Raw genomic sequence first — 230,686 nt, 5'->3', positions numbered from 1 at the left:
CGCATCCACACCCTGGTGCAGGATATCCGCGACAGCGGCGTGTCGCTCGACACGCTGCAAAAAGACGTGTCGTCGATTGTCAGCGTGCTCGATGTGATTCGCTCCATCGCCGAGCAGACCAACCTGCTGGCCCTCAACGCGGCCATCGAAGCGGCACGTGCAGGTGAAGCTGGGCGAGGCTTTGCTGTAGTGGCCGACGAGGTGCGCGCGCTGGCCAGCCGTACGCAGCAGAGTACCCAGGAAATTCAGGGAATGATCGATCGCCTGCAGAAGGGCACCCAGGATGCAGTGACCGCGATGCGTCGCTCCAGTGATGCTGGAGATGTCACCAGCGAGCAAGCTAACCGCGCCGGCACCTCGCTGGATGCCATCGCGCAATTGATCGCCACCATCAACGCGATGAACGCGCAGATCGCCAGCGCCGCCGAAGAGCAAACCGCTGTGGCCGAAGAGATCAATCGCAGCGTGCACAAGATTGCCGTGGCGGTTGACAGCGTGGCCGACGAAACCCAACAGGGCGCGCAGACCGCGCGCAATCTAGCTGGGCTGGGCGAACGCCTGGGCGCATTGGTGCGTCAATTCCGCATCTAGTACCTGAGGCAGGTATATAAAAAGGGAAGCTTGGCTTCCCTTTTTTATTGTCATGAGCAGTGTTCTGTCGGCGCAGACCGCAGATAACCGCAGCAGCTTAAAACCAGCAGCGCTATATCCAATAAATATGTAGGGCTGTGGTTAGTCAGAGTTTCTTGGACTAGCGTGCATGAATCGCCAAGCTGGCTTGAAATTTGAGCAGCGGCGACACGTTTGGGTACGCGCAGTTACTGCTGCTTCGGCGCGGTGTATGAGCAGTCTCCAGTGGGTGATGGGCTGATTTCGGGTGACAGCTGGAGGGGATTCGTACAACGGCTCGGGTATGTGGACCCATCGATAACAACAAGATGAGGGACTCACCATGTCTGTAGCGATAACACTTCGGCGCTGTGCCGCGCCGCTGATGGTTTCGGCCCTGGCAATGCCGGTGCAGGCCGAGCAGGGCGATTACAACTTCTGGCAAACCCTGAGCAACCTGGTGGCTGCACCTGCGGCAGATAACAAGGTCACTCCGGCGCAACGCTTAGGGCCGTATCCGCTGCTGGCGAACCCGAGCGGTTTCAACAGCGGCTTCAAACCGGCTAACTACTACGCCTGGCAAACCGTGCAAATGGCACCGCAAACCGGCGCCGTGTGTGGCAACGGCTCGCCGTACAAATTCTTCGTCAACCGCGTGCCCAATACCCGCAACACCATCATCTACCTGGAGGGCGGCGGGGCCTGCTGGGATTACGCCAGTTGCACGGGGCAAAGCGGCATTCGCGGGGCACGCAACCCCGACGGCATTCCCAATGACTACATGAGCCTGCTCAACCCAGGTGCCAGTCTGGTCAGCCCCTTCGTGGTGCGTCTGCATCCCTGGACGCGCGTGAAAACCCAGAACTGGAACATGGTCTATGTGCCGTATTGCACCGGCGACATCTACTCCGGCGACAAGGTCGCGGTCTATGAAGACCCACAAAGCCAGCAGGCGCCGTTGATCTGGCACCACAACGGCCTACGCAACATGCGTGCAGTAGTGGGTTGGCTGAAAGACAACCTGCCGCGCCCCACGCAGATGCTGACCACCGGCTGCAGCGCTGGCGGTGCCGGCAGCCTGACCAACTACGCACCAACCCGGCAGGACATCGCGCCGACGCGCAGCTTCCTGATTAATGACTCCGGGCCGGTGTTCTCGGCCATCAGTGGCGGTGGTAACGAGGCTTATCCCTCTCTGCCGTTGCAGGGCTTTATCCGCAATGCCTGGGGGCTGGACGCTGGGCCGTTGCCGTACCTGCAGTCGCGTTTGCCGGGGCTTAACCTGAACAACCTGGGCACCATTTACCCGGCGTTGTCGAGCAACCTGGCGGCTGATCGCATGGGTCATACGCACTTCTGGAAGGACCTGAATTACTCGTCCTATTCCTATGAGCGTTTCTACCCGGAAATCATCAACGCACCGAACCAGGCCGCCAAGGAGGCACTGATTCACGCCAAGTGGGATGTGGACACCAGCAGGCTGCGTAACGAACTGGCCAACCTGCCGAATGTCGGCGGTTACTTCCCACAGTACCGTGCGGTTAATGAAAGCCACTGCACCAGCATCATCGAGTTTGCCAACGCGGATATTCAGGAGCAGAACCTGCAGCTGGATGACTTCGTCAATAACGTGATGAATGGCAGCGGCCCGGTATTGGATGCCTCTGAGCAGAGCGACACCGCCGACCGCAACAAACCCTTCAACCTGCTTTACTACGCACTCGACCAACTGTTGTAACGCTATAGCTCGACCTGAGCAGTCTGCTCAGGTCGGGTTATTGATAGTGCTGTTCGCGCGCCTGCTGCAGGCGTTGGCGCAGGTACTCATCGCGGCTCAAACCATCGGGAAAGCTGTCCATGCTCAGCACTTCCTCAACGATGCGCTTCTCATCGGCCTTGTAACGACGAAACTCGGTGCTGGGTGTCGCGGCCTTGGCTTCGCGCTCGGCGCTAATCGCCTTGTAGCGGGCGACCAATGCGGCGGCCTGATCCTTCTGCGCTTGTTCATCGCCAGTGGTGAGCTGAATCAGGCCCAGCTGCAGTAACAGCGACTCACTCATCGCCAGTTCTCTGCGCTGCTCGTAAGTTTCGATCTGCTCACGCAAGGCCTGCGCCTGGCTTTCACGTTGCGCGGGGGACAGCTCGGCGGCACCGCTGACAAAGCTGCGGTAAGCCTGATGGAATGCAAGACGTTGCTCCTGGTTTTTTACGGCGGGGTTTTGCATCAGCTCGTGCAACTGCGCCTCGGTGGGCATCGACGTTGCTGGGCTAACGCTCGAGAGCACGCTGGTGGAATTGTCGGCCTGCATGGCCTGCGCAACAACCTGCGGCTCGCTGTGCAGGCGCCAATACAAGGTGCCGAGCACCGCAATCAGCACCAGCCCACCACCCACTAGAAGAGGTTTTCCCTGCACTGGCTATCTCCTGAATGACGCCACACCGTGCGGCGTTTTCAGCTTAGACCAGTCTGCATTCAGCGCTTCTTGCTGACCCAGGCCCAGAGCATTTCACACTGGATCGGCTGGATACCGGCTTCATCGGTCACGGTCACGGCAACCAGCACTTCGCCTTTTTCCTGGGTGTGGATGGCTTGAATCTGCTCGGGTGTCAGGCTTGCCACGGCGCGCAGGCTGCCGGTAGCGCGTTTGAGGTAGTCGACCTTGAGGCTTTTGATCAACGGCAGTTTGTCATCCGGCACGTTCATGCCGACCAGAAAGCCCGTGGCGGACTCAGCCAGCAGCGCCATGGCGGCAGCATGCACGCCTTTGATGTGGTTCTGTACCTTGCGCTTATTGGCGATGCTCATCACCGCCTGCTGCTGGGTCAGCGTATGTACGCGCACCTTGGCGGTGCCAGCGAACTTCACCTGGGAGCCAAATAGCAGCGACAGCGCCGGACTTTGCAGAGCGTTGGGCAGTTGCTGGATTTTGCCGACGATACGGCTCAAGCGATTGCTGGACATGCTGATGCTCTTTGCGCAAAGGAGAGGGAAGGGCATGAGTCTGTCACAGTGAAATGTGACCGGCCAGGGCTGGCCGGTCACATAATAGCCAGTCGCTTAGAGCAAGCGACGGCCGTCTTCGCGGGTGATGATGACAGTGGCCGAGCGCGGGCGCTGACCGGGGCCATCGGGCCAGGTGCTGAGCAGGTTGGTCGCCGTTGAGCCTTCGCCCGGGTGCTGGATATTGACGAACAGGGTGCGGAAGTCCGGGGTCGCGGTAATGCCGGTTACTTCGGCGCCGACAGGACCCACCAGGAAACGCTTCAGCTCACCGGTGCGTGGCTCGGCCACCAGCATCTGGTTGTTGCCGAATGGACCACTGCTTAATTGGCTGCCGCTCATGTCGGTCTGAATCCATAGCCGGCCTTCCTCGTCGAACCACAGCCCGTCGGGGCTGGCCAGGCGATTATCTGCCGTCAGCGGTTTACCGTTCGGGCCGATGCTGTCGGCTTCCGGGCCTGCCAGCATAAACAGACTCCAGGCAAACTGACGACCGGCGTAATCCTTGCTCAGCTCGCGCCAGCGGATGATATGGCCGAACGCGTTAGCGGGGCGCGGGTTTGCAGCATCGGCGCTGGTCCGGGCACTGTTGTTGGTCAGGGTGAAATACACCTCGCCATTGTCCGGGTTGACCGCGCCCCATTCCGGGCGGTCCATCTTGGTGGCGCCAACCACGTCAGCCGCCAGACGGGTATTGATCAACACTTCACCCTGGTCGGCAAAACTCACCCCGGCGGTTTTGCAGGCTTGCTGGAATTTCTTGTCGTAGATATCCAGCGCCAGCCATTCACCCTTGCCGCTGGCGTCGAAGCGCGCGACATACAGTGTGCCTTCGTCGAGCAAGCGGCCATTGCTGCGCCCTGGGCGGTATTTGTCGCGGCTGACGTATTTGTAGATGTACTCGTTCTGTGAATCGTCGCCGGAGTAGCACACTACAGGGCGGCCTGATTTCACCGAGGCGAACACCAGGCCTTCGTGGGCAAAGCGACCGAGCGCCGTGCGCTTGACCGGAACTGATTCCGGTGCGAACGGATCAATTTCGACGATCCAGCCAAAGTGGTTGGGTTCGTTGCGATAGTCCGCGCTGGCGGTGGTAGTGGTACGCGTGGCATCGAAACGCTCGAACTCATCACCCTTGAGGTGATCCCAGCCGTAGCGGCTGCTGCTGCGCAGGCCATAGCGGCTCAGCTCGCGCGGCAAGTCAGTGTCGCGGCTGGCAAAGTAGCCGGCCCAGTTCTCTTCACAGGTCAGGTAGGTGCCCCATGGGGTAAAACCGTGTGAGCAATTGTTCAAAGTGCCGCGCGTTGCCGTGCCTTTTGGGCTGTAACGGGTTTTCAATAGCGCATGGCCGCGCGCCGGGCCGCTGATCTGCATGGGCGTAGCGCCGGTGATTCGGCGGTTTCTGGCGCTCGGCAATACCGCCCACTCGCCATTCAGGCCGCGGCGTACTTCCACTACGGAAACGCCGTGGGCGTTGATTTCCTTGCGCACTTCTTCGGCGCTGCTGCGTTTGCCGGCCACCAGGGTCGGGCCATTGGGGTGCAGCAGGGGGGCATCGATGTATTCGTGGTTGAGTACCAGTAGGCCGTGATCGCTTTTCTTGCCGCCGCGCTGTGCGTCAATCGGGAAGAAATGCATGCCGTCATGGTGCATGCCCAGTTGCTCGGCCTGATCCTGGGCGCTGTTGCTGCCATCGTTCAGGTAAGCCGGGTAGTTGCCGGTGATCGGCGTACCCCAAGGGATAAAAGTGGTGGCGCGGTAACCGGCCGGTACGCTGATGCTGTCTAAGCGGTTGGTCGCAATAGCCGTGAAGGGCAGCTTGCTGCGCGGTCTAAAGTGCAGTTTTTCCAGGCCTTTGGCGGCTGGCTCTGCTGCCACCGCGGCGCCGGGCATAACACTGCCGAGAAACGCCAGGGTACCGAGCGCTGCACCGGCGGCCAGCACCTGTCGACGACCGACGCCGTCGATCAGCTGATTGATATGCGGGTTGTTGGACGCGTTGCTGGGCAATTCATCGCCATTGCCGAACAGCACTGAGTTGTCATTATCGTGGCTCATGCAGGCTCCTTGGATTAATCGACGGGTGTCTGACGCTATCCAAGGAAATTGACGTAAACATGACAGCGGTTGTGCGAAAGCGCACAAAACCGGAAGAAGGGCAAATTGCAGGCAAAAAAAATCCCAGCATTTCTGCTGGGATTTTCTTAACACCCTCAACCTTGATCGTGGCCTCGGTTGAGTGAGCCGGTTCTTAGCTGAACTGGTTCATGGTGTTGTCTTTGCCGCCGGCTTTCAGAGCCGCTTCACCAGCGAAGTACTCTTTGTGAGCGTCGCCGATGTCGGAACCGGACATGTTCTGGTGCTTAACGCAGGCGATACCTTGACGGATTTCCTGACGCTGAACGCCTTTCACGTAGGCCAGCATGCCTTGGTCTGCGAAGTAACCTTTGGCCAGGTTGTCGGTGGACAGCGCGGCGGTATGGTAGGTCGGCAGAGTGATCAGGTGGTGGAAGATGCCGGCGTTAGCCGAACCATCGCGCTGGAAGGTACGGATCTTCTCGTCAGCAACCTGAGCCAGTTCGGTTTCGTCGTACTCGACGCTCATCAGCTTGGCGCGGTCGTAGGCGGAAACATCCTTGCCTTCGGCTACGAATGCATCGTAAGCCTGCTGACGGAAGTTCAGGGTCCAGTTGAACGATGGGCTGTTGTTGTAAACCAGCTTGGCGTTCGGGATGACCTTACGGATTTCATCAACCATGCCTTTGATCTGGCCGACGTGTGGCTTCTCGGTTTCGATCCACAGCATGTCAGCGCCGTTCTGCAGCGAGGTGATGCTGTCCAGTACGCAGCGCGCTTCACCGGTACCAGCACGGAACTGGAACAGGTTGGATGGCAGACGCTTAGGGCGCAGCAGCTTGCCTTCACGGTTCAGAACGACGTCGCCGTTCTTCAGGTCGGCAGGGGAGACTTCTTCGCAATCCAGGAAGGAGTTGTACTGGTCGCCCAGGTCGCCCGGCTGATTGGTAACAGCGATCTGCTTGGTCAGGCCAGCACCCAGGGAGTCGGTACGCGCAACGATCACGCCGTTGTCGATGCCCAGCTCAAGGAATGCGTAGCGAACAGCGTTGATCTTGGCCAGGAAGTCGGCGTGAGGAACGGTCACTTTACCGTCCTGGTGGCCGCACTGCTTCTCGTCGGAAACCTGGTTTTCGATCTGGATGCAGCAAGCACCCGCTTCGATCATCTTCTTAGCCAGCAGGTAGGTGGCTTCCGGGTTACCGAAGCCAGCGTCGATGTCGGCGATGATCGGTACGACGTGAGTTTCGTAGCCGTCGATCTGAGCTTGGATTTCGTCTGCTTTTACTTTGTCGCCAGCAGCGCGAGCGGCGTCCAGAGCGGTGAACAGCAGGTCCAGCTCACGGGCATCAGCCTGGCGCAGGAAGGTGTACAGCTCTTCGATCAGGCCGGAAACCGAGGTTTTCTCGTGCATTGACTGATCCGGCAGCGGACCGAAATCCGAACGCAGAGCAGCAACCATCCAGCCCGACAGGTAGAGGTAGCGCTTGTTGGTAGTTTTCAGGTGCTTCTTGATCGAAATCAGCTTCTGCTGACCGATGAAACCATGCCAGCAGCCCAGGGACTGGGTGTAGACGGAGGAGTCAGCATCGTACTCAGCCATGTCTTTGCGCATGATGTCGGCAGTGTACTGAGCGATTTCCAGACCGGTTTTGAAACGGTTCTGGGCGCGCATGCGGGCCACGGACTCAGGGTCAATAGCGCTCCAGCTGCTGCCTGCGGCGGCTTTAAGGGCGGCTACGGCTTTGATGTCGTTTTGATAAGCTGACATGGTCAATCCTTCAAAGTATGTGTTTGGTTGAGCACCGACTTCCCCACTGAACACCTGTGTTGCTGGAGGTTGTTGTAGCCAACTGCAGAACGCCGAGACATCGACTTGAGACGGAATTGATCCGGGAGGAGGGTGACGAGCTAAACAGTTCGCGGCTTCAGCTGTTACAAATGAGCGGGTCATTTGGTGTTTATCGGACGTGAGCCCGTAAACCATTCAACTTGCTGCGCACTGTGGCTAAACGCTTCCCCGTCCCTCAGGACAACTTCGTTCCAGTCGCAATCTCATCGAACGGCCTTGTGGGCTTTACAACGCAAATCGGCTCGGACGGTAAGTTGGAGCGCGATTCGGAGGGCTTTTGAGCACCTCTGATTAGCGGGAGCGGGGCCATCATGCCTCTGCCAAAAGTGTTCGTCAATTATTTTGTAGTGCTTTTCGTATGACTACTACATAAATCCAAAAACGACTGACAAGTCAGCTTTTACGGCTCTATCCGGCGGCTTGCGGGGTTGGCCAATGGCTGCGAGGTATTTGCTTTGCGGCAGCGGCGAAGATCAACCGATGAGCGGTTATCGGCACTGGGCCAGGGCGGCCCAGTGCGAGGGGGCTGCGAGATTTAGTTCACCACGTCGACTTTGACACGCATGCTCATGTCTTCGCGGCCCTGGGTCGAGCGATGTCGCATAAAGTCGCCTTGCTCGCCCTGGCTTTGCTCGCTGACGCCGCCAATGCTGATCCACTCACCCACCCGCCCGCTAACCCGCGTATCGGTGCTTTGCACATCAATGGCGCCCGCTTGCGACTGACTGAGGCGGTCACGGTTGCTGCTGATGTTGATGTGCACCAACTCGCCGCTGAGGCTGGCAGTGACGTAAAAACCACGGGTTACATTGCGGTACTGGGTGTTGCTGTAAGGCTGGCCGTAGGCATCACGGCCTCGGGTGGTCAGCGGCACGCTCTGGCCAACCTGAATTAAAGCAGGGTAGCCCTCGGTGGCCTGCACCTGCTGAGTGCCACCGCTACGGCTGTCGGTGCTGCGGCGAATGATGCGCACCTGATCGCGTCCATTGATTTCACCCTGGCCGATCTGCACCTCGGCATCGCCAGCGCTGATCGTGCCGTCGGCGCGGTAGCCTCGGTCGGATTGAAAGCCTGATTCATTGGTGTCGACGCTGATCAGCAGGCGCCGTGGCTCGGTATCGAGTTGCTGCAGCAGGGCGCGCACTTCGGCAATCTTCGCCGGTTCAGCATTGACGATCAGCTGGTTACCATAGGCGTTGACCTTGCCCTCATGGCCGAGCACCGATTGCACCACGCTGAGTACCTCATCAGCCGTGCGGAAATTCAGCGGAATCACTTCGGTAGCGGCGCTTAGGGACAGGCTACAACTCAACAGTGCGGCGGCGAGCAGGGCGCGAACCTTCATAGCAGAAAACTCCGTAAATCAGCGTCGGTGATGCTGGTGTCCCAGGCTTGATCAAATTGTGCACGCCGCTGGCGATTGCGGCCGGGGTCTTGGTACAGGGCATAGCCGCTGGCCTGGCCAATTTCTGGCAAGAGCAGCAAGCCGCGATCATCGGCCAACAGAAACGCCAGCTCCTCACTAGGGTAGTCCGGGTGCAGCTTGCGGATCTGTAGGTTGCTCGATAGCCGGCGCGAAAGGCTGAGCAGGCGGTGGCCTTCCTTGACTGCACGGCTGGGGTCGCGCAGCAGAATGCGCAGTTGGTTGCGCGGGCTGGCCAGCAGAAAACGCGTGCAGGCGTCCTGTACGCTGCTGTGGTGATAGAGCCAGGGCTCAAGGTCGTGACTGTAGATGCACAGGCTGCGCTGTGCTTGCTGCAACAGCGCGAGGGCATGAGCGCGGGCCTGTTCGGGCTGGCTGAAGCGCTCCAGCGTTGCATGCGCGCCGAGGCTAAACGGCGCCGGCTCCGCCCGTGGGCTATCTGGGCTGGGGCTGCCCGGATTGTGCACAGCAAAACGCCCCGGTGACTGAAACTCGATAGCAGGGAGCTCTATAGGCTCCAGCGGCTCGGTAGGGTCACTCGGGGCGTTTTCGTCGTTCATCTTGGCCTCTAGGCGCTATGACGCACCATGTCCACGTGGGGGATGCCGGCGTCGAGGTATTCCCCGCTGACGATGGCAAACCCGAGCTTTTCATAGAAGGCAGTAGCGTGCACCTGGGCGCTGAGCATTTGTTGCGTCAGGCCGCGTTTTTCCGCTTCGGCGATCACCGCCTGGATCAACGCGACGCCCACGTTCAGACCGCGCCAGTCCTTGAGCACCGACACCCGACCAATATGACCATCAGGCAATAACCGCGCGGTGCCGATCGGGTAATCGCCTTCCAGCGCTAGAAAATGCAAGGCATCGGCGTCTTCGGCATCCCATTCGAGCTCCGGCGGTACCGCTTGTTCCGCGATAAACACGGTTTCGCGAATGCGCCGCAGGTCAGCGTTATCCTTCTGCCAGTCCGCCAGACGAACCTGTATCTCACTCATCAGCAAACTCCAGGCTGCCTTGTTTGACCAGTTCAACCAACAGGTTACGCCCTTCGTCATCGGCGAGCCACGCGCCGAGGTTTTCGATATGCAGGGCGTCGGCCGCGCACACCAGCTTCAGCAGTTCACGCAGGCTGGCAGACAGCAGGCGGCTCTGGCCACTGGCGAACAGCACCAGGTCGTCACCGACTTCCGACCAGGCCATGCGCGCGCTGGGATTGCGGATCAGGATTGCGCCATTTTCCAGGCTGCCGAGGAAGCCTTCTTCGTCGATCTCGATGCCGGCAATCAGCTCTGGATACTTGGGTTCGGTCATAAACTGGCCGAACCAGGTCATCAGCAGCCGCTCATCGCTCATGTGTTCGGTGAGTAGGGCCTTGAGGCGATCCAGGGCGTCGCGCTGGATCTGCGTCGGGTCGCTGGTCGGCTGCGCGTCAGCGTCGCTGTAGCGCTCTTCGTCAGGCAGGAACTGGCCGAGAAAGTCGGTGAAATGGGTGAGAACTTCAGCTGCGCTTGGCGCACGGAAGCCTACGGAATACGTCATACAGTCATCCTCAGCGGTACCACAGTGGGCCAGAAGCGGCGGCAGATAGAGCATGTCGCCGGGTTCCAGAACCCATTCTTCAGTTTTAACGAATTCAGCGAGGATCTTCAGATCCGCGTGTTGCAGCATTGGGCTGTCGGAATCGCACACCTGACCGACCTGCCAGCGGCGTTTGCCGTAACCCTGCAAGAGGAACACATCGTAGTTGTCGAAGTGCGGGCCCACGCCGCCGCCCGGTACGGCGAAGCTGACCATCACGTCATCGATGCGCCACTTGGGCAGAAATTTGAACTCTTCCAGCAGTTCGGCGACTTCCGGTACGAACTGGTCGACGGCCTGCACCAGTAGGGTCCAGTCGCGCTCGGGCAGCTCAGCGAAGGCGTCTTCTGCGAACGGGCCGCGGCGCAGCTCCCAGGGGCGCTCGCCATGTTCGATGACCAGGCGCGATTCGACTTCTTCTTCCAGCGCCAGGCCGGCCAACTCGTCGGGGGAAATAGGGCTCTCAAAACCGGGAATGGCCTGGCGTACCAGCAGGGGTTTCTTCTGCCAGTAGTCACGCATGAACTCGCGAGCAGTAAGGCCACCCAACAGTTGCAGCGGAGTATCAGGATTCATCGCTAAGCCCTTGAAGTAAGTAAATACCCATAAATAAAAACGCCCGGCGCAGCCGGGCGTCTGGGAGGCTGTTGCCGGTTAGATGCGCTTGGCCTGAGCGACCGCGTTGCCGATGTAGCTGGCAGGTGTCAGGAGCTTGAGCTCGGCTTTGGCTTCTGCTGGCATGTCCAGGCCATCGATAAAGGTCTGCAGCGCTTCGGGGCTGATGCCCTTGCCGCGAGTCAGTTCCTTGAGCTTTTCGTAGGGGTTCTCGATGGCGTAACGACGCATTACGGTCTGGATCGGCTCAGCGAGCACTTCCCAGCAAGCGTCCAAATCGGCGGCGATGCGTGCTTCGTTCAGCTCCAGCTTGCCGATGCCCTTGAGGCTGGCTTCGTAAGCGATAACGCTGTGAGCGAAGCCGACACCGAGGTTACGCAGCACGGTGGAGTCGGTCAGGTCGCGCTGCCAGCGCGAGATCGGCAGCTTGCTGGCCAGGTGCTGGAACAGCGCGTTGGCGATACCCAGGTTGCCTTCGGAGTTTTCGAAGTCGATCGGGTTGACCTTGTGCGGCATGGTCGAGGAGCCGATTTCGCCGGCGATGGTGCGCTGCTTGAAATAGCCCAGGGAGATATAGCCCCAGATATCGCGATCAAAGTCGATCAGGATGGTGTTGAAGCGGGCAATCGCATCGAACAGCTCGGCGATGTAGTCGTGCGGCTCAATCTGCGTGGTGTAGGGGTTGAACTGCAGGCCCAGGTCACCTTCGATGAACTGGCGAGCGTTGGCTTCCCAGTCAATCTGCGGGTAAGCCGAGAGGTGGGCGTTGTAGTTGCCCACGGCGCCATTGATCTTGCCTAGCAATGGCACGGCTGCGACCTGAGCGATCTGCCGCTCGAGGCGGTAGACCACATTGGCCAGTTCCTTGCCGAGGGTGGTCGGCGAAGCCGGCTGACCGTGGGTGCGCGAAAGCATCGGCACGTCGGCGAATTTGATCGCCAGTTCGCGGATGGCTTCGGCAGTCTGGCGCATCAGCGGCAGCAGCACGTCGTCACGACCAGCGCGCAGCATCAGCGCGTGGGACAGGTTGTTGATGTCCTCGCTGGTGCAGGCGAAGTGGATGAACTCGCTGACCTTGTCCAGCTCAGGCAGCTTGGCCGCTTGTTCCTTGAGCAGGTATTCCACGGCTTTGACGTCGTGGTTGGTGGTGCGCTCGATTTCCTTGACGCGCTCGGCATGCTCGACGGCGAAGTTGTCCGCCAGCTCATTGAGCACGGCGTTGGCTTCGGCGGAGAAGGGCGCGACTTCGGCGACGCCTTCGTGGGCGGCCAGGCGCTGCAACCAGCGGACCTCAACCAGTACGCGGAAACGGATCAGACCGTATTCGCTGAAGATCGGGCGCAGTGCGCTGGTTTTGCCGGCGTAGCGGCCATCGACGGGGGAAACCGCGGTGAGCGAGGAAAGCTGCATGGGAGGCGTTCTCGGACAATCGGGCATTGAAAAGGGCGCGTATCATACATGAAATTGGCAGCATAATCGCGATTGGCTGCGACCGTTCAGCCGCGTTTACTTCGAGCAATCGACAGCAGGCTGGCGCTGAAAATCAACGCCGCACCGATCATCGAGGACAAATCCGGGGTTTCCCCCCAGCGCAGCCAGGCAATCAGCCCAGCAAACACAATCGCCAGGTAGGCGAAGGGGCCAATAAGCCCTGGTGGTGCCAGGCCATAGGCTTTGGACATGATGATCTGACTGGCGGTGGCCAGCAGGCCGATCACTAGGAGCAAGCCCAGCTCATGCTGGGTCATCGGTTGCCAGGCCCAGGTCAGCGGGATGGCCGAGATCAGTGCACTGAATAGGGAAAAGTAGAAGACGATGCGAAAAGCCGGTTCGGTGTCGCTCATTTCGCGGATCGAGACAAAGGCGAATGCGGCCAGCACACTGGCTGCAAGGCCGATCAGGGCCTGACTGTCGAGCAATGCAGCGGAGGGTTTGGCCACTAACAGTACGCCAACCAGGCCGATGCCAGTGGTCAGCAGCATGCGTTTACTGAGCGGCTCTTTCAGCCACCACCAGGCGATCAGCGGGGTGAATACCGGCGCCGAGTAGGTGAACAGCATCGCGTCGGCCAGTGGCAGGTGGGCAATGGCATAGAAGAAGCAGTACATCGCGGCCAGACCGTAGGTGGTGCGCCACAGGTGAGACTTCAAACGGGTGGTCCTGAGCGGGCCAACCCCCTTGAGCAAGACCAGCGGCATAAAGAACAGCACGCCGACCAGGTTGCGAAAGAACACCACCGACTCGTTGTTGACGCTGACCGACACTTCGCGAATGCCCACACCCATCAGGGAAAACAGCAAGGCGGACAGCGCCAGCAAGGTAGCGCCCTGCAGCGGCTTGACCGAGCGCGTGGTCATGGGCTCAAGACCGCAGCAGCGGGTAGAGCTCTTTAAGCAACTTACTGCGGCTGAACACCATCTGCCAGCGATGGCCGCCCAGTTGGCGCCACAGGCGCGCCGAGCGAATGCCTGCAAGCAGTAGCGCACGGATCTTCGCGGCATTGTTGGTCTGTTGCAGGTGGCGCATATCGCCTTGCACCTGAATGCGCTGGCGGAAGGTGCTGATGGTGTCCTGATACAGGCTGGCGCAGTTGGATATCACGTTTTCATGGGTCGGGCCGAAGTGCTCAACCTGCTGCTGTACTTGATCAAGGCGGCTGCCCATGACTTGCAGCATATCGCCGCGCTTATCCAGCTGACGCTCCAGGGCCAGCAGTGCCAAGGCATAACGCAGTGGATCACGTTGCAGGCTGGCCGGATCGCGCTCCAGGGCGCTGACCAGGGCGCGGTAACCATCACGCAGGTTGAGGTCATCGCCGCCGTATACGTCGAGCGTGTCTTTCGGGTTGCGTACCAACAAGCTGTTGATCATGCAGCCTACGGCGGGCTCGCCGATCTGGCCTGTACGCGCCAGCTTGTCGACCAATACGGCTGATTCGAATACCGCGCCGAGGGCGATCAGTTGCTCGCGGATAGGATTCACGCCGTTTGCTCCCGCACAGTCCAGGGTTCAGCGGTTTCAATCACGCCGCCACCCAGGCAGATTTCACCGTCGTAGAACACCACGGACTGGCCCGGGGTCACTGCGCGCTGCGGCTCATTGAATACAGCGCGGTAGCCGCTGGCGGTTTTCTCCAACGTGCAGGTCTGATCGCTCTGGCGATAGCGCACCTTGGCCGTCAGCTCACGCGGCGTGCTCAGATCAATCGGGTTGACCCAGTAAATTTCCGAGGCGAGCAGGGCGCGGCTGAACAGCCATGGGTGTTCATTACCCTGACCAACCACCAGCACATTGCGGCTCAGGTCCTTGTGCAGGACGTACCACGGCTCGTCACTGGCGTCTTTCAAACCGCCAATGCCCAGTCCCTGGCGCTGACCGATGGTGTGGTACATCAGGCCGTGATGACGGCCGATAATTTCGCCTTCGGTGGTTTCGATATTGCCGGGCTGAGCTGGCAGATACTGTTTGAGGAAGTCGCTGAAACGACGCTCGCCGATAAAGCAGATGCCGGTGGAATCCTTCTTCTTCGCCGTGGCCAGCGCATATTTCTCTGCGATGGCGCGCACCGCTGGTTTTTCCAGCTCGCCGACCGGGAATAGCGTCTTGGCGATCTGCTCGCCACCGACCGCATGCAGGAAGTAGCTCTGATCCTTATTCGGATCGAGGCCCTTGAGTAGCTCGGTGTGCCCGTCGATATCACGGCGGCGCACGTAGTGGCCGGTGGCAATCAGGTCTGCACCGAGCATCAGGGCGTAGTCGAGGAAGGCTTTGAACTTAATTTCGCGGTTACACAGGATGTCTGGGTTCGGTGTGCGTCCAGCCTTGTATTCGGCAAGAAAGTGCTCGAACACGTTGTCCCAGTATTCGGCGGCGAAATTGGCCGTGTGCAGTTTGATGCCGATCTTGTCGCACACGGCTTGCGCGTCGGCCAGGTCATCCATGGCGGTGCAGTATTCGGTGCCGTCGTCTTCGTCCCAGTTCTTCATAAACAGGCCTTCGACCTGATAACCCTGTTCAAGGAGGAGCAGGGCTGAAACCGAGGAGTCGACGCCGCCGGACATACCGACGATTACGCGCTGAGTAGTTGGATCTGGCATGGGGATACTGGGCACGAGCTTAAAAAGAGGGCGATTCTAGCAGGCGTAGAGCTGTGGCCGTTAATCGCGGATCAGGCTCAGGGGAAAACACTGGCCGCCCAGGTAGTCATCAATGCAGCGCAATACCAGCTCGCTGCGCCAGCGCTCGGGCTGCGCGGCCAGTTCGTCACGGCTTAGCCAGCGCGGGCCGATGATGCCGTCATCCAGCGGATAATTGGGCCGCTGCTGCAAGGGTTTGGCGGCAAAACACACGCGCTGGTAGGTGATGCCGTTACTGGGGGCGGTGTACAGGTAAATGCCAGTAACGCCAGTCAGCTCGACATCCCAGCCGGTTTCCTCAAGGGTTTCGCGCAGCGCCGCCTGCAACAGGCTCTCGTTGGCTTCTAGGTGACCGGCTGGCTGGTTGAATACAGCGCGGCCTTCGGCCATTTCTTCGACCAACAGAAAACGGCCTTGGTCTTCGATGACCGTAGCCACGGTGATGTGCGGCTGCCACTGCATGAGCGTGCTACCTACTTATGGGGAAAGGCGATCTTATCCTGATTCTCTCTGCTCTGAATGCACAAACCCCAGCACGGGGCCGGGGTTTGTGGTGTTGCTGCGCCCGAGGACGCAGGGGCTACGTCTTAGTTCAGCGCAGCGAGTGCGGCATTGAAGGTCGCGCTTGGGCGCATGACCTGGCTGGTCAGTTGCGGGTTGGAGCGGTAGTAACCGCCGATGTCCACTGGCTTGCCTTGCACGGCGCTGAGTTCGGCAACGATGGTTGCTTCATTCTCGGTCAGAGTTTTGGCCAGTGGCGCGAACTGCGCTTTCAGTTCGGCATCATCATTCTGTGCGGCCAGCTCCTGAGCCCAGTACAGCGCCAGGTAGAAGTGGCTGCCACGGTTGTCCAGCTCGCCGGTTTTGCGCGATGGCGACTTGTTGTTGTCGAGCAGTTTGCCGGTGGCCGCATCGAGGGTTTTGCCCAGCAGTTTGGCTTTCGGGTTGTTGGTTTTGATTCCGGTTTCTTCCAGGGAAACCGCCAGAGCCAGGAACTCACCGAGCGAATCCCAACGCAGGTGGTTTTCCTCGATCAGCTGCTGAACGTGCTTGGGTGCGGAGCCGCCAGCACCGGTTTCGTACATGCCGCCACCGGCCATCAGTGGCACGATGGAGAGCATTTTGGCCGAGGTGCCCAGCTCCATGATCGGGAACAGGTCGGTCAGGTAGTCGCGCAGTACGTTGCCGGTTACCGAAATGGTGTCCTGGCCACGAATCAAACGCTCCATGCTGACGCGAATGGCCTGGTTGTAGTCCATAACGCGGATTTCTAGACCGGTCAGGTCATGTTCCTGCAGATAGGCTTCAACCTTCTTCTGCAGTTCGCGGTCGTGGGCGCGCTCCGGGTCCAGCCAGAAGATTGCCGGGGTGTTGGACTGGCGAGCGCGGGTCACGGCCAGCTTGACCCAGTCGCGGATCGGCGCATCTTTGGTCTGGCAGGCACGCCAGATGTCGCCGGCTTCGACTTCATGCTGCATCAGCACAGTGCCGTCGGCTGCTACGACACGCATGATGCCGCCTTCGGTCAATTCGAAGGTCTTGTCATGGGAGCCGTATTCTTCGGCCTTCTGCGCCATCAGGCCGACGTTTGGAACGCTGCCCATGGTGGCCGGGTCGAACGCGCCATTGGTTTTGCAGAAGTTGATCATTTCCTGGTAGATGCGGGCGTAGGTGCTTTCCGGCATCACCGCTTTGGTGTCTTTGAGCTTTCCGTCCTTGCCCCACATCTGCCCGGAGCTGCGAATCATCGCTGGCATCGAAGCGTCGACGATTACGTCGCTCGGGATGTGCAGGTTGGTGACGCCTTTGACTGAGTCGACCATGGCCATTTCCGGGCGATGGCTGTAGCAGGCGTGGATGTCGTCGAGAATTTCTTCTTGGCGCGAGGCGGGCAGGGATTTGATCTTGTCGTAGACGCTGCTGATGCCGTTGTTCGGGTTGACGCCCAGCTCTTTGAACAGCTCGCCGTATTTGTCGAATACATCTTTGTAGTAGACGCTGACGGCGTGGCCGAAGACGATCGGGTGGGAGACCTTCATCATGGTCGCTTTGACGTGCAGGGACCACATCACGCCGGTTTCCTTGCAGTCCTGCAGGGTCTTCTCGAAGAACTCACGCAATTTGCGGCAGCTCATAAACATGCTGTCGAAGACTTCGCCTTCCTGCAGGGCGAGCTGCTTCTTGACCACGACCTGACCGTTCTTGCTGACAAACTCGATGCGTACATCACCGGCCTTGGCCATGGTGATCGACTGCTCGCTGGAGAAGAAATCGCCACCGCGCATGTAATCAGCATGGGATTGCGAGGCCATGCTCCACTTGCCCATGGAGTGCGGATGCTTACGCACGAAGGCTTTGACTGCGGCAGGTGCGCGGCGGTCGGAGTTGCCTTCACGCAGCACGGGGTTTACTGCGCTGCCAAGTACCTTGCTGTAGCGGGCACTGGCGTCTTTCTCGGCGTCAGTTTGCGGGTCTTCCGGGAAGTTCGGGACGTTATAGCCCTGGGCTTGCAGCTCGGCGATTGCGCCTTTGAGCTGCGGCACCGAGGCGCTGATGTTCGGTAATTTGATGATGTTGGCATCTGGCGAGGTGGCCAGTACAGCCAGCTTGGCGAGGTCGTCGGCGATTTGCTTGTCAGCATCCAACTGGTCGGCAAAGCTTGCGAGGATGCGCCCTGCAAGAGAGATGTCGCGTGTTTCGACGGCAATCTCAGCAGAGGCTGCGAAGGCTTCTACAATAGGCAGAAGCGAATAGGTCGCAAGGGCTGGGGCTTCGTCGGTGAAGGTGTAGATGATCTTCGAGGGGGTGGACATTCTGAGTGAACTCTCTTCTTTGCTGAGCGTGCATAGCCACTCGATATGCGCAGGTAAGCGCTGAGGCCCATATGGATGAGCCAGAAGTCGAGGACTTGCCGCGGTGATGTTGGATGCACCAGTAGAGTGTTGAACGTTTCGAGCCGTTGAAGCGCTGTAGCAGTTCGACGGATTCAAGAGGCGGACAACCTGTTTGAACGATCCGCGCCTTATGACCTGTGGGTCATCTGCGAAGTATACCACCGCGCTAAGGCGTCGCAGAATGCCTTGGCGCATAAGACCAACGAACATATGGTTTCGCCCGATTCAAGTGGGTTACTCTGGGGCGATCTGACTGTTTTAACCACAAGACGGAGTCCAGCATGGGATACCAAAAGATCCAGGTGCCTGCCACCGGTGACAAAATCACCGTCAATGCCGATACATCCCTGAACGTACCGAACAATCCAATAATCCCTTTTATCGAAGGTGATGGTATCGGTGTCGATATCAGCCCGGTGATGATCAAAGTCGTTGATGCTGCCGTACAGAAAGCCTACGGCGGTGAACGCAAGATCTCCTGGATGGAAGTTTACGCAGGCGAGAAAGCCACTCAGGTTTACGACCAGGACACTTGGTTGCCTCAGGAAACCCTGGATGCAGTCAAAGACTACGTCGTCTCCATCAAGGGTCCGCTGACCACACCAGTCGGTGGCGGCATCCGCTCTCTCAACGTTGCGCTGCGTCAGCAGCTCGACCTTTACGTCTGCCTGCGCCCAGTACGCTGGTTCGAAGGCGTGCCAAGCCCGGTGAAGAAGCCTGGCGATGTCGACATGACGATCTTCCGCGAGAACTCGGAAGACATCTACGCCGGTATCGAGTGGAAAGCTGGCTCGCCAGAAGCGACTAAGGTGATCAAGTTCCTCAAAGAGGAAATGGGTGTAACCAAAATTCGCTTCGACCAGGACTGCGGTATCGGCGTTAAGCCGGTTTCCAAAGAAGGTACCAAGCGTCTGGCACGTAAAGCGCTGCAGTACGTCGTCGATAACGACCGCGACTCGCTGACCATCGTGCACAAAGGCAACATCATGAAGTTCACCGAAGGTGCCTTCAAAGAGTGGGCCTACGAAATTGCCGCTGAAGAATTCGGCGCAACCCTGCTCGATGGCGGGCCTTGGATGCAGTTCAAGAACCCAAAAACCGGCAAGAATGTCATTGTCAAAGACGCCATCGCCGACGCCATGCTGCAGCAGATCCTGCTGCGTCCGGCCGAGTACGACGTAATCGCCACCCTCAACCTCAATGGTGACTACCTGTCCGACGCGTTGGCGGCTGAAGTCGGTGGTATCGGTATCGCTCCAGGTGCCAACCTGTCCGACACCGTTGCGATGTTCGAAGCTACCCACGGTACTGCACCGAAGTACGCTGGCAAGGACCAGGTGAACCCAGGCTCACTGATCCTCTCCGCCGAAATGATGCTTCGTCACATGGGCTGGACCGAAGCGGCTGATCTGATCATCAAGGGTACAAATGGCGCCATCGGTGCAAAAACCGTGACCTACGACTTCGAGCGCCTGATGGACGGTGCCAAGCTGCTGTCCTGCTCGGCATTCGGTGATGCACTGATTTCGCACATGTAAGCAAATCAGTCACATAAAGAAAGGCCGGTCATATGACCGGCCTTTTTTGTGGGCGATTAACTGCCCAGATAACTGTAATCAGACTTCAACCGTTGAGCCCTGGTGTTGCTTGACTGCGGCGGGCGCTTCACTGACGGCAGTAGCCGCACTGATGTTTACGGCGTGGAGTCCTTTTGGACCTTGAATAATATCGAAGCTTACCGGCTGGCCAGCCTTCAGCGTTTTATAGCCGTCCATCTGGATTGCCGAGTAGTGGGCGAACAGGTCCTCATCTCGACCATCGGCCAGGATGAACCCATAGCCTTTGGCGTTGTTGAACCACTTGACCTTACCGCTAACCATGCTGATATCCCTCTGCAAAGGACTCCATCACTGGAGTATCATCCACTTCAATTCCACGCTTTGCTTGACGTAAGCCAGTAAAGCTGTGAAACCCCTTAATACCCACAGTGGGTATTCATTGTTTGTAACACCGTTTTGCCGATAGTCAAGGCAATGCTGTAACTGGCTGAGAAGCCGTTCAAACTCTGTCTAGCACAGACTATTCGCCCATCAACGAAGCTATTCAGCATGCATGCACGTAGCCAGATTCGACTAACATTCAATCAGGATCGCCCCGCAGAGCATGAGGACGATTCCTTCGGCTTAGCCGTTCAGGAATCCAAGCCTGCCCTGCAGGCGCCTCCTATGTATAAAGTGATTTTGTTTAACGACGACTACACGCCCATGGATTTCGTGGTCGAGATTCTCGAGGTGTTTTTCAACCTGAATCGAGAAATGGCGACCAAAATCATGCTGACCGTCCATACAGAGGGGCGGGCAGTGTGTGGAGTGTTTACCCGCGATATTGCTGAAACCAAAGCGACACAGGTGAATCAATATGCGAGAGAGAGCCAGCATCCGCTACTCTGTGAAATAGAGAAGGACGGTTAACGCCGGCCACTTGGGCATGAGGTGAAGCTATGTTAAATCGAGAGCTCGAAGTCACCCTCAATCTGGCTTTCAAGGAGGCTCGTACCAAGCGTCATGAGTTTATGACGGTTGAGCACTTGCTGCTGGCCCTCCTGGATAACGAGGCCGCTGCCAGCGTGCTGCGCGCGTGTGGGGCCAACCTGGACAAGTTGCGGCATGATCTGCAGGAATTTATCGACTCCACCACGCCGCTAATCCCACAACACGACGAAGAGCGCGAAACGCAGCCTACGCTGGGTTTCCAGCGCGTTCTGCAGCGCGCGGTGTTCCACGTGCAGAGTTCCGGCAAGCGTGAAGTGACCGGTGCCAACGTACTGGTAGCAATCTTCAGCGAGCAGGAAAGTCAGGCGGTATTTTTACTTAAGCAGCAGAGCGTCGCGCGTATCGATGTGGTCAACTTTATTGCCCACGGCATCTCCAAGGTACCGGGCCATGGTGGCCATTCGGAAACCGAACAGGAAATGCAGGACGACGAGGGCGGCGAGTCCTCCAGCTCGAGCAATCCGCTGGATGCTTATGCCAGTAACCTGAACGAACTCGCTCGCCAGGGCCGCATTGATCCGCTTGTCGGTCGCGAGTCGGAAGTCGAACGTGTGGCGCAAATTCTTGCGCGTCGGCGTAAGAACAATCCGCTATTGGTGGGTGAAGCGGGTGTCGGCAAGACCGCCATTGCTGAAGGCCTGGCCAAGCGCATTGTCGATAACCAGGTGCCTGATCTGCTAGCGGACAGCGTGGTTTACTCGTTGGATCTAGGCGCACTGCTGGCCGGCACCAAGTACCGTGGTGATTTTGAGAAGCGCCTGAAGGCGCTGCTGAATGAGCTGCGCAAGCGCCCACATGCCATTCTGTTTATTGATGAAATCCACACCATCATTGGTGCGGGCGCTGCATCAGGCGGTGTCATGGATGCCTCCAATCTGCTTAAACCCATGCTTTCATCGGGTGAGATTCGCTGCATCGGTTCCACAACCTTCCAGGAGTTCCGCGGCATCTTCGAGAAAGACCGTGCCCTCGCTAGGCGCTTTCAGAAAGTCGATGTGGTTGAGCCTTCGGTGGAAGACACCATCGGAATCCTGCGTGGTCTGAAAGGTCGATTCGAGCAGCATCACAGTATCGAGTACAGTGATGAAGCCCTGCGTGCTGCGGCTGAACTGGCCTCGCGCTATATCAATGACCGGCATATGCCGGACAAGGCGATTGATGTAATTGATGAGGCAGGGGCCTATCAGCGCTTGCAGCCGCTAGAAAAACGCCTGACCCGCATCGATGTGGCGCAGGTCGAAGACATCGTGGCGAAAATTGCCCGTATTCCGCCAAAACACGTCAGCAGCTCGGACAAAGAACTGCTGCGTAATCTGGAACGCGATCTGAAGCTCACCGTGTTTGGCCAGGATGCGGCGATTGACTCGCTGTCGACGGCGATCAAGTTGTCGCGTGCAGGACTCAAGGCACCTGACAAACCGGTGGGCTCCTTCCTGTTTGCCGGCCCTACGGGTGTTGGTAAAACTGAAGCCGCTCGCCAGCTGGCCAAGGCCATGGGCGTTGAGCTGGTACGTTTCGACATGTCCGAGTATATGGAGCGTCACACGGTGTCGCGCCTGATCGGCGCACCGCCGGGCTATGTCGGCTTTGATCAGGGCGGTCTGCTCACTGAGGCCATTACCAAAACGCCGCACTGCGTATTGCTGCTCGATGAGATCGAAAAGGCTCACCCGGAAGTCTTTAACCTGCTTCTGCAGGTCATGGATCACGGCACCCTGACCGATAACAACGGCCGCAAGGCGGACTTCCGCAACGTGATCGTGATCATGACCACTAACGCCGGTGCCGAAACAGCGGCGCGGGCATCCATTGGCTTTACCCATCAGGACCACTCGTCTGATGCCATGGAAGTGATCAAGAAGAGCTTCACGCCGGAGTTCCGTAACCGCCTGGATACCATTATCCAGTTTGGCCGTCTGAGTCACGAAGTGATCAAAAGCATCGTCGATAAGTTCCTCACCGAGCTGCAGGCGCAGCTGGAGGACAAGCGTGTCACGCTTGAGGTCAGCGATGCAGCGCGTAGCTGGTTGGCAGAAAGCGGTTACGACGTGCAGATGGGCGCTCGGCCGATGGCGCGCCTGATCCAGGACAAGATCAAGCGTCCACTGGCGGAAGAGATCCTGTTTGGTGAGCTGGCTGAGCACGGTGGTGTGGTGCATATCGATATTGAAGGTGGTGAGCTGACCTTCGATTTCGAAACCACCGCGGAAATGGCCTAGTCGCAGTTTTCCTGCGCGCACAAAAACGCCCGGCATTGCCGGGCGTTTTTACTGGAGCTTGGTGTAACAGATGCCGGAAAACTGAGTTTTCGCTGGCCTGTTAACGGGCGCGGTAAGTAATGCGGCCTTTGCTCAAGTCATAAGGCGTAAGTTCAACACGAACTTTGTCGCCAGTCAGAATGCGGATGTAATTTTTGCGCATCTTTCCGGAGATGTGCGCAGTAACGACGTGCCCATTTTCCAACTCCACACGGAACATGGTGTTGGGCAGGGTGTCGACGACAGTGCCTTCCATTTCGAAGCTGTCTTCTTTCGACATGCAGTAAAGCCCTCGGTATCCAATGAATGGCCCGGTGCAACTGGCGCCAGGCAAAAGCGGCGTGCATTGTGCCCGAAATTTGGGGTTTGCGCCAAGGGCTTCAGTTAAGACTGACCCAGCGTTGGTTGACGAACAGCTCTATTGGTCGGTACTGGGTCTTGTAATTCATCTTGCGGCAGTTCTTGATCCAGTAGCCCAGATAGACCGCATGCAACCCGAGACGCGCCGCTTCGGCAATTTGCCAGAGAATGGCAAAGCGCCCAAGGCTGCGTCGTTCCTCGCCTGGCTCGTAAAAGGTGTAAACCGCCGACAACCCATTGGGCAGTACATCGGTTACGGCAATTGCCAGTAGGCGGTTGTCATGGCGGAATTCATAGAAACGGGAAAAAGCCAGATCACGCACCAGAAAGGTCGAAAATTGTTCGCGGTTGGGCGGGTACATATCGCCATCAGCGTGCCGCTGCTCAATGTAGCGCACGTACAACGCGTAATACTCTTCGGTAAATACCGGGCGCACCAGGCGAACCTGAATGTCCTGATTACGCTTAAAAATGCGCCGTTGCTGGCGATTCGGGCTGAACTGCGCGGCAGGGATGCGCGCTGGGACGCAGGCGGTGCAACGTTGGCAGTGCGGGCGATAGAGGTGGTCGCCGCTGCGACGAAAGCCCATTTCCGAAAGCTCAGCATAAACATCCGCATCCATGGGCTGGCTGGGGTCGAGGAACAGGGTTGTCGCCTGCTCATCGGGCAGATAGCTGCAGGGGTGCGGTTGAGTGGCATAAAACTTCAAGCGGGCCAGCTCAGTCATGATCGACTCTCGGGATCGGTCTTGAATTAAGTGTAAGCCAGGCTGGCAAACTCGCCTAGGCGACCCAGTCGGCCTGGCTGGATTGATCAAGATGGTCGCTCAGGTAGCCGGCAAACTCGGCACGGGAAATCGTCTGAGCGCCGAGGCTGAGCAGATGCTCGGTTGGCATCTGGCAGTCGATCAACACAAAACCCCAGTTCTTCAAGTGTTCAACCAGCGTGACAAAACCCACTTTGGAGGCGTTGTCCGCGCGACTGAACATCGACTCGCCAAAGAACAGCTGGCCCATAGCCAGGCCATAGAGCCCGCCAACCAGCTCGCGATCGCGCCATACCTCAACCGAATGAGCAATACCGCGCCTGTGCAGTTCCAGATAGGCGTCCTGCATAGGGCTGGTGATCCAAGTTTCAGCCGCATAGCTGCGCGGTGCGGCGCAAGCGCGGATAACGTCGGCGAAAGCCTGATCGAAGGTCACGCGATAACGGCCCTGACGCAGCACCTTGGAGAGGCTACGCGAGACATGCAGTTTGTCAGGCAGCAGCACGGTGCGCGGGTCGGGCGACCACCAGAGAATCGGTTGGCCATCCTGAAACCAAGGGAAGCAACCGTGGCGATAAGCCTGGATCAAACGCGCGGGGCGCAGATCGCCACCCGCCGCCAACAGCCCGTTGGGCTCGCGCAGGGCTTTATTGAGGGGCGGGAAATCCAGTGAGTTGCGTTGCAGCCACGTCAGCATGTGCAGGGCCGAAATTGGACAGAGGAGGGCAGGGCGGAGTGTGCGTCCGCCCTGAGTGGATCAATTGTCGTCGAGGAATTTCTCGACATCCAGCGCGGCCATGCAGCCAGCACCGGCAGAAGTAATGGCCTGGCGGTAAACGTGGTCAGCCACGTCGCCCGCCGCAAACACACCTTCAATGCTGGTAGCGGTGGCATTGCCTTCATTGCCACCCTTGATCAGCAGATAGCCGTCGCGCATCTCCAGCTGGCCGTGGAACAGCTCGGTATTGGGCTTGTGGCCGATGGCGATAAATACGCCGGCTAGAGGCAGATCTTTGCTCACGCCGCTCTGCGTATCTTTCAGGCGCGCGCCGGTAACACCCGTGTTGTCACCCAGCACTTCTTCAAGAGCGTGATTCCAGTGCAGCACCACGTTGCCGTTGGCTGCTTTTTCGAACAGCTTGTCCTGAAGAATCTTCTCCGATCGCAGCTTGTCGCGGCGATGCACCAGGTGCACTTCCTTGGCGATATTCGACAGGTACAGCGCTTCTTCTACCGCGGTATTGCCGCCGCCAATCACCGCGACCACCTGGTTGCGGTAGAAGAAACCATCGCAGGTGGCACACGCCGATACGCCTTTGCCGGAAAACGCCTCTTCGGACGGCAGGCCCAGGTACTGAGCCGATGCCCCTGTGGCGATAATCAGTGCGTCACAGGTGTAGGTACCGCTGTCGCCTTTCAAGGTGAAAGGGCGCGATTGCAACTCAGCAGTGTGGATGTGGTCGTAGACGATCTCGGTTTCAAAACGCTCGGCATGCTTTTGCATGCGCTCCATCAACGCTGGGCCGGTTAGGCCTTCAACATCACCCGGCCAGTTGTCCACTTCGGTGGTGGTGGTCAGCTGACCACCGGGCTGAATGCCAGTAATGATCACAGGCTTGAGGTTGGCGCGGGCAGCGTAAACGGCAGCGCTATAACCGGCAGGGCCGGAGCCCAGGATGATCAAGCGTGAATGCTTGACTTCGCTCATAAAAACACCTCATAAGCCTTTGTCACAAAAGAGAATGCATGCTCCAATTGAGCCGCACGGAAGATATTGGCAGATATGCTACACCGAAGCGGGCGAAGAGCGGGAGTCAACCGCCATAGCTGTTTATGCATACAGCTCGGTCTGGTATCGTGCGGTTAAACCCGTAAAATCGCTGCATATTTTGCCGTTAACCAATTATTCGGCGCCTCTGGCGCAGGAACAGATGCGTTTTGAAGAAATCTAGCCCAACCGCACAAGCCCCTCTCTGGCGTCAGCAGCTGCCTTATCGACTCAAAGAAGGCGCGCTGATTGGCCTGGGCGCACTCTGCCTTTATCTATGGATGGCTCTGCTGACCTACGACGCGGCCGATCCGGGCTGGACCCATACCAGCAATGTTGAGCAAGTGCAGAATGCTGCAGGCCGCGCGGGTGCATGGTTTGCCGACATCCTATTTATGGCGCTGGGCTATTTCGCCTATCTATTCCCGCTGCTGCTGGCGGTAAAAACCCTGCAGGTATTCCGCGCCCGTCATCAGCCGTGGCAGTGGAGCGGCTGGCTGTTCTCCTGGCGGCTGATTGGCTTGGTCTTTCTGGTGTTGTCCGGTGCTGCGCTGGCGTATATCCATTTTCAAGCCAGCTCAAGCATGCCGGCCTCCGCAGGCGGCGCGCTGGGCGAAAGCCTGGGGGCGCTGGCGATCAATGCGCTGAATGTGCAAGGCAGTACGCTGCTGCTGATTGCGCTGTTCCTCTTCGGTTTGACGGTATTTACCGACCTGTCCTGGTTCAAGGTGATGGACCTGACCGGCAAGATCACCCTCGACCTGATTGAGCTGATCCAGAGCCTGGCCAATCGCTGGTGGAGTGCGCGAGTTGAGCGCAAGCAGCTGGTGGCGCAATTGCGTGAGGTTGATGAGCGCGTCAGTGAAGTCTCCGCGCCGATCGTGCTGGATCGCCGTGAACAGGCCAAGGTCAAAGAACGTCTGATTGAGCGCGAAGAATCGCTGAACAAACACATGAGCGAGCGGGTCAACCGCCCGGCCCCTGTGATCACGCCACCGGCCGCACCGAAAGCGCCTGAGCCGAGCAAACGCGTGTTGAAAGAGAAGCAGGTCAACCTGTTTGAAGACAGCGCCCTGGCCGGCAGCCTGCCACCGATTTCCATCCTTGATGTGGCAGAGAAAGTTCAGAAGAAATATTCACCCGAATACCTGGAAGCCATGTCGCGCCTGCTTGAGATCAAGCTCAAGGAGTTTGGCGTCGAGGTTATCGTCGAGTCGGTTCATCCGGGCCCGGTGATTACCCGTTTCGAGATTCAGCCCGCAGCTGGGGTCAAGGTCAGCCGTATTTCTGGCCTGGCCAAGGACCTGGCGCGTTCGATGGCGATTATCAGCGTACGCGTGGTGGAAGTAATTCCGGGCAAAACCACCGTCGGTATCGAGATTCCCAACGAAGATCGGCAGATCGTGCGCTTCTCCGAAGTGCTGTCATCGCCCGAGTACGATGAGGCCAAGTCGCCGGTTACTTTGGCTCTGGGCCATGACATCGGCGGCAAGCCGGTGATCACCGACCTGGCGAAGATGCCCCACCTGCTGGTGGCCGGTACCACCGGCTCTGGTAAGTCGGTAGGGGTTAACGCAATGATCCTGTCGATTCTGTTCAAGTCCACGCCCGAAGAGGCTCGCTTGATCATGATCGACCCGAAAATGCTCGAACTGTCGATCTACGAAGGAATTCCGCACCTGCTGTGCCCGGTGGTGACCGATATGAAGGAAGCCGCCAACGCCCTACGCTGGTCGGTGGCCGAGATGGAACGTCGCTACAAGCTGATGTCGAAGATGGGTGTGCGTAACCTGGCCGGCTTCAACCGCAAGGTCAAAGATGCCGAAGAGGCGGGCGAACCGCTGAGTGATCCACTGTACAAGCGCGAAAGCATGCACGATGAAGCGCCGCTGCTGAAAACCCTGCCTACCATCGTGGTCGTGGTCGACGAGTTCGCCGACATGATGATGATCGTCGGCAAGAAAGTTGAAGAGCTGATCGCGCGCATCGCGCAGAAAGCCCGTGCCGCGGGGATTCACCTGATTCTCGCGACCCAGCGCCCCTCGGTGGATGTGATCACCGGTCTGATCAAGGCCAACATCCCGACCCGTATGGCGTTCCAGGTATCGAGCAAGATCGACTCGCGCACCATCCTCGACCAAGGCGGCGCCGAACAGCTACTGGGCCACGGTGACATGCTCTATATGCCGCCGGGCACCGGCTTACCGATTCGTGTGCACGGCGCTTTCGTCTCCGACGAGGAAGTACACCGCGTGGTTGAGGCTTGGAAACAGCGCGGCACGCCTGACTATATCGATGACATCCTGGCCGGCGCTGAAGAGTCCGGTAGCGGCTTTGAGGGTGGCAGCGGCGAAGGCAGTGAAGGCAGCGAGTCCGATCCGCTTTACGACGAAGCAGTCAATTTCGTTTTGGAAAGTCGCCGCGCCTCTATTTCTGCGGTGCAGCGCAAGCTGAAGATCGGCTACAACCGAGCCGCACGGATGATCGAGGCCATGGAAATGGCCGGCGTCGTCACCTCAATGAACACCAATGGCTCTCGCGAGGTCATAGCACCAAGCCCCGTTCGCGATTAACGCCTAGCCCGATCTGATAAGGAGTCCCATGCGCCTGATTCGCATGTTGTTGCTGACCGTACTGAGTTTTACCAGCGTTGCCGCCATGGCCGACGATGAAGTTGCCGTGCAGCGTTTGACCGAGCTGCTTAACCAGGCGCAGACCATCAACGCACGCTTTTCCCAGCTGACCCTCGACGGCAGCGGCACCCAGCTGCAGGAAACTGCTGGCCAGCTCGCGCTGAAACGTCCGGGTCTGTTCCGCTGGCACACCGATGCGCCGATGGAGCAGCTGCTGGTTTCCAACGGCGAGAAGGTCTGGCTGTATGACCCGGATCTGCAACAGGTGACCATTCAGACCCTCGATCAGCGTCTGACCCATACCCCGGCGCTGCTGCTGTCCGGCGATGTGTCGAAGATTCGTGAGAACTTCGAGATCAGCCACAACGAAGGCGGCAACGTGGTCGACTTCATCCTCAAGCCAAAATCCAAGGACACCCTGTTCGACAGCCTGCGTCTGTCGTTCCGCAACAAGGTGCTCAACGATATGCAGCTGATCGACAGCATTGGCCAGCGCACCAACATTCTTTTCCTCAACGTGAAAATGAATGAGCCGCAGGACGATGCACAGTTCACCTTCGAGATTCCGGCCGGCGCGGACGTAATCCAAGAGTAAAAAGCTCAGAACGAGAGGCGTTAAACCGCAGTCATGGATCTGTTTCGCAAGGCTCCCGTCGCTCAACCCCTGGCTGCACGTTTGCGTGCCGCCAGTCTGGATGAGTACGTCGGCCAGGAGCACTTGCTGGCGCGTGGCAAACCCTTGCGGGAAGCCCTGGAGCAGGGCGCGCTACATTCGATGATCTTCTGGGGCCCGCCAGGCGTCGGCAAGACCACCCTGGCGCGCCTGTTGGCACAGGTGTCCGATGCGCACTTCGAGACCATTTCAGCGGTGCTTTCCGGGGTCAAGGAAATTCGCCAGGCCGTGGAAGTGGCGCAGCAGCACGCCGCGCAATATGGCCGCCAGACCATCCTGTTTGTCGATGAAGTGCACCGTTTCAATAAATCGCAGCAGGATGCTTTCCTGCCTTACGTGGAAGACGGCACGCTGATCTTTATCGGTGCCACCACGGAAAATCCTTCTTTTGAGCTGAATAACGCCTTGCTCTCACGCGCTCGCGTGTATGTGCTGAGAAGCCTGGATGAAAGCGCGCTACGCAAACTGGTTGATCGCGCCTTGAGCGACCCGAAGGGCCTGGGCGAACGCCAGCTGAGCCTGCCGGAAGAAAGCTTCAAGATACTCCAGGCTGCCGCCGATGGCGACGGCCGGCGTTTACTCAACTTTCTGGAAAACGCCGCCGACCTGGCCGAAGACGGCAGTGAGATCGGCAGTGAGTTGTTACTCAATCTGCTTGGCGATACCCGTCGGCGGTTCGACAAGGGCGGCGAAGCCTTTTACGACCAGATATCCGCGCTGCACAAATCAGTACGCGGTTCCAGCCCGGACGGCGCGCTGTACTGGTTTGCGCGCATGCTCGATGGTGGCTGTGATCCGCTGTATATCGCCCGGCGCGTGGTGCGTATGGCCAGCGAAGACATTGGCAATGCCGATCCGCGTGCATTGACCCTCTGTCTGAATGCCTGGGATGTACAAGAGCGCTTGGGCAGCCCTGAGGGTGAACTGGCAGTGGCTCAGGCGATTGTCTATCTGGCATGTGCACCGAAAAGTAATGCAGTCTACAACGCCTTCAAGGCCGCCATGCGTGATGCCGCCGAGCATGGTTCCCAGGAGGTCCCGCTGCACCTGCGCAATGCGCCGACCAAGCTTATGAAAGAGTTGGGCTATGGTGATGAATATCGCTACGCCCATGATGAGCCCGATGCCTATGCGGCAGGCGAAGATTACTTTCCGGACACCTTTGAGCCACGCGAGTATTACCAGCCAGTGCCACGTGGTCTGGAGTTGAAGATTCGCGACAAGCTGCAGCATTTGAAAAACCAGGACCGCAACAGCCCTCGGCAACGGAGAAAACCATGATTCGCGTGGCCTTGGCTGTTGCCCTCGGTGGTGCTGTGGGCTCTGTACTGCGCTTTCTTACCGCCAGCTGGGTGGTGGCGCAATGGCCTCGGCATTTCTACCTGGGCACCTTCACGGTCAATATCCTCGGGTGTCTAGTGATCGGTTTGTTGTCAGGCTTGTTTCTGCTGCGCAGCGACCTGCCAATCGAGTTGCGCAGTGGCCTGATCATCGGTCTGCTAGGTGGCTTTACTACGTTTTCCTCATTCAGCCTTGAGCTGCTCAAACTGTTTGAAAGTGGCCGCCACAATGAGGCGTTTGCCTACTTACTGTGCAGCGTGGTCGGCGGTGTGCTCGCCGTCTGGGGCGGATTTGCCCTGGCACGCCTGTACCAGTAGCAGGCTGTTTAAAAACTATCTGCGTTGCCATCGCGGCGTTAAACACAGGCTCAAATGCTCATTTACAGCTCGTAAACTCCGCTTTTCGCCTGTTTTTGCCTTGCGCTGGCTGCCTCGCCTACGTTTTTCAATGGCCTGCGAGCCGGGCTGACTAGGGTGGTGTGGCACCCAACCCTGTTAAAGCCTTAAACTGCGCGGCATTGCGCGTCATGGCCTAGGCCATGCAAACCCTTGTGATGTGTTGAGACCAGAACATGCTCGATTCCAAACTCGTTCGTACCCAACTCCATGAAGTGGCCGAGCGCCTGGCCGCCCGTGGTTTTGTCCTTGATGTTGCGCGCTTCGAAGCGCTTGAGGCTCAGCGCAAGACGCTGCAGACCCGCACCGAGCAGCTGCAGGCCGAACGTAACAGTCGCTCCAAATCCATTGGCCAAGCCAAGCAGCGCGGTGAAGACATTGCGCCGCTGCTAGCAGAAGTGGATCAGATGGGCAGCGATCTGGAGCAGGGCAAGCGTGACCTCGACAGCATTCAGACTGAGCTCGACAACCTGCTGCTGAACATACCCAACCTGCCACACGAGTCGGTGCCGGTTGGTGCAGACGAAGAGGGCAACGTTGAAGTTTCCCGCTGGGGCACTCCACGTAGCTTCGATTTCCCGATTCAGGATCACGTTGCCCTCGGCGAGCAGCACGGCTGGCTGGATTTCGAGACTGCCGCCAAGCTGTCCGGTGCGCGCTTTGCTGTACTGCGCGGGCCGATTGCGCGCATGCACCGCGCCCTGGCGCAATTTATGATCAACCTGCACACCGGCGAGCACGGCTACGAAGAAGCCTACACGCCTTATCTGGTGCAGGCTCCGGCGCTGCAAGGCACTGGCCAGCTGCCGAAGTTCGAGGAAGACCTGTTCAAGATCGCCCGCGAAGGTGAAGCCGATCTGTATCTGATCCCGACCGCAGAGGTGTCGCTGACCAATATCGTTGCCGGCGAGATTCTAGATGCCAAGCAACTGCCGCTGAAGCTTGTTGCTCACACGCCATGCTTCCGCAGTGAAGCTGGTGCATCCGGCCGTGATACCCGCGGCATGATCCGTCAGCACCAGTTCGACAAGGTCGAGATGGTGCAGATCGTAGAGCCGAGCAAGTCTTTTGAAGCGCTGGAAAGCCTGACTGCTAACGCCGAGCGCGTGCTTCAGCTGCTTGAGCTGCCATACCGCAAACTGGCGCTGTGTACCGGTGATATGGGCTTCGGTGCAGTGAAAACCTACGACCTTGAAGTCTGGGTGCCGAGCCAGGACAAGTACCGCGAGATTTCTTCGTGCTCTAACTGCGGTGACTTCCAGGCGCGCCGTATGCAAGCGCGTTACCGCAACCCGGAAACCGGCAAGCCTGAGCTTGTACATACGCTGAACGGCTCCGGCCTGGCAGTAGGCCGCACCCTGGTTGCCGTGCTGGAGAACTACCAGCAGGCCGATGGCAGCATTCGCGTGCCGGACGTGCTGAAGCCCTATATGGGCGGTATCGAAATCATCGGTTAATCCGGATTTCAGTTACCTGCGACGGGGCGGCCAGTGCCGCCCCGTTTTGTTTACCCGATTGAGAGCGTGCGTCATGGATTTTCTGCCCCTGTTCCACAAACTGCAGGATCGCCTGGTACTGGTGGTCGGTGGCGGCGAAGTTGCCGTGCGCAAGGCGCGCTTGCTCAGTGATGCAGGTGCAACCTTGCGTGTAGTTGCGCCGGAGATTCGCGATGAGCTGCGTGAGATGGCCAGCGCTCGGCACGGCGAGGTGCTGCTGCGTGATTACAAGTCGGCGGATCTTCACGGTGTGGCGCTGATTATTGCGGCCACCGATGACGAACCGCTGAATGCGCAAATCTCGGCTGAGGCGCAGGCCCTGGGCATTCCGGTCAATGTGGTGGATGCGCCGAAACTGTGCAGCGTGATTTTCCCCGCCATTGTTGATCGCTCACCTTTGATTGTGGCGATTACCAGTGGCGGCGATGCTCCTGTATTGGCGCGGCTGATTCGCGCCAAGATCGAGACGTGGATTCCCGCGACCTATGGCCAGCTGGCTGGTCTGGCAAAACGCTTTCGTGCCCAGGTCAAAGGGCTCTTCCCCGATGTGCAGCAGCGCCGGGTGTTCTGGGAGGATGTGTTCCAGGGCCAGGTGGCCGAAAGCGTATTCGCCGGTAAGCTGCAGGAAGGTCAGCGTTTGCTGGAAGAAAAAATTGCCGGCATTGCCCCGCGCACCTTGGGCGAGGTGTATCTGGTTGGCGCAGGGCCGGGTGATCCTGATTTGCTGACCTTCCGCGCCTTGCGCCTGATGCAGCAAGCCGATGTTGTGTTGTATGACCGCCTGGTGGCACCTGCGATTATCGAACTGTGCCGCCGTGATGCCGAGCGCATTTATGTCGGCAAACGGCGTGCCGAGCATGCCGTACCGCAGGAGCAGATCAACCAGCGCTTGGTCAATCTGGCCAAAGAAGGCAAGCGGGTGCTACGTCTTAAAGGCGGAGATCCGTTCATCTTTGGTCGCGGCGGAGAGGAAATTGAAGAGCTGGCCGCCCACGGCATCCCCTTTCAGGTTGTTCCTGGCATTACCGCAGCCTCTGGCTGCGCCGCTTATGCTGGGATTCCGCTGACCCACCGAGACCATGCGCAGTCGGTGCGTTTTGTTACTGGTCACCTGAAAGATGGCAGCAGTGATTTACCCTGGAATGAACTCACCGCCAGCAGTCAAACTCTGGTGTTTTATATGGGGCTGGTGGGTTTGCCGATTATTTGTCAGCAGCTGATTGCCCATGGTCGCGCCGCAACAACCCCGGCAGCATTGATCCAGCAAGGCACCACGCAGAACCAGCGAGTGTTTACTGGCACCCTGGCCAATCTGGCGGAGCTGGTGGCGGAGCATGAGGTGCATGCGCCGACGTTGGTCATAGTCGGCGAAGTGGTGCAGCTGCGGGAGAAACTGGCCTGGTTCGAAGGGGCTCAGGCGAGCGTCTGATTGCGCGCCGCCCACATCTGGGCGGCGCGCTCCAGGGCTTGTTCACGCGGTTCGCCGAGGGCGCGCAAGGCCAGAGCCATGGTGCTGATTACGGCCAGCTGGCCGTAATCATCGGCCACTTCACCACGCCAGAACGCGGCCAGGTGAGCGGGCTGCAATGATTCGGGTTTGACATGGCGCTGCGGCGATAGTGCCGGCCATTCCTCATCCCAGTTGTCGCCATTAGCCGTGCCATACAGGTGGCTGGTGGCGTCCGGGTTGATCTCGATTTCGCCGCCTTCACCTTTGATAACTACAGCGCTATCGCCGAGCAACTGGCTGGCTTCACGGTGTACTGCCTGATAACCCGGATGAAAGATGCTCTGCAGGCCGCAACGCGCGCCCAGCGGGTTGAGAATGCGCGCCAGGGAATGAATCGGTGAGCGCAGGCCGAGGATATTGCGCAGGTCGATCATGCGTTGCAGTTGCGGCATCCAGTCGCCCAGCGGGATAAACGCCAGGTGCTGGTGTGCCAATGCCTGCTCGACGCTATCCCAGTTGCGGCACAGCGGGATGTGCAGGGTTTCGAGCAGCTGTTCGCTGTACATCCGCCCGGCAGTGTGTGGGCCGCCACCATGCAGCAGGATGCGAATACCGCTATTGGCCAGTGCTTTGGCGGCTAGCAGGAACCAAGGCAGGTGGCGCTTCTTCCCGGCATAGCTCGGCCAATCCAAATCAACCTGAATCGCTGGCGCTTGCAGGCGCGCGCGCACGGCTTCGGCAAAGCCGGCCATTTCCTCGGCGCTTTCTTCCTTGTGCCGCAACAGCATCAGAAATGCGCCCAGCTGGCTTTCTTCGGCCTTCCCATCAAGCAGCATGCCTATGGCGTCTCGGGCTTCCTCGCGAGTCAGGTTACGTGCGCCACGCTTGCCCTTACCTAGAATGCGTACAAATTGAGCGAAAGGATGTTCCGGCGGAGTAACAAGGTTCATAGGCAATTGGTCGGTTTGGGCAGGCCCGCCAGCTTGGCGGCGAGTTTGGCGGGAGCGCCATTGAACAGGCGATTGAGGTTCAGGCTATTGCCTTTTTCGGGGCCGATTTTCACGGCTACAAATTTGATCAGCGGACGGTTGGCCGGGGACAACTGAAATTCGTCGTAAAAGCTGCGCACCAGCCAAAGGATTTCCCAGTGTTCGGCACTCAGGCTGATGCCTTCACGTTGTGCTAGGGCGTGCGCGGTAGCTTCGGACCAATCCGCCAGGTCGAGCAGATAGCCGTCTTTGTCCAGCGCCAGGCTGCGACCTTCAACATTCAATGCCGTCATAGCCAGGTGTTTACCTTGTCGTATTGACAGCTCAGCGCAACGAAACCGGGGTAATCGACCTGCTTGAGGCGGGTGGGGCACAGTAGGCCGCGAGCCTGCACGTCTTCATCCAGGGCATACAGCGCAATGTTTTCGGACATCAGTTCAAGCGCTTGACGCTGCGCGCTGCCGTCCTGCAAGGCGTATACGGCGTCGCCGCAGAGCAGCAGGGCATCCTGGCTGCCGAGAATGCGCAGGCAACTGCTCAGGCGGCTATCGGTAAAGGGCGAGTGCGAAAGTACGTGCAAGGTAGCCATCAGAGCGTAATCACCTGGTCGTAACGGTCAATCAAGGCGCTTATCGAGGAATCATCGAGGCGCTCGACAGCGAGGCTGCTGGGTTGATCCTGCAGGCCACGTTCGGCCAAGCTGCGCTGCGAGACATACAGCGCCTCGACACCGAACATCGGCAAGGCCTGCAGGTTGGCGCTGAGGTCTTTCTGCTGCAGGGTGGCCGGTTGCTGAGCGCTGCTCAGCTGGAATACCCCGTCATCGAGAAACAGCAGGCCAATCGGCAAATCGAAGGCGCCGCCGGCCAGCGCGATATCCAGTGCTTCGCGCGCGCCGGGGCCGGACCAGGGTGCTTGGCGGCTGATGACCAACAGCGACTTACTCATCTCAAGGTCCTCCAAAGCACACTAGACGATCCGCCAGCTGCGCTGCTTCGTGCAACTGGCCCAGGCCAGAAAGCTCCCAGGGCGCATCAAGATTGGCAGCCGTGCGCGAGTAGCGCTGGGCTTCATCGTCATTCAACACGCCACGGCGTAAGGCGGCGGCGATACACACCACGCCATCCAGCTGCTGAGCTTGCACAAATTCTCGCCATTCGCGGGGTAGGTCCACCTCATCCTGCGCGCAAACCACATTGCTCGAGGCGCTGTGTACGCCATCCTGATAAAAGAACAGCCGCACGATCTCATGCCCACCCGCCAATGCAGCCTGCGCAAAACGCAGCGCACGGCGCGAGGAGGGCGCATGGGGAGGTGAGAACAGGGCGATGGCGAACTTCATAGCAAACCTGGCGAGCCAATTTGCCGGAATGATAAAGCCTGAACCGCCAAGATGCGCGTGGCAGGCATAAAAAATGACCGGGAGTCATTTTTAACGTCGCGTAGCGACGGCCCTTAGGGTGCCTGGCACGGATGGCAAGCATAAAAAAGCCCGCCGGAGCGGGCTTTTCACAGCAACTTGAATCAGTCGTCGCTGCCCATGATGCCGAAAATCTGCAGCAGGCTGACGAACAGGTTGTAGATCGATACATACAGGCTGATGGTCGCCATGATGTAGTTGCGCTCACCGCCATGGATGATTGCGCTGGTCTGGAACAGGATGCAGGCCGAGGAGAACAGCACGAAACCTGCGCTGATCGCCAGTTGCAGACCGCTAATCTCGAAGAAGAAGCCAGCAACCATCGCGCCCAGCAGGACAAAGAAACCCGCAGTGATGAAGCCACTGAGGTAGCTCATGTCCTTGCGGGTGGTCAGTACGTAAGCCGACAGGCCGCAGAACACCAGGGCCGTCATGGCGAAGGCCGAGCTGACAACTTCAGCACCGTTGGCCATGCCCATGTAGCGATTGAGGATTGGGCCGAGGGTGTAGCCCATAAAGCCGGTCAGAGCGAGGGTCGAAAGTAGGCCCCAAGCCGAATTACGCAGTTTGGCGGTGAGGAAGAACAGGCCATAGAAGCCGATCAGCACCACAAAGATATTCGGGTAAGGCACATTGGCGCGCTGCGCGATGTACGCCACCAAGCCGCTGAAGGCCAGGGTGATGGCCAGCAGGCCATAGGTGTTGCGCAGGACGCGGCTGACTTCTTGCTGCTCAACCTGCGTATGGTCAAGTGCATAATTGTGTTCGTTCATGGCGACACTCCTGAAATGGCTGATGGTTCCGTGACCAAGGTCGGGCCGGATCATAGCAGAGGCGAATAAAGAGCCAACACGCAGAGTTTGACAGCGTGTTGCGTTCGGGTAAGATTGCCGCCCGCAAACGCCGGAAGCGTGGCAGAGCGGTTGAATGCAACGGTCTTGAAAACCGTCGAAGGGGAAACTCTTCCGTGAGTTCGAATCTCACCGCTTCCGCCATATTTTCTCTGGCCGTCATTTAGCGCTCACTTATTGGCGCTTGCCTTTTGACGGTTATGCGCCAAGCTGGTGGCCTACAGGCACCAGACTTTCAACCCAGCAACTGCTCAACGCAGTTGATGTCGACCGGGGTGACGCTTGATCAGAGTTCTCGTTGTTGATGACCACGACCTGGTACGCACCGGCATTACTCGTATGCTGGCCGATATCGACGGTTTACAGGTGGTCGGCCAAGCCGAATCAGGCGAAGAGTCCCTGAAAAAAGCCCGCGAGCTGAAACCTGACGTTGTTCTGATGGACATCAAAATGCCGGGTATCGGTGGTCTTGAAGCCACCCGTAAGCTAATTCGCAGCCATCCTGATCTTAAAGTTGTTGCCGTAACCGTATGTGAGGAAGACCCTTTCCCCACGCGCCTCCTGCAAGCCGGTGCCGCTGGCTATCTAACTAAGGGCGCTGCACTGGAAGAAATGGTTCAGGCGATTCGCATGGTATTCAGCGGGCAACGCTATATCAGTCCGCAGATTGCCCAGCAGCTGGCACTCAAGTCATTTCAGCCACAGAGCAGTAACTCACCGTTCGACTTACTGTCCGAGCGCGAAATTCAGATCGCACTGATGATTGCAGGCTGCCAAAAGGTTCAGGCCATTTCCGATAAGCTTTGCTTGTCGCCGAAAACCGTGAATACCTACCGCTATCGCATCTTTGAAAAGCTCTCGATTACCAGTGATGTCGAACTGGCCCTGCTGGCCGTACGCCACGGCATGATTGATGCCAACACCTGATAACAGTCCTGCCGCTTTCGACTCCAGCGCATTCCTCTCCACCTGCAGCGGTCGTCCTGGCGTGTACCGCATGTTCGATGTGGACACCAAACTGCTGTATGTCGGCAAAGCCAAAAACCTGAAAAAGCGCCTGGCTAGCTACTTCCGCCAGAGCGGCTTAGCGCCAAAGACCGCCGCGTTGGTCGGCCGAATCGCTCAGATCGAAACCACCATCACCGCCAACGAAACCGAAGCCCTGCTGCTTGAGCAGACGCTGATCAAAGAATGGCGCCCGCCGTACAATATTCTGCTGCGCGATGATAAGTCCTATCCCTATGTGCTGCTTTCCGACGGCGACTTCCCGCGCCTGAGCATTCACCGCGGCGCGAAAAAGCAGAAAGGCAGGTACTTCGGCCCGTATCCCAGCGCAGGTGCCATTCGCGAAAGCCTTAATCTGCTGCAAAAAACTTTTCTGGTGCGCCAGTGCGAGGACAGTTTCTACAAGAATCGCACAAGGCCCTGCCTGCAGTACCAGATCAAACGCTGCAAAGGCCCCTGTGTCGGCCTGGTAGAGCCCGCTGAATATGCTGATGACGTCCGCCATTCGGTGATGTTCCTCGAAGGCCGCAGCAATGCCCTGACCGATGAGCTGTCCAGCGGCATGCAGGCCGCCGCCATGGCTCTCGACTTTGAGCGGGCTGCCGGATTACGCGACCAGATATCGCTGCTGCGCCGGGTTCAAGACCAGCAGAGCATGGAAGGTGGAACCGGTGATGTGGACGTGGTCGCGGCCATGGTCAATCCCGGTGGCGCATGCGTGCATTTGATCAGTGTGCGTGGTGGCCGAGTGCTCGGCAGTAAAAACTTTTTCCCGCAGGTGGCGATTGAGGAGGAGGGCAGTGACGTACTGCTTGCCTTCCTCGCGCAGTATTACTTGAGCAGTCAGGAACGCGATCTGCCGAGCGAGCTTATCGTCAATGCGCAGCACGAAGACTTCCCCACATTGATCGCCGCCATCGATGAGCTACGCGGCCGCGAGCTGAGCATCAGCTACCGCGTTCGCGGTACTCGCGCGCGTTGGCAGCAGCTGGCGGTGACCAATGCGGAGCAGGCCCTTGCAGCACGCCTAGCCAATCGACAGCACGTTGCCGCGCGCTTTGACGCCCTGGCCGAAGCGCTGGATATGGATGAAGTGCCGCAACGCCTGGAGTGCTTTGACATCAGTCATTCCAGCGGCGAGGCGACCGTGGCCTCTTGTGTGGTATTCGGCCCCGAGGGGCCGCTGAAATCCGATTACCGCCGCTACAACATTGAGGGCGTGACGCCGGGTGACGATTATGCCGCCATGCATCAAGCGCTCACTCGGCGCTTCAGCAAGATCAAGGATGGCGAAGGCAAGCTGCCGGACATCCTCTTGGTCGATGGTGGCAAAGGGCAGCTGGCCATGGCCCGTGAAGTGCTCGAAGAGCTGTCGGTGCCAGACCTGATTCTGCTCGGCGTCGCCAAAGGCACCACGCGCAAACCGGGTTTGGAAACCCTCTACCTGAATGACGCCGCACATGAGTTCACCTTGCCGGGGAATTCACCAGCGCTGCATCTGATACAGCAGATCCGCGATGAATCACACCGTTTTGCTATCACCGGACATCGTGCCCGTCGCGGTAAAACCCGTCGCACCTCAACACTTGAGGACGTCGCGGGCGTAGGGCCTAAGCGCCGGCGTGAGCTGCTTAATCATTTTGGTGGGCTGCAAGAGTTATCACGTGCCAGCATCGAAGAAATTGCCAAAGCACCTGGAATCAGCAAAAAACTCGCTGAGTTGATTTATGCGGCCCTGCACAGTGAGTAGAATGCCGATTCTCTTTACCGCCAAGTTGTGTCGATGAATATCCCCAACCTGCTTACTGTGCTCCGCGTATTGCTGATACCGGTGTTTATTCTGCTGTTTTACCTTCCCTTCAGTTGGAGCTATTGGGCGGCGAGTGCAGTGTTTTCAGTCGCGGCTGCAACCGATTGGCTGGACGGTTATTTGGCCCGTCGCTGGGAGCAGAGCACACCTTTTGGTGCATTTCTTGATCCCGTTGCTGACAAACTCATGGTGGCGGTGGCCCTGGTATTACTGGTGGCCGAACACGCCAACCTCTGGTTGACCCTGTCAGCATCAATCATCATCGGCCGTGAAATTGTTGTTTCTGCACTGCGTGAGTGGATGGCTGAATTGGGCGCCAGGGCGCATGTCGCGGTTTCAAAACTGGCCAAATGGAAAACAGCCGCTCAGATGGTCGCTTTGGTGATTTTGCTGGCCAATCCGCCAACATTTACTGCCTGGGTTGTACTGGGTTACGTCCTGTTGATCATTGCTGCCGTACTCACCCTGTGGTCGATGGCGCAGTACCTGTTGGCTGCATGGCCACACCTGCGAATCACCTCGGAAAAGAAATAAGCTTTTTTGAATCAAGGGGTTGACTGGCCGTCCTGAAGCTATAGAATGGCGGCCGTCAGCACGACAAGCGGGAATAGCTCAGTTGGTAGAGCACGACCTTGCCAAGGTCGGGGTCGCGAGTTCGAGTCTCGTTTCCCGCTCCATTTTCAACGGGCCGTTTTACACGGTCCGTTTAGTTTCAAGGCTGAGTAGCAGAGTGGTTATGCACCGGATTGCAAATCCGTGAACGCCGGTTCGATTCCGACCTCAGCCTCCAATTAGAAAAGCCTCGTAGATCACTGATTTACGAGGCTTTTTCATTTTAGTTTGAAACCTTGCGAGGCATCGAAGGGCTGTATATAGTCCAAGCCTTACAACGTAGCGCTACCGCCCGAATGGCGAAATCGGTAGACGCAAGGGACTTAAAATCCCTCGAGGGTAACCTCGTGCCGGTTCGATTCCGGCTTCGGGCACCATGTACATGATTTCAGATGTTCCTGTATGAACCTGAAATCCACTAGAACCGGCCTTCGTAGCCGGTTTTTTTGTGCCTGAAATTTGAGCGCACGGCTTATCAAGTGCTGTCACCCGAGTGTCGTACTTATGTCATACGCCTGCCATCTGCTTTAGCTGCAATCGCGGTAACTCAGTGAGGAGTGCAGGCGATGCGGATTTGTGTGATTGGCGCAGGATACGTGGGGCTGGTATCGGCAGCCTGTTTTGCCGAAATGGGCAATAGGGTGATCTGCGTTGAGCGCGATGTGCAACGTGTGGCTCGGCTTGCCCATGGCCAGTCGCCGATTTACGAGCCTGGGCTGGAGGCCATGCTGCAGACCCACCTGAGTAGCGGTCAGCTGAGTTTTAGTCAGCACCTCAATGAAGGCATTACGAAGGCTGAGATCATCTTTATCGCGGTAGGCACGCCGAGCGGGGAGGACGGCTCCGCAGACTTGTCCCATGTCCTGGCCGTTGCCGATGAGCTAGGCGATTTGCTTGAGCAGAACTGCGTGGTGGTGAATAAATCAACGGTGCCGGTGGGTACGGCAGAGCGTGTTGCCCAGCGCATCAACAATCGATTGAGCAAACGCGGCAAACGCTTTGCGGTGACGCTGGCAAGTAACCCGGAATTTCTCAAGGAAGGCTCGGCGATTGACGACTTTATGCGGCCGGATCGCGTGATTGTCGGCTGTGATGAACCGCAGGGCCATGCGCTGTTACGCCGTCTGTACGCGCCGTTTCTGCGCAATCACGAGCGTTTACTCTGCATGGGGCTGCGGGCGGCAGAGTTCAGCAAATATGCCGCCAACGCCTTTTTGGCCACCAAGATATCCTTTATCAACGAAATGGCCAGCCTCTGCTCGCGCCTGGATGTCGACATTGAGGATGTGCGGCGTGGCATTGGCAGCGACAAACGCATTGGCACTCACTTTATTTACGCCGGTTGCGGCTATGGTGGTTCGTGCTTTCCCAAGGATGTGCGGGCGCTGATTCGCTGCGCAGAGCAGGAAGGCATTGAACCTGGCATCCTGCGCGCAGTCGAAGCTCGTAACGCGCTACAGAAGACGTTGCTGTTCCAGGCCCTGCGTGAGCATTTTTCCGGTTATTGGCAAGGGCGGGTGGTGGCACTTTGGGGGCTGGCTTTTAAACCAGGTACTGATGATCTGCGTGAAGCCCCCAGTCTGATTCTGCTGGACGCCTTACTGGCAGCTGGCGTCAGCGTTCAGGCCTGTGATCCGGTCGCAACAACGGCTCTGGCAGAGCGCTACGGCCAGGCGATTGGTAGCGGTCAACTGCGTTTGAGCACCTCGCCGTATAGCGTTGTTGAAGGTGCTGATGCGCTGGTACTCGTCACCGAGTGGAAGCAGTTTCGCCAGCCCGATTTCGCCCGCATTCGTGGTTTGATGCGCATGCCCGTGCTGTTTGATGGACGCAATATCTATGACGCCCTGCAGTTGGCTGAGCTGGGGTTCCTTTACCGAGGCATTGGCCGGCCCGCGCAGGGGCATTGTAAGGCCAGCGCAGCCTGATAAACTGCGCACGCGATTTTCACCCCATCTACCCAAGGTTTCCCATGATCAAGAAATGCTTGTTCCCAGCAGCCGGTTACGGTACCCGCTTTCTGCCAGCCACCAAGGCCATGCCCAAGGAAATGCTGCCGATCGTGAACAAGCCGCTCATCCAGTACGGCGTTGAAGAGGCGTTGGAAGCCGGGTTGACGGAAATAGCCATGATCACTGGCCGCGGTAAGCGCGCGCTGGAAGATCACTTCGACATCAGCTACGAGCTTGAGCACCAGATTCGCGATACGGATAAAGAGAAATATCTGGTTGGTATCCGTCGTTTGATCGACGAATGCACCTTTTCCTATACCCGCCAAGTTGAAATGAAAGGCCTCGGCCATGCCATTCTCTGCGGCCGTCCATTGATCGGTGACGAGCCTTTTGCAGTGATTCTCGCCGATGACTTGTGCCTGAACCTAGACGGTGACGCGGTGTTGACCCAGATGGTCAAGCTGTATAACCAATTCCGCTGCTCGATCGTGGCTATCCAGGAAGTACCACCAGAAGAAACCCACAAATATGGCGTGATCTCCGGCGAGATGATTCGCGACGATATCTACCGGGTTAACAGCATGGTCGAGAAACCAAAGCCGGAAGATGCACCGTCGAACCTGGCGATCATCGGTCGCTACATTCTTACCCCGGATATCTTCGATCTGATTGAACAGACCGAACCGGGTAAGGGCGGCGAAATTCAGATCACCGACGCGCTGATGAAGCAGGCGCAGAACGGCTGTGTGATGGCGTACAAGTTCAAAGGCAAACGCTTTGATTGCGGCGGCGCAGAAGGCTATATCGACGCCACCAATTTCTGCTTCGAAAACCTCTACAAAACCGGCAAGGCCTATTAATCAGGCGCCTGGCGCGATAATACACAGCCACCTTCGGGTGGCTGTGTGCATTCAGGGCAAGGGTATCTGCTCAGCACCAGGCCCTAGCGGCTGGCCGTAGCTGAACTCCACATAGTTGCCTGCGGGGTCACGTAGCCCACAGTAGTAGCCTACAGGAAAGGGTTCATCACGCGGCTCCCAGACCAGACAGCCTGCTACTCGCGCTCGGGCTGCGATGCTATCGACCTGTTCTCGACTTTCCAGGGCAAAGCCAAAGTGGCTGTAATCATCCACAGCCAATTGGCGATCCTGTCCGCCCGGCATGATCACAAAAATAAAGCGGTGTTCCTTACCCTGTTCGGCCATCCAGACAATTCGTGATCCTTTGCCCGCGCGCTGGTGAATCACCTGCATCGCGCAGAACTGCTCGTAAAAGCTCACACAGGCATCGAGATCAGGCACGTGCAAGGCCAGATGAGTAAGGGTAGGGCGCATAAATGCTCTCCTGTTCTGCATGCATCAAGTTTAGGCCCTGGCACGCCTTGGGGTATGCTGGTGGCCTGCTCTGGAGGCTGAAATGACCTACGACTTTGACCTGTTTGTGATTGGTGCCGGTTCTGGCGGTGTGCGGGCTGCGCGATTTGCCGCCGGCTATGGCGCACGCGTGGCGGTTGCTGAAAGCCGTTACCTGGGTGGCACCTGCGTCAACGTCGGCTGTGTACCGAAAAAGCTGCTGGTCTATGGAGCGCATTTCGCCGATGACTTCGAACAGGCTCAGGGGTTTGGCTGGGCGCTGGGCGAGGCTCGCTTCGACTGGTCGACCCTGATCAGCAACAAGAACCGTGAAATCGAACGACTCAATGGCATCTACCGCAACCTGCTGGTGAGCAGCGGCGTGACCTTGCTGGAAGGCCACGCGCGGATTGTCGATGACCATACTGTCGAGCTGGGCGGTAAACGCTACAGCGCCAAACATATCCTGATTGCCACCGGCGGCTGGCCGCAAATTCCGGAAGTTCCGGGGCATGAACATGCCATCGGCTCGAATGAAGCTTTCTTTCTTGAGCAACTGCCCAAGCGGGTACTGGTCGTGGGCGGTGGTTATATCGCCGTAGAGTTTGCCTCGATCTTCAACGGCCTTGGCGCAAAAACCTCGTTGCTCTATCGCGGCGATCTGTTCCTGCGTGGCTTCGATAAGGCCGTGCGTCTGCACCTGCAGGATGAGTTGAACAAGCGCGGTGTCGATCTGCAGTTCAACAGCGACATCGCCCGTATCGATAAACAAGCCGACGGCAGCCTGTTAGCCACGCTCAAGGACGGTAGAGCGCTGGAAGCCGACTGTATCTTTTACGCCACCGGCCGCCGACCCATGCTGGATAACCTGGGCCTGGAAAATACCCATGTGCAGCTGGATAAGCGTGGCTTTATCGAAGTGGACGAGCAATACCAGACCAGCACACCCTCGATTCTCGCCATCGGCGATGTGATCGGTCGTGTGCAGCTGACTCCGGTAGCGCTGGCCGAAGGCATGGCTGTCGCAAGACGCCTGTTCAAGCCAGAGGAATACCGCAAGGTCGACTACCGGATGATCCCGACGGCGGTATTCAGCCTACCCAATATAGGCACGGTCGGGCTTAGCGAAGAGCAGGCGAAGGAGGAGGGCTACAGCGTCCAGGTTTTCGAAAGCCGCTTCCGACCGATGAAACTGACCATGACTGAAAGCCAGGAACGCACCTTGATGAAACTGGTGGTGGACGCTGCCACAGACCGTGTGCTCGGTTGCCATATGGTCGGGCCGGACGCCGGCGAAATCGTTCAGGGCTTGGCGGTGGCAATCAAGGCCGGAGCCACCAAGCAATTGTTTGATGAAACCATTGGCGTACACCCAACGGCTGCCGAAGAGTTCGTCACCATGCGTACCCCCGTGTCGTCCTGAGGTCAGCATGGCTCAACTGTTCTATCTGGCTGATCTTTTCGGCGTGGCGGTATTCGCCATAACCGGCGCGCTGATGGCCGGGCGCAAGTCCATGGACCTGTTCGGCGTGCTGGTGATTGCCATCGTCACTGCACTGGGCGGCGGTACGCTGCGTGATGTGATTCTGGACAACCATCCAGTCAGCTGGATTCGCAATGACCTGTATATCGTTGTCGCATCACTGGCGGCCGTGGCTACGGTCGTCTGGGTACGCATGACTCAGCCGATTCACGAGAAAGGTCTGTTACTGGCGGATGCCTTCGGGCTGGCGGTGTTTACCGTGATCGGCACAGAGGTCGCTATGCAGCACAACGTTCCGCATAGCACTGCTGTAATCATGGGCGTGATGACCGGTGTCGCCGGCGGAGTGATGCGCGATGTGATCTGCAATGAGATCCCGCTGATCTTTCAGAAGGAAATCTACGCCACCGCCTGCATAGCCGGCGCAGTGGTGTTTATCGGCATGCGCGCCCTCGATACGCCACATTGGCTGGATACCGGTGTGGCCATGCTCACGGTGCTGCTGATTCGTCTGGCTGCCATTCGCTGGCATGTCGCGTTGCCCAGCTTCCACTTATTGGATCGCGATTAGTTGCCCAGCTCAGACTGCGTCATTTATGTTCGGCGCTTGAGGCGTTCGTAATAATCCAGCAACGGCTGGCTGGTTAGCCCGTGCAATACGATGCTCATGGCCACCACACCCAGCACCAGATCGCTGGCTGTTTGCGCCACTGTCGCTGGCAGCTCCGTATTGATCGAATAGCTCAGGTAATACAGGCTGCCAATGCCGCGAATGCCGAACCATCCAATCAACAGTCGATGCGACGGTGGCATTAGCCGACCTCCGATCAGCAGTAACACCATGCCCGGACGCGCCACGCAGAATAGTGCCAATCCCAGAGGCAGTGCGCGCCAGTCCCAGTGCTGATAGAGCAGGGCGCCGAGAATGGTCACCATCAGCACTTCCAGGATACGCTCCAGCAAGCTGCCAAATGACAAGATGTCCATCATCAGGGCTCCAGCGGCCACCTTGGGATGCTCATCCTTGTCTTCGCCAAACTCGATATCTCCGTGCGTCTGGCCTTCTTCACGAGTCATTGAATTGCTCGTCCGCTTTTCTGCGGGCTGCTCATGTCCTTGGCTAGCAGTCACTTCGGCATGCCGTAGGCCCAGCCCAGCGGCAAAAGTCGCGAGAAAGCCCCAACCTCCGATGCTTTCTGCACCCACATAGGAAAGGGCGATCAAGGCCAGTGCGAGGAAATCATTGGCTGATATGGTTGTGTCGGTCTGGCGGGCACGTAGGTGAATGACCAGCCGGCCAACGTTACGTCCCAGCATATAGCCCAGTAACAAGCTCACGGGAACGGCCCACACGACATAGATCAAAAACCAGTCGAACGCCTCACGCAGAGGGCTTAAGGGCGCCTGGGCACTAAACTGAAGAACTAATAACGCGGCGATTACAAAAGGAAAGGCAATGCCGTCGTTCAGTCCAGCTTCACCCGAGATGGCATAACGCACGCGATCCTCGTCCCCAGCGTGACTGACCTGCACCAGGCTGGCCAGCACCGGATCGGTAGGCGAGAGAATCGCCGCTATTAACAGTGATAGCCCCCAGCTCAGACCGAATAGATAGTGGGCAATTAACGTCTGAGAATGGTGCCGAGGAGCACCGGACCTGCGAGCAACCAAGCGGCTTGCCATTCAGGGGCGCGAAACGGCAGACGCAGTTTTAGCCCGCCAATAAACAACGAAATCAGCACAGCGATTTCCGCCAAGTGTTCCAACCAGGTGGAAATATCCAATAAATCCTGCTGCCAGATGCCTAAGCCGAGCGGGCCTATCGCTAGGCCGAATGCCAGATAAAGCGTTGAGGTTGTAACCGGCAAAAGCCGCACAAAGGTTGAGGCCAGTCCGAGAATCAATAACAGGGTGCCCATCACCAGCATCCACGTACTGAAGCTCATTGGCGCTTATCTACGTTATGTAAGTGTGCGGATGTGGGGATGCCACAAACAAAGCGACTCCTGATTAAACAGAGTCGTTTGGATTCGAAGCAGAAAGGTCGCGCAAAGTTCATCATTCCTGATGAGCGGGCGGACGTAGTAACAAGCAGATCAGACAGCCGCCTGTCGTACGTCAGCTAACTGGAGAATATAAGTCACTGGATAATTAATGACTTATGCATCTAGCATGAGATTTTCTGTGGCCGAAAACGTCAGCTATCGCGAGATTTTCATTGCGAAAATCATCTAAGTGGAGAATTTCCTGAAAGCCGTGTTGGCGGCGGCCACGCAGAGTCTGCCGGATGGACTTTCACTGAGCGAGAGTGGCCGCGCATTAACAATTTGTCAATACTGGCCAAATGAGGGATGTAGGCCGTTAGCCTTGATGCTAAGGGGCTCTAGAAGGGTGGAATTAGCTCAGTCGAGCCAGAAGTGATGCCCTGCGGGCTGCAATGACTTCAGCGGCTTGTGAAGCGATTCAGCCAGGAATCTAGCTCTTCGGTGCGGCTGTAAAGAACGCCCCCAATGGCGGCCTCGAAAGAGGATCCAGTGAGGCTTGCCAATGCCCGACGAGCAGGAATCCCTGATATCTTCGACCACCGTTTTATTGAGATATGGCTGCTGAGCAGTCGACTAATCTCGCCACCCTGGAAACAAAGTTCACGTTTCCAGCCCAGTGGCTTGATCAGCCCTAGGGAGCAAGCCGTAGTGATTTCTTGCTTGTTCATCCCTGTAATAGCGATTGTGTCCAGTAGCGTGCAGTGAGCAGTCTCCAGCGAAGCGAGATGCTTCGCCATCCAGGCCAACAAACCGTCAACTCCGACAAAAGCCCCATCAAGCAAAGCTTTACGATCTGACTTGGGACGGAATGGAATTTCTTTTAACAGGATGCCGGCCAGTACATGCCCCATATGGCCGCCATGCGCTGATGCGATTCGCGCAGCATGCACCATATCGATGATCTGGCCAGAAGCGACTGTCTCCAGCTGTTCAATCTGCTTGGCCAATGTAACTAGATCAAAACAGGCGTCCCGAACAGATCTGTGGCCGATGAGCCCCTGAAGGGAAGACGACTCAATCAACGGCAGGATCTGAGCAGGCTCACATCCCAGGACTTGTGACAGCAACCGATGATCAACTGGCGCCAACAATGTTGGGCTCTCTTCAGTTCGCCCATTGAGCGATCTCCGCCCCGCAGAACAATCGAAATCCCGCAGAGGCCAGGGCAGCGCTAGTTTTTCTTTCAGCGCATAAATCGGCAGGTAAACGGCTGATGCTCCAATGGCAGCAGTGGGTGATCTGTGTGCTCGACAAGCTTCGGCCCATGACTCCATCGCCGTTGAATCATTGAGCAAGGCGTACGCCTGACCCAGAAGCAGAGGCCAGCGAGCGACTTCTGTGGGCGGCCTCTCACGAACAGAAAGATCACTGCTCAGCGGCTCAAGGACGCATTGAAGGGCTAGTAGCAGATCGCGAATGAAATGGTTGAGCCCACGCTGGTCTGACAAGCGTACGTGTAGCTCTGAAGCATACGCCGGCAGCGTGACCGGGCTAGTAGAGCCTAAGAGGGTGACGTTGCACGAAGGGCAACGGCATTCGAACAGCTCTTCTGACCACTCAAACTGGTCATTGCAGTGCGGGCAGGCATGAATCAAATTATGACGATGCTCATAGCAATGAGTGAATGGCAACTGACCAAAATATGCTGGGATCCGTTTTTTCTCCCGAAGGCAGGCCGTACAGATTCGGGGAACTCGAAGCTCAAGGTTTCGGTAAATTCGCGCGGAGTCATGTGCTGTAACTTTGGCGAGAATCTCATCTCGAACGACATAGCCACTCAGCTCTGCCGGACTCAGGCCTAACCATCCTGCCAACGCTGCCTGGGTATCAGGCGATTGATGGTTTTGTGCTTTGCTGCCACCAATTCTCAGGGTAGAAAACAGCTCCTTTACAGAGCTGCGCCCATTAGCCACAGCCAAGCGCAGTAGATAAGCAGAAAAATGCTCACCGGGTTCGGGGCGAAGGCGTACCGGGAGAAGTCGCAGCTCAGACATTAGCCCGCAACGCCAGGGCCCGCTCGACTTGAGGCAGGGACATCTTGAAAGGATTTTCTATCAAATCTGCGCAACTGCTGACGTCGAATGCCTCCGACAAATGAGTTATGCAGATCTGTTCATTCCCGTCAGTGCTTTCGAGAGAATGTTCAAGCACGTTGGCAATGAATCCATGGAGCCCGTTACTGGCGAGATAGAACCGCTTCAGCATCTCGTCACTGCTCAGGTTGATGCATGGAACGCCAATGGTTTTCTGATATACAGCCATGAGATTCTTCCAAGCATTTGATCCTAGAGCAGGAGGTTTAAGCTGGACAGAAGCGTTAAACCTACGAATCAGCTGATCTTCACTGTGCTTACCTTTGACGGTGTCAGTCAAAATTCGATTGCCATGGGGAAGTCCGGCCAGGACAAAAGGAATTAGGCTTCGATCCATGATGCTTTTGATCATGTCAGCTGCTTCTTGCGTCCGCCGGTGGGTGTGCTCGGGGAGCACATGTTGAATTTCATCGATGATGATTAACTGAACACCCAGTGATTTTGTCAGGCCGTAAAGACGATTCAATAGTGACCTGGCCGTACCTTTCTGAGGCTCGGGATCGCCGCAAGCCTCAAGCAATCCGCTGAGAATGTCGTTTACAGTGACTCGGGACGGCAGTGAAATATAGAGGATTGGACGCAGCGTTCTGTCTTCCAACTCAGCATCTGGAAACGCCTTGCGATATAAGTGAAGCAAAGTCGATTTACCAGCTCCGCTGGCTCCAAGCAGCATCATGCTTTTTGGCTTCAGGCCGGCAGTTTTATGGCACCGACTAATCGCTTGATACGCCAGGTCAAACTGCTGGTTTCGAATCGTTAGCTGCAAGAATGCTTCCGTGTGCGGCTTTCGGCTTGGAGCATTATTCGATGGTGATTGCATAGTCGTCATCCTCATCAATAATGGGTGAAACAGCACAAATGTTGTCTATTGAGTATTCTTCGACGGGTGACTTCAGCAGTGTTTCAAGGTCGATAGGTGTCCCCGCTGAGTTGAGTGGTATGTCTGGCCCCTTACGGCGTGGCTTTTCAGGATCGCTATAGCCCTCACGGATACCGTCATCCCATGTGGGCGATTCATCCTTCGTCGTGCGATAAATTCGCCCCACGCGAAGTTCTGAAAATGAAAGTCCCGAGGTCTTGCTCCCTAGAATATTTGGAACCTCCAGAATCCGATTTGTAAAAGGGTCTACAACGCTAATGGCACTGGCATCTAGCGGGTCACGGTATGCAGTAACCTTAACTTCATCTCTTTTATGAGGTTTTTGGTTTCGTTGTGATCGATGATAAATTTCTTGAAGCTCGTCACTGTTGAAAACCTGATAGTCACAGGTAATTCCCTTCACATGAGCGAGGTTATGTTCTTCGCGTAGACCGCGCAGCAAGTTGTCATTCCCAATCTCATCAACCATTACCGGGGGATATTTTGAGGCGCTTTCACGCCAAACTTCGGCAGGGGTTCGGCCATTCAATCCAGAATGTGGCTGGTTGTGGTACTTGATAATTAACTCACTAAACAATTTCCTGAATTCAGAAAAAGTGTGCTTCGCAGAGGACTTTATGCTGGAGTCAGACTTATATCTGTTATCCGGCTTCCCCAAATAGCCCTTTAGCCCCTGAAATAGGCCTGTACGGGTCGTGCCAATGAATCGCTCCACGATGGGCTTGCCCCAACCCATTTTGGTGCCAGTGCAATCCACTTCGACTTTCAAGTTGTCAAAAAACCGCATGGTGTCAGCAGAGATATATGCAGCGCCTTGGTCGATGACCACCCGCGCGGGTATTCCGCAATATGGATATAGCGGGTCATTCTTTCGTGAAATAGCATATCGAAGCGTATGGATTACACAGGCAGAAGTTTCTCGCGGCTTGCCAACGTGAATGGCGTAACCCAGTACGACGCGCGAGTAGGCGTCAACGACAAAGTAGATGCTAGGCTTTCCTATAAATTTGCCGAATTTGTTTTTTAGCCCGACATTGAAATGCGCCGTATCAAGCTCTGCACGTTGCAGGATTCTGTCGATTTCAATTTTAGAGTTGGTAGATCTAGCCTCATGCCTAGCTGCACTTTTTCCGTACCGGCATGCAATCACGCTGATGCGATCAAGCTCGCGAATACGGCGTTCAAAGGTTGAGAGAGATGGGCAAGGTGCAATGTATCCTCTGGTAGCGTATTTTGCAGAAAAGATCAAATATACGCGATGCATCGAAGGTTTATCTTCGGTGAGATATTCCTTTTTTATGACCATATCCATTAGGTCAAATACTTCATCGGCGATAGATGGGTTCCGGAGTCTCTTACCACCAAAAAGGACTTCAGCCATGTTCTCGCTGGCAGCAATCCATTTCGTGTAAATTCTATGCAGATTGGAAATGCTCGGCGGATTGCTATCCGAGATAAGATATGAGATGCGAGCTGTGACGAGTTCCCGAACGCCTTTTGCACAGGGCTTTGCCTCAAGCTTCAGTGCACTGCAATAAGCAGTCATGCGTGCAATTTCTTCATCCTGCTCTGTGCTGGTCTTTATGTGGCACGGATTGTAAGTAGGAGTCCTGAACAAATGAAGCTTCCCATCTGATCGTGCACGCTCCAGTTCCTCTGGAGTGAAGCTCTCCACCTTTCCATCACTAAATTTTATTACGGCAAGATCGCCATCAAAGAGGCGAAGATTGCCGGTTCGCCCCTCATAGGAAAGCAAGCAATCCACATATAGATTTTGCATAGCTACACCTTGATAAGGGCTGTTTGCTCGGTCAGGCGTATAGAAAAATCGAACCGAAATTCGCCATTAGCCAAAAGTGCGAATGGTGTCGTATCAGGAAATCCCAGTCGTCTTAGATATTCTTTTAGCTCCGAGAAACTAATGTCTTGTGGCATTCCTTTCTTTATTTTTGCCACTTCAGACCGATTGATAAAAACTCTCTTGTAAGGATAAAGCATATTCATGTTGAAAATTGAATCGCCCAACCGGATGTCTTCATCTGTGACAATCTCTAGACCTACACCACAAGCATCATTTATGTGTCGACGAATCCACGCCATTTTTTCTTGCAGGGCATCGTCGATGCGTTTAGCCATTTTGATCTCTCGGAACTGATAGCCACGGTCATCCTTGAACTTAACGAGTTGATCTGGTGTATATCTCGCGGGTTTTCCGTTAATTGCGGTATATGCAAATGACACGGGTTGCGCCTTATAAGACTCAACCGCCTCATCAAACTCTAGGGCTAGCAGGGCATCCCTCTCCAGCAAGCTTTCACACCAAAACCTGGCCAGGTTCTTGACCGAGTAGAAATGCCTGATCGGCTTCGACCACACACCCTTAGGTTTTTGCTTGGGCTTCATCTTTCAACCTAGACATCATCGCGTTGATGCAATACTACGAACCTTTCCAAGGCCGTCAAGCAAAATCTGCATCATCGCGTTGATTCCAGTCAGGATGCAGGCTAGGATTAGCCGCATCGAACAGAACGGCAGGTGTGATGATGACCCTCTCCGAAATCGCTGAAATCCGCGCAGGCCATGCGTTTCGCGGTGCTATCACACCTTCTCAGGATGCCGAGAACCGAGTGATTCAGATCCGCGATGTTGATCAACAGAGCGGAGTCGCTTGGGCAGGTCTAGAGCGCTGCACCCTCGCGGGTCGCAAAGAGCCTGATTGGTTGCAGGCAGGGGACATCGTGTTTCAAGCGCGGGGACGGAAGAATTTCGCCGTGTGCCTGATGGAGATGCCATTTGATCGCGTCGTCTCCACACAGCACTTCTTCGTTATCCGTGTACATGACGAGCGGTTCAGCTCTGCTTTCATCGCATGGCAACTGAACCAGGTAGGTGCTAAGCGCCACTTCGACCTGAACACGCCGGACGTCAACACACGGCACATCACTCTGGCAACCCTGAGCGCAACCCCCGTCGTGTTCACTGATCAAGCTACACAGCAGCAGCTCCATCAATTAGTCACGCTCGCTCGAAAAGAGCAGCTTCTTTTTGAGACTTTGATGAAAACCAGGCAGCAACAGATGGCGGTGATTGCCAGCCAAATCCTTCGGATGGGAACGGTATGAGTAAGATCAATCTTCTGGCGTTGCTCACGGCCAATCCGGCTTATAAGCAGCTTGCGACGCACCTATTCCTTCTGATCTTGTGGCACCGCGATTCGCCTAAGGAAGAAGTGCCAGAGTCGTTTGATGACAGATTCTTTGACCGTGTTGCCTGGCAAGTCGGCGAGACCTCAAAGTTGCTTGGCGATGCACTCCGCAAAAAGCTAGGGATCTACACGCTGGAGACCGGCTCGCTAGCCGCCCATCATGAGTATTTCCGTACGATTGCACGCGGATTAGCTGAGGAAGACTTGCTAAGACCAATGCTGCTGGAGATGCTCCTTCAAACGCTTGAAGCTGATGGCTCTTATGAGGGGACAAGGCCTTGCCCTGAGGAGCTAATCCAAGTGATCGCAGGCATCAGCCAGCAGGCTGGAGGGCGCTCTTACTACGACCCCCTCAGCGCGAATGGACGACTGATTGCCAAGCTCGTTTCCACCTCAAGCCCATCAGCTTGGGGGCTGGGCCAATCCTATGCTGACGAGGACATCCTGCATGGGCTGCTACGTGCTTTCTTCAAGCACGATTCTCTTACATTCGAAAAGGCAGACGCCTTGAAGTCGCCACCTGTTGATGGGGTAAGTCTTCAGGCTTTTGATTCAGTAGTTTCTGACCTGTCAGGTGGTGCCGAGGCATGGGATCCAGAGCTTGGCGTTAGGGATCCATTTGGTCGGTTCAGATACGGTGTAGCCTCGAAAGGGAAAGGTGAGTGGCCGTTCATACAGCACATGCTCGCGTGTATGCGCCCAGACCACGGCTTGGCAATTGCAGTTGTAGATCAGGCCGCACTGCTGCGAGCGGGTAAAGATGCTGAAATCAGACGGGGCATCATTCAGGCCAATCTACTGGACGCTGTGATTTATCTCCCGCCAAAACTTTATCGCAGTGACGTACGTCCGCTCGCGATCCTTGTCTTCAAGTCGTCACGACAAAGCCTCTCGGTACTGCTTGTAGATGGCAGCAAGCTCTACACATCTGAAAAAAGCCTCAACACGCTCACGCAAACAGGTATCCGACAGATCCAGGAGCAGTACTCGCGACGTGAACCTGTTGACGGCACTGCTGTGCTTCTGAGTATCGCTGAGCTTGAAAGCAATGGCTTCGCGCTAAACCCAGGGCGATATTTCTCAGCCCGTGCTGATGAAGGACTACATGATCTCGACGCCCTGAGCCGTGAGCATGAACACATGAAGCGTGAGCTCTGGGATGTAGGTGCTCAGATCGACGAATTGTTCGGCAGACTAGCTGGGTAGGCCGCCCTATGAAAAGCCAGCGAAAGATGGTCATGCTCGCCGCCGCGATGCTTGAAGACTTCCCTGAGGTCATCTCTGGTTATGTTGTTGATGCGCGTATCGAGTCCCTCCATCTGAAGGGCTATGTGTTCAAGGCACTCGGCTATCGGAATGGCGAATTTCTGGTCAGCACAGAAATTATGCAGATCATGCTCTTTTCGCCAGATCGTTGGATGCTCAAAACTCGTGACGATGAGTTCTTCGTCATCGCATCCTTTGCACGCGGTGGTCGCCAGTCCATAGAAAACCTTGCTGAAAAATTTGAGGCAGCTTGGCTATCCCATTCGTTATGGCATGTTCACTAAGTGAAACGACTATGAGCGAGCTCGATTCATTGACGAACCTCTTTAACGGTGATGGAGAGAGCATGGAGGGCTCTCAAATGACCGACGACGAGGCACTCAAGTTCATGCGAAACAAACGCCTGAACGTCGAGTTCTGCCTGGTCAGAGACTGGATCTGGATTGACCTAAATGTCACGCCGGCACAGCTTGCAGAGCTGGAAAAAACACGCCGCCAGCCTGTGATCATCTTCTCTCACAGAGTCATATACGACTCCATGAGGCGCTGGGACGTTGGTGACCTTGTCCGAACCTCTCTGCTCCATGAGTTCCGTGATGGCTTCCTGTTTCAGACGTTGAACACGGATTATGTGCTCTTGGGTGAGGGCATGAGGAAAAGGGTCGCACTCGAAACGGTTGGCCGCATTTTCTTTTGATCTCGGTGACGCCTATGACTGATCGGATACAGAACGACTCATGGTGCGGAGTTTGCGGTAGAAGTACGCAGGTGCCTGGTTATGGTGAGCAATTCGGTACACTTTCTGCGCGTTGGGGCTATGGCTCGCGCCATGATGGCGAGCATTATCGCGTGACGCTCTGCGAAGGATGCTTTTTTGGTGCCTTGCTGTATCTCCGCGAGCAGCGGTGGATTCAAACGATGTTTGACGAAGCGCAGCCCACGGATGATGGCGGCTTTGGCCTGATTGCGCGTGACGATTACTTTGGTGAGTCATAACATGCTCAAGACTTTATTTCGGAGCAGTTATGATCTCGCCAGCTCATCCCCCTTGCTGATCGGTTGGGGCGTAGCTGCCTGGAACTGAGTCAAACGTGCTGTCGTGCTGTGACCGCGCACCTTACCAATGCGCGGATCAATTTCTGAATCTATCCAAGTACTGAAAATATAGAGGCCTATAGAGCTGAGTTGCTTCAGTTGGCCTTGGTACTAGTCTGCGTCGCTTCGCTTTCTGACGGGATGAGCGGTGGGGTAGCAGTGTTTTGGATGAGCTCGGCCGCCAGTGTGTTGGGCGTGCTGGTCACATAGAAAGGAACTATCCGGCCGTAGATGATCTGAGCAGTCAAGGAGATCGACTTGCTAGGGCGGTTGGAGCGTTCCTTCGCGAGGTATATCTTGATGCGGATAGCCTCGGAGATTAGCTTCTGGCGTCGACTAGGTGGCAGTGTAATTAACAGCAATTGCAAACCATATACATCCCAGTCTTCGGGGCACTCCGGGTGCCGGAACATGGCCTCAAAGCAGTAGTCGATCAGTTGTAGCATTACACCGACGTCACAGCGGCCGGATGTGTACATGCGGCATATGAAGTCAGTGATCACCGGGACAGCTGTCTGGAAAGTCAGTAGAGGAGCAGCAAGATAGCTGCGAAGGCTGTTGAGCCCAAGGTTCGCGAATTCTAGGCCCTGATCCATCATAACAACGAGATCATTTGCGTCGATAGCGATGAAATTACGCCGGATAATGATCATCCTGATGATTGCGCGGGAATACTCCGCGCGGGTTATGTACCCGCCCTGAACTACACGGCTGAGCAGCATTTGAGGTGATGCCGTTGTGATTTCCATCGTATGCGCCAGGTGTCGCAGTCGACCGTCTAGGGACAGCAACCCACAGCCATATTCCGAGCATACCAGCAGGGTCGCATATTCATCATCGGCCAGAATATCTTGCAGCATAGGCAGCTTTGTTGATGACCTGGGGCCATAGGCAGGAACGACCTGGCAATAGGTATCAATGGCCAGTTCGATTGCCTCAAGGAAGGCGCACTCTTGTAACCAGTTCTCCTCTGTTTGCTGCTGAATGCCCAGCTTCCCTTCATGTGAAAACATCGTGCCCCCCGCATGGTAGCGGGAAGTCTTTTCGATTTTCATCGCCAATGAGAGCTTGGTAGCACTGCTAACGTAGACCTTTGGCAAGTACTCAAGAACGTCCAGTAATCCGAGGGTCGCCAGCTCAACGAGTATTGACAGGTCGACCACCCACGCAAAATCTTTCGGAACAGTTTCAAATGGGTTATCCGGGACACCACTCTCAAACGTGATCTCCAGTAAAGGCCCCTCTTCAGGCCAACCCCGGAGAAGGTCTATGAGATCCACCCCAATCATTCTGGCAGTCAGGCCAATGGTCGCGACGTGCTGCTGGTAAAGGCTGAGCGCCTGCTGACCATGAACTCTGCGTTGCTCCAGTTGTTTGATGAAAAAGGACAGGTCGATGTCGCCCTTAGCATCGCGCGGAATCGCCATCGAAGTGAGCGTCTCGCTCTGGATCACAGAGGTAGTCACCCGCTGGTTGGATAGCTCAAGGAGCCGGTGATGGATGGTGATGACCCGTTTAACCTCCAAGATCTGTTCACCAATCAAATTAGAAAAGGACACGCTCTGACCCACTTTCAGTCCCATTAGAGCGGCGGCCTTCGGCGAGTTTGGCGCAATAAACTCTGATGCAGCGGGAAGAGGTGCTTGGGTTTCTAGGTCGATAGTGATGTAGCCACGAGTGCCGCTGGCATCTTCAAGCTCCACTGACGTTCCCGGGCCGATCTCTTCAGGCTCCTGATGCGCTCTATCCGTAGCCTTGGTTAGCATGATCATTAGCGTCATATGCAACGCTGCGGCTTCAAGATCACCACTACTACAGCGCATCGCTCGATAGATACGCTCAATCCCTTTGTCGAAGTATCCATGCGTGATTTCGATGCTGCCGAGGCGTAAATGGATTTCCGTCGAGCCGTTGAGCGAGTAGGGGAGCCTCGCCACGCAAGCTTGCATCTCGTCGGAGCTCACGTTGGCGCTTACTTGGACAAGTAGCATCCATGCAGCGGCGTCACTGGGGCTCTCTGCCACAGCTTGCTCGGCCAATTCCCGCATCCTTGGCCAATCGCCTGCGTTGCTGTACAGGTGCAATGCTGCCTGGCGCGCATCCGGGGACATGCGCCATTCCTCCGAAAGCGACTGGAGCAGGTCACGCAATTTCGCGCGTTGCTCCAAGGCCGCGTAGCATTGGATAAGATCGACATGGAGGGGGGTGAAGACGTCAGAGGGCAGTAAGCGCTCAAGAATATCGATCACAGCATCGTAGCGATGGGAGGTAAGCATCAATTGAGAGGCAAGAGACAAGTCCTGCGGCGCTGAGGTGGCCAGTGCTAACTCAGCCACCCGGTTTTCATACTGTTTGCGTACTTCCACATCGCTGGCGTAGGCACGAGCAGCGAAAACCAGGTGTGGAATGCTGTCGCTACCTGTAGTTATGCCTAACCCCGCGAGCTCTTCGCGGACGCGCTCAGCCTGGTTATTTCGAAGCAGTAGTTCCCAGTGAAAGTGATGCAGAATCCTGTCGACCTGTTGAACCAACTCATATTGGGGGCTGGCGGCCGACCCGGCACGATGGGGCAATTCAGCGATGGAGGCTTGCAAGAGGTCGTCGCGATTCATGTGCAAGCACGCTTGGCCAAACGACACCAGCGCGTCAGTGGGAAGACTATCAATCTGCTCTGCGAATCGGGTGACGGCCTCTTCTTGACGATTGAGATCACTCAATGCTTCAAGCTCAACCCTGAACGTGCCTTCATGGCCGGGAATACCTCTTTGCCTACCTTGCTCAATCATGCTCAAGGCCTGCGCCGGCTCGGCTAGCAGTAGGTAGCTATATGCGAGGTGGAACACAATGTCGGTTTTAACCCTTACGCTCTGTTCAGACCATAGGACTTTCTCACGATCATCGAAGCGCGAGATGGCATCGGCTAGCGAGTCGCGACGATCCCTGGGCTGCCACCGGTTTTCCACATGAAGCGCATTTTGGGTCGCCAAGCGCAGAGCCATGCGCAGGTAGTTTTCAACAATGAATATCGATGCATCGGACTGCTCCAACGCGGTCTTGATGACTCGGATCGCCCCCTCGTCATCGTCTGCAATTGCCAAGGAACTGGCGAGCATTTGCCACGCCCCCGACTTGTCCTGAAACGCTGCGGGAATATCCTCCTGAGTCAGTTTCTCCTGGTTCATGACCCGCGCATTGGTCACGATCTGCCAGACTGCAAAGGAATCAGGAAAACGCACCAGCAGGGCCTGGCCTAGTTCTAGAGCAGCCTGAACTTGATTTCTGAGCAGGTGGGCCCGAACACTGCCTGCCGCGATCAGATCGTCCTCGTTGTAGTAGGAGAAAGCTATTTCCAGGTCAGAGGCCGCCGTAGCATCGTCAGCCAGATGCCAGTAGCACATCCCTCTGAGAAAGTACCACCGTGCTTTTTGGTGGCTATCAAAGGACTCAAGGTCTTCCTGAAGAGTCTCCAGCTGCGCCAGCGCTTCCCGATACTGACGTTCATTGTGCAGTTGTTTGACCCGATCTAACTGGCGCGAGAAAAGCGAATTGGCGGAGTTTGCTTGGGAGGCTGGTAGATCGTGAATGACTGCGGGTGCGTTGGACAGTAACTGGCGGTCGGTGAGAAGAGGGGAGAGGGTTTCCGCTAACGGTTTGAGATGCTGATGCACCTCGGGGTTGCTGATTAGAGTGCCAGCCTGGGCCGCTGCTAAACTGGTACGCAGAAGCCTAACGAGCTGAAACTCTTCAGCTAGTCCATCAAGGTAGCGAGCGGCAGTCGAGAGGTCTATCTCGCCGGCAAGACCATTTAGTTCCGCACACGCTGCCATCAGCCGGGCCCAGACGGCACCGGCATCATGACTCGGCAAGGCTTGGCTGATCAGCTGCTTTTGGCCTGCGACCTCCGTAGTGCGGTCGGAGTCCAAGTCATGCGACATGAAGCTCAGATGTACTGCGAATTGGTGCAGATCATCGGGCTCAACAGGCTTTTTATTGTACTGTTCGACCGCCGACTTGATAGCGGCGTAAGCATTCCGATTGCTGGCATTGCTGAAGTCTTCAGCATGTACTTTAGTGTGCCAGGTTTCGGCGCTCGTCGATGATCTTGCGAAGTTCACGACCTCAACCGCACCTTTCATGGAAGAAGCGCTCGTCGCATCGTAGACGATCAGGTTCTCATCCAGTCCTAGATTGAATTCGGCACGCTTAAAGTCAAGCCAAGCAAGGCCCACCGACTCAATGAAGGTGTCATTAGCGGTCGCCTTGAGCGAGCGTTTCATCTGCAAATTGTGTCGTGCTTTCTGCCCCGTTTTCTGTCTTGTAGTAAAGACCACAAGATCGTCGGTATTGTGCTCAAACACTCGCCCTTGGAATAGCAGGCTGGAAATAGTGAAATTATCCCGGACACCCGCACACGGGATGCCTAGGCACATCGCCAGAAGGCGCATGGCCTGTACGCGCCGCTCGAAGTTACCTCCACGGCCACCAGTTGAGGCAGGGTTTGATACTTTCTTCTGACGAGCTTTCTGCTTAGGTTTCGAGGCTTTTTCAGTGAGCTTCTCTGGCGTCCTTGACATAACCACTTCGCAAATCCGGGGTTATAGGCATTCTAACGGCGAGTGTACTGCATGTGTAAGCAAGGTTATCGTCGCAGAGATCAGCTATAGGTTTGTTCATGGATTGATGCTTTGTCGGCTTTTTCAAGCCACGGAGGCCGCAGCTCGACGCTTGTAGCGAACCAGTGGATGGTTGTTGATCCTCTTCATCTCGAACAAGTCGATGGCCGCGAACAGATCTACCAGCCGTGGATATCCATAGTTGCGTGAGTCAAAGGATGCTTGGTTCCCAATGCGACTACCTACCACGCTCAGGTGAGCCCAGCCGTCTTCGCTCTCGGCGTATGCCACTGCATTTCTCAGTAGGTTCAGTAGTTTGGTATCACCCTTGAGTTCCTTACCCGACTTCCTGCTCGGAGACATCGCGTGACCAGTGTCTTCAGCGGCCAGAATTTTCTCCGGGTGAGTGATCAACGCAGTGGATTGGTCATCTGTTAACGCAGGTTGGTCGAAGTACAGAAACCTAGAACAAGCGTTGACGAAAGGCTCTGGTGCCTTGCGCTCACCGAAGCCAACGACTTGTTTACCTTCAGCTCTGAGACGCATGACCAGCGGGGTAAAATCGCAGTCCGAAGAGACCAAGCAGAAAACATCGACTGGCTTGTTGAACAGCACGTCCATTGCGTCCACCGCCATGGCCATGTCAGTGGCATTCTTACCCTTAACCAGATCGAACTGCTGCATGGGCTGGATCGCATGTTCGTGAAGCACCTTACCCCAGGGCTCCAATGAAGCATTCTTCCAGTTGCCGTAGGCGCGACGGATCGAGACCGATCCAAAGGAAGCAAGCTCCGCTAGAACGTCACCGATCTTGCGGCTGGGCGCGTTGTCTGCGTCGATAAACATTGCGACGTTCAAATTATGTAGCTGACCACCCATACAAACTCCCTAGGGCCTGGAAGGGAAAGCTCTTCCAGGCTTTATTTCTATAAGGCAAAGATCAAAGATCACTAGCCCTAAACAGGCCTCTCATTGCCAGCTCCAAGCGTCCTTTGGACTGCGCTGACACTTTTTGAAGACCAATCTCTTTCGCCATACCTTGAACCAACCCGTCACTGGGAGTTCCCGAATCAACCATGTGCCGGGCCAGAGATTCCAACTCGGGCAGACAGATTTCATCTACGGTGCGGAAACTATCTGCATCATCTGGACGCCGGAATCGCACTTGCCCATCCGTCTCGTAATGACTTGGCCAATAGAAGGCGCTATCTGCCTCCAAAGTGAGTCGATGATCACGCCCCGCAATCTCAGTTACTCGGGTCAGAATTCGAGCGCCAGTGCGAACCCAGCCATGAGCCCTGGCGATCCTTTGGGCCAAGATGCTATCCAGTACAGGGCCCTCCTGATGAATAACATGGGCGATCATGGCCGAGAGAGCTTCGTCATACTCGGGATTGAAGAATGCATCCGGGTCAGCAGCAGCTACTGCTTCAAGAGGGTTCGATTTCCGGTAGGAGACAGGGGCTAATACAGGTGCACTAGTAGGGTCGATTGAGACCTTATGTGCATACTGACCTGCACGCTCACTATCAGTCTCGGTTTCGCAAGCGGGCGGCAACTCAATGGTTTCCTCAATGGAGTTGACGACATTGCCTTCGGTTTCGACGACAGTCGAGATCAGCTCCTCGCTTAATTCCAGCTTGGCTCGCTTGGCCCGACTTTCTGCGAGGATCTCTTCCAAACGGGCATGGACTTTCTCAGCAGTACCGACCGGGTTAATCCACCAATCCGTCGACCAGATACGCACGATTTCCCACCCTAGTCCACGCAGAACTTGCTCGCGGAGCATGTCGCGGTCACGGGCGGTTGCACTGCGGTGATAAGTTGCACCATCGCACTCAACTCCAGCCAGATACCTGCCAGGCGCGTCAGGATCAATGACCCCAAGGTCGATACGGAATGAGGAAACGCCAACCTGAGTCACGACATGCCAGCCTTTCTTGCTCAAGGCTCGTGCGACTTGTTCTTCAAACGGGCTGTCGAAACCACCGAGGCTTCCTACGTTTGCTTCGGCAATGGCGATGGCACCACGTTCGGCAAATTCGAGGAAATGCTTCATATCCCGGACACCGAGTGACGATGTTCGAGCTAGGTCTATATCTTCCGGTTTGAAGGAAGCGAAGACGCGCATCTCATGGCGAGCACGAGTGACTGCGACGTTGAGACGGCGCTCACCACCTGATTGGGTCATCGGGCCAAAATTCATAGTTAAATGACCAGCGGCATTTTTGCCGAAAGTCGTCGAGAAATAGATGACGTCACGCTCGTCACCCTGAACGCTTTCCAGGTTTTTGACGAAGATTTTTTCATGCTGATTGTCGGCCAAGAAGCAATCGAGGCGCGGGTCTTTTCGGATTTCGGCCTCTAGCAAATCTTCAATCAACCGGCGCTGCTCGCCGTTGAAGGTCACGACACCAAAGGACATCTTGTCTTCACTGCCAGCTTCATCACGCAAGCGTTTAACAAGATCGTCAACCAAGGCCTGTGCTTCAATACGATTGGTGCGCGAGCCGCCCCGATCATAGACACCTTTGACGTGGTGCAGCGATACGGCTGTATCGTTTGTGACTGGGGATGGGAAGGTCACCAGCTCGCCGCTGTAATAACGGCTGTTTGAGAATGCGATCAGGCTTTCGTGGCGGCTACGGTAGTGCCAGTTGAGGTTCATCGTTGGCATGTTCGCACTGAGACACTCGTCCAGAATACTTTCCAAATCCGGCTCTACGTCTTCATTGTCCTCGGCTGATTCAGCGCGGTCGAAGAACGAGGTTGGGGGCATCTGTTTCGGGTCGCCGACCATGATTACCTGACGGCCACGGGCGATAGCACCAATGGCGTCCCATACAGTGATCTGGGATGCTTCGTCGAAGATCACGATGTCGAACTGCTCGGCGTTCGTCGGCAAATACTGAGCAATCGATAGAGGGCTCATAAGCATGCAGGGAGTAAGCTTTGTCAGTGCCTGCGGAATAGAGGACATCAATTCGCGCAGCGGCTTGTGCCGAGTCTTCTTCGAAATTTCGTGACGCAGAATCCCCCACTCAGATGATTTGGTGACTTCATCCTGACCAGGCAGACCTGAGCAAATGCGTGCTCGCAGCAGATTGCGAGTCAGCTCATTGAAGCGCTTGTCTAGGGAGCGGAAGTCACGAATGCGCTGCTCATGTTCAGCACTTACAAAACCTCGAATGACTGGATTGTGATCGACCGTGGTGTTGAGCCACCAGCGTGCATAATTGGTTTCAAAGACTTTACGGACGGTACCCGAATCAAGCCGGTTGGCTTCCATAGCATCAACCAGATTTTTCAGACCAGCAGCGACAGCCTCCTCGCGGATTTTCCGCCAGGCACTCCAGTCACGCATGTTGTGCTCTTGAGCAATTATTGCTTCACATGCCTGACGTTGCTCGGTCAGGTTGAGCGCATCAGTGCTGTTTATGCCATCTTGCGAGAAGACCGCCACAGAGGAGAGTTTGTCTTTAGCGGACTTAAGGGCCGTCAGCGCAGAGAGGTACTGAGTGCAGTTCTGACTCAGGACACCCTGAGGCTCTAGCATGGCATTGGCATCGCCCAGCAACTTACTGAGCGCATCCTTGATGGTCACCATGGCCTCAGGAGTCGTGGCCACATTCGACAATGCTGCTGCAACCATTTCCTGAAAGCGGACGGCAGCCATGGCAATCGGTACTTTTGTAGACAAACCAGCCCACATGTTGCCGGTCAGATCACGCAGGTCTTCGTATTCCTTTAGCGATGATTCCACCTGGGCCCGCTGTGTAAGCAGCTTGTGCTGCTCCTGAAGTTTGGCGCCACAACCGCCAGCGCCAACGCGATCATGGGTTTCTTCTAATGCGCCTTTGTCGACAAGGTTGCGACGCTCTTGTTGGAACGCAATAGCCGCAGCCATGGCATCTGTGCGTGTAGACAAACCATTCCATAAGCCATCGGTCGCACCAGACAGGTGTTGGCCCAAATCAACGATTTCCACCTTGACCTTGGCCAGCTCGCGCAGCGCAAGCAAGGCTTGTTGCATTACATCTCCGGCCTCACCAGCGGTGATCCGCTTGAATCCCTCGTCGACCCATCGTCCATCAGTCTGGAAGTTGGCTATAGCCTTCTGAAAGCGCACTAGCTCTTCAGCTGCACCAGACGGGTCGGTGTTCGCACCTTTCCAGCAGGTAACAGTTTCGACCGGGATCGCCAGTGAGTTGACTTGCTGGCGCAGAGAGCGAATAGACGACCAGCGTTGAAGGTCTTCAAGAACAGCGGGCTTGTGATCGCTTTCAGAAACTTGCGCCAATTGCTTGGTAATCGCTCGCTTACGTAATGCAGACTTCGGCCAGAATGTTTCCTCAGCTTTGAGCCACTCCGAGAGCAGCTCTTCCACATTGAGCGCCTCAATTGCCTCGGTATAGGGCACTGACATAGCACCCTTCATCGATTGAATTTCGGCGATCAAATGCAGGCCTTGATTCAAAGCCACGATGACTTGGATCGGCCAGAGTATCGGGAGCGACTCCATCAGTTGTATGTGACGGCTGAGCAGTTCGAGGCAGCGCTGGGTTGCCGTCATGGTTGCAGCTGACCACGGGGCTGGCAGCGTCGCAGTAAGGAGTTGGTGCTGCTGAACAAGTTCACAGCCTTGCTTAAGCCGCGAGGCTATCTGTCGAGCATCTGGACGAAGAGCAAAGCGCCAATCCTGGCCAGCAGCAGTAGGGAGTGCATGAGCCAGCAGGGACAGTCCATTGCGGCCTTTGGCATCCTGGGTGATTTCCGGAAGACTGGCGGACTGAATGAGCCTTGTCGCTGCTGATTCAACCGCATCAATAACCGGGAGCATCTCGCGTGACGCTTGAATGACTTGCTGCTGCCACGTCGGAGACCAGTCAACCTGACAGATGGCTGCCAATGGGTGAGTGGCCAGTGCTTTGAACCCAACGCTTTGAGCATTCACTTCAAGGCGGTCGCTGAGCTCCAGAAGTACCTGCATAGTGGCCTGGTTGTGCATCAAATGCGTTGGCCATGAAAGATCTACCAGCGGCAGGCCTTCGCCTGAAATCGTTGAACCAATGGCTTTGTAGATGCTCAGGCCATTGGGATAAACCTCATGGTGTTGTTCAACGTAAACGTTAAGGCCCTTTCGCAAATTTTCTAGGCGCTCTGCCTCAATGGCCCACGTCTGTGGGTCAGCCTCTGCACTGGCTTTCCATGCCTGGTTTAGCTTGGAAAGTACATCAACCTTACTCGCTTTGTTGGAGTGAACTTCTAAGCAGAAATCGCCCAGGCCGACCTCATGAAGGCGGCGATGTACCACGTTAAGTGCGGCGATCTTCTCTGACACAAACAGCACACGCCGATTGTTCGCAATAGATTGCGCAATGATGTTAACGATGGTCTGGCTCTTGCCGGTACCTGGCGGGCCAATCAACACCATGTCCTGCCCCTGACTGCCGGCCAATACCGCCGACAGTTGGGATGAGTCGTAAGGGAGCGGGCAGAAGATCTGTTTAGGACTGAACTCGCTGTCGAGCCGTTTTTGCTCAGGGAAGCGCCCTGACTCAGCATTGCCTCTATAGACGTCGCGCGGGGTATCTAGCAGATGGCGGACGACCCGGTTGTCACGCAGCTTGTCGCTGCGGTCGATCAGATCTTTCCACATCAGGTATTTGGCGAAGGAGAACATCGAAAGCACCACGTCGCCTACGACTTCCCAGCCTTTAATATCGCGAATGGCATGAGATACCTTGCGCCAAATTTCGCCAATATCCAGGCCGGCTTCATCACGCGGCAGTTCGCTGTCAGACACCCCGAGGTGCAATCCGAAGTCCTGGCGCAACATTTCGATCAGGGTCGGGTTGAAGCGCGGCTCGTCCGTATGCAAGGACATAGAGAAACCCGTGCGAATACTTTTACGTTCAAGCTGAACCGGAATAAGGATCAGTGGTGCCCGGTACTTGACGTCTTCCCGATCTGTAGGCGACCAGGATAGGAACCCAACGGCCAGAAATAGGGTGTTGGATCCGCCTTCTTCCATGTTGGTTCTGGCACCCCGATAAAGCTCGACGAGGCGGCTGTCGAGTTCGTTTTGCGCCACGGCGATGTATACCTCGTTGCGCTTTAGGGCATCGGAAGCATGCTGTACCCGCAGATTTGCATGCTCTCGCGTTTCATAAAGCTCTTTGTCGCGAGGGTCGGCTCCATCCATCAAATCCGGACGTGGCATCAGCTTGATCGGCTTGCCGCTTGAAAGAATATCTTCGAGGGCACCTGGGTCAGGTGCCTCCATTTTCAGGGACTTTTTCGCCGCGCGGAAATTCAGCAGACCGTTGCGTAAAGACAGATCGAGCAACTTCCGCTGCCAGCGTGCCAAGCGGTCTGCCGGATTGAGGCTCGCAGCATCTATTTCGACAGGTGCCTCAGTGGGCAACGCGATAGGCGCTTCGATCATCAGGCCAGTGAACTCTTGTTCTTCGTCCGCTGACTGCTCATTTGAAGTAGTTGCAGTAACAGATGCTGTTACTTGTTCGCCACTAGCCAGGGGTTTGATCCGCTGCATGCGAGCCCGACGAATATCGAGGGCCATCTCGAATTTGTCTTCCAGGCCTTCGGCAAGGTGCTGGGCACCGCGATCAATCGCATAGCGCAGGGATACCTTCTGCTGCTGCGCAACGAGTGTGGTTTCAAAAACGGCCAGCTCATTGAGCTTGATGCGCTTGCGAAGTGCGGTGATGTCAGTAACCGTGGCAGTCGTAAACTCTTCGTCCTTCAGCCAGACACCGGCAAATGCATGACCTTCCGTGAAGATGGCCATGGGGTTAAGGCCAGCCTGTTCAAGCGCTGCACAGAACAGCATGGTGGTGTCCATGCAGGTGGCCAGCCCATTGGCTGCAATGTGGCTGGGACTGCGTACCTTCTGGCCATTCAACTCGAAACTTGCCGGGGGCAGGGTGTAGTCGAGCCCCATTGCAAGAACGGCGTTCCAGATAGCCGACATGATTTCCCACGCATGTTCGGAGCCACTGCCGTAACCATCGAGAGATGAGCTCTTGCCCGCTTTGGTAAGTAGCTCGCAGGCCTTTTTGAGCAGAGTTTCAATGGCCGGGTCGTTAGGCTGTACAAATGCTGCGGTCATCTCTGGAATGTGCGAGAGCCCACCCCACTGATTGCGGGGAAGCATCTCCAGAGAGAGCTCGCGCCTGGCCACTTCAACACGCGGGGCGGCATCGCTCGCGCCTGCGGCAGTCAGCTTAAAACTTAGCTTGGAGTACTCAGACTCGACCAGTCTCGTCAGTAGAGAGCTGTCGACCTCAACGTCCAAACCTGGGATTTGCAGAAAGGCATTTGCGCTGAGGTAATCAATGTTCCAAATCTTAGGTTTGAAGATGGCTGGCTCTGCCGAGAGAGACAATGTCAGCGACCGGTAGTGCTGGGCAGTCTCGTTGCGAATTCTGAGCTCGCGAATCACCGGAACGGCATTCATGTAGTCAGCCAGGTTAAGCTTGGCGACCAGGGTGGTGTCGATTATGACGGTCTTGGCTGGCTCTTGGACGGCCTCCTCGATGGTGGACGTGCCTTCTGCGATTTGTACCGGCTCAGAAGCAGCCAACTCGACGATACGCTCGTCACCTGAGGTACCGCCAAAAGCTTCAGTCATTTTCGACTCCCTGTAATTCGATTACTCAACCGGCCTGAACCATGCCGGGCATCCTAGGTTTTGGTACTTATGTGGGCTGATCTGCGTCAGATTAGATAAAGCCTGTATATGCAGTTTCCGATGACGAGCTGTAGGTAGGTGGTAGTCCCAGATACGTCTCGCGCGGCCTGATTTCGAAGCGCTCACCGTCCACTTCCTTGTAAGCTTGCCATAGCTCCGTGCCATCAGCGTTTTTTTGCGTGGAACAGCACAACACCAGATCGATCACAAGTCAAACGTGATGCGGATCACTCAGGGAACATTATCCCCTGTACAGCGATTTTCGTTTTAATGCACCCAAGATCGAATCAACCCACAGAAACCCATCAGCTTGAGAAGGCAATTGCATGAGCATCCTGGACAAGCGCTATGACCGTCTTGGCCCCGATCTTGAATTGCTGTGCGATGAGGCAGTTCTGGCTCAGGCATGGAAGAAAACGGATGCCTACATTCGCCGTCACAACTGGTATGCGAATACGCTGGAGTTGGAGCAAACGTCGCTGTTACTACCAGCAAAGCTACAAAGCTGGGGTGCACAGATAAAGACGGGGGATTTCGACTCGGCAGCCCCATTGCGACTCGTGTTAGCCCCGAAAAATGCCAAGTGGTATTTCCCCAAGGGGGAAGCATCCGGCTGGGTCTTCAGAAAAACTGTTGGCGCGGATGGTGTTGAAATAATCGAGCCCGATTTACGCCCATTGGCGCATGTGCCGGTTCGTGAGCAAACCCTAGCAACGGCAGTGATGATGTGTTTGGCCGATGCGATTGAGACCCTGCAAGGCAATACCGACGCAGCAACCTATACCAGCGCAGCAATCGGGCGTCAGCATGTGTGTAGCTACGGCAATCGCTTGTTTTGTGACTGGCGTACAACGCTGGGCGATGTACAGCAGGCGAAGCTTCGTTGGGGCAATGCCACTACCTATTCGCAGTTCTTCCAGGACTATGAGCGTTTTCTAGAGCGTCCCGCAGAGGTCTGTCGCGAGCTATTACCGACCTTACAAGGCGAGCGTCTTTTTGTAGTGAACCTGGATCTGGCTAAGTTTTACGATTGTGTCGAGCAGAACACTGTTACTTCTCGCTTGAGGAGTCACTTTGAACGTTACGCAAAGCAATTTAGCGTCGTGTACGACCCGGCTGAGGCAGAGCCTTTCTGGCAAGTAGCAGAAAAAGTCCTACGTTGGGAATGGGACGAGCAGGATCTAGATAAGCCATTGGGACTCCCGCAAGGCCTGGTTGCCAGTGGCTTTTTAGCTAACGCGTACATGTATGACTTTGATCAAGTTGCCATGATGACAGTGCGTCAGGGCATACGCATTCCCATCACATCCAATACGCCTGTGTCAGTAAGGTTGCTAGATTACTGTCGCTATGTTGATGACATGCGACTGGTAATCGCCGTACCAGAAGAAGCGGCAAATGATTTGCCGTTAGAGGCGTTCACTAAGTCGATCAGTGCTTGGGCCAATTTGATGCTCGGCCATTGTTTCCCCGAAACATCAGGGCAGCTCAAAATCAAAGAGGAAAAATCCGAGGCTGTGGCCTGGGAAGACTGTTCCGTTCAAGGCAGTACATCTCGATTTATGCGCAGTGTGCAGGGGCAAATCAGCACCGCTCCCGACCCCGCGTCGTTGTTACAGGCAACGGGCAGTCTTGATCACTTGCTGTGGCTAGCCGATGCGCTAGAAGAAGATGCGGATGTAGATGCAAACCCCCTTGAACTTGCGCGTATCTCGCTGCCACAAGGTGATGTTCGTGATGACACGGTTAAGCGTTTTGCCGCTAACCGTTTGCGTCAAGTATTGCGGCTGCGGCGCAGCATGGCCGACCCAGACTTACCGGCTGAAGATGGCGTAGCCACCACCGGAGTTAGCGAGCTGCAAGCTCTCGATCATGAAATGGAGGCTATCGCTCGAAAGCTGGTGGCCTGTTGGTCACGTAACCCTTCGTTGGTAACTGTTTTGCGTTGTGGTTTGGACTTATTTCCATCTACAGAACTACTGCGCCCTGTCATTGACGCCTTGAAGAGCAAGTTAAAAGTGCCGTCCGGTTCGGCTGAGCGCTCGGTGGCTGAATATGTTCTGGCCGATCTATTTAGAGCCGGTGCAGTAGAAACGGGCCTCCATCGCCCTGAAAGCTATCCCTCGACGGCAAATATAGAGGCCTATCGAACAGAGTTGCTTCAGTTAGCTTTGGAGCTTACCGAGGACGCTAGCCTGCCTTGGTTCCTCCATCAGCAGGCAGCACTTTACCTTGCGGTCATGCATTACCCGGTGATGCTAAATCAGAGGCCCGAGCTAAAAGCCTATCGAGCCCTGCACTCCGCCCTACGGTTCGAGCGCCCGTCCAGTGGGAATGATGCTGAGGCCCTTACAGCGGGTTTGCTGGTCATGCGCATTACCGGGCAGCGTGAGAAGTTCGCCATCTGGCTCGGAGATTGGCTACAAAGTCTCAAAGCAGCTGTGGCTAAGACGCTTATTGATCAGGTAGCAATGATTGAGCCGCAAGTGCTTAAGGAATTGCTGCTCATGTGGGGGGCAGCCGATAGAGCTGGCTGGATTCTGCACCTGAAGCACTACGTAGCTTCAACAAGCACTCTGGATGTTTCTGAGCGTCTAAATGACTGGTCGAATGGTAAGCGCTCTCTAGCGGCTATTGTGGCGCATCCAGAAAACCCCTTTGTGCAGGAAAACGCTTTACTCAAATTGACCAAGGCATTGCTTGAGCAGCATGCTCCTGAACTGAATGACGACAGGCTTTCAATCAGCAGAATCTCGGTTTCATGCGATAACTGGGCAGCCATTCAACGGCCAGGCGCAGAGATTTCGCTGTTTTTTTCAGCAAAAAAATCTAGCCAGTTCAATCCCCCTTGGAATGTAAAGCCTAGTTGGTGCTCAGGTGATATGGCCTGGGCTTATCGGCTCGGTCGTTTACTGCGCTCCGCAATTATTGGTGAGAGTGACTTCACCACGCGTTTCTTTGCTGTTCGCGAGGAGAAGCTTGACCGCTACAGAGGCCTACAAAGTAGTTGGTATAAACGTCGTATGGGGCTAGCGCCCCTTACGAATGGCCTAGGTGAAGAGCCTACGCCTGTCTCCCCATGGCTGAACGAACTGGTCATGCGCCTGCTGCAATGGCCTGGATTAGAAATCAATCGTGAAGAAGTTAGCGAGTTCAGTGAAATCAAGCAGCCGGCAGACCTGCTGAGGTTGGTTAACCAACGGCTAGCTGCACAGAAAGCATTCTATGGGAAGCTGTCAGAGCTTCCGGTTTATCTACTGCCCGTCGACAGTCACCCCCAGACAACCCTGCGGAAATTCAAGGTGGCTTTAGTCCAAACCCTTATGCCTAAGGACACTGAAATTTGCGAAGCTGACCCACTGTTATGGCCGGCTGCGTATAGGGCCCGACATCGAGCGCACCTAGCGGCCATGTGCCGACTGCTCGGACAGCAGCTAGTGGCGACGCGGTTTGCCTCAAGAAAACCGGATGATCCTGAGGGGCTCTATCTCGATTTGATCGTGTTCCCAGAGCTATCTGTACACCCAGATGATATGTGGCTTTTGCATCGTTTATCAGACAGCACAAAGGCGACTATTTTTGCGGGCCAGACGTTTGTTGAGCATGCCTATTTGAAAAAGCCCATTAATAGGGCTGTGTGGCTGCTTCGGCAAAAAAACAGGGCAGGTCGACAGCTTGTACGCGCGTTCCAAGGCAAGCAGCATGGCACCTCATGGGAGGTCGATAAGGGCATCGTAGGTCATCGACCTTATCAAGTCGTTGTGCAATTCAACGATGTTTCCGGCGCTAAGGCCAACCTCACAGGGGCGATTTGTTACGACGCAACGGACTTGCGACTAGCTGCCGACATGCGTGATTTGAGTGATGGTTTTGTCGTTACGGCACTCAACAGAGACATCAATACCTTCGATACGATGGCAGGTGCATTGCAATTTCATATGTACCAACCAGTGATGCTAGCGAATACCGGACAGTACGGTGGCTCCACAGCTCAAGCACCTTATAGGGAGCATTATGAGCGTCAGATAGCTCATGTGCATGGGCACAATCAGGCAGCAATTAGCTTGTTTGATGTTGACTTGCAGGCATTCAAAATTCTCAGTTCAGCTCACGCTGGCAAAAAGAAAAAAACACCGCCGGCAGGCTATAAAGGGCGACCAGCTTTCTAGCTAAGTGTGACTGCGTACACTTACGGCATGAAAGACTTTTGCGATAGGAAAACACGGATGTATTTGTCAGCTCTCGCGGTTTATAACTTCCGGCAGTTTGGAGCCGCCCAGCAGGGGTTGGTGATTCGTTTCAATAAGGGTGTCACGGCGCTTGTAGGTGAGAATGATGCGGGCAAGTCGTCCGTCATCGATGCGTTGCGGTTGGTACTACAGACCCGTGACGGAGAATACGTGCGCTTGCAGCCAGAAGACTTCCACATCCCGAAGGATGGCCCGCAAACTAACCAGATCAAAATTGTCGCGAAATTCTCCGATCTTTCGACTGCCGACCAAGGTGCGCTCTCAGAATACGTCACGTTCAAAGGCCAAGAAGCCGTTGTATATATTCACTGGACTGCACGTCGATTGAATGATGACCCGCTGGCTCGCCGCTGGGTGGATATTGCGGTTCGCAGTGGCCATGACGGGGGAGGGCCAAGCCTAGACGTCAATGTGCGTCAATTGCTAGCTGCCGCGTATCTGCGCCCGCTACGCGATGCTGAGCGCGAGATGTCACCGGGCCGTGGTTCTCGCCTGTCTCAGGTGTTGAAAAATTTTCCTGATATCAAGCGCGGTGCTGACTTTAACGCTGCCCAGCCACTAGCCGATCTAGATCCTTCGAGCCTTAGCCTAGCGGGCATGGCGGAGTACCTGCGGCACCTGGTCAACTTACACGGGGGCGTGAAGAAGGCCCAGTACACGATCAACGATAACTATCTTTCCCACCTAGGGTTGGAGGGCGATGATCTGCACAGCCGCATCAACTTTGTAGATGGTGGGTCAGAATCATCGCGCTTACGCCAAATTCTTGAGCGTCTGGAGCTCGGGTTACAGGATCAACAATCCGGCGATGAGCAGGGGGCCTATGGACTCGGCTCCAACAATCTGCTTTTCATGGCCTGCGAACTGCTGCTTCTGGGCAGAGAGCCTGATGGACTCCCTTTGCTGCTGATCGAGGAGCCGGAGGCGCACCTGCATCCTCAACGGCAACTGCGGCTGATGGAGTTTTTGGAAGCGGCGGCTAAACCAATAGCACCAAAGCTTGAAGACTCTGAACAGGAAGAAGCCAATCAGCAGCGCCCCGTGCAGGTCATCCTGACCACTCACAGCCCCAACCTGAGTTCCAAGATCGCATTGAACAATCTGGTGCTAATGCATCGGCAAAAGGCTTACTCGCTCGCAGAGCAGCAAACCAACCTTGAATCCACCGATTACCGATTTCTAGCGCGGTTCCTGGACGTCACCAAAGCCAACCTGTTCTTCGCGCGAGGTGTGGTGATCGTTGAGGGGGATGGCGAGGCAATCCTGCTGCCGGCACTAGCTAAAATAATGGGTCGTGATTTCACCAAGCACGGGGTTTCCGTGGTGAATGTGGGGGGCACAGGGTTGGGTCGATACTCCCGCATACTGCAAAGGGCAAAACCGGAGGAGGGTATGCTCAATATACCCGTCGCTCGGATCGCGGACATGGATGTAATGCCTGACTGCGCACCGGCGATTCTGGGGCTGGTGGACGACGACAATGATCCTAGGTGGAACGGGAAGCACCGTCGGTGGAAGGCCATGAGACATTTCGGGGACGACGAGAAAAGCCGTGATGTAGCCTTAGAGGCTCGTCGTGCAAAACTCAAAAGCGACGATGCGCAGAACGTTCAAACCTTCGTTGCGCGTCACTGGACGCTCGAATACGACCTTGCATACTCAGGCCTGGCAAAAGAGCTTCTGGTAGCTGCCAGGCTCGCGGAAAATGATGACGCGCTGAATATGGAGCGGAAAAAAGCCAACGATGTTATCCAGGCAGCAGAATCAGAGTTTGAGCAGCTTCACCAGTCAACAGACTCCCATGCGCACCTCTGTTCACACATTTACAGCTTGTTCACGTCCAAGAAGGCCTCCAAAGCCATCACCGCGCAATACCTAGTCGACGTGTTGGAGGATTGTCAGCAACGCCAGGTACTCAGCTGCGAGCAGATTGTGGGCATGTTGCCAGAGTATCTAACCGAGGCGATTACCTACGCGACGACGCGTCTTGAATTGGCGCAAGAGCCGGCAGGCGCTGCATCATGACTGCGTTTCGAGAACTAATTTCCGAGATCACTGAGGAGGACGTTGCCTGGGTCACTGAACTCATGCAGCTCAAGAAACTCGATGCACCTCGAATCGAGTTCCTGCGATCACGTGAGACACTGGATGTCGCGGCCTGCCCCGGGAGCGGAAAAACAACGATGGTCGTCGCTAAGCTCGCCATTCTCGCGCGTAAATGGACGAGCCGCACCCGAGGCATCTGCGTCCTCTCCCACACGAATGTTGCGCGTCACGAAATCGAGCACCGACTTGGGAACACTGAGGTGGGACGGCGGTTGCTGAATTACCCACACTACATCGACACGATCCACGGCTTTGTCAGCCGGTTTCTCGCCACCCCATGGCTGCTCTCTGCCGGATTTCGATTCACAGCCATCGATGATGAGCTGACGTACCGCATGCGTTTCAATTGCATGACGTTCGCTGAAAGAAAAAAAGTGCGTGGATACTTCGAACACAGCAATTTCAAAGCTGAGAGTCTGAGGCTTACCAGCACCAACTTCACAGACCCGCTCAAAGGCAATAGTTTTCCCTGCGGCCCTGATGCTGACAGCTACAAGATTATGGCAACCGCGATGGGGAAGGCAGCTAAGTGTGGTTACTTTTGCTATGACGAAATCTTCGTTCTGGGCAAGGCACAACTCTCCGAACGACCGGGCGTTGGCGCATCATTGCGGCATCGTTTTCCCTGTGTAATCGTTGATGAAATGCAGGATACGTCTGATCCTCAGAACGAATACATCAGCACCATTTTCCCCAGGGAGGATGGGGATATCTGCGTGACACGGGTGGGCGATCCCAATCAGGCCATTTTCGACTCTGATACCAGCTCCCGGGGTAGCGATTTCCCAGATGTTGACCAATCGCTGGACATCGCTAGCAGCTTCCGATTTGACGAGTCGATAGCGCTGCTTGCGAACCCATTTGCGTTCCATCCCGTCGCGCAGGGCCTTAGAGGGCTTCGCGTTAGGGATGATGGGCAACAGCTCCCACATACCATTTTCGTTTTCCCAGATGGAGATTGCGGCGAGGTACTAGATGCCTATGGTCGCCATGTGCTGCAACATCTTTCTGCCGAACTGCTTCAGAAAGCGACGATCACTGCACTGGGTTTCACGCACAAGGATATCGACCCGGATGGCCAAGATGAGCATTACCCCAAGACCGTGGCGCACTACTGGGGGAAATACGACCGCAACGCCGGCGGCTCAGGCTACAAGCCACCGACACTGGTGGAGCGACTACGCTTTGCCAGATGTCACCTCGCGAAAGGGGAAACGGCGCATCAGGCGGTAGAGGAGATGGCTCGTGCCTTGATCCACTTGGTGAACCTGTCTGATCCTCGAACGAGGATCAAGGCCGGAGCGCGGCAGCACGTCCAGATCCAGCAGTTGTTGATCCAGCCAGACGATCTGGAGCGATACCAAAATCTGGTGGTAGAAGTTTTGTTCAGCTCCGATTCGATCACTCAGCATCGCTGGAAGGTGCTAAGACATCGCTTTTTGCTACTTGCGAAGGTTCTTACGGGTACCGACGAGTTATCGGAAGCTGGGGCGGACTACTTGAGTTGGGCTGAAGACACTCAAACGGTTATTCAGGAGGAAGCCGTCGCGCCGTCGCTCAATACATATCGATGCGTGCACGAGCATAAAGCGGTCGATATCAAGCTTGGCTCTGTTCATTCGGCCAAAGGTCAAACACACACCGCGACGCTGGTGTTGGAAACCTATAACTACGGCCACGTGCTACACAGCCTAATGCCCTGGCTCCTAGGGCAGCAATGCCATGGCGGGACATCTGTGAAGATTCGGCAGAGGAAACGCCTGCTGGCGATGTATGTGGCCATGACCAGACCAACGCACCTGTTGTGCTTGGCGATCAGCAGGCGGTCACTGGGGGAGGGCAAGGCGTTTGAGCAGAGCCTCCAGTTGCTAGTCGACCAAGGCTGGAAGATTCATCAGATTCCACCTCGTGGGGTGGTCAATGGCGTTGATCCCGCTGCGTAAAAGCCAACATGCTTTGGAGAGGATGACTAGTACAGCTGGACGCCACGAGAAGATTGACAGCCGATTCTTAGCGTCATGGCCAGAGTCTGGGGCGATCTGGTTGAACCTGAAACGGGCGAAGAATCTCGTGCTATGCCTGAAGGACATCAGGTTATGTGAGCTGACGCAGCTGATGGATGCGAATCAGAATGGATCGTTGCTGGCTGATTTTTAGCGCTAATCAGCGCGCTGCGAGTTCGTAGCGCACGTCAATTATGAGCAATCGGTTCAGTGGAATCCGCTGCACGGCGCAGACTCAGTGATGATGAAATACAGCCAAAGGGCGCATCGATGCAGCTGGGGCGTGTCGTAAACAGCTGATTCTGATTAAGTTTCAGAGTTCTCACGTTTGACGGAATTCTCCAGTTAGCTGACGTACGACACGCCTGAGGGACTCGTAGCGTATCACTCTGCATGCTATTTAACATAATATACATTATACGAACCTTCGTGCACCGAGCGATGAACCTAGACCACTTAGGATTCACCGCTCTCGCCCTAATCCGGGCTTCGTACAATGTAAGTTATGTTTAACGCGCGTCGATATCCAGCAACACACGGCCACGGCTTGGACAGGTTTCCATATAACGATGCGCTTCGACTACGTCATCGAAGCTGTAAACCTTGTCGATCAAAGGCTTGAGCAGACCATCTGCCGTCAGCTGATTGATGCCTTGCACGGCCTTGGCCACGGCAACTGCATCCTGCGGGATATTCAGCTCTTCCTTGCCGGTGAAGTTACCGATGCAATGCACGAAGAATTGAATGTTCTTCTGGAACGCCGCACAGGCTGGGAATGGCGTTTCATTGCCGCCTTGCAGATCGAACAGAATCAGTCGACCGCGCGGTGCGATGGCGTCGCCCAGCAGGCACATCTGCGGGCCGCCAAGTGCATCCATCACCACGTTGACGCCGCGGCCATCGGTCAGTTTGCTGACGCGGCTGACCAGATCTTGCTCCTCGGTGAGGATGATGTGATCTGCGCCCAGCTGCTTGAGAAAGTCGCTGTCCTCGGCAAAGGCTGTCGCCGCAATGACTGTGGCGCCCAGAGCTTTGCCCATCTGCACGATGTACGGGCCCCAGCAGCGGCTTGCGGCCGTTACCAGCACGGTTTCGCCGGGCTGCAAACGCGCCAGTTCAATGAAACCGAACCAGCCGACCATCGATGGTAGATAGTGCACGGCGGCCTGTTGAGCGGTCAGGTTCTCCGGGTAACGCGCCAAGGAACTGCGTGGCAATACCACGTGCTCGGCGTAACTGGGATAACGGTTGGCGCTGTGCCCCGGGAAGCTCGCGACTCGATCACCGACAGCCAAATCAGTCACGCCATCGCCGACGGCCAGCACCACGCCGGCCAGTTCGTGGCCCAGGCCTGCCGGCAATTGCGTCGGCGTATTAGCTAAATTCTGCCGCCAGAGCACGTCGTACCAGCTGACACCTACGGCTTCAACACCGACCAGCACTTCACCTGCGGCGGGCACCGGTGCTTGACGCTCTTCGATCTTGAGGACATCGGCCTCACCAAATTCGTGGAAACGCACTATGCGGGACATCGCAAACCTCTTCGGTTGACCCATTCAGGTCGTGGCAGCTGTTAAGCATTTCTGCGCGATACAGCTCTGGCGACCTCTTATGGCCACGGACTTTATCCGGGCTTTGCCAGCAATTCCACCGCTCAGGGCTGATATTCACCATGCTTGTCGATGATGATGAGTCACGCACACATCATTTCGCCGTGCATATTGCCTGGCAATAGCATTCGGCATTAGCCTGATTCGCGCGCAAAACCGCAGCCACTCCAGAATGGACACCGGATGAACCGTAACGATCTTCGCCGCGTCGATCTCAATCTGCTGATCGTCTTTGAAACGCTGATGCATGAGCGCAGCGTCACCCGTGCGGCGGAAAAACTGTTTCTCGGCCAGCCGGCCATCAGTGCTGCCCTCGCCCGTCTGCGCAGCCTGTTCGATGACCCGCTGTTCGTGCGCACGGGGCGCAGCATGGAGCCCACCGCCCGCGCCATGGAGATTGCCGCCCTGCTCTCGCCGGCGCTGGATTCGATTTCTACGGCGGTCAGCCGTGCGGCTGATTTCCACCCAGCCACCAGCACCGCGGTGTTTCGCATCGGTTTGTCGGATGACGTTGAGTTCGGCCTCTTACCGCCGCTGATCAAACGCCTGCGCGCTGAAGCCCCCGGCGTGGTGCTGGTGATTCGCCGCACCAACTACCTGCTGATGCCGGCCTTGCTTGCCTCCGGGGAGATTTCCGTGGGCGTTGCCTACACCGAAGAGTTGCCGGCCAATGCCAAGCGCAAGGTACTGCGCCGTAGCAAACCGAAGCTGCTGCGTGCCGATACCGCGCCTGGCGCACTGAGCCTGGATGATTTCTGCGCCAGGCCACACGCGCTGGTGTCCTTTGCCGGCGATCTGGGTGGTTTTATCGATACCGAACTGGAAAAACTGGGGCGCAAGCGTCGCGTAGTACTCGCCCTGCCCCAGTTCAACGGCCTGGGCACCCTGCTCGCCGGCACCGATATTCTGGCCACCGTGCCGGATTACACCGCAGCTGCCCTGACCTCTGCAGGTGGGGTACGCGCCGAAGAACTGCCGCTGCCGACGCAGACTTTCGAGCTGCATATGGCCTGGCGCGGCGCCCAGGACAACGACCCGGCGGAGCGCTGGCTGCGCTCGCGCATCCAAATGTTCTGCGGTGATCCGGACAGCTTGGAGTAGACCCAGCACTGCAACAAAGGGGCATTCAGGGCACTTTGTTCACATAGTTGAAATTGATAAAAGCCCATTCATCATCATTCACGATGATAGTCACCTTCGCGGCATTCGATTCGTTCCACGCCAGAGCGCGCAGCAGACTCCGCCCCATCACAACACCCTCGGGCGGATACACACATGGAACAGTCCAATAACAATCGCTGGCATTTCCCCTTGGCCCTTGCTGCAGTGCTGGTTTTGAGTGCATGCGGAAAAGCGCCGGAAACAGCACAGCAGATGCCTGCTGCAAAAGTCAGCGTGGCAGAAGTCATCGAACAACCGATCAACGAATGGGATGAATTCACCGGGCGCCTGGAAGCACCTGAGTCGGTCGAGATCCGCCCACGGGTGTCCGGTTTTGTTGATCGCGTTTCCTTTGCCGAAGGCAGCCTAGTGAAGAAAGGCGATCTGTTGTTCCAGATCGATCCACGACCGTTCCAGGCCGAAGTCAAACGCTTCGAAGCTCAGCTGCAACAGGCCCGTGCTAGCCAGGCGCGCACGCAAAGTGAAGCCAATCGCGGTGAGCGCCTGCGCCAAAGTAACGCCATCTCTGCCGAACTGGCTGATGCCCGCGCTAGCGCCGCCGCCGAAGCCAAAGCGGCTGTGGCCGGTATCCAGGCGGAACTGGATAACGCTCGCCTTAATCTCAGTTTTACCCGGGTTACCGCGCCGATTGATGGCCGCGTCAGCCGGGCGGAAATCACCGAGGGAAACTTGGTCAATGCAGGGCAAAGCCTGCTGACCACCTTGGTTAGCACTGACAAGGTGTACGCCTATTTCGATGCCGATGAGCGCGTGTTCCTCAAATACGTTGAGCTGGCGCGCCAGGCTGGCGGCCAAACCCGCGATGCCAGCCCGGTCTACCTTGGCCTGTCCAGCGAAGACGGCCACCCACACCTGGGTGAGCTGGATTTCCTCGACAACCAGGTTAACCCGCAGACCGGCACCATCCGTGGCCGCGCGGTGTTCGATAACCGTGATGGCCGCTTTACGCCAGGCCTGTACGCACGCCTGAAGCTGGTTGGCAGCGGTCAGTACGCTGCCGCGCTGATCAAGGATGAAGCGGTCGGCACCGACCTGGGCAAGAAGTTCGTCCTGGTGCTCGACAAGGACAATGCCGTGCAATACCGCGCCATTGAGCTGGGGCCGAAGCTGGAAGGCCTGCGCATCGTGCGTCAGGGTCTGGTCAAGGGCGAGAAGATCGTGGTCAACGGTCTGCAACGTGCCTTCCCCGGTTCCACGGTTGATCCGCAGACCGTGCCGATGGCCGATGAGGCCACCCTCGCCCAACTGCTGCGCTTGCGTCAGTCAGTCGATGAGCGCGATGCGCCACGGGTCGCCAAACAGGACACCAACAACGGCAAGCCTCGCGGCTGACATGACGCCTGGGGCGCACTGCGTCCCCTACCCGACAACCTGATTCGTAGGGCGCGCGTGGCCGTTAGGGCCTGGCGCACCGGCGTCCGAGGACTTTCTGATGAACTTCTCGCAATTCTTTATTCAGCGGCCGATCTTCGCCGCTGTGCTATCACTGTTGATCCTGATTGGCGGGGCCATCTCGCTATTCCAGTTGCCGATCAGCGAATACCCGGAAGTCGTGCCGCCCACCGTGGTGGTGCGCGCCACCTTCCCCGGCGCCAACCCCAAGGTGATCGGTGAAACCGTTGCCTCACCGCTGGAACAGGCGATCACCGGGGTGGAAGGCATGCTCTATATGTCCTCCCAGGGCACGGCCGACGGCAAGATGACTCTGACCCTGACCTTCGCCCTCGGTACTGATCTGGACAAAGCCCAGGTGCAGGTGCAGAACCGCGTGACGCGCACCATGCCGACCCTGCCCACTGAAGTGCAGCGCCTTGGCGTGACCGTCGACAAGGCCTCGCCCGACCTGACCATGGTTGTGCACCTGACCTCGCCGGACGACCGCTACGACATGCTGTATCTGTCCAACTACGCCGCGCTCAACGTCAAGGACGAGCTGGCACGGCTGGATGGCGTGGGTGATGTACAGCTGTTCGGCCTGGGCAACTACTCGCTGCGCGTGTGGCTCGATCCGAACAAGGTCGCGTCACGGGGCCTGGCCGCCAGTGACGTGGTCAATGCCATTCGCGAGCAGAACCGCCAGGTAGCGGCCGGCTCACTCGGTGCCCCGCCCTCTGACGCTGGCAACAGCTTCCAGCTGTCGATCAACACCCAAGGCCGTCTGGTCAGCGAGGAAGAGTTCGAGAACATCATCATTCGCGCCGGTGAAAACGGTGAAATCACCCGTTTGAAAGACATCGCACGCATTGAACTGGGCTCCAGCCAGTACGCCCTGCGCTCCTTGCTCAACAACAAGCCGGCGGTTGCCATCCCGGTGTTCCAGCGTCCCGGCTCCAACGCCATCGAGATTTCCGATGCGGTGCGTGCGCGCATGGCCGAGCTGAAGCAGAGCTTCCCGCAAGGCGTGGACTACGAAATTGTCTATGACCCAACCATCTTCGTGCGTGGCTCCATTGAAGCAGTGGTGCATACCCTGCTCGAGGCCATCATCCTGGTGGTGCTGGTGGTAATCCTGTTCTTGCAAACCTGGCGCGCGTCGATCATCCCGCTGGCCGCAGTGCCGGTGTCGTTGATCGGCACCTTCGCCGTGATGCACATGTTCGGCTTCTCGCTCAACGCGTTGTCGTTGTTTGGTCTGGTGCTGGCCATCGGCATCGTGGTGGACGACGCCATCGTGGTGGTGGAAAACGTTGAACGGAATATCGGCCTGGGCAAAACCCCGGTAGAGGCCACCAAGCAGGCAATGAAGGAAGTCACCGGGCCGATCGTGGCCACGGCCTTGGTGTTGTGCGCGGTGTTTATTCCCACGGCTTTTATTTCCGGGCTTACCGGACAGTTCTACCAGCAGTTCGCGCTGACCATCGCCATCTCCACGGTGATCTCGGCCTTCAACTCACTGACCCTGTCCCCTGCCCTTGCGGCCGTGCTGCTGAAAAGCCACGACGCGCCGAAGGACCGTTTCTCCAAGGTGCTCGACAAACTGTTTGGCGGCTGGTTGTTTAACCCATTCAACCGCCTGTTTGACCGCGCCAGCCATGGCTATGTCGGTACGGTGAAACGCGTCTTGCGCGGCAGCGGTATTGCTCTGTTCGTCTACGCCGGCTTGATGGGGCTGACCTACCTGGGCTTTGCCAGCACGCCGAGCGGTTTCGTACCGGCGCAGGACAAACAATACCTGGTCGCCTTCGCCCAACTGCCGGATGCGGCAACCCTGGACCGCACCGAAGACGTGATCAAGAAAATGTCGGAAATCGCCGGCAAGCACCCCGGTGTGGAAAACACCGTGGCTTTCCCTGGCCTGTCGATCAACGGCTTCACCAACAGCCCGAACAGCGGCATCGTCTTTACCCCGCTCAAACCGTTCGATGAGCGCAGTGATCCTTCGATGAGCGCCACGGCCATTGCCGCGGAGCTGAATGTGCAGTTCAGTGAGATTCAGGACGCTTACATCGCCATCTTCCCGCCACCGCCGGTTCAGGGTTTGGGCACCATCGGCGGCTTCCGCCTGCAGGTGCAGGATCGCGGCAACCTGGGTTATGACGAGCTGTATGTGCAAACCCAGAACGTCATCGCCAAGGCCCGCGCCCTGCCGGAACTGGACCCGATGTCGGTGTTCACCAGCTATCAGGTGAATGTGCCGCAGATCGATGCCGCTATCGACCGCGAAAAGGCCAAGACCCACGGCGTGGCGATCAGCGACATCTTCGACACCATGCAGATCTACCTGGGCTCGTTGTACGCCAACGACTTCAACCGCTTTGGCCGTACCTACCAGGTCAACGTGCAGGCCGAGCAACAGTTCCGCCTGGAACCGGAGCAGATTGGCCAGCTCAAGGTGCGCAACAACCGCGGGGAAATGGTGCCGCTGTCAGCGTTCCTTAAAGTCAGCGCCAGTTCCGGGCCGGATCGGGTGATGCATTACAACGGCTTCCTCACCGCCGAAATCAACGGCGCGGCAGCCCCTGGCTACAGCTCCGGCCAGGCCGAAGCGGCGATGGCCAAACTGCTCAAGGAAGAACTACCCAACGGCATGAGCTTCGAATGGACTGATCTGACCTACCAGCAGATTCTGGCTGGTAACAGTGCGATCTTCGTCTTCCCGCTCTGCGTGCTGCTGGCCTTCCTGGTACTGGCGGCCCAGTACGAGAGCTGGAGCCTGCCGCTGGCGGTGATCCTGATCGTGCCCATGACCCTACTGTCGGCTATTACCGGGGTGATCCTCGCGGGAGGCGACAACAACATCTTCACCCAGATCGGCTTGATCGTACTGGTGGGATTGGCCTGTAAGAACGCCATCCTCATCGTCGAGTTTGCCAAGGAAAAACAGGAAGAAGGCATGGACCGCGTGAGCGCGGTTCTGGAAGCCTGTCGCCTGCGTCTGCGGCCGATTCTGATGACCAGCTTCGCCTTCATCATGGGTGTGGTGCCGTTGGTGCTGTCTTCCGGCGCCGGCGCAGAAATGCGTCATGCCATGGGCGTGGCGGTATTTAGCGGCATGCTCGGCGTGACCTTCTTCGGCCTGCTGCTGACCCCGGTGTTTTATGTGTTGATTCGCGGTTTCGTGGAGAAACGCGAAGCACAGAAGGCCGCGCGTTTGCAGGAGGTGCAGGCATGAAGTCCCTTAACGCCAAGCCGCTGGCACTCAGCCTGTTAACCCTGGCGCTGACAGCCTGCGCTGTCGGCCCGGACTACCAGGCCCCGCAGACCGCAGATGCCCAGCTGAGCAGCGCGCAAAGCAGCAGCTTCGACCGTTCGCGTTTCGAAGTCAGCTGGTGGCAGCAGTTCGATGACCCGGTGCTCAACCAACTGGTGCAACAATCGCTCGAGGAAAACCGCCAGCTGCGCGTGGCCTTTGCCCGGCAGCGGGCGGCCCAGGCCATCCGTGATGATATTGGCAACGATCAGTTGCCGACCGTCACTAGCCGCGCCAGTGGTGAATTCGGCAAAGCCCAGCAACCCGGCGTCACCGAGCAGCGCGTGCGCGGCGAGCGTTATGACCTGGGTCTGGACATGCTCTGGGAACTGGATCTGTTTGGCCGCATCCAGCGCCAACTGGAAGCCAGCGATGCCGAGCTGGACGTGGCCGAAGCGGATTACCAGCAACTGCAGGTCAGCCTGATCGCCGAACTGGTGGATGCCTACGGCAGCCTGCGCGGCGCGCAACTGCGCGAACGCATCGCCCGCGCCAACCTGAAGAATCAGCAGGAATCCCGCGCCATTACCGAGCAGCTGCGTGAAGCTGGCGTCGGTAGCCAGCTGGATGTACTGCGCAGCGACGCGCGCCTGGCTGGCACCGAAGCCAGCCTGCCGCAACTGCAGGCCGAACAGCAGCGCGCTAAACACCGCATCGCCACCCTGCTCGGTCAGCGTCCTGATCAATTAAGCGTGGACCTCTCAGCCCAGGACCTGCCCGCCATCGCCAAGGCGCTGCCGGTAGGTGATCCCGGCGAGTTGTTGCGCCGCCGCCCAGATATCCGCGCCGCCGAACGGCAACTGGCCGCGGCCACTGCCAATATCGGTGTGGCTACTGCGGACCTGCTTCCTCGGGTGAGTATGTCCGGCTTCCTCGGCTTTACCGCCGGGCGGGGTTCGCAGCTAGGTTCATCGGCGGCGCAAGCCTGGGGCCTGGCACCGACCATCAGCTGGGCGGCGTTTGATCTGGGCAGCGTACGTGCACGCCTGCGCGGGGCTGAAGCCGAAGCCGATGGCGCGCTGGCCAACTATGAACAACAGGTGTTACTGGCCCTGGAGGAATCGGCTAACGCCTTTAGCGACTACGGCAAACGTCAACAACGCCTGCTCGCCCTGCTACGCCAATCCGACGCCAGCCGCGCCGCTGCCGAACAAGCCCGCGTGCGCTACCGCGAGGGTGAAGTGGATTTTCTGGTATTGCTCGACGCCGAACGCGAACGCCTGAGCGCCGAAGACGCCCAAGCCCAAGCGGAAGTTGAGCTGTATCGCGGCATTGTCGCCATCTACAAGGCCCTCGGCGGCGGGTGGCAGCCTAACGCCTGACTTGCTCAACGACTCTCCCCCAGGTTGGCCTAGCCAACCCCTTCCCGCCCCATGGCAGTTGCTCCTTGCCATGGGGCTTTTTTATTTGGGGAGGATTGCTTTCAGCCAAGAGCGGTCAGCTAGGGTCTGTAAACTGCTCGGCAGTTTAATTAGATCGGTGGCCGCCGACTGACAGCCGCCACCCATATGGATTCAGACCTGCGGGCTAGCTGGGTGCTGACCACGGGTTTTCCAAAGTGAAAGCAGCACACCGCCCAGCAATAGGCCCAGAGTCACGCTCAAGGAAATCACAGCCGGGATTTTGCGGATGATGCCAACCAGGAAGATCTTTCCGCCGATAAACACCAGCACTAACGCCAGTGCGTACTTGAGGTAAGCGAAGCGGTGAATCATCGCCGCCAAGGCGAAGTACAACGCACGCAAACCAAGGATGGCAAAGATGTTCGAGGTGTAGACGATGAAAGGATCCTGGGTAATGGCGAAGATCGCCGGCACGCTGTCCACCGCGAACACCAAGTCGGCACACTCGATCAGCACCAGGGCCAGGAAGAACGGTTATGCGGAGTGATGGCCTGCCCATCACTTATTCTGCTCACGAAGGACTTGTCGATCTTCAGGGCATCCAACAGTAGCTGCTGCAGATACTGCAAACTGAAGTAGCCAGTGCCGAAGTCATCTATTGCTACCATATGCCTGAATCTTTGGCTCACTCCTATTTAGATCATGCGTAGAGATCCATAGCTGGAGTACCCGATTTGGAATTTGAATGTTCATTATCCCGGCTGACTCAGAACTTCATGGCAAAGGACTACAGAAGGCGATGCAGGCATTGGAGCATCTGACCGTACACTTCTCATGCAACGCAATAAACTGCAGCATGGTTTTCTCATGCCTCTGGGACGTCATGTCGGAGGGGGCCACCAATGCCTAACTCTAAGCAGGCAACAGCAGAAAAATCAGGGGCAGATGAGCACTTCCTCGGGCTGCAGTACCTTACCAACGACTTCCCCTACTACAACGGCAAACCCGTAGGCTTTTCAGGTGCGCAATGGCTGCTGCTGATGTTGGGGGTGCTGGCCGGATTCCTAGTACTGATAGCACCATTGCCAATGTTCGCAGGGAATATTGGGCAATTTATCCCCGCAACTTTGTTCTTCGCTATCCCGCTCGCGGTGCTGTCGTGTGTGACTCCGCATTATTGGAAAGAGCTGTTCCGTAAGGTCACGGGGCGCGACATCAAGTGGATGATACTGTTCGCGCTGCTCAACATCGTGGTCACCATGGTCATAGGCCTGGCGGTCAGCCAGTCCCTGGGTACGCACTCGAACCCGGCTTTCGCCGCTATGGCAACGCAAACACCAGTTGAGCTCCTACTCTTTTTTCTCAAGACGCTGCCACAGCTATTGGGGGAAGAACTGCTCACGATCTTGCCATTCTTAGCACTAATGGCGTTCTTGATCACGCATCTGCACTGGTCACGCAAGCGAGCGATCGTTGGTGCATGGCTCTTGGTGGCACTGCTCTTCGGCGCCGCACACCTGCCGACCTATGATTGGAATATGGTGCAGGCGTTCGTCGTGATCGGCAGCGCGCGGCTGATCCTGCTGCTGCCCTACATCATGACTAAGAACATCTGGGTCTCTACAGGCGCTCATATACTCAACGACTGGACACTCTTCATCATAGCCCTGTTGGGTGCCATAGCACCTGGGCACTAGGCTTAGTCATATTCAAAAGTTCCTTGTTTTGTAGACGGTCAATGACTGCTACTTACCGATTTTTTCCTTTCGCAACTGTTCGATTCGGGTCGGACGCAGCCCCTGGCGAATGACCGCTATTGGCCTAAAGCTGCCCTCCTCGCCAGCGACTGTGGGTCCAACCCACTCCCTTGTCCGGGCCAAATCTTTTGTGTTCTTACGCTCAACTAGCCTGCACACAACTCGGCTGCCCAGCCGAGTAGCGCACGCCGGGGCTGACGGCGGCGTTGAATTCTTTGAGAGCAGTCGAGCCGATCAGCAGTGGGTATTCAAAGGCACTGCGGTCGGTCAGGTTGACCTCAATGTTCTTCAGTTCATCGCCCACGCAGATGTCCATCTCAACCACCGGGCGCTCGGTGTAGAGCTGCTTGTCACCCGGCTGACGGTCATCGGCACGGCGTTTGATATAGCTCATGCGCGCCAGTGGTTTTTCGATGACCTTTGCATGCGGAGCGTCTTCCAGGCCAAGCTGAAAGCGCACCCACTCGCCGCCATCACGCTTGAACACCTCGATATTCTTGGCACTGAGCGAAGCCGTTTCGGCGCCCGTATCGAGCTTGGCGGGCAGTTCTAGGTCCAGTTCCTGCAAAGAAACCTTCTCGTGCAAGCCATAGATTTGCGGCTGGCTGGCCATCGCGCCGCTAGCAAACAGTGCAGTGCAGAGTGCGACGGCGGCCGGGACCTGCTTGAACGGTAGGAAGGCGAGGTTCGACATACGGTGACTCCAATAACATTTAGAAAGTGACGCTACGTTAACGTCGCTGGCTGAACTCAAACTTAATCAGGCACGTATAAAAACTTCGCCCCGCCAGGAATGACCATGGCGGGGCGAAGTGGTTTCACGGAGGTCGTTCAGACCTCAAGGCAGATCACTTGAGATCGAAACGATCCAGGTTCATCACCTTGGTCCAGGCAGCCACGAAGTCCTGCACAAACTTCGCGGGGGCATCGCTGGTGGCATACACCTCAGCCTGAGCGCGCAGCTGGGAATTGGAGCCGAACACCAGGTCAACCTGGGTGGCGGTCCATTTCAGGTCGCCGGTCTTACGGTCGCGGCCTTCCAGCACACCTTCGCTGGCAGACTTCTGCCACTTGGTGCCCATGTCGAGCAGGTTGACGAAGAAGTCATTACTCAGGGTTTCCGGACGCTTGGTGAACACGCCATGCTGGGCTGTGCCGGCATTGGCATTGAGCGCGCGCAGACCGCCAATCAGCACGGTCATCTCCGGTGACGTCAGTTCCAGCAGCTGCGCCTTATCGACCAGCAACTCGGCCGCAACGTTTTCGTAACCCTTGCGGGCGTAGTTACGGAAACCGTCGGCCTTGGGCTCTAGCACCGCGAAGGACTCGACATCGGTCTGATCCTGGGTGGCGTCAGTACGGCCTGGGGCAAACGGCACCACGGCATCCACACCGGCCTTCTTGGCAGCAGCTTCCACTGCGGCAGAACCGGCCAGAACGATCAGATCCGCCAGGGAGACTTTCTTACCGCCAGCAGCCGAGGCGTTGAAGTCTTTTTGGATGGTTTCCAACGCTGCCAGCACCTTGGCCAGTTCAGCCGGCTGGTTAACTTCCCAGTCCTTCTGCGGGGCAAGACGAATGCGCGCGCCGTTGGCACCACCACGCTTGTCGCTGCCACGGTAGGTGGAAGCTGACGCCCAGGCCGTATTGACCAGCTGAGCAATCGACAGGCCGGACGCCAGGACTTTGGCTTTGAGGCCAGCGATGTCCTGCGCGTCAACCAGCGCATGATTGACCGCCGGAACCGGGTCTTGCCAGATCAGTTCTTCCTGCGGCACCAGCGGGCCGAGGTAACGAGCACGCGGGCCCATGTCGCGGTGGGTCAATTTGAACCAGGCGCGGGCAAAAGCATCAGCGAATTCCTGCGGGTTCTGGTGGAAACGGCGAGAAATCTTCTCGTAAGCCGGGTCCATGCGCAGCGACAAATCCGCAGTGGTCATCATCGGCGGGTGTTTCTTCGCCGGGTCGTGGGCATCCGGGATCAAGTGCTCGGGTTTGACGTTTTTCGGTGTCCACTGATGGGCACCGGCCGGGCTCTTGGTCAGTTCCCACTCGTAACCGAAGAGCATGTCGAAATAGCCGTTATCCCAAGTGGTGGGGTTCGGTTTCCAAGCCCCTTCGATACCACTGGTGGTGGTGTGGACGCCTTTGCCAGTGCCTAGCTTGTTGATCCAGCCCAGACCTTGCTCTTCCAACGGCGCGGCTTCTGGCTCAGGACCAACCAGGGAAGGATCACCGGCGCCGTGGGCTTTACCGAAGGTGTGACCGCCGGCTACCAGCGCCACGGTTTCTTCGTCGTTCATCGCCATGCGGGCGAAGGTTTCGCGCACATCGCGGCCCGATGCCAGCGGGTCAGGATTACCGTCCGGGCCTTCCGGGTTAACGTAGATCAAGCCCATCTGCACGGCGGCCAACGGGTTTTCCAGCTCGCGATTACCGGTGTAGCGGCTGTGCGGTTTGTCGCTGGTGGCCAGCCACTCGGTTTCCGAACCCCAGTAGGTGTCTTCTTCCGGCTCCCAGATGTCCGGACGGCCGCCGGCAAAGCCGAAGGTTTTGAAACCCATGGATTCCAGCGCAACGTTACCAGCCAGAACGAACAGGTCAGCCCAGGACAGTTTACGGCCGTACTTCTGCTTGATTGGCCACAGCAGACGGCGGGCCTTGTCCAGGTTGCCGTTATCCGGCCAGCTGTTGAGAGGCGCAAAGCGTTGATTGCCAGTGCTCGCACCACCACGGCCATCGTGGATGCGGTAAGTGCCGGCAGCGTGCCAGGCCATACGGATCATCAGACCACCGTAATGCCCCCAGTCGGCTGGCCACCAGTCTTGCGAATCGGTCATCAACGCAGTGAGGTCTTTAATAACGGCATGCAGATCAAGCGTCTTGAATTCCTCGGCGTAATTGAAGCCTTCGCCCATGGGGTCGGACTTGGAGGAATGCTGATGAAGAATTTTCAGGCTGAGTTGGTTAGGCCACCAGTCGGCATTCTTTGGGGCGCCACCCGCCACAGTGTTGGTTCCGGTAGCACCCGAGAATGGGCATTTCGCATCATTTGACATGTCTCTCTCCTGTTGTTTTTCACCTAACGGGGTGGACTCAGCTTGGTAGCTGGACTGCGAACGAGCCAATAGGATTTGGGTATGACCTTTATAGTAGTCCGGGTATATGTCGCTGTGACTATAGAGTCAATGCCGCAAAACAGCTGATAAAGTAACGGCCATCGGCGTCCTATTGGCGCCTTGATAGATCGCATTTATCCCCTCCCCAATTGAGTGCCGATTCGTGGATGAGACCCGCCAAACACCTGATGCCAGCGACGCCGACGTGCTGGCTTTTATGCAGCGCCAACTGCGCTCTGGCCGAGTAAAAACCAGCGTATTGGTGAGCCTGACGCAAAAGGAATTTGCCGATGTCAGCCATGAGCGCATCGTGCAATGTTTCAATCAGCTGGATTCCACCTTGCTCAAACGCTAAGTGGCAGCCAACGCCGAACAGTCCCCTGTTTGACTTAACCCTCGCTTGCCCGCTCGACCCGACACTGGAAGCAGTTGAACTTGGAGCGGATATGCACGTAAGCCACTTGGCGATCGCTGAGAATCTGCTGACAAACTGCTGTTAATGATTTGCCGGGCACCACCTGACCGGTGTCGTAGCGAATCCAGTCGTCGCTGCCATAGCCACGCACAATTGCCGGTTCCAGAAACGCAAACCAGGCAGGCAATGTCGCCTGTTCATACCGTTCACAGGGTTGCTGATGCAGAAAGATCGGCCCGGTTTCGGCATAGGGTTGCAGAGCTGCAAAGGGCCGGTGAGCCAACACCAGCTTGGTTGCACCGGGTGTGATCAGGCTCAGACAATGCCGGCAAGGATTAGCCAGGCCTTCAGCTGGGCGCTGCACCGGTAACTGGCCGTTGGCATCCAGCCCGCCTTGCCAAATATGCATGGCCTCGGCATGGGCTATGCCGTGAACGCGTAGCGCAATGGGGGCGATATCAGTGGGTAGGGTCATTGCAACAACTCCTTGAGTGGGGTGTGCGACACACCTTAGGCAGCCGACGGGGTGCTCGCGATGCAATTCTGACTTTCAAATTTAAGGGCTTTGTTCAATGTCTGATGCGCCGTTATGCTCGCGGCGAACCAACCCGGTTCTGCAGGGAGCGTTAGCCATGCTTGGCAAATCATTAGTAACCCTCGGCATCGTGTTTTATGCCGTGGTGGTGCCGATTTTCGAGTTGAACGACTCGCACGTGTTTAACCCCAGCTGGGAGGCACATGCGCGTTTGCATGAGGTCTGGCAATTGGCGACCAATTGCGCGATTGGTGCGTTCTCGTTCTGGCTGGTGTGGTTTAAAGCCAACCTACGGCTGAGCAGCCTGATGACTTTCTTCGTCACCGGCGGGTTTCTCCTGGCCTATGCATTGCGTGGCAGCTATGGCGGTTCGATGGTGTTGTCCGATGGTTCGGAAAAAATGATCTTGGGCATCAACCTAGGCTTGTTTGCCTATACGCTGGCAATCATCCTTGCGCTGATGGCCCTGTATCTGGATCGTTCACACCGGCCTGCAACTTAAATTCGCGCCGAGTATCTGATGCCTCGGTCCAGTGTCTGCGTCAGTAAATGCGAACGCCCCCCTTCCGGAGATTCAGATGTCCCGCACACCCTCACTCAAGCCCTTACTTGCCCTGATTGCCTTCGCCTGCGTTGCCATGCTCGGCGGCGCTTTGCTGCTGCAGCACCTGGCCGGCTGGGAGCCGTGCACCTTGTGCATTCAGATTCGCCTGTGGCTGCTTTGTGGGGGTGCTCTCAGTTTGCTGATTCTGGTTGCAGAAGCCCTTGGCCTGCGCTGGCTGACCTTGCCGTTATGGCCGTTGCTGCTGGCTGCGGCGGGCATGGCGGTGTATGACAACACGCACTTGGTGCTGATCGAAACTGGCGTGCTGGAAAGCTCCAGTTGCTCGCCCTTCCCCTTCTATGCCTTTTACCTGCCGCTGCATGATTGGTTGCCCAGCGTGTTTATGAGTGCAGGTGTGTGCGGGGAGAACGACTACAGCATTCTCGGCCTGTCGTTTACGTACTGGACATTGCTCAGTGTTGCCTTGCTCTTGGCGCTGAGCCTGCTAGCTGCCTGGCGTGCAGTGCGCCGCTGACCCTTTAGCGCAAATCTTTTGCAGGTGGCGGTAAAACGCCACTCGCCCTCTTATAAGCGGATTTTTGCCGATTTTTGCCCGAAAATGGCGAGCTATCGCCACTCACTGTGCGTTTGATCACGCATGTTTTGTGGCTGAACCAGCCCTGCAGCCCTGCTGCTACTCTGGCATACGCATTGCGATATAGCCGGTGCTCTGCGCACAACAATTGAATGTGTCGCCGAATTAATCTGACACGAATGCCAGCCTGCTAAGCCCCATCCTGGCTCGCCGTCAGCACCACAACATAAGAACAACAGGACCATCCGCTATGTTGAAGTCGATCTGCGCCCTCGCCGCTGGCAGCCTGCTGCTGGCATCCACCACGCTTCACGCGGCAACCGACAAGGGGCCAATCGTGATCAAGTTTGCCCATGTGGTGGCAGACAACACCCCTAAAGGCCAAGGCGCATTGCTGTTCAAGAAACTGGCCGAGGAGCGACTGGGCGACAAGGTAAAAGTTGAGGTCTACCCCAACTCCAGCCTGTACGGCGATGCCAACGAGCTCGACGCATTGGCTAAAAACGAGGTGCAACTGCTGGCGCCGTCGCTGGCCAAGTTCGAGAAATACACCAAGCAATTGCAAGTGTTCGACCTGCCTTTCCTGTTCGATGACCTGGACGCCGTCAACCGCTTCCAGAAGCGCGCGAAAGGCCGCCAGTTGCTGCGCTCTATGGAAGACCACAACATTGTCGGCCTGGCCTATTGGCACAACGGCATGAAGCAACTTTCGGCAACCAAAGCGCTGCTGGTACCGGGTGACGCAGCCGGTTTGAAGTTCCGTATCCAGCCTTCATCGGTGCTTGAGGCGCAGTTCAACCAGCTCGGCGCCACGCCGCTGGTTATGCCATTTGCCGAAGTCTTCGACGCGCTGAAAAGCGGCAAAGTGCAGGGGGCGGAAAACCCCTGGTCAAACATTTACAGCAAGCAACTGCACACGGTGCAGCCGTTTATAACCGAGACCAACCATGGCGTACTCGACTACATGCTGGTGAGCAACCCACGTTTCTGGTACGGCATTCCGCACCAGATCCGCATGGAGCTTGAAGGCATCATCGACGAGGTGACCTACGAGGTGAACCGCCAGGCCGAGGCCGCTAACCAGGCCGACCGCGACCGCATCGCCGCAGCCACCGGCACGCAAGTTATCGCCCTTAACGATGAACAACGCGATGCCTGGCGCCAAGCCATGCAGCCGGTGTGGAAACAGTTCGAAGGGGTGATCGGCGCCGACATAATGAAGGCCGCACAAACGGTTAACCGCAACAAGCGTTAAGAGCCTGTTCACGATCTCGCGAGCTAGAGCTACACAAGGCGAAAACAGGTGAGGAAGCGGAGTTTACTGGTGTAAATGAGCACGACTCGTTTCACTCGCCCTGCGGGTCACGCTAAAGCGCGTTAGCCGCAAGCGGGCCGAGCCTGTTTTTAACGCAGTAGGGCCGACGCGCAGCAGATCGTGTGCTGGTTCTAAGACGTGCGCCATCGCACTCCACTGTCTCGCCATGTGCAGTAACCTCCGCGCCGCTCTAGCTAGCCCCTTCTACGTGCCCCAGGTTAATCACCCGGGGCGCTGGCAAAAAGCCGCTACGCTTTAACCTTCGTATAGCGCCTGATGATCCCGATTATTCAAGACTGCTCGCCTGCCTCAACCAAGGACTCTCCTATGTTCAAGTCGATTGCTGCTATAGCCATTGGCACCCTACTGTTCAGTGCATTCAACCTTTGCCACGCTCAAGAACAGGAGCCCATCCTGATCAAGTTTGCCCATGTCGCCGATGAGCACACGCCCAAGGGCCAGGGCGCTTTACTGTTCAAACAGTTGGTCGATCAGCGTCTGGCAGGCAAGGTCAACGTCGAGGTTTATCCGGCTTCCAGCTTATTTGGCGACAACAACGAGCTGCAGGCCTTGGCCAACAACGAGGTGCAATTGCTCGCACCGTCGCTGGCCAAGTTCGAGAAATACACCAAGCAGTTGCAGGTGTTCGATCTGCCCTTCCTGTTCGATGACCTAGAAGCCGTAACGCGCTTCCAGAAGCGCGCCAAAGGCCGTCAACTGCTGCGCTCCATGGAGACGCACAACATCATTGGCCTGGCGTATTGGCATAACGGTATGAAGCAACTCTCGGCGACTAAAGCGCTGCAGGTGCCCAGTGATGCGGTGGGTTTGAAGTTCCGCATTCAGCCTTCCAGCGTGCTGGAAGCGCAGTTCTATCAGATCGGTGCCGCGCCTTTGGCGATGCCTTTTGCCGAGGTCTTCGACGCGCTGCAAAACGGCAAGGTACAGGGCACCGAGAATGCCTGGTCGAACATCTACACCAAGCAGCTGCACACCCTGCAGCCGTTTATCACCGAGACCAACCATGGTGCGCTCGACTACATGCTGGTCAGTAACCAGCGCTTCTGGTTCTCCATCCCCCACAGTATTCGCAGTGAGCTGGAAGCCATAATCGATGAAGTGAGTTTTGAGGTGAACCGCCAATCCGAGGCCGCCAATCGCGCTGATCGCCAGCGTATTGAGGCCTCTGGCAGCAGCCAGATCATCAGCCTAAGTGACGAACAACGTGCAGCCTGGCGCACCGCCATGCAACCGGTTTGGCAGCAGTTTGAAGCTGAGATTGGCGCAGACATACTCAAGGCCGCGCAAACGGTTAACCGCAAATCCCGCGAATAACCATGCCCCTAAGTCTTAAGCGTCAATACGGCGGTTACCTGTACTGACGCTTAGGGCGCTTCTTGCTCCGACACTTCGAACTCATCCTGCCAACCACCACCCAGCGCCGCGATCAGCTGCACGCTGGCGGTCAGACGATTGCCCAGCAAGCTGAGGGTGGTGCGTTCATTGTTCAGCGCAGTGGCCTGCACACTGACCACGCTGTTGAAGTCCACTGTACCGGCGCGGTATTGGTTTTCGATCAGACGTAGGGATTCGCGGGCGGCATCCAGCGCTTCCTGCTGGATCACGGCTTCCTGTTGAAACACACGCAGTTGCACCAGGTAGTCCTCCACCTCACGGAAGCTGTCGAGCACCGATTGGCGGTATTGCGCCACGGTCTGGTCGTAGGCCGCTTCGCTGCGTTCCAGCTCGGCACTGCGCGCGCCGCCATCGAACAGGGTCAGCGCCAACTGCGGGCCGAGCGACCAGAAACGGTTGGGCAGATCGATCCAGTCGGCAAAGCTGCTACCACGGTAGCCGCCGCTGGCGGAAATGGTCAGATCTGGATACCAGGCGGCTTCGGCGACGCCAATCTCGGCGTTGGCGGCGATCACCCGGCGTTCCGCGGCAGCGACATCGGGACGGCGCTCCAGCAGTTGCGACGGCAAAGCCACGGGGATTGCTGGCAACGCGGGCAATTGCTCGCGTACGGCAATGCTCAGCTCGCTAGGCGGCACGCCGATCAGTACGGCAATCGCATGCTCCAGCTGCGCACGCTGCCATTTCAGGTCGATGGCCTGAGCCTGAGTGCTTTTCAACTGGGTCAGCGCCTGGCTGACATCGGATTTCGGCACGATGCCAGCGTTGTACTGGTTTTCCGTGAGTTTCAGCGAGCGTTCATAGGCCGCCACAGTGGCATCAAGTAGGCGTTGTTGATCATCCAGCACGCGCAGTTGCAGGTAGTTCTGCACCAGCTCGGCCTGCAAGCTGAGCTTCAGTGCCGCCAGGTCGGCAGCGCTGGCCTCATAGCTGGCGCGGCTGGACTCCAGCGAGCGGCGCAACTTGCCCCAGATATCCAGCTCCCAGGCGGCATTCAGGCCAAGTTCATAACTCTTGCTGACTCCCCCCGCGCTGCTTGTGGTGCTGACGCTACTGGTATTGGAACCGTTGCCCTGGCTGCTACGGGTAGCACCGGCACTGCTCGAGAGGCTAGGGTAGAACGCCGCACGCGCACCACGCACCAACGCACGGGCCTGGCGATATTGCGCCTCACTGGAGGCCAGATTCTGGTTGGAGATATTAAGCCTGTCGACCAGGGCATTCAGCTCACTGTCGGCATACAACTGCCACCAGCTGCCCCGCTCCAGCACATCACCGGGCTTGGCCTGGGTCCAGCCTTCAATCTGTTTGAACTGCACCGGGGTTTGCAGCTGCGGGCGTTGATAATCCGGGCCTATGGCACAGGCGCTCAGGGCCAGACTCAACGCCAGCAAGGTGGGTAAACGATAGGCAGCGAGGGCTTTCATAGCGGGGTTTCCAGGGCAGCGTCAGTGCGCACTCCGCGCCAGCGGTTGACCCGGTGGCGCAGGCGGTCGAAATACAGGTAGATCACCGGTGTGGTGTAGAGGGTCAGCAACTGGCTCAATACCAGCCCACCGACAATGGTGATGCCCAGCGGCTGGCGCATTTCCGAGCCTTCGGCGCTGCTCAGCATCAGCGGTAATGCGCCGAGAATCGCCGCCAGGGTGGTCATCATGATCGGTCGGAAACGCAGCAGGCATGCCTGGCGGATCGACTCGTGCGGGCTCATATGCTGCTGACGTTCAAGCTGCAGGGCCAGGTCGATCATCAGAATCGCGTTCTTTTTGACGATGCCGATCAGCAGGAACAGCCCCAACAATGAAATCAGGCTGAACTCGATGCTCATCAATTCCAACGCCAGCAATGCGCCGACGCCGGCCGATGGCAAGGTGGAGAGAATAGTCAGCGGGTGGATATAGCTCTCGTACAGTACGCCGAGGACGATATACACCACGACCAGGGCCATCAGGATCATCCATGGCTGATTCTGTTGCGTCTGCTGGAAGGCACCACCGGTACCACCCAGCATGCCTTGAACTTCCGTGGGTAACGCAATGCGCGCAATGGCCCGATCAATGGCCTGGCTGGCTTGATCCAAGCTGACCCCTTCGGCCAGGGAAAAACCGATATTTTCCACGGCAAACTGCCCTTGGTGGCTCACCCGGTCTTCTTCCAGGCTGCGCTCCCAGCGGGCAAAGCTGGACAAGGGCACCCGCGCGCCCTCGCTGGTAATCAGCTGAATCTGGTCGAGGGTTTCCGGGTACTCAGCGAACTTCGGATTGATCTCCATGACCACGCTGTATTGATTGAGGCTGTCGTAAATGGTCGACACCTGGCGCTGGCTAAAGGCGTTATTCAGCACAGCGGTGATCATGTTCATGTCCACGCCCAGGCGTTTGGCCACATCGCGGTCAACCACTAGACGAATCTGCTGAGTGCCTTCGGCCTCTTTGGCATCGATATCGGTCAGCTCTGGCAAGGCTCGCAACGCTTCACGTACGGGGGGCAACCAAGTGCGCAGGGCATCGAGGTCGCCTGACAGCAGCATGTACTCGTTTTCCGAGCTGCGCCCTTCTCGCCCGCCGATCTGCAGGTCCTGATCCGGCATCAGGAACATCCGCCCGCCCGGCACTTTCGGCACTGACTGGCGCAGGCGGTTGATTACCGCCTGGGCGTCGACCTTGCGCTCAGTAACTGGCTTCAAGCGCACAATCATAAAGGCGTTGTTGATGCCGCCACTGCCGCCAATAAACCCGGCCACGCTTTCTACTGCAGGATCGGCCAGCACGGCACGGCGATAAATCTCCATTTTCGGCTGCATCACCTGGAATGACAGACCGTCATCGCCGCGAATAAAGCCGATCAATTGGCCGGTGTCCTGCTGCGGCATAAAGGTTTTCGGCACGCTGACAAACAGGAAGATATTCAGCGCGATAGTGGCCAGCAGGCTGAACAACATCAGCAGCGAATGCTTGAGAGCCCAGTCCAGCCCACTTGCATAAAACGCCAGCACACGTGTCTGCACGGCCGCGCCCCAGCGTTGCATGATGCTGGGCGGGCGTTCAACGGTGTCGGCCTTGAGCCAGCGCGCACAGAGCATCGGCGTCAGCGTCAGCGACACCAGCAGGGAGATCACGATGGCCACGGCCAGGGTGATGGAAAACTCGCGGAACAGCCGCTCGACGATGCCGCCCATGAACAGGATCGAGATAAACACCGCGACCAGCGACAGGTTCATCGCCAGCAGGGTGAAGCCTACCTCGCGCGCGCCCTTGAACGCCGCCACCATGGGCGTTTCACCGGCCTCGATATGCCGCGAAATGTTTTCCAAAACGACGATGGCGTCGTCCACCACTAGGCCGGTGGCGATAATCAGCGCCATCAGTGACAGGTTGTTCAGGGAGAAATCCAGCAGGTACATCACCGCAAACGTGCCGACCAGCGACACCGGCACGGCCAGGGCCGGAATCAGCGCTGCGCGCCAACGGCCAAGGAAGGCGAACACCACCAGTATCACCAACACCACGGCGATCAGCAGGGTTTGCTCGGCCTCATGCAGGGTGGCGCGAATCACTGGCGAGCGGTCCATCGCCACTTCCAACTCGATACTGGCGGGGATCACCGCGCGCAAGGCCGGCAACTGCTCGCGAATGCCAGCAATGGTTTCAATGATATTGGCTCCGGTCTGCCGGTTGATGACCAGCAGCACCGCCTGCTCATCGTTGAAGAAACCGCTGTTGTAGCGGTCCTCGACACCATCGGTGACGCTCGCGACATCGCCCAGTCGCACGGCTGCGCCGTCCTGGTAGCGAATGATCAGCGGCAGGTAATCGGCGGCTTTCTCCAGCTGATCGCTGGCCTGTACTTGCCAGTGCCGCTCGGCATCTTCCACCGCACCTTTCGGCCGTTTGGCGTTGGCCGCGCTGATGCTCTGGCGCACGTCATCCAGGGCGATGCCGTACTGATCGAGCAAGCGTGGCTCCAGCGCCACACGCACGGCAGGCAAGGAACTGCCGCCGATCTGCACTTCACCCACACCGGTGACCTGGGCGAGCTTCTGCGCCAGGATGGTCGAAGCCACGTCATACAGCTGGCCCTTGTTGAGCACGTCGCTGGTCAGCGACAGCACCATGATCGGCGCTTGCGACGGGTTGATCTTGGCGTAGGTCGGCATGCTACGCATGCCACTGGGCAGCAGCTCGCGTGAGGCATTGATGGCCGCTTGCACTTCGCGGGCGGCGGCGTTGATGTCCCGATCCAGGTCAAACTGGATCATGATCCGCGTGCTGCCCTGGCTGCTGCGGCTGTTCATCTGGCTGATGCCAGCAATGGTGCCGAGTGAGCGTTCCAGCGGTGTGGCCACACTCGACGCCATGATCTGCGGGCTGGCCCCGGGCAGGCTCGCCTGCACGGTGATCGTGGGGAAATCCATCTGCGGCAGCGGCGCGACCGGCAGCAAACCAAAGCTGACGCCGCCGAGCAGCAGAATCGCCAGGCTCAGCAGCAAGGTCGCCACCGGCCGGCGGATAAAGGGCGCAGAGAGGTTCATCGGCTGACCACTAGCCCTGCCGCGCTACGGCCGCTAATGCGCCGCGACAGGCGATCGAAGTACAGGTAAATCACCGGTGTGGTGAACAACGTAAGGATCTGGCTTAGCAGCAAACCGCCGACCATCACCAGGCCCAGCGGTTGACGCAGTTCAGCGCCGGAGCCGGTGGCCAGCATCAGTGGAATCGCGCCAAACAGCGCAGCCAAGGTGGTCATCAGAATCGGCCGAAAGCGCAGCAGCGCCGCCTGGTAGATCGCCGCTTCCGGCTGCATGCCCTGGTTGCGTTCGGCGTCTAGGGCGAAGTCGATCATCATGATCGCGTTCTTCTTGACGATGCCGATCAGCAGAATGATGCCGATGATCGCAATCAGCCCCAGCTCGTTGCCGCTGATCAGCAACGCCAGCAGCGCGCCAACCCCCGCCGAGGGCAAGGTGGAGAGAATGGTGATCGGGTGGATGTAGCTCTCGTAAAGCACGCCAAGCACGATGTACATGGTGACGATGGCCGCGAGAATCAGCAGCAAGGTGCTCGACAAGGACGCACGAAAGGCTTCTGCAGCGCCCTGGAAGCGCGTCTGTACCGCCGGCGGAATGCCGATCTGCTGTTCGACCCGCTCGATCACTGCCACCGCCTCGCCCAGCGATACACCGCTGGCCAGGTTGAATGACAGCGTGGCGGCCGGGAATTGGCCGATGTGGTTGATCAACAGGCTGGCGGCGCGTTCCTCGACTTGGGCCAGGGTCGACAGCGCGACCTGCTGGCCGTCGGCGGCCTTGACGTGAATCTGCCGCAACGCCGCCGGGCCAATGCTGCCGGCGTTCTCACTCTCCAGCACAACACGGTACTGGCTGGACTGGGTGTAGATGGTGGATATCTGCCTCTGACCGAAGGCGTCGTAGAGTGCGTTGTCGATATCGGCAATGCTCACGCCAAGGCGCCCTGCCATATCGCGGTCGATCTGCAGAAACACCTGCAGCCCACGGTTCTGCAGGTCGCTGGCCACGTCAGTCAGCTCCGGCTGCTCGCGCAGCGCACTGACCAGCTTGGGCACCCACTCTTCCAGCAGGCTGATATCCGGCGACTCCATGCTGAACTGGAACTGCGTGCGACTGACCCGATCCTCGATGGAAAGGTCCTGCACCGGCTGCAGATACAGCTCAATGCCAGGAATCCGCGCCAGTTCCGGGCGCAGCCGTTCGATAATCTGGCTGGCGCTGACATCGCGCTCGGCCCGTGGCGTCAGGTTGATCAGCAGGCGCCCGCTATTGAGTGTTGGATTGTCACCGTCCACGCCGATGTAGGACGACAGGCTGGCCACGGCCGGGTCCTGCAGTATCACTTCGGCCAGGCGTTGCTGACGCTCGCTCATGGCGCGGAAGGAAATCGACTGCGGCGCCTCGGAAATGCCTTGGATCACCCCGGTGTCCTGCACCGGGAAAAAGCCTTTGGGCACGACGAGGTAGAGCACTACGGTCAACGCCAGCGTGCCGATGGCTACCAGCAGGGTCAGCGGCTGATGCTTGAGCACCCAGGTCAGCCATACGCCGTAACGGGCGATCATGCCGTCGATTACCGCTCCAGCGGCGCGGTAGAAACGCCCTTCTTCCTCGGGCTTTTCCGCCTTGAGCAAGCGCGCGCACATCATCGGCGTCAGGGTCAGCGATACCACCAGGGAAATCAGAATGGCTACCGCCAGGGTGATGGCAAATTCGCGGAACAAGCGCCCCACCACATCGGCCATAAACAGCAGCGGAATCAGCACGGCAATCAAGGAAATAGTCAGCGACACCAGGGTAAAGCCGATTTGTTTGGCGCCTTTGAGCGCCGCATTTAGCGGCGTTTCGCCCTCTTCCAGGTGGCGGGCGATGTTCTCCAGCATGACGATGGCATCGTCCACCACAAAGCCGGTGGCGATGGTCAGCGCCATCAGCGTCAAGTTGTTGATGGTGAAACCGGCCAGGTACATCACACCAAAGGTGCCGATCAACGACAGTGGCACGACGATGGACGGGATGATGGTCGCCGACACCTTGCGCAAAAACAGGAAGGTCACCAGCACCACCAGGGCAATGGCCAGCAGCAATTCATGCTGCACACCCTTGACCGCTGCCCGGATGGTTTCGGTACGGTCGGTCAGTACGCTGACTTCCACGCTGGCCGGCAGGCCCTGGGTCAGATGGGGCAAAAGCGTCTGAATGCGGTCGACCACATCAATCACGTTGGCTCCGGGCTGGCGTTGCACGTTGACCAGCACCGCCTCATTACGGTTGGCCCAGGCGGCCAGGCGCAGGTTTTCCGCGCCGTCGATAATCTCGGCGACATCTTTAAGGCGCAGCGTGGCGCCGTCCTTGTACCCGAGGATCAACTCGCGGTATTCGTCGACGGATTTCAGCTGATCGTTGGCATCCAGCTGCGACACACGCGTCGGGCCGTCGAAGTTGCCCTTGGGCTGATTGACGTTGCTGGCGGTGATCAGCGTACGCACATCGCTGAGGTTCAAGCCATAGGAAGCCAGCGCTTCCGGGTTAACCCGCAATCGCACGGCCGGGCGTTGCCCACCGGCCAAGCTGACCAAGCCAACACCGCTGGTTTGCGCGAGCTTTTGCGCCAGGCGGGTATCGACCAGGTCAAACACCTGCGGCAGCGGCAAAGTGTTCGAGCGGATGGCCAGGGTCAGTATCGGTGTGTCGGCCGGGTTGACCTTGTTGTACACCGGCGGCGCGGGTAAATCGTCGGGCAGCAGATTGCTTGCGCCATTGATCGCGGCCTGCACTTCCTGTTCGGCGACATCCAGCTTCACTTCCAGGTTAAAACGCAGGGTGATTACCGAGGCGCCGCCGGAGCTGGTCGAGGACATCTGTTTCAGTCCGGCCATCTGACCGAACTGACGCTCCAGCGGCGCAGTGACTGCACTGGTCATCACATCCGGGCTGGCGCCGGGATAGAGGGTCATTACCCGGATGGTCGGGTAATCCACTTCCGGCAGCGCCGAGACGGGCAGCAATCGGTAGGCAATCAGACCGCTCAGGAAGATCGCCAGCATGATCAGCGTGGTGGCGACCGGGCGCAGGATAAACAGGCGAGAGGCGTTCATTGGGCGCGCGGTGCTCGTTTGCCTTCAGGCGTTGCCGGCGCGGTCTGGGCGGCGGCCGGTGTGTCGCCAATCACCTCAACCTTGTTGCCGGAGCGCAAACGGTCAGTGCCTTCAAGCACCAGGCGATCCCCGGCCTTGAGCCCCTGCTCGACCACACTGAGCTGGCCGTCACTGGCGCCAACGCTGATCGGCGTCAGCTGCACCTTGTCTTCAGCGTCCACCACATAGGCGAAGGTGCCGCTGGCGCCGAACTGCAGTGCGGCGGCCGGCATAAGGGTGACGTTTTGCAGGGTTTTCACCCGCAGGCGCACGTTGACGAACTGGTTGGGGAACAGCATTTCTTCGGCGTTGGCGAAACGCGCTTTGAGCTTGACCGTACCAGTGGCGGTATCGATCAGGTTGTCGACGCTCTCCAGCTCGCCTTCGGCCAATTTGAGTTTTTCACTGCGGTCCCAGGCCTCGACCGCGAGGGTTTCGCCTGCGCGCAGCTGCTGCACCACCGCCGGCAACTCGGCTTCGGGCAGGGTGAACATCACGGCAATCGGCAGGGTTTGGGTAATCACCACCAGAGGCAGTGCATCGCCACTGCTGACCAAGTTGCCCACGTCAGCCTGACGGATACCCAGGCGACCGGTAATCGGTGCACGAATCTGGGTGAACTCCAGGTTCAGCCGCGCGGTGGCGACATCCGCTTGCAGGCTCTTGATCCCGCCCCGGTACTGGTTGACCAGAGATTCCTGAGTGTCGAGGGTCTGTTTGGCAATCGAATCTTCGGCGTACAGACCGCGGTAACGCGCCAGGTCCAACTCGGCATTGCGCAGTTGCGCTTGGCTTTCCTGCAAGGCGCCCTGGGCCTGCTGCAAGGCGATTTCATAAGAGCGCGGATCGATAACCGCTAGCAAGTCGCCGGCGTTGACCTGTTGGCCGTCCTTAAACAGCAGCTTGACTAGCTCACCTTCGACCCGGCCGCGCACATTCACCGTGTTATAGGCGGTGACGGTACCCAAGGCCTTGAGCTCAACCGGGAAATCACCTTGCGTCACGTTGGCAACACGCACGGGCACCGGCCCACCATCGCGCCACGGCCCACCCCGTGCGGGCGCCTCCGGCGGGCTGGGCCAGAACCACCACAACAGTAAGGCAAGAACTACCAGCGCAAGCGAGCCGACCAGCCATTGGCGCGACAGGTTACGAGGACGGGTGGTGAGCTGTGTATCAGGCATGGCGACAATCACTTCCTTGGGGAGCGTGAACGATATTCACTATCAGCCACCCTGCAAAGCCTCTTTACCGCCTATTTACCTTTTCCTTACGTAACTAAATGTCTGATCCGAATAGAAAATTGCCGGAACAGTAGTAAACGCTGCGAGGCGATGGCCCGTAAGTGATGGCAGGCAGAAATAAAAACGGCCTGCAAAGCAGGCCGTTGGCACAACGTAAACAGCTGTTACTGAAGCGCAGCCATCGCAGCGGCGTAGTTCGGCTCGTCAGCAATTTCGCCAACCAGCTCGCTGTGCAGCACCTTGTCGTTTTCATCCAGCACCACCACAGCGCGGGCAGCAACACCCACCAGCGGACCGCTGGCGATGGCCACACCGTAGTTCTGCAGGAAGTCAGCACCACGCATGGTCGAAAGGTTGATCACGTTTTCCAGACCTTCAGCACCGCAGAAACGCGCCTGAGCAAATGGCAGGTCAGTGGAAATGCACAGCACCACGGTGTTGGCCAGCTTGCTGGCACCGGCGTTGAACGTACGCACGGAGGTGGCGCAGGTTGGGGTATCAACACTTGGGAAAATGTTCAGGACTTTGCGCTTGCCGGCCAGGCTGGCCAGGCTCACGTCGCTCAGGTCGCCGGCAACCAGGCTAAACGCCGGCGCTTGCTGACCAACCTGCGGCAGTTGACCGGTAACTTCAACCGGGGAACCTTTGAGGGTGACTTGTGCCATTGGAAACGATCCTTATCAGTGGATTTGAGGGGCGGTGAACAAGTAAGGGCGCGAACCGGCCAAATGGCAAGCACGCGCCCCTGCAAAGAGGGCAAGCAGAGCTGACCGTTGAGTCAGACTACCCTGCGCGCCCAGGCGACACATCAATTTTTTGCGAAGTGATCCTTGGTCAGCTTGACCACGATCGGACTGAGCAACAGCAGCGACAACAGGTTAGGAATCGCCATCAGACCGTTGAGGGTATCGGCCACCAGCCAAGCGAAGTCCAGCTGGGCAATCGCACCGAACGGCACGGCTACCACCCAGAGAATGCGGAACGGCAGGATCGACTTGGTGCCGACCATGTATTCCCAGCACTTCTCACCGAAGTAGCTCCAGCCGAGGATGGTGGTAAAAGCAAACACCACCAGGGCCAACGTCAGGATATAACCGCCGACGCCTGGCATCGCCTGTTCGAAAGCTGCTGCCGACAGCGCTGCACCGCTGGCACCGCTGGTCCACACGCCGGAGGTGATGATCGCCAGGCCAGTCATCGAGCAGATGATGATGGTGTCGATGAAGGTCCCGAGCATGCCGATCATCCCCGAACGTACCGGGCTGTTGGTGGTGCCAGCCGCCTGAGCGATACCTGCAGTACCCAGACCTGCTTCGTTGGAGAAAATACCGCGCGCCACACCGAAGCGAATCGCCGCCATCACCGCCGCACCGGCAAAACCACCGGTAGCAGCTATAGGGGTAAAAGCGTAGGTGAAGATCATTTCAAAGGCTTTGGGGATTTCCGATGCATTGACCACCAACACCACCATGGCGGCGATGATGTAGGCCACGCACATAAAGGGCACCAGGGTCGCTGCGACCTTACCGATACGCTTGATGCCGCCGAGGATCACCATGCCGACAATCACCATGGTCACCACACCGGTAACCCACAGCGGAATGTTGAAGGTGGTCTGCAGGGCTGCAGCCATGCTGTTGACCTGCACCATATTGCCGATGCCGAAACCGGCAAAGCCGCCGAAGATGGCGAACGCGGTACCCAGCCACAGCCACTTCTTGCCCAGGCCATTCTTGATCGCGTACATCGGACCGCCGACGTGCTCGCCGCGCTCATCCTTCTCGCGGTAATGCACCGCCAGCACCACTTCGCAGTACTTAGTGGCCATACCGACCAGTGCGGTACACCACATCCAGAACAATGCACCCGGGCCGCCGAGGAAAATCGCGGTGGCCACACCGGCGATATTGCCGGTACCGACAGTGGCGGCCAGGCAGGTCATCAGGGCCTGGAACGGGCTGATTTCACCGCTCTCGGCATCACCTTTCTGACGGCCTTGCCACATCAGTTTGAAGCCCGCGCCGATCTTGCTCAGCGGCATAAATTTCAGGCGCAACATGAGGAACAGACCGGTGCCGAGAATCAGCACCAGCATGGGCGGGCCCCAGACCACGCCATTGAGTTGATTGACCAGGGTGTTGACGAATTCCATGCTCATTTCCTTATTCTTGTAGTGAACGCGAGGTGGGTAGCCTTCGCTTGTCCGATTGCCGGGTAGGCCAAACTGATGAGCAGAACGCGAACCGGGTTGGCGCGCCTGCAAACAGCGGATCGGGCTATACCAGCCAGCACAACGACTGCCCGGTATCAGCGGCGGTCAGTATATGAAGACTGTGATAGTGGTTTTCACTGTTTAGATTTCAACGCTCAGACGTTTTGAGCGAGGGGCGCAATTTAAACGCGAATTAACAGGCTTAATCCAGCGTCCTCCCGCAGAAACATGGCCTAGAAATCGCGCCGATAGAACAAATCCAGAGAGCTCGCCAACCCGCTGGCAGCCTCTAGGTAGAGCCGTCGGCTCAGTTCATAGCGCAACGCAATGGTATTCGCCGGTTCGAACACCCCCACGCCGTAGCGCAGGCTCAACCGCTCCGAGAGATTGCCGCTGGCGACCACGCTGGTGGTTACCCCAGAACCCTGGGTATCGAGTTGAAAATCACTGATACCCAAGCCCTGCGCCAGGTTATTGACCAACGGTGCACTGCCGGCCATCCCCAGGGCCAGCGCAGCTTGTGCCAGCATCGTATTGTCACCACCACCCTGCCCCAGTGGCCGCCCCATAACCAGGTAAGACAACGCCTGCTCCTGACTCATGGCCGGTTCGGAAAACACCGTACTGGTCGGTTGCGCGGCATTGCCACTGAGGCGTAAACCAGCCGTCACGCCATCTACCTGGCGCACAGCCTCGATATCAAGAAATGGCTGATCAATCGGCCCGGCGAACAGCAGGCGTGCGCGGCGTACATTCAGTCGCTGGCCGTAGGCGCGGAAACGGCCCTTGTTCAGGCTCAGCTCACCGCGTGTATCCAGGTCATTGCCAATGTGTACGCGCCCCAGCAGCTCGGCATCCAGTCCAAAGCCGCTGAAGGTGAGGCGCTGTTGACCCACTTCAACGTCAACATCCATGGCGATGGCCGTCGCCTGCTGCTGCGGGCTGTCGCGCCCTACTACTTGGGCGTCACTGGACACCTGTACCGTCGAGGGCGGCAACTCGCGCACCTCAATCTTGCCGCTGGGGATCAGGACCTTGCCGGCCAGCGACAGCTGCTCATCACGCAGGCTTAAACGCAGATCCGGTTCGACCTCCAGCGCGGCATAGGGCTCAACAGTGACCGGTAGACGACTGCCTCGCAGCTGCATGTTCGCCACCAGCCCATCGGCCCAGCTCAGCTCGCCATTCAGACTGCCCTGCCCTTGCTCACCGCTGCGCCAATCGCCCTCCAGCAGCAACCGCTCGCCTGCGATCTGCGCCTGCAGTTGCAGCTGCTCGATGTTCATCGGCAGTTCAGCGCCGCTTATTTCGCCATTCAGCACGCGCAGGTTGCCATTGATCTGCGGTGCCAACAGCCCGCCCGACAATGTGCCCGCGCCATTCAGTTGCCCAGCGATACGCTCGACCATCGGCACAAACGGACGCGCCAGGGCCAGGTCCAGACCATTGAGGCGGAAGCTGCCAGACAACGGCTTGCTCGCCGGACGCGGATCCAGTTGAGCCTGCAGCGACAGCTCGCCAATGGTTGGGCCACGCAGCTCCAGCAGGCTATCGATGCGCTGCGGGCGCAACTGTGTACTCAGGCGCAGGCTGTCGTAGGCAAACTCCAGCCACTGCTGCTGATCACGAATGCGCCAGATGCCCCTGCCGGCATCCAGTTCCAGGCTGCCATTCGGACCGCTGGCCGGCATATCGAGCTGCAGCCGACCATTGAGCTCACCCTGCCAGCTGAAATCCTTCGGCCACAGCGCCGCCAAGCTCTCCATGGGGAAGTTGCTCAGCTGGTAGTTGAGCTTGGGCTGCGGCAGCAGGCGCTGCTCCGTGCCGCACAGACTGGCCTCGCCAGAACGCCAGCAATGCGCGCCCAGGCTGAGCTGCCCATTGGCCAGCCGCACCAGCGTGGCCGGCTGTTGCAGGCGCCAATCCTGGCCACCGCTTTGCACCTCGCCACTACTCAGGCTGCCGCGCCAGTTACCCTTGTCCAGCTTGCCGGCCAGGGCCAGTTGGCTTTGCAATAAGGGACCTTGCAGGTGCAGCTCAAGACTTTGCTGCTGCTGATCACCGGCGGCAGTGACATCCAGGCGCCCTAACTCCGTTTCGCCCAGTTGAATACCCAATGCCTCCAGGGTGATTCGGCCACGCTGGGCGCTGCTCAGGCTGGCATCGAGTTTGAGCTGTTGCAGACGTTGATCGTCATAGGCCAGGCGCTGACCTTGCAGCTGCAACTGGCCCTGGGGGGCTTGCAGGTTGCCGGCCAGATCCAGCTGGCCATTGAGCTGCCCCTGTAAACCCGGCCACAGCTGACCCAGCCGCGGCATCGCCAGCAATAACTGGCCGCTCAGATGTTGCCGCAAGGCGGCCTTGCCACTGATGCGGTTATCACCCAGACGCACATCCAGGGCACTCAGCTCGCCCTGCTCCAGACCGCCGGCAAACTTCGCCAGCAGCTTGGCCGGCTGACCACGCAGGCGGCCGGTGAGGTCGATGTCGGCGTTAAGGTTAAGCTGCTGATTGATCAAGCTGCCTGAGCTGTTCAAGGGGCCCGCCAGGCTGCCGGGTAACTCGGCCAGCCAGTAAGCCGGATCAAGCTGACTCAACTGCAGGCGCACATCCCAACTCAGCGGCTCGGCAAAACCCAAGCTGACCTGGCCTTCGGCGCGGCCTTGTCCGGCCTGCATACGCAGCTCTGGCAGATACAGCTTCTGTAGATCGCCACTCAGCGGGCTTTGCAGGCTAAACGCGCCGGCCGGTCCATCCAGCTCGGCAGCGAAATGCCCGAGGTAGTTGCCATTCTGATAAGCCAGCTCGCCATTAAGCACCCGCAACGCCACAGGCGCTGGCTCGTCCAGCGAATAAAGGCGCTGCCAGGGGAAGCTCTGCCAGTTGAAGCGGCTATCCAGGCTCAGACCTTGCTGCCAGTTCAGCTCGCCGCTGAGCTGTACCTGCTGCTCCGGTTCGGCGGTCAAGCTCAGGTTGCTGATGGCCGCGCCTTCAGCCTTGAGCAGCCCCGCCAGCGCCATAGCAATAGGCCCTTCAGTTGCTGGCAGGCTGGCACTGCCGATGATCTGATAGCCAGCCTGCAAATCGCCCTGGGCATTGAGCTCAACCTGCTCAAGGTTAAGGGTGTCGGGCAGCTCAGCGCTAGCTTTGAAGCTGGCGACCTGCAAACGCAGTTGCGCCGGCAGGTGCTCAGCCAATGGTTGCAGCCAGCCAGTCAGCTCACCTTGCAGATAGCCGCTGCTGCTGGCTGTCAGTTGCACGCGCTCGCGCAGTTCACCCTTGAGCTGCAGCGCCACCGGCCAGGCCTGTTGCTCGGGTGCTGGCAGTTGCAGTTGTCCGCTCAGTTGCAGCGGCCAGTTGCCTGAGGTTTGCAGCTGGCCCTGCACCGCCAGCTGCAGATCGGCGGTAGCCAGGCTGAGGCTGTCAATCTGAATACCCTTTGCAGTCCAGCGTGCAGCCAACTGCAAGCCTTGCAACTGTTCGACGCCATTAAGCTGCAGGCTGTCGATCTGCACCTGCCCCAGTTGCAACGCCAGCGGCAGGCTCAGGTCCGGCAGACTGAACGGCTGCCTGCTGGGCTGTTCATCGTCAGGGAAGACCAAGCTGATCGGCCCGCTGCGCAGTTGCTCGATACACAACGTCAGGCGTAACAGGCAGGTAGGCGACCAATCCAGGCTAGGCGCCATTACCTGCACGCTATTCTCGCCTTGTTGCCAGCGCAGCTGTGTCGCGCTCCAGCTACCGCCGAGGCGGCCATCGAAGTCGTCCACCTGCAAGCCCGGCACCTGCGCCAATAACCAGCGGCTGCCGCCCTGGGTGCCCAGTAGCAAGCTCAGGCTGATGGCCAGCACCAGCAGCAGGCCCAGCAGACTGAACAGCCCATAACGAAACCAGCGCTTCACAGTTCCGGCCCCATGGAAAAATGCAGGCGCACGCCGCCCTGGTCATCCAATGGATGCGCCAGATCCAGGCGCAACGGTCCGAGTGGTGATACCCAACGCACGCCCAGACCCACGGCACTTTTCAGCGACGGAAGCTGCAGCGAGTCAAAGGTATTGCCCTGATCGAAGAAGCTCGCCAAGCGCCAGCGCTCAGTCAGGCTGTATTGGTATTCCAGGCTGCTGGTAAAGAGGTAGCGCCCACCGATCTTGTCGCCGGCGCGGTTTTCCGGCGACAGGCTCTGGTAGTCATAGCCGCGCACGCTCTGGTCACCACCCGCGAAGAAGCGCAGGGACGGAGGCACCTTGGCAAACCCATCGGATTCAGTGCCACCCACCTGCACCCGCCCCAGCAGTCGATGGCGCTTGAGTACGGTGGTCAGACCCTTGAGTTGGATATTGCCGTGCAGCACATTGGCATCGGACAACAACCCCTTGGCCGCGCCGGACAGATCAAACTGCAGGCGGTAGCCGTGGTTGGGGTCGATCTGGTTATCACTCTGCAGGTAGGAATAACTCAGGCCTGGCATCAGCAGCGTGCTGGTCCCCGCGTCATCGCCCAGGTCGTACTCTTCGTGCTGCCATTTCAGCGACAACACGCGCTGCCAGCCGCTGTCGAGTTTGCTGTGCCATTCCGGGCCAAAGGTCAGCAGACGGCTGCTGCTGTCGGTATTGGCCAGGTCTTCGGCCTGATAGCCTCCGGCCACACGCAATTTATCGGTCAGCGGCGGATCGAGCGGCACGTCATACCACAGGCCAACATTCTGCCGCGGCGCCGACAGTTCGAACTCTGCGCCATAGCTATGCCCTTGCGGATTGGCCCAGTGCCGCGTCCAGTTGGCCCGGCCACGCGGCCCCACGTCGGTGGAAAAACCCAAGCCCAGGCCCATACTGCGTGGCTTGCGCGCCTGCAATTGAACCTGCACAGGGATCTGTTCACCACTGGCAGTACCGGGGTTGGCATCCAACTGCACCGACTCGAAATAACCACTGGAGCGCAGCGCCTGATACAGCTCGGCAATCAGTGCCGAGTCATAGGGCGTATCCGCCGGGAACGGCACCATGCGCTGCAGCAATTGCTCATCAAAGGGCGTATCGCCGACAAAACTCACCGCGCCCAGTTGATAGCGCGGGCCGCTGAGATAGATCAGTTCGATATCGGCAACCCCGGCCTCGGGGTCGATTGTGAGTTTTTGACGACTAAAGCGCCCGGCGAAGAAGCCATAACGCGAGGCCTGATTCTGAATTTCGCGTTTCGCGGCGTCGTACTGTCCGTGGTTAAGTTGTGCCCCACTACGCAATTGCGGGTCATTGGGCGTACGAAAGGCTCGCAGTTGCGCCGCTGGGCCTTCGACGCGCACCACCACATCACGCAAACGCACCGGTTCACCCGGCTGAATGCGTACGGTCAGGCGCGGTGTTGCGCCCTCGTTGACTTCAGTCGTGATCTGCGCCTGGTAGAAGCCCAGCGCCTGGGCGGCTTTCTCTGCCTGGTTTTCGGCGACCCGACGAAAGCGCTGCAAGGCTTCAGCATCACGCTCACCCAAGCTGCCGATGTAGCCCTCGATATTGCTTTTCAGCGCGCTGTTGGCCGGCTCAACCCGCACACGCAACTGTGCTTCGGCCAGGGCCGTAGCACTCAGCAGCAGAAGAAACAGCGCGGTGAAAAGGTGGAGAGAAACAGGCATGAGGGCGATGCTAGCACGAGCTCAGGGCCGACTTAGAGCACGAGTGCGGGCAAATAGTTGCGACTCGATGTGTCGGCAGACACACCGAGCAGGCCGTGATCAGGCACTGGCCTTGATTGCTAGTTGCGGACTTGGATGGAAGAAAACGTGCTCGATAATCGGGCCGATGGCCACCTCGCCGATTTCTTCGTACCCCTGGCGCTTGTAGAAATCCAGGTAATGCGAATTTCCGGTATCCAGCACCACGCCCTGAGAACTGGCGTCTTCGGCGCACCAGTTGTGCAGTGCTTCAAGCAGTTGCTCGCCAAGGTTTTTGCCCTGGTATTCCGGATGAATGCCCAGCAGCGGCAACACGTGGTAGGGCCCCGGCGGCAGGCAGGCGATCACTGCATCGTGGTATTCCAGATAGCGCTTGGTGCACCGGAAGCCGGTGGTCAGCAGCATGCGCATGCGCCAGCCCCAGCTTTCGGTGATGTCCATGCGCCGCTGTGGCGGAGCGATCAACGCCATGCCGATCAGTCGATCGTCGATAAGCAAGCCAATCGCCGGCAGGTCTTCGGCAAAGTGCTGCTGCACCAGCTCACGTACCGTGGCGCGCACGCGCTGGTCATAGCCTGGCCGCTCGGCTTCAAACAGGTAGGCAAAGGTGGGGTCGTGACGATAGGCGTGATACAGCAGCGAGCGTGCTTCGCGGGCATAGCCGCCATCGAGCATACGTACTTCGGCGAGACTGTTGGGCATCGAATTGACCTCTGTTGTTCTTGATTTACTGGGCCTGCAGCCACGTTAGCACCGCGCACCCTGCGCCGCCACAGGCTGGTCGGAAGGGCCGCTAATCGGCTAGCATCGCGGGCTTTCCAGAGCCACAGCCAGGACTGCCGCCCATGAAGATCGTCTCCTTCAATATCAACGGCCTGCGTGCACGCCCGCATCAACTGGCAGCATTGATCGAGAAACACCAGCCGGATGTGATCGGCCTGCAGGAAACCAAAGTTGCCGACGAGCAGTTCCCCGAGGCGGATATCCGTGAGCTCGGCTACCACGTGCACTACCATGGCCAGAAAGGCCATTACGGTGTCGCCCTACTCTCGCGCCAGGAACCACTGAGCCTGCACAAGGGCTTTCCCGGCGACGCCGAAGACGCGCAGCGACGTTTTATCTACGGCACCTTCGCCGATGCCCAAGGTAACCCGGTGACGGTGATGAACGGCTACTTTCCGCAAGGCGAAAGCCGCGACCATCCGACCAAGTTCCCGGCAAAACAGCGTTTCTATGCCGACCTGCAACAGCTGCTGCTGAGCCAGTTCAGCCCTGAGCAAGCGCTGGTGGTGATGGGTGATATCAATATTTCGCCGGAAGACTGCGACATCGGCATTGGTGAGCCTAATCGTCTGCGCTGGCTGAAAACCGGCAAATGCAGCTTTCTGCCAGAAGAGCGCGAGTGGCTGGCCACCCTAAAGAACTGGGGCCTGGTTGACAGCTTCCGCCACCTCAACCCCACAGTGAATGACCGTTTCAGTTGGTTTGATTACCGCAGCCGGGGTTTTGAGGATGAACCCAAGCGCGGTCTGCGCATCGACGTGATTCTCGCCTCTCAGGCTTTGCAGGCGCGGATCAAGGACGCCGGCGTCGACTACGACCTGCGCGGCATGGAAAAGCCATCGGACCATGCCCCCATCTGGCTTGAATTGGCTCAGTAAGCCTGCAATAGAGCCTTCATATAGATAAGTGACTGTCATATTGCAGTCACTTTTTTGTCTTATCGTCGCGGCACTTTCACTCACCCATATAAGGTGTTTGCCGCATGCTGCGCGCCTCCTCTGCCTTCGAACGTGACACCTGGATTCGCACCATCAGCTTTTTGCTGCTCGGCTCCATCTGCTACGCCCTGCCCTGGTCAGTATTTGCCGCCCTGCCAGTTCCAAGCGACAACGGCAGCGTATTGCGCATACAGGGCTCAAACACCATTGGTGCGCGGCTGGGCCCGGCATTGGTCAAAGGCCTGCTCGAGGAACAAGGCCTGAGCGCAATCCGCATCGAAGCAGGCAATGCAGAAAACGAGCAGACAATCATCGGCAAAACCACCGATGGCCGCAGTGTGAGCATCGAAGTAGCGGCCCATGGTTCGGGCACTGGGTTTACCTCACTGGCCGACGGCAGTGCTGAACTGGCGGCCTCTTCCCGGCCGATCAAAGACAGTGAAGCCACTAGCCTGCTGAACTTGGGCGACCTGAAAAGCGCCAGCGCCGAGCAGATCATCGCCCTCGATGGCCTGGCTATTATCCTGCACCCGAATAACCCGCTGGGGGCGCTGAACACGGCACAACTGGCACAGATATTCGCTGGCGAGATCAGCAACTGGTCGCAACTCGGCGCTCCGGCTGGCGCCATCACCCTGTACGCCCGGGATGATAAATCCGGCACCTTCGACACGTTCAAGGAGCTGGTGCTGAGCGCCAACGGCAAAGCCTTGGCGGCCAGCGCCAAACGCTTTGAGTCGAGTGAAAAACTCTCAGACGCAGTCAGCCAGGACCCTAATGGCATCGGCTTTATTGGTCTGCCGTATATCCGCCAGGCCAAAGCGCTGGCGATTGCCGCGGGTGATTCGCAACCCATGCTGCCAAGCCTGACCCTGATCGCCACCGAGGATTACCCGCTGTCGCGACGGTTGTTCTTCTACAACCAGCCAGAGTTGAGCAACCCTTGGGGACGCGCTCTGGTGCAGTTTGCTCATAGTCCGCGCGGCCAGGCGATCGTTGAACAGAGCGGATTTATTGCGCAGACCGTTCAAGCGGTAAAAATCCCCGTAAACCCGCAGATGCCGGCGAATTACCAAGAGCTGGCCGAGAATGCGCAACGTCTGTCGGTAAACTTCCGTTTTCAGGAAGGCAGCGCCACTCTCGACAATAAAGCCCTGCGTGATCTCAACCGGCTGATGACCTACCTAAACGAGCAGAACAAACTGCGCGATAAAGTGGTGCTGGTTGGGTTTGGCGATACCAAAGCTGATACCGCCCGCGCTGAACTGCTGTCGAAACTGCGCGCCATGGCAGTGCGCCGTGAACTGAACAAAGGTGGCGTGATCTTCCGCGACATCATCGGCCTGGGTGATGAGCTGCCAGTGGCCGCCAACAGCGGTGATGACGGGCGGATCAAGAACCGCCGGGTAGAAGTCTGGGTTTATTAAGCCTGGCTCAGCCCCGGCGTTGTTTGCAGGTATTGCTGCATTAGGCAGTGATTAACAACGCCGAGTGGCTAAGCTGAACAAACTTTCTCGCCTCTACTTGAGGTTCTGCCATGCTCGCTACACCTCTGCGGTTGATCCTGCTACTGGCACTGCTGGTCGTACAAACCGTCCAGGCCGAGGTGTTCCGCGTGTTTGGCGCACACGATGGCTTCCCCAAATACTTTGAGGAGGATGGTGAGGCCAAGGGCATTGTCGTGGACATCAGTAAACACTGCCTGAACCAGATGCAGGTGCCCTACCAGATCCAGCTGCTGCCATGGAAACGCGCATACACCATGGCCGAACGCAGCGAAGGCGGCGTAATTGGTTTGTCGATCAGTGATGAGCGCCTGGCTCTGTTCGATTTTTCCGAAGCAATTTTCACCGAACATATCGTGCTGGTGGTGCAGAAAGGCCGCGAGTTTGCCTACCAGAACATCACTGACCTGAAAGACAAGCTGATCGGCGCCACTATCGGCACCAGCTATGGCACTGCCTATGACGAAGCCGTGGCTAACGGCACCCTGACCATCGTCGGCTTCAATGACACTCGCAGCGGTCTGGGCATGCTGCAGCGCGGGCGCATTGATGCGATCCTGGTCGGCTCCAGCGTTGATATCAGCCGGCTCGCCCAGAGCTGGCCTGGCTTGCAGCCCGATGCCTTCACAACGTTGCCAGTGCCGTTCAAGAGTGACAGCAAACACATGGGCATCGCCAAAACACTGAAGATGGGCTGGTTCCTCGAGCAGTTCAATCAGTGCCTGAAGAATGGCCACGAGACGGGCATTTTTGCCCCAATCATCTACCAATACAGCAACTAAATCGCCCGCTCAGGTGCTTGCCAAGTTTGCTGCGAGGGCCTAATGCTTAGGCCATGTCTGTGGTGATTTTCGAGATACACAGCCTTTCAGGAGCATTGATCGTTTGAGCTCACCGAGCATCGTTATCGAGCCGCTGGCGCAGCGCGGCAAGCTGCGTTGGCAAGTGCGCATGGGCCGACGCAGCCTGATCTTCCATCAGGAGCAGGCCGCTCGTGCCTTCGCTGCGCAAATGCATATGCGTTTGCTCTGGCTGCAAGAGCATGCCAACCCAGATGATGAGTTCGCCCCGCCGGGCAAATCGTACGAATAACCTGTGCTTTCTTTGCTAAGGGCTTTAGCCGCGATACGTTCACGATCAATCGCGGCTAAAGGCCTTCCCACATAGCCTGACAAACAACTACAGAGCATGCCTAAAACAGCACTGCCCACAATGCACAAGGCCCGCAATTGCGGGCCTTGTGCGTTTTCAGTGACGTGCCCAGCGCCTTAGCGGCTGGCTTTCATCACATCCTTGGACACGTACTTGCCGATCTCGAACTTGCCGATCGCCGCGCGATGCACTTCGTCCGGGCCGTCAGCCAGACGCAGGGTGCGCTGCATGGCGTACCAGTAGGCCAGCGGGAAGTCGTTGGAAACCCCAGCGCCGCCGTGAATCTGGATGGCGCGGTCAATCACTTTCAGCGCCACGTTCGGTGCGACCACCTTGATCTGGGCGATCTCACTGGCGGCAATCTTGTTACCCACGGTGTCCATCATGTACGCCGCGTTCAGCGTCAGCAGACGTGCCATGTTGATTTCCATGCGCGAGTCGGCGATGTGATCAATGTTGCCGCCCAGACGCGCCAGCGGTTTGCCAAAGGCGGTGCGGCTGATGGAGCGCTCGCACATCAACTTCAGTGCGCGCTCGGCCATGCCGATGGAGCGCATGCAGTGGTGAATACGGCCTGGGCCAAGGCGACCCTGGGCAATTTCGAAGCCACGGCCCTCACCCAGCAGCACGTTTTCGTAAGGTACACGGACGTTTTCGAACAGTACTTCGGCATGGCCGTGCGGTGCATCGTCGTAACCGAACACCGGCAGCGGACGCAGCACTTTCACGCCGGGGGCGTCCATCGGCACCAGAATCATCGAGTGCTGTGCATGGCGCGGGCCATCCGGATTGGTCAGGCCCATGAAGATCATGATTTTGCAGCGCGGGTCGCAAGCGCCCGATGTCCACCATTTGCGGCCGTTGATCACCCACTCATCGCCCTGGCGCACGGCGCTGGCCTGCATATTGGTGGCATCGGAGGACGCTACACCGGGCTCGGTCATGGCGAAGGCGGAACGGATGGTGCCGTCCAGCAGCGGCTTGAGCCACTGCTCTTTCTGCGCTTCGTTGGCATAGCGCACCAACACTTCCATGTTGCCGGTATCCGGCGCAGCGCAGTTGAACGGCTCGGCACCGATCAACGAGCTGCCCATGATTTCCGCCAGCGGCGCGTATTCAGTGTTGGTCAGGCCGGCACCCAGCTCGGACTCCGGCAGAAACAGGTTCCACAGGCCTTCGGCTTTAGCCTTGGCTTTCAACTCTTCCATGATCGCAGTGGGCTGCCAGCGATCGCCTTCATTGACCTGCTGCTCGAACACGGCTTCGGCTGGATAGACATGGGTCTCCATAAACGCGGTGACGCGCTCACGCAGCTGCTGAACCTTGGGGGAGTAGGCGAAATCCATGATGGCTACCTTCTGACGCTGATTTTTGGGGAATTCGGTGAAGTGGAAATGATGCTAGAACAGGGCTTAGGATTTATCTAATCTATTCTCGCTGTGTATAAACATTCATCACCGATATATGATCCACTGATACCGACAACCTGCGGAGCGAGCGTGTAATGAATCTGAACAAGGTCGACCTCAACCTCTTTGTCGTCTTCGATGCCATCTACACCGAGGCCAATCTAACCCGCGCCGGACAGATCGTCGGTATTACCCAGCCCGCCGTCTCCAACGCTCTGGCTCGCCTGCGGGAAACCTTCAATGACCCGCTGTTTGTACGCACCGCCCAAGGGATGGTGCCTACGCCAATGGCGCAGAACATCATCGGCCCGGTGCGCAACGCGCTGCAGCAACTGCGCATTTCCGTGCAGGAAAGCCGCATCTTCAACCCGGCGCAGGCCAACAAGACCTTCCGCATCAGCATGACTGACCTCACCGAGGCCATCATCCTGCCGCCGCTGTTCCAGCGCCTGCGCCGCATGGCACCTAACGTAAACATTGAAAGCATGCTCGCGCGGCGCCGCGAAACCACCAAGGAGCTGGCTGCTGGCCGCCTGGATTTTGCGGTGGACGCACCACTTAACACTGATCCCCAGGTGCGCCACGTCAAGCTGATGGAAGACCGTTACGTCTGCGCCCTGCGCCGTGGCCATCCGCTGACCAAAGACAAGATCAGCCTCGACGAATACATGGGCCTGACCCATATCCATATTTCCAGCCGGCGCAGTGGTTTGGGGCACGTTGACTTGGCTCTGGGCCGCATGGGCATCCAGCGCAAGATTGCCCTGCGCTCGCAGCATTACCTGATGGCCACCACTGTGCTGCAGAGCACAGACATGGCCATGACCGTGCCAGAGCGCTTTGCCCGTCGCAATGACCTGCATTTTGTCGAGTTGCCGATCAAGGACATGACGCCACTGGAAACCCACCTGTACTGGCACGAAAGCACCGATCAAGATCCAGCCAATCGCTGGATGCGCGAACAGATCATCGAAATTGCCCAGCAAGCGATTGCCTTGGAGAAAAAAGCCGAGAAGGCTCAGGCCTGATGCCATTGGCCAGCACGCGTACGCCACTGCGGGTGCTGTTTATCTGCGCCAAGAACCGCTTGCGCAGCCCCACCGCCGAAAAGATTTTCGCCAATTGGCCTGGGGTAGAAACCGCCTCGGCTGGGGTTAACCGCGATGCTGACAACCCGGTCAGCCCCGAACTGCTCGAGTGGGCCGAGTTGATCCTGGTGATGGAAAGCCGCCATCGGCGCAAACTGGCGGAAAAGTTTCGCCGCCAGCTTGGTAACAAGCCCATCTACAACCTGAATATCCCCGACGATTACGCGTATATGGACCCCGCGCTGGTAAACGTGCTGCAACAACGCGTACCTCCCTACCTTTCTAGATAAGCGCCGTAAGCCTTTATCGAATAACAGTTTTCAGCCCATAAATCCGCATCAGGTTTGATCAACCCAATCACGCAGCATGCGCTCTGGTTGACTACAGACGCTCACAGGCTTACGTTAACGTAAAGGTAAACAAGAGCGCTGCTGCATGTCCGCCACCACCTACTCCATTTCCGAACTGGCCCGCGAGTTGGATATCACCACCCGCGCCATTCGTTTCTATGAAGAACAGCAGATGCTCAGTCCCGAGCGTCGCGGTCAGGAGCGCATCTACACCGCCAAGGACAAGGTCACCCTCAAGCTGATCCTGCGCGGCAAGCGCATCGGCTTTTCCCTGGCCGAGTGCAAGGAACTTATCGAGCTGTACGACCCGGTGCACGGCAATCACAAGCAGCTGCATACCTTTATGGCCAAGATCGCCGAGCGCCGCGCCCAGCTGCAGCAGCAACTGCTGGACATCGAACAGATGCAGCTTGAGCTGGATACCGCCGAAGAGCGCTGCCTGGCGGCTTTAGCTGAAACTGATAAAAAACAAACCGTCATCTCCTGAACTTAATTCGAACAATTACAGGTGGAACCATGAGCTACCCATCCCTCAACTTCGGTCTCGGCGAGACCATCGATATGCTGCGCGACTCGGTGTATCAGTTCTCACAAGCCGAACTGGCCCCGCGTGCCGCGCAGATCGACCGCGACAACGAGTTCCCCATGGACATGTGGCGCAAGTTCGGCGACATGGGCCTGCTCGGCATGAGCGTGGAAGAGGAATACGGCGGCACTAACATGGGTTACCTGGCGCATGTGGTGGCGATGGAAGAGATCAGCCGCGCGTCGGCCTCGGTAGGTCTGTCCTACGGCGCGCACTCCAACCTGTGCCTCAATCAGATCCGCAAAAACGGCACCCACGAGCAGAAGACCAAGTACCTGCCCAAGCTGTGCTCCGGCGAACACGTCGGCGCCCTGGCCATGAGCGAGCCGAACGCCGGTTCTGACGTGGTATCGATGAAGCTGCGCGCCGAGAAGCGCGGCGACCGCTACGTGCTCAACGGCAACAAGATGTGGATCACCAACGGTCCCGACGCCCACACCTACGTGATCTACGCCAAAACCGACATCAGCGCCGGCTCACGCGGCATGACCGCGTTTATCGTCGAGCGCGACTACAAGGGCTTCTCCCGCCACCAGAAGCTCGACAAGCTGGGCATGCGCGGCTCCAACACCTGCGAACTGGTGTTCGAGGATTGTGAAGTACCAGAAGAGAACATCCTCGGCGTCGAAGGCGGCGGTGTGCGCGTACTGATGAGTGGCCTGGACTACGAGCGCACCGTGCTCTCCGGCGNTTGCCCATGACCATTGCATGCGCATGCTGGAAATCTTTGGGTGTTATGACATCCGGATGGGCATCGACCCAGAGAACTGCCAACTCCCCGTCATACCGTTCGTTGAGGTAAGCGAAAGGTGCCAAGTCGACCAAACAGTCTCCCCCTAGGATCACCATCCGGTCAGGCTGATGCTTTTGGATAAGGTGCTGCGCATGTGCTAGCTGCTCTAGTAATGCACTGCGAGCTACAATGCCGTTTTCAACCTCCAGCGTTTGACCATCAGGTTTCGCTACATGTACTTCCTCAACCGGGCCATTTGTCTCTGGAGCGAGCCAAGACAGTAGTTGGGCGCCGAAGAAATACGGGACATTGTTGCCGCCTTGCCATTGAGGAAAAAGCAAACGAAGGGTTTTATTGGAATTGCTAGCCATTGAGTTACCACCTTGTGGGCAGAAGTTGGAATGAGGATTTTTCAGCGCCCATCAGGCGGGAGAAGCTAATTTTGGTTTGGTCGATTCGGAAGCCTCGGCAGCGACGATTGAGAGGATGACGAGTACCAACGCAAAGCCATCACTTACCCGAAGATGCTCTCCAAAAAACAAAATTGAGAAGAACGATGCCGCCAAGGGAATAATGGCAACTGCCATTCCTGTCGCACTGGCGGGTAGGATTTTGCTCCATAGCATCCTTGGCTATGAGATAGCTGATCCCGGTCAGGGTGTAGCTCAGCAAAACGTAAAGTAGTCTCGGCTCATAACAGACCTCGATTTCCGTTATGGCAGCTACAAAGTGATTCCGATATCAATTGTTCGGCGTTCAGCCGACGATTTTATGAATGAGCAGGGCTATGCAGTGCAGCCTCACTTTAAGGCTTGAGAGGAGGGGGGGCTTTGCTGTGAGTGACACATGCTGTGCTCAACTTGCCAAGTTGATTAGCTCTGACGCATCAGTTGCTGGGGGGTTATTCCGTAGGCTTGTTTGAAAGCTCGGCTGAAATGAGAAAGGTTGGTGAAGCCGAAGCTCAACGCCACCTCACTTACCTGGCTGAATTTACCGTTCAGTAACGCGTCATGACATGCGGACAATCGCTGGAGCCATAACCAGCGGTTGATCGTTGTGCCCTCTGGTGCAAACAAGCGGTTTAGCGTTCGTGGAGATATATGAACAGCTTGAGAAATGGTTTCAGCTGTAAGGTTGGGCTGGCTGAGGTTGGCAAGGAGGAATTTCTTGACCCGCATTAGCTGTCGATTGCGATGGCAAGATTGCTCCTCTACCGCAGAGCCATAAGCCGCCTCAAACGCTGTTGATAGCACATCAAGCAGAGCAGTGTTCACGCGCTCGTTTTGGGCGTCTGACTGCACTTGCGCGCTCCAGATCTCCATCAACATGGATTTAGCGAGGCTACCCAGTGGGGACTGGTTGTCTAACGTGCGGCTCAAGAATCGCTCAACGTATGGGATACGGTTCTGGAGAAGCATGCGAGGCACCGCAAGCACCATCTGATCGTCGCCAGTGGGCAGAGTGCAAGTGTAGGGGCGGGCGCTATCAAACAGTACGATATCCCCGGGCCGCTGCTGCGAGACCCTGCCGGATTGACTTACATAAGCGACGGGGCATAGTGAAAGCGCGATGAAATAGTGATCACTATTGTCATCTTTCAGGCCTCGCTCATACTCGATGGGGTGTGACTGGATTCTGCTGAACGTCACCCCACCTTTGACTTTGACCTCTAGAGACCCATCGAACGGCTCATCTGTAAGCTTGCGGTTAATTGTCGGGGCATATGTTGAACACACAACATCCTGCCAGTAATCGAAGCGTTCTTTGGGCAGCAGGGAGCATGTCGGATAAACGATAGCCATTTCTTACCTGCCGTAGCCAAGCCTGACGATTTAGATACCCCACATTACCAGCAGCTACTCGGCGAATGCCATGCGCGTGGTCGGATGCGAAGATCAGCAGGCTATCAGTGAAATGAAGTATGCCCTGACCCATTCTGCGGCACCAACGCCGACTCTATCTGTAAGCAATCCTGTGATCGCTGAATCGTGAATCGCTCCTGATTTAGTAGACATCGCCATGCATTTCGACGGGCTGATTGAATCGTCCCCGATTTAGTAGATACCTCCAAGCCTCAACGGAGGCCTGCTAAGCCGCAGCGGAACAGTCCGCTTTTGGCCGATTCCGTTGAAAAAGTCCCGTCGCGATTTTTGCTCATGAAAGAGTATTAGAGACGTTGAAATCTGGTTCACTCAGAAGCCGAAGCTGTCTTGGTTTTCACGTAACAACGTCGAAATCGAGCGATTTTTGTGCTGCCGAAAAGCAGCGCTCTCAAAAACCGACTTTTTCAACAGAATCGGCCGTTTTCTGCCAGTCAATCGGTACAGCCTAGCGGTCAGGTCGAATGCAATCGCTGGTCAGGGCCAATGCAACTGACTGGTCAGTTGGGTACAATTACGCACTATGAGCTGCTCCTGCTCTTAGTGGGTGTTTTGCCGGCTTGTGCCTATAGCGGAAGCCCGCAACGGAGTGCGATGGGGCGAATGAATGTGCAGTAACGCTAGGTATATTGCCTGGGAGACGGTTCGTGGATCGTCGGCAGTGGGGCCATTAGCCGCTCGCGTGAAAGGCCCGCGATGGTTGCGTTGTAGATTAGACGATTAGCAACTTCAGCCATTTTGGAAAGCTCGGTCCTTAGCAAGTCATTTTCTTCTTGTAGGCGCGAAATTCTCTTCATGGCTTCTAAAGTGCTACGCGGTTTCGGCATACCACTCTGCTTTCGATGTTCTGCTTTGATCTGTTCCTTTCTTGCTTTGTAAGCGACCTTGATACTTGGTTTTTTGTCGAGAGCTTGACGGGTCGGTGGCTTATCCCACTCCAGCACATCCTGTGCGCCGATACAAATTGCGTTCCAATCTAAAGCATGGCCATCTGGCCAATGGCGAATCATCTGTGCAATTTTCTTTTCATGCAGCACTGTGATCGTTTTGGGCATGGTCAAGACTTCCAAAGTAAATCAAGACAGGAAAGTAGGCATTCGCCATAGCTAACTCCTAGATCGCTTCTTGAAATCAGCTTTACGCCCGCCGCTTCTGCTTTCTCAGAAACCAAAGCCCCCTCATGGTTGAAGTCAGTTCCTATCATTTCAATTGGGCTTCCATTAGGAATGGATGGGTTGTTCATGATCGCTATCAATTGATCAAGTCGCTCAATTTGTGGGCCTGCTATTTCGGTCCAGCGCGATGCGGAGCGCTCTCCGCTAGCAATAGCCGTCAAGGCTGAATTATATGCCCTTGAAAGATTTTCTCTGTCAGAAATTACACTGCCGATCGCGATCTTGTCCCCCTTGCACATTAAAAGCTCTGAGCAGTTGAGGCAGTCGGCAAATTTATTGCAGGGGCCTGCTCGCCAACTTCGTCGACAAATACCATATCTGCTGCGATGGTACGGGCCTTGGCCATACATGTTAATTTGTTCGTCAGTGATCGGCTCTAGTGGATCTTGTGGTTGGAGTGTACCTAGTAAGCGTGCACCTTTTTGGCCCGTGTCTGCCGGATCATCGTTGAGATAAGTTCTAGTTTGTTTGGTGGTTGCGCGACTACTCCATTCGGTGAGCATTTCTATGGAAACGCAATTGGCCCGTCCAAGTCGATTGAGAAAGTGACGAAGGCTATGAGATTTAAGCGAGGCCGGTTCATAGCCATGCCGAGCAAAAAAATTGGAAGCTTCACTGCCGCTTGTTGTTTGAAATCTTTTGGAGTAATTGTCCTTTGTAAATGGCCTTAGTAGTACTGGGCAGGTGTCGCTGAGCAACGAAAGCTGGTTGCTGCGGAAGCAAAACAGAGATTCACTCATTTTAAGCGGTGGACGACTTGAATTGTCGAGTTTCTCTTGATATGGGAAGTTTGGGTTGTATTCTCTATGTGCCTTCAGCACTAATTTCCACAGAGAATTCAGTGTGAAGCCTTTTAAAGAGGCGCTCCCTGTGTTGTTTTTTATAAAACTGGTGCATCCGCTAATTTTTGTGAAGCCAAGTGCCTGAGCTATCTGTTCGGCGGTCAGTGTCTGATCGTCAGGAACATTCGGGCAAGTGGGGTGGCGATAAAATTTTTTCGGAGAGGTTTCCATATATCTTGCGAGGTGACGCCCATCCTCTGTTATTTTTATAAGTCGCTGAATGGCCTCAGTTGTAGCTTCTGATATGGTCAAAGGAATTGCTTTGCGATCAAATTCGCCAAGCTTTGGCACCCAATACGACAAATAGTGTTGTATCTGTCCATTTTTGTCTGTTGCACTGTTAAGGCAGCTGGGGCGGAGGCGTAAAGTCTCACTTACTCTTATTGGTGCGCTTATAAGGATTGCGGTTGTGCTTGTTGTCATCGTGTCTAGATCTTCAAGAACTTCACTTGCTCCGTGGGAAAATACCTCTGCAATAATAAGCAGGCTGTCTTGATTGGGTAGCTTTTTGGCCTTGGTAATAATGTCAGCGCTTGAGCCGTTCTCAGCCTCATAACCATGCGCGCCAACATAAGGATGTCTCCAGAAGGTGGGGTCTGTTGTAAGAATGCCTAGGGAATGTAGTGTCTTCAGGGCGCTATGCATATTTGTGCAGAGGGCTTGGCGGGATTTAACCGGCCTGACAATTTCTACTGCAATATCCCAGTGTTGCTGTCCGAATTTAGTTATTTCAGGTATCGACATATTTTTGCGTAAAGCTAGCTCTATAATACGTAGTGATCTGATGTCGTAGCCGTGAGTTTTCGCAGGGGTAGTGGAGTGCCTATAGCGAATATAGGCCTTCGCAAGATCAATGAATTCTGGATGCATCAACTGATCGGAAGTGGGAGTGACGGTTGAATGTAACGTGGAGTTTTCATAGTTGATGAAGCGCAATGTTATGCTTGAGGATGGCCAACAGGTGCTTTCCCATGAAAAGCCATCCAATTTTGACCAAAGCGTTAAGTTGTTACGGGCGTGAGTAATGAATCTTATAAGATTCTGAGTGGCGGATAAGTTTCGCTTGGGAGTGAATTGTGTAGGGAGGCTCATTCGGCGATCTTCAATTCAATTTTTCGAGCACTGCAGCGTGAAATGCAGCTTCTCACCGCAAAAATATCTGCTGACAAGTCGATGGGTATGAGTAAATTTCTCTGTCCGCCAATTCTTAATGCGCTCTCTTCTGTAGTTTGCCTAGTTAGGAGCGCTGTAAGCACCTCTTCGTGAGGTGCATTTACAAGTGGTTCAAAATACTTACAGCGGTAGCAGGGGATAGGTATCGATGTCGTAGCGCAGAAACTAAATTTTCCGCAGCGGCCGACATCTTTCAGTTTGCCTTCACTGGCGAACTCGAGCTTGCTAGATGGATCATCTGCTCTCGTGGCTTGATGCTCGCTATCAATTAATGACCCCATGAAAGCCATGGCTAGGGGCGCAAGAGCGGGCGCCATGGCTTCGTCAATTTTTCTGGCTGTCTCGGCGGGATCGTTATAGTACGATCTCAATGCACTTCCGGTTGTATGACCAAGCCAGTGAGATAGTATGTGTGGAAGCACTCCCTTTCTGGCTAGCTGTCGCGCTCTGGTATGACGAAGCCTTATAGCGCTAACAACTAGTTCTTTGCCGGTTCTGTGGCTAATTGGAGGGGTTGGAGCTAGTATATGGGTTCTGCTTTCGGGGCCAAAAATGCAGGCTGGGGTGTTGTACCGAAGGGCTATTACATTGACAAGCCTTCGAGAACGGAGGTGAAATATTTCACTGCTCAAGTTCTCCATGATGTCAAGTTTGTAGTGCCCCTTTATTGTCTTTTGCGCTTCTTCTAGTCGACTAAAGCAGTTGAAAAGAGGAAGATTTTTAACCTGGGCCTCTGTCAGTGTGATGTCAAAAAAATAATCATATAATTTCTTGATTTCAGAAAGTTGAATTTGACACAGGTCCCAAAGGTGATCGGCCAGCGGGTGGGGTTCAGATTTGCTATCTCGGAAGTTGAATTCGGCTTCAGCATCTTTGGCTCCTGGGAAGTCGATAATTCGTCCAATCAATCCGTCGCTGTCCGATCCATCGCTCTCGCGTACGTCGCAGCACTTAAGATTCGCTAGCTGAATGGGGCGCCTAGCGAACTGCAGAGAAAGCAGTCTTATAAGGGTTACTTGAGTCCCACATTTCCCCTTGTCGTAGTCGCTCCATACCATGCTTAATAAAGCTTCATATTCTGTTTCGGTGAGCCAACTCACCTCAGGATCATCTGAGAGCACATTGCGTGGTGCTGTGGGGCTGGCTGCGCTGTCATTTAAAAACCGTATGCAGTCATGTGTAATGAGATCTGGTGACAGGTGTCTAATGTGCAAGAAAAAATCTGCAATGATCTTCTTTGCTCCTCGAAATGCCTTGCGGTCCAGAGCCATTGAAATCCATTGCAAGCTGAATGGGGTGGTGGTGTTTTGTTCTAGAGTGGTTCTCAATATCGAAAATAAATTTTGGTAGGTGACTTTGGCGTAGTTTCCTTGTTTGCTGAAGCTGACTGCGGATAATTTAAATTTGATTCTGGATTGCTTGTCAAGCTTCAGCAGTGCTGCGCTCATATCGACTCTGCCGCCGCCAGCAAGTATTATTATATCCTCACTCCAATAAAAGTGATCTTTTGTATGAGATGGGCGTTCGGTTCTTTCTAGATCGAGGATAGTGGAGCTTGATGCCTCATTTGTCGAAGAATGCTCGCTCATTGCTTGGGCCTCGCTGTATCTGATGCGATTTTAATACTTATTTCTTGTGATTTTTCTCGAATGTGGCGTTGGTTGTAGATTTTAGACATGCTAGATCCAGTAACCCAGCCCATCAACTGTTCTCTGTATGTGCATTCCTCTTGGTAGGAAAGACCCTGTGCATCTGCTATCTCGGAAAATCTATAGTTCCAGTCGTGGCGAAATAAATGGGGGTGGATTAATTTTAGTATGGGAAATATGTGCTTTAGATGCGCTAGGCCGCAGTCGAAGGCTGATTTGGTTAATGCTTTTCCTTGATTTCGACCTCCTCTGTGAACAATGAATAGGAAGTCTTCGCTCGAAAATCCAACCCCGTTGATTTCTGCTCGCCAGTTGTCTCTATAGTTTTTAATTTGCACCTCTAGTGCCTCTGTTATTGGAAGTCTTCGGCCTAGGGTTTTTGCTACTGGTTGATTAATGCGGGTGTCAAATTCGTCGTGATGATTGCGCTCAATATCCAAGTACGCACTATCACCTCCGCAGGCTTCAACAAAATTTCCAAGCTTTAGCCCGAGTAGTTCGCCGACGCGCATGCCTGTGTCATAAAGTATCCGAAGCATTACTATATTGCGTAACCTTGGTCCATAGTCTTGTAGGTTAAGAGTGAGCTTGAATGGTGTGCTAAAGAGTTCGAATAGTTGATTTCTTGCATGTTCCTTTAAGCTAGTTGCGAGAATTCGCTTTTTATTTGCTGATTTTGACCCTGTCTTACGCCTTTTTTTTTCCTTAAGCATTTGGCTTTGTTCATTTATCGCTAGCGTTACGGCGGGGGAATTTTTTTCGGTAATGACTTCTTGTGCGAGCCAGCGGATGTAGTTTTCGGTGTGTGCGAGATAAATGTTGAACTTGGCATTGCTGATTACGCTGCCCTTCGATCCAGATTTTCTGGCTCTTAAGTGATTTGTTAGGTCGTCTATTTGCCCCGTACTAAGGAACTTGCGCTTGTGAAAACTCAAGGCCAAGTCAAGGTTGTTTTTTGACTCCCACTCACATACGAGGCGGATCGCCGATAGGTAGGCTTTCTGTGTTTCATGTGTGCTGCCAGGTCGGACCCAACGTGCGATGAAGGCGGTGGGATAGAAAAGCGGAAAGCCAGGTGCTTCAGCCTCGTAGAGCTGTGAGAACCTTTCACCATCGCTAGCAACGAAGGATTTGATTGTGTAATTCATGGCTAATTTACAAAGAGGCGTACTTGGATAGTAGTGTTTCTGCTGTTTACACTTTGTCAGCTTGGTTCACGGCGGAATCCTTCAGCATGTTAAGATTCTGCGCACCTTAAACGGTAGACCATTGATGACAATTTACAAGAATCCTACGAACCGCGTGGTAGTACTCGATACCGAAACCACCGGTATGCCGGTGGCCGATGGTCACCGGATCATCGAAATCGGCTGTGTTGAACTGATCGGCCGGCGTCTGACCGGGCGGCACTTTCACGTTTACCTGCAGCCTGATCGCGAAATCGACGAAGGCGCGATTGCGGTGCACGGCATCACCAACGACTTTGTCAAAGACAAGCCGCGCTTCAAGGAGGTCGCCGATGAGTTCTTCGAATTCATCAAGGGCGCGCAGCTGATCATTCATAACGCAGCGTTCGACGTTGGCTTTATCAACAACGAATTTGCCCTGATCAAGCAGGACGATCGCGCCGATATCAGCGAGCATTGCTCGATCCTCGACACCCTGATGATGGCCCGCGAGCGCCATCCAGGGCAGCGCAACAACCTCGATGCCCTGTGCAAACGCTATGGCGTTGATAACTCTGGTCGTGATCTGCACGGCGCTTTGCTCGACGCCGAGATTCTGGCTGACGTCTACCTGACCATGACTGGTGGACAGACCAATCTGTCCCTGGCTGGCGATGGCTCGGAAGGCGACAGCAATGGCCGTCAGCAGCCCAGTGCGATCCGCCGCCTACCTGCTGAGCGCGCGCGTACGCGGGTGATCCAGGCCAGCGCTGCTGAGCTTGCTGAGCACGCGGCGCGTCTGGCGATCATCGAAAAATCTGCAGGTGCGCCGCCGCTCTGGGTGCAAATGGAGCAGCCCAAGGCTGAGGTGTAGGAACGTCGCGAGTTATCCACTCGCGACCTTTTCGTACAGCGTCACGCAGAGGGGGTTCCGCCTGGCGGAGCCAGCCTCTACCCTGAGGCGATAGGCAGGCTCAGCCTGTCACACTCAGGGACGCCACAATGTATAAAGACCTCAAGTTCCCCGTCCTGATCGTGCACCGTGACATCAAGGCCGATACCGTGGCCGGTGACCGGGTGCGCGCCATCGCCCAAGAACTGGAGCAGGACGGCTTCAGCATTCTGTCTACCGCCAGCTCCGCCGAGGGGCGCATCGTCGCTTCCACGCACCACGGCCTGGCCTGCATTCTGGTAGCCGCCGAAGGTGCGGGTGAAAACAAGAACCTGCTGCAGGACATGGTTGAACTGATCCGCATCGCTCGCCGTCGTGCGCCACAGTTGCCGATTTTTGCCCTCGGTGAGCAGGTGACCATCGAGAATGCGCCGGCCGAGGCCATGGTGGACCTCAATCAGTTGCGCGGCATCCTCTATCTGTTCGAAGACACCGTGCCGTTCCTGGCCCGCCAGGTGGCCCGCGCGGCGCGCAATTATCTGGATTGCCTGTTGCCGCCATTCTTCAAGGCGCTGGTGCAGCACACGGCGCAATCCAACTATTCCTGGCACACGCCCGGCCATGGCGGTGGTGTGGCCTATCGCAAGAGCCCGGTGGGGCAGGCGTTTCACCAGTTCTTCGGCGAAAACACCCTGCGTTCCGACCTCTCGGTGTCGGTGCCGGAGCTGGGTTCGTTGCTCGATCACACTGGCCCGCTCGCCGAGGCTGAAGCCCGCGCGGCGCGTAACTTTGGCGCCGATCACACCTATTTCGTGATCAACGGCACCTCGACGGCAAACAAAATCGTCTGGCACAGCATGGTCGGCCGGGATGACCTGGTGCTGGTGGATCGCAACTGCCATAAGTCGATCCTCCATTCGATCATCATGACTGGCGCGATTCCGCTGTACCTGTGCCCAGAGCGCAACGAGCTGGGCATCATCGGGCCGATTCCGCTGAGCGAATTCAGCCGTGAATCGATCCAGGCCAAGATCGATGCCAGCCCACTGGCACGCGGTCGTGTGCCGAGCAGCAGCGGGGCGATGGTCAAGCTGGTGGTGGTGACCAACTCGACCTACGACGGCCTTTGCTACAACGCAGAATTGATCAAGCAGACCCTGGGCAACAGCGTTGAAGTGCTGCATTTCGACGAGGCCTGGTATGCCTATGCAGCATTTCATGAGTTCTATGCCGGGCGTTACGGCATGGGCACCGCACGTACCGAAGCAGCGCCGCTGGTGTTTACCACGCACTCCACCCACAAATTGCTGGCCGCATTCAGCCAGGCTTCGATGATTCATGTGCAGGATGGCGGTGTGCGCCAATTGGATCGGGATCGCTTCAACGAAGCCTTTATGATGCACATCTCCACCTCGCCGCAGTACGGCATCATCGCCTCGCTGGATGTGGCTTCGGCGATGATGGAAGGCCCGGCAGGGCGTTCACTGATTCAGGAAACCTTCGATGAGGCCCTGAGTTTCCGCCGCGCCCTGGCCAACCTACGGCAGAACCTAAGTGCTGATGATTGGTGGTTTAGTATCTGGCAGCCGGCCAAAGCCGAAGGCACCGATGATGTGGTGACTCAGTATTGGCTGCTGCAACCACAAGCCGACTGGCACGGTTTTGGTGAGGTGGCAGAAGACTATGTGCTGCTTGACCCGATCAAAGTCACGTTGGTCACGCCTGGGCTGACCGCCGACGGCAAGCTGGACGAGCGGGGCATTCCGGCTGCTGTGGTCAGTAAGTTCCTCTGGGAGCGTGGCTTGGTGGTGGAGAAGACCGGTCTGTATTCCTTCCTGGTGCTGTTCTCTATGGGCATTACCAAAGGCAAGTGGAGCACGCTGCTGACCGAGTTGCTGGAGTTCAAGCGCAGCTATGACGCCAACTTGCCGTTAAGCGATGTATTGCCGTCTATCGCTCAGGCTGGCAAGGCGTTTTATCAGGACATGGGGCTGCGTGACCTGTGTGATGCGCTGCATGCCTGCTACCGCGAAAACGCCACGGCCAAGGCGCTCAAGCGCATGTACACGGTACTGCCGGAAGTGGCGATCAAACCCGCTGATGCCTACAACCAACTGGTACGCGGGGAAGTCGAGGCGGTGCCAATTGAGCAGCTTGAGGGGCGGATTGCTGCGGTGATGCTGGTGCCCTATCCGCCAGGTATTCCGCTGATCATGCCAGGCGAGCGTTTTACTGCGCAGACGCGTTCGATCATCGATTACTTGGCCTTTGCCCGTACCTTTGACCGCAGTTTCCCTGGTTTCGATGCCGATGTGCACGGCCTGCAGCGTGAGAATGGCGTCTACACCGTGGACTGCATCAAGGCCTGATCCTGCTCTGGCCTGTACCTTTGCCCGGCGGCACCAGCGATATGCGCTGGTTTGCCGCCAGTCTTTCTCAGTAGATCAAGCGCTTATCGCCGATAAGTAAAAATTGAGCTTAACTTTGATGACGTGGCCTGCGTCACAGTGGCCAGCATCGACATTTGTCGGTTGGTTGTTATAGTTGCTCGATTTTTACCCTAATAAGATTCTACGCGCTCCGCGCCCTTGCTGAGGATGACTGCCGTGTCCGACTACAAAGCCTTTAATGTCGAGTTGGCAGATAAGGTCGCCCACGTGGTGATTAACCGCCCAGAAAAAGTCAACGCGATGAATGCGGACTTCTGGCGCGAGATTATCGAGATCTTCCGCTGGATTGATGACACCGATGAGGTGCGTGCGGTGGTGATCTCCGGCGCGGGCAAACATTTCTCCTCCGGCATTGACCTGATGATGCTCGCGTCGATTGGCAGCCAGCTGGGTTCGGATGTCGGTCGCAATGCCGAAAAGCTGCGGCGCAAGATTCTTGAACTGCAAGCCTCGTTCAACGCTGTAGACAATTGCCGTAAACCGGTGCTTGCAGCCATTCAAGGCTACTGCCTGGGCGGCGCGATTGATCTGATTTCGGCCTGCGACATGCGATACTCGACGGTCGATGCGCAGTTCTCGATCAAGGAAATCGACATTGGCATGGCCGCCGACGTGGGTACCTTGCAGCGTCTGCCGCGCATCATTGGTGATGGCATGATGCGCGAGCTGGCCTTTACCGGCCGCACCATTGAGGGTGAGGAGGCACGCAGCATTGGCCTGGTCAATCGTACCTATGCCGATGTCGATGCCTTGCTTGAGGGCGTGATGGGTATTGCCCGTGAGATAGCCAGCAAGTCGCCGGTCGCCATCCGTGGCACCAAGGAAATGATTCGCTACATGCGCGATCACCGCGTCGATGATGGCCTGGAATATATCGCCACCTGGAACGCCGCCATGCTGCAATCTGCCGATCTGCGGGTGGCCATGGCCGCTCATATGAGCAAGCAGAAGCCGGAGTTTGCCGACTGATGTTGCCCTTCCACCTGTCTTTTTTCCTAACGCGGGAGGCGCAATAGCTCATGGTTTCTGGAGCCACGTCGCTTAATCTGGTGCGCGATGAGTTGTTTGCCACTATGGAAGAGGCCGAGTCGAGCCTCGAACACTTTATTGCCGACCGTCACAACGGCAGTCTGTTGCAACAGGCCGTGGAAAACCTGCATCAGGTACGCGGCACGCTGAATCTGATTGAACTAGCCGGTGCCGAGTTACTGGCCCAGGAAGTGCTGGATCAGGCCACTGATATTCCCGCCGGTGCCGGCGAAGAGCGCGATGCGCAGCTTTCCGCCCTGAGCAACGCATTGCATGTGCTGCGCCGTTATCTGGAAAACGTTGAAGCCCACCGTCAAGAAATGCCTGAGCTGTTGCTGCCGGCGATCAATGATCTCCGTCTGGCTGGCGGTCAGGCCGCCTTGCCAGAAAGCTTTTTCTTTAGCGTGCGCCTAGACCACGCCCGCCCGCGCACCTCGCCGCCCTCGGTTGATGGCGCTGCCCGTGAGAGCGAAGCGCGTCGTTTACGCCATATGTATCAAGTGGGGCTGCTGGGCTTTATCCGTGAGCAGAACCCGCAAGCCAGTCTCAAATTGATGGGGCGTGCACTGAGTCGTCTCGATAGCTTGTTTGCTAACGAGCCGCGCGGTCGCCTGTGCTGGGTTGGTGCAGCGGCTGTTGAGGCGCAGGTCGACGGTCAGCTGCTGGCGCGCAAGTCGCGCAAACAGCTGTTTTCGCGAATTGACCGCGAGCTCAAGCAACTCTTCGTCAATGGGCAATACGAAGCGCCTCGTGGGTTACTCAAAGAGTTGCTCTACTTGGTGGCCCTGGCCGACAGTCGTGGGCCGCAAGCGACCGCCCTGAGTGAAGTGTTCGGTTTGACGCCGTTACCCTTTACCGATCACCTGCTGGAAGAGGAATACCAGCGCCTGGCAGGTCCCGGGCAGGCCGTAATGCGCTCGCTGAGCTCGGCGATCCGTGAGGAGCTCAACAGCGTCAAGGATATGCTCGACCTGATCGAGCGCGGCACCCTGCAAAGTGACAGTCTCAATAGCTTGCATGCCCTGCTTGGTAAGTTGAGTAAGACCTTGGGTATGGTTGGCCTCAGTTCGGCTGGCAACTCCCTAAACGCTCAACTGCAGACTGTCGCCAGCTGGAGCGAGGAGAGTGCGCCTCAACCGCAGGAGCTGCATAAACTGGCCGATGCGGTGCTGTACGTCGAAGGTATGGTTGCCAGTCTGGATCGCGGCGAGCGCCGTGAAGTAAGACCCACGCAGGCTCAGCCTGGCGAAGAAGCTGACTCCTTTGCGCTGCACCAGCTCAATGAGGCCCGTATTGTGGTGGTCGACGAGGCCCAAGCCGGGCTGGCTCTGGCCAAGCGGGCAATTACCGCCTACCTCGAATCGGGCGGCGAGCGCATGCATCTGTCGAATGTTCCGTTCAGTTTGCAAGCCGTTCGTGGTGGCCTGTGGTTCCTTGGTCAGGAACGCGCTGCCCAGCTGGTCGGTGCGTGCGCCGATTACATTCAACAGCATATGTTTGACGCGCCGCACATGCCGTCCGAGCAGATGTTGGAAACCCTTGCCGATGCCCTTAGCAGCCTTGAGTACTACCTCGAAGCCGGGGCGGTGATGCGTCCGGAAACCCAGCCCAGCGTGCTTGATCTCGCGGCAGAAAGCGTGCGTGCCCTGGGCATGCCGCTGGAGGTGTGAGCATGCTCCGCTGGCAGCCTACACTGCTTGACAGCCAGCAACCTGGTGGCTGGGCGGTTGTGCACTGCAAACAGCATTTTCTAGCAGACAGTAACGGTGTGCTGTTTCCCCGTGAGTGGTTGAAAAAGCAGGATTTACCGATCATCGCAGAGCATGGCTTAGGCCACTTTGATGGCGACGCTGTTTATCTGCTGGAGTTGAGTCAGCCATTCGACATGCCGGGCTGCGCCTGGCAGAACCTTCGCCAATTTATGCTGCAAGGCGATGCCGATACCTTCAAGTTGCTCAGCTACGCCACCCAGATTGGCACTTGGGCCAGTCAGCATCGTTTCTGTGGCAGCTGTGGTGGATCGATGCAACATATGCCGGGCGAACGCGCGATGCACTGCGTACGCTGTGAGCTGCATCATTACCCGCGGCTTTCACCCAGCATGATTGTGCTGGTTACTCGCGGCGATGAGGTTCTGCTGGCGCGTTCGCCGCGCTTTGTGTCCGGGGTTTACAGCACTCTGGCAGGCTTCGTGGAGGCGGGGGAGTCGGTCGAGCATTGCGTAGCCCGTGAGGTACGCGAAGAGGTCGGGGTCGAGATCAAGAACCTGCAGTACCTGGGTAGCCAGGGTTGGCCGTTTCCGCATTCGCTGATGCTGGGCTTCCATGCTGAATACGCCAGTGGCGATATCGTCATGCAGGTCGATGAAATCGAGGATGCGCAGTGGTTCAGTGTGCATGACCTGCCGCCACTGCCGGCTTCGCGTTCGATTGCCCGTTATCTGATCGACGTCTATGTAGCGCGCCGCCTAGGCCAGCCCGAACCAGTGCTGCCAGGCTAAGCGCACGGTCAACGCCAAGACCACCAGGATAAATACCGGGCGGATAAACTTCGATCCGCCCTTGATCGCGGTGCGTGCCCCGAGAAACGCCCCGACCATCAACGCCAACCCCATGCAGATACCCAGCAGCCAGGCCACTTGTCCGCTGATGATAAACACGGTCAGGGCGCAGATATTGCTGACGAAGTTCATGCTGCGCGCCACGCCGCTGGCTTTGACCAGGTCGAGCGGGTAGAGCAGCAGGCTGCTTACTGTCCAGAAGGCGCCCGTACCAGGGCCTGCAACCCCATCATAGAAACCCAGGCTGAGGCTTTGTGGCCACTGCCGGCCTTTGGCAATCGGCGCTTCGGCAAGCAGCGGCGCATCCGGAGTTTTGCCAAACAGCAGGTACAGGCCGCAGCCAAATACCACGGCGGGAAGCAGCTGGTTCAACCACTCCGACGGCAGCCATTGCGCCATCGCGGCGCCCAGAAGCGCGCCGACGGCCGTGCCAATCAACGCGTTGCGCCATTGAACGGGGTCAAACAATTTGCGTCGGTAGAAGGTGTAGCTGGCGGCGGCCGCGCCAAAGGTCGAGCTGAGTTTGTTGGTGCCCAGAGCCAGGTGCGGCGGCAGGCCGGCCGTCAGCAGCGCCGGGATGGTCAGTAGGCCGCCACCGCCGGCAATTGCATCGATAAAGCCAGCAATAAACGCGACCATGGCGAGAATTGCCAGTGTGCTTAGATCAACGCTGAGTTCAAACGGGAAAGCCATTTAAAAACACGTCCTGTGTCTAATTGTGGTGTTCTCTGGCTGTTCTATAGCCAGTTAGCTGCGCATAATGCCGGCAATCTCACGCATAAGGAATGCACGGCAATGCAATACGGCGGACTGGCATGGGCAACGGCATTGCTAGGGTTATTGGCGGCGTTTGTTGCGGCGCGCATCCTGTTCAATCGTCACTGGTTTCTCGGTTGGTTGCGTGGCACCTGCGGCCTGGCATTTCTCGCCTTGGCGGCGCTGATTGGCCTGTTGGCCAACGATTTACGCAGCTACGCAGCAATTCCTGAAGGTAAGCCGCTGGCTACGTTGAGCTTCAAGGCTGACGGCCCGCTGTATCGCGTCAGTGTGCTGGAGGGAGGTCGTGAGCGCACGCTGACCATGGAGGGCGACCTCTGGCAGCTGGATGCGCGATTTCTGCAGTGGAAGGGGCTGGCCGAGTTGATTGGTTTGCAGCCAGGTTATCGCCTGGAAAAGCTCTCGGGGCGTTTTCTTTCCATCGAACAGCAGAGCCTGGCGCAGCATACCCGTGTCGAGCTGGCGCACAGCCCGTATGGCATCGATCTTTGGCGCTGGCTGCGGTTGGGTCAGCATGATCTGTTTATCTTCGACCCACAGGCACGCCGGGTAACGTACCTGCCGCTTGCCGATGAGGCGGTGTACAGCATCAACCTTACGCCTGCTGGCTTGCTCGCTGAGCCAATGAATCCGGCCGCCAAGCAGGCGCTGAAGGACTGGCAGTAAATTCCAGGCTGCAAAAAAGGGACCCGAGGGTCCCTTTTTTATTGGATTGGCTATCTCAGGAGAGGAAGCCGCCATCCACATTCAATGCCACGCCGGTGGTGTAGCTGGAGGCATCGCTGGCCAGGTACAGCACGGTGCCAGCCATTTCACTCGGATCGGCCACACGCTTGAGCGGGATGCGCTGCAAGGCGACTTTGAGGATGGCATCGTTCTTGGTCAGCGCTGAGGCGAACTTGGTGTCAGTCAGGCCTGGCAGCAGGGCGTTGCAACGAATGCCGAACTGCGCGCATTCCTTGGCGAAGACCTTGGTCATGCTGATGACGGCAGCTTTGGTGACCGAGTAAATACCTTGGAATTCACCCGGCGAGACGCCGTTGATCGAGGCCACGTTGATGATGCTGCCACCACCGTTGGCCTTCATCAGTTTGCCACCCTCGATGGACATGAAGTAGTAACCGCGAATGTTCACATCAACGGTCTTCTGGAACGCGCCCAGGTCGGTGTCGAGCACGTTGCAGAACTGCGGGTTGGTGGCGGCGTTGTTGACCAGTACGTCGAGACGGCCGAATTGCTCTTTGATCTGCGCGAAGACGTTGCTGATCTGCTCCATCTCGCCAATGTGGCAGGCAATTGCCGTGGCCTTACCGCCGTCTGCGATGATGGCATCCGCGACTTTTTGGCAGTCGTCGATCTTGCGGCTCGAAACGATGACGTGAGCGCCTTGTTGGGCCAGCAGTTTGGCAATGGCCTCGCCGATACCACGGCTGGCGCCGGAAACGAAAGCGATCTTGCCGTCGAGGTCGAACAGATGGGTCTTGGACATGGGTTTTTCCTTTCTTATGAGAGGCCTGTTCGGCCGTTTACAGCTGCGATTTATTGATGACCTGCAGGCTCATCTGCTCCAGCAGCTTGTTCATGTGAATGAACTGCGCGAAGCGTTTGTCCTGAGTCTGGCCATGGAAGTAGCGGTAGTAGATCTGCTGCACGATGCCGGCCAGGCGGAACAAGCCGTAGGTGTAGTAGAAGTCGATGCTCTTGATCTCGATGCCTGAGCGTTCAGCGTAGTAGTCGGCGAACTGCTGGCGAGTCAGCATGCCAGGGGCGTTGCTCGGCTGGCGGCGCATCATCTGGATCGGCGCCGAGTCGCCGGCTTCGATCCAGTAGGCGAGGGTATTGCCCAGATCCATCAGCGGATCGCCGATGGTGGTCAGCTCCCAGTCCAGTACGCCGATAATTTGGCTTGGGTTCTGCGGGCTGAGGATGACGTTATCGAAGCGGTAGTCGTTGTGCACGATACCGGGCTTGTGGTGGTCGGCAGGCATCTTGTCTTTGAGCCAGGCCTTGACCGGTTCCCACAACGGTGCGTCGGGGGTCAGCGCCTTGTCGTAGCGATCACTCCAGCCGCCGATCTGCCGCTGCACATAGCCCTCAGGCTTACCCAGGTCACCCAGGCCGCAGGCTTGATAGTCGACGTTGTGCAGTTCGACCATCTTGTCGATAAAGCTCTTGCACAGCTCGCGGGTCTGCTCGGCGCTGAAGTTCAGCTCCGCTGGCATCTCCGAACGCAGGATGATGCCGTTGACCCGTTCCATGACATAGAACTCGGCACCGATCACCGACTCGTCGGTGCAGTGCACGTAGGCTTTCGGGCAGTAAGGAAAACCGGCGTTGAGCTGATTGAGGATGCGGTACTCGCGGCCCATGTCGTGAGCCGATTTGGCTTTGTGGCCGAAGGGCGGACGACGCAGTACAAATTCCTGGTTGGGGTATTCGAGCAGATAGGTCAGGTTCGAGGCGCCGCCAGGAAACTGGCTGATGCGCGGCTCGCCCGCCAAGCCAGGGATATGCGCCTTGAGGTACTGGTCGATGACCGCGGCGTCGAGTTCTTCGCCTTCGCGGATTCGGGTGGACTGGTCAGTAAGCGCCATGTTTATCCCTTCTGCTTATGATGGGTGCCTAAGATAATTAGCTAATCTAATGCTGCAGCCTGTAGCTCACAAGGAATACCCGCTGTTATAGGTGGGCGTGTTGCTGCTTAATCAAGCTGCCTGATTGGCCATTTAAGCCTGGTTTCTAGCCATAAAAAAACCGGAGTCAATGACTCCGGTTTTTGGTGCCGCGCAGTAGCTTTACCGCTTAAACCGGGAACAGCTCGCCCAGCTTCATGGCCAGCATCATGTCGCCTTCGGCGCGCAGTTTGCCGGACATGAACGCTTGCATACCGTCGGTTTCGCCGCTGGTGATGCCTTTCAGGGTCTCGGTGTCCATGATCAGGGTCACGTTGGCGTTGGCGTTGTCGCCTTTCTCAACGGCGCAGGTGCCGTCCTTGACGATCAGCGCGTAGTTCTCGCCGTCTTCGATGTTGAATTGAAACACCAGGTCCAGGCCTGCAGCGGCACCGGCGTTGAATTTGGACTGCATGGTATTGACGATGTCTGCAACGCTCATGGTTTCTTCCTTTTTCTCAGGTTTTTCTAGCGCCCGTGATGGGTGCAGTGGGCCGAAGCTCAGCGATACGTGATGAGCTCCGGCGCCTTCAACAGCTGTAAATGCACATGGCTGTTGAAGGAAGCCAGGCTCACTTGGCTGCCACGAAACTTAAGGCAGCTTAGTGAGGTGTTAACAATTTGCCAGTTCAGTTCAAACGCCTGTGCAGGCGCGATACCTGTAATCAGATGCAACAGGGCGGTGATGGTGCCGCCTGAGGTGAATACGGCAATGTTTTGTTTGCTGTCAGCCTGTTCCAGCAGGCGGGTGAGGCCGCCCTGAACCTGCTCGACGAAGCCTTGCCAGCTTTGCAGGTCCGGTATGTCGTGCTCACCGGAAATCCAGCGGCCAATCAGCTTGGCGAACAGGCGCTGAAATTCAGCTCGGTTCTGCGCGCCATTGCGCAGAATGTGCAGGGCTTCGGGTTCTTCGCCAAGCATGTCCGGCAGCAGGCTGCGGATTACGGCGTCGGCATCAAACTCGTTGAAGGCAGAGTCAATCTCCAGCGATGGTGTGGCAATGCCTGCTTGCTCAAGCTGCTGTAAGGCACTGTTAGCCGTGTGCTGTTGGCGGCGCAGATCACCGCTCACACTGCGGTCAATGCGCGTACCCAGTTGAGCAAGGTGCTCGCCCAGCACTTCGGCCTGGCGAATTCCAATGGGCGATAGCACATCGTAATCGTCTGCACCGAAGGAGGCTTGGCCATGTCGAATCAGGTAGATGCTGCCCACGTCCGCTCGATTCCGCTGCGGTTAAAGTTTCGCGAGGGTATGAGGAAGCTCAAGAGCTGTCAACGTAAAAACATACGCTTGTTTGAATTGCATGAATGCGCTGAATGACTAGACCTTGCTTGCTGGCCGTGAACCCATGGCCTCGGTATGCTTGGGCGCTAATGTGCGCAGTCAGTGAGGGCGCGCAGCCATGGGGAAAAGGGGGAATACGTGGAGTTTTTTGCAGAGTACATCGGCTTTCTGGCCAAGACAGTGACCCTAGTTATTGCCATCGTGGTGGTGTTGGTGACGATTGCCGCTCTGCGTAGCAAAGGCCGTCAGGGCACGGGTCAGTTGCAGGTGAACAAGCTCAATGATTTCTTCAAGCAGCTGCATCAGCGCATGGAACATGCGGTGCTCGATAAAGAGCAACTGAAAGCCGCGAGTAAAGCTGAAGCCAAGGCTGCGAAGCAGGAAAAGAAGGCCGGTGTTCACAAACCGCGCGTTTACGTGCTGGATTTTGATGGCGACATCAAAGCCTCGGCCACCGACAGCCTGCGGCACGAAATCACTGCTTTACTGACTATGGCAACGCCGCAGGATGAAGTGGTGCTGCGCTTGGAAAGTGGTGGTGGCATGGTGCACAGCTATGGGCTGGCCTCTTCACAGTTGGCGCGCATTCGTCAGGCGGGCGTACCGCTGACTGTCTGTATCGACAAGGTCGCGGCCAGCGGTGGCTACATGATGGCCTGCATTGGCGAGAAGATCATTTCCGCGCCGTTCGCCATTCTTGGTTCGATTGGTGTGGTCGCCCAGCTGCCTAACGTGCACCGCCTGCTGAAGAAGCATGACATTGATTTTGAAGTGCTTACCGCCGGTGAGTACAAGCGCACCCTGACCGTGTTCGGCGAGAACACCGAGAAGGGCCGGGAGAAGTTCCAGGAAGACCTGGAAACCACCCATGAGTTGTTCAAGGGCTTTGTTGCCCGCTACCGGCCGCAGCTGGACATCGACCAGATTGCCACGGGTGAAGTCTGGCTGGGCCTGGCGGCGTTGGAGAAGCAACTGGTCGATGAGCTGAAGACCAGTGACGAATACCTGGCAGAACGCGCCAAGAGCGCCGAGCTGTTTCATTTGCACTATGCCGAGAAGAAAACCCTGCAGGAGCGCGTTGGACTGGCGGGCAGCGTTGCGCTGGATCGTTTCGTTCTGAACTGGTTGAGTCGTTTGAATCAGCAACGCTTCTGGTAATCGGTCCGTCATACAGAGGAAGAACATGAGCAAGTTCAGTGCATTGCAAGCCCGTGAAAGCGCAGCGGGCAGTTTCGAACAGGTGATTGTGCAGCGTGATATCGATGACTTGCCCGCCGGCGAGCTGCTGATTCGGGTCAAGTATTCCTCGCTTAACTACAAGGATGCGTTGTCCGCGAGTGGCAACCGTGGCGTGACCAAAAGCTTTCCACACACACCTGGTATAGACGCAGCGGGCGTGGTGGAGGCTTCTAGTGTGGCTGAGTTCAGCGCCGGCGATGAGGTGATCGTCACCGGCTATGACCTGGGCATGAACACCTCGGGCGGGTTGGCTCAGTACATTCGCATTCCCGCCAGCTGGGCGCTGAAACGACCTAAAGGGTTATCGCTGCGCGAGGCCATGGTGCTTGGCACCGCTGGGCTGACGGCTGCGCTGTGTGTCGACAAGCTGGAGCAAAGCGGGCTGACGCCGGATGCCGGCACCGTATTGGTGACTGGTGCCACAGGTGGTGTTGGCAGTGTCGCGGTGGCTTTGTTAACTACCCTGGGTTACCGCGTAGCGGCATCGACTGGCAAGGCGGACCAGGCGGATTACCTCAAGGCGCTAGGTGCTCAGCAAATTGTGCTACGTGCCGAACTGCAGGACGGCACCGATAAACCGATGCTCAAAGAGCAGTGGGCTGGCGCAGTGGATTGTGTGGGCGGGGATATTCTGTTCAACGTGGTTAAGTCGCTGCGCTACGGTGCCAGCGTTGCCTGCTGTGGCCTGACGGCTGGCGTCGGTTTCAAGGGCAGTGTGCTGCCCTTTATTCTCCGTGGAGTTAATCTGCTCGGGGTTGATTCGGTTGAGCTGCCGTTAGTGGTTAAGGCGTCGATGTGGGACAAGCTGTCGCTGCAGTGGAAGGTCAAGCTCGATGCACTGGTCACCGAAGTGACGCTTGAGCAACTGCCGGATGCAATTGCGCAGATCCTCGCGGGCAAACAGGTCGGTCGAGTGCTGGTCAATCTGGGTTGAATCGCAATAAACAAAAAACGCCACCCCCAAGGGGTGGCCTTTTGAATTGCCGGCAGAATCAGGCGCGGCGACGGAACAGCGGTAGCGGCTGGTCCGTTGAGGCCTGATAGACCTCGCTGAACTCCTCGAAGGCTTTCAAGGCATCCAGCGGGTCTTTGTCCTCGCGCAGGGCGAAGGCATCGAAGCCTACGCGCAGGTAGGAGAACAGCTGATCGCGCAGCACATCACCAATGGCACGCACTTCGCCTTTGTAGCCGTAGCGGTTACGCAGCAGGTAGGCGGTGGAGGTGTGGCGTCCATCAGTAAAGGCCGGGAAGTTCAGCGCGATGACCTGGAAGTTATCCAGCTGATCGGCGATTTCCTCGATTTCCTCACCCGCGTCCAGCCACACGCCCAAGCCGCCATCACGGGCCTTGAGCGCGGTGCTGTGCTCGACCCACAGGCCCAGCGGCACGATCAGGTCGTCGCAGTTGGGAATGCCGTCCAGCGTGGCGTCCTTGGGCAGCAGGTGCCAGCTTTCATCGATCAGCTGGCCGTTCTTAATGATTCGCTGCATATACGCGCTCCTTGAACGGGTCGACGCCAATACGGCGGAAGGTGTCGAGGAAACTCTCTTCTTCGGTGCGGCGCTCGACATAGACCTTGACGATCTTGTCGATCACGTCAGCCATGTCCGCTTCGGCGAAGGATGGGCCGAGGATCTGCGCCAGGCTGGCGTCACGACCGGCGCTGCCGCCGAGGGAGACCTGATAGAACTCCTGACCTTTCTTGTCCACGCCTAGGATGCCGATATGGCCCACGTGGTGGTGACCGCAGGCGTTCATGCAACCAGAGATATTCAGGTCGATATTGCCGATGTCGAACAGGTAATCCAGGTCGTCAAAACGGCGCTGAATGGCTTCGGCAATCGGGATCGACTTGGCGTTGGCCAGCGAGCAGAAGTCGCCGCCCGGGCAGCAGATGATGTCAGTCAGCAGGCCGACGTTCGGCGTGGCGAAACCGTTTTCACGCAGCTCGCCCCACAGGGTGAACAGCTGCGCCTGCTCAACATCCGCGAGGATGATGTTCTGGTTGTGGCTGTTGCGTACTTCGCCAAAGCTGTAGCGGTCGGCCAGGTCGGCAATCGCATCAAACTGCTTATCGGTGACATCGCCCGGCGCCACGCCGGTTGGCTTGAGCGACAGAGTCACGGCGACATAGCCTGGCTTCTTGTGCGCGAAAGTGTTGCGCTGACGCCAGCGGGCAAAGCCTGGGTGTTCGGCATCCAGGGCAGCCAGAGCGGCATCCTGATCGTCGAGGGCTTTGTAACTTGGGTCGATAAAGTGCGCGGCAACGCGGGCCACTTCGGCTTCGGTCAGGGTGGTCGGGCCATCTTTCAGGTGAGCCCACTCAGCATTCACGCGTTCGGCGAACACTTCAGGGGTCAACGCCTTGACCAGAATCTTGATGCGCGCCTTGTACTTGTTATCACGACGGCCGTAGCGGTTGTACACACGCAGGATGGCGTCGAGGTAACTGATCAGGTGCTGCCACGGTAGGAATTCGTTGATAAAGCTGCCGACGATCGGGGTACGGCCCAGGCCGCCACCAACGGACACACGGAAGCCCAGCTCACCGGCGTCGTTCTGTACCGCTTCCAGGCCGATGTCGTGCACTTCAATCGCGGCACGGTCGCTGACTGCGCCGTTTACGGCAATCTTGAACTTGCGCGGCAGGTGGGTGAACTCGGGGTGGAAGGTCGACCACTGACGAATGATCTCGCACCACGGACGTGGGTCGATGATTTCATCCTTGGCCACACCAGCGAACTGGTCGGTGGTGGTGTTACGGATGCAGTTGCCGCTGGTCTGGATCGCGTGCATCTGCACGGTGGCCAGCTCGGCAAGAATGTCAGGCACATCTTCCAGGTCTGGCCAGTTGAACTGGACGTTCTGACGGGTGCTGATGTGCGCGTAACCCTTATCGTAGTCACGGGCAATCTTGGCCATCATGCGCACTTGGGCGGACGACATCAGACCGTACGGCACGGCAACGCGCAGCATGGGCGCAAAGCGCTGGATGTACAGGCCATTCTGCAGGCGCAGCGGGCGGAATTCTTCACCGCTCAGTTCACCGGCAAGGTAGCGGCGGGTTTGATCGCGATACTGCTTGACGCGGTCTTCGACGATTTTTTGGTCGTACTGGTCGTATACGTACATGGAGTGTCCTGTTATCAGGCTTTTTACAGCTATCAGCGCGCACGGCCGCGCACTCCCTGCGGAGCCGGAGGAAGATACCAGCTCAGGGTTATGCGCAAAAGTGATGTTTGAGTATATGGAAAGAACTTAAAGGGATAAGAAGGCCGTTGAACATAGCCCTACGGCTTGAGTAAGCGAGCATGCTGGTCTTAACTCCAGAAGACGATTCACCCATAAACACAACAAGAGGGGTAGTACATGAGTGAACACAGTGAGCCGGATAATGCTGACAGCGTGGTCGATGCCAAGGCTATTTTCGCCTTGATTGTAATTTTCGTCGTCACCGCGGTGTTCTGGGTCAGCCAGCAATAAGATTTGGCGCAGCTAAAGCACAAAGCGGGCATTCCTTGGCGGATGCCCGCTTTTTTATTGCCCTCACGGCAGGGCTGCGACTCAGTGGCAGGTGAGACTGTCTGCCTGGCGATAGAGCATAAGCAGTTTGCGCGTAATGGACTGCTGAATATCGTCGCGCTCGAAGGTCGATAGCCGCGTCAGGCGACTAACCTGCAGGCGGTGCAGGTGGATATAGGGCATCTGCTGGTCGAACTCACGCAGATCACCCTTCATCATGATTGGCAGGAAGATATCGCCTGCCTTCTTCTGGTTGCTGATGATTTGCGCCAATGCCGGTTTGAACGGCATGGTTTTCGGTGCTGGGCCGCCTTCCTTGATCATCGTAGTCAGCAGCAAGCCAGGCTTGCGCAGGACCACGCCCGGCAGCACGCACAGCCCAGTTTTACGGACAGCATGCGCCTCGATGCCATGCAGGGTGTCGTGGAAGGCATAGGGATTGGGCAGCACCACCATCTTGCGGCCCATATCGCTGGGGAAGTGCAGGTCGTAGTTGGTGTACAACTGCCGCGTTGACTCCGAATACACGCACAGGCGGTTCTCGAACAGCTTGATAAAGCGTTCCGCCAGTTCGCGTCGGGCGATGCTGTCCAAGTCCCAAATCAGGTCCTGGTTTTGCGGTTTGCTCAGGTCGACTTCCTGGTGTTCCATGTTGCTCATTGCGTTCTCATACCCTGAACTGTCCAAGCAGACGATTGAGCTGCTCAGCCAACTGACCTAAGTGTTGCCCGGCATCGCTGGATTGCTGCGCCGCCAGGGCGTTGTTATGGGCCAGGCTGGCTGCCTGGGTGACGTTCTGATTGATGTCTTCGACCACGTGCGATTGTTGCAGTGTCGCGCTGGCGATGGAAGCGTTCAAACCGCTGAGGTTGCGCAGCCCGCTGGCGATTAACGTCAGGCTGGTTCCGGCCTGACGGGCTTGCTCGATGGTCAGCTGAGAGGCTTGGCTGCTGTCGTTGATCACCTTGACGGCTGCTTCCGAGTTGCCTTGCAGGCGCTCGATCATGACCTGGATTTCCGCTGTGGATTTTTGCGTGCGTTGCGCCAGCAGGCGCACCTCATCGGCCACTACGGCAAACCCACGGCCTTGCTCACCGGCACGGGCGGCTTCGATGGCCGCGTTTAGCGCGAGTAGGTTGGTCTGTTCGGCAATCGAGCGGATAACTTCTAATACGCTGCCTATCTGCGTGCTTTCCTGAGCCAGGGCCTGAATCACCGTTACCGCTTGGTCGATGGTGGCGGACAGCGCATTGATCTGGCGCAGGCTGCCTTCAATGTTCTGCTGACCTTGCAGCGCTTGCTCTTCGGCCGTGTGCACCTCTGTAGCGGCGTGTTCGGCATTTTTCGCCACATCCTGCACGCCATAAGTCACTTGATTGATCGCTGTGGCAACCAGTTCCATTTGCTGCGACTGCTGCTCGCTGTGCTGTTGCGATTGGCCCGCAACCTCACCGAGGTTGCGGGCAGCAGCATCGAGTTGGCCGGCAGAGTCGAGGGAGTGTTTGATCACCTGGCGTAACTTTTCGGTAAACGCATTGAAGTGACGCGACAAGGCGGACAACTCGTCGTTGCCCTGGGTATCGAGGGTTCGTGTTAGGTCGCCATCACCGCTGGCAATATTGGCCATGGCATCGACCGCGTGCCGCAGCGGCTGGGTGATGCTGCGCACGATCAGCACAATGAGCAGGGCCACCAAGGCGGCAATCACCAGGCCAATCAGCAGGGTTTTCAAGGCCTGGGTGTGAAACTCGGCCTGCACATCATCGACATAAACCCCTGAACCGATGATCCAGCCCCAAGGCTGGAACAGTTGCACATACGACACCTTGGGCACAGGGTCACTGGCACTAGGCTTGGGCCAACGGTAATTGACCTGGCCAGCGCCCTGGCTTTTGCTGATGGCGACCATTTCATTGAACAGTGCCTTGCCATCTGGGTCTTTGAAACCTGAGAGGTTCTGCCCTTCCAGTTTGGGGTTGGTCGGGTGCATGACCATCACTGGGGTTTGATCATTAATCCAGAAATACTCCTGGCCGTCGTAGCGCAGGTTACGAATGATCTCCGCAGCCTGTTTCTGCGCCGCTTCGCGGGTGATTCCGCCCGCCGCTTCCAGTGCATGGTAATGCTGCAGAATGCCCGCGGCGCTTTGCACCACATGCTGGGTTTTTTCAGATTTGGCGGCATATAGGTCGGCCTCGATCTGCTTGAGTAACAGGGCGCCCTGAATAATCAGCATGACAATGGCAACCACAAGAATCAGCCAAAGACGACGGTTAATAGGCAAGCTGCGCAGGTTATTCATGGTGGGCTCCCTGGTTGTTTAGGCGCGGGGTCGCCTCTTATAGATGATGAGTCTTGCTTCGCTACTCTAGACCTTAGGCTAATTGGTGGATTAGTGACGGCTCGGTTGGCGATTGCTTTCATCAGGTCGAGGCCAGTACAGCGTGCTGTAGCCTCAATACTCAGGTTCTCTGCTAGGATTCGCGCGGCGTGGGTTAAGTGTGTGATTTGATTATTTATTCTGCCGACCGGAACCTTTTAATAACCGGTTGGTAGGAAGCCCACGCGAGTTCGTCATCATAATGTTGCTGTTCGTGCCGGTGCGCACGTATTGAGGAGTGAGGATGGATCTTTGGGTGGCTGTTCAGGCACTGATTTTGGGTATCGTGGAAGGCATTACGGAGTTCTTGCCCATTTCCAGTACCGGACACCAGATCATCGTCGCGGACCTGATTGGTTTTGGCGGTGAGCGGGCGATGGCCTTCAACATCATCATCCAGCTGGGGGCGATTCTCGCTGTGGTCTGGGAGTACCGGCGCAAGATCCTCGACATTGTCATCGGTCTGCCCAAAGAGCAGCAGGCTCAACGTTTTACCGCCAATTTGCTGATCGCCTTTCTGCCGGCCGTGGCGCTAGGTGTGCTGTTCGCCGATCTTATTCATCATTACCTGTTCAACCCGATTACCGTGGCGCTGGCGTTGGTGGTGGGTGGGGTGATCATGCTCTGGGCCGAGCGGCGCACGCACCTGGTGCACGCCGAGAGCGTCGACGACATGACGTGGAAGGACGCGCTTAAGATTGGTTTTGCCCAGTGCCTGGCGATGATTCCGGGTACTTCACGCTCCGGTGCGACGATTATCGGCGGCTTGTTGTTCGGCTTGTCGCGCAAGGCGGCCACCGAGTTTTCCTTCTTCCTTGCCATGCCGACCATGGTCGGTGCTGCGGTCTACTCCGGCTACAAGTACCGCGACCTGTTCCAGGCCAGTGATCTGCCGGTGTTTGCCATTGGTTTTGTCACCTCGTTTATTTTCGCCATGATTGCGGTGCGGGCACTGCTCAGCTTTATCGGTAAGCACAGTTATGCAGCGTTCGCCTGGTACCGCATCGGGTTTGGCTTGTTGATTCTGGCGACCTGGCAGTTACAGTGGATTGACTGGAGCACGGCGCAGGGCTGATTGCTGTCGTTGTATTCGTTGGATGAATAAAGGCGCACCCCAGGGTGCGCCTTTGTCATAGTGGGACTTCACACAGGAGGTGCCATGCACAATACGGCCGATCATTTCCAACTCGATCTCAACGGTATATCCCTCAGTCTTTACTGCGCAGGGCCGGAACAGGGCAAGCCTGTGTGGTTATTGCACGGTTTTCCGGAGTGCTGGTATTCCTGGCGTCAGCAGGTTGATCCGTTGGTCGCGGCCGGCTATCGGGTGTTCATGCCTGAGATGCGGGGGTATGGCCGCAGCGAGGCGCCGGCGGACGTGGCGGCCTATGACGTACTGACGCTGTGCGCTGACATACGTGCGGCCATGGATCACTTTGGCCACACTCAGGTGGCAATGGTCGGCCATGATTGGGGCGCAATGGTCGCCTGGTATCTGGCACTGCTTGAGCCCGTGCGGATCAAAGCCCTCATCACCCTGTCGGTACCTTTTGCCGGGCGGCCTCGTCGCCCAGCCACCGAGATCATGCGTGAGGCCAGTGCCGGGCGATTCAATTACATCCTCTACTTTCAGGAACCTGGCCGCGCCGAACACGAGTTGGACGCTGACATCGACCGCACCCTGCGCCTGCTGATGTATTTCGAGGAGCGAAACTTGTTACTGCAGGACAAGCCTGCTGATGGCCGTTTGTTCGAGGACGACATGCAGGTGGGCGCGTTGCCCGACTGGTGCACAGAGGACGACTTTGCGGTGTATCGCCACACCTTTGCTCAGCACGGTTTACGGGGAGCGTTGAATTGGTACCGCAACTTCGAACGCAACTGGCACGTGACCGAGCCATTACAAGGGCAGACGATTAAACCGCCGACGCTGTTCTTGATCGGTGACCATGACCCGGTAGGCAAACTGGAAGCCTACACACTGAAGAAGATGCCGGAATGGGTGGATGACTTACAGCAGCACGTCCTAAAGGACTGTGGGCACTGGATCCAGAACGAGCAGGCTGAGCAGGTTAATCAGTATCTGCTTGAGTTTTTGGATCGCCATTTCCCAGGCTGCTAGAGTGCGCGCGGCTTATACCTGTTGAGAGTAAGGGAATGGAACAACGCGGCGTGTTGCGCAGCTGGAATGACGACAAAGGCTTTGGTTTTATCCAGCCGGAGCAAGGCGGGGCTGAGTTTTTTGCGCATATATCGGCCATGCGCGGCGACCGTCGCCCCGTGGCCGGGGATCAGGTGATGTACGTGCCGGGTAAGGACCCTCAGGGGCGTGCCCGCGCCGAGCATATCCGCGTTGCTGGCGAACTTGCGTTGGACCGTCCTGCGATTCGCCGTAAGCCTCGCGCTGTTAAGCCCACGGTTGCACCATCAGCGAAAGCCAGGGTGCGTCAGGTTTCGTCGATGCGCAGCCATGAGCCGATTCAGCACCTCGGACTGAAGTTAGTGCTGCTGATGGCGCTGTGTGTGTTGCCTCTAATGGGCGCTTGGCAGTCTGGTTTTGTGTGGGTGCTGGTTGCTTACCCGCTCGCCAGCCTGATCAGTTTTGTGCAGTACTGGCAGGACAAGTCCAGTGCCCAGCGAGGCCGTTGGCGCACGCCGGAAAAAGCATTGCATCTGGTCGAATCGCTGGGTGGCTGGCCCGGCGCGTTGATCGCGCAGCAGTGCTTTCGGCACAAAACGCGCAAGCTCTCCTTCCAGCTGGTGGTTTGGCTGATTGTTGCAGCCCATCAGCTGGTATGGATTGACTGGCTGGTGTTGGATGGCCAGCTGTTCGGTGAACTCTTGCGCCGTTACAGCTGATGCAGCGGCGCTAAATCGGTTGGTCCCAGCGGCTGAAGGCGTCGCTGATATGCTCAATCCATGCCCGAACGGCTGGTAGCATGCCGCGCCTGTGGGTGTACACCGCTTGCAGGTGGGCAGCAGGTAGTGCCCAGTCCGGTAGCAGGCGGGTCAGGCGTCCATCGGCCAGTTCATCCAGGCACAGGGGCGCGGGCAACATGGTAAATCCGAGGCCGCTCATCGCTGCATGTTTGCGGACGTTGAAATCCTCGATGGCCAGGCGCGCGTCCAGCACCACTTCTTGCACGCGCCCATTGTCATGCTGCAAACGCAGATGAATTTTGCGGTCCGCTTCCAGTGCGCCCAGGGCCGGCAGTTTCGCCAGATCGTCAGGTGTGCTGACCCGCGCGTGCTCCAACAGGGCCGGTGCGGCAACCATAAAGGCCTGCGCGGGCCGCAAGCGCCGGGTGATCAGCGTCGGGTCTTCATCCTCGGCGCTGCGTACGCGCAAGGCGACGTCTACGCCTTCGTTGAGCAGATCAATGCGCCGGTTGGTCTGAATCAGCTCCAGTTGCACCTTGGGATAGGCCGCGAGAAAGCTCACCACCAACTCCGAAAGCAAAGCAATGCCGCCTGGCGCGCTGACACGTAGGCGGCCGCGCGGCTCGCTGGTTAGGCTGGCCACGGTTTCCTCGGCCTGTTCGGCCTCCTGCAGCATGGCTTGGCAATGGCGCAGGTAGCGCTCACCAATGTCGGTCAATGCCAGTTTGCGCGTGGTGCGTTGCAGCAGGCGCGCGCCGAGGCGATTTTCCAGCTCGGCAATTCGTCGTGACAGGCGGGATTTTGGAATGCCCAGGGTGCGCCCGGCGGCGGCAAAACCGCCGGCTTCTACCACTTTGGCGAAGTAAAACAGGTCATTGAGGTCATGCATGGTTTTATCGTCCTATCAGTGGGACGAACTATCGCATTTACACGGACTAATCGGCCATTGCTTTCATCGATAGTATCTCCAACATCTTGATCGCCGTGGGGCGATCTCACTTTGGAGATTGTCATGAAACTACTGCACCTCGATTCCAGCATCCTCGGCGACTCGTCTGCTTCTCGCCAACTCAGCCGTGCCGTGGTCGATGCCTGGCTCGGCAGCGAACCTCAGGCGCAGGTAATTTATCGCGATCTGGCCAGCGATGCCCTGAGCCACCTGTCCGCCGCCAGTCTGGTCGCCGGCGGTACCCCTGCGGAGCTGCGCGATGCGGCGCAAAAGCATGAAGTCGAGCTGGCGGAAGGCACCCTCAATGAGTTTCTCGCGGCCGACGCCATCGTGATAGGTGCGCCGATGTACAACTTCACCGTGCCGACCCAGCTCAAGGCCTGGATCGACCGCGTGGCTGTCGCCGGTAAAACCTTTGCTTACGACGAGAATGGCCCCAAGGGCCTGGCAGGTGGCAAGAAGGTGGTGATCGTGTCCACCGCAGGCGGTATTCATGCGGGCCAACCAAGCGGTCAGGCGCACGAAGAGTATTTGCTGCTGGTGCTGCGCTTCCTCGGCATTACCGATATTGAAATTGTGCGCGCCGAAGGCCTGGCTTACGGTGATGAGCCGCGCGCGAATGCCTTTGCGGCAGCGCACGCCCAGATCGGTGGTTTGTTCGCAGCAGCGTAATAATCGCACCCAGCAAAAAGCCCGCTCAGTGAGCGGGCTTTTTTATGCCGGCTAGGAGCCGGTTAGACGATCACACCCTGGCTGCGCAGGTAGTCATCGTAGGTACCGCTGAAGTCCGTGATGCCGTTGGCTGATAACTCGATGATACGCGTAGCCAGGGAACCCACGAACTCACGGTCGTGGCTAACGAAGATCAGTGTGCCTGGATAGTTTTCCAGCGCCAGGTTCAGCGCTTCGATGGATTCCATATCCAAGTGGTTGGTCGGTTCGTCCATCACCAGCACGTTAGGCTTTTGCAGAATCAGCTTGCCGAACAGCATGCGGCCTTGCTCACCACCGGAGATGACTTTTACCGACTTGAGGATCTCGTCGTTGCTGAACAGCATACGACCCAGTGTGCCGCGGATCATCTGCTCGCCGGTGGTCCACTGGCCCATCCAATCGAACAGGCTGACGTCGTCTTCGAAGTCGTGGGCGTGGTCCTGGGCGTAGTAGCCGATTTCCGCGCTGTCGGTCCATTTCACCGCACCGGCATCCGGTGCGAGTTCGCCAACCAAGGTGCGCAGCAGGGTGGTTTTACCAATACCGTTCGGGCCGATGATGGCTACTCGCTCGCCCGCTTCAACCTGGAAGCTGAAGTTCTTGAACAGCTCCTTGCCGTCGAAACCCTTGGCCATTTTCTCGATCATGACGGCCTGGCGGTGCAGCTTCTTGTTCTGTTCGAAGCGAATGAACGGGCTGACACGGCTGGACGGTTTGACCTCGGCCAACTGGATCTTGTCGATCTGCTTGGCACGCGAGGAAGCCTGCTTGGATTTCGAGGCGTTGGCCGAGAAGCGGCTGACGAAGCTTTGCAGCTCGTTGATCTGCGCCTTCTTCTTGGCGTTTTCGGACAGCAACTGCTCGCGCGACTGGGTTGCGGCGGTCATGTATTCATCGTAGTTGCCTGGGAACAGGCGCAGCTCGCCGTAATCCAGGTCCGCCATGTGCGTGCACACGCTGTTCAGGAAGTGACGGTCGTGCGAGATGATGATCATGGTGCTGTTACGCTGGGTCAGGATGTTTTCCAGCCAGCGGATGGTGTTGATGTCCAGGTGGTTGGTCGGTTCGTCCAGCAGCAGTACTTCCGGATCGGAGAACAGCGCCTGGGCCAGCAACACGCGCAGTTTCCAGCCGGGCGCGACTTCGCTCATCGGGCCGAAATGCTGTTCCAGCGGAATACCCAGGCCCAGCAGCAACTCACCGGCGCGAGATTCGGCGGTGTAACCGTCCATCTCGGCGAACTCGCCTTCGAGCTCACCGACCTTCATGCCGTCTTCTTCGCTCATTTCCGCCAGGGAATAGATACGGTCGCGTTCGGCTTTGACTTTCCACAGCTCTTCGTGACCCATGATCACAGTGTCGATTACCGTGAATTCTTCATAGGCGAACTGGTCCTGACGCAACTTACCCAGGCGCACGTTCGGCTCCAGCATCACCTGGCCGCCGCTCGGCTCTAAATCGTCGCCGAGAATTTTCATAAAGGTCGACTTGCCGCAGCCGTTGGCCCCGATCAGACCGTAACGATTGCCGCCGCCAAACTTGACGGAAACGTTCTCGAACAGGGGCTTAGCCCCGAATTGCATGGTGATGTTGGCGGTGGAGATCACGAATCTTGGTCCAGATAAACGGGCGCACGGGCGCGAAAGGGGCGCGATTGTAGCGGTTTACGGCCGCAAAAGGCAGCGGATGGACAGGCGGAGTGTCTGTTCGACGCAGTTATCTGCTGCGGTTGCCCTTGAGCGCGACGAGTATCAGCCACTCATGCGTACACTTTGTGATCGTCGACGGCTGGCAGCACGTTACCCAGTGCAGAGGGTTGCGCGCGTTGCCAGGCGATGGACCCACGGAATCATTAATAACGCCACACCGGCAACGGCTGCCGCGACATAGCCGACATAGCCGATACCCGCGGTTTGGATGGTTAGGCCGCCGACCAGCGCGCCGATCCCTATCCCGGCGTTGGCCGCGGACACGTTGGTTGTGCCTGCCAGCGCCTGAGAATGCGCCACCGAGTTCATGACCCGAACCTGGCAGATCGGGTACAGCGCCGTGTTGGCAATGCCCCACAGCGCGAGCGCGATACACACGAGTACGCCTGCTCCTGCCAGAGGCGTCACCGCTGCCATTCCCAGTGCTAGCAGTGCCACAAACAAAGCCGTGGCGTTGAGTGGCGAGCGATCCACCGCTTTACCGCCCATCCAATTGCCAATCAGGCCGACGGCGCCAAACCCCATCATCCACCACCCGACATCTGCTGGCTCCACACCAGCCAGGCGTTCCAGCATGTCGGCCAGGTAGGTGTACGCAACGAACATGGCGCTGAAGATAATGATCGACAGTGCGACATTGGCCTGAAACAACGGCTCCTTGAAAATACGTGCCTGTTTCAGGAAGTCGACCCGCTCGCTACGCGCGACAGCAGGCATGCAGATCAGCACAGCCACCGCCATCAGCAGTGACAACCCAGCCAGCAATGCAAAGGCGCCTCGCCAGCCAATCCCGTTAGCCGCCAGCGTCCCCAATGGAATACCCAACAGCAGCGCAGCGGTAATGCCCAGGTAGACCCGGGCAATGGCCTGGCCTGCTTTGGCTGGACCGGCCAACTGGGCTGCCGTTTCACTGGCCGTGCCCCAAAAGACTGGCAGCATCAGCGCGGGGATGAAACGTGCAACGGCCAGCATCCAGATGTTCGAAGACAGTGCCGCCAGAGCATTGGCGAATGCGAAGACCAGCAAGATCGCGATAAACAGCTTTTTTCTGTCCAGGTGGGCGAGGGCGGCGGTAAGGGGTGGGCCGAAGAGCATGACTGTAAAGGCGAACAGCGTGACCAGCTGGCCGGCTGCGGCAATTGAAACGCCGAGGTCACGGGCCAGGGCGGGCAGTAGGCCGATAATCAGAAACTCAGTGGTTACGATCAAAAAAGCCGAGATGGCCAGGATGATAATGCTGAGTGAAGAGCCTGCCGCAGGTATAACCTGGGGGCGGGGTGATTCGATAGCATTCATAACGACGCTCTTGTTTAGGAAGGGCGTTATGGTATTGATTCTTTTGCGGTCTATTTGTGGCGTTTTTTCTAGTAATTACTGATTTTAATTCACTTATCTGGTGGTGTCGGCAATGTGTGGCCACTGGGGGATAAACACTTGGCTAAGACCTCTAACAGCGCGTTGACTTTGGGCAGTGTTTCGCGCTTTTTCAGCCAAACCAAGTTCATCGGCAGGCCATCACTGGACAGCTGCGGTAGCACTTCAACCAAGGCTCCGCTATCTAAATGCGTTTGCACCAGCCACGTGGGCAATTGCGCAATGCCATAGCCTGCCAGCACAGCCAGTACTTCACCCTCGCCATCTCCCACGGCGATGCGTGCCGGCATGATTAGACGCTTCTTGTCGCCGGGCTGTGGGCCTTCTCGATACCAAGGGCTGACTAGGCCATTACTGAGGCCGTAGAGCACGCAGTCATGCTCTTCAAGCGCGGCTTCAGTGGTCGGCATGCCACGCCTGGACAGGTATTCGGGGGCGGCGCAGTAGATCAACCGCTCAGCACCCAGGTAGCGGTGGCCCAAGGTCGTCGGCCACACGTCTGAACCGCCGATGCGCACCAGCAGGTCGATGCCCTGATCAGCCGGTTCAACAAAGCTGTCGGTAAAGGAAATATACGGCGTCAACAGCGGATATTGCTTCACGAAGTGCAGGATCACCGGCAGCACGTGCAAGCGCCCATAGGATGCCGGCAGGTCGATCCGAATCCTTCCGCGCGGTTCGAGGAACTCGGCATGCAGAGCCAGCTCCGATTCTTCCAGGTCGGAGAGCACGCGGGTGCAGGTTCGGTAGAAGGCTGTACCCGCGTCAGTCAGCGCCAATCGGCGCGTGGTGCGCTCAAACAGGCGTATATCGAGGCGACTTTCCAGCCGTGCGATGCCTTTACTCACTGCCGAGCTGGTTAGGCTCAGGCGCTCTGCCGCTGCAGTAAAGCTGCCCAGTTCGGCGACGCAGACGAAAACATCGATGCCTTTCAAACGCTCAGAGGAGAACACGTGGCGGCCTTATATTGCAGTGGGATGCTGAGCAGGTTAACTCAGCTGATCAGTGAAGAGTGCTGGCAGCTTTCTGGCATGACCGGTCAGCTTGCTCCGCCAAGCCAACGTCGTTGCTGTCCCTGCGCCGGGCATCCGAGCTGCGCACGGAGCCTGTGGAGCCGGCGGCAGTTAACCGTCCGCTGTTGGCGGATCAAGCAGCAGTGCTAGCTTTAAGCGTTTGGGTAGTTTACTGACCACCAACTGATGGGAGCGCGTTAGCAGGGCTTGCAGTTCGCTATCGCTCAGCGGGTAGGGTGTGGCCATGCTTATCCAGCGGGCGCGGGCCAGATAAGGAGCCGGGCGGATGCCGGGGCGGTCGCAATAGCCAAGGAAGAGGTCATCATCCACCTTAAAGGCCAGGCCGTCATGGCTGCCCAAGTGAAACAAGGCGAACATCTTGCTCTCAGCCACTGAGAATACCCGCACGCTGCCCCATTTGATGTCCTCACGGACACCCGGCAGGTTCAGGCAAAAAGCAGCAACGTGTTCGGGCGTCATGGCAGATCACTCGCGGTAGAAAACCTGCACCAGATGGTAGCCAAACTGGCTTTTCACCGGTCCGTGCACTTCACGCACCGGCTTTTTGAAAATGACTTGATCAATAGCACGCACCATTTGTCCGGGACGTACTTCACCCAGATCGCCGCCTTTCTTGCCGGAGGGGCAGGTTGAGTACTTGCGTGCCAGCACATCGAAGGCTTCACCAGCGGCGATGCGTTTTTTCAGCGCAGCGGCTTCTGCTTCGGTTTTCACCAAAATGTGGCGGGCCATTGCCTTAGCCATGACGGGCTCCTCGGAATTCAATCAACCTATTGTGCCAGTATTCTCAACCGCTTAGCGCCTGAACCAGGCACGCTCCGATTTTCTCAGGAGCGATGTGAAATCTTGGCCTAACGTAATACATCCAACTCACGGGATAGCTCGTTATGGACCTCAACGCCATGCTCAAAATCCTGTCCAGCCAGGACGGGTCCGACCTTTATCTTTCCACCGGAGCGCCGCCCTGCGCCAAGTTCAATGGCGTGCTCAAAGCGCTCAGTGCTGAACCGCTAAAGGCTGGCGAGGTGGCCGCGATTGCCGATTCGGTGATGGATAGCGCGCAGCGTGAGGAGTTCGAGCGTGAGCTGGAAATGAACCTGGCGATCTCGATTGCCAGTGTTGGGCGCTTTCGCATCAATATCTTCAAACAGCGCAACGAAGTGTCGATCGTGGCGCGCAATATCAAGATGGATATCCCCAAGTTTGAAGACCTCAAACTGCCGGAAGTGCTGCTCAAGACCGTGATGGAAAAACGCGGGCTGGTGCTGTTTGTCGGTGGCACGGGGTCGGGCAAGTCGACCTCGCTGGCGGCGCTGATCGACTACCGCAACCGCAACAGCGGCGGCCATATCATCACCATCGAAGACCCGGTGGAGTATGTGCACAAGCACAAGAAGTCGATCATCAACCAGCGCGAAGTTGGCGTGGATACGCGCAGCTTTCATGCGGCGCTGAAGAACACCCTGCGTCAGGCCCCGGACGTTATTCTGATCGGCGAAATTCGCGACCGCGAGACCATGGAACATGCTCTGGCCTTTGCCGACACAGGCCATCTGGCAATCTCCACGTTGCACGCGAACAACGCTAACCAGGCGCTGGACCGTATCATCAACTTTTTCCCGGAAGACCGGCGTCCGCAGCTACTCAATGACCTGGGTAACAACCTCAAGGCATTTGTTTCCCAGCGGCTGGTCAAGACCATCGACGGTAAGCGCCGGGCTGCGGTGGAAGTGCTGCTCGGCACGCCGACCATTCGTGACCTGATCAAACGCAACGAGTTTTCCGAGATCAAGGAGATCATGGAAAAGTCGAAAAACCTCGGCATGCAAACCTTCGATCAGGCGCTGATCGACCTGGTCAACGATGGCTCGATTGATGAAGAAGAAGCGGTGAAAAACGCCGATTCGGCGAACAACGTGCGCCTCAAGCTCAAGCTCTACCGCGACAACCCAGGTACCTCAGCGCCTGCCGCTGCGCCCGCGCCAGTGGCCGCCGCACCGACTCCTGCTGCGCCTGCGGCACCCGCAGCGTCGGCGGGTGAATGGGGGCTGGAGTTGAAACTGGAGGATATCGAAGAGGAGCAGCTGCCTGAGGACCCTGGGCGCAAAGGCATTTAAACACCGGTGACGACACGGATGTCCGCTGTTAGCGCGCGGGTTGGTAGGCGTCCTGAATACGTTGGATCATGCCTTCGGCGCGTAGCGCGTCGACCGCTTTGCGTAGATTCTCCTGCAAGTCTGCGTCGCACGCTTTGGAGCAGGCTAGGTACAGATCGGTACTGGCCATCACGGGGCTCATCTGCAATCGATTGTCGCTTTTCGGCCACAGGTACAACCCTTCCGGCACCCCGGTAAACCAGGCATCGACGCGGCCCAGTTCGAGCATGCGTGCGGGGTTATCGCCAAGCTTGAGGCTGACAATCTGCTCATCGGTAAACCCTTCGCGCTTGAGTATTTCCATCTGTGCGGTGCCCAGACCGACGGCGATACGCTTATAACGCTGACGCGCCTCGGCAAAGTCGGCCACCGGCGCATCAAGGCTGAAGAAGGCGCGCTCAAGTGGCGAAATAGGGGCGATCCAGGTGTACAGCGCTTCCCGCTCCGGAGTACGCGAGAGCGGGATGATCAGCAGGTTGTGGCCACGACTGACCCGCTGCTGGGCGCGAGCCCAGGGGGTTACATGGATATGGCTGAGATACCCCGCACGGGCAATGGCGGCCAATGCCACATCGCCGACCATGCCGTAACCACCCTGAAAGCTGACAAAGGTCAGCGGCGGCGCGTCCGGCATATGCAGCTCCAGCGGCTCCTGTGCTGTTGCGCTTAGGCTCAGCGAGGTCAGCAATACAGCGAGACAGATCCAGCGCACAGCCACGGCAGCACTCCAACAACGACTGACTTGGAGTATAAGCACCGTGCGCTTGGCTCGGTTGGAGTTTTTGGTACTTTAGTCCCGTAGTTCTGCCAGGTCGCGGTACAACTCCAGCGCCTGCGGGTTGGCCAGTGCGTCGGTATTTTTCACCGGTTTGCCGTGTACCACGTTGCGCACCGCCAGTTCGACGATCTTGCCGCTGATGGTGCGCGGGATATCCGCCACGGCAATGATCTTGGCCGGTACATGGCGCGGTGTGGTGTTGGCGCGGATCACCTGACGAATCTGCGTTTGCAGCGCGTCGGTCAGTTCGATGCCCTCGCGCAGACGGACAAACAGCACCACACGCACGTCATCATCCCACTCCTGGCCGATGGCGATGGACTCCAGCACAGCTTCGACCTTTTCCACCTGGCGGTAGATCTCCGCGGTGCCGATACGCACGCCACCGGGATTGAGTACCGCGTCACTGCGCCCGTGAATCACCAGACCGCCGTGATCGGTGACTTCCGCGTAATCGCCATGGGCCCAGATGCCGGGGAACGTCTCGAAGTAGGCTGCCTGGAACTTGCTGCCATCAACATCCTTCCAGAAGCCAATCGGCATCGATGGGAAATGCAGCGCGCAGACCAGTTCGCCTTTTCCGCCTGTTACCGGTTGGCCGGCGTCGTTCCACACCTGCACGTCCATGCCCAAGCCCTTGCATTGCAGCTCGCCGCGCCACACTGGCAGCACCGGGTTGCCGAGAGCGAAGCAGGAGACGATATCGGTGCCGCCGGAGATCGACGATAAGCAGATATCGGCTTTGATCTCGCGGTAGACGTACTCGAAGCTCTCGTGAGACAGCGGCGAGCCGGTCGACAGAATGGCCTTGAGGCGTTGCAGCCTGTGCGTGCTGCCGGGCTTGGCCCCGGCTTTTTCCAGCGCCGCGAGAAACTTGGCGCTGGTGCCGAAGATACTGATTTTTTCGGCATCGATCAGGTCGATCAGGCGCTCGGCACCTGGGTGGAAGGGCGAGCCGTCAAACAGCACCAGAGTCGCGCCCAGGGCCAGGCCAGAGACCAGCCAGTTCCACATCATCCAGCCGCAGGTGGTGTAGTAGAACAGCGTGTCGTCGGCATGCAGATCGGTGTGCAGGCCGAGTTCCTTGACGTGCTGCAGCAAGGTGCCACCGGTGCCGTGAACGATGCACTTGGGCACGCCGGTGGTGCCGCTGGAGTAGAGGATATACAGCGGGTGATCGAACGGTACCTGGGTGAATTCCAGCTCGCCGCCAGGCTGATAGAAATCCTGCCAGAGCGCGACCTTGGCCGCCGAGTGGAAATCGGCGGCTTTGGCCTGGGCATTGGAGTAGGGCACCACAATCAGCTGCTCAAGCGAGGGCAGGCGTTCGAGGATTTCATTGAGCTTGGCAGTCAGGTCGAGGTTCTTACCGGCATAGCGATAGCCGGCGGCGGCGATCAGCACCTTGGGCTCGATCTGGCCGAAGCGGTCGATCACGCCTTGGGTGCCGAAGTCCGGCGAGCAACTTGACCAGGTTGCACCTAGGCTGCTGGCGGCAAGCATGCCGACCAGGGTTTGCCAGGTGTTGGGCATAAAAGCAGCAACGCGGTCGCCGATACCCACGCCGGCAGCGCGCAGGCTGCGTTGCAAACCCGCGACATGGGCGGCTAGTTCGGCATAGCTCAGTTGCTCGCGGGAACCGTCTTCACCGATAGCCACCAGGGCAGGGTAGTTATCGCGGCGGCGCAGCAGGTGTTCGGCAAAGTTCAGCGTCGCGCCAGGAAACCAGTGAGCGCTGGGCATGGCGCTGCTTTCTTGCAGCACTGCCTCGGGTTGGGCGTTAAAGCGTATTTCAAAGAACTCGACAATTGCCTGCCAGAAGGACTCGCGCTGAGTCACGCTCCAGGCGTGCAGGGCTGAATAGTCGGTCAGTTGCAGGCTGTGGCGCTGATTGACGAAGCGGCGGAAGCTGTCCATCCGCGTCGCGGCGATACGTTCCTTGGAGGGTGTCCACAAGGGCTGTTGCATGTCGATTCCTCATTCGGCAGGTGCCGTAATTCTTGTTGTGCCGAGCTGTTGCGCCTGGCCGATGGCACGCTAGCCTACTGGTCGCTGCAAGCCTTGAGCTGCAGCGACCCTTATTGCTCGGCGGCCGACCTGGCGGCTGTTGTAGCAGTTTTGCACCGAAGGCAGGGCCGGCACGCGGCATCTGGGGCTCTGGCTTTACAGGCTGTAAACAAAGCCTGACGGCAGTGGCTTTCCTAGCCAGATACAGACAGGTTTACGCGCTGGCCAGCCGCGCCCGCGCCACCCGCGAACCATTGGGCTTATCCAGTACCGCGCAAATACGCTGGCCGGCGGCGATCAGCCGGCCCATATCGATACCGGTTTCGATGCCCAGGCCCTCGAGCAGGTAAAGCACATCTTCGGTCGCGACATTGCCGGTGGCGCCTTTGGCGTAAGGGCAGCCACCCAGACCCGCGACCGAGCTGTCGAATACGCTGATGCCTTCGAGCAGACTGGCGTAGATATTGGCCAAAGCCTGGCCGTAGGTGTCATGGAAGTGCCCGGCCAACAAATTACGTGGCACCTCGCGGCCGACCACGTTGAACAGGTGGCGGGTTGCCCCAGCGGTGCCGGCCCCTATGGTGTCGCCCAGGGAAACCTCATAGCAGCCCATGGCGTACAGCTCACGGGCTACGCTGGCGACTTGCTCTGGTGGCACGCTGCCGTCGTACGGGCAACCCAACACGCAGGACACATAGCCGCGCACGCGAATGCCATGCTGCTTGGCGGCGTCCATTACCGGGACAAAGCGCTCAAGGCTCACGCTGATCGAGCAGTTGATATTTTTCTGCGAGAAAGCTTCCGAAGCCGCGGCAAACACCGCAACTTCCCTAACGCCCGCTTCCAGCGCGCCTTCAAAGCCTTTCAGATTGGGCGCCAGGGCCGCGTAGGTAATACCTGGCAACTGCTGGATCTGCGCAAAAACCTCGGCGGAGCCCGCCATCTGCGGCACCCACTTGGGCGAGACAAAGCTGCCCACCTCGATATAGCCGAGGCCTGCGGCAGACAGGTCATCGACCAGGCGCACTTTGTCGGCCACGCTGATCGGCTGTTTCTCATTCTGCAAACCGTCGCGCGGGCCGACTTCGACCAGGCGGACTTGTTTGGGTAGGTTCATCGTTGCCTCGTTGTTCATCTCGATGGGGCTCGCGCTCAAAGTCGTTTAGCGGCGAGCTTGGCTAAATGCACTCCTACAAAAGGTTATGCGCTGATTTCTTCCAGCTCCACCAGTACCGCGCCTTCGCTAACAATCTCACCTTCGCTGCAATACAGCGCCTTGACAGTGCCGGCATGCGGAGCGCGGATGCTGTGTTCCATCTTCATCGCCTCCAGCACCACCAGCGCAGCACCGGCTTCGACCTGCTGGCCGGCTTCCACCAGCACCCGCACGATACTGCCGTTCATCGGTGCCGTCAGGCCGCCGTGATGCTGCTGGCCGGCTTCAACTTCAGCAATCGGGTCGACGCGTTGAATGCTGCGCAGTTCGCCGGCGTAGTGCAGATACAGGCTGTCGCCGCGGCGAATCGCCAGATGCTGTTGGCGCACGCCATCGCTTTCCACCGACAACGTTTCGCCTTGCAGCTGTACGGTGGACGTCGCGGCGTAGCGCAGACGGATCACCTGGCGCTCGTTCTGGCAGCTCAGATGCAGATCGGTTTCCGCCGGCAGGCCCAGACGTAGGCCGTTGTTGCGTGACCAGGGTGAATGGAAGTCGTCGTGGCGCTGCTGCGGCGCTTCACTCTGCACAAAGGCCTCGGCAGCCAGCTGCCAGAATTCGGCGGGCAATTCGCTCACTGGCGGCAGTAGCTGTGCTTCATGGCGCGGGATAAAACCGGTATCCAGCTCGGCCTTGGCAAAAGCCGGGTGGGCCAGCACACGTTGCAGGAATGCCAGGTTGGTTTTAACGCCGCCCACGCAGGTTTCTTTAAGCATGGCCAGCAGGCGCAGACGCGCCTCCTCGCGGTTTTCGCCCCAGGCGATCAGTTTGCCGAGCATCGGGTCATAGAAGGGCGAGACTTCATCGCCTTCGCTGACGCCGCTGTCTACCCTGCGACCTGGGCCGGCATTGGCTTCGCGGTACAGCGCCAGGGTGCCGGTGGCCGGCAGAAAGTCGTTGTCCGGATCTTCCGCATACAGGCGCACTTCAATGGCGTGACCAATCAGCGGCACTTGCTCCTGGGTGATCGGCAGCGCTTCGCCACGGGCGACGCGAATCTGCCAGGCCACCAGATCCAGACCGGTAATCAGCTCGGTGACTGGGTGCTCGACCTGCAGGCGGGTGTTCATCTCCATAAAGAAGAAGTCGCCACGCTCATCCAGCAGAAATTCCACGGTACCGGCGCCGACATAGCCGATGGCCTGCGCGGCCTTGACCGCCGCTTCGCCCATGGCGCGGCGCAGTTCAGCTGACAGACCCGGAGCCGGCGCTTCTTCGACGACCTTTTGGTGGCGACGCTGGATCGAGCAGTCGCGCTCATTCAGATACAGGCAGTTGCCGTGCTGGTCGGCAAATACCTGGATTTCCACATGTCGCGGTTTGAGTACGTACTTTTCCACCAGCATGCGTGAGTCGCCGAACGACGACTGCGCCTCGCGCTGGGCGCTGGCCAGGGCTTCGGCCAGTTCGCTCTCAACCTCGACCACTTTCATGCCCTTGCCACCACCACCGGCCGCTGCCTTGAGCAGCACCGGGTAGCCGATCACGTTCGAGGCAGCGCGGAAGGTTTCTACATCTTGCGCTTCGCCGTGATAGCCCGGCACCAGCGGTACGCCTGCGGCTTCCATCAGTGCTTTTGCGGCGGACTTGCTGCCCATGGCGTCGATAGCCGAGGCGGGTGGGCCGAGAAAGATCAAACCGGCGGTTTCGATGGCGCGGGCAAAGCCGGCGTTTTCCGAGAGAAATCCATAGCCTGGGTGAATCGCCTGGGCACCGCTGGCTTTGGCCGCAGCGATCAGCGCGTCGATCCGCAGGTAACTGTCCGCCGGCTTGGCACCGCCCAGATTCACCGCCAGATCGGCTTCGCGCACATGGCGGGCGCTGGCGTCGATGGCGCTGTGTACCGCCACGGTCTGGATACCCATGGCTTTGGCCGTGCGCATCACCCGGCAAGCGATTTCACCACGGTTGGCCACCAGCAGGGTGTCGATAGGCTTAAGGCTCATGCTTGTGGCTCCTGCCATGCGGGTTTGCGCTTATCTAGGAATGCCCGCAGACCTTCCTGACCTTCGGGGCTGACGCGGATACGGGCAATCGCGTTCTCGGTATAACGGCGCAGCGCCGGAGTCAGCACGCCGCTGCCGACTTCGCGCAACAGATCCTTGCTGGCGAGCATCGCCTGCGGGCTGTTGAGCAGCAGCGTGTCGACCCACTCGGCCACCGCAGGCTCCAGGGCATCGGCGGCATAGCATTCGGCAAAAAGCCCCAGCTCCTGCGCCCTTTGGCCGCTAAAGCGCTCAGCCGTCAGGGCATAGCGCCGCGCAGTACGTTCGCCGATGGCCTGCACGACAAAGGGGCTGATCACCGCCGGCGCCAGGCCGATGCGTACCTCGGACAGGCACAGCTGGGCGTCAACGGTGCCAATGGCCATATCGCAGCAGCTGATCAAACCCAGCGCCCCGCCAAAGGCCGCGCCTTGCACCACGGCCAAGGTCGGGATCTTCAGCTGATACAGGTTGTGCATCAGCTCGGCCAGCTCACGCGAATCAGCCAGGTTGGCCAACCTGGCTGATTCGCGTGAGCTGGCCGAGCTGATGCACAACCTGTATCAGCTGAAGATCCCGACCTTGGCCGTGGTGCAAGGCGCGGCCTTTGGCGGGGCGCTGGGTTTGATCAGCTGCTGCGACATGGCCATCGGCACCGTTGACGCCCAGCTGTGTCTGTCCGAAGTGCGCATTGGCCTGGCTCCGGCAGTGATCAGCCCATTTGTTGTGCAAGCCATCGGCGAACGTGCGGCGCGGCGCTATGCCCTGACGGCTGAACGCTTTAGCGGCCAACGAGCGCAGGAACTGGGGCTGTTTGCCGAATGTTATGCCGCCGACGCCCTGGAGCAGGCCGTGGTCGAGTGGGTCGACACGCTGCTGCTCAATAGCCCGCAAGCGATGCTCGCCAGCAAGGATCTGTTGCGCGAAGTCGGCAGCGGCGTGCTGACTCCGGCGCTGCGCCGTTACACCGAGAACGCGATTGCCCGTATCCGCGTCAGCCCCGAAGGTCAGGAAGGTCTGCGGGCATTCCTGGATAAGCGCAAACCCGCATGGCAGGAGCCACAAGCATGAGCCTTAAGCCTATCGACACTCTGCTGGTGGCCAACCGTGGCGAAATCGCCTGCCGGGTGATGCGCACGGCCAAAGCCATGGGCATCCAGACCGTGGCGGTACACAGTGCCATCGACGCCAACGCGCGCCATGTGCGCGAAGCCGATCTGGCGGTCAACCTGGGCGGTGCCAAGCCGGCGGACAGTTACCTGCGGATCGACGCGCTGATCGCTGCGGCCAAAGCCAGCGGTGCCCAGGCGATTCACCCCGGTTACGGCTTTCTTTCGGAAAACGCCGGCTTTGCCCGCGCTATCGAAACCGCCGGTTTGATCTTTCTCGGCCCGCCCGCCAGCGCCATCGACGCCATGGGCAGCAAGTCCGCGGCCAAGGCGCTGATGGAAGCCGCCAGCGTGCCCTTGGTGCCCGGTTATCACGGCGAAGCGCAGGATGTAGAAACCTTCCGCGCGGCCTCGAACGCAATCGGCTACCCGGTGTTGCTTAAGGCGGCGGCTGGCGGCGGTGGCAAGGGCATGAAGGTGGTCGAGCGCGAAAGCGAAATGCCCGAGGCTCTGGCCAGCGCCCAGCGCGAGGCGCAGTCGTCGTTCGGCGACTCGCGCATGCTGGTTGAAAAATACGTACTCAAGCCGCGCCATGTGGAGATCCAGGTGTTTGCCGACCAACACGGCAACTGCCTGTACTTGAATGAGCGCGACTGCTCGATCCAGCGTCGTCATCAGAAAGTGGTTGAAGAGGCCCCTGCGCCCGGTTTGTCAGCTGAACTGCGCCGAGCCATGGGCGAAGCGGCAGTCAAGGCGGCACAGGCCATCGGCTATGTCGGTGCCGGCACCGTGGAATTTCTGCTGGATGAGCGCGGCGACTTCTTCTTTATGGAAATGAACACCCGTCTGCAGGTCGAACATCCGGTCACTGAGCTGATTACCGGCCTGGACCTTGTTGCCTGGCAGATCCGCGTCGCCCGTGGTGAAGCGCTGCCGATCACCCAGGAGCAAGTGCCGCTGATTGGCCATGCCATCGAGGTGCGCCTGTATGCCGAAGATCCGGACAACGACTTCCTGCCTGCCACAGGTACCCTGGCGCTGTACCGCGAAGCCGCCGCTGGCCCAGGTCGTCGGGTAGACAGCGGCGTCAGCGAAGGCGATGAAGTCTCGCCCTTCTATGACCCCATGCTCGGCAAACTGATCGCCTGGGGCGAAAACCGCGAAGAGGCGCGCCTGCGCCTGCTGGCCATGCTTAAGGAAACCTGCGTCGGAGGGGTTCGCACCAATCGGGCCTTTCTTACCCGCGTGCTGACCCATCCGGCCTTTGCCAATGCGGAGCTGGATACCGGTTTTATTCCGCGTCACGAAGCGCAGCTTCTGCCTCCAGTAACTGAATTGCCGGCCGAGTTCTGGCAACTGGCCGCCGAAGCCTTTGTGCAAAGTGAAGCGCCGCAGCAGCGCCACGACGACTTCCATTCACCCTGGTCACGCAACAACGGCCTACGTCTGGGCCTGCCGGCGGAAACCGATCTGCATCTGAGCTGCCAGAACGAGCGCCAGGTGATCCGTCTGCGCTACGCCGCGACGTCCACCGTACAGCTGCAAGGCGAAACGTTGTCGGTGGAAAGCGATGGCGTGCGCCAACAGCATCTGGCGATTCGCCGCGGCGACAGCCTGTATCTGCACTACGCCGGCGAACTGCGCAGCATTCAGCGTGTCGACCCGATTGCTGAAGTTGAAGCCGGCCATCAGTATCACGGCGGCCTGACGGCACCGATGAACGGCAGTATCGTGCGGGTGCTGGTGGAAGCCGGCCAGCAGGTCGAAGCCGGTGCTGCGCTGGTGGTGCTGGAAGCGATGAAGATGGAACACAGCATCCGCGCGGCCCATGCAGGAACGGTCAAGGCGCTGTACTGCGTCGAAGGCGAGATGGTCAGCGAAGGGGCGGTACTGGTTGAGCTAGAGGAGGCCAGCGTATAACCCGGCGCATATTGGATGACACTCGCGGGAGGGCTTTAGCCGCGACTTTCTATAAAAAGCTCGCGGCTAAAGCCCCTCCTACAGACAGTCGACCTGAGCAACGTAGGATGGGTTGAGCGCAGCGATAGCCATCACGATGAATAACGAGGCAACGATGAATCTACCCAAACAAGTCCGCCTGGTCGAAGTCGGCCCGCGCGACGGTTTGCAGAACGAGATACAGCCAATCAGCGTCGCCGACAAGGTACGTCTGGTCGATGACTTGTCCGCCGCTGGCCTGGGCTATATCGAAGTCGGCAGCTTTGTCTCGCCCAAGTGGGTGCCGCAAATGGCCGGTAGTGCCGAGGTCTTCGCACAAATCCAGCAACTGCCCGGTATCACCTACGCCGCCCTGGCTCCCAACCTCAAGGGTTTCGAAGCAGCAATGGAGTCTGGAGTGAAGGAAGTGGCAGTTTTCGCCGCCGCCTCCGAGGCCTTCTCGCAAAAGAACATCAACTGCTCGATTGGCAAGAGCCTTGAACGCTTTGTGCCGTTGATGGAGGCCGCCAAGCAGCATGATGTGCGCGTACGTGGCTATGTCTCCTGCGTGCTGGGCTGCCCGTACGACGGTAATGTGCCGCCCGAGCAGGTCGCCAGCGTAGCGCGCGAACTGTTTGCCATGGGCTGCTACGAAGTGTCGCTGGGTGACACCATCGGCACCGGCACCGCGGGCACCACCCGCACGCTATTTGAAGTAGTTGGCCGCGATATCCCGCGTGACAAGCTGGCCGGCCACTTCCACGACACCTACGGCCAGGCTCTGGCCAATATCTACGCCAGCCTGTTGGAAGGTATCAGCGTGTTCGACAGCTCGGTCGCCGGTCTTGGCGGCTGCCCTTACGCCAAGGGCGCCACCGGTAACGTCGCGACAGAAGACGTACTGTATCTGCTTGAGGGCTTGGGCATCGAAACCGGTATCGACATTGGCCTGCTAATCGCCGCCGGCCAACGTATTTGCGCAGTAATGGATAAGCCCAACGGCTCGCAGGTAGCTAGAACGCTACTGGCCAACTGCTTCTCAGCGAAAACCCACTTATGGAGAACGAAAACGCCGGCCTAAGGCCGTAATGCTGTTCACTTAAGTATTTGAGGCTTGGCGGGACATTCCAGAACCCCGCTGCCAGTCATCTGGCAGCGGGTTTTTTGTATGTTTTTCAACCATGTCGAGGGGCCGGCGCTGAAATAGACCCACAAAAGCTAGAAAACAGACCAAGAAAAACGCCGCGCTCCCAATGGGAACCGCGGCGTTTTTCTTAAGTGAACAGCATTACGGCCTTAGGCCGGCGCTTTTACATCCATGCGAAATTATCGTTCGATAGCGAGGGAAACGCCCATGCCGCCGCCGATACAGAGGGTTGCCAGGCCCTTCCTCGCGTCGCGCTTGATCATCTCGTACAACAAGGTCACCAACACCCGGCAGCCAGAAGCGCCGATGGGGTGGCCGAGGGCGATTGCACCACCATTAACGTTAACCTTGGCCATGTCCCAGCCAAGTTCCTGGCCCACCGACAAAGCCTGGGCAGCGAAAGCTTCGTTGGCCTCAATCAAGTCCAGCTCATCAATGCTCCAGCCAGCCTTATCTAGACAACGCCGAGTAGCGGTGACCGGGCCAATACCCATGATCGCCGGATCGACGCCAGAACTGGCGTAGCCCTTGATACGCGCCAGCACCGGCAGGCCTAGGGCCTCAGCCCTGGCCGCACTCATCAGGACCACTGCGGCGGCACCATCGTTGAGGGTGGAAGCGTTGCCGGCAGTAACGCTGCCATCCTTCTTGAAAGCTGGCTTCAGCTTGGCAAGGGACTCAGCGGTGGTACCTGCACGCGGGCCTTCGTCCGTGTCGAAAACAAGCGGATCTCCCTTGCGCTGCGGGATCAGGATCGGGGTGATCTCGTCCTTGAAACGCCCAGCCTGGATGGCGCCGCAGGCCTTCTGCTGAGAAGCAGCGGCGAAAGTGTCCAATTGCTCACGGCTAAGTTCGTACTTCTCCACCAAATTCTCGGCGGTGACGCCCATATGGTAGTGGTTGAAGGCGTCGGTCAGACCGTCGTGAATCATGCTGTCCAGGGCCTTGGCGTGCCCCATACGCAGACCAGTGCGGACCGCTGGGAGAATATAGGGCGCTAGGCTCATACTTTCCTGGCCACCCGCGATGATCACCTCAGCGTCGCCGCAACGGATGGCCTGTACACCTAAATGCAGGGCTTTGAGGCCCGAGCCACAGAGTTTGTTCAAGGTCATGGCCGGCAGGGTGTGCGGCAAGCCTGCGAGGATGGCGGCCTGACGCGCCGGGTTCTGGCCGGAACCCGCAGTGAGTACCTGACCGAGGATCACCTCATCCACCTGTTCGCCAGACAGGCCGGCTTGCTCCAGCAGGCGGCAAATCACCGCAGCGCCTAACTCGTGGGCAGGAATATCAGACAGGGCACCCTGGAAGGCACCGATGGCGGTACGGGTGGCGGCGACTATGACGACTTCTTGCATGGCAGATACTCCTGACAAACATCAAGAAAAAGCCCACGCATTACCGAGTGCCAGACAAGAGGACTCGCGTGGGCAGAAAAAGAATCAGAACTGCATTTCGATCACATCATCGGGCACGTTGAGTTGGCCGGCAGTCTTCTCTACGATCTCGGCAACGCTGACGCCTGGCGCACGCTCACGCAGGATGAAAGCGCCGTCGGCAATCTCTAGGTAAGCGAGATCGGTCAGCACCTTGCGAATGCAGCCGGCACCGGTCAAGGGTAGGCTGCAGCGCGAGAGCAGCTTTGACTCGCCATCCTTGGATGCATGGGTCATGGTGACGATAATATTGTCCGCACCTGCCACCAGATCCATGGCCCCGCCCATACCCTTGATCAGCTTGCCGGGGATCATCCAGGAGGCGATGTTGCCTTCAACATCAACCTCGAAGGCACCGAGCACGGTCAGGTCTACGTGGCCGCCGCGAATCATCGCGAAGGACTCCGCCGAGGAAAAGATCGAGGCGCCCGGCACCGACGTAACGGTCTGTTTGCCGGCGTTAATCATGTCGGCATCAACTTCATCCGCGAGCGGAAAGGCCCCCATGCCGAGCAGGCCATTTTCCGACTGCAGCATCACCTGCATGTCGTCTGGAACGTAATTGGCCATCAGGGTGGGAATACCGATCCCAAGATTGACGTAGTAGCCGTCCTTCAGCTCGCGCGCAACGCGCTGGGCCATCTGTTCACGAGTCAGTGCCATGTTGGAGTCTCTCTTTAAGAATCAGGCGCGCACAGTGCGCTTCTCGATGCGCTTCTCGAAACGGCCCTGGATGATGCGATCTACGTAGATGCCGGGGGTGTGGATATGCGCGGGATCCAGCTCACCAGGCTCGACGATTTCCTCCACTTCCACCACGGTGATGCGACCAGCGCTAGCCACCATCGGGTTGAAGTTCTGCGCGGTATGGCGATAGACGACGTTGCCGAAATGGTCCGCCTTCCAGCCTTTAACGATGGCGAAGTCGCCAGTGATTGCAGGTTCGAGTATGTAGTGGCGGCCGTTGAACTCGCGTACTTCCTTGCCTTCGGCAACGGGCGTGCCGTAACCGGTAGCAGTGAAGAAGGCCGGGATACCGGCACCGCCCGCGCGTAGCTTTTCCGCCAACGTGCCCTGCGGTGTTAACTCGACCTCCAGCTCACCGTTAAGCAGCTGCCGCTCAAACAGCGCGTTCTCACCCACGTAGGAGGCGATCATCTTGCGGATCTGACGCTCCTCAAGCAGTACACCGAGACCGAAGCCATCAACACCGCAGTTGTTCGACACCACAGTAAGATCACGCACACCACGGCGCTGGATCTCGGCAATCAGGTTTTCTGGAATACCGCACAGACCGAAGCCTCCGGACAACACAGTCATCCCGTTTTCGACGCCAGCTAGCGCCTCCTCGTAACTGCCAACACGCTTGTCCAGACCTGCCATCTCTCGAGCCTCTTATTTGTCTCGGCCGACCAAAATCGACGATGGCAGTAGCTTCTACAATTCGAATTAATTTGTTAAATTTATTTTTCTTTAAAATTGATTTATTAAATAAATTAATGACCCTTAAACAACTACGCACCTTTCTTGCCGTCGCCCAGAGCCTGTCCTTTACTCAGGCCTGCCTACACCTGCACATATCGCAGCCAGCGCTGAGCCTGGCAATAAAGAACCTCGAGGCCTCACTAGGCGGAGCGCTGCTATCGCGCACCACTCGCAGCGTCACCCTGACCCCGGAAGGAGAAATACTGCTGCCAATCGCTCAACGCCTCTTGACGGAATGGGAAAACACCGAGGAGTTGCTGCGTCAGCACTTCACCCTGCAACTCGGCCGCGTAGCCATCGCCGCCATGCCGTCGTTCGCCGCAAACCGTCTGCCACAGGCGATCAAAGCATTTCGCGACCACCACCCGAATATCAATGTCACCGTGCACGACGTAATCAACGAGAAAGTGGTGGAAATGGTGCTTGATCGCCGGGTCGAGCTTGGCGTGGTGTTCGAACCGGATACTCTAGACAGTCTGAAGTTCATTCCGATCTATCTGGATCGTTTTGTAGCAGTAGTACCGCCAACCAGCGACCTTATTACACGAAACGAAATTCGCTGGCCCGAATTGAGCAACCAACCCTTCATTGCCCTACAAAGACCCTCAGCAGTGCGCCGGGTCATCGAAATGCAAGTCGGACAGTTGCAGGCGGCATTCGAAAGCCATCAATTCACGACTATCGGCCGGATGGTAGAACAAGGCTTGGGCGTCAGCGTGGTGCCGAGCATCTGTACACAGCAAATGCGAGAGCTGGGGGCCTACTGCATCCCTATGATCAATCCAAAGGTCGAACGGCACATCGGCCTGATCAAGCGAGTCGACGTCGAACTCTCAGCAGCTGCCCATGCGCTGGTAGAGACAATCCGCAGTATTGCTATACGCACATAGGTCTACCGCTTACCCAAATCGAGTCCGGATTTGCTCCAACGCAGCCTGAATCTCCGCTTCTTGCTGCCCATCGACACCAAGTTCTCGGCACTGCCCACGCCAACCCGCTAGCGCATCAAGCGTCTGTTCGATGTACTGATCCACTTTTAAAAAGCTGAAGGATTCGCAGACCTTTCGCAGGGCCTTGTGAGTCGGCAGCCCCACCCCAGCAAAGGTCGTCGTGTGTTCGTCAGCCATGCCACGCACGCGGGCAAAGGTCAGGTCATAGGCTGGAGAAAGTACCCAACGCCCTTGATCAAACAGGTACGCAAAGTTTTTTGAATGGTCATCGTGATTGTGAGCGAGCGCGTTGAAGACCATCAGACGTGCCATTTTCTCCACTTCGCCAGCATGCCCGGTGATGGCCCAGGTGGCGCGAAGCAGGTCGCCGTAATCCAATGAAGGAGAGCGGTAATCGGCGTAAAGAATCCCGCATGCCGTCAGCATGTGGATTTTACGCTCACCGTCACGATCAAAACGCTTCGCGGCAAAGAAACGCTCTACCCTGCTCTCAGCCTGCACATTCAGAAGAGCGGACTCGGCCATTTCGACCCCAGCATTCCGGGCCATTTGCGCATAGGCGTACTCAATAGCTCCCGTGTCGCGATGCTCTTCGGGCGAGCAAAACTTCACCAACCAGTGCTCATACCCCCTCGGACAGGGTTTTGAATGACGACGCACAAGGCTGCTTATCTTTTGAAAGCGCTACGACTACTTTGGGTCGCGCTCCCGCAGCCGAACCACCCGCCAACCGCAAAGCATCCAGCGTCGTCGCGGTATCACCTTCGTAGACCTCAAGCGCCGCCTGGTACAAGCGCTCAAGACTCAGCGAGGAGTCAGCATCGGACTTTTCCAAAACAGACCGGTACTCCAAGGCACCCATGGCGCGCCGATCAATGCCGCGCTCACGCAGGAAAAAGCGATCCATCAGCAGCATGCCCCAGCCATCCGGCAGGGAGTCGGCGAACACGCCCATCAACCCGCTGAACAGGTGAGGGTCAGGCGCGGCTTGCGGGGCGGATTTAAATGCCATGTTCAAAGGCGAAAGGTTGAAACCCGTCGCCAGCCACTGCTCGTCGTAGGCAAAAAACGTCCCGCGCCGAGGCACGCAAACTAGCTCCCCCACTCGGGTGCCCGCGAGCAGCACCTCGACCGAAGTCACGTTATTCATTTGCGCCCCCGGACTCGCCCGCTCTGCTTGAGTTCATCCAGAGAGACCGGCTGCGCCTGAGTAAACAACCCTGACAGCTGCTGCGCCACACCAAGAGACGAGGCCAACAGCACCAGCGCATCCAGGGTGATTTGCCCCGTCGTTTCAAAACGTTTGATGGTCGACTCTGAAACCCCAGCTCGCTCGGCCAACGTCTTGCGCGACAGGTTCTGCGCTAAACGCAGCACGCGAGCATTATCAGCGACCTGCTGAGCCAGTTCACTGGGAGAGAAAAGCGTATGGGTGAGCGCCATCACAAGTGCCCTTCAGATAGGTCTAAACACAAAAATAATAGATCAAATATAGCCCATTAAACCAAAATTTAACAAATAAAAGACCATATATGATCTTTAGCCTTCAGAGCACTGATCTGACTTAACCGCCTCCATGCGACGCCCATAGAACTCGACCCAATCGACATCGCCGAACTCCCTGCGCAACAACCCTCTCAGAAATTCGTGCCACTCCGTCAGCGCAACAGACTTCTCATCGAAGTACGCATAGCGATCGTAGATGGCATCCACCGACAAGTCCTTGTGATTGAGGATACGGCTGCGCGCGTCTTTCCCAAGTCCCTTGCTCGACATATGCGTGGTCGCCGTACGACGCAGGTCATGCACCGTAGGGCGCGGGTAGCCGTCTGCCACACGCAGTAGGGCGTCTTCCTGGACACGCGCAGCATCCTTCACATAATCGTCGTAGAAACGACGCATAGCACGATTGAGCGACGGCTGAGTCTGCGGCTTTACAGGTAAACGCCCAGGAAAGACGAACTGCCCAGGACCCGGCGGAACGCGGCTACTCGCCCAGCGCTCAGGATTGAGGGCAACCACCTTCTGAACCTGCCGCTCACGCAGGTAATTCAAAATGCCCATCACATCCTCAGACAGCGGGATCGCAACCGGGTTATTGTTTTTCTCGAACTTACCCGACCGGTCCCAGATGGCATCGTCCAGATCGATGTCGACCCAGCGCATCTCAACAATGCGCCCAGAACGCTGCGCCAACATCAAACTGAGCAGCAGCGCGAAGCGGGTACTCTGAGTCAGCGTGGACTCGGTCAACCGGTTCAGAAACCACACCAATTCATGCCGATTGAGGCTGCGCTCGCGCGGGCTCTCCTTCGCGACATGCTTCATCTGTACGAGGGGCGTCGCATCAATGATTTCGCGTTCCACACAGAAGTTGAACATCTTGCGTATGACCGCCAAGAGGCGATTAGCCTGCACGGGCGCGGTTCTGGCTTTTTCATCAAGCAGGGCCAGTACCTGTTTGCGCACGACATCCCGGATCTTCATGTCCCCGAGGTGCGGAACGAACTCGCGCCGCAACATGCGCTCGTCCTCGGCCCAGGACTTCTTGTTCGCCTGGGCCCAGACCAAGTAGCTCTCGACGGCCTCAGCAAAGGTCGGGCTGGAACGATACTCAACCAGCTCAACGACTTTTTGCTGACCGGGATCGATACCCTGCTTGAGCAACTCGATGGCTTTCGCCGCCCGGGTACGGGCTGCGGAGAGGGAGAGATCCGGGTAATTGCCGAGGGTGAGTCGCCGCGGGCGGCCATGAAAGCTGTACAGCAAGATGAAACTTTTGCATGTTTTGTTGACCCGCACGCCGAAGGTGCCATGCCCCGGCATTGGTGGATCAAAGCGTTCTATACGCCCTTTTTTGGGATCATACTTGAGCCGCTCAAGGGTATATTCATTAATCGCGGTGCGTGTTGTCATCAGCAAATCCTGACCGTTTCCGGGGTAGGTTTGGGGTAGGATTATAGCTCTTGGGGTAGGACTGGGGTAGGGATTTGACTACTTATTGAACAACGGATATAGTTGCCTCTGAAACCTAGTCTATGCGCTAATATTCAGTAAATTCAGGCATTTAAAAGACGTAAAACGGGTAAAATCATTCATCAAGGGCTGTGGATAATATGTGTGTGCTACTGACTTGTAATCAGTAGGTCCCGGGTTCGATTCCTGGTGCCGGCACCATATAAAGAAAGCCCCGCAGCGATGCGGGGCTTTTTTTTGCCGAAAAAATACTGCAGCTTGCTCACCTAGACGCGGCTTGCAACACTGCCCGCAATATTAACCGGCCACCAGAGCAACGGAAGGTATAAGCCTGTGCGTATCCTGATCACCGGCGGCGCCGGCTTTATTGGCTCGGCACTGATTCGTCATCTGCTGAATCACACCGAGCATCAGGTGCTTAACCTCGACAAGCTGACCTATGCCGGCAACCTCGAGTCGTTGGCCAGTGTTGCCAATCATCCCGGCTATCGCTTCATGCAGGCCGACATTGCCGACAGTGCAGCCGTCAGCCAGGCACTGGCTGAATTTCAGCCGGACGCGATCATGCACTTGGCAGCTGAATCGCACGTCGATCGCTCCATCGACGGCCCGGCAGCGTTTATCCAAACCAATATCGTCGGCACCTATACGCTGCTCGAAGCCACGCGTAGTTATTGGATGCAGCTGGAGCCGGCACGCAAAGCCGCGTTTCGCTTTCACCATATCTCGACCGATGAAGTGTATGGCGACCTGCACGGTGCAGATGATCTGTTCACCGAGGCCACGGCCTACGCACCCAGCTCGCCCTATTCGGCGAGTAAAGCCGCATCGGATCATCTGGTACGCGCCTGGCAACGCACCTATGGCTTGCCAGTCCTGCTGACCAACTGCTCGAACAACTACGGCCCCTACCACTTCCCGGAAAAACTGATCCCGCTGATGATCCTCAATGCTCTGGATGGCAAGCTGCTACCGGTTTACGGCAACGGCCAGCAGGTGCGTGACTGGCTGTATGTGGAAGACCATGCCCGCGCACTGTTAACGGTGGTGAGTGAAGGCAAGGTCGGCGAGACCTACAATATCGGCGGGCATAACGAGCAGAAAAACCTGCATGTGGTGGAGAGCATTTGCGCGTTATTGGACGAGCTGTCCCCACGCCAGAACGGCTCCTATAAAGAGCAGATCAGTTTCGTCACTGACCGTCCAGGTCATGATCTGCGCTATGCCATCGATGCCAGCAAGATCGAACGCGAGCTGGGCTGGAAACCTGAGGAAACCTTCACCAGCGGCCTGCGCAAAACCGTGCTCTGGTACCTGAATAATCTCGACTGGTGCCGCCGCGTGCAGGATGGCAGCTACCAGCGCGAACGCCTCGGCGCACTATAAGGAGCAGCACAATGAAAGGCATCATTCTCGCCGGTGGCTCCGGCAGTCGCCTGCACCCCATCACCCTAGGGGTGTCCAAACAGCTGCTGCCGATCTACGACAAACCGATGATCTACTACCCGATATCCGTACTGATGCTCGCGGGTGTGCGCGAAATTCTGATTATCTCCACCCCGCAGGACTTGCCGAATTTCCGCAAGATGCTCGGTGATGGCAGCCAGTTTGGTGTGCGTTTCGAGTACATCGAACAACCCTCACCCGACGGTCTGGCCCAGGCCTTTATTCTGGGCGAAGAATTTATCGGCAAGGACTCGGTGTGCCTGATCCTTGGCGACAACATTTTCCATGGCCAGCACTTCACCGAAAAACTTCTGCGCGCTGCCGCTGAGCCATCAGGGGCTACGGTTTTCGGCTACTGGGTCAAAGACCCGCAGCGCTTTGGCGTGATCGAGTTCGACACTCAGGGCAAGGCCATCTCCATTGAGGAAAAGCCCGTCATACCGAAGTCCAGTTACGCGGTGACTGGCCTATATTTTTACGACAACGATGTGATTGAGATTGCCAAAGCGGTCCAACCGTCGCCGCGTGGTGAGCTGGAAATCACCGACGTCAACAACGCCTACTTGCAGCGCGGTGACTTGCGCGTCGAGCGTTTCGGCCGTGGCTTCGCCTGGCTCGACACCGGCACCCACGACAGCCTGCTAGACGCTTCGCAGTACGTGCAGACCATCGAACACCGTCAGGGCTTGAAAGTTGCCTGCCTGGAAGAAATCGCTTACCAGCAGGGCTGGATTGATCGTCAACAACTACTGGCGCAGGCCACTATTTTCGGCAAGACCGGCTACGGCCAGTACCTGTTCAAACTGGCCGAGGAGTGAGCATGAAGGCAATCAGCACCGAGCTGCCCGGCGTGATCATCCTAGAACCCAGGGTATTCGGCGATCAGCGCGGCTTTTTCTTCGAGAGTTTCAATGCCCGCAGCTTTGCCGATGCCACCGGCCTACAGCGTGAGTTCGTTCAGGACAATCACTCGCGCTCAGCCAAAGGCGTGCTACGCGGCTTGCATTATCAAGTGCAGCAAGCGCAGGGCAAATTGGTGCGGGTCACCTCCGGCGAAGTCTATGACGTGGCCGTGGATCTACGCCGCAGCTCTCCCACCTTCGGCCGCTGGGTCGGCGTGCACCTGTCCGCCGAAAACAATCGGCAGTTGTGGGTACCGGAAGGGTTTGCCCATGGCTTTGTGGTACTCAGCGAGTTCGCCGAGTTCCTCTACAAAACCACCAACTACTATGCGCCGGAACATGAGCGCTGCATCCGCTGGGATGACCCAACACTGGCCATTGACTGGCCGCTGGAGGGTTCACCGCAACTGTCAGCCAAGGACCAGGCCGGTGTCAGCTTCGTCGATGCGCAGGTTTTTCCATGAAAGTTCTCCTGCTCGGCCGGCATGGCCAGGTCAGCCAGGAACTGCAGCGCGCCCTGCACTGTGCCGCCGAGTTGACGGTACTGGGCCGCGAGCAGCTGGACCTGGCTCAGCCGGAGCGGATTCGCCAGCAGCTTCAGCACCTACGCCCCGAGCTGATCATCAATGCCGCCGCGCACACAGCGGTCGACCAGGCCGAGAGCGAGCCGGAGCTGGCCTTCGCGATCAACGCCACGGCGCCGGGCATCCTCGCCGAGGTCGCCGCCGAGCTAGGCGCTCCGCTGATCCACTACTCCACCGACTATGTGTTCGATGGCAGCCTGGCCGAGCCTTACCGCGAAAGCGATACCACCCATCCACTGAGCGTATACGGGCGTAGCAAACTGGCGGGCGAGCAGGCGATTCAGGCCGTGGGCGGTATGCACCTGATTCTGCGCACCAGCTGGGTTTACTCGCAGAACGGCAAAAACTTTCTGCTGACCATGCAACGCCTGCTGCAGGAACGCGAAAGCTTATCCGTGGTAGACGACCAGATCGGCGCGCCCACTTGGGCCGGCACGATTGCGCAAGCCACGGCGCAACTGATCACGCAGTGGCATAGCGGCCATCCAGGCCCGTGGGGGGTCTATCACCTGACCGCACAAGGCGAAACCAGCTGGTTCGGTTTCGCCAGCGCGATTGCCGCGCATCTGCACAGCCAAGGCAAAACCGTGGCGACGCTGCACCCCATCCCCAGCAGCGCTTATCCAACCCCGGCGCAGCGCCCACTGAATTCACGTCTGGACTGCAGACGCCTGCAGCAGGACTGGCAGGTTCAACTGCCAACCTGGCAAGCCGCGCTGGAGCAGTGCCTCGCTCATCGCTAAGCCCTGAAGCGCTGGATCTGTTGCTGCAAACCCGTGGCCAATTGCGCCAGATCGCGGCTGGCAATCGAGCTTTGCTCGGCGCCGTTGACCACATCACCGATGCTGTCATTAAGGCTGCTGATGTTCTCGCTGATCTCATTCGCCACTGCCGTTTGCTGTTCCGTGGCGGCGGAAATCTGCACATTGCCGTCGGCGATACCTTCAATCGCAAGGGCAATGTGATTGAGCACCTCACCCGCCTCACGGGCACGGCTGACACTGTTTTGCGCCTGCTCGCGCGACAGCTGCATCGCACTGACCGCACTGCGTGCGCCGCCTTGCAGGGCATCGATCATGCTGCGGATCGATTCGGTGGCTTTCTGCGTATTACTCGCCAGGCTGCGCACCTCATCAGCCACCACGGCAAAGCCGCGCCCGGCTTCACCAGCGCGCGCCGCCTCAATCGCGGCATTCAGCGCCAGCAGGTTGGTTTGCTCGGCAATGCTCTGGATGACCCCAAGCACCTTGCTGATTTCATCGCTCTGGCTGTGCAGGGTGTCGATCACCTCACCGGCTTTTTCCACCGAGGTCGACAGCCCCTGAATCGATGTGAGGTTGGACTGCACCAACTCGCTGCCCTGGCGCGCTTCCTTATTCGCGTCAGCGGCATTGCTGGCAGTAGCCTGCGCATTGCGCGCGACCTCCTGCACCGCCACGCTCATCTGGTGCACGGCGGTGGCCACCATGCTGGTTTGGTCGCCTTGGGCCGTGGCAGCCTGGCTGACCTGAGCACTGATCGCACTCATTTCCTCGGACGCCGCCGCCAGCTGCGTGGCGGTATCGGTCAAATGGCGGATCAACGCCTGCTGGTGCTCTAGCATGGCATTGAAGGCCCGCGCGGTATCGGACACCTCATCGCGGCCGCGGGTGTCAGCACGCAGGGTCAAGTTGGATGACTCCTGCACCTCGCTGATCACGCTGCGCAAACCGGACAGCGGGCGAATGATCGACAGACTGATCATCACTGCGGCCACCAGCACCAGCACCAACGCAACGGCACCGATCAACAGGAAGGTATTACGGATGGCCAAGTACTGGGCCGTGGTCTCGACGTTGAGCCGCTCGCCCTCGCTCAGCTGCAAACTGATCAACCCTTCCAGCTCGCCACCCAGCGGGTCGAAGGTGTCATACAGGGTACGGTTGAACGATGCCGTTTCGGTCGCCAGTAACTGGCCATTTGCGAGTTGCCCCAGGTACTGATCCGCCAGTTGCTGGACCTTCAACAGGAGTGGTTTGGTGCGCTCGACCCGACTACCTTCATCACGGGTCAGTCGAGTGGCGATGTACTCGGCCCAGGCTTTGTCACCACGGCTGCGGGCATCGCTGAATGCCTTGCGCAATGCGGCTTCGTCGAACACCCCAGCGCGGTATTTATGCAACGCATCGACCATCGCCACCGCGTAGGCATCCGACACCACCTTGAGCTGGCTTATCGGCTGCATGCGGTCGGTAAACAACTCGTCAAAACTGTCATTCAGCTTGCTGGCATTGGACAACGCCATGCTGATCACCACAATCAGCACCAGCAGCGGCACCACCGCCAACAGCAGCAACCTCGCCCGTACCGTCAATTGAGCCAGCATCAGGGTATCTCCAGGACTAAAGCGCAGCCGTCCATGCAGGGCGCAAGCGGGCGGCACCATTACTCCAGGGCGATGCCAAACGGCTTGAGTATTGACCCTAATCGGCGAGCTTGCCCACTTATTGCATAACCGCCACTCTGAACTGATCACCCTGTACGAGTAAGCGCATGCCAACCGTTCATCCTCACCCGCGTCGTCCGCGTTGGCGCAGCCTGGCAGTCCTCGCCCTGCTGTTGACGCCCCTGTTGTGGCCGCTGCAGCAGCTGGCCGAGCGTTACTACAGCGGCGTGCTGGTCGAGCAGAACCGCCAGACCCTCGACCTCTACGTGGCCAACCTGCTCGGTACGCTGCGCCGCTACGAGGTACTACCCCCCATTCTCGGCGATCTGCCGGCCCTGCGCCTGGCCCTGCAACAGCCGACTGAGCGCACCCTGCTGGAGAACGCCAATCGCCTGCTTGACCAGGTGCGCGGGCAGACAGGCGCCGACGTGATCTACCTGATGGACCCCAACGGCAAGACCCTGGCGGCCTCCAACTGGGAGCAGGCCGACTCCTTTGTCGACCGCAACTTCGCCTTCCGCCCATATTTTCGCGAAGCCATCGCCGGCCGCCCAGGACGTTTCTTCGGCCTCGGCACCACCTCGGGCAAGCGCGGCTACTACTTCGCCGCCGCCGTGCGCGACGGTGAGCGCAACCTCGGCGCGCTGGTGGTCAAGGTCGACCTCGACCACACCGAAACCCTCTGGGGCAACACCCCGGAACAACTGCTGGTGACCGATGCCAATGGCGTGGTGATCCTCACGTCCAACAGCCAGTGGCGCTTTACCGCCAGTCGCCCGTTGGACGCCGCCGAACGCGCCGCAATCGCTGCCAACCTGCCCTACCCGACCCAGGCGCCACCGCCGATCAAGCTGGATGCGCAGAACTGGATTCGCCAGGACCGCGAACTCAAGGAAACCGGCTGGACCGTCAGTATTCTCGCCCCGCGCAGCCTGCTCGACCGCCCGGTACGTACAGCCTTGGTGGCCGGCGGCGGCATGCTGCTGTTGTTGATGCTGCTGCTTGGCCTGCTGATGCAGCGCCGCCGTCACTACCTGGAGCGCATCGCCCTCGACAGCCAGGCCCGTCAACAGTTGGAGCAGCGTGTGCTGGAGCGCACCCTCGATCTGGAACGCCTCAATAGCCGGCTGAAGCAGGAAGTGTTGGAGCGCGAACAAGCCCAGCAGGAGCTGGTGCAAGCGCAGGATGAACTGGTGCAGGCCAGCAAACTCTCAGCCCTGGGCACCATGAGTGCGAGCATCAGCCATGAGCTCAATCAGCCGCTGGCAGCCATCCGCAGTTACGCCGACAACGCCGGGGTGCTGCTTGACCATCAGCGCGGCGACGACGCCCGCGCCAACCTCAAGCTGATCAGCAAACTGACCGAGCGCATGGCCTCAATCATCGCCCACCTGCGCGCCTTCGCCCGCCGCGACCGTCACGCCCCGGAAAGCGTGGCCCTGCAGCCGGCCATCGACGATGCCCTGGCCCTGCTGGCCAAACGTCGCCAAGCCATGCAGGTCGAGCTGACCCGTGACCTGCCAGACGCAACCCTGTGGGTGCAGGCTGGCGAAACCCGCCTGCGTCAGGTGCTCGGCAACCTGCTGGCGAATGCCCTCGACGCGTTGAGCGAAGTGCCGCAGCCACGCCGCCTGTGGCTAAGTGCCGAACTTACCGCCGAAGGCGTCGATCTACACCTGCGGGACAATGGCCCCGGCTTTAGCCAGGAGGCGCTGCAACGCGCCCGTGAGCCATTCTTCACCACCAAAACCAGCGCTCAGGGCCTCGGCCTCGGCCTGGCCATTTGCGATACCCTGATGCGCGCCCTGGGCGGTGAACTGCTGTTCGCCAACCACCCCGATGGCGGCGCTCAACTGACCCTGCGCCTGCGCGCCGCGGATCAGGGCATCAAAACCCAGTCGCCAGAGGACTTTGTTGTATGAGCATGATTGACGCCCGCACCCAGGTACTGCTGATCGACGACGACCCCCACCTGCGTCAAGCGCTGAGCCAGACCCTCGACCTGGCCGGGCTCAAGGTCAGCAGCCTGGCCGATGCCCATGGCGTCGCCGCACGCATTGAGCGCGACTGGCCGGGTGTGGTGGTCAGCGATATCCGCATGCCTGGCATCGACGGCCTGCAGCTGCTGCAACAACTGCAGGAACAGGACCCGGAACTGCCGGTGCTGCTGATCACGGGGCACGGCGATGTGCCGCTGGCCGTGCAGGCCATGCGCGCCGGGGCCTATGACTTCTTGGAAAAACCCTTCGCCAGCGACGACCTGCTCGACAGCGTGCGCCGCGCCCTGGCGCTGCGTCGCCTGGTACTGGATAACCGCAGCCTGCGCATGGCCCTGGCCGATCGCCACACCCTGTCGGCGCGCCTGGTCGGCCAGTCTCCCGCGATGCTGCGCCTGCGTGAACAGATCGGCGCCCTGGCTGGGATCAACAGCGATGTGTTGATCCTCGGGGAAACAGGCGCCGGCAAGGAAGTAGTGGCGCGCGCGCTGCACGATCTATCCAGCCGCCGCGCCGGGCCATTCGTGGCGATCAACGCCGGTGCCCTGGCCGAATCGGTGGTGGAAAGCGAGCTGTTCGGCCATGAACAAGGCGCCTTTACCGGCGCGCAGAAGCGCCGTATCGGCAAGTTCGAATTCGCCAATGGCGGCACGCTATTCCTCGATGAAATCGAAAGCATGAGCCTGGAAGTCCAGGTCAAACTGTTGCGCCTGCTGCAGGAGCGCGTGGTCGAGCGCCTCGGTGGCAATCAGTTGATTCCTCTGGATATCCGGGTGATTGCCGCGACCAAGGAAGACCTGCGCCAGGCCGCCGACCAGGGACGTTTCCGCGCCGACCTGTATTACCGCCTGAATGTCGCACCGCTGCGTATCCCGGCCCTGCGCGAGCGCGGCGAAGATGCCCTGCTGCTGTTCCAGCATTTTGCCGAAGCCGCCAGCAGCCGCCACGGCCTGGCCGAGCGCAGCCTGCAACCGGGCCAGCGCGCGGCGCTGCTGCGCCACCCCTGGCCGGGCAACGTGCGCGAGTTGCAAAACGCCGCCGAACGCTTTGCCCTAGGCCTGGAGCTGGATCTCGACCTGCAAGCCCAGGCGGCGGCGCCGTTACTCGATGAAGAGAGCAACAGCGGCGGCTTAAATGCCCAAGTAGAAGCCTTTGAACGCAGCCTGATCAGCGCCGAACTGAGCCGCTCGCACAGCTCGCTGCGAAGCCTCGCCGAAGCACTGGGCGTGCCGCGTAAAACCCTGCACGACAAGCTGCGCAAACATGGCCTGAGCTTCGCCGACGCTGGCGGAAGCTCGCCAGACAGCCTCGACTAGCTGGCGGATTTCCGCCAAAAGCTGCGTATAACGCCTACGCAGCCGCGCTGAAAATCTCCGGCAATAACCCGCCAAGCCTTGCCGCTGCTGCGTTTCATCACGCCCGCAGCGGCCATTTCAGCGCCTGGCATGGCGGTTGCTCTAGCCTCCTGCAGGCGACTCATCCAGGCTCACTTCTAGGTAATCTGCCCGACGCCCGTCATTTTTTGATAGGCCGCCTAGACTTGAGCCTGTTCGCCCAACTTGTAGCGCTGCGGCGCATCACGCTATACAAAAACAAGAGGAAAGACTCCATGTTCAAACTGACTGCCAAGGCGCTCGCGTGCGCCCTGTCGCTGAGCATCGCCGGCCTGGCCCAAGCGGCCGATCCGATCGTGATCAAGTTCTCCCACGTGGTCGCCGACCACACCCCTAAAGGCCAGGGTGCCGCGCTGTTCAAGAAGCTCGCCGAAGAGCGTCTGGGCGACAAGGTCAAAGTCGAGGTTTACCCGAACTCCTCGCTGTTCGGTGATGGCAAGGAAATGGAAGCGCTGTTGCTCGGTGACGTGCAGCTGATCGCCCCATCGCTGGCCAAATTCGAGCAGTACACCAAGCAAATCCAGGTATTCGACCTGCCGTTCCTGTTCAAGGACATGGCCGCCGTCGACCGCTTCCAGCTGAGCCCGGAAGGTCAGGCGCTGCTGAAGTCTATGGAAGAGAAAAACATCACCGGTCTGGCCTACTGGCACAACGGCCTCAAGCAGCTGTCCGCCAACAAGGCGCTGCGTGAGCCGAAGGATGCCCGTGGCCTGAAATTCCGCGTACAGGCTTCCGCCGTATTGGAAGAGCAGTTCAAGGCCGTGCGCGCCAACCCGCGCAAGATGAGCTTCGCCGAGGTTTACCAGGGTCTGCAGACTGGCGTAGTAAACGGTGCCGAGAACCCCTACTCGAACATCTACAGCCAGAAGATGCATGAAGTGCAGAAATTCATCACCGAATCCAACCACGGTGTTCTGGACTACATGCTGATCACCAACACCAAGTTCTGGAACAGCCTGCCTGCCGATGTACGCAGCGAGCTGGACAAGATCATCGTGGAAGTGACCGCTGAAGTGAACAAGCAGGCTGGCGCGCTGAACGATGGCGACAAGCAGCGCATCATCGACGCGAAAACCACCGAAATCATTACCCTGACCCCAGAGCAGCGTAATGAATGGCGCGATGCCATGAAGCCGGTGTGGAGCAAGTTCGAAGCTGAAATCGGTGCTGACCTGATCAAAGCTGCCGACGCAGCCAACCAGTAAGGCGGAGCAGGCTGCGGCCTGCACCCAACCACAGCGCAGCCATGCCGCTGCGCGATTGGCCGAATACCCAGGCACCCCTTCACGGGTTGCTTGGGAACGCCGCCCCTAACCACTGGAGACTCTATTGATGAACGCCTTGCGGCGCGTCTGGGACCACTTCGAGGAAGGCTTTATCGCGTTCCTGCTGGCCGCCATGACGCTGGTGACCTTCGTCTACGTGATCCTCAACAACCTCTACACACTGTTCTACAACCTGGCGGATCGCTGGGAAGGTAGCAGTGAGTTTTTCTTCGCCATTGGCGACAGCATTCTCGGCATGGCCCAGTCGATGACCTGGAGCATTGCCCTGACCAAGGCGTTATTCGCCTGGTTGATTTTCTTCGGCCTGGCCTACGGTGTGCGCACCGCCGGGCATATCGGCGTCGACGCGCTGGTCAAGCTGGCCAGCAAACCAGTGCAACGAGTTATCGGCCTGATCGCCTGCCTGGCCTGCCTGGGCTATGCCGGGCTGATCACCGTCGCCAGCTTCGACTGGGTGAAAACCCTGTTCACCGCCGGCATCGGTGCGGAAGACCTCGGTCACTACGGCATCATGCAATGGCATATCACCCTGATCGTGCCGTTCGGCTACGCCATGGTTTTTATCCGCTTCTTTGAAATCTTCGTGCGCATTCTGCGCAACCAGCAGACCGGCCTGGGCCTGGCTGATGAAGCCGCCGACGCGCTGAAGATCAATGAGCACGGGGAGCACAAACAATGACCATCCTGTTCCTCTTCATTCTGCTGTTCCTGCTGATGTTTATCGGCGTGCCGATTGCCGCCTCGCTGGGTCTGGCCGGTTCGGTGACGATCATGCTGTTCAGCCCGGACTCGGTGCGTTCGCTGGCGATCAAGCTGTTCGAAACCAGCGAACACTACACCCTGCTGGCGATCCCGTTCTTCCTGCTGTCCGGTGCGTTTATGACCACTGGCGGCGTGGCCAAGCGCCTGATCGACTTCGCCAACGCCTGCGTCGGCCATATCCGTGGTGGCCTGGCTATCTCGGCGGTATTGGCATGCATGCTGTTTGCCGCGCTGTCCGGCTCCTCGCCAGCCACCGTGGCTGCAGTGGGCTCGATTGCCATCGCCGGCATGGTGCGCTCGGGTTACCCGCAGGCGTTCGGCGCAGGCATCGTGTGTAACGCCGGCACCCTGGGCATCCTGATTCCGCCGTCGATCGTCATGGTGGTGTACGCCGCCGCGACCGAGCAGTCGGTAGGCAAGCTGTTTATGGCCGGTGTGGTACCGGGCCTGCTGCTGGGCGTGGCACTGATGGTGGCGATCTATATCGTCGCGCGGAAGATGAACCTGCCGGCCATGCCGCGCGCCAGCTTCCGTGAGTTCATCACGGCGGCACGCAAGGCCATCTGGGGTCTGCTGCTGATGGTGATCATCCTCGGCGGCATCTACACCGGCATGTTCACCCCTACCGAGGCAGCTGCTGTGGCAGCAGTCTACGCCGGCTTCGTGGCGCTGTTCGTGTACAAGGACATGACCATCCGCGAGTGCCCACGGGTGCTGCTGGAATCCGGCAAGCTGACCATCATGCTGATGTTCATCATCGCCAACGCCATGCTCTTCGCCCACGTGCTGACCACCGAGCAGATCCCGCAGACCATCACCGCCTGGGTGGTGGAGATGGGCCTGCAGCCATGGCAGTTCCTGCTGGTAGTGAACATCGTGCTGCTGGTAGCGGGCGCCTTTATGGAGCCGTCGGCGATCATCCTGATCCTCGCGCCAATCCTCTTCCCGATTGCCGTGCAACTGGGCATCGACCCGATCCACCTGGGCATCATCATGGTGGTGAACATGGAAATCGGATTGATCACACCACCGGTGGGACTGAACCTGTTCGTCACCTCGGCGGTGACCGGCATGCCGTTGACCGCCGTGGTCAAGGCCGCCTGGCCATGGCTGATGCTGCTGCTTGGCTTCTTGATGGTGATCACCTACATCCCCGCCGTCTCCATGGCACTGCCAAACTGGCTGGGTATGACCTGACAGCAACTCCGTGTGTACTTCCCTGCACACTTTCAGCCCGGCCTCAGTGCCGGGCTTTTTTTTGCTCGCAGTTTTTTGTCAGGCGGATTGGCGGCATGCGCCATGGCCAGGTTCACGCCGTGCGGCGTAACCCACCCTCGGCGGAACACACATCACTGGGCTATAGAGTTAAACCCGCGCCAACTCTGGCAGGTCGCCAGACAAACCCAGGGCCTGGCGCACGAACAGCGCCTTGGCTTCGGGCAGGTCGTCGACCCAGTTGAGGCCGCTGTTGCGCAGCCAGCGCACGGGCAGCGGATCAGCCTGGAACAGCCGTTCGAAGCCTTCCATCGCCGCCATCATCGCCAGGTTGTGCGGCATGCGCCGACGCTCGTAGCGGCTCAGCACCTTTACATCACTCAGACGCTCGCCACGTTGCGCGGCGTGCAGCAACACCTCAGCCAATACCGCGACATCAAGAAAGCCCAGGTTGACGCCCTGCCCGGCCAACGGGTGGATGCTGTGCGCGGCATCGCCAATCAGTGCCAGGCCATCCTCGACATAACGCTTGGCGTGCCGCTGACGCAACGGAATACACAGGCGCGGGTCAGCTTGCAGCACCTCTCCCAGACGATGCTCGAAGGCAAAGCCCAGAGCGCGGCGAAAGCCTGCATCATCCAGCGCCATCAGTCGTTCGGCTTCAGTTGGGGTCACCGACCAGACAATCGAGCACCAATGCTCACCTTCAGGACCCGCCAGCGGCAAAAAGGCCAACGGGCCGTCATCGGTAAAGCGCTGCCAGGCAGTGGCCTGGTGCGGCTTGGCGCAGCGCACGCTGGTGACAATGGCGTGGTGCAAGTAATCCCATTCACGGGTGGCGCAACCCGCCAGACGGCGTACTGCTGAGTTGGCCCCATCCGCAGCGATAACCAATGGAGCACGCAGCTCACGGCCATCATTGAGGCTCAATAACCAGCCCTCGCCCGAGCGCCGCAGCTGCTCCAGGCGCGCGCCGGGGAGCAAGCCAATCGAACTGTCATGCAGGCACTCAAGCAGCGCGTCCTGCACCACACGGTTCTCGACAATATGGCCGAGGGATTCGGCATGCACGCTGGCCGCGCTGAAGTGAATCTGCCCGGTACCGGAACCATCCCACACCTGCATCTCGCCATAGGGGCAGACACGCCGCGCGGCGATGCCTTCCCACACGCCCAGGCGTTCAAGAATGCGTTGGCTGGCAACCGACAGCGCGCTAACTCGGGGCTCGAAGGCAGCCTGCGGATCAAAGGGTTTGACGCTCAGCGGGCTGCCATCGACCAGCAGAATTTCCAGGCCCTGATCCTGCAGGGCCAGCGCCAGGGCGCTGCCCACCATGCCTGCGCCTACGATGATCAGATCCGCTTGCATCACATATTCCTTGTTCAGGCTGCCTGCCGAGCGCGCGGTTTAAGTCGCACGTAGAGAGTTTTATGCACCCGCGCCACCAAGGTACCGCTGCCATCGCGCACTTCTACATGCAGCTCGGGGTGGTACTTGTCACCGTCTGCGGTGTGTTGACGGATGTCGTCGAGCAGTTGTTCATCGATGCTGAAGTCGGCGTACACCGGACCTTTGCCAGGGGCGATAAAGTCGATGCGCGCGGCCTTGTCCCAGACGATAAAGTCACGCCCGAGGTTTTCCATGATCATCAGCATGAAGAACGGGTCGGTCATCGAATACAGGCTGCCGCCGAACTGGGTGCCAACATAGTTACGGTTATACCAACCTAGGCCCATTTTGACCTGCACCTGACGGAAGTCCGCGCTGATCTGTCGCACCCGCACGCCAGCCCCCAGATAAGGCGGATACAGGTTCATCGCCCAACGCAGCAGCCGCGCCTTGCGCGCCAATTTATTTGCCGACATGAATCAATGCTCCGAGCGGGTGCCGAGGCCCATGGCCTGGCGGGCAAACCAGCGTTTCGCCGGAGGAAGAAGATCGAGGCCAAGCAAACCCAGGTTACGCCCGGCGGCCAACAGCGGCTGGCCGGTGCTGAACAGGCGGGTGACCTGATCAGAGAAGCCGACGGTCAATTGCTGATCCATCTGCTGGCTATTCAGGTAGCCCTGTAGCGTGGCCAGATCGCCCAACGGCGCATCACTGGCCAACAACGTTTCCGCCAGCACCTGGGTGTCGCGCAGCGAGAGGTTGTAGCCCTGCCCAGCAATCGGGTGCAGGCTGTGCGCGGCATTGCCGAGCACCACCAGATGCTGGCGCACCTGTTCTTTAGCGGCCGTCAGTGCCAGCGGGTAGAGGTGCCGCGCGCCGACCTGGCGCAGACTGCCCAAACGATAGCCGAAAGCGTGCTGCAGCTCGGCGAGAAACGCCGCATCGCCCAGTTCTGAAAGCCTTTCGGCTTCCAGGGTGGCGCGGGTCCAGACCAGCGCGCAGCGGTTATCCGCCAGCGGCAACAGGGCCATTGGCCCTTCTTCGGTAAAGCGCTCAAAGGCCAGGCCGTTGTGCGCCTCCTGCGGGCTGACGTTAGCGATCAGCGCGCTCTGCCCATAGGGCGTGGTACTCACGGCGATCCCCAGCTGCTCACGCAAACCGGAGCGGCCGCCTTCGGCGAGAATCGCCAGGTTGCATTCAAGCTCGCTGCCATCATCCAGAGTCAGGCGGTAGCCATCGGCCAAAGCCTGCATGCGGGTGACCTGCGCCGGGCTGCGCCAGCTCACCACCTGCTGATCCAGGGCCTGCCACAGGCATTCGCCGAGCCAGGCGTTTTCCACCACATAGCCGAGCGCCGGCACGCCTTCTTCTTCGGCACTTAGTCGCGCAGCGGCGAAACGGCCACGGTCGGAGACATGAATTTGCTTGATCGGCTCGGCACGCTGACTGATCTGCTGCCACAGGCCGAGGCGCTGATAAATCTGCTGCGAGCCAAACGACAACGCAGTGGAGCGCGCATCGTAGCTAGGCTGATAGCCAGTGCCTGGAGTGAACGGTTCAATCAGGCAAATGCGCCAGCCGCGCTGCTTGGCTTCGGCCTGCAGGGCCACGGCCAGGCTAGCGCCGACCAGGCCACCGCCGATAATCGCAATGTCGACGCGTGACATGTTCTAGGCCGCCACGCTGCGTGCGGCGGCCATCAGCGCTTCGATCTCGACGACAGTTTTCGGCACGCCGCTGGTGAGGATTTCGCAACCGGCCTTGGTCACCACCACGTCGTCTTCAATACGCACGCCGATGCCGCGCCATTTCTTCGCCACGTCCTGATTGTCCACGGCGATATAGATGCCCGGCTCGACGGTCATGGCCATGCCGACTTCCAGCTCGCGCCATTCGCCGCCGACCTTGTACTCACCCACATCATGCACATCCATGCCCAGCCAATGGCCGGCGCGGTGCATATAGAAGGGCTTGTAAGCCTCAGTGGCGATCAGCTCAGCGACATCGCCCTGCAGCAAGCCGAGTTCCACCAGACCGGCGGTAATCACCTGCACCGTGGCTTCATGAGCCTGGTTCCAATGCTTGCCGGGGCCGATTTCCTTGAACGCAGCTTCCTGCGACGCCAGCACCAACTCGTAGATGGCTTTCTGTTCAGGGGAGAACGTGCCACTGACAGGGAAGGTGCGGGTGATGTCGCTGGCGTAGCAGTCGATCTCGCAACCGGCGTCGATCAGCACCAGGTCACCGTCTTTCAGCGGCGCATCGTTCTCGCGGTAATGCAGGATGCAGGCGTTCTTGCCGGCCGCGACGATGGAGCCATAAGCCGGCATCTTCGCCCCGCCCTTGCGGAACTCGTAATCCAGCTCGGCTTCCAGGTGGTACTCGAACAAGCCGGCACGGCTGGCCTGCATGGCGCGCACATGAGCGCGCGCGCTGATTTCCGCGGCCTCTTTCATCACTTTGACCTCGGCAGCCGACTTGTACAGGCGCAGGTCATGCAGCAAGTGTTCGAGGGTGATGAATTCATTGGGCGGCGTCGCGCCCTGCCGCGCTTTGGAGCGGATCACGTTGATCCACTCCATCAGCTGACGATCGAACTCATGGTTAGTGCCCATGGAGGAATAGACCCGATCACGGCCTTCGATCAGCCCCGGCAGGATGTCGTCGATGTCACCAATCGGGAACGCGTCATCTGCGCCGTACTGGCTGATTGCGCCATCCTGGCCAGCACGCAGGCCGTCCCACAGTTCGCGTAGCGGGTCACGCTCGCGGCAGAACAGCACGTACTCGCCATGCTCGCGACCGGGAATCAGCGCAATCACCGCCTCCGGCTCGGGAAAGCCGGAGAGGTACTGGAAGTCGCTGTCCTGGCGGTAGATATGCTCAACATCGCGGTTGCGGATATACACCGGCGCCGCCGGCAGAATCGCGATGCTGTTGGGTTCCATCTGCGCCATCAGCGCCTTGCGCCGACGGGCGTATTCCGACTTGGGGATGCTGATCATGGGCAGATTGAGTCCACTTCTATTGCATGAAAATCAATGCAGCGACGGCTTCGCCGCGGCAACCACTGGCTTGGCGCACTCGCTGAACAGCAGCAGCGGCGCAACGCGCAGATACTCCATCACTTCCATGTAATCGTTTTCGCCATCATCGGACTCGTCCAAGGCGTTCTGCACCTGGGAAATGGCCGAGAGGTCCTGCAGCACTTCCATGGCTTCAGCGCTCAGGGCGCTGTCACGGGCAGTCAGACCGAAGCCGCCGAGGAAGCCCTGGCACCATTGTCCCAGAGCCACGGCACGCTCGCTAAGCGGCGCATCGTCGCTGGGCAACAGCAGCACCACGGTGACGTCGTTGCTGGTCAGTTCGTTCTTGACCATTTCCTGCAGGCCGATCAGCGCCTGGCGTACGGTGTCTTCTGGCGCCGCGCCGAGCAGCTCGGCGGCATCCACCAGCCAGGAGTCGATTTCAAAGCCCGCACCAGCACAGCTGCGACCGAGCAGCAGACCATGCAACTCGGCTGGGGAAATGGTGTAACCGCTGCTGGTAAGCAGGGCGGCAAACGCGGAGTACGGAGAATTTGAAGTTGGCATAGATAACTAGGCGCAAAGCTGCGCGATCACTAGAATGGAGGCCTTGTATCCTAGCACCGGCAGGCGTGCCAAGACTATGCAAGCGGCTCGACGGAGCCCGCTCAGCCAGCGCAAAAATTGCCGCGCCGTGATCCATGGGTGAATTGCATCAATCTCTGGCGCACTGAACTGCCCCACACTGGCAAACAACTGTGCCGCGCACCGCTTGGCACTGTCGAAGACGCCGCAAAGACGCTATTTTTCACCTGCCAGCCCACTCACCTAGTAAGAGTAGAGAACCATGGAAGACGTCGACCTGCAGGCTCTTACGACCAAGCTGGACTTACTGATCCAGCGTGTCGAACAGCTCAAGGCGCAAAACCGACAGCTTCTGACGAGCGAAAAGGCCTGGCGCGAAGAACGCGCCCATCTAATTGAAAAGAACGAAATGGCCCGGCACAAGGTCGAATCCATGATTTCGCGCCTCAAAGCCCTGGAGCAGGATTAATGACCCAGTCGAACACCTTGACCGTCCAGATTCTGGACAAAGAATATTGCATCGCCTGCCCAAGCGATGAACGCAGCAACCTGGAAAGCGCCGCGCGCTACCTGGATGGCAAGATGCGGGAGATCCGCTCGAGCGGCAAAGTCATCGGTGCTGACCGCGTTGCGGTTATGGCTGCCCTGAACATCACCCACGACCTGCTACACAAACAGCAACACCTTGATCAGCAGGCCGGGGCCAACCGCGATCAGGTGCGTAGCCTGCTCAATCGGGTCGACAGCGCTCTGGCTCGGGATGCCGATGAGCAAGGCAGCTGATTGCGCGCCGACGCTTTCGGGTATACTGGCCGCAGCTCCCTGGAGTGTGCGCCAGTTGGTGATGTCCCTGAGCCGATTCGCACAACCCCGGAGGTTGCACGTTGAGACCGGTGTGCATGTCCGCTTGACGGAAAGCCTTAACGTCTCCTGCAACCTCCACCTTGAACTTTCGGGTTCAAGGGCTAAGCCGACAGCGGCACGTCGGGGAGTCACTTCTTCCAGCCCATTGCCCTCCTGCGGCAATCGCTACAGCAACACCCCATGCTCGACACTTCCACACTAAGTCGTGCGCAATTGCGCCGCCACTTGCGCGGGCAACGTCGGGCTCTCAGCCGCCACGTCCAGCACCAAGCCGCCCAAGGCCTGTATAAACAGCTGGCGCAGCACCCACTGTTTCGCCGCGCACGACACATTGCCTTATACCTACCGAATGACGGCGAGATCGACCCGCGCCCCCTATTGCGAGCCGCACAGCAACGAGGCAAAGCCACCTATTTACCGGTGCTCAGCCCTTGGCCGCGCAGCAAGATGGTGTTCCAACGCATCCGCGCCAAGCAGCGCCTGCAAAAGAATCGCTTTGGCATTGATGAACCCCGGCGCAATCGCAAACAGCAACGCAAGGTCTGGGCGCTGGATTTGGTGTTGCTGCCATTGGTCGGTTTCGACCGACACGGCGCGCGCCTAGGAATGGGCGGTGGGTTCTATGATCGCAGCCTGGCGTATCGCGCACTGCGCAAAAATTGGCACAAACCGACATTACTGGGATTGGCGCATGAATGTCAGCAGGTGGATCGACTGGCCATGGCCAGCTGGGATGTGCCGTTGCAAGGCACCGTCACGAATAAGGCGTGGTATTGATGGGATAAGGCCGTACCGCGTTCCCTGCGGTACATGAGCACCTCAGCCAGCCACTTTAGACTGCACGACCGGAGCAGGCTGGCGCTCCCACAGGCTCTGCGTGTAACCGGTAGTGACCACACCCAGGCTGAACAGTATTACCAAAATCAACAACACATCGGGTTTACGTTTCATCGAATGCCTCCCCCTTAAAGGCATAACGCACGCTGTATACGCGGCGATTATTTTTATAGGTCCAACAGCGTCTGCCATCCACATTCGCCGGGTGCAAAACTGCAACACGCCGAATACCACCCGGCAAACAGCACCTGCCCGCTAACGGACCGAACCACAGGAGCAAAGTTCATGCCTTATTGGTTAATGAAGTCAGAACCCGACGAACTCTCAATTCACGATCTCCAGCGCCTGGAGCAAGCACGCTGGGATGGCGTACGCAATTACCAGGCGCGCAACTTTCTGCGCAGCATGCAACCGGGTGATCTGTTCTTCTTTTATCACTCCAGCTGCCCGGAGCCGGGCATTGCCGGCATCGCTCGCATCGCTTCGGCGCACTACCCGGACCCGACTGCACTCGAGCCCCAGAGCCATTACTACGATGCCAAGGCCAGTGCCGCCAAGAACCCCTGGAGCGCAGTCGATGTGGCGTTTGTCGAGGCGTTCAAGCGGGTGATCCCGCTGGCACAGCTGAAAGCGCAGAGTGCATTGCTGGAGTTGCCGCTGGTGCAGAAGGGCAGCCGCCTTTCTGTGATGCCCGTCAGTGACGAGGAATGGGCAGCGGTGCTGGCGCTGCGCTGAAAAGGCGCTGCACCAGCCGAGCATGGGCTTATTGAATAATCAGGTTGTTGAATAGCAAGTCTTCCACCAACGGCTTGCCTTCTTCCTGTGTCAGCACTTCCTGCACCTGCTTAAGCGCCTCGGCACGCAAGGTCTCACGTGCGCCTGGGGCCGACATGGCCGCTTCCGTTTGCTGAGAGAACAGCATGACCAGTTGATTACGGATCAGCGGGTCGTGGTGTTTAACCTTGGCTTCAATATCCGCCCCCGTCACGCGCAGGGAAATATCGGCCTTGAAGAACTTGAGCTTCGGCCCTTCACCAAAATTCCCCACCAACGCTGGGAACAGCGACACATAAGCCACCACCGGAGCAGCAGCCTCCCCCTCCTTGGCTTCTTTCTCCTCATTGGCCTGAGCCAGCAATGGCAGGAACAGCGCTAGTAGCAATGCGATCCAGACTTTCACAGGCAGTATTCCTCAACAGTTCAGCCCTTAGCATAGCCACAGTCAGGCGGCAGCCCAAGCCCTAAGCTTATGCATCGCTATCAGGCGCAGGCATGCTTGTTGACCGGATATCGCCCGCACCTACACTGCATGGCCATCAACCGCAGAGGAAAAGCCCGATGAAAGCCGTGCTGTGCAAAGCCTTCGGCCCCGCCGAAACCCTAGTACTGGAAGAAATCGCCAGCCCCGAAGCGAAGAAGAATGAAGTGCTGCTGCAAGTGCATGCGGCTGGGGTCAACTTCCCCGACACCCTGATCATCGAAGGCAAGTACCAGTTCAAGCCGCCCTTCCCGTTCTCTCCGGGTGGCGAGGCCGCTGGCGTAGTCACGGCCGTTGGTGAAAAAGTCAGCCACCTGACAGTCGGCGACCGGGTGATGGCACTCACAGGCTGGGGCAGCTTTGCCGAAGAGGTCGCGGTGCCTGGCTACAACGTCATGCCAATCCCGCCGAGCATGGATTTCGCCAGCGCGGCCGCCTTCGGCATGACCTACGGCACCTCGATGCACGCCCTCAAGCAGCGCGCCAACCTGCAACCAGGTGAAACCCTGCTGGTACTCGGCGCATCCGGTGGTGTTGGCCTGGCAGCCGTGGAAATCGGCAAGGCCATGGGTGCCAAGGTAATCGCCGCCGCCAGCAGCGCGGAAAAACTCGAAGTGGCCAAGGCCGCGGGCGCCGATGAGCTGATCAACTACAGCGAAAGCAACCTTAAGGATGAAGTAAAGCGCTTGACCGGCGGCCAAGGCGCAGACGTGATCTATGACCCGGTGGGTGGCGATCTATTCGATGCCGCCATCCGCTCCATCGCTTGGAACGGCCGCCTATTGGTCGTGGGTTTTGCCAGCGGGCGCATCCCCGAACTGCCGGTTAACCTGACTCTGCTCAAGGGCGCGGCCGTGGTCGGCGTGTTCTGGGGCTCGTTTGCCCAGCGTCAGCCGCAGGACAATGCGGCTAACTTCCAGCAGCTGTTTGCCTGGCACGCCGAAGGAAAACTCAAGCCACTGGTCTCGCAGACCTTCCCACTGGAGCAAGCGGCGGAGGCGATCAACACCCTCGGTCAGCGCAAGGCTGTTGGTAAAGTCGTCGTCAGCGTGCGCTAAACCTCTCGCGTAGCAAAAGGCCGCCCATCAGGCGGCCTTTTTTATGCGCGGGATTCAGCCGCGCGGCGCATAGGCGAATACATCCGCGCGCATCTGATGGGCATCCATACCGGCCTCCACCAGCGCATCCAGGGTGGCGTAGACCATCGCCGGCGAACCGCTGGCGTAAACGTGCAACGCCTTAAGACTGGGGAAATCTTCACGTACTGCTTCGTGCAGCAGGCCGCAACGACCCTGCCAGCCGCACTGGTCGCTGACCACCTGATGCAGAAATAGATTCGGCACCTGCTGCCACTGCGCCCAGTGCTCCAGTTCGTAGAAGTCGTCCGGACGGCGCGCCCCCCAGTACAAGTGCACCGGGTGAGCAAAGCCAGTGGCGCGGCAGTGCTCGATCAAGCTGTGCATCTGCGACATGCCAGTCCCGGCGGCAATCAGCACCAGCGGCCCATCCGGTAACTCGGCCAGGTGGGTGTCGCCGAACGGCAGCTTCACCCGCACCAAGCCGCTACGGCGCAGCTGAGCGATCAGCGCAACCGTGGCCTCATCGCGAGCCAGCACATGCAATTCCAGCTCTCGCCCACGCTGCGGCGCCGAGGCCAGGGAGAACGCTGCGTAATCGTCACCATCACGCTGCAGCAGCAGGTATTGCCCGGCGTGATAGCGCGGCACCTTGCCGGCAGGCGCCTGCAGGCGCAGACGAAAGACATCACCGCCCACGTCATCACACGCGACCACCTGGCAGGCCAGCTCACGCACCTGCAGCTCGCCAGGGGCCAGCACACCATCCCAGTACAGCACACAGTCTTCCAGCGGTTCGGCCAGGCAGGTGAACAGCTCACCCTGACTCAGCTCAACCCCGCCCTGCTGCACACGGCCTTCAACCAGCAGCGCCGCGCAGATATGGCAGTTGCCATTGCGGCAGCTCTGCGGGCAGTCATACCCAAGCCGCCGTGCCGCATCGAGGATACGTTCGTGGGGCTGCACGTCAAGTACCGCGCCTGAAGGGTTCAGGGTGACTTTCATCAATCAATTCCCAACTCAGACCACAGCGCGTCGACGCGCTGCTTGATCGCATCATCCTGAACGATAGCCCGCCCCCACTCGCGCGTCGTCTCGCCCGGCCACTTGTGGGTGGCATCCAGACCCATCTTCGAGCCCAAACCCGAGATCGGCGAGGCAAAGTCGAGGTAATCGATCGGTGTATTGTCGATCATCACGGTGTCGCGCTTGGGGTCCATGCGCGTGGTAATCGCCCAAATCACGTCATTCCAGTCCCGTGCGTTGATATCGTCATCGGTGACGATAACGAACTTGGTGTACATGAACTGTCGCAGGAACGACCACACACCGAGCATTACGCGCTTGGCGTGGCCGGGGTACTGCTTCTTGATGGTCACCACCGCCATGCGATACGAGCATCCTTCCGGCGGCAGGTAGAAGTCGATGATCTCGGGAAACTGCTTCTGCAGGATCGGCACGAACACTTCGTTCAGCGCCACACCGAGAATCGCCGGTTCATCCGGCGGACGACCGGTGTAGGTGCTGTGGTAGATCGGCTTTTGCCGACGGGTGATACGCTCGACGGTAAACACCGGGAAGGTGTCGACTTCGTTGTAATAGCCGGTGTGATCACCATAAGGGCCTTCCGGCGCGGTTTCGCCCGGATGAATCACCCCCTCGAGAACGATTTCAGCGCTAGCCGGCACCTGCAAATCGCTGCCGCGCGCCTTGATCAGCTCGGTGCGGTGGCCTCGCAACAAACCGGCAAACGCGTATTCAGACAGCGTATCGGGAACAGGTGTCACCGCACCCAGGATGGTGGCCGGATCAGCACCCAGCGCCACACACACAGGATAAGGACGATCCGGGTACTTCAGGCACCACTCGCGAAAGTCCAGCGCGCCGCCACGGTGGCTGAGCCAGCGCATGATCAGCTTGTTACGGCCAATCACCTGCTGGCGATAGATACCGAGGTTCTGCCGTTCCTTATTCGGGCCTTTGGTGATGGTCAGGCCCCAGGTAATCAACGGGCCGACATCACCTGGCCAGCAGGTCTGCACGGGCAGCTTGCTGAGGTCGACGTCGTCGCCCTCTTCGATCACTTCCTGACACGGCGCATCCTTCAGCACCTTGGGCGCCATGCTCAGCACCTTTTTGTAGATCGGCAGCTTGTTCCAGGCGTCCTTGAGGCCTTTTGGCGGCTCGGGCTCCTTGAGGAAGGCCAACAACTTGCCGATTTCACGCAGCTCGCTGACTTCCTCGGCCCCCATACCCAAGGCCACGCGCTTGGGCGTGCCGAACAGGTTGCCGAGTACCGGCACATCAAACCCTGTGGGGTTTTCGAACAGCAACGCCGGCCCGCCTTTACGCAGGGTACGGTCACAGATTTCGGTCATTTCCAGCACAGGGGAAACCGGCGTTTGGATGCGCTTAAGCTCACCACGCGCTTCCAGGCCGCGAATAAAGTCGCGCAGATCACGATACTGCATGCAAATGCCTCGTTTCGGGCCGAGCAATAGGGGCGCAAAGTTTAGCGCCGAACTGGGTCTTTCAGAAGGGAAAGCCAGCCTCCAGACACACAAAAGCCGGGCTTACCCGGCTTTTGTAGGTGCGTATGTTTAGGATCGTAGCGAGCGAAGGTCAGGCAAGGCAAAAACAGGCGAAGAAGCGGAGTGTACTTTTGTACATGAGCATTCTGAGTCTGTTTTTAACGCAGCATCACCGATGCGCAGTAGATCCTCTTACTTACGCTTCATCGACTGGAAGAACTCTTCGTTCGTCTTGGTCGCTTTCAGCTTATCGGTGAGGAACTCGATGGCGGCAATCTCGTCCATCGGGTGCAGCAGCTTGCGCAGAATCCACATGCGCTGCAGTTCGTCATCGGCGGTCAACAGTTCTTCGCGACGGGTGCCGGCGCGATTGATGTTGATCGCAGGGAATACACGCTTCTCGGCGATACGACGGTCCAGCGGCAGCTCCATGTTGCCGGTGCCTTTGAATTCTTCATAGATCACTTCATCCATCTTCGAGCCGGTTTCCACCAGCGCGGTGGCGATGATGGTCAGCGAACCGCCTTCCTCGATGTTACGCGCGGCGCCGAAGAAGCGTTTCGGCTTCTCCAGGGCGTGGGCGTCGACACCACCAGTAAGCACCTTGCCGGAGCTTGGGATCACGGTGTTGTAGGCACGCGCCAGACGGGTGATGGAGTCGAGCAGAATGACCACGTCCTTCTTGTGCTCGACCAGGCGCTTGGCCTTCTCGATCACCATTTCGGCAACCTGCACGTGGCGGGTTGGCGGCTCATCGAAGGTTGAGGCAACCACTTCGCCGCGCACGGTGCGCTGCATTTCGGTCACTTCTTCCGGGCGCTCGTCGATCAGTAGAACGATCAGGTGGCACTCGGGGTTGTTGCGCGCGATGTTCGCCGCGATGTTCTGCAGCATGATGGTCTTACCGGCTTTCGGCGGTGCGACGATCAGGCCGCGCTGGCCTTTGCCAATCGGCGCGCAGAGGTCGATCACCCGGCCGGTGATGTCCTCGGTGGAGCCGTTACCAGCTTCCATCACCAGACGCTTGTTGGGGAACAACGGCGTCAGGTTTTCGAACAGAATCTTGTTCTTGGCGTTTTCCGGGCGGTCGTAGTTGATCGTGTCAACCTTGAGCAGCGCGAAGTAACGCTCGCCTTCTTTCGGCGGGCGAATCTTGCCGACGATGGTATCGCCAGTACGCAAGTTGAAGCGGCGGATCTGGCTCGGCGAGACATAGATGTCATCGGGGCCAGCGAGGTACGAGGCATCCGCAGAGCGGAGAAAGCCGAAACCGTCCTGGAGAATCTCCAGCACGCCATCACCGGAGATTTCCTCACCGCTTTTAGCGTGTTTTTTCAACAGGGAGAAAATCACGTCCTGCTTGCGCGAACGGGCCATGTTTTCCAGGCCTTGTTGTTCAGCGAGTTCCAGCAGTTCGGTAATCGGCTTTTGCTTGAGTTCGGTCAGATTCATAGGAATGACGTAATCATGAAGGAGGGGAATAAGCTATTTAGCTTGGGAGGCCGCGCCGCTGAGAAGGCGACTTGATCGCCTGCTTGTATATCGAAAGATTCGAATAGGAATGCGTCGGCGACGGCTTGCAGGGGGCTACATAGGAAATGCAGCGAGGCCGAATGTAACACCGGTTTTATTCATACGTCTAGCGCCCAGACAGAAAAAAGCCCCGCAATGTGCAGGGCTTTCAGGGCTTGTTGCCGTCTCAGCGCAACTTAGATGTTGCTGTCGAGGAACGCGGCCAGTTGCGACTTGGACAGTGCGCCCACTTTGGTGGCTTCAACATTGCCGTTTTTGAACAGCATCAGCGTCGGGATGCCACGCACACCGAACTTCGGCGGGGTGTCCTGGTTTTCATCGATGTTCAGCTTGCAGACTTTCAGTTTGCCCTGATAGGTCTGGGCGATCTCATCGAGCACCGGTGCGATCATTTTGCACGGGCCGCACCACTCAGCCCAGTAGTCGACCAGCACCGGACCCTCGGCCTGGAGAACATCCTGGTCGAAACTGGCATCGCTGACATTGGTGATGAATTCGCTCATGGAAAGTCTCCGAGTTCGTAAGCAAAAGATGGGCGACATCATAGCCCGGCTTTTCCCACACAGGAAGGCGGTGGCAATTGAGCTTCTCTATGGCCTGGTCACCAGCCAGCCGCGCAAAGGCCTGCGTCACAATTTATTCAGACGGCCGGCAAGCCCTGGCCGGCCGCCGCACGAGCCCTAGTGCAGCCGGCGCGGTCTGTACCTGCGACATCAGTATGCGTTGGCGGGGCCAGCCTATCGTGGCACGATGGCGCGGTTCCGCATTGAGATCGTTCTGCCATGCCGCATACCCCTGCCGAGTCTTTTCCTTTGATTGCAGCTATCGACCTGGGCTCCAACAGCTTCCATATGGTGCTGGCCAAAGCCGATCATGGCGAGATCCGCATCCTCGAACGCCTCGGCGACAAGGTCCAGTTGGCCGCCGGCATCGACGAGCAGCGCCTGCTCAGCGAAGAAGCCATGCAGCGCGGGCTCGATTGCTTGCGCCGCTTCGCTCAGCTGACCGCCAGCCTGCCGGAAGGCGCAGTGCGCGTGGTGGGCACTAATGCCCTGCGTGAGGCGCGCAACCGTGGCGAATTTATCCGCCGCGCCGAAGAAATTCTCGGCCACCCGGTGGAAGTCATCTCCGGGCGCGAAGAAGCGCGCCTGATCTACCTCGGTGTGTCGCACAGCATCGCAGACACCCCTGGCAAGCGTCTGGTTGCCGATATTGGCGGCGGCAGCACCGAGTTCATCATCGGCCAGCGCTTCGAGCCACTGCTGCGCGAAAGCCTGCAAATGGGCTGCGTCAGCTTTACCCAGCGTTTCTTCAAGGACGGCAAGATCACCCCGGCGCGTTACGCCCAGGCCTACACAGCGGCGAGACTGGAGATCATGGGCATTGAACACGCTCTGCGCCGCCTGGGCTGGGAAGATGCGGTGGGTGCATCCGGCACGATCAAGGCCATCGGTCTGACCATTCAAGCGGCGGGCCTTGGCGCAGGCGAAGTGAACGCCCAGGGCCTGGCCTGGCTGAAACGCAAAGTATTCAAGGCTGGTGAGGTGGAAAAGCTCGACCTCGATGGCATCAAGCCAGATCGCCGAGGCATCTTCCCGGCGGGTCTGGCGATTCTCGAAGCGATCTTCGATGCCTGTGATATCCAGCGCATGAGCCATTCCGAAGGCGCGCTGCGTGAAGGCGTGCTGTACGACCTGCTGGGCCGCCATCAGCATGAAGACGTGCGTGAACGCACGCTGAGCTCGCTGATGGAGCGCTATCACGTCGACCTGGAGCAGGCCGCGCGGGTCGAAAGCAAAGCACTCTCGGCACTGGAGAAAGTCGCTCAGGATTGGCAACTGGAAGACGACTGGCACCGCGAGTTGCTCAGCTGGGCGGCCAAGGTGCATGAAGTCGGCCTGGATATTGCGCACTACCAGTACCACAAGCACGGCGCTTACCTGGTCGAGCACTCGGACCTGTCCGGCTTCTCGCGACAGGATCAGCAGATGCTCGCGCTCTTGGTGCGCGGCCATCGACGCAACATCCCCAAGGACAAGTTTGCCGAGTTCGGCGCCGAGGGCATGAAACTGATCCGCCTCTGCGTGCTGCTGCGCTTTGCCATCCTGTTCCACCACATCCGTGGTACTCAGGAAATGCCCAACGTGCAGCTAAAAGCGGCCGAACAGCGCCTGGATATTCAGTTCCCTGAAGGCTGGCTGGAGAGCAACCCGCTGACCCAGGCAGATTTCACCCAGGAAGCGGAGTGGCTTAAGCGCATCGGGATTGAACTGAGTGTGAGCTGATACTCACGGCCCTCGCCCATGGTGGGAGAGGGCCATTCAGATAGATGTGGCAGCCTTGCTTAGCGCGCGCTGATCAGCGGCGCAGTCAGCTTCTCCAGTAGGCCAGCCTGAGCGCTGCGCGGATTCTGGTTGCCGCTGGGGCTGACACGCAGATAACGCCCGTCCGGCTGCAGCACCCAGGCCTGGGTGTTGTCGGTCAGGTAGCTTTCCAGCTCCTTCTTGACCCGCAGAATCAGCTTCTTGCCTTCCACCGGGAAGCAAGTCTCGACGCGCTTGTCGAGGTTGCGCTCCATCCAGTCGGCACTCGACAGGTAGATCTTCTCCTCGCCGCCATTGGAGAAATAGAACACCCGCGTGTGCTCCAGGAAACGGCCAATGATCGAGCGCACCTGAATGTTGTGCGAGACCCCGACAATCCCTGGACGCAAGCAGCACATGCCGCGCACCACCAGGTCGATCTTCACCCCAGTCTGGCTGGCCTTGTACAGCGCGCGGATGATCTTCGGATCAGTCAGCGAGTTGAACTTGGCGATGATATGCGCCGGCTTGCCCTCGGCCGCCAGCGCGGTTTCGCGGGCGATCATGTCGAGCAGAGTCTTCTTCAGGGTAAACGGCGCGTGCAGCAGCTTTTTCATGCGCAGGGTCTTACCCATGCCAATCAGCTGACTGAACAGCTTGGACACGTCTTCACACAGCGCAACATCAGCGGTGAGCAAGCTGTAGTCGGTATACAACTTGGCGTTGCCGGCATGGTAGTTACCGGTGCCCAGGTGTGCATACCGGACGATATCGCCCGCTTCACGACGCAGAATCAGCATCATCTTGGCGTGGGTTTTAAAGCCCACCACACCGTAGATCACCACCGCGCCAGCGGCCTGCAGGCGGCTGGCCAGCTGCAGGTTGGACTCTTCATCAAAGCGCGCGCGCAGCTCGATCACCGCGGTGACTTCCTTGCCGTTGCGCGCGGCTTCCACCAGCGCATCGACGATCTCCGAGTTGGCCCCGGAGCGGTATAGCGTCTGCTTGATGGCCAGTACGTGCGGGTCTTTCGCCGCCTGACGCAGCAGATCGACCACCGGGGTGAACGACTCGAAGGGGTGCAGCAGCAGAATGTCCTGCTTACTGACCACACTGAAAATGTTCTCGGCGTTCTGCAACAGCTTGGGGATCACCGGGGTAAACGGGGTGTATTGCAGCTCCGGATGACTTTCCAGGCCGGTGATGCTGAACAGGCGGGTCAGGTTGACCGGACCATTGACCCGGTACAACTCGGCCTCGGTCAGGCTGAACTGCTTGAGCAGGTAATCGAGCAGCGGCCGTGGGCAGGTGTCGACCACTTCCAGGCGCACGGCATCGCCATAACGGCGGCTGAACAACTCGCCACGCAGGGCGCGGGCCAGGTCTTCGACGTCCTCGGTGTCCACCGACAGGTCAGCGTTCCGGGTCAGGCGGAACTGGTAGCAGCCCTTGACCTTCATGCCCTGGAACAGGTCATCGGCGTGGGCGTGGATCATCGAGGAGAGGAAGACGAAGTTGTCGCCAGGGCCACCGACGTCTTCCGGCACCTTGATAATGCGTGGCAGCAGGCGCGGCGCCGGGATGATCGCCAGACCCGAGTCGCGGCCGAAGGCGTCGATACCTTCCAGCTCGACGATAAAGTTCAGGCTCTTGTTCACCAGCAACGGGAACGGGTGCGTCGGATCGAGGCCGATCGGGGTGATGATTGGCGCGATCTCGTCGCGGAAATAGCGGCGCACCCAGGCCTTGTGCTTGGCCGTCCAGAAACGCCGACGGATAAAGTTGACGTTGTGCTTGGCCAGCGCCGGAAACAGGGTGTCGTTAAGAATGGCGTACTGCCGGTCCACCTGCTCGTGCACCAGCTCGGCAATCCGCGCCAGCGCCTGATGCGGCTGCAGGCCATCGGCGCCGGCCTGTTCACGGGCGAAGTTGATCTGCTTCTTCAGCCCAGCCACGCGGATCTCGAAGAACTCATCGAGGTTGCTGGAGAAGATCAGCAGGAACTTCAACCGCTCCAGCAACGGATAGGACTCATCCAGCGCCTGTTCCAGCACGCGGATATTGAATTGCAGCTGCGACAGCTCGCGGTGAATGTACAGGCTGCTGTCATCCAGGTTATGGATCACCACAGGCGCCGGGGCGACCGGCACTGGGGCTTCGATGACAGGCACTTCCACGGCTACAACCTCGTCGACGACCGGCTGGGCGTCTTGCAATTCAGGGGTACTGAGTCCTTCGGTGTTCATTACAAAGTCCTGGCGGGGCTATTGCCCCTGCTTCAGCAGTTCTGCCGCGCGCACGGCGAAATAAGTCAGGATGCCATCGGCACCCGCACGTTTGAAGGCGGTCAGTGATTCAAGAATCACCGCCTCGCCCAACCAACCATTCTGGATAGCCGCCATATGCATGGCGTACTCACCGCTGACCTGATAGACAAAGGTCGGCACCTTGAATTCCGCTTTGACCCGCCAGAGGATGTCCAGATAGGGCATGCCCGGCTTGACCATCACCATATCCGCGCCTTCGGCCAGATCGGCCGCTACTTCATGCAGCGCTTCGTCGCCATTGGCCGGGTCCATCTGGTAGCTGGCCTTGTTGGCCTTGCCCAGATTCGCCGCCGAACCCACCGCATCGCGAAACGGGCCGTAGTAGGCGCTGGCGTACTTGGCCGAGTAGGCCATGATGCGCACATTGCTGTGATCGGCCAGTTCCAGCGCCTCGCGGATCGCCTGCACGCGGCCATCCATCATGTCCGAGGGCGCCACCACCTGAGCACCAGCAGCGGCATGTGACAGCGCCTGCTTGACCAGCGCATCAACGGTCACGTCGTTCTGCACATAGCCGGATTCATCGAGGATGCCGTCCTGACCGTGCGTGGTGAACGGGTCCAGCGCCACGTCGCTGATCACCCCCAACTCGGGAAACTTGGCGCGCAGGGCGCGGATGGCGCGCTGGGCGATGCCGTCGGGGTTCCAGGCTTCTTCAGCCAGCAGGGATTTTTTCTCCAGCGGAGTCACCGGGAACAGCGCCAGCGCCGGAATGCCCAGGGCCACCCAGTGTTCGGCTTCCTTGAGCAGCAGGTCAATGGACAGGCGCTCGACGCCGGGCATCGAGGCAATCGCTTCGCGGCGGTTTTCGCCGTCGAGGACGAACACCGGCAGAATCAGGTCATCGACACTCAGGCGGTTTTCCCGCACCAGACGCCGGGAAAAATCATCACGGCGGTTGCGACGCAGGCGAGTGGCGGGAAACAGGCGATTGGCGGGGGTAAAGCTCACGGCAGGCTCCGAAGCCCGTAGCGACGGGCGAGTGTGACAGTTATAAGCGGCCATTATGACCAAAGTATGACAACGCACGACAGCGCTGCGACCGCTTGCCGCAAGCCCAGCAAGCATAGCGCCGCGACAGACGCGAGGATATGCCGGAAAAGCAGGTAGGTAGCCCGAATTGCAAGGCTTAAACGCATAACGGTGGAGCAGGCCTGCGCCTCTCCACCGTTATCGGGTCCAGCAGCAGTCTCTGCCTAAGCAGGCACGGGAGTATGTCCGCGCGGGGTCCAGAACAGCGCACCGACACTGAGCAGGCTGTAGCCCAGCAGTAGCGCCCAGAGCATTGGCTGAGCGGTCAACAGGCCAAGCTGCAGGGCCAGCCAGACTGCCGGCAGGTTGAGCAGCAGACGCAGCATTTCCCAGCGCCTGGCCGTCGGCCGGTTTTCCAGCCAGCTGCCGATGATCATCAGCCCCACGGCCATCCAGACGATGCCCAGTAGCGCCTGCATCAGGCTCAGTGTGTCGCCCATGCCCAGCAGCACGGTGCCGGCCACTACATACAGACTGAACTGCACGCCGGCATAAAGCTTCTGCGCCAGGCTCAGTGGCACGTCGAATTTGACGAACTGGCTGAGGTCCGGCTTGCTTTGCGGGTACTTGGCCGCCACATCTGCCGGGCGCCAGCCGGTGCGCATAAACCAGATGCGCAACTTGTCCCACCAGGACTCGGCCCTTACCGCGTCCCGCCACAGCGCGACATAGAACTGCGCATTGGCCCAAAGCGGGTTCCAGCTGGCCAGCGGCGTGGTCACGCCAAAGATCACCGGTTCTTCGTCCAGTTCCTCCTGAAAGGTGCCGAACAACCGATCCCAGAGAATGAACACTCCGCCGTAATTGCGATCCATATACACAGCATTCTGCGCATGGTGCACACGGTGGTTGGACGGCGTGATGAAGAACCACTCGAACCAGCCCAGTTTGGGAATGTGCCGGGTGTGCACCCAGAACTGATACAGCAGGTTCAACGCAGCCACGGTGAGGAATACCAGCGGCGGTACGCCAATCAGCGCCATCGGCAGGTAGAAGATCCAGCCAAAGATGAAGCCGGTACTGGTCTGCCGCAACGCGGTGGAAAGATTGTAGTCCTCGCTCTGGTGATGCACCGAATGTGCGGCCCAGAGCACGTTGCGCTCATGACCCAAACGGTGGTTCCAGTAGTAACAGAAGTCGTAGAAGACGAAGGCAAACAGCCAAACCCACAGGCTGCTGGCCGACAACTCGAACACACCGAAGTGCTGCCAGGCCAGGGTGTAAGTGAGTAACCCGACGGCCTTGGTCAGCAGACCCACGGTAGTCGACAGCACCCCGGCGCTGAGGCTGTTGATGGCGTCGGAGAAGCGGTAGGTGCTGACCCCGCGCCAGCGGTCGAGCAGCAGCTCCAGGGCGATCAAGGCAAAGAAGAACGGTACGGCATAGAGGATGTAATTCATGGTTTCACCGGTTGCATAGAATCGCCATATCGCTGCACGAGGCTAACGGCTAGGATTGCTCAATAAATCCTAGCCCAGCGCCACATCCGCCTCGCGGCGCGCCATGCCAACCTGGGTGGCATATGGCGACATTAAGGTTCAGGCGACGACAAGACACGACTCAATTCGGTACAGCTGGTTATTCAGGAGAATTTGATGAACAAGAAAGTCGCGGTGATTCTTTCCGGCTGTGGCGTCTACGACGGCGCGGAAATCCATGAAAGCGTGATCACCCTGCTGCGTCTCGATCAACGCGGCGCGCAGGTGCAGTGCTTTGCTCCCAACGTGCCGCAGCTGCACGTGGTCGATCACTACAGTGGCGACGAAATGGACGACACGCGCAACGTACTGGTTGAATCGGCGCGCATCGCCCGCGGCAAGATCAAGGACGTCAAGGAGCTGCATGTCGGCGACTTCGATGCGCTGATCCTGCCAGGCGGCTTCGGCGTGGCAAAAAACCTTTCCGACTTCGCCATCAGCGGCGCCAACTGCACCGTGCAGCCCGATGTACTGAGCGCCACCCAGGCCTTCGTCAAGGCCGGCAAGCCGGTGGGCTTGATGTGCATCGCCCCGGCACTGGCGGCAAAAATCTTCGGCGCGGGCGTGATCTGCACCATCGGCAAGGACCATGAAACCGCCGCTGCCGTGGTGCAGATGGGTGCCGAGCACCATGATTGCGAAGTCAGCGAGATTGTCGAAGACGCCGAACGCAAGCTGGTGACCACCCCGGCCTATATGTCCGCCCAGTCGATCAGTGAGGCCGCCTCGGGGATCAACAAGCTGGTTGATCGGGTGCTGGAGCTCAGCCAACCAGCCTAAATCTTCGACCTGATCAGCCACCGACCAGGCCGATAGCAAGCCAATCACGCCAATGCGCGCGGTACTCCGGCCGCGCCACTGGTCACCGCGGCCCCAGTGCGGCAGGTTGAGTATCCCTTCGCCTAGGCACGATCTCCAATGAGTAACCCACCTTTCGAGCTCACCGCCGAGCTTCAGCAAGCGGTTAGCAGCTTCTTCCAACGTATCCCGTTTAATCAGATGCTCGGTATCGAGCTGGACGAGCTGAGCGCCCAGCGCGTGACCATGCACCTACCGATGAAGCCCGAGCTGATCGGCAACTTCGTCCACGGCATTCTGCATGGCGGGGTGATTTCTTCGCTGCTGGATGTAGCCGGCGGTGCCATGGCGCTGATTGGCGCCTTCGATAAGCACCAGCATCTGTCCAGCGCCGAACGCATGGCGCGGCTGTCCAAGCTCGGCACCATCGACCTGCGCATCGACTACCTGCGCCCCGGCCGTGGCCAGCGCTTTACCGCCAGCGCCGTGCTGCTGCGTACCGGCAACAAGGTAGCGGTGGTGCGCAGCGAACTGCACAGCGATGACGGCACCTTGGTCGCCGTCGGTACTGGCACTTATCTGTGCGGCTAAAAAGCTAACGGCGCTGCAAACGCGTAAGAATGCGATCCAATGAATTGGCAAACGCCTGCTTGTCGCGCTCACCATAAGGCGGCTGACCGCCACCCACCTGACCCAGCTCGCGCAACTCGGTGAACAGGTTACGCACGGCCAGTTTGTCGCCCATGTTGCGCTCATCGAACTCGCGGCCACGCGGGTCGAGGGCAGCCACGCCCTTCTTCACCAAGCGGTCGGCCAGCGGTACGTCGCTGCAGATCACCAGCTCACCCGGCAGCGCATGTTCCACCAGGTAGTCATCCGCTGCATCCGGACCGCTGGGCACCACAATCAGCCGCACACAGCTGTAGGCCGGTTTGACCTGCGCCTGCCCCGCCACCAACAGCACCTCGAAGCGTCGCTTCAAGGCGAACTTCACCACCTGATCCTTGGCCGCCTTGGGGCAGGCATCGGCATCAATCCAGACTCGCATCACCCTGCACTCTCCAGAGGCACTAAAGCCGGCATGTTAAGCCATGCCGGCCACCACTGAGCTTTACGCCTGAGACAAACGGCGCCGCTCGCCCAGCCAGCTGCGCCCGTACAACAGCGTAATAGCTGCCAGCGCCGTAGCCTGGGCCGCCAGGCTGTAGGCATCGTCGTGAATACCCAGCCAGTCGAACTCAAAGAATGCCACCGGCCGCGTACCGAGCACTCCAGCTTCCTGCAGCGCCGCGACGCCATGGCCAGCGAATACCACCGAGAGCACACAGAGCAACACCGCATTGACACCGAAGAAGGTCGCCAGCGGCAGTTTGCGCGAGCCGCGCAGAATCACCCAGGCCAGCCCCAGCAGCAGAACCAAAGCCGCCGCCGCACCCGCCAGCACCATGCCGTGGCCTTGCGGACCGGCCTGCAGCCAGAGGGTTTCGTAGAACAGGATGACTTCGAACAACTCGCGGTACACCGAGAAGAACGCCAGCACGGCAAAGCCGAAACGCCCGCCACCGCCGACCAGGCTGCTCTTGATGTAATCCTGCCAGGCCGCCGCATGCCGGCGGTCATGCATCCACACCCCGAGCCAGAGCACCATCACGCTGGCAAACAACGCAGTCACGCCTTCCAGCAGTTCACGCTGCGCACCGCTGACATCGATCAAGTACGCCGCCAACGCCCAGGTGCCAGCGCCAGCCAGCAGCGCCAGGCCCCAGCCGATATGCACGCTGCGCACCGCCTGTTGCTGGCCAGTGTTGCGCAGGAAAGCCAGAATCGCCGCCAGCACCAGAATCGCCTCCAGCCCTTCACGCAGCAAAATCAGCAGGCTGGAGAAGAAACTCAGTGAGTCCGACAAACCATCGCTGTCGAGCAACGCGGCAGACGTCGCCAGCTCGGCCTTGGCCTGCTCCAGCCGCTGCGCCGCCTGCGGCACCGACAGGCCATCCTGCAGCGCCTGGCGGTAAGCCATCAGCGCACGCTCGGTGGTCTTGCGCTGCACCGAGTCAAGGTTATCCAGGGCGCTTTCGACCAGCTCGAAGCCTTCCAGATAGGCACCGACAGAAAGGTCATAGGCCTGCTCGTGATCGCCGGCGCGGTAGGCCGCCAGGCTCTGCTCCAGGGTCGCGCGGGTGTGTTCGATCAATTGCAGCGGGCCGCGCTGCTGCACCGGCGGCTGGGCGCGCTGGGCACGGAAGCGTGCAGCCGCCTCATCACCCTGCGCTGCCGCCACTTCATCCGGGGTTGTGCCGGCCAACACCGCCATCGTGAACGGCGCGCCGGCGGCAACCGGCGCGGCACTGAAGCCGGCGATATAACTGGCCAGGTCCCAGCGCTGGCGCTCATCCAACTGATCGGCAAAAGCCGCCATATCGGTGCCTTCGATGCCCAGACCGATGGTGTTGAACAGGTCATACAGACTCAACCGGTTGAGCCGCGCCAGGTCGCGCAGGTTGGCTGGTGGCGGCTCCAGGCCGATACCGGCCGGCCCATCACCCGCACCGCTGGCGCCGTGGCACACGCTGCAGTGCTGGGCAAACAGCGGCGCGCCACGGCTAGGATCAGGGGTGATAGCTGGGGTCTGACTGACGCCATAAGCGCTGGCCAAGGTCGCGGCCAACTGCCGGGCCTGCAGGGCAACCTGGCCGCCGTCGACACGGTGCTCAATGCCCTGGCGCAAGCTGGCAACGCCCTGCTGCAACTCGGCTTGCTCATTACGCGCTGGCAGCGCAACGATCAGCCCTTGCAGTACAGTAAGAAACTCAAGCTGCTCACGGTACTCACCGGAGTCGATTACCTGACCATTGGCCACGGTGGCCGGGTAGTCAGCGCCCAGGTAACCGAGCAGATGCAACGCTTGCGCCGCGCCGTCAATGGGCTCGGCCATAACAGCCAGGCTGCAGAATGCCAACACAGGCACCAGCAACCAGCTGCAGAAACGTAATACGGAAGTCATATAGGAGTGGATCCCAAATACGAATGGATGACATTCGATTGTTACCCTCCTAATGATTTTCCTCAACCTTTGATCGACCATGGCCTGCGACGGATCGTCGCAAGGATGCAGGAGTGATGCGATGACGTTTTGGCAACGCTTGGAAGAACCAGCGCATGTCGTGGTCTGCGGTGCCAGCCGGGGAATCGGTCTGGCCCTCACCGCGCAGCTGCTGGCGCGCGCTGATATTGCTGAAGTGTGGGCCATCGCCCGCCACGCCAACCAGGCCCCCGGCTTGCTTGAGCTGCAAGCGCAATACGGCCAACGCCTGCGCTGCCTGGATGTGGACGTGTGCGATGAACAGGCGCTGAGCGCGATGGCCATGCATTTACGTGCCGCCATGCCACGCCTGCACCTGTTGCTGTGTACCGTTGGTGTGCTGCAGGACGGCGCAGCGAAAGCCGAGAAAGGCCTAAGCCAGATCAGTCTTGAAGGGCTACTGGCAACCTTTCAACGCAACAGCTTTGCGCCGATTCTGCTGCTCAAGCACCTGCTGCCGCTGCTGCGTGGTCAGCACGCGTGCACTGTGGCGGCGCTGTCGGCACGGGTCGGTTCGATTGGCGATAACCGCCTCGGCGGCTGGTACAGCTACCGTGCCAGCAAGGCCGCGCTGAACCAACTGCTGCACACCGCGAGCATCGAGTTGAGCCGTCTCAACCCCAACAGCTGCGTGCTCAGCCTGCACCCTGGCACCACCGACACCGAACTGTCGAAACCCTTTCAGGCCAATGTGCCAGCCGACAAACTGTTTACCCCAAACTACTCAGCCGAATGCCTGCTTGCGCAGATCGAACAGCACGGACCGGCGCAGACTGGCACGTTCTGGGGCTGGGATGGCCAGCCGATTCCCTGGTAACTCAACCCGCGCAGTTCAGACCGGCGCGCGCCGCACGCTGGCCAGCAGTGCCGCCGCGCCGACAAACAGCGCGCCAAATGTGCGGTTCATCAGCTTCTGCTGACGTGGCGAACGCAGCGCGCCCAACACCCGGGCAGCCAGACCGGTGTAACCGGCCATAACAATCAGGTCGACGCAGATCATGGTCACCCCCATCACCAGGTACTGCATCAGCAGCGGTGCCTGCGGGTTAAGGAACTGCGGCAGCACCGCGAGCATAAAGACGATCGCCTTGGGGTTGCTGAAGTTGACCAGAAAGCCGCGCAGCACCAGGGTCAGCGGCCGGCCGATGGGGCGCTCGGTCTGCGCGGCCATATCACTGGGCAGCGCCTGCCACTGGCGATAGCCGAGGTACACCAGATAGACCACGCCAAACCATTTGATCAGGCTGAAAGCCAGCTCCGACGCCGCCAGAATCGCCCCAACACCGGCGGCTACGATGGCAATCTGCAAGGCCAGGCCCAGCTGCAGGCCCAGAGCATTCCAGTAACCGCGCACAAACCCGTATTGCAGCCCGGCGGACATCGAGGCAATCGCCCCGGCACCCGGCGACAGGCTAATGACCCAACAGGCCACAAAGAACGCAAGCCAGGTTTCCAGTGCCATGGCATTTCTCCATTAAACAAATGCGAAATAAAAAGGGGCAGGCCTTAGCCTACCCCTTGTCGATTGCCTCGCCCAGCCTGTGGTTTAGTTTGGCAAGTCCTTGCGCAACTGCACCGGCTCCGCCTCTTCTTCCTTGCGTGCACGAGCACGAGCGGTACGCATACGGATATTGACGGCTTCCACCGCCAGCGAGAAGGCCATGGCGAAGTACACATAACCCTTCGGCACATGCACCTCGAAGGCTTCGGCGATCAACACGGTACCGACCACGATGAGGAACGACAGGGCAAGAATTTTCAGGCTCGGGTGCTTGTCGATAAAGTCGCTGATAGTGCCAGCCGACAGCATCATCACGATCACCGAAATCACAATGGCCGCGACCATGACGGGCACGTTGTCGACCAAACCGACGGCGGTGATGACCGAGTCCAGGGAGAACACGATGTCGATGATCGCGATCTGTACGATGATCCCCATAAAGCCGTAGGTCTTGCCACCGACGGATTGGGCTTCTTCTTCGCCTTCCAGGCTGTGGAAGATCTCCGCAGTACTCTTCCACAACAGGAACAGACCACCGAAGAACAGAATCAGATCACGGCCGGAGAAGCCCTGATCGAACACATGAAACAGATCGGCCGTCAGGCGCATCACCCAGCTGATCGACAGCAGCAGGAGAATCCGCGTGCCCATCGCCAGCGCCAGGCCGAAGAAGCGCGCCTTGGGTTGCTGATGCTTGGGCAGACGGCTGACCAGGATCGAAATAAAGATGATGTTGTCGATGCCCAGGACAATTTCCAGGGCGGTCAGGGTCAGAAACGCGACCCAGAGTTCAGGGCTGGCCAGCCATTCCATAGGAATCAGTTCTCGCTAGTACGTACAGGTGGGAGTTCGCCATTGCGCCAGCGGCGCACGGCTTTTTGAAAAAACAGGCTATTGGGAATCTGCACCCAGGCACCAGGGGCATCACCGCTGAGATCTTCCAGGGTGGTATAGAACAGGTTGATTGCCATCACCCTGCCGCGCACCCCGGGCTTGTCGGCGCTTTCCAGCACTTCGACACAATCACCGATACGAAACGGCCCCATGGCGAAGATCAACAACGCGCAGAACATGTTGGACAACACGCTCCAGATGGCGAAAAAGGCCACTGCAGCGACGGCGGCAAAGCCGGTCAGTGCGGTCCACAGCACCTGCGCGGAAACGCCCAGTCGCTCCAGCACCAACATGAATGCGCTACCGAGAATCAGCCAGCGCAGCAGGCCGCGCAGCGGCATCAGCAACTCGGCCGGCAACTGCGGGTAGCGGTTACCGAGGCGGGTGATGCCACGGGTGAGAATGCGCTGAAACAACCAGGCCAGCAGCACAATCAGGATTACCTGACCGGTGCGCAGCAACGGCTCCTGCCAGGTCATCAGCCATTCCAGCGTCGGCAGGGTGATGTTCAACTGGCGGCCTCAAGCTCGGCTTGCAGAGCTTCGAGGGTTTCCAGCGCGAGCATCCAGCGTTCTTCAAGATCGGCTTCGCGACTTTTCAGCTTGGCCTGTTCGGCCAGGGCGTCACGCAGCTCGTCCTTGCGCGCGGCCTCGTAGATGCCGCTGTCGCCCAAACGCGCTTCGACGGCAGCGAGCTTCTCGTGCAACTGGCCCAGTTCTTTCTCCAGCTTGTCGGCTTCGCGCTTATGCGGCGCCAATTGCTGACGCAAAGCCGCTGCGGCCTGGCGCTGCACACGCTTGTCGGCTTTATCCGGGTTGCTTTCACCACTGCTGGTCGGCGCCTGCCGCGTGCGGTAGTCCACCAGCCAGCGGGCATAGTCTTCCAGGTCACCGTCAAACGGCTGCACCTGACCATCGGCGACCAGCAGGAACTCGTCGGTGGTGCTTTTCAGCAGATGGCGATCGTGCGACACCACCACCACTGCGCCGCTGAACTCCTGCAGCGCCATGGTCAGCGCCAGGCGCATTTCCAGGTCGAGGTGGTTGGTCGGTTCATCGAGCAGCAGCAGGTTGGGCTTGCCCCAGGCAATCAGCGCCAAGGCCAGACGGGCTTTCTCACCGCCGGAGAAATTCAGCACCGGCTCGTCGCAACGCGGGCCGCGGAAGTCGAAACCACCGAGAAAGTCGCGCAGGGTCTGCTCACGCTCGGTCGGCGCCAGGCGCTGGAAGTGCAGCAATGGGCTGGCCTTGTCATCCAGGGCATCGAGCTGATGCTGGGCGAAGTAGCCAACCACCAGGTTCTCGCCGCGCTGCAGATGGCCGCTGATGGGCTGCAGTTCGTTCGACAGGTTTTTGATCAGGGTCGACTTACCCGCCCCGTTCGGTCCGAGCAGGCCCAAGCGCGCGCCGGGAGACAGGTTCAGTTTGACCTTCTCCAGCACCACCTTGTCGCCGTAACCCAGGCGGCCTTCGCTCAGACTGAGCAGCGGGCTGGAGATCTTGTCGGCCTCACGGAAGCTGAAGTCAAACGGCGAATCGACGTGCGCCGCCGACAGCTCTTCCATGCGTTCCAGCGCTTTGATCCGGCTCTGCGCCTGGCGCGCCTTGGTGGCCTGGGCCTTGAAGCGGGCGATGTACTTTTCCATGTGCGCGCGCTGCGCCTGCTGCTTCTCGTACGCCTGTTGCTGCTGCGCCAGGCGCTCGGCACGGGTGCGCTCGAAGGCCGAATAGCCGCCGCGATACAGGGTCAGTTTCTGCTGATCGAGGTGGGCAACGTGGTCCACTACGGCATCCAGGAAATCGCGGTCATGGGAGATCAGCAGCAAGGTACCGGGGTAACCTTTCAGCCAGCTTTCCAGCCAAAGGATCGCATCGAGATCGAGGTGGTTGGTCGGCTCGTCGAGCAACAACAGGTCGGACGGGCACATCAACGCCTGCGCCAGGTTCAGGCGCATGCGCCAGCCACCGGAGAAGTCGCCGACACGGCGATCCATCTGCGCACTGTCAAAGCCCAGACCGGCGAGCAACTTGCGCGCACGGGCATCGGCACTGTAGCCGTCGAGGGTGTCCAGCTCGGTGTGGAGACGCGCCACGGCGGCACCGTCATGCGCCGCCTCGGCCACAGCCAGTTCGGCCTGCACCTTGCGCAGTTGCAGGTCGCCATCGAGCACATAGTCGACTGCCTGACGCTCGACCGCGTCGATCTCCTGGCGCATATGCGCCACACGCCAATCGGCGGGGATCAGGCAGTCGCCCGCGTCCGCACTCAGCTCGCCACGAAACAAGGCAAACAGGCTGGATTTGCCGGCGCCATTGGCGCCGATCAGGCCGGCTTTATGGCCGGGGTGCAGGGTCATCTCGGCGTCTTCTAGCAGACGCTGAGGGCCACGCTGTAAAGTCAGGTTCTGGAGTCGGATCATAATGGCGGCGGAGTCTACCAGAGTCCCTTTAGAGAAACCCGGAAAGCACCATGCCTACTGACCTGTGGCGATTCGCCGAAGCACTGTATCAACGCCCTGGCGTCGAGGCCGCGTGCCTGCTGTTGCAAACGCAAGGGGCGGACGTGTGCCTGCTGCTTTGCGCCGCCTGGCTGGAACGCCGGCAGATTATCTGCACCAACGAGCGCAGCGATGCGTTACGCAATATCGCGCAACCCTGGCAACAGCAGGTAGTAGTGCCGCTGCGCCAATTGCGCCAGAGCTGGCGCGAGCAGGCACAGAGCAATCATGCCCTGGCGCAATTACGTGAACAGATCAAACAGCTGGAGCTGACCGCAGAGCGCGAGCAGTTGGAACGCTTGGCAGCCTGTACTCAGGACTGGTCAAGCCACGCGGCGAACGCGCAGCTGCATTGGCTGGAAAGACTGACTCCCCCGCCGGGCAACCGCGATGCGCTGCAAACGCTGCGCATCGCGGCGGCACACCTCAGCGCTTAAACAGCGCTGGGCGGAGTGCTGCCATTGCTGCCGGCAGGTGCAGCAGGCGCTTCGGCAACCACTGGTTTGGCAGCAGCGGGCTTAGCGGCAGCTTTCTTCACAACCGGCTTGGCTGCAGGTTTTGCAGCAGGCTTGCTGGCAGGTTTAGCCGCTGGAGCCTTTTTCACCGCAGGTTTAGCAGCTGCCTTGGCAGGCTGTGCCACCGGCTTGCTCGCTTCAGGCTTGGCCGCGCTGGCTGCTGGTTTTTTCGCCGCAGGTTTGGCAGGTGCCTTGGCTGCTGGCTTTGCCGCGACGGGAGCCTTGCTGACAGCCTTGGCCGGGGCCTTGGCAGCTGGCGCAGCAGCTTTAGTAGCAGGTTTAGCCGCTGGCTTACTGGCAGCAGGCTTGGCCGGGGCTTTAGTTGCGGCTGGCTTGGCAGCCGGTTTGACCAGAGCGGCCTTAGCCGAACGGCTGTCCAGCGCTTTGCCTACAGCTTCTTTAACCTTGCCAACGCCCTGGGCGAGCTTCAGGCTTTCCTGTGCGTCGCGCTTAAGGCTGGCGATGTAGGTACGGGTTTCACTTTGGCGGTCTTTCAGGGTATCGAGCAATTGCTCCAGCTCAGCCACGGCTTCTTTACCTTTGGCCTGCGCCTTGGCTTTGCCGGCTACCGCTGAATCCTGCATTTTACTGCGGGCTTTATGCAGTTTTTCCTGGGCCTTGCCGCGTTGCTTTTCCAACTTGGCGAGCAACTTCTCGGCATCAACCAAAGCACGCGTGCAGGCATCTTCAAGATGCTCAAGCAGGCTGCTGGAAAGTTGCTGCAGCAGGTGCAGCGGGGTACTCACTGATTTCTTCTTTGCATTCTTTGTTGCCGACATGACACGCCTCCTGGCGGATGAAGATGGCGCCATACTAGACCTCCTTTTGTCCGCCTTGCCACCTCGCCGCACCTGGCTGGCATAATCGGCGCATCTTCGCCGGAGAACCCCCATGCCACGTTTTACCCTGTTATTGCTCTGCCTGCTCGCGCCCTTGTCTCAAGCAGATGAGCACGCCCACGACCTGGCTTACAGCTTGGGGGTAAAACTCGGCGAGCGACTGCGCGACGAAGTACCGGATCTGGAACTGCAAGCGCTGCTCGATGGCCTGCGCCAGGCTTACCGCAATGAGCCGCTGGCAGTGGATGCCAAACGCATCGAAAGCCTGCTGGCCGAGCATGAAGCGCAACTGGCTAACGCGCCTGAGCGCGTTGAAAAAGCCAAGACGGCCGAACAGCGCTTTCTCGCCATGGAGAAAGCCAAGGCCGGTGTACGCGTACTGCAGGATGGCGTATTGATGCAGGAGCTGCGCGCCGGCAACGGCCGCAAACCAGGCCCCAAGGATCGTATTCAGGTGCGCTATATCGGCTTCTTGGCGGATGGCAGCCAGTTTGATGAAAGTCAGACTGCGCAGTGGTTTCGCTTAGACAGCGTGATCGCTGGATGGCGCAGTGCGCTGCAGCAGATGCCAGTCGGCGCACAATGGCGTTTGGTGATTCCATCGGCGCAGGCGTATGGCGAAGAAGGTGCGGGAGATTTGATTCCACCCTACTCGCCCCTGGTGTTCGAGCTGGAATTGCTCGACACCAAGGAGTAACGCGTCGGCGTATCAGAGGGCAGGCGTGGCCTGTTCCTGATGGGCGTTATGCAGGACTTCGATCAAGCAGTCCTCCAGCTCAAACCGCTCGTGCAACAACTGCCCCAAGCGTTTCAGCTCGTCGATCAGCGAGACCGAGTCATGGCAATCGCCATTGTCACAACGGTCGTTGAACGCCAGCGCCACTTCGGTGATGACCTCAATGCGCGGGTAAATCTGCTTGGCCAAATCGAGGCCACGCTGGTCACCAAAGGCCTTGGCTTCGCTGGTCAACTGTTCGTACACCTCGAAATGGCCAGCGGACACATAGTCAACCAGGATTTCGCAGAAATGCTGCAGCGGCTCTGCGTTGGCGCTCGGAGCTTGCGGCGAACTGTTGATGGCCGCGTAGGCACTCACCAATTCCTTGCGCTCTTGCAGCCAGCGGTCGATCAGCAGGTGAACTCCACCCCAACGTTCCTGGGCGTTCTGACAACTCTCGAGCATGATGACCTCTACTTCCCTATTGCTATTAGTGTTGTACGCCCGCATCGAGACAGTTTTTTGTCAGTCCGTGCAAGGTCTGGGAAGACAGCCGCGAAACGGCAACTTTCCGGCGGTATCTGTGAGCCAGATTATTCCCGCCGGCCTGGGCCTTCAAGGTAGCGCCGGAGAAAATTTCATACAAGCGTTTAACCGGCGACTATTCGGCTTTACCCGCCACGGCGGGCTTGTAAAAGCTCAGGGTGACCTGACCCAGATCGATCCCCCACTTCGACATCCGTGCGCGGTTGAGCATCACCTGACCATCCATCAGGAACATCCAGTCATCAAAATCAACCACATAGGTTGAGTCATCGACCTTTAGCCGCAGTTTGTAACGCCAGTGCAAGGCGTTGCCGGCCACTTCACCGATAGCCTCGCCAACCACATCGTCTGCCGTGCCACGCCAGCTGCCGTCAGCCTGTTTTTTAAGGGTCCAGACGCGCCGCTCGGTGCTGCCATCGCTGTAGGTAAAGCGCTCATCCAGCACGCCTACATCGCCATCCCAGGTGCCGGTCATGGCCACATGGAAGCGCTTGACCACTTCGCCGGAGCGGTTCTGGAACATCCCCCAGGCCTGCATATCACCCTTGAAGTAATCGCTCAGCTCTAGGCGCGGCTGCTCATTGGCGTAATCACTCACCTGCGGGCCGGCGCACCCTAGCAACAGCGCCATCAGACAACCCATCAACAACGTTCGCATAAGCACCTCGAGCAACAGTTATTCAGTTTTCAACGGACAAGGCCGGCGTGCACAAACGTGCGTCGAGCAAGCGCAGGCCTTCCTGATACAGGCTATTGCTGCGCTCCAGCTCACCCAGTTGCGCCAATAGACGAGCCAACTCGGCACATGTTTCCGGGTGACGCTGAAAGGCCAGACTGGTTTCCAGATAATCCTTGGCCTTGCCCCATAATTGACTGTGCAGGCACAACCGCCCCAACGTCAGCAACAACCCGGCATCCTGCGGGTGTTGCTTCAGCCATGCTTCGGCGGCTTGCAGCTGCTTGCCCAAGTCACTGCCTCGAAGCAAGCCGTACAGGCGCACCAGAGCGGTGTCGTAGTGCTGTTTCAAGTAAGGGCGCAGCAGCGCTTCAGCCTCAGCTTCCGCACCCAACAGGCGCAGTTGCTCGGCGTAAACCGCCAGCAGTTCGGGCTCCTGATGCTGTGCGGTTGGCATGGCCTGCCATGCGTGCTGCAACGCCAGCAGTGCGGCAGGCGCCTCGCCATCAGCCGTCTGCGCAGCTTGCAACAAGCGGCCACGCCAGGCCTGACGCTCAAGCTCGCTCAACTCGGCATTGCCAAGAGCTTTTTCCTTGCGCAACTCTGGCAGCAGGCCGAGCAACGCTGACCAATCGCCCGCCTGCAGATACAGCTGCTGCAGCTGACGCAAGACTAGGTGATGGTGCGGATGACGCGAGCGCATGGCCTGCAGGGTGTCCAGCGCATCCGCCGTCTGGCCGCGCGCCAGCTGTAATTCGGCGTGCTGCAGCGCAATCGCCAGCTCAGCCTGGGGCTGGCGATTGAGCGCCTGCTCCAACAAGTCATCGCTGTCACTGTGATGCCCCAGCTGATGCGCGGCCTGCGCGGCGCCGAGGTAGTAGCTCAACGGTTGCGGCGAGTCGTTGGCCGCCTGTTTAAGATGACGCAAAGCACGTGCCCAGCGACCTTCGGCAAGATCGAGAAAGCCCTGCTCGGACGCCAGCCGCACGCGACGACGTTTATGCAGGCGTGACCACGGGTTGAGCAGGCCCCCCGATGTCACCAGCAACCTCACGCTCAATCGCAGCAGATAAACCAGCAGCCAGAGCGCCAGCACCAGAGCGACAAATGCCCACAGGCTGGACTCATATCGAAAGCCCTGGAAAGCAATCAGCACATAACCCTTGTGCTCAGCCAGCGGCAAACCGAACAACACCAGGCTGGCGACGCCGGCAACCAGCGCCAGGATCAGCAACAACCAATAGAAGCGCTTCATTGCAGCGCCTCCTGCAGTTGCGCCTCAACATCTTCGGTGGCTGCAGCGGCAGGCTCAGCTTCGACCTGCTGCTGACTGCGCGCGGCCTGCTTGGCCTGGAGATAGGCTTGCACGGCATTCAGCGTCTGGCTGAGGTCCGGCGGCGTCACTGCAATCGGGCGCTCGGCTAATTCATCAATGCGCGCACGCAGAGCGCGGCTGTTGGGGTTGTCCACATCGAAGTGCGCGTCCAGCACCTCACGCGCCTGCTGCAGGGCTTGCCGGTACACCGCCGTCTGACCGTGCAGTGCGCCCCACTGCGCCTGCTCCAGCGCCAGACTAAGGGCCAGACGCACCTGGGTCAGGCTCTGCCCGGCGAGTACGGGCCGAATATTACGGTCGGCGTTGAAATCGATACGGAAGTATTCCGACAAGGTCTGCAGGCCGCGCTGCCACCATTGCGGCTCCATGACACCTTCGTCAGCCAGCTCGCTGAGCACACCGCCCTCACCGCTGAAACTCGGGGCCAGGGCATTGAGTTGTGCCACCTGATCGCGCAGGGCGCCCAGTTGCAGAAACAGCCCGGTACGATCTGGGTTGGCGGTCGAGCGCAGCGCTTGCAGGCTCTTGGCTAATTGCTCGCGGGCAGCAAATGCGGCGGGATCATCCTGTTCGTGGAGGATTTCATCGGCAGCCTGCACCAGCGCGGTGGCGCTGTTTATATCCTGCAACGCGGACAGGCGCAGGCTGGCCAGGCGCAGCAGATGCTCGGCCTCGGCCAGGCGCCAATCCTGCCGGCTGGCACCCAGCACGGTTTCCAAGCGCTGGTTGAGCAGCTGCTGGTCGCCCTGCAGCTGTGCCAGCAGGCGGCGACGGGTTTCCAGCTCCTCGACACTGGGCAGCTGATCGAGGCGAGCCTCTAATTGCTTACCCGTCTGCGCCAGGCTTTGCGCTTCACTGCGCGCGTCCTGCAACTGGCCTTGCTGTTGTTGCTCGCGAGCGTCCAGCGCCTGCAACTGCCAAAGCCCCCAACCGCCTGCACCGGCACCGGCCGCCGCAACCAGTAAAGCCAGCAGTGCCAGGCCGTTGCCACGCGAAGCGGGTTTGCCCGCAACCGCTGTGGGTGTAACGGGTTTCGCCGCAGCCTGCACAGGCTCGGACGGTTGTTGGTTCACATCGTGATCCTGCGGGGCTTGCTCTTTCGGAGTAGTTGCTTCGCTCACGTATCCATCCTTTGCGTCAGAGATCGGGGCAGGTTGCGCCTGCAAGGCTGCCAGCAACGCCGCGGCACTCGCGCCGCGGCAGTCCACAACAAATTGTGCACCTGCCGCACGGGCCATTTCGGCCACTCGCGGGCTGGGTACAAACAAGGGTAGCTGGGCCAGCTCGGCCCAAGCTTCAGCGGCCAGCTCGCGCAAATGCACAAAGCCCTGCCCACTGCTGACCACCAGCGCGTTCAGGCGTTCAGCCTGAATGCGTTCGGCGAGCGCAGCCGGCGGGTAATCCGGCAGCACCCGGCGATACAGTGGCAGATAGTCCACCTGCACGCCTTGGCCGCGCAAGCGCTCGGCCAGTAACTCTCGGCCACCCTCGCCACGCAGGATCAAAACCCGTGGACTGGCGGTCGCCGTCAACGCCTGCTGCAGTTGCGGCAAAGCGAGCAGCGCCTCGCTGTCATCGGCCTGCTCTGGATAGTGCACCTGCAAGCCATGCTCGCGGAGAACTTGCGCAGTGGCTGCACCGACGCTGAACCAGGGCTGCTCGACAGACACTGGCGTTTGGTAGCGATCCAACAGATCAAGCGCCAGCCGCGCCGCCGGCTTGCTCACCACGATCACCGCGCTATAGCGCTGCAGATCGGCAAGCGTGACGCGCTGCTCGGCACTCTCGCTCAGCACCTCGATGGCCAACAACGGCAAGCTGCTGCTGTAGATGCCCTGCTCAGCCAAGGTTGCCGCCAGCGCGGCCGACTCCTGGGCCGGACGCGTCAGCAGCACACGCCAACCCGTCACTCGGCAGCGGCCTCGCCGTAAACAGCTTGCAGAATGGCCGCAGCACCCTGGGCCAACAGGGCTTCAGCCACCTGCACACCCAGCTGTTCGGCTTGCGCTAGCGGGGCACGGTTTTCCGCCCGCAGCAGCAAACCGCCATCCGGCTGACCGACCAGGCCGCGCAACCACAGCTGCTCGCCCTCGAGCACCGCGTAGCAGGCGATTGGCACTTGGCAGCCGCCATTCAGGTGCTTGTTCAAGGCGCGCTCGGCGGTCACCCGCAGCGCGGTATCACGGTGATGCAGAGGCGCCAGCAGGGCATGGATCTCACTGTCGGCCTTGCGGCATTCGATACCTACCGCGCCCTGACCACCCGCTGGCAAGCTGTCTTCAGCGCTGATCGAGGAACGGATGCGCGCTTCGAACCCCAGGCGAATCAGGCCGGCTGCGGCCAGGATAATGGCGTCGTACTCGCCAGCATCCAGCTTGGCCAGACGGGTGTTGACGTTGCCGCGCAGGAACTGGATTTTCAGATCCGGCCGGCGCGCCAGCAGCTGGGCCTGACGGCGCAGACTGGAGGTGCCGACCACGCTGCCTGCGGGCAAGGCATCGAGGCTGGCATAGGTGTTGGAAACGAAGGCATCGCGCGGATCTTCACGCTCGCAGATGCAGTACAGGCCCAGGCCTTCGGGGAAGTCCATCGGCACATCCTTCATCGAATGCACAGCGATGTCGGCCTGGTTCTCCAGCATCGCGGTTTCCAGCTCTTTGACAAACAAGCCCTTGCCGCCAATTTTCGCCAGCGGCGCGTCGAGCAGCTTGTCGCCACGGCTGACCATGGGCACCAGGCTGACCTTGAGGCCAGGATGCGCCTGTTCCAGGCGAGCTTTGACGTGTTCAGCCTGCCACAGGGCCAGGGCACTTTTACGGGTGGCGATGCGGATTTCGCGAGACATGGGCAATTCCAGAAAACGAACTGCCGGGGATAATAACAGGCTGGCCCAGATCAGGCCTGCGACCCGGAGTCATCCGGATCGCCTGATCAGCCTCAGAGGTTGTGCATCAACTTGCGCACCCCGGCCACGTGCCGGCGGCTGACAATCAGCGCTTCCTCGTTCATACCCTTGAGGAACAGCTGGAAATGCCCAAGCGGCGTGCGTTGCAGACGTTCAATGCGCTCACGAGCAACCAGCGCATTGCGGTGAATGCGCACAAAGCGATCACCAAACTCGTCTTCCAAGGCTTTCAGCGGCTCATCCAGCAGCACTTCGCCGCCTGCATGACGCAGGGTTACGTATTTATGGTCGGCAATAAAGTAGATCACCTGATCCAGCGGAATCAGCTCAATGCCTTTGCGGGTGCGTGCACTGATATGGCTGCGCGGGCCGCCACCGCTGTCTACTGCAGGACGGGTCAGGGCGGCGAGCTGCACACGGTTGGGCCGCTCGGCTTTCTTCAGTGCTTCGCTGAGGCTTTCGGCGCGCACCGGTTTGACCAGATAGCCCACGGCGCTGACCTGGAAGGCCTCGAGGGCAAATTCATCATGAGCAGTGCAGAAAATCACGGCTGGCGGCGCTTCGCGCTCACACAGCCTGGCCGCCACCTGCAGGCCATCCAAGCCCGGCATGCGGATATCCAGCAACACCACATCCGGCCTCAGGCTGTCGATCAGGCTCAGGGCCTCCTCGCCGTTGCTGGCTGCGGGTTCAAGCACGCGATAGCCATCGAGTTCGCCCACCATGCGGCTTAGGCGCTCTCGGGCCAAGGGTTCATCATCGACAATCAGGACATTCATAATGCACGGGCTTCCTGCTTGGGTCTCGCACAAGGATAGCGTAGACAAGTGAAGTGGCGTCCGTCACGGCGCTCTACGCTGAGACTGGCCCGCGGCCCGAAAAGTGCCACCAGCCGCGCATCGATATTGGTCAGCGCCTGATGGGTACCGCGCGACGGCGGCTCCTCGCCTATTTGTTCGTATGGATTGCTCACGCACAGCTGGAATACCCCATCGTGATAACTTGCTTCGACCCGCACCAGACCGCCCTCAATGCGCGGCTGAATGCCGTAGATCAAGGCGTTTTCCAGTAAAGGCTGCAACGTCAGTTGTGGAATGGGCAGATCGTCCGGCACATCAACAATCTCCCACTGCAACTGTAGACGCTCGCCGAGCCGATAGCGCTCAATCGATAAATATCGTTGCGCCAGCTCCAGCTCTTCGCGCCAGGGCACCAGGCTGCCGGGCTTGGCCAGGCTGGCGCGGAACAGGTCGGAGAGATCCAGCACCGCCTGCTCGGCCTTGTAGGGGTCGACCACCACCAGGCTGGCAATGCTGTTCAGGCTGTTGAACAGAAAGTGCGGGCGGATGCGCGCCTGCAGCGACTCGATGCGCGCGCGCAACTCGGCCTGCTCCTGCTTGCGCCACTGGCTCTGCAGGTAGAAATAGCGCAGCAGCAACGCCGACATGATCAGACTGATCAAGGCATGGCGCAGATACAGATTGACCTCACCGGCGCGCGGCAGCGGCCCGCCCAGCTCGTAATAGTCCGCCACGGCAGTACAGATCAGACTCAGGGTGACCACAATCGCACAGCACAAGGCACCGGCTGTGGCTGCCGGCATGCGCGCCATCAACGGGCGCAGGCGGCACAGCACGGCAGCCGAGAGCAGCACGATCCATTGCACAAACAGCGACGTCAGCGCCAGGCGCACCCAATCGAAGCCCGGCAGCATCGGCTCGGACAACACCAGCACCAGCACCAGCAACTCGGCCAACAGCACCATGCTCAGCAGGGCTTCTGGCTGGCAAAGCTCGGGTACGAAGAAGTCATCGACCAGTGGTGGTTGTTTTTCTGATAAAGCGCTTTTTATTTTCATCGCCGCAGTTTCCGCGTGACCCGCCCCAGCAGCAAGATAGACAGCTGCGACCGGGCAAAATAAAGCACCGAAATGCGCCCGCCGCGATAAAACTGTGAACGGCGCAACATTGCTCTAGTGCAGCCTAGCTGCGCCCACCGACAAAGCGACGCGGCGAATTTGCCGGCCAGCCTGTTATTATCGGCGCACTTTTCCGTCTTGCCGGCCGCCCCAGCGCGGCCAGCCCGTTTTAGCGCACCAGCCGAGCGAAGCCCATGAGCACTGAAAAAACCAACCAATCCTGGGGCGGCCGCTTCAGCGAGCCCGTCGATGCCTTTGTTGCCCGCTTTACCGCCTCCGTCGAATTCGACAAGCGCCTGTATCGCCACGACATCATGGGTTCCATCGCCCACGCCACCATGCTGGCCAAGGTCGGCGTACTGAATGATGCCGAGCGCGACGCCATCGTCGACGGTCTAACGCAGATTCAGGGCGAGATCGAAGCCGGCCAGTTCGACTGGCGCGTCGACCTGGAAGATGTGCACATGAACATCGAAGCGCGCCTGACCGACCGCATCGGCGTCACCGGCAAGAAGCTGCACACCGGCCGTAGCCGCAACGACCAGGTGGCTACCGATATCCGCCTGTGGCTGCGCGACGAGATCGACCTGATCCTGGCCGAGATCACCCGCCTGCAGCAGGGCTTGCTGGAACAGGCCGAGCGTGAAGCCGAGACCATCATGCCGGGCTTCACCCACCTGCAAACCGCTCAGCCGGTGACCTTCGGCCACCACCTGCTGGCCTGGTTCGAGATGCTTAGTCGCGATTACGAGCGTTTGGTGGATTGCCGCAAGCGCACCAACCGCATGCCGCTGGGCTCGGCGGCGCTGGCCGGCACGACTTACCCGATTCAGCGCGAAGTCACTGCTCAGTTGCTGGGTTTCGACGCCGTTGGCGGCAACTCGCTGGATGGCGTGTCGGATCGCGACTTCGCCATTGAATTCTGCGCCGCCGCCTCGATTGCCATGATGCACCTGTCGCGCTTCTCCGAAGAGCTGGTGCTGTGGACGTCTGCGCAGTTCCAGTTCATCGACCTGCCGGATCGCTTCTGCACCGGCAGCTCGATCATGCCGCAAAAGAAAAACCCAGACGTCCCCGAGCTGGTTCGCGGCAAGAGCGGCCGTGTATTCGGCGCGTTGATGGGCCTGCTGACCCTGATGAAAGGTCAGCCGCTGGCCTACAACAAGGACAACCAGGAAGACAAAGAACCGCTGTTCGACGCCGCCGACACCTTGCGCGACTCGCTGCGCGCCTTTGCCGACATGATCCCGGCGATCAAGCCCAAGCATGCAATCATGCGTGAAGCGGCGCTGCGCGGCTTCTCCACCGCCACTGATCTGGCCGACTACCTGGTGCGCAAGGGTCTGCCGTTCCGCGATTGCCACGAAATCGTCGGTCATGCGGTGAAGTACGGTGTCGAGTCCGGCAAGGATCTGGCCGAGATGAGCCTGGAAGAACTGCGCCAGTTCAGCGAACAGATCGAACAGGACGTGTTTGCCGTGCTGACCCTGGAAGGCTCGGTCAATGCTCGCGACCATATCGGCGGCACCGCACCGAATCAGGTAAGAGCAGCGGTGGCGCGCGGCCAGGCCCTACTCGCCTTGCGCTAAACCCTACGGGCGCGACCCCGTCGCGCCCTTATTCGCTGCCGGCATAAGACCTGAACTGACAATGCCAAAAAAACAGCGTCAATTTGCAAACAGCCCTGCAAAATGCGAACAAACCCGCCGCCAGCCGCTGGCGTACTCTTTCCTGCAGGCCAAATACTTTCCTCCACGCCGCCAGACACTCGTCTGCGCACTGGAGAAAGCCATGAAAATCTTCCAACGCCTACTCGCAAGCATCGGCACGCTCACCCTCGCCGCCTGTGTCAGCGCTACACCCATCGTTATTCCCAGCCAGGCAAGCTGGCACTGGCAACTCAGTGGCAAACTGAAAACCCCCGAGCGCCAGGTCTACGACATTGACCTGTTCGACACCTCAACGACCACCATCACCAACCTGAAAGGCCAGGGCCGTATCGTGGTCTGCTATTTCAGCGCGGGTAGCTGGGAAGACTGGCGCAGTGATGCCGCCCAATACCCTAAAGAAGCACTGGGTGCACAACTGGACGGCTGGCCGGGCGAACGCTGGCTGGATATCCGCCACCCCGCTGTTCGCACACTCATGGCCAAACGCATACGTTTGGCGGCCGAAAAAGGTTGTGATGCTGTCGAACCGGACAATGTGGACGGCTACAGCAACGGCAATGGCCTGGGGTTGAGTGAGGCAAACCAGATCGACTACAACCGCTGGTTAAGCCAGCAAGCGCATGAGCATAACCTGGCAATTGCATTGAAAAATGCAGTCGAGTTGATCCCCGCCCTGGTCGATGACTTTGACTTTGCCCTCAACGAAAGTTGCTATGCCTACAAGGAGTGCGAGGCGTACCGTTTATTCAGGCAGCAGGGCAAAGCTGTTTTCATCGCGGAATACCGCTCTTACAACAGCAACATGTGCAGCAAAGCTTCCGCCTCTGGTTACCAATTGCAGTTTTTCAAGCGCGCCTTGAACGCCGTGGGCTCACCCTGCAAGTAATAGTCCCACGCGAAAAACGGAGTACCGACAGCTAGCGTTGCACTCCCGTATGCGGTGATCACACGATCACCGCAACCCACCCCACTGACTGTGCCTGCACCCGGTCACTCGCCTTTACGCCCACACATGGCACACTGTAGGCCCCACCAAGGAGCCGCGCATGAGCGAGCAAGAAGACGAAGATTTTGCCCAGGACACCCTGATCCAGGCCATCGAAAACCAGCTGGAAGCCGGCGAACCGGCCTTCGTCCAGGCTGTGTTGAACAAGCTGAGTCTGGTCGGTTACGAGCGAGACGAGATTATCGAGCTGATGGCCCTGGTGCTGGCTGATGAAATCGACGTCATGCTGCGCGATGACCGCCCCTTCGATCTCGCCCGCTATGAGCAAGGCCTGCGCGCCCTACCCAAGTTGCCCGAACAGGCACCGTAATCAGCGCCGAAAAATTTACCCCACAGCACGCCAACTTCTGGCAGCATCAGGTCACAGCAGACTGCCTGGCGCTTCACTACACTGCTTCGCAGGCTGCCTGTTGTTTCAGCCGATTTACCGCAGCGGGTGCTGCAGCCGCCGGCCGCAGCTCACTAAAACAAGAAGCTGGAGTACTTATGGCCTTTACCCCTGAACTGATTGCCGAACTGGAAATCCTCGCGCTGTTTAACCTGGGCACCACTCAGGAAGGAATCAAGGTTCACCACACTGCCACCCCCTCGGCGATTGCCGCTGCCCAACGCCTGCATGACAAAGGCCTGATCAACCAGCCAGACGGCGGTTATCTGACCAGCCTGGGGCTCGACGCCGCCGAACACGCGCAAGTTCTGCTGACCATTCTCAATGTGACTGAAGCGGCCTAAGAAGCACCTGAAAACCTCGTCCACCAGCCCAAGCGAAACTGCTTCTAAGACAACCCAGCCTGCGTCGCAACGGCTTTCTCAAGCTGCCCGTGACGCAGGCGATAACCCTGTATCCGCCGCCGTCCGCCAGCCGCCTGGCCAGGCATGATCACGCACCGCCCTGCAGAGCCTGAGCATGAGCCGTACCGAGGAAATTCGCCCAGACATTGAAGACGGTATCGACCGCAAGGTACTGACGCAGCTGCGTGCGCGCTTCCTCAAACTCAACCAAGGCCGCCTGCAACGCGCCATGCAGGCGCTGTCGACGCGCCAGCAACTGGTGCTGAAGCTGTTACCACTGCTGTTCCACGTCAATCACCCGTTGCTGCCGGGCTACGTTTCCGGCCTGACCCCAGCCGGCCTCAGCGGCTTTGAACCGGATGACGAACTGTTGTCCGAGGCGCAGCGCTTGACCCGCTCGTTCGCCTACAAGCCCTACCGCGGCAAACAGACACTGCCAATCCACGGCCTATTTTTGATGGGCAGTCTGGGCACCGTGGCTCAGGCTGAGCAAAGCGACATGGACCTGTGGGTATGCCACGCCAGCGACCTGAGCCAGCAACAGCTGCATGAGTTGAACAAGAAGTGCGCGCTACTGGAAAGCTGGGCGGCCACCTTCGGCGCCGAAGCGCATTTCTTCCTGATTGATCCCGCGCGTTTCACCCAAGGCGAACGCGAGGCGCAACTGACCTCGGACGACTGCGGCACCACCCAGCATTACTTGCTGCTGGATGAGTTCTACCGCACCGCCATCTGGCTCGGCGGGCGCACGCCGCTGTGGTGGCTGGTGCCGGTGTATGAAGAGCAGCGCTATCAGCACTACACCAGTACCCTGCTGGCCAAACGCTTTATCCGCGCCGAGGACGTGCTCGACCTCGGCCACCTAGCGCGCATCCCGCCGGAAGAATTTATCGGCGCCGGCATGTGGCAATTGTTCAAGGGCATCGAGTCGCCGTACAAATCGGTGCTCAAGCTGCTGCTGACTGAGGTTTACGCCAGTGAACACCCCAAGGTCGAATGCCTGTCGCTGCGCTTCAAGCAGGCGGTATTCGCCAATCGCCTGGATGTCGATGAGCTAGACCCCTATATCGTGGTGTACCGGCGCCTAGAGGAATACCTCAAGGCCCGTGGCGAGCATGAGCGCCTGGAGCTGATCCGCCGCTGTCTGTACCTCAAGGTCGACAAGAAGCTCAGCCGCCCACCGCGCAACAACCGCAAAAGCTGGCAACGCCTGCTGCTGGAGCGCCTGACCCGCGACTGGAACTGGGACAGCCGCCAACTGGCGATGCTCGACAGCCGCAGCCAGTGGAAGGTGCGCCAGGTCAGCGCCGAGCGGCGCATGCTGGTCAACGAGCTGACCTACAGCTACCGCTTTCTCTCCGAGTTCGCCCGCAGCGAACACGCCGGCAGCTCGCTCAACAGCCGCGACCTGGGCATCCTCGGCCGCCGCCTGTATGCCGCCTTCGAGCGCAAGGCCGGCAAGATCGAATTTATCAACCCGGGCATCGCCCCGGACCTCGCCGAAGACACCCTGACCCTGGCGCAGAACCCCAGCCCGGACGAGCCCAATGAAACGCTTTGGGCGCTCTACAGCGGCAGCGTCAACGCGCAGGACCTGGAAGACTTTTCACCGCTCAAACGCTCGCGCGAGCTGGTTGAACTGCTCGCCTGGTGCCAACGCAATGGGGTGATCGACAACAGCACACGGCTGTCCTTGCACCCAGGCTCCAGCGACCTGACCGAGTACGAGCTGTCCAACC

The 230,686-nt window shown here is 58.4% G+C and carries 193 protein-coding genes, 4 tRNA genes, 1 other RNA gene and 8 pseudogenes (2 of these 206 cut by a window edge); 92 read left to right on the top strand and 114 right to left on the bottom strand.

Annotated features, from left to right (window positions below):
- Positions 1–591: pseudogene (locus ALTER154_RS21250) on the top strand (methyl-accepting chemotaxis protein) (its annotated part extends 426 nt beyond the left edge of the window); the annotation flags it as partial.
- Between the two features lie 361 nt (positions 592–952).
- On the top strand, positions 953–2,347 hold the full coding sequence (locus tag ALTER154_RS11005; RefSeq protein WP_160086994.1) for a pectin acetylesterase-family hydrolase: 1,395 nt from the start codon (positions 953–955) through the stop codon (positions 2,345–2,347).
- Positions 2,348–2,384: 37 nt separating this feature from the next.
- On the opposite strand, the gene ALTER154_RS11000 is transcribed toward ALTER154_RS11005, so the two are convergent.
- The 14 genes from ALTER154_RS11000 to ALTER154_RS10935 all read right to left on the bottom strand — a co-directional run bounded on the left by ALTER154_RS11000 (position 2,385) and on the right by ALTER154_RS10935 (position 18,102).
- The gene (locus ALTER154_RS11000) at positions 2,385–3,023 is read right to left on the bottom strand and encodes a hypothetical protein (protein WP_160086992.1); all 639 of its coding nucleotides are present in this window, start codon (positions 3,021–3,023) and stop codon (positions 2,385–2,387) included.
- Between the two features lie 59 nt (positions 3,024–3,082).
- Positions 3,083–3,571, bottom strand: coding sequence for a DUF4442 domain-containing protein (locus ALTER154_RS10995; RefSeq protein WP_160086990.1), 489 nt, complete (start codon positions 3,569–3,571; stop codon positions 3,083–3,085).
- A gap of 96 nt (positions 3,572–3,667) precedes the next feature.
- Positions 3,668–5,668, bottom strand: a complete 2,001-nt coding sequence (locus tag ALTER154_RS10990; protein WP_160086988.1) for a PhoX family phosphatase — start codon at positions 5,666–5,668, stop codon at positions 3,668–3,670.
- A 193-nt stretch (positions 5,669–5,861) separates the two neighbouring features.
- Positions 5,862–7,457 (bottom strand): isocitrate lyase, encoded by a 1,596-nt coding sequence (locus ALTER154_RS10985; RefSeq protein WP_160086986.1) that lies wholly within the window; start codon positions 7,455–7,457, stop codon positions 5,862–5,864.
- A gap of 616 nt (positions 7,458–8,073) precedes the next feature.
- The gene (locus ALTER154_RS10980) at positions 8,074–8,883 is read right to left on the bottom strand and encodes a secretin N-terminal domain-containing protein (protein ID WP_160086984.1); all 810 of its coding nucleotides are present in this window, start codon (positions 8,881–8,883) and stop codon (positions 8,074–8,076) included.
- Positions 8,880–9,521, bottom strand: a complete 642-nt coding sequence (locus tag ALTER154_RS10975; protein WP_160086982.1) for a histone acetyltransferase HPA2 — start codon at positions 9,519–9,521, stop codon at positions 8,880–8,882. The genes ALTER154_RS10980 and ALTER154_RS10975 overlap by 4 nt, the downstream gene beginning before the upstream one ends.
- A gap of 8 nt (positions 9,522–9,529) precedes the next feature.
- Entirely contained in the window at positions 9,530–9,955 is a 426-nt protein-coding gene (locus tag ALTER154_RS10970) for a GNAT family N-acetyltransferase (protein ID WP_160086980.1), read from the bottom strand.
- Positions 9,948–11,114, bottom strand: a complete 1,167-nt coding sequence (locus tag ALTER154_RS10965) for a cupin domain-containing protein (protein ID WP_160086978.1) — start codon at positions 11,112–11,114, stop codon at positions 9,948–9,950. Before ALTER154_RS10965 ends, ALTER154_RS10970 begins: the two co-directional genes overlap by 8 nt.
- 78 nt (positions 11,115–11,192) lie before the next feature.
- Positions 11,193–12,563: an adenylosuccinate lyase gene (purB, locus tag ALTER154_RS10960; RefSeq protein ID WP_090253661.1), complete on the bottom strand. Its 1,371-nt coding sequence runs from the start codon at positions 12,561–12,563 to the stop codon at positions 11,193–11,195.
- An 86-nt stretch (positions 12,564–12,649) separates the two neighbouring features.
- Positions 12,650–13,510 (bottom strand): DMT family transporter, encoded by an 861-nt coding sequence (locus ALTER154_RS10955; RefSeq protein ID WP_160086976.1) that lies wholly within the window; start codon positions 13,508–13,510, stop codon positions 12,650–12,652.
- Between the two features lie 4 nt (positions 13,511–13,514).
- Entirely contained in the window at positions 13,515–14,135 is a 621-nt protein-coding gene (hflD, locus tag ALTER154_RS10950) for a high frequency lysogenization protein HflD (protein WP_160086974.1), read from the bottom strand.
- Positions 14,132–15,250, bottom strand: coding sequence for a tRNA 2-thiouridine(34) synthase MnmA (gene mnmA / locus ALTER154_RS10945; RefSeq protein ID WP_160086972.1), 1,119 nt, complete (start codon positions 15,248–15,250; stop codon positions 14,132–14,134). The genes hflD and mnmA overlap by 4 nt, the downstream gene beginning before the upstream one ends.
- 60 nt (positions 15,251–15,310) lie before the next feature.
- The gene (locus ALTER154_RS10940; protein WP_160086970.1) at positions 15,311–15,751 is read right to left on the bottom strand and encodes an NUDIX hydrolase; all 441 of its coding nucleotides are present in this window, start codon (positions 15,749–15,751) and stop codon (positions 15,311–15,313) included.
- A 125-nt stretch (positions 15,752–15,876) separates the two neighbouring features.
- Positions 15,877–18,102, bottom strand: coding sequence for an NADP-dependent isocitrate dehydrogenase (locus ALTER154_RS10935; RefSeq protein ID WP_160086968.1), 2,226 nt, complete (start codon positions 18,100–18,102; stop codon positions 15,877–15,879).
- Between the two features lie 362 nt (positions 18,103–18,464).
- Here ALTER154_RS10935 and icd point away from each other — a divergent pair, with 362 nt between their 5' ends.
- Positions 18,465–19,721, top strand: a complete 1,257-nt coding sequence (icd, locus tag ALTER154_RS10930) for an NADP-dependent isocitrate dehydrogenase (RefSeq protein WP_090253672.1) — start codon at positions 18,465–18,467, stop codon at positions 19,719–19,721.
- Between the two features lie 78 nt (positions 19,722–19,799).
- Here the strand turns inward: icd and cspD are convergent, their stop codons facing one another.
- Positions 19,800–20,063: a cold shock domain-containing protein CspD gene (cspD, locus tag ALTER154_RS10925; RefSeq protein WP_160086966.1), complete on the bottom strand. Its 264-nt coding sequence runs from the start codon at positions 20,061–20,063 to the stop codon at positions 19,800–19,802.
- Positions 20,064–20,291: 228 nt separating this feature from the next.
- On the opposite strand from cspD, the gene clpS reads away from it, so the two are divergent.
- Together clpS and clpA are read left to right on the top strand one after the other, a co-directional pair.
- Positions 20,292–20,654, top strand: coding sequence for an ATP-dependent Clp protease adapter ClpS (clpS, locus tag ALTER154_RS10920; protein WP_090253676.1), 363 nt, complete (start codon positions 20,292–20,294; stop codon positions 20,652–20,654).
- Between the two features lie 29 nt (positions 20,655–20,683).
- Positions 20,684–22,954, top strand: a complete 2,271-nt coding sequence (clpA, locus tag ALTER154_RS10915) for an ATP-dependent Clp protease ATP-binding subunit ClpA (RefSeq protein ID WP_160086965.1) — start codon at positions 20,684–20,686, stop codon at positions 22,952–22,954.
- A gap of 100 nt (positions 22,955–23,054) precedes the next feature.
- On the opposite strand, the gene infA is transcribed toward clpA, so the two are convergent.
- The 4 genes from infA to trxB form a co-directional block, all read right to left on the bottom strand.
- Positions 23,055–23,273 carry a translation initiation factor IF-1 gene (gene infA / locus ALTER154_RS10910; RefSeq protein WP_002553999.1) on the bottom strand — a complete coding sequence of 73 codons (219 nt, stop codon included), beginning with the start codon at positions 23,271–23,273 and terminating at the stop codon, positions 23,055–23,057.
- A 100-nt stretch (positions 23,274–23,373) separates the two neighbouring features.
- Positions 23,374–24,081, bottom strand: a complete 708-nt coding sequence (locus tag ALTER154_RS10905; RefSeq protein WP_160086963.1) for an arginyltransferase — start codon at positions 24,079–24,081, stop codon at positions 23,374–23,376.
- A gap of 55 nt (positions 24,082–24,136) precedes the next feature.
- Positions 24,137–24,817 carry a leucyl/phenylalanyl-tRNA--protein transferase gene (gene aat / locus ALTER154_RS10900; protein ID WP_160086961.1) on the bottom strand — a complete coding sequence of 227 codons (681 nt, stop codon included), beginning with the start codon at positions 24,815–24,817 and terminating at the stop codon, positions 24,137–24,139.
- 60 nt (positions 24,818–24,877) lie between these two features.
- Positions 24,878–25,828 (bottom strand): thioredoxin-disulfide reductase, encoded by a 951-nt coding sequence (gene trxB, locus ALTER154_RS10895; protein WP_160086959.1) that lies wholly within the window; start codon positions 25,826–25,828, stop codon positions 24,878–24,880.
- Between trxB and ALTER154_RS10890 the strand changes: the two genes are divergently transcribed.
- The 7 genes from ALTER154_RS10890 (at position 25,797) to cysG (ending at position 33,855) form a co-directional block, all read left to right on the top strand.
- Entirely contained in the window at positions 25,797–26,072 is a 276-nt protein-coding gene (locus ALTER154_RS10890; protein ID WP_160086957.1) for a hypothetical protein, read from the top strand. The genes trxB and ALTER154_RS10890 overlap by 32 nt on opposite strands.
- Positions 26,059–28,461: a DNA translocase FtsK gene (ftsK, locus tag ALTER154_RS10885; protein ID WP_160086955.1), complete on the top strand. Its 2,403-nt coding sequence runs from the start codon at positions 26,059–26,061 to the stop codon at positions 28,459–28,461. Before ALTER154_RS10890 ends, ftsK begins: the two co-directional genes overlap by 14 nt.
- Positions 28,462–28,489: 28 nt before the next feature.
- The gene (gene lolA / locus ALTER154_RS10880; RefSeq protein ID WP_160086953.1) at positions 28,490–29,116 is read left to right on the top strand and encodes an outer membrane lipoprotein chaperone LolA; all 627 of its coding nucleotides are present in this window, start codon (positions 28,490–28,492) and stop codon (positions 29,114–29,116) included.
- 33 nt (positions 29,117–29,149) lie between these two features.
- Positions 29,150–30,475, top strand: coding sequence for a replication-associated recombination protein A (locus ALTER154_RS10875; protein ID WP_160086951.1), 1,326 nt, complete (start codon positions 29,150–29,152; stop codon positions 30,473–30,475).
- Entirely contained in the window at positions 30,472–30,852 is a 381-nt protein-coding gene (gene crcB / locus ALTER154_RS10870; protein ID WP_160086949.1) for a fluoride efflux transporter CrcB, read from the top strand. The genes ALTER154_RS10875 and crcB overlap by 4 nt, the downstream gene beginning before the upstream one ends.
- A gap of 254 nt (positions 30,853–31,106) precedes the next feature.
- Complete coding sequence (gene serS, locus ALTER154_RS10865) at positions 31,107–32,387, top strand: serine--tRNA ligase (RefSeq protein ID WP_160086947.1); 1,281 nt, start codon at positions 31,107–31,109, stop codon at positions 32,385–32,387.
- Positions 32,388–32,460: 73 nt separating this feature from the next.
- Positions 32,461–33,855 (top strand): siroheme synthase CysG, encoded by a 1,395-nt coding sequence (cysG, locus tag ALTER154_RS10860; protein ID WP_160086945.1) that lies wholly within the window; start codon positions 32,461–32,463, stop codon positions 33,853–33,855.
- Here the strand turns inward: cysG and ALTER154_RS10855 are convergent.
- From ALTER154_RS10855 to ALTER154_RS10830, 6 genes are all read right to left on the bottom strand, one after another.
- Complete coding sequence (locus ALTER154_RS10855; RefSeq protein WP_160086943.1) at positions 33,840–34,826, bottom strand: glycosyl transferase family protein; 987 nt, start codon at positions 34,824–34,826, stop codon at positions 33,840–33,842. The two genes, cysG and ALTER154_RS10855, sit on opposite strands and share 16 nt — an antisense overlap.
- The gene (locus ALTER154_RS10850) at positions 34,823–35,158 is read right to left on the bottom strand and encodes a TusE/DsrC/DsvC family sulfur relay protein (protein WP_160086941.1); all 336 of its coding nucleotides are present in this window, start codon (positions 35,156–35,158) and stop codon (positions 34,823–34,825) included. Before ALTER154_RS10850 ends, ALTER154_RS10855 begins: the two co-directional genes overlap by 4 nt.
- Positions 35,155–35,454: a sulfurtransferase complex subunit TusB gene (gene tusB, locus ALTER154_RS10845; protein ID WP_160086939.1), complete on the bottom strand. Its 300-nt coding sequence runs from the start codon at positions 35,452–35,454 to the stop codon at positions 35,155–35,157. The genes ALTER154_RS10850 and tusB overlap by 4 nt, the downstream gene beginning before the upstream one ends.
- The gene (gene tusC, locus ALTER154_RS10840; RefSeq protein ID WP_090253705.1) at positions 35,454–35,813 is read right to left on the bottom strand and encodes a sulfurtransferase complex subunit TusC; all 360 of its coding nucleotides are present in this window, start codon (positions 35,811–35,813) and stop codon (positions 35,454–35,456) included. Before tusC ends, tusB begins: the two co-directional genes overlap by 1 nt.
- Position 35,814: 1 nt before the next feature.
- Positions 35,815–36,207, bottom strand: a complete 393-nt coding sequence (gene tusD, locus ALTER154_RS10835) for a sulfurtransferase complex subunit TusD (RefSeq protein WP_160086937.1) — start codon at positions 36,205–36,207, stop codon at positions 35,815–35,817.
- A 182-nt stretch (positions 36,208–36,389) separates the two neighbouring features.
- Positions 36,390–37,058 (bottom strand): Bax inhibitor-1/YccA family protein, encoded by a 669-nt coding sequence (locus tag ALTER154_RS10830; RefSeq protein WP_160086935.1) that lies wholly within the window; start codon positions 37,056–37,058, stop codon positions 36,390–36,392.
- A 132-nt stretch (positions 37,059–37,190) separates the two neighbouring features.
- On the opposite strand from ALTER154_RS10830, the gene ALTER154_RS10825 reads away from it, so the two are divergent.
- The 9 genes from ALTER154_RS10825 to galU all read left to right on the top strand — a co-directional run bounded on the left by ALTER154_RS10825 (position 37,191) and on the right by galU (position 43,375).
- Positions 37,191–37,280 (top strand) — tRNA-Ser (locus ALTER154_RS10825).
- 138 nt (positions 37,281–37,418) lie between these two features.
- Entirely contained in the window at positions 37,419–38,063 is a 645-nt protein-coding gene (gene uvrY / locus ALTER154_RS10820; protein WP_160086933.1) for a UvrY/SirA/GacA family response regulator transcription factor, read from the top strand.
- Positions 38,050–39,891 carry an excinuclease ABC subunit UvrC gene (gene uvrC, locus ALTER154_RS10815; RefSeq protein ID WP_160086931.1) on the top strand — a complete coding sequence of 614 codons (1,842 nt, stop codon included), beginning with the start codon at positions 38,050–38,052 and terminating at the stop codon, positions 39,889–39,891. Before uvrY ends, uvrC begins: the two co-directional genes overlap by 14 nt.
- Before the next feature lie 33 nt (positions 39,892–39,924).
- Positions 39,925–40,485 carry a CDP-diacylglycerol--glycerol-3-phosphate 3-phosphatidyltransferase gene (gene pgsA, locus ALTER154_RS10810; RefSeq protein WP_160086929.1) on the top strand — a complete coding sequence of 187 codons (561 nt, stop codon included), beginning with the start codon at positions 39,925–39,927 and terminating at the stop codon, positions 40,483–40,485.
- A gap of 67 nt (positions 40,486–40,552) precedes the next feature.
- A tRNA-Gly gene (locus ALTER154_RS10805) sits at positions 40,553–40,628 on the top strand.
- Between the two features lie 39 nt (positions 40,629–40,667).
- Positions 40,668–40,741: transfer RNA gene (locus ALTER154_RS10800), tRNA-Cys, on the top strand.
- Positions 40,742–40,853: 112 nt separating this feature from the next.
- Positions 40,854–40,940, top strand: a tRNA-Leu gene (locus ALTER154_RS10795).
- A 189-nt stretch (positions 40,941–41,129) separates the two neighbouring features.
- Positions 41,130–42,491 carry a UDP-glucose/GDP-mannose dehydrogenase family protein gene (locus ALTER154_RS10790; protein WP_160086927.1) on the top strand — a complete coding sequence of 454 codons (1,362 nt, stop codon included), beginning with the start codon at positions 41,130–41,132 and terminating at the stop codon, positions 42,489–42,491.
- Positions 42,492–42,535: 44 nt separating this feature from the next.
- Positions 42,536–43,375, top strand: a complete 840-nt coding sequence (gene galU, locus ALTER154_RS10785; protein ID WP_160086925.1) for a UTP--glucose-1-phosphate uridylyltransferase GalU — start codon at positions 42,536–42,538, stop codon at positions 43,373–43,375.
- A 51-nt stretch (positions 43,376–43,426) separates the two neighbouring features.
- On the opposite strand, the gene ALTER154_RS10780 is transcribed toward galU, so the two are convergent.
- Positions 43,427–43,849, bottom strand: a complete 423-nt coding sequence (locus tag ALTER154_RS10780; protein WP_160086923.1) for a VOC family protein — start codon at positions 43,847–43,849, stop codon at positions 43,427–43,429.
- Between the two features lie 82 nt (positions 43,850–43,931).
- On the opposite strand from ALTER154_RS10780, the gene gorA reads away from it, so the two are divergent.
- The gene (gene gorA / locus ALTER154_RS10775) at positions 43,932–45,290 is read left to right on the top strand and encodes a glutathione-disulfide reductase (protein WP_160086921.1); all 1,359 of its coding nucleotides are present in this window, start codon (positions 43,932–43,934) and stop codon (positions 45,288–45,290) included.
- A 7-nt stretch (positions 45,291–45,297) separates the two neighbouring features.
- Positions 45,298–45,921: a trimeric intracellular cation channel family protein gene (locus ALTER154_RS10770; protein WP_090253798.1), complete on the top strand. Its 624-nt coding sequence runs from the start codon at positions 45,298–45,300 to the stop codon at positions 45,919–45,921.
- A gap of 23 nt (positions 45,922–45,944) precedes the next feature.
- On the opposite strand, the pseudogene ALTER154_RS10765 reads toward ALTER154_RS10770, so the two are convergent.
- From ALTER154_RS10765 to ALTER154_RS10745, 5 genes and pseudogenes are all read right to left on the bottom strand, one after another.
- Positions 45,945–47,296: pseudogene (locus ALTER154_RS10765) on the bottom strand (cation:proton antiporter).
- A gap of 497 nt (positions 47,297–47,793) precedes the next feature.
- On the bottom strand, positions 47,794–49,389 hold the full coding sequence (locus tag ALTER154_RS10760) for a TniQ family protein (RefSeq protein WP_160086919.1): 1,596 nt from the start codon (positions 49,387–49,389) through the stop codon (positions 47,794–47,796).
- On the bottom strand, positions 49,382–50,308 hold the full coding sequence (locus ALTER154_RS10755) for a TniB family NTP-binding protein (RefSeq protein WP_160086917.1): 927 nt from the start codon (positions 50,306–50,308) through the stop codon (positions 49,382–49,384). The genes ALTER154_RS10760 and ALTER154_RS10755 overlap by 8 nt, the downstream gene beginning before the upstream one ends.
- A complete protein-coding gene (locus ALTER154_RS10750; RefSeq protein ID WP_160086915.1) occupies positions 50,289–52,148 on the bottom strand; it encodes a DNA-binding domain-containing protein in 1,860 nt (619 codons plus the stop codon). The genes ALTER154_RS10755 and ALTER154_RS10750 overlap by 20 nt, the downstream gene beginning before the upstream one ends.
- 2 nt (positions 52,149–52,150) lie before the next feature.
- A complete protein-coding gene (locus ALTER154_RS10745) occupies positions 52,151–52,771 on the bottom strand; it encodes a TnsA endonuclease N-terminal domain-containing protein (protein WP_160086913.1) in 621 nt (206 codons plus the stop codon).
- Between the two features lie 140 nt (positions 52,772–52,911).
- Here ALTER154_RS10745 and ALTER154_RS10740 point away from each other — a divergent pair, with 140 nt between their 5' ends.
- Genes ALTER154_RS10740 through ALTER154_RS10720 form a run of 5 tightly spaced genes read left to right on the top strand, consistent with a single transcriptional unit; the run spans position 52,912 to position 55,835 of the window.
- Positions 52,912–53,490 (top strand): hypothetical protein, encoded by a 579-nt coding sequence (locus tag ALTER154_RS10740; protein WP_160086911.1) that lies wholly within the window; start codon positions 52,912–52,914, stop codon positions 53,488–53,490.
- Positions 53,487–54,779 (top strand): N-6 DNA methylase, encoded by a 1,293-nt coding sequence (locus tag ALTER154_RS10735; RefSeq protein WP_160086909.1) that lies wholly within the window; start codon positions 53,487–53,489, stop codon positions 54,777–54,779. Before ALTER154_RS10740 ends, ALTER154_RS10735 begins: the two co-directional genes overlap by 4 nt.
- Positions 54,780–54,787: 8 nt before the next feature.
- The gene (locus tag ALTER154_RS10730; RefSeq protein WP_160086907.1) at positions 54,788–55,123 is read left to right on the top strand and encodes a hypothetical protein; all 336 of its coding nucleotides are present in this window, start codon (positions 54,788–54,790) and stop codon (positions 55,121–55,123) included.
- An 11-nt stretch (positions 55,124–55,134) separates the two neighbouring features.
- A complete protein-coding gene (locus tag ALTER154_RS10725) occupies positions 55,135–55,536 on the top strand; it encodes a hypothetical protein (RefSeq protein WP_160086905.1) in 402 nt (133 codons plus the stop codon).
- A gap of 14 nt (positions 55,537–55,550) precedes the next feature.
- Positions 55,551–55,835, top strand: coding sequence for a hypothetical protein (locus ALTER154_RS10720; RefSeq protein ID WP_160086903.1), 285 nt, complete (start codon positions 55,551–55,553; stop codon positions 55,833–55,835).
- A 194-nt stretch (positions 55,836–56,029) separates the two neighbouring features.
- Here ALTER154_RS10720 and ALTER154_RS10715 read toward each other — a convergent pair whose 3' ends face one another.
- The 3 genes from ALTER154_RS10715 to ALTER154_RS10705 all read right to left on the bottom strand — a co-directional run bounded on the left by ALTER154_RS10715 (position 56,030) and on the right by ALTER154_RS10705 (position 68,201).
- Positions 56,030–60,508, bottom strand: a complete 4,479-nt coding sequence (locus ALTER154_RS10715) for a GreA/GreB family elongation factor (RefSeq protein WP_160086901.1) — start codon at positions 60,506–60,508, stop codon at positions 56,030–56,032.
- Between the two features lie 123 nt (positions 60,509–60,631).
- On the bottom strand, positions 60,632–61,426 hold the full coding sequence (locus tag ALTER154_RS10710; RefSeq protein ID WP_160086899.1) for an NYN domain-containing protein: 795 nt from the start codon (positions 61,424–61,426) through the stop codon (positions 60,632–60,634).
- 61 nt (positions 61,427–61,487) lie between these two features.
- On the bottom strand, positions 61,488–68,201 hold the full coding sequence (locus ALTER154_RS10705; RefSeq protein WP_160086897.1) for a DUF3320 domain-containing protein: 6,714 nt from the start codon (positions 68,199–68,201) through the stop codon (positions 61,488–61,490).
- A gap of 386 nt (positions 68,202–68,587) precedes the next feature.
- Here ALTER154_RS10705 and ALTER154_RS10700 point away from each other — a divergent pair, with 386 nt between their 5' ends.
- The 3 genes from ALTER154_RS10700 to ALTER154_RS10690 are packed head-to-tail and all read left to right on the top strand — an operon-like array spanning position 68,588 to position 76,560.
- Positions 68,588–72,430: a hypothetical protein gene (locus ALTER154_RS10700; RefSeq protein ID WP_160086895.1), complete on the top strand. Its 3,843-nt coding sequence runs from the start codon at positions 68,588–68,590 to the stop codon at positions 72,428–72,430.
- Positions 72,431–72,487: 57 nt separating this feature from the next.
- A complete protein-coding gene (locus tag ALTER154_RS10695) occupies positions 72,488–74,536 on the top strand; it encodes an ATP-dependent endonuclease (RefSeq protein ID WP_160086893.1) in 2,049 nt (682 codons plus the stop codon).
- Positions 74,533–76,560, top strand: a complete 2,028-nt coding sequence (locus ALTER154_RS10690) for a UvrD-helicase domain-containing protein (protein ID WP_160086891.1) — start codon at positions 74,533–74,535, stop codon at positions 76,558–76,560. Before ALTER154_RS10695 ends, ALTER154_RS10690 begins: the two co-directional genes overlap by 4 nt.
- Before the next feature lie 569 nt (positions 76,561–77,129).
- Here the strand turns inward: ALTER154_RS10690 and ALTER154_RS10685 are convergent.
- Positions 77,130–78,152: a zinc-dependent alcohol dehydrogenase family protein gene (locus ALTER154_RS10685; protein ID WP_160086889.1), complete on the bottom strand. Its 1,023-nt coding sequence runs from the start codon at positions 78,150–78,152 to the stop codon at positions 77,130–77,132.
- Between the two features lie 261 nt (positions 78,153–78,413).
- Here ALTER154_RS10685 and ALTER154_RS10680 point away from each other — a divergent pair, with 261 nt between their 5' ends.
- From ALTER154_RS10680 to ALTER154_RS10665, 4 genes are all read left to right on the top strand, one after another.
- Entirely contained in the window at positions 78,414–79,331 is a 918-nt protein-coding gene (locus ALTER154_RS10680) for a LysR family transcriptional regulator (protein ID WP_090253805.1), read from the top strand.
- Between the two features lie 174 nt (positions 79,332–79,505).
- Positions 79,506–80,744 carry a multidrug efflux RND transporter periplasmic adaptor subunit MexE gene (mexE, locus tag ALTER154_RS10675; RefSeq protein ID WP_160086887.1) on the top strand — a complete coding sequence of 413 codons (1,239 nt, stop codon included), beginning with the start codon at positions 79,506–79,508 and terminating at the stop codon, positions 80,742–80,744.
- A gap of 100 nt (positions 80,745–80,844) precedes the next feature.
- Complete coding sequence (locus tag ALTER154_RS10670) at positions 80,845–84,024, top strand: efflux RND transporter permease subunit (RefSeq protein WP_160086885.1); 3,180 nt, start codon at positions 80,845–80,847, stop codon at positions 84,022–84,024.
- Entirely contained in the window at positions 84,021–85,424 is a 1,404-nt protein-coding gene (locus ALTER154_RS10665) for an efflux transporter outer membrane subunit (protein ID WP_160086883.1), read from the top strand. Before ALTER154_RS10670 ends, ALTER154_RS10665 begins: the two co-directional genes overlap by 4 nt.
- A 192-nt stretch (positions 85,425–85,616) precedes the next feature.
- Here the strand turns inward: ALTER154_RS10665 and ALTER154_RS10660 are convergent.
- Positions 85,617–85,979 (bottom strand): annotated as a pseudogene (locus ALTER154_RS10660) (TerC family protein); the annotation flags it as partial.
- Between the two features lie 14 nt (positions 85,980–85,993).
- Positions 85,994–86,113: pseudogene (locus tag ALTER154_RS21030) on the bottom strand (EAL domain-containing protein); the annotation flags it as partial.
- A gap of 234 nt (positions 86,114–86,347) precedes the next feature.
- On the opposite strand from ALTER154_RS21030, the gene ALTER154_RS10650 reads away from it, so the two are divergent.
- Positions 86,348–87,142: a CPBP family intramembrane glutamic endopeptidase gene (locus ALTER154_RS10650; RefSeq protein WP_160086881.1), complete on the top strand. Its 795-nt coding sequence runs from the start codon at positions 86,348–86,350 to the stop codon at positions 87,140–87,142.
- A 202-nt stretch (positions 87,143–87,344) separates the two neighbouring features.
- Here the strand turns inward: ALTER154_RS10650 and ALTER154_RS10645 are convergent, their stop codons facing one another.
- Complete coding sequence (locus ALTER154_RS10645; protein ID WP_241693787.1) at positions 87,345–87,815, bottom strand: ATP-dependent zinc protease; 471 nt, start codon at positions 87,813–87,815, stop codon at positions 87,345–87,347.
- Positions 87,816–88,050: 235 nt separating this feature from the next.
- On the bottom strand, positions 88,051–90,261 hold the full coding sequence (katG, locus tag ALTER154_RS10640) for a catalase/peroxidase HPI (protein WP_160086877.1): 2,211 nt from the start codon (positions 90,259–90,261) through the stop codon (positions 88,051–88,053).
- 223 nt (positions 90,262–90,484) lie between these two features.
- Here katG and ALTER154_RS10635 point away from each other — a divergent pair, with 223 nt between their 5' ends.
- On the top strand, positions 90,485–90,676 hold the full coding sequence (locus tag ALTER154_RS10635; protein WP_160086875.1) for a hypothetical protein: 192 nt from the start codon (positions 90,485–90,487) through the stop codon (positions 90,674–90,676).
- Positions 90,677–90,710: 34 nt separating this feature from the next.
- Here the strand turns inward: ALTER154_RS10635 and ALTER154_RS10630 are convergent, their stop codons facing one another.
- Positions 90,711–91,211, bottom strand: coding sequence for a DUF1203 domain-containing protein (locus ALTER154_RS10630; protein ID WP_160086873.1), 501 nt, complete (start codon positions 91,209–91,211; stop codon positions 90,711–90,713).
- 157 nt (positions 91,212–91,368) lie between these two features.
- On the opposite strand from ALTER154_RS10630, the gene ALTER154_RS10625 reads away from it, so the two are divergent.
- The 4 genes from ALTER154_RS10625 (at position 91,369) to ALTER154_RS10610 (ending at position 95,060) form a co-directional block, all read left to right on the top strand.
- Positions 91,369–91,773 (top strand): hypothetical protein, encoded by a 405-nt coding sequence (locus ALTER154_RS10625; RefSeq protein ID WP_160086871.1) that lies wholly within the window; start codon positions 91,369–91,371, stop codon positions 91,771–91,773.
- 76 nt (positions 91,774–91,849) lie between these two features.
- Positions 91,850–92,350, top strand: a complete 501-nt coding sequence (locus ALTER154_RS10620) for a disulfide bond formation protein B (RefSeq protein ID WP_160086869.1) — start codon at positions 91,850–91,852, stop codon at positions 92,348–92,350.
- A 310-nt stretch (positions 92,351–92,660) separates the two neighbouring features.
- Entirely contained in the window at positions 92,661–93,665 is a 1,005-nt protein-coding gene (locus tag ALTER154_RS10615; RefSeq protein WP_160086867.1) for a TRAP transporter substrate-binding protein, read from the top strand.
- A gap of 387 nt (positions 93,666–94,052) precedes the next feature.
- Positions 94,053–95,060 (top strand): DctP family TRAP transporter solute-binding subunit, encoded by a 1,008-nt coding sequence (locus tag ALTER154_RS10610; protein ID WP_160086865.1) that lies wholly within the window; start codon positions 94,053–94,055, stop codon positions 95,058–95,060.
- Positions 95,061–95,110: 50 nt separating this feature from the next.
- Here the strand turns inward: ALTER154_RS10610 and ALTER154_RS10605 are convergent, their stop codons facing one another.
- The 9 genes from ALTER154_RS10605 to ALTER154_RS10565 form a co-directional block, all read right to left on the bottom strand.
- Positions 95,111–96,568, bottom strand: a complete 1,458-nt coding sequence (locus ALTER154_RS10605; protein ID WP_160086863.1) for an efflux transporter outer membrane subunit — start codon at positions 96,566–96,568, stop codon at positions 95,111–95,113.
- The gene (locus ALTER154_RS10600; protein WP_160086861.1) at positions 96,565–99,672 is read right to left on the bottom strand and encodes an efflux RND transporter permease subunit; all 3,108 of its coding nucleotides are present in this window, start codon (positions 99,670–99,672) and stop codon (positions 96,565–96,567) included. Before ALTER154_RS10600 ends, ALTER154_RS10605 begins: the two co-directional genes overlap by 4 nt.
- The gene (locus ALTER154_RS10595) at positions 99,669–102,767 is read right to left on the bottom strand and encodes an MdtB/MuxB family multidrug efflux RND transporter permease subunit (protein WP_160086859.1); all 3,099 of its coding nucleotides are present in this window, start codon (positions 102,765–102,767) and stop codon (positions 99,669–99,671) included. Before ALTER154_RS10595 ends, ALTER154_RS10600 begins: the two co-directional genes overlap by 4 nt.
- Entirely contained in the window at positions 102,764–103,990 is a 1,227-nt protein-coding gene (locus tag ALTER154_RS10590; RefSeq protein WP_160086857.1) for an MdtA/MuxA family multidrug efflux RND transporter periplasmic adaptor subunit, read from the bottom strand. The genes ALTER154_RS10595 and ALTER154_RS10590 overlap by 4 nt, the downstream gene beginning before the upstream one ends.
- A gap of 224 nt (positions 103,991–104,214) precedes the next feature.
- On the bottom strand, positions 104,215–104,715 hold the full coding sequence (tpx, locus tag ALTER154_RS10585; RefSeq protein WP_160086855.1) for a thiol peroxidase: 501 nt from the start codon (positions 104,713–104,715) through the stop codon (positions 104,215–104,217).
- Positions 104,716–104,858: 143 nt separating this feature from the next.
- On the bottom strand, positions 104,859–106,202 hold the full coding sequence (locus ALTER154_RS10580) for a sodium:alanine symporter family protein (RefSeq protein ID WP_160086853.1): 1,344 nt from the start codon (positions 106,200–106,202) through the stop codon (positions 104,859–104,861).
- Between the two features lie 293 nt (positions 106,203–106,495).
- Positions 106,496–110,164, bottom strand: a complete 3,669-nt coding sequence (locus tag ALTER154_RS10575) for a translocation/assembly module TamB domain-containing protein (RefSeq protein ID WP_160086851.1) — start codon at positions 110,162–110,164, stop codon at positions 106,496–106,498.
- The gene (locus ALTER154_RS10570; RefSeq protein ID WP_160086849.1) at positions 110,161–111,888 is read right to left on the bottom strand and encodes an autotransporter assembly complex family protein; all 1,728 of its coding nucleotides are present in this window, start codon (positions 111,886–111,888) and stop codon (positions 110,161–110,163) included. Before ALTER154_RS10570 ends, ALTER154_RS10575 begins: the two co-directional genes overlap by 4 nt.
- A 99-nt stretch (positions 111,889–111,987) precedes the next feature.
- On the bottom strand, positions 111,988–112,629 hold the full coding sequence (locus ALTER154_RS10565) for a GNAT family N-acetyltransferase (RefSeq protein ID WP_160086847.1): 642 nt from the start codon (positions 112,627–112,629) through the stop codon (positions 111,988–111,990).
- A 143-nt stretch (positions 112,630–112,772) separates the two neighbouring features.
- Here ALTER154_RS10565 and xthA point away from each other — a divergent pair, with 143 nt between their 5' ends.
- The 4 genes from xthA to ALTER154_RS10545 all read left to right on the top strand — a co-directional run bounded on the left by xthA (position 112,773) and on the right by ALTER154_RS10545 (position 116,245).
- Positions 112,773–113,588 carry an exodeoxyribonuclease III gene (xthA, locus tag ALTER154_RS10560; protein ID WP_160086845.1) on the top strand — a complete coding sequence of 272 codons (816 nt, stop codon included), beginning with the start codon at positions 112,773–112,775 and terminating at the stop codon, positions 113,586–113,588.
- A 104-nt stretch (positions 113,589–113,692) separates the two neighbouring features.
- On the top strand, positions 113,693–115,075 hold the full coding sequence (locus tag ALTER154_RS10555) for a substrate-binding domain-containing protein (RefSeq protein WP_160086843.1): 1,383 nt from the start codon (positions 113,693–113,695) through the stop codon (positions 115,073–115,075).
- Between the two features lie 110 nt (positions 115,076–115,185).
- The gene (locus ALTER154_RS10550; protein WP_160086841.1) at positions 115,186–115,935 is read left to right on the top strand and encodes an ABC transporter substrate-binding protein; all 750 of its coding nucleotides are present in this window, start codon (positions 115,186–115,188) and stop codon (positions 115,933–115,935) included.
- A gap of 103 nt (positions 115,936–116,038) precedes the next feature.
- Positions 116,039–116,245 (top strand): hypothetical protein, encoded by a 207-nt coding sequence (locus ALTER154_RS10545; protein ID WP_160086839.1) that lies wholly within the window; start codon positions 116,039–116,041, stop codon positions 116,243–116,245.
- Positions 116,246–116,421: 176 nt separating this feature from the next.
- On the opposite strand, the gene ALTER154_RS10540 is transcribed toward ALTER154_RS10545, so the two are convergent.
- The gene (locus ALTER154_RS10540; protein WP_090253864.1) at positions 116,422–117,651 is read right to left on the bottom strand and encodes an acyl-CoA dehydrogenase; all 1,230 of its coding nucleotides are present in this window, start codon (positions 117,649–117,651) and stop codon (positions 116,422–116,424) included.
- Between the two features lie 158 nt (positions 117,652–117,809).
- On the opposite strand from ALTER154_RS10540, the gene ALTER154_RS10535 reads away from it, so the two are divergent.
- From ALTER154_RS10535 to ALTER154_RS10520, 4 genes and pseudogenes are all read left to right on the top strand, one after another.
- Positions 117,810–118,742, top strand: a complete 933-nt coding sequence (locus ALTER154_RS10535) for a LysR family transcriptional regulator (RefSeq protein WP_160086837.1) — start codon at positions 117,810–117,812, stop codon at positions 118,740–118,742.
- A complete protein-coding gene (locus ALTER154_RS10530) occupies positions 118,742–119,092 on the top strand; it encodes a low molecular weight protein tyrosine phosphatase family protein (protein ID WP_160086835.1) in 351 nt (116 codons plus the stop codon). The genes ALTER154_RS10535 and ALTER154_RS10530 overlap by 1 nt, the downstream gene beginning before the upstream one ends.
- 145 nt (positions 119,093–119,237) lie before the next feature.
- Entirely contained in the window at positions 119,238–119,639 is a 402-nt protein-coding gene (locus ALTER154_RS10525) for a MerR family DNA-binding transcriptional regulator (protein WP_090253868.1), read from the top strand.
- Positions 119,640–119,668: 29 nt separating this feature from the next.
- Positions 119,669–120,428: pseudogene (locus ALTER154_RS10520) on the top strand (acyl-CoA dehydrogenase family protein); the annotation flags it as partial.
- A 1-nt stretch (position 120,429) separates the two neighbouring features.
- Here the strand turns inward: ALTER154_RS10520 and ALTER154_RS10515 are convergent.
- From ALTER154_RS10515 to ALTER154_RS10485, 7 genes are all read right to left on the bottom strand, one after another.
- Positions 120,430–120,842, bottom strand: a 413-nt coding sequence (locus ALTER154_RS10515) for an arginase family protein (RefSeq protein ID WP_178126363.1), incomplete at its 3' end; no start/stop codon positions are given.
- 51 nt (positions 120,843–120,893) lie between these two features.
- Positions 120,894–121,058 (bottom strand): hypothetical protein, encoded by a 165-nt coding sequence (locus ALTER154_RS10510; protein WP_160086832.1) that lies wholly within the window; start codon positions 121,056–121,058, stop codon positions 120,894–120,896.
- 285 nt (positions 121,059–121,343) lie between these two features.
- Positions 121,344–122,273 (bottom strand): helix-turn-helix domain-containing protein, encoded by a 930-nt coding sequence (locus tag ALTER154_RS10505; RefSeq protein WP_160086830.1) that lies wholly within the window; start codon positions 122,271–122,273, stop codon positions 121,344–121,346.
- 698 nt (positions 122,274–122,971) lie between these two features.
- Complete coding sequence (locus tag ALTER154_RS10500; protein ID WP_160086828.1) at positions 122,972–123,406, bottom strand: hypothetical protein; 435 nt, start codon at positions 123,404–123,406, stop codon at positions 122,972–122,974.
- 2 nt (positions 123,407–123,408) lie between these two features.
- Positions 123,409–125,460 (bottom strand): integrase, encoded by a 2,052-nt coding sequence (locus ALTER154_RS10495; RefSeq protein ID WP_160086826.1) that lies wholly within the window; start codon positions 125,458–125,460, stop codon positions 123,409–123,411.
- Complete coding sequence (locus ALTER154_RS10490) at positions 125,457–127,130, bottom strand: site-specific integrase (protein ID WP_160086824.1); 1,674 nt, start codon at positions 127,128–127,130, stop codon at positions 125,457–125,459. The genes ALTER154_RS10495 and ALTER154_RS10490 overlap by 4 nt, the downstream gene beginning before the upstream one ends.
- Positions 127,127–128,338 (bottom strand): site-specific integrase, encoded by a 1,212-nt coding sequence (locus ALTER154_RS10485; RefSeq protein ID WP_160086822.1) that lies wholly within the window; start codon positions 128,336–128,338, stop codon positions 127,127–127,129. The genes ALTER154_RS10490 and ALTER154_RS10485 overlap by 4 nt, the downstream gene beginning before the upstream one ends.
- Before the next feature lie 124 nt (positions 128,339–128,462).
- On the opposite strand from ALTER154_RS10485, the gene dnaQ reads away from it, so the two are divergent.
- The 5 genes from dnaQ to nudC all read left to right on the top strand — a co-directional run bounded on the left by dnaQ (position 128,463) and on the right by nudC (position 135,227).
- Positions 128,463–129,230, top strand: coding sequence for a DNA polymerase III subunit epsilon (gene dnaQ, locus ALTER154_RS10480; RefSeq protein ID WP_160086820.1), 768 nt, complete (start codon positions 128,463–128,465; stop codon positions 129,228–129,230).
- 128 nt (positions 129,231–129,358) lie between these two features.
- Positions 129,359–131,617, top strand: coding sequence for an Orn/Lys/Arg decarboxylase N-terminal domain-containing protein (locus tag ALTER154_RS10475; RefSeq protein ID WP_160086818.1), 2,259 nt, complete (start codon positions 129,359–129,361; stop codon positions 131,615–131,617).
- 237 nt (positions 131,618–131,854) lie between these two features.
- The gene (locus ALTER154_RS10470) at positions 131,855–132,667 is read left to right on the top strand and encodes a crotonase/enoyl-CoA hydratase family protein (RefSeq protein ID WP_160086816.1); all 813 of its coding nucleotides are present in this window, start codon (positions 131,855–131,857) and stop codon (positions 132,665–132,667) included.
- A gap of 50 nt (positions 132,668–132,717) precedes the next feature.
- The gene (locus ALTER154_RS10465) at positions 132,718–134,397 is read left to right on the top strand and encodes a ferrous iron transporter B (RefSeq protein WP_160086814.1); all 1,680 of its coding nucleotides are present in this window, start codon (positions 132,718–132,720) and stop codon (positions 134,395–134,397) included.
- Between the two features lie 2 nt (positions 134,398–134,399).
- A complete protein-coding gene (gene nudC / locus ALTER154_RS10460; RefSeq protein WP_160086812.1) occupies positions 134,400–135,227 on the top strand; it encodes an NAD(+) diphosphatase in 828 nt (275 codons plus the stop codon).
- On the opposite strand, the gene ALTER154_RS10455 is transcribed toward nudC, so the two are convergent.
- Positions 135,195–135,980 (bottom strand): TSUP family transporter, encoded by a 786-nt coding sequence (locus ALTER154_RS10455; RefSeq protein ID WP_160086810.1) that lies wholly within the window; start codon positions 135,978–135,980, stop codon positions 135,195–135,197. The genes nudC and ALTER154_RS10455 overlap by 33 nt on opposite strands.
- Positions 135,981–136,082: 102 nt before the next feature.
- Here ALTER154_RS10455 and ALTER154_RS10450 point away from each other — a divergent pair, with 102 nt between their 5' ends.
- Positions 136,083–136,730 (top strand): hypothetical protein, encoded by a 648-nt coding sequence (locus ALTER154_RS10450; RefSeq protein ID WP_090255843.1) that lies wholly within the window; start codon positions 136,083–136,085, stop codon positions 136,728–136,730.
- Between the two features lie 55 nt (positions 136,731–136,785).
- Here ALTER154_RS10450 and ALTER154_RS10445 read toward each other — a convergent pair whose 3' ends face one another.
- From ALTER154_RS10445 to ALTER154_RS10430, 4 genes are all read right to left on the bottom strand, one after another.
- Positions 136,786–137,553: an SDR family oxidoreductase gene (locus ALTER154_RS10445; RefSeq protein ID WP_090255842.1), complete on the bottom strand. Its 768-nt coding sequence runs from the start codon at positions 137,551–137,553 to the stop codon at positions 136,786–136,788.
- Positions 137,554–137,590: 37 nt separating this feature from the next.
- The gene (locus ALTER154_RS10440; RefSeq protein ID WP_160086808.1) at positions 137,591–138,658 is read right to left on the bottom strand and encodes a phosphotransferase family protein; all 1,068 of its coding nucleotides are present in this window, start codon (positions 138,656–138,658) and stop codon (positions 137,591–137,593) included.
- A 208-nt stretch (positions 138,659–138,866) separates the two neighbouring features.
- Complete coding sequence (locus tag ALTER154_RS10435) at positions 138,867–139,178, bottom strand: SCP2 sterol-binding domain-containing protein (protein WP_090255840.1); 312 nt, start codon at positions 139,176–139,178, stop codon at positions 138,867–138,869.
- A gap of 59 nt (positions 139,179–139,237) precedes the next feature.
- Entirely contained in the window at positions 139,238–139,948 is a 711-nt protein-coding gene (locus ALTER154_RS10430) for a histidine phosphatase family protein (protein ID WP_160086806.1), read from the bottom strand.
- A 210-nt stretch (positions 139,949–140,158) separates the two neighbouring features.
- Between ALTER154_RS10430 and sohB the strand changes: the two genes are divergently transcribed.
- Positions 140,159–141,178: a protease SohB gene (gene sohB / locus ALTER154_RS10425; protein ID WP_160086804.1), complete on the top strand. Its 1,020-nt coding sequence runs from the start codon at positions 140,159–140,161 to the stop codon at positions 141,176–141,178.
- A gap of 25 nt (positions 141,179–141,203) precedes the next feature.
- Positions 141,204–142,193, top strand: a complete 990-nt coding sequence (locus ALTER154_RS10420; RefSeq protein WP_160086802.1) for a YhdH/YhfP family quinone oxidoreductase — start codon at positions 141,204–141,206, stop codon at positions 142,191–142,193.
- A 58-nt stretch (positions 142,194–142,251) separates the two neighbouring features.
- Here ALTER154_RS10420 and ALTER154_RS10415 read toward each other — a convergent pair whose 3' ends face one another.
- From ALTER154_RS10415 to ALTER154_RS10400, 4 genes are all read right to left on the bottom strand, one after another.
- Positions 142,252–142,749, bottom strand: coding sequence for a DUF934 domain-containing protein (locus ALTER154_RS10415; RefSeq protein ID WP_090255837.1), 498 nt, complete (start codon positions 142,747–142,749; stop codon positions 142,252–142,254).
- Complete coding sequence (locus tag ALTER154_RS10410) at positions 142,733–144,391, bottom strand: nitrite/sulfite reductase (protein WP_160086800.1); 1,659 nt, start codon at positions 144,389–144,391, stop codon at positions 142,733–142,735. Before ALTER154_RS10410 ends, ALTER154_RS10415 begins: the two co-directional genes overlap by 17 nt.
- Positions 144,392–144,823: 432 nt before the next feature.
- A complete protein-coding gene (locus tag ALTER154_RS10405; protein WP_090255835.1) occupies positions 144,824–145,441 on the bottom strand; it encodes a hypothetical protein in 618 nt (205 codons plus the stop codon).
- 7 nt (positions 145,442–145,448) lie between these two features.
- Positions 145,449–147,083, bottom strand: a complete 1,635-nt coding sequence (locus ALTER154_RS10400; protein ID WP_160086798.1) for a methyl-accepting chemotaxis protein — start codon at positions 147,081–147,083, stop codon at positions 145,449–145,451.
- Between the two features lie 322 nt (positions 147,084–147,405).
- Between ALTER154_RS10400 and ALTER154_RS10395 the strand changes: the two genes are divergently transcribed.
- The 3 genes from ALTER154_RS10395 (at position 147,406) to ALTER154_RS10385 (ending at position 150,020) form a co-directional block, all read left to right on the top strand.
- A complete protein-coding gene (locus tag ALTER154_RS10395; RefSeq protein WP_090255833.1) occupies positions 147,406–148,236 on the top strand; it encodes an undecaprenyl-diphosphate phosphatase in 831 nt (276 codons plus the stop codon).
- Positions 148,237–148,320: 84 nt separating this feature from the next.
- Complete coding sequence (locus ALTER154_RS10390) at positions 148,321–149,283, top strand: alpha/beta fold hydrolase (RefSeq protein WP_160086796.1); 963 nt, start codon at positions 148,321–148,323, stop codon at positions 149,281–149,283.
- Positions 149,284–149,318: 35 nt separating this feature from the next.
- On the top strand, positions 149,319–150,020 hold the full coding sequence (locus ALTER154_RS10385) for a DUF1294 domain-containing protein (RefSeq protein WP_160086794.1): 702 nt from the start codon (positions 149,319–149,321) through the stop codon (positions 150,018–150,020).
- Between the two features lie 10 nt (positions 150,021–150,030).
- Here ALTER154_RS10385 and ALTER154_RS10380 read toward each other — a convergent pair whose 3' ends face one another.
- Positions 150,031–150,930, bottom strand: a complete 900-nt coding sequence (locus ALTER154_RS10380; RefSeq protein WP_160086792.1) for a LysR substrate-binding domain-containing protein — start codon at positions 150,928–150,930, stop codon at positions 150,031–150,033.
- A 123-nt stretch (positions 150,931–151,053) separates the two neighbouring features.
- Between ALTER154_RS10380 and ALTER154_RS10375 the strand changes: the two genes are divergently transcribed.
- The gene (locus ALTER154_RS10375) at positions 151,054–151,662 is read left to right on the top strand and encodes an FMN-dependent NADH-azoreductase (protein ID WP_160086790.1); all 609 of its coding nucleotides are present in this window, start codon (positions 151,054–151,056) and stop codon (positions 151,660–151,662) included.
- Between the two features lie 62 nt (positions 151,663–151,724).
- On the opposite strand, the gene ALTER154_RS10370 is transcribed toward ALTER154_RS10375, so the two are convergent.
- The 5 genes from ALTER154_RS10370 to ALTER154_RS10350 form a co-directional block, all read right to left on the bottom strand.
- On the bottom strand, positions 151,725–153,311 hold the full coding sequence (locus ALTER154_RS10370; RefSeq protein ID WP_090255828.1) for an ABC-F family ATPase: 1,587 nt from the start codon (positions 153,309–153,311) through the stop codon (positions 151,725–151,727).
- Between the two features lie 192 nt (positions 153,312–153,503).
- Complete coding sequence (locus ALTER154_RS10365; RefSeq protein WP_160086788.1) at positions 153,504–154,709, bottom strand: MFS transporter; 1,206 nt, start codon at positions 154,707–154,709, stop codon at positions 153,504–153,506.
- A gap of 89 nt (positions 154,710–154,798) precedes the next feature.
- Positions 154,799–155,740 carry a LysR family transcriptional regulator gene (locus ALTER154_RS10360; protein WP_160086786.1) on the bottom strand — a complete coding sequence of 314 codons (942 nt, stop codon included), beginning with the start codon at positions 155,738–155,740 and terminating at the stop codon, positions 154,799–154,801.
- Positions 155,741–155,911: 171 nt separating this feature from the next.
- A complete protein-coding gene (locus ALTER154_RS10355) occupies positions 155,912–156,280 on the bottom strand; it encodes an MmcQ/YjbR family DNA-binding protein (protein ID WP_160086784.1) in 369 nt (122 codons plus the stop codon).
- Between the two features lie 6 nt (positions 156,281–156,286).
- A complete protein-coding gene (locus ALTER154_RS10350; RefSeq protein ID WP_090253882.1) occupies positions 156,287–156,565 on the bottom strand; it encodes a peptidylprolyl isomerase in 279 nt (92 codons plus the stop codon).
- Positions 156,566–156,708: 143 nt separating this feature from the next.
- Here ALTER154_RS10350 and ALTER154_RS10345 point away from each other — a divergent pair, with 143 nt between their 5' ends.
- Complete coding sequence (locus ALTER154_RS10345) at positions 156,709–157,938, top strand: PilT/PilU family type 4a pilus ATPase (RefSeq protein WP_170049569.1); 1,230 nt, start codon at positions 156,709–156,711, stop codon at positions 157,936–157,938.
- 28 nt (positions 157,939–157,966) lie between these two features.
- Here the strand turns inward: ALTER154_RS10345 and ALTER154_RS10340 are convergent, their stop codons facing one another.
- The 5 genes and pseudogenes from ALTER154_RS10340 to ALTER154_RS10320 form a co-directional block, all read right to left on the bottom strand.
- Positions 157,967–158,695, bottom strand: coding sequence for a substrate-binding periplasmic protein (locus ALTER154_RS10340; RefSeq protein WP_372239924.1), 729 nt, complete (start codon positions 158,693–158,695; stop codon positions 157,967–157,969).
- Between the two features lie 72 nt (positions 158,696–158,767).
- Complete coding sequence (locus ALTER154_RS10335) at positions 158,768–160,723, bottom strand: acetoacetate--CoA ligase (protein WP_160086782.1); 1,956 nt, start codon at positions 160,721–160,723, stop codon at positions 158,768–158,770.
- A gap of 253 nt (positions 160,724–160,976) precedes the next feature.
- Entirely contained in the window at positions 160,977–161,879 is a 903-nt protein-coding gene (locus tag ALTER154_RS10330) for a hydroxymethylglutaryl-CoA lyase (protein ID WP_160086780.1), read from the bottom strand.
- Positions 161,880–161,962: 83 nt separating this feature from the next.
- Positions 161,963–163,924 carry an acetyl/propionyl/methylcrotonyl-CoA carboxylase subunit alpha gene (locus ALTER154_RS10325; protein WP_160086778.1) on the bottom strand — a complete coding sequence of 654 codons (1,962 nt, stop codon included), beginning with the start codon at positions 163,922–163,924 and terminating at the stop codon, positions 161,963–161,965.
- Positions 163,921–164,475 (bottom strand): annotated as a pseudogene (locus ALTER154_RS10320) (enoyl-CoA hydratase-related protein); the annotation flags it as partial. The pseudogene ALTER154_RS10320 and the gene ALTER154_RS10325, both read right to left, overlap by 4 nt.
- 4 nt (positions 164,476–164,479) lie before the next feature.
- Here ALTER154_RS10320 and ALTER154_RS10315 point away from each other — a divergent pair.
- The 3 genes and pseudogenes from ALTER154_RS10315 to ALTER154_RS10305 form a co-directional block, all read left to right on the top strand.
- Positions 164,480–165,034 (top strand): annotated as a pseudogene (locus ALTER154_RS10315) (enoyl-CoA hydratase-related protein); the annotation flags it as partial.
- A complete protein-coding gene (locus tag ALTER154_RS10310; protein WP_160086776.1) occupies positions 165,031–166,992 on the top strand; it encodes an acetyl/propionyl/methylcrotonyl-CoA carboxylase subunit alpha in 1,962 nt (653 codons plus the stop codon). The pseudogene ALTER154_RS10315 and the gene ALTER154_RS10310, both read left to right, overlap by 4 nt.
- Positions 166,993–167,146: 154 nt before the next feature.
- Positions 167,147–168,091, top strand: a complete 945-nt coding sequence (locus ALTER154_RS10305) for a hydroxymethylglutaryl-CoA lyase (protein WP_160086774.1) — start codon at positions 167,147–167,149, stop codon at positions 168,089–168,091.
- 245 nt (positions 168,092–168,336) lie between these two features.
- On the opposite strand, the gene ALTER154_RS10300 is transcribed toward ALTER154_RS10305, so the two are convergent.
- The 3 genes from ALTER154_RS10300 to ALTER154_RS10290 all read right to left on the bottom strand — a co-directional run bounded on the left by ALTER154_RS10300 (position 168,337) and on the right by ALTER154_RS10290 (position 170,976).
- Positions 168,337–169,515 (bottom strand): acetyl-CoA C-acetyltransferase, encoded by a 1,179-nt coding sequence (locus ALTER154_RS10300; protein WP_160086772.1) that lies wholly within the window; start codon positions 169,513–169,515, stop codon positions 168,337–168,339.
- 84 nt (positions 169,516–169,599) lie between these two features.
- A complete protein-coding gene (locus tag ALTER154_RS10295; protein WP_160086770.1) occupies positions 169,600–170,256 on the bottom strand; it encodes a CoA transferase subunit B in 657 nt (218 codons plus the stop codon).
- A gap of 21 nt (positions 170,257–170,277) precedes the next feature.
- On the bottom strand, positions 170,278–170,976 hold the full coding sequence (locus tag ALTER154_RS10290; protein WP_160086768.1) for a CoA transferase subunit A: 699 nt from the start codon (positions 170,974–170,976) through the stop codon (positions 170,278–170,280).
- A 116-nt stretch (positions 170,977–171,092) separates the two neighbouring features.
- On the opposite strand from ALTER154_RS10290, the gene ALTER154_RS10285 reads away from it, so the two are divergent.
- Positions 171,093–171,968, top strand: a complete 876-nt coding sequence (locus tag ALTER154_RS10285; protein WP_160090096.1) for a LysR family transcriptional regulator — start codon at positions 171,093–171,095, stop codon at positions 171,966–171,968.
- A gap of 9 nt (positions 171,969–171,977) precedes the next feature.
- Here ALTER154_RS10285 and ALTER154_RS21025 read toward each other — a convergent pair whose 3' ends face one another.
- From ALTER154_RS21025 to ALTER154_RS10270, 4 genes are all read right to left on the bottom strand, one after another.
- Entirely contained in the window at positions 171,978–172,640 is a 663-nt protein-coding gene (locus tag ALTER154_RS21025; RefSeq protein ID WP_256665627.1) for a type II toxin-antitoxin system HipA family toxin, read from the bottom strand.
- 10 nt (positions 172,641–172,650) lie between these two features.
- Positions 172,651–173,178, bottom strand: a complete 528-nt coding sequence (locus ALTER154_RS21020) for a HipA N-terminal domain-containing protein (protein WP_256665626.1) — start codon at positions 173,176–173,178, stop codon at positions 172,651–172,653.
- Positions 173,175–173,471 carry a helix-turn-helix domain-containing protein gene (locus ALTER154_RS10275; RefSeq protein WP_160086766.1) on the bottom strand — a complete coding sequence of 99 codons (297 nt, stop codon included), beginning with the start codon at positions 173,469–173,471 and terminating at the stop codon, positions 173,175–173,177. Before ALTER154_RS10275 ends, ALTER154_RS21020 begins: the two co-directional genes overlap by 4 nt.
- Before the next feature lie 96 nt (positions 173,472–173,567).
- On the bottom strand, positions 173,568–174,944 hold the full coding sequence (locus ALTER154_RS10270) for an integrase family protein (RefSeq protein ID WP_160086764.1): 1,377 nt from the start codon (positions 174,942–174,944) through the stop codon (positions 173,568–173,570).
- Between the two features lie 393 nt (positions 174,945–175,337).
- Here ALTER154_RS10270 and rfbB point away from each other — a divergent pair, with 393 nt between their 5' ends.
- The 4 genes from rfbB to rfbD are packed head-to-tail and all read left to right on the top strand — an operon-like array spanning position 175,338 to position 178,679.
- The gene (gene rfbB / locus ALTER154_RS10265) at positions 175,338–176,390 is read left to right on the top strand and encodes a dTDP-glucose 4,6-dehydratase (protein WP_160086762.1); all 1,053 of its coding nucleotides are present in this window, start codon (positions 175,338–175,340) and stop codon (positions 176,388–176,390) included.
- 11 nt (positions 176,391–176,401) lie between these two features.
- Positions 176,402–177,268 carry a glucose-1-phosphate thymidylyltransferase RfbA gene (rfbA, locus tag ALTER154_RS10260; RefSeq protein WP_090254723.1) on the top strand — a complete coding sequence of 289 codons (867 nt, stop codon included), beginning with the start codon at positions 176,402–176,404 and terminating at the stop codon, positions 177,266–177,268.
- Positions 177,269–177,270: 2 nt separating this feature from the next.
- The gene (gene rfbC / locus ALTER154_RS10255) at positions 177,271–177,816 is read left to right on the top strand and encodes a dTDP-4-dehydrorhamnose 3,5-epimerase (RefSeq protein ID WP_160086760.1); all 546 of its coding nucleotides are present in this window, start codon (positions 177,271–177,273) and stop codon (positions 177,814–177,816) included.
- Positions 177,813–178,679 (top strand): dTDP-4-dehydrorhamnose reductase, encoded by an 867-nt coding sequence (gene rfbD, locus ALTER154_RS10250; protein WP_160086758.1) that lies wholly within the window; start codon positions 177,813–177,815, stop codon positions 178,677–178,679. Before rfbC ends, rfbD begins: the two co-directional genes overlap by 4 nt.
- On the opposite strand, the gene ALTER154_RS10245 is transcribed toward rfbD, so the two are convergent.
- Entirely contained in the window at positions 178,676–180,301 is a 1,626-nt protein-coding gene (locus tag ALTER154_RS10245) for a methyl-accepting chemotaxis protein (protein WP_160086756.1), read from the bottom strand. The two genes, rfbD and ALTER154_RS10245, sit on opposite strands and share 4 nt — an antisense overlap.
- Before the next feature lie 167 nt (positions 180,302–180,468).
- On the opposite strand from ALTER154_RS10245, the gene ALTER154_RS10240 reads away from it, so the two are divergent.
- The 5 genes from ALTER154_RS10240 (at position 180,469) to dctM (ending at position 186,997) form a co-directional block, all read left to right on the top strand.
- Positions 180,469–182,283: an ATP-binding protein gene (locus tag ALTER154_RS10240; RefSeq protein WP_160086754.1), complete on the top strand. Its 1,815-nt coding sequence runs from the start codon at positions 180,469–180,471 to the stop codon at positions 182,281–182,283.
- Positions 182,280–183,674, top strand: coding sequence for a sigma-54 dependent transcriptional regulator (locus ALTER154_RS10235; protein WP_160086752.1), 1,395 nt, complete (start codon positions 182,280–182,282; stop codon positions 183,672–183,674). The genes ALTER154_RS10240 and ALTER154_RS10235 overlap by 4 nt, the downstream gene beginning before the upstream one ends.
- Positions 183,675–183,967: 293 nt before the next feature.
- Positions 183,968–184,957, top strand: coding sequence for a C4-dicarboxylate TRAP substrate-binding protein DctP (dctP, locus tag ALTER154_RS10230; RefSeq protein ID WP_160086750.1), 990 nt, complete (start codon positions 183,968–183,970; stop codon positions 184,955–184,957).
- A gap of 127 nt (positions 184,958–185,084) precedes the next feature.
- The gene (locus ALTER154_RS10225; RefSeq protein ID WP_160086748.1) at positions 185,085–185,717 is read left to right on the top strand and encodes a TRAP transporter small permease; all 633 of its coding nucleotides are present in this window, start codon (positions 185,085–185,087) and stop codon (positions 185,715–185,717) included.
- Positions 185,714–186,997 (top strand): C4-dicarboxylate TRAP transporter large permease protein DctM, encoded by a 1,284-nt coding sequence (gene dctM, locus ALTER154_RS10220; protein ID WP_160086746.1) that lies wholly within the window; start codon positions 185,714–185,716, stop codon positions 186,995–186,997. The genes ALTER154_RS10225 and dctM overlap by 4 nt, the downstream gene beginning before the upstream one ends.
- 168 nt (positions 186,998–187,165) lie before the next feature.
- Here the strand turns inward: dctM and ALTER154_RS10215 are convergent, their stop codons facing one another.
- Genes ALTER154_RS10215 through ALTER154_RS10195 form a run of 5 tightly spaced genes read right to left on the bottom strand, consistent with a single transcriptional unit; the run spans position 187,166 to position 191,997 of the window.
- On the bottom strand, positions 187,166–188,383 hold the full coding sequence (locus ALTER154_RS10215; RefSeq protein ID WP_160086744.1) for a 2-octaprenyl-3-methyl-6-methoxy-1,4-benzoquinol hydroxylase: 1,218 nt from the start codon (positions 188,381–188,383) through the stop codon (positions 187,166–187,168).
- A 14-nt stretch (positions 188,384–188,397) separates the two neighbouring features.
- Positions 188,398–188,880, bottom strand: a complete 483-nt coding sequence (locus ALTER154_RS10210; protein ID WP_160086742.1) for a DUF4442 domain-containing protein — start codon at positions 188,878–188,880, stop codon at positions 188,398–188,400.
- 3 nt (positions 188,881–188,883) lie between these two features.
- Complete coding sequence (ubiH, locus tag ALTER154_RS10205; protein WP_160086740.1) at positions 188,884–190,071, bottom strand: 2-octaprenyl-6-methoxyphenyl hydroxylase; 1,188 nt, start codon at positions 190,069–190,071, stop codon at positions 188,884–188,886.
- A gap of 3 nt (positions 190,072–190,074) precedes the next feature.
- The gene (pepP, locus tag ALTER154_RS10200; protein WP_160086737.1) at positions 190,075–191,409 is read right to left on the bottom strand and encodes a Xaa-Pro aminopeptidase; all 1,335 of its coding nucleotides are present in this window, start codon (positions 191,407–191,409) and stop codon (positions 190,075–190,077) included.
- A gap of 33 nt (positions 191,410–191,442) precedes the next feature.
- Entirely contained in the window at positions 191,443–191,997 is a 555-nt protein-coding gene (locus tag ALTER154_RS10195) for a YecA family protein (RefSeq protein WP_160086735.1), read from the bottom strand.
- Positions 191,998–192,277: 280 nt separating this feature from the next.
- On the opposite strand from ALTER154_RS10195, the gene ALTER154_RS10190 reads away from it, so the two are divergent.
- The 4 genes from ALTER154_RS10190 (at position 192,278) to ALTER154_RS10175 (ending at position 193,656) form a co-directional block, all read left to right on the top strand.
- On the top strand, positions 192,278–192,484 hold the full coding sequence (locus tag ALTER154_RS10190; RefSeq protein ID WP_090254694.1) for a TIGR02449 family protein: 207 nt from the start codon (positions 192,278–192,280) through the stop codon (positions 192,482–192,484).
- On the top strand, positions 192,484–192,798 hold the full coding sequence (locus tag ALTER154_RS10185; RefSeq protein ID WP_090254691.1) for a cell division protein ZapA: 315 nt from the start codon (positions 192,484–192,486) through the stop codon (positions 192,796–192,798). The genes ALTER154_RS10190 and ALTER154_RS10185 overlap by 1 nt, the downstream gene beginning before the upstream one ends.
- Before the next feature lie 33 nt (positions 192,799–192,831).
- Positions 192,832–193,010, top strand: a non-coding RNA gene (ssrS, locus tag ALTER154_RS10180) — 6S RNA.
- Between the two features lie 49 nt (positions 193,011–193,059).
- Positions 193,060–193,656: a 5-formyltetrahydrofolate cyclo-ligase gene (locus tag ALTER154_RS10175; RefSeq protein ID WP_160086733.1), complete on the top strand. Its 597-nt coding sequence runs from the start codon at positions 193,060–193,062 to the stop codon at positions 193,654–193,656.
- A gap of 42 nt (positions 193,657–193,698) precedes the next feature.
- Here the strand turns inward: ALTER154_RS10175 and ALTER154_RS21015 are convergent, their stop codons facing one another.
- The gene (locus tag ALTER154_RS21015; RefSeq protein ID WP_256665625.1) at positions 193,699–193,830 is read right to left on the bottom strand and encodes a hypothetical protein; all 132 of its coding nucleotides are present in this window, start codon (positions 193,828–193,830) and stop codon (positions 193,699–193,701) included.
- A gap of 171 nt (positions 193,831–194,001) precedes the next feature.
- Between ALTER154_RS21015 and ALTER154_RS10170 the strand changes: the two genes are divergently transcribed.
- The gene (locus tag ALTER154_RS10170) at positions 194,002–194,451 is read left to right on the top strand and encodes an EVE domain-containing protein (protein WP_160086731.1); all 450 of its coding nucleotides are present in this window, start codon (positions 194,002–194,004) and stop codon (positions 194,449–194,451) included.
- Positions 194,452–194,479: 28 nt separating this feature from the next.
- Here the strand turns inward: ALTER154_RS10170 and ALTER154_RS10165 are convergent, their stop codons facing one another.
- The gene (locus tag ALTER154_RS10165; protein WP_090254685.1) at positions 194,480–194,896 is read right to left on the bottom strand and encodes a flagellar basal body-associated protein FliL; all 417 of its coding nucleotides are present in this window, start codon (positions 194,894–194,896) and stop codon (positions 194,480–194,482) included.
- Between the two features lie 158 nt (positions 194,897–195,054).
- Here ALTER154_RS10165 and ALTER154_RS10160 point away from each other — a divergent pair, with 158 nt between their 5' ends.
- Positions 195,055–196,032: an NADPH:quinone oxidoreductase family protein gene (locus ALTER154_RS10160; protein ID WP_160086729.1), complete on the top strand. Its 978-nt coding sequence runs from the start codon at positions 195,055–195,057 to the stop codon at positions 196,030–196,032.
- Positions 196,033–196,086: 54 nt separating this feature from the next.
- Here the strand turns inward: ALTER154_RS10160 and ALTER154_RS10155 are convergent, their stop codons facing one another.
- The 4 genes from ALTER154_RS10155 to trxA form a co-directional block, all read right to left on the bottom strand.
- A complete protein-coding gene (locus ALTER154_RS10155; RefSeq protein WP_160086727.1) occupies positions 196,087–197,055 on the bottom strand; it encodes a CDP-6-deoxy-delta-3,4-glucoseen reductase in 969 nt (322 codons plus the stop codon).
- Positions 197,055–198,521, bottom strand: a complete 1,467-nt coding sequence (gene ubiD / locus ALTER154_RS10150; RefSeq protein ID WP_160086725.1) for a 4-hydroxy-3-polyprenylbenzoate decarboxylase — start codon at positions 198,519–198,521, stop codon at positions 197,055–197,057. The genes ALTER154_RS10155 and ubiD overlap by 1 nt, the downstream gene beginning before the upstream one ends.
- Positions 198,522–198,773: 252 nt before the next feature.
- Positions 198,774–200,033 (bottom strand): transcription termination factor Rho, encoded by a 1,260-nt coding sequence (gene rho / locus ALTER154_RS10145; protein WP_160014921.1) that lies wholly within the window; start codon positions 200,031–200,033, stop codon positions 198,774–198,776.
- 257 nt (positions 200,034–200,290) lie between these two features.
- The gene (gene trxA / locus ALTER154_RS10140) at positions 200,291–200,617 is read right to left on the bottom strand and encodes a thioredoxin TrxA (protein WP_090241426.1); all 327 of its coding nucleotides are present in this window, start codon (positions 200,615–200,617) and stop codon (positions 200,291–200,293) included.
- A 279-nt stretch (positions 200,618–200,896) separates the two neighbouring features.
- Between trxA and ppx the strand changes: the two genes are divergently transcribed.
- Positions 200,897–202,399: an exopolyphosphatase gene (gene ppx, locus ALTER154_RS10135; protein ID WP_160086723.1), complete on the top strand. Its 1,503-nt coding sequence runs from the start codon at positions 200,897–200,899 to the stop codon at positions 202,397–202,399.
- A gap of 59 nt (positions 202,400–202,458) precedes the next feature.
- Here the strand turns inward: ppx and ppk1 are convergent, their stop codons facing one another.
- The 3 genes from ppk1 to ALTER154_RS10120 form a co-directional block, all read right to left on the bottom strand.
- The gene (ppk1, locus tag ALTER154_RS10130) at positions 202,459–204,663 is read right to left on the bottom strand and encodes a polyphosphate kinase 1 (protein ID WP_160086721.1); all 2,205 of its coding nucleotides are present in this window, start codon (positions 204,661–204,663) and stop codon (positions 202,459–202,461) included.
- 18 nt (positions 204,664–204,681) lie between these two features.
- The gene (gene hemB, locus ALTER154_RS10125; protein WP_160086719.1) at positions 204,682–205,695 is read right to left on the bottom strand and encodes a porphobilinogen synthase; all 1,014 of its coding nucleotides are present in this window, start codon (positions 205,693–205,695) and stop codon (positions 204,682–204,684) included.
- Positions 205,696–205,940: 245 nt separating this feature from the next.
- On the bottom strand, positions 205,941–207,176 hold the full coding sequence (locus tag ALTER154_RS10120; RefSeq protein WP_160086717.1) for a sterol desaturase family protein: 1,236 nt from the start codon (positions 207,174–207,176) through the stop codon (positions 205,941–205,943).
- A 195-nt stretch (positions 207,177–207,371) separates the two neighbouring features.
- Here ALTER154_RS10120 and elbB point away from each other — a divergent pair, with 195 nt between their 5' ends.
- Both elbB and ALTER154_RS10110 read left to right on the top strand, forming a co-directional pair.
- Positions 207,372–208,034, top strand: coding sequence for an isoprenoid biosynthesis glyoxalase ElbB (gene elbB / locus ALTER154_RS10115; RefSeq protein ID WP_160086715.1), 663 nt, complete (start codon positions 207,372–207,374; stop codon positions 208,032–208,034).
- A gap of 138 nt (positions 208,035–208,172) precedes the next feature.
- The gene (locus ALTER154_RS10110) at positions 208,173–208,643 is read left to right on the top strand and encodes a thioesterase family protein (RefSeq protein WP_090254664.1); all 471 of its coding nucleotides are present in this window, start codon (positions 208,173–208,175) and stop codon (positions 208,641–208,643) included.
- A 4-nt stretch (positions 208,644–208,647) separates the two neighbouring features.
- On the opposite strand, the gene ALTER154_RS10105 is transcribed toward ALTER154_RS10110, so the two are convergent.
- The gene (locus tag ALTER154_RS10105; RefSeq protein WP_160086713.1) at positions 208,648–209,100 is read right to left on the bottom strand and encodes a YaiI/YqxD family protein; all 453 of its coding nucleotides are present in this window, start codon (positions 209,098–209,100) and stop codon (positions 208,648–208,650) included.
- A gap of 63 nt (positions 209,101–209,163) precedes the next feature.
- Positions 209,164–211,056, bottom strand: coding sequence for a cytochrome c/FTR1 family iron permease (locus ALTER154_RS10100; protein ID WP_160086711.1), 1,893 nt, complete (start codon positions 211,054–211,056; stop codon positions 209,164–209,166).
- A gap of 121 nt (positions 211,057–211,177) precedes the next feature.
- Between ALTER154_RS10100 and ALTER154_RS10095 the strand changes: the two genes are divergently transcribed.
- Positions 211,178–211,951 (top strand): SDR family NAD(P)-dependent oxidoreductase, encoded by a 774-nt coding sequence (locus ALTER154_RS10095; protein WP_160086709.1) that lies wholly within the window; start codon positions 211,178–211,180, stop codon positions 211,949–211,951.
- A gap of 15 nt (positions 211,952–211,966) precedes the next feature.
- Here ALTER154_RS10095 and rhtB read toward each other — a convergent pair whose 3' ends face one another.
- The 4 genes from rhtB to ALTER154_RS10075 all read right to left on the bottom strand — a co-directional run bounded on the left by rhtB (position 211,967) and on the right by ALTER154_RS10075 (position 215,948).
- Positions 211,967–212,596: a homoserine/homoserine lactone efflux protein gene (gene rhtB, locus ALTER154_RS10090; protein ID WP_160086707.1), complete on the bottom strand. Its 630-nt coding sequence runs from the start codon at positions 212,594–212,596 to the stop codon at positions 211,967–211,969.
- An 84-nt stretch (positions 212,597–212,680) separates the two neighbouring features.
- Positions 212,681–213,448: a TerC family protein gene (locus ALTER154_RS10085; protein ID WP_160086705.1), complete on the bottom strand. Its 768-nt coding sequence runs from the start codon at positions 213,446–213,448 to the stop codon at positions 212,681–212,683.
- 5 nt (positions 213,449–213,453) lie between these two features.
- Positions 213,454–214,008, bottom strand: coding sequence for a mechanosensitive ion channel domain-containing protein (locus tag ALTER154_RS10080; RefSeq protein WP_372239948.1), 555 nt, complete (start codon positions 214,006–214,008; stop codon positions 213,454–213,456).
- 29 nt (positions 214,009–214,037) lie between these two features.
- Positions 214,038–215,948: an ATP-binding cassette domain-containing protein gene (locus tag ALTER154_RS10075; protein WP_160086703.1), complete on the bottom strand. Its 1,911-nt coding sequence runs from the start codon at positions 215,946–215,948 to the stop codon at positions 214,038–214,040.
- A gap of 50 nt (positions 215,949–215,998) precedes the next feature.
- Between ALTER154_RS10075 and ALTER154_RS10070 the strand changes: the two genes are divergently transcribed.
- Entirely contained in the window at positions 215,999–216,463 is a 465-nt protein-coding gene (locus ALTER154_RS10070; RefSeq protein ID WP_160086701.1) for a TIGR02444 family protein, read from the top strand.
- On the opposite strand, the gene ALTER154_RS10065 is transcribed toward ALTER154_RS10070, so the two are convergent.
- Entirely contained in the window at positions 216,460–217,320 is an 861-nt protein-coding gene (locus ALTER154_RS10065) for an AlgP family protein (protein ID WP_160086699.1), read from the bottom strand. The genes ALTER154_RS10070 and ALTER154_RS10065 overlap by 4 nt on opposite strands.
- A gap of 112 nt (positions 217,321–217,432) precedes the next feature.
- On the opposite strand from ALTER154_RS10065, the gene ALTER154_RS10060 reads away from it, so the two are divergent.
- Positions 217,433–218,077, top strand: coding sequence for an FKBP-type peptidyl-prolyl cis-trans isomerase (locus tag ALTER154_RS10060; protein WP_160086697.1), 645 nt, complete (start codon positions 217,433–217,435; stop codon positions 218,075–218,077).
- Positions 218,078–218,089: 12 nt separating this feature from the next.
- Here ALTER154_RS10060 and rsd read toward each other — a convergent pair whose 3' ends face one another.
- The 8 genes and pseudogenes from rsd to ALTER154_RS10025 form a co-directional block, all read right to left on the bottom strand.
- The gene (gene rsd / locus ALTER154_RS10055) at positions 218,090–218,563 is read right to left on the bottom strand and encodes a sigma D regulator (protein WP_090254640.1); all 474 of its coding nucleotides are present in this window, start codon (positions 218,561–218,563) and stop codon (positions 218,090–218,092) included.
- Positions 218,564–218,759: 196 nt separating this feature from the next.
- A complete protein-coding gene (locus ALTER154_RS10050) occupies positions 218,760–219,302 on the bottom strand; it encodes a DUF3833 domain-containing protein (protein ID WP_160086695.1) in 543 nt (180 codons plus the stop codon).
- A gap of 22 nt (positions 219,303–219,324) precedes the next feature.
- Positions 219,325–220,575, bottom strand: coding sequence for a heme biosynthesis HemY N-terminal domain-containing protein (locus ALTER154_RS10045; RefSeq protein ID WP_160086693.1), 1,251 nt, complete (start codon positions 220,573–220,575; stop codon positions 219,325–219,327).
- Positions 220,572–221,777, bottom strand: coding sequence for a uroporphyrinogen-III C-methyltransferase (locus tag ALTER154_RS21010; protein ID WP_256665699.1), 1,206 nt, complete (start codon positions 221,775–221,777; stop codon positions 220,572–220,574). Before ALTER154_RS21010 ends, ALTER154_RS10045 begins: the two co-directional genes overlap by 4 nt.
- Positions 221,778–221,810: 33 nt before the next feature.
- A pseudogene (locus ALTER154_RS21005) lies at positions 221,811–222,551 on the bottom strand (uroporphyrinogen-III synthase); the annotation flags it as partial.
- Positions 222,552–222,562: 11 nt separating this feature from the next.
- Positions 222,563–223,501: a hydroxymethylbilane synthase gene (gene hemC / locus ALTER154_RS10035; protein ID WP_160086689.1), complete on the bottom strand. Its 939-nt coding sequence runs from the start codon at positions 223,499–223,501 to the stop codon at positions 222,563–222,565.
- A gap of 92 nt (positions 223,502–223,593) precedes the next feature.
- Positions 223,594–224,340 (bottom strand): LytTR family DNA-binding domain-containing protein, encoded by a 747-nt coding sequence (locus ALTER154_RS10030; protein ID WP_090254627.1) that lies wholly within the window; start codon positions 224,338–224,340, stop codon positions 223,594–223,596.
- Positions 224,337–225,419, bottom strand: coding sequence for a sensor histidine kinase (locus ALTER154_RS10025; protein ID WP_090254625.1), 1,083 nt, complete (start codon positions 225,417–225,419; stop codon positions 224,337–224,339). Before ALTER154_RS10025 ends, ALTER154_RS10030 begins: the two co-directional genes overlap by 4 nt.
- Before the next feature lie 254 nt (positions 225,420–225,673).
- Here ALTER154_RS10025 and argH point away from each other — a divergent pair, with 254 nt between their 5' ends.
- The 5 genes from argH to ALTER154_RS10000 form a co-directional block, all read left to right on the top strand.
- A complete protein-coding gene (gene argH / locus ALTER154_RS10020; protein ID WP_160086687.1) occupies positions 225,674–227,068 on the top strand; it encodes an argininosuccinate lyase in 1,395 nt (464 codons plus the stop codon).
- A gap of 202 nt (positions 227,069–227,270) precedes the next feature.
- Complete coding sequence (locus ALTER154_RS10015; protein ID WP_160086685.1) at positions 227,271–228,035, top strand: endo alpha-1,4 polygalactosaminidase; 765 nt, start codon at positions 227,271–227,273, stop codon at positions 228,033–228,035.
- A gap of 160 nt (positions 228,036–228,195) precedes the next feature.
- Entirely contained in the window at positions 228,196–228,465 is a 270-nt protein-coding gene (locus ALTER154_RS10010; RefSeq protein WP_160086683.1) for a hypothetical protein, read from the top strand.
- Between the two features lie 176 nt (positions 228,466–228,641).
- Positions 228,642–228,887: a TIGR02647 family protein gene (locus tag ALTER154_RS10005; protein ID WP_090254617.1), complete on the top strand. Its 246-nt coding sequence runs from the start codon at positions 228,642–228,644 to the stop codon at positions 228,885–228,887.
- A gap of 175 nt (positions 228,888–229,062) precedes the next feature.
- Positions 229,063–230,686, top strand: the 5' portion of a protein-coding gene (locus ALTER154_RS10000) for a class I adenylate cyclase (protein ID WP_160086681.1). It continues 1,232 nt past the right edge of the window; 1,624 of the gene's 2,856 nt are visible here — the first part of the coding sequence; its start codon is at positions 229,063–229,065; the stop codon falls past the right edge of the window.

Source organism: Pseudomonas sp. 9AZ (assembly GCF_902506525.1).
In the GTDB taxonomy this organism is placed as follows: Bacteria; Pseudomonadota; Gammaproteobacteria; order Pseudomonadales; family Pseudomonadaceae; genus Aquipseudomonas; species Aquipseudomonas peli.
The sequence above is the reverse complement of the archived record's forward strand: the minus strand, read 5'-3'. Positions and strand labels throughout refer to the sequence as shown.

Coding starts and splice junctions, on each gene's coding strand:
- ALTER154_RS11005 (WP_160086994.1), top strand. CDS start 953: ATGTCTGTAGCGATAACACTTCGGCGCTGTGCCGCGCCGCTGATGGTT.
- ALTER154_RS10995 (WP_160086990.1), bottom strand. CDS start 3,571: ATGTCCAGCAATCGCTTGAGCCGTATCGTCGGCAAAATCCAGCAACTG.
- ALTER154_RS10990 (WP_160086988.1), bottom strand. CDS start 5,668: ATGAGCCACGATAATGACAACTCAGTGCTGTTCGGCAATGGCGATGAA.
- ALTER154_RS10985 (WP_160086986.1), bottom strand. CDS start 7,457: ATGTCAGCTTATCAAAACGACATCAAAGCCGTAGCCGCCCTTAAAGCC.
- ALTER154_RS10980 (WP_160086984.1), bottom strand. CDS start 8,883: ATGAAGGTTCGCGCCCTGCTCGCCGCCGCACTGTTGAGTTGTAGCCTG.
- ALTER154_RS10975 (WP_160086982.1), bottom strand. CDS start 9,521: ATGAACGACGAAAACGCCCCGAGTGACCCTACCGAGCCGCTGGAGCCT.
- ALTER154_RS10970 (WP_160086980.1), bottom strand. CDS start 9,955: ATGAGTGAGATACAGGTTCGTCTGGCGGACTGGCAGAAGGATAACGCT.
- ALTER154_RS10965 (WP_160086978.1), bottom strand. CDS start 11,114: ATGAATCCTGATACTCCGCTGCAACTGTTGGGTGGCCTTACTGCTCGC.
- purB (WP_090253661.1), bottom strand. CDS start 12,563: ATGCAGCTTTCCTCGCTCACCGCGGTTTCCCCCGTCGATGGCCGCTAC.
- ALTER154_RS10955 (WP_160086976.1), bottom strand. CDS start 13,510: ATGACCACGCGCTCGGTCAAGCCGCTGCAGGGCGCTACCTTGCTGGCG.
- mnmA (WP_160086972.1), bottom strand. CDS start 15,250: ATGCCAGATCCAACTACTCAGCGCGTAATCGTCGGTATGTCCGGCGGC.
- ALTER154_RS10940 (WP_160086970.1), bottom strand. CDS start 15,751: ATGCAGTGGCAGCCGCACATCACCGTGGCTACGGTCATCGAAGACCAA.
- ALTER154_RS10935 (WP_160086968.1), bottom strand. CDS start 18,102: ATGTCCACCCCCTCGAAGATCATCTACACCTTCACCGACGAAGCCCCA.
- icd (WP_090253672.1), top strand. CDS start 18,465: ATGGGATACCAAAAGATCCAGGTGCCTGCCACCGGTGACAAAATCACC.
- cspD (WP_160086966.1), bottom strand. CDS start 20,063: ATGGTTAGCGGTAAGGTCAAGTGGTTCAACAACGCCAAAGGCTATGGG.
- clpS (WP_090253676.1), top strand. CDS start 20,292: ATGCATGCACGTAGCCAGATTCGACTAACATTCAATCAGGATCGCCCC.
- clpA (WP_160086965.1), top strand. CDS start 20,684: ATGTTAAATCGAGAGCTCGAAGTCACCCTCAATCTGGCTTTCAAGGAG.
- infA (WP_002553999.1), bottom strand. CDS start 23,273: ATGTCGAAAGAAGACAGCTTCGAAATGGAAGGCACTGTCGTCGACACC.
- ALTER154_RS10905 (WP_160086963.1), bottom strand. CDS start 24,081: ATGACTGAGCTGGCCCGCTTGAAGTTTTATGCCACTCAACCGCACCCC.
- aat (WP_160086961.1), bottom strand. CDS start 24,817: ATGCTGACGTGGCTGCAACGCAACTCACTGGATTTCCCGCCCCTCAAT.
- ALTER154_RS10890 (WP_160086957.1), top strand. CDS start 25,797: ATGATCAAGCGTGAATGCTTGACTTCGCTCATAAAAACACCTCATAAG.
- trxB (WP_160086959.1), bottom strand. CDS start 25,828: ATGAGCGAAGTCAAGCATTCACGCTTGATCATCCTGGGCTCCGGCCCT.
- lolA (WP_160086953.1), top strand. CDS start 28,490: ATGCGCCTGATTCGCATGTTGTTGCTGACCGTACTGAGTTTTACCAGC.
- ALTER154_RS10875 (WP_160086951.1), top strand. CDS start 29,150: ATGGATCTGTTTCGCAAGGCTCCCGTCGCTCAACCCCTGGCTGCACGT.
- crcB (WP_160086949.1), top strand. CDS start 30,472: ATGATTCGCGTGGCCTTGGCTGTTGCCCTCGGTGGTGCTGTGGGCTCT.
- serS (WP_160086947.1), top strand. CDS start 31,107: ATGCTCGATTCCAAACTCGTTCGTACCCAACTCCATGAAGTGGCCGAG.
- cysG (WP_160086945.1), top strand. CDS start 32,461: ATGGATTTTCTGCCCCTGTTCCACAAACTGCAGGATCGCCTGGTACTG.
- ALTER154_RS10855 (WP_160086943.1), bottom strand. CDS start 34,826: ATGAACCTTGTTACTCCGCCGGAACATCCTTTCGCTCAATTTGTACGC.
- ALTER154_RS10850 (WP_160086941.1), bottom strand. CDS start 35,158: ATGACGGCATTGAATGTTGAAGGTCGCAGCCTGGCGCTGGACAAAGAC.
- tusB (WP_160086939.1), bottom strand. CDS start 35,454: ATGGCTACCTTGCACGTACTTTCGCACTCGCCCTTTACCGATAGCCGC.
- tusC (WP_090253705.1), bottom strand. CDS start 35,813: ATGAGTAAGTCGCTGTTGGTCATCAGCCGCCAAGCACCCTGGTCCGGC.
- tusD (WP_160086937.1), bottom strand. CDS start 36,207: ATGAAGTTCGCCATCGCCCTGTTCTCACCTCCCCATGCGCCCTCCTCG.
- ALTER154_RS10830 (WP_160086935.1), bottom strand. CDS start 37,058: ATGAACGAACACAATTATGCACTTGACCATACGCAGGTTGAGCAGCAA.
- uvrC (WP_160086931.1), top strand. CDS start 38,050: ATGCCAACACCTGATAACAGTCCTGCCGCTTTCGACTCCAGCGCATTC.
- pgsA (WP_160086929.1), top strand. CDS start 39,925: ATGAATATCCCCAACCTGCTTACTGTGCTCCGCGTATTGCTGATACCG.
- ALTER154_RS10790 (WP_160086927.1), top strand. CDS start 41,130: ATGCGGATTTGTGTGATTGGCGCAGGATACGTGGGGCTGGTATCGGCA.
- galU (WP_160086925.1), top strand. CDS start 42,536: ATGATCAAGAAATGCTTGTTCCCAGCAGCCGGTTACGGTACCCGCTTT.
- ALTER154_RS10780 (WP_160086923.1), bottom strand. CDS start 43,849: ATGCGCCCTACCCTTACTCATCTGGCCTTGCACGTGCCTGATCTCGAT.
- gorA (WP_160086921.1), top strand. CDS start 43,932: ATGACCTACGACTTTGACCTGTTTGTGATTGGTGCCGGTTCTGGCGGT.
- ALTER154_RS10770 (WP_090253798.1), top strand. CDS start 45,298: ATGGCTCAACTGTTCTATCTGGCTGATCTTTTCGGCGTGGCGGTATTC.
- ALTER154_RS10760 (WP_160086919.1), bottom strand. CDS start 49,389: ATGTCTGAGCTGCGACTTCTCCCGGTACGCCTTCGCCCCGAACCCGGT.
- ALTER154_RS10755 (WP_160086917.1), bottom strand. CDS start 50,308: ATGCAATCACCATCGAATAATGCTCCAAGCCGAAAGCCGCACACGGAA.
- ALTER154_RS10750 (WP_160086915.1), bottom strand. CDS start 52,148: ATGCAAAATCTATATGTGGATTGCTTGCTTTCCTATGAGGGGCGAACC.
- ALTER154_RS10745 (WP_160086913.1), bottom strand. CDS start 52,771: ATGAAGCCCAAGCAAAAACCTAAGGGTGTGTGGTCGAAGCCGATCAGG.
- ALTER154_RS10740 (WP_160086911.1), top strand. CDS start 52,912: ATGACCCTCTCCGAAATCGCTGAAATCCGCGCAGGCCATGCGTTTCGC.
- ALTER154_RS10735 (WP_160086909.1), top strand. CDS start 53,487: ATGAGTAAGATCAATCTTCTGGCGTTGCTCACGGCCAATCCGGCTTAT.
- ALTER154_RS10730 (WP_160086907.1), top strand. CDS start 54,788: ATGAAAAGCCAGCGAAAGATGGTCATGCTCGCCGCCGCGATGCTTGAA.
- ALTER154_RS10725 (WP_160086905.1), top strand. CDS start 55,135: ATGAGCGAGCTCGATTCATTGACGAACCTCTTTAACGGTGATGGAGAG.
- ALTER154_RS10720 (WP_160086903.1), top strand. CDS start 55,551: ATGACTGATCGGATACAGAACGACTCATGGTGCGGAGTTTGCGGTAGA.
- ALTER154_RS10715 (WP_160086901.1), bottom strand. CDS start 60,508: ATGTCAAGGACGCCAGAGAAGCTCACTGAAAAAGCCTCGAAACCTAAG.
- ALTER154_RS10710 (WP_160086899.1), bottom strand. CDS start 61,426: ATGGGTGGTCAGCTACATAATTTGAACGTCGCAATGTTTATCGACGCA.
- ALTER154_RS10705 (WP_160086897.1), bottom strand. CDS start 68,201: ATGACTGAAGCTTTTGGCGGTACCTCAGGTGACGAGCGTATCGTCGAG.
- ALTER154_RS10700 (WP_160086895.1), top strand. CDS start 68,588: ATGAGCATCCTGGACAAGCGCTATGACCGTCTTGGCCCCGATCTTGAA.
- ALTER154_RS10695 (WP_160086893.1), top strand. CDS start 72,488: ATGTATTTGTCAGCTCTCGCGGTTTATAACTTCCGGCAGTTTGGAGCC.
- ALTER154_RS10690 (WP_160086891.1), top strand. CDS start 74,533: ATGACTGCGTTTCGAGAACTAATTTCCGAGATCACTGAGGAGGACGTT.
- ALTER154_RS10685 (WP_160086889.1), bottom strand. CDS start 78,152: ATGTCCCGCATAGTGCGTTTCCACGAATTTGGTGAGGCCGATGTCCTC.
- ALTER154_RS10680 (WP_090253805.1), top strand. CDS start 78,414: ATGAACCGTAACGATCTTCGCCGCGTCGATCTCAATCTGCTGATCGTC.
- mexE (WP_160086887.1), top strand. CDS start 79,506: ATGGAACAGTCCAATAACAATCGCTGGCATTTCCCCTTGGCCCTTGCT.
- ALTER154_RS10670 (WP_160086885.1), top strand. CDS start 80,845: ATGAACTTCTCGCAATTCTTTATTCAGCGGCCGATCTTCGCCGCTGTG.
- ALTER154_RS10665 (WP_160086883.1), top strand. CDS start 84,021: ATGAAGTCCCTTAACGCCAAGCCGCTGGCACTCAGCCTGTTAACCCTG.
- ALTER154_RS10650 (WP_160086881.1), top strand. CDS start 86,348: ATGCCTAACTCTAAGCAGGCAACAGCAGAAAAATCAGGGGCAGATGAG.
- ALTER154_RS10645 (WP_241693787.1), bottom strand. CDS start 87,815: ATGGCCAGCCAGCCGCAAATCTATGGCTTGCACGAGAAGGTTTCTTTG.
- katG (WP_160086877.1), bottom strand. CDS start 90,261: ATGTCAAATGATGCGAAATGCCCATTCTCGGGTGCTACCGGAACCAAC.
- ALTER154_RS10630 (WP_160086873.1), bottom strand. CDS start 91,211: ATGACCCTACCCACTGATATCGCCCCCATTGCGCTACGCGTTCACGGC.
- ALTER154_RS10625 (WP_160086871.1), top strand. CDS start 91,369: ATGCTTGGCAAATCATTAGTAACCCTCGGCATCGTGTTTTATGCCGTG.
- ALTER154_RS10620 (WP_160086869.1), top strand. CDS start 91,850: ATGTCCCGCACACCCTCACTCAAGCCCTTACTTGCCCTGATTGCCTTC.
- ALTER154_RS10615 (WP_160086867.1), top strand. CDS start 92,661: ATGTTGAAGTCGATCTGCGCCCTCGCCGCTGGCAGCCTGCTGCTGGCA.
- ALTER154_RS10610 (WP_160086865.1), top strand. CDS start 94,053: ATGTTCAAGTCGATTGCTGCTATAGCCATTGGCACCCTACTGTTCAGT.
- ALTER154_RS10605 (WP_160086863.1), bottom strand. CDS start 96,568: ATGAAAGCCCTCGCTGCCTATCGTTTACCCACCTTGCTGGCGTTGAGT.
- ALTER154_RS10600 (WP_160086861.1), bottom strand. CDS start 99,672: ATGAACCTCTCTGCGCCCTTTATCCGCCGGCCGGTGGCGACCTTGCTG.
- ALTER154_RS10595 (WP_160086859.1), bottom strand. CDS start 102,767: ATGAACGCCTCTCGCCTGTTTATCCTGCGCCCGGTCGCCACCACGCTG.
- ALTER154_RS10590 (WP_160086857.1), bottom strand. CDS start 103,990: ATGCCTGATACACAGCTCACCACCCGTCCTCGTAACCTGTCGCGCCAA.
- tpx (WP_160086855.1), bottom strand. CDS start 104,715: ATGGCACAAGTCACCCTCAAAGGTTCCCCGGTTGAAGTTACCGGTCAA.
- ALTER154_RS10580 (WP_160086853.1), bottom strand. CDS start 106,202: ATGGAATTCGTCAACACCCTGGTCAATCAACTCAATGGCGTGGTCTGG.
- ALTER154_RS10570 (WP_160086849.1), bottom strand. CDS start 111,888: ATGCCTGTTTCTCTCCACCTTTTCACCGCGCTGTTTCTTCTGCTGCTG.
- ALTER154_RS10565 (WP_160086847.1), bottom strand. CDS start 112,629: ATGCCCAACAGTCTCGCCGAAGTACGTATGCTCGATGGCGGCTATGCC.
- xthA (WP_160086845.1), top strand. CDS start 112,773: ATGAAGATCGTCTCCTTCAATATCAACGGCCTGCGTGCACGCCCGCAT.
- ALTER154_RS10555 (WP_160086843.1), top strand. CDS start 113,693: ATGCTGCGCGCCTCCTCTGCCTTCGAACGTGACACCTGGATTCGCACC.
- ALTER154_RS10550 (WP_160086841.1), top strand. CDS start 115,186: ATGCTCGCTACACCTCTGCGGTTGATCCTGCTACTGGCACTGCTGGTC.
- ALTER154_RS10540 (WP_090253864.1), bottom strand. CDS start 117,651: ATGGATTTCGCCTACTCCCCCAAGGTTCAGCAGCTGCGTGAGCGCGTC.
- ALTER154_RS10535 (WP_160086837.1), top strand. CDS start 117,810: ATGAATCTGAACAAGGTCGACCTCAACCTCTTTGTCGTCTTCGATGCC.
- ALTER154_RS10530 (WP_160086835.1), top strand. CDS start 118,742: ATGCCATTGGCCAGCACGCGTACGCCACTGCGGGTGCTGTTTATCTGC.
- ALTER154_RS10525 (WP_090253868.1), top strand. CDS start 119,238: ATGTCCGCCACCACCTACTCCATTTCCGAACTGGCCCGCGAGTTGGAT.
- ALTER154_RS10510 (WP_160086832.1), bottom strand. CDS start 121,058: ATGGCAGTTGCCATTATTCCCTTGGCGGCATCGTTCTTCTCAATTTTG.
- ALTER154_RS10505 (WP_160086830.1), bottom strand. CDS start 122,273: ATGGCTATCGTTTATCCGACATGCTCCCTGCTGCCCAAAGAACGCTTC.
- ALTER154_RS10500 (WP_160086828.1), bottom strand. CDS start 123,406: ATGCCCAAAACGATCACAGTGCTGCATGAAAAGAAAATTGCACAGATG.
- ALTER154_RS10495 (WP_160086826.1), bottom strand. CDS start 125,460: ATGAGCCTCCCTACACAATTCACTCCCAAGCGAAACTTATCCGCCACT.
- ALTER154_RS10490 (WP_160086824.1), bottom strand. CDS start 127,130: ATGAGCGAGCATTCTTCGACAAATGAGGCATCAAGCTCCACTATCCTC.
- ALTER154_RS10485 (WP_160086822.1), bottom strand. CDS start 128,338: ATGAATTACACAATCAAATCCTTCGTTGCTAGCGATGGTGAAAGGTTC.
- dnaQ (WP_160086820.1), top strand. CDS start 128,463: ATGACAATTTACAAGAATCCTACGAACCGCGTGGTAGTACTCGATACC.
- ALTER154_RS10475 (WP_160086818.1), top strand. CDS start 129,359: ATGTATAAAGACCTCAAGTTCCCCGTCCTGATCGTGCACCGTGACATC.
- ALTER154_RS10465 (WP_160086814.1), top strand. CDS start 132,718: ATGGTTTCTGGAGCCACGTCGCTTAATCTGGTGCGCGATGAGTTGTTT.
- nudC (WP_160086812.1), top strand. CDS start 134,400: ATGCTCCGCTGGCAGCCTACACTGCTTGACAGCCAGCAACCTGGTGGC.
- ALTER154_RS10455 (WP_160086810.1), bottom strand. CDS start 135,980: ATGGCTTTCCCGTTTGAACTCAGCGTTGATCTAAGCACACTGGCAATT.
- ALTER154_RS10450 (WP_090255843.1), top strand. CDS start 136,083: ATGCAATACGGCGGACTGGCATGGGCAACGGCATTGCTAGGGTTATTG.
- ALTER154_RS10445 (WP_090255842.1), bottom strand. CDS start 137,553: ATGTCCAAGACCCATCTGTTCGACCTCGACGGCAAGATCGCTTTCGTT.
- ALTER154_RS10440 (WP_160086808.1), bottom strand. CDS start 138,658: ATGGCGCTTACTGACCAGTCCACCCGAATCCGCGAAGGCGAAGAACTC.
- ALTER154_RS10435 (WP_090255840.1), bottom strand. CDS start 139,178: ATGAGCGTTGCAGACATCGTCAATACCATGCAGTCCAAATTCAACGCC.
- ALTER154_RS10420 (WP_160086802.1), top strand. CDS start 141,204: ATGAGCAAGTTCAGTGCATTGCAAGCCCGTGAAAGCGCAGCGGGCAGT.
- ALTER154_RS10415 (WP_090255837.1), bottom strand. CDS start 142,749: ATGCAGCGAATCATTAAGAACGGCCAGCTGATCGATGAAAGCTGGCAC.
- ALTER154_RS10410 (WP_160086800.1), bottom strand. CDS start 144,391: ATGTACGTATACGACCAGTACGACCAAAAAATCGTCGAAGACCGCGTC.
- ALTER154_RS10405 (WP_090255835.1), bottom strand. CDS start 145,441: ATGAGCAACATGGAACACCAGGAAGTCGACCTGAGCAAACCGCAAAAC.
- ALTER154_RS10400 (WP_160086798.1), bottom strand. CDS start 147,083: ATGAATAACCTGCGCAGCTTGCCTATTAACCGTCGTCTTTGGCTGATT.
- ALTER154_RS10395 (WP_090255833.1), top strand. CDS start 147,406: ATGGATCTTTGGGTGGCTGTTCAGGCACTGATTTTGGGTATCGTGGAA.
- ALTER154_RS10390 (WP_160086796.1), top strand. CDS start 148,321: ATGCACAATACGGCCGATCATTTCCAACTCGATCTCAACGGTATATCC.
- ALTER154_RS10385 (WP_160086794.1), top strand. CDS start 149,319: ATGGAACAACGCGGCGTGTTGCGCAGCTGGAATGACGACAAAGGCTTT.
- ALTER154_RS10380 (WP_160086792.1), bottom strand. CDS start 150,930: ATGCATGACCTCAATGACCTGTTTTACTTCGCCAAAGTGGTAGAAGCC.
- ALTER154_RS10375 (WP_160086790.1), top strand. CDS start 151,054: ATGAAACTACTGCACCTCGATTCCAGCATCCTCGGCGACTCGTCTGCT.
- ALTER154_RS10365 (WP_160086788.1), bottom strand. CDS start 154,709: ATGAATGCTATCGAATCACCCCGCCCCCAGGTTATACCTGCGGCAGGC.
- ALTER154_RS10355 (WP_160086784.1), bottom strand. CDS start 156,280: ATGACGCCCGAACACGTTGCTGCTTTTTGCCTGAACCTGCCGGGTGTC.
- ALTER154_RS10350 (WP_090253882.1), bottom strand. CDS start 156,565: ATGGCTAAGGCAATGGCCCGCCACATTTTGGTGAAAACCGAAGCAGAA.
- ALTER154_RS10345 (WP_170049569.1), top strand. CDS start 156,709: ATGGACCTCAACGCCATGCTCAAAATCCTGTCCAGCCAGGACGGGTCC.
- ALTER154_RS10335 (WP_160086782.1), bottom strand. CDS start 160,723: ATGCAACAGCCCTTGTGGACACCCTCCAAGGAACGTATCGCCGCGACG.
- ALTER154_RS10330 (WP_160086780.1), bottom strand. CDS start 161,879: ATGAACCTACCCAAACAAGTCCGCCTGGTCGAAGTCGGCCCGCGCGAC.
- ALTER154_RS10325 (WP_160086778.1), bottom strand. CDS start 163,924: ATGAGCCTTAAGCCTATCGACACCCTGCTGGTGGCCAACCGTGGTGAA.
- ALTER154_RS10310 (WP_160086776.1), top strand. CDS start 165,031: ATGAGCCTTAAGCCTATCGACACTCTGCTGGTGGCCAACCGTGGCGAA.
- ALTER154_RS10305 (WP_160086774.1), top strand. CDS start 167,147: ATGAATCTACCCAAACAAGTCCGCCTGGTCGAAGTCGGCCCGCGCGAC.
- ALTER154_RS10300 (WP_160086772.1), bottom strand. CDS start 169,515: ATGCAAGAAGTCGTCATAGTCGCCGCCACCCGTACCGCCATCGGTGCC.
- ALTER154_RS10295 (WP_160086770.1), bottom strand. CDS start 170,256: ATGGCACTGACTCGTGAACAGATGGCCCAGCGCGTTGCGCGCGAGCTG.
- ALTER154_RS10290 (WP_160086768.1), bottom strand. CDS start 170,976: ATGGCAGGTCTGGACAAGCGTGTTGGCAGTTACGAGGAGGCGCTAGCT.
- ALTER154_RS10285 (WP_160090096.1), top strand. CDS start 171,093: ATGACCCTTAAACAACTACGCACCTTTCTTGCCGTCGCCCAGAGCCTG.
- ALTER154_RS21020 (WP_256665626.1), bottom strand. CDS start 173,178: ATGAATAACGTGACTTCGGTCGAGGTGCTGCTCGCGGGCACCCGAGTG.
- ALTER154_RS10275 (WP_160086766.1), bottom strand. CDS start 173,471: ATGGCGCTCACCCATACGCTTTTCTCTCCCAGTGAACTGGCTCAGCAG.
- ALTER154_RS10270 (WP_160086764.1), bottom strand. CDS start 174,944: ATGACAACACGCACCGCGATTAATGAATATACCCTTGAGCGGCTCAAG.
- rfbA (WP_090254723.1), top strand. CDS start 176,402: ATGAAAGGCATCATTCTCGCCGGTGGCTCCGGCAGTCGCCTGCACCCC.
- rfbC (WP_160086760.1), top strand. CDS start 177,271: ATGAAGGCAATCAGCACCGAGCTGCCCGGCGTGATCATCCTAGAACCC.
- rfbD (WP_160086758.1), top strand. CDS start 177,813: ATGAAAGTTCTCCTGCTCGGCCGGCATGGCCAGGTCAGCCAGGAACTG.
- ALTER154_RS10245 (WP_160086756.1), bottom strand. CDS start 180,301: ATGCTGGCTCAATTGACGGTACGGGCGAGGTTGCTGCTGTTGGCGGTG.
- ALTER154_RS10240 (WP_160086754.1), top strand. CDS start 180,469: ATGCCAACCGTTCATCCTCACCCGCGTCGTCCGCGTTGGCGCAGCCTG.
- ALTER154_RS10235 (WP_160086752.1), top strand. CDS start 182,280: ATGAGCATGATTGACGCCCGCACCCAGGTACTGCTGATCGACGACGAC.
- dctP (WP_160086750.1), top strand. CDS start 183,968: ATGTTCAAACTGACTGCCAAGGCGCTCGCGTGCGCCCTGTCGCTGAGC.
- ALTER154_RS10225 (WP_160086748.1), top strand. CDS start 185,085: ATGAACGCCTTGCGGCGCGTCTGGGACCACTTCGAGGAAGGCTTTATC.
- dctM (WP_160086746.1), top strand. CDS start 185,714: ATGACCATCCTGTTCCTCTTCATTCTGCTGTTCCTGCTGATGTTTATC.
- ALTER154_RS10215 (WP_160086744.1), bottom strand. CDS start 188,383: ATGCAAGCGGATCTGATCATCGTAGGCGCAGGCATGGTGGGCAGCGCC.
- ALTER154_RS10210 (WP_160086742.1), bottom strand. CDS start 188,880: ATGTCGGCAAATAAATTGGCGCGCAAGGCGCGGCTGCTGCGTTGGGCG.
- ubiH (WP_160086740.1), bottom strand. CDS start 190,071: ATGTCACGCGTCGACATTGCGATTATCGGCGGTGGCCTGGTCGGCGCT.
- pepP (WP_160086737.1), bottom strand. CDS start 191,409: ATGATCAGCATCCCCAAGTCGGAATACGCCCGTCGGCGCAAGGCGCTG.
- ALTER154_RS10195 (WP_160086735.1), bottom strand. CDS start 191,997: ATGCCAACTTCAAATTCTCCGTACTCCGCGTTTGCCGCCCTGCTTACC.
- ALTER154_RS10190 (WP_090254694.1), top strand. CDS start 192,278: ATGGAAGACGTCGACCTGCAGGCTCTTACGACCAAGCTGGACTTACTG.
- ALTER154_RS10185 (WP_090254691.1), top strand. CDS start 192,484: ATGACCCAGTCGAACACCTTGACCGTCCAGATTCTGGACAAAGAATAT.
- ALTER154_RS10175 (WP_160086733.1), top strand. CDS start 193,060: ATGCTCGACACTTCCACACTAAGTCGTGCGCAATTGCGCCGCCACTTG.
- ALTER154_RS21015 (WP_256665625.1), bottom strand. CDS start 193,830: ATGAAACGTAAACCCGATGTGTTGTTGATTTTGGTAATACTGTTCAGC.
- ALTER154_RS10170 (WP_160086731.1), top strand. CDS start 194,002: ATGCCTTATTGGTTAATGAAGTCAGAACCCGACGAACTCTCAATTCAC.
- ALTER154_RS10160 (WP_160086729.1), top strand. CDS start 195,055: ATGAAAGCCGTGCTGTGCAAAGCCTTCGGCCCCGCCGAAACCCTAGTA.
- ALTER154_RS10155 (WP_160086727.1), bottom strand. CDS start 197,055: ATGAAAGTCACCCTGAACCCTTCAGGCGCGGTACTTGACGTGCAGCCC.
- ubiD (WP_160086725.1), bottom strand. CDS start 198,521: ATGCAGTATCGTGATCTGCGCGACTTTATTCGCGGCCTGGAAGCGCGT.
- rho (WP_160014921.1), bottom strand. CDS start 200,033: ATGAATCTGACCGAACTCAAGCAAAAGCCGATTACCGAACTGCTGGAA.
- trxA (WP_090241426.1), bottom strand. CDS start 200,617: ATGAGCGAATTCATCACCAATGTCAGCGATGCCAGTTTCGACCAGGAT.
- ppx (WP_160086723.1), top strand. CDS start 200,897: ATGCCGCATACCCCTGCCGAGTCTTTTCCTTTGATTGCAGCTATCGAC.
- ppk1 (WP_160086721.1), bottom strand. CDS start 204,663: ATGAACACCGAAGGACTCAGTACCCCTGAATTGCAAGACGCCCAGCCG.
- ALTER154_RS10120 (WP_160086717.1), bottom strand. CDS start 207,176: ATGAATTACATCCTCTATGCCGTACCGTTCTTCTTTGCCTTGATCGCC.
- elbB (WP_160086715.1), top strand. CDS start 207,372: ATGAACAAGAAAGTCGCGGTGATTCTTTCCGGCTGTGGCGTCTACGAC.
- ALTER154_RS10110 (WP_090254664.1), top strand. CDS start 208,173: ATGAGTAACCCACCTTTCGAGCTCACCGCCGAGCTTCAGCAAGCGGTT.
- ALTER154_RS10105 (WP_160086713.1), bottom strand. CDS start 209,100: ATGCGAGTCTGGATTGATGCCGATGCCTGCCCCAAGGCGGCCAAGGAT.
- ALTER154_RS10100 (WP_160086711.1), bottom strand. CDS start 211,056: ATGACTTCCGTATTACGTTTCTGCAGCTGGTTGCTGGTGCCTGTGTTG.
- ALTER154_RS10095 (WP_160086709.1), top strand. CDS start 211,178: ATGACGTTTTGGCAACGCTTGGAAGAACCAGCGCATGTCGTGGTCTGC.
- rhtB (WP_160086707.1), bottom strand. CDS start 212,596: ATGGCACTGGAAACCTGGCTTGCGTTCTTTGTGGCCTGTTGGGTCATT.
- ALTER154_RS10085 (WP_160086705.1), bottom strand. CDS start 213,448: ATGGAATGGCTGGCCAGCCCTGAACTCTGGGTCGCGTTTCTGACCCTG.
- ALTER154_RS10080 (WP_372239948.1), bottom strand. CDS start 214,008: ATGACCTGGCAGGAGCCGTTGCTGCGCACCGGTCAGGTAATCCTGATT.
- ALTER154_RS10075 (WP_160086703.1), bottom strand. CDS start 215,948: ATGATCCGACTCCAGAACCTGACTTTACAGCGTGGCCCTCAGCGTCTG.
- ALTER154_RS10070 (WP_160086701.1), top strand. CDS start 215,999: ATGCCTACTGACCTGTGGCGATTCGCCGAAGCACTGTATCAACGCCCT.
- ALTER154_RS10065 (WP_160086699.1), bottom strand. CDS start 217,320: ATGTCGGCAACAAAGAATGCAAAGAAGAAATCAGTGAGTACCCCGCTG.
- ALTER154_RS10060 (WP_160086697.1), top strand. CDS start 217,433: ATGCCACGTTTTACCCTGTTATTGCTCTGCCTGCTCGCGCCCTTGTCT.
- rsd (WP_090254640.1), bottom strand. CDS start 218,563: ATGCTCGAGAGTTGTCAGAACGCCCAGGAACGTTGGGGTGGAGTTCAC.
- ALTER154_RS10050 (WP_160086695.1), bottom strand. CDS start 219,302: ATGCGAACGTTGTTGATGGGTTGTCTGATGGCGCTGTTGCTAGGGTGC.
- ALTER154_RS10045 (WP_160086693.1), bottom strand. CDS start 220,575: ATGAAGCGCTTCTATTGGTTGTTGCTGATCCTGGCGCTGGTTGCCGGC.
- hemC (WP_160086689.1), bottom strand. CDS start 223,501: ATGTCTCGCGAAATCCGCATCGCCACCCGTAAAAGTGCCCTGGCCCTG.
- ALTER154_RS10030 (WP_090254627.1), bottom strand. CDS start 224,340: ATGAATGTCCTGATTGTCGATGATGAACCCTTGGCCCGAGAGCGCCTA.
- ALTER154_RS10025 (WP_090254625.1), bottom strand. CDS start 225,419: ATGAAAATAAAAAGCGCTTTATCAGAAAAACAACCACCACTGGTCGAT.
- argH (WP_160086687.1), top strand. CDS start 225,674: ATGAGCACTGAAAAAACCAACCAATCCTGGGGCGGCCGCTTCAGCGAG.
- ALTER154_RS10015 (WP_160086685.1), top strand. CDS start 227,271: ATGAAAATCTTCCAACGCCTACTCGCAAGCATCGGCACGCTCACCCTC.
- ALTER154_RS10010 (WP_160086683.1), top strand. CDS start 228,196: ATGAGCGAGCAAGAAGACGAAGATTTTGCCCAGGACACCCTGATCCAG.
- ALTER154_RS10005 (WP_090254617.1), top strand. CDS start 228,642: ATGGCCTTTACCCCTGAACTGATTGCCGAACTGGAAATCCTCGCGCTG.